The 227,271-nt window shown below is 71.1% G+C and carries 203 protein-coding genes, 6 pseudogenes and 1 riboswitch (1 of these 210 running past the window's edge); of the genes and pseudogenes, 106 read left to right on the top strand and 103 right to left on the bottom strand.

The genetic code is table 11. The features are described 5' to 3' along the window. Window positions 1-650 precede the first annotated feature (650 nt). Entirely contained in the window at window positions 651-2,063 is a 1,413-nt protein-coding gene (locus ACFY1E_RS24720; protein ID WP_389079525.1) for a hypothetical protein, read from the top strand. Window positions 2,064-2,247: 184 nt separating this feature from the next. Here ACFY1E_RS24720 and ACFY1E_RS24725 read toward each other — a convergent pair whose 3' ends face one another. Then, window positions 2,248-3,822: a Na+/H+ antiporter gene (locus tag ACFY1E_RS24725; protein WP_389079527.1), complete on the bottom strand. Its 1,575-nt coding sequence runs from the start codon at window positions 3,820-3,822 to the stop codon at window positions 2,248-2,250. A 208-nt stretch (window positions 3,823-4,030) separates the two neighbouring features. Between ACFY1E_RS24725 and ACFY1E_RS24730 the strand changes: the two are divergent. Beyond that, window positions 4,031-4,436: pseudogene (locus tag ACFY1E_RS24730) on the top strand (histidine kinase); the annotation flags it as partial. Between the two features lie 455 nt (window positions 4,437-4,891). On the opposite strand, the gene ACFY1E_RS24735 reads toward ACFY1E_RS24730, so the two are convergent. Continuing rightward, on the bottom strand, window positions 4,892-5,428 hold the full coding sequence (locus ACFY1E_RS24735; RefSeq protein WP_389079528.1) for a hypothetical protein: 537 nt from the start codon (window positions 5,426-5,428) through the stop codon (window positions 4,892-4,894). A 487-nt stretch (window positions 5,429-5,915) separates the two neighbouring features. On the opposite strand from ACFY1E_RS24735, the gene kdpF reads away from it, so the two are divergent. The 7 genes from kdpF to ACFY1E_RS24770 all read left to right on the top strand — a co-directional run bounded on the left by kdpF (window position 5,916) and on the right by ACFY1E_RS24770 (window position 12,877). Further along, complete coding sequence (kdpF, locus tag ACFY1E_RS24740) at window positions 5,916-6,005, top strand: K(+)-transporting ATPase subunit F (protein ID WP_016434100.1); 90 nt, start codon at window positions 5,916-5,918, stop codon at window positions 6,003-6,005. A gap of 8 nt (window positions 6,006-6,013) precedes the next feature. Next, a complete protein-coding gene (kdpA, locus tag ACFY1E_RS24745) occupies window positions 6,014-7,678 on the top strand; it encodes a potassium-transporting ATPase subunit KdpA (protein ID WP_389079529.1) in 1,665 nt (554 codons plus the stop codon). Beyond that, window positions 7,675-9,807, top strand: a complete 2,133-nt coding sequence (gene kdpB, locus ACFY1E_RS24750) for a potassium-transporting ATPase subunit KdpB (protein ID WP_389079530.1) — start codon at window positions 7,675-7,677, stop codon at window positions 9,805-9,807. The genes kdpA and kdpB overlap by 4 nt, the downstream gene beginning before the upstream one ends. A gap of 5 nt (window positions 9,808-9,812) precedes the next feature. After that, a complete protein-coding gene (locus tag ACFY1E_RS24755; RefSeq protein WP_389079531.1) occupies window positions 9,813-10,481 on the top strand; it encodes a potassium-transporting ATPase subunit C in 669 nt (222 codons plus the stop codon). Between the two features lie 133 nt (window positions 10,482-10,614). After that, window positions 10,615-11,298, top strand: coding sequence for a response regulator (locus ACFY1E_RS24760; protein ID WP_389079532.1), 684 nt, complete (start codon window positions 10,615-10,617; stop codon window positions 11,296-11,298). A 1-nt stretch (window position 11,299) separates the two neighbouring features. Next, window positions 11,300-11,818 (top strand): hypothetical protein, encoded by a 519-nt coding sequence (locus ACFY1E_RS24765; protein ID WP_389079534.1) that lies wholly within the window; start codon window positions 11,300-11,302, stop codon window positions 11,816-11,818. Window positions 11,819-11,968: 150 nt separating this feature from the next. Beyond that, window positions 11,969-12,877, top strand: coding sequence for an NAD-dependent protein deacetylase (locus ACFY1E_RS24770; protein ID WP_389079535.1), 909 nt, complete (start codon window positions 11,969-11,971; stop codon window positions 12,875-12,877). 322 nt (window positions 12,878-13,199) lie between these two features. Here ACFY1E_RS24770 and ACFY1E_RS24775 read toward each other — a convergent pair whose 3' ends face one another. The 6 genes and pseudogenes from ACFY1E_RS24775 to ACFY1E_RS24800 form a co-directional block, all read right to left on the bottom strand. After that, the gene (locus tag ACFY1E_RS24775) at window positions 13,200-14,225 is read right to left on the bottom strand and encodes a 6-phosphofructokinase (protein WP_389079815.1); all 1,026 of its coding nucleotides are present in this window, start codon (window positions 14,223-14,225) and stop codon (window positions 13,200-13,202) included. 55 nt (window positions 14,226-14,280) lie between these two features. Then, window positions 14,281-14,646: a hypothetical protein gene (locus ACFY1E_RS24780; protein WP_389079537.1), complete on the bottom strand. Its 366-nt coding sequence runs from the start codon at window positions 14,644-14,646 to the stop codon at window positions 14,281-14,283. Window positions 14,647-14,669: 23 nt separating this feature from the next. Then, window positions 14,670-16,950, bottom strand: a pseudogene (locus ACFY1E_RS24785) (heavy metal translocating P-type ATPase). A gap of 29 nt (window positions 16,951-16,979) precedes the next feature. Continuing rightward, window positions 16,980-17,861 carry a universal stress protein gene (locus ACFY1E_RS24790; protein ID WP_389079538.1) on the bottom strand — a complete coding sequence of 294 codons (882 nt, stop codon included), beginning with the start codon at window positions 17,859-17,861 and terminating at the stop codon, window positions 16,980-16,982. Between the two features lie 579 nt (window positions 17,862-18,440). Beyond that, entirely contained in the window at window positions 18,441-19,094 is a 654-nt protein-coding gene (locus ACFY1E_RS24795; protein ID WP_389079540.1) for a hypothetical protein, read from the bottom strand. A gap of 23 nt (window positions 19,095-19,117) precedes the next feature. Next, window positions 19,118-19,792 (bottom strand): hypothetical protein, encoded by a 675-nt coding sequence (locus ACFY1E_RS24800; protein ID WP_389079541.1) that lies wholly within the window; start codon window positions 19,790-19,792, stop codon window positions 19,118-19,120. A gap of 42 nt (window positions 19,793-19,834) precedes the next feature. Between ACFY1E_RS24800 and ACFY1E_RS24805 the strand changes: the two are divergent. Further along, window positions 19,835-20,110, top strand: a pseudogene (locus ACFY1E_RS24805) (transposase family protein); the annotation flags it as partial. A gap of 842 nt (window positions 20,111-20,952) precedes the next feature. Continuing rightward, a complete protein-coding gene (locus ACFY1E_RS24810; protein WP_389079543.1) occupies window positions 20,953-21,381 on the top strand; it encodes a VOC family protein in 429 nt (142 codons plus the stop codon). Window positions 21,382-21,400: 19 nt separating this feature from the next. Here ACFY1E_RS24810 and ACFY1E_RS24815 read toward each other — a convergent pair. The 3 genes and pseudogenes from ACFY1E_RS24815 to ACFY1E_RS24825 all read right to left on the bottom strand — a co-directional run. Then, window positions 21,401-21,481 (bottom strand): annotated as a pseudogene (locus ACFY1E_RS24815) (IS5/IS1182 family transposase); the annotation flags it as partial. 106 nt (window positions 21,482-21,587) lie between these two features. Next, window positions 21,588-21,743: a hypothetical protein gene (locus ACFY1E_RS24820; RefSeq protein WP_389079544.1), complete on the bottom strand. Its 156-nt coding sequence runs from the start codon at window positions 21,741-21,743 to the stop codon at window positions 21,588-21,590. Between the two features lie 68 nt (window positions 21,744-21,811). Further along, the gene (locus ACFY1E_RS24825) at window positions 21,812-22,300 is read right to left on the bottom strand and encodes an NUDIX hydrolase (RefSeq protein WP_389079546.1); all 489 of its coding nucleotides are present in this window, start codon (window positions 22,298-22,300) and stop codon (window positions 21,812-21,814) included. A gap of 167 nt (window positions 22,301-22,467) precedes the next feature. Here ACFY1E_RS24825 and ACFY1E_RS24830 point away from each other — a divergent pair, with 167 nt between their 5' ends. Beyond that, window positions 22,468-23,706, top strand: a complete 1,239-nt coding sequence (locus ACFY1E_RS24830) for an IS701 family transposase (protein ID WP_389079817.1) — start codon at window positions 22,468-22,470, stop codon at window positions 23,704-23,706. On the opposite strand, the gene ACFY1E_RS24835 is transcribed toward ACFY1E_RS24830, so the two are convergent. Next, window positions 23,676-24,584 carry a pentalenene synthase gene (locus ACFY1E_RS24835; protein WP_389079547.1) on the bottom strand — a complete coding sequence of 303 codons (909 nt, stop codon included), beginning with the start codon at window positions 24,582-24,584 and terminating at the stop codon, window positions 23,676-23,678. The genes ACFY1E_RS24830 and ACFY1E_RS24835 overlap by 31 nt on opposite strands. Before the next feature lie 347 nt (window positions 24,585-24,931). Between ACFY1E_RS24835 and ACFY1E_RS24840 the strand changes: the two are divergent. From ACFY1E_RS24840 to ACFY1E_RS24865, 6 genes and pseudogenes are all read left to right on the top strand, one after another. Further along, window positions 24,932-25,070: pseudogene (locus tag ACFY1E_RS24840) on the top strand (IS5/IS1182 family transposase); the annotation flags it as partial. 592 nt (window positions 25,071-25,662) lie between these two features. Beyond that, window positions 25,663-28,356 (top strand): GNAT family N-acetyltransferase, encoded by a 2,694-nt coding sequence (locus ACFY1E_RS24845; RefSeq protein WP_389079548.1) that lies wholly within the window; start codon window positions 25,663-25,665, stop codon window positions 28,354-28,356. 11 nt (window positions 28,357-28,367) lie between these two features. Then, entirely contained in the window at window positions 28,368-29,099 is a 732-nt protein-coding gene (locus tag ACFY1E_RS24850; RefSeq protein ID WP_389079550.1) for a CBS domain-containing protein, read from the top strand. A 16-nt stretch (window positions 29,100-29,115) separates the two neighbouring features. Next, window positions 29,116-29,625: a flavodoxin domain-containing protein gene (locus tag ACFY1E_RS24855; RefSeq protein WP_389079552.1), complete on the top strand. Its 510-nt coding sequence runs from the start codon at window positions 29,116-29,118 to the stop codon at window positions 29,623-29,625. A 211-nt stretch (window positions 29,626-29,836) separates the two neighbouring features. After that, window positions 29,837-31,897, top strand: coding sequence for a discoidin domain-containing protein (locus ACFY1E_RS24860; RefSeq protein ID WP_389079553.1), 2,061 nt, complete (start codon window positions 29,837-29,839; stop codon window positions 31,895-31,897). 27 nt (window positions 31,898-31,924) lie between these two features. Continuing rightward, entirely contained in the window at window positions 31,925-32,533 is a 609-nt protein-coding gene (locus ACFY1E_RS24865; RefSeq protein WP_389079555.1) for a TetR/AcrR family transcriptional regulator, read from the top strand. 17 nt (window positions 32,534-32,550) lie between these two features. Here ACFY1E_RS24865 and hypE read toward each other — a convergent pair whose 3' ends face one another. From hypE to ACFY1E_RS24930, 13 genes are all read right to left on the bottom strand, one after another. Next, a complete protein-coding gene (gene hypE / locus ACFY1E_RS24870; protein ID WP_389079556.1) occupies window positions 32,551-33,585 on the bottom strand; it encodes a hydrogenase expression/formation protein HypE in 1,035 nt (344 codons plus the stop codon). Then, entirely contained in the window at window positions 33,582-34,685 is a 1,104-nt protein-coding gene (gene hypD / locus ACFY1E_RS24875) for a hydrogenase formation protein HypD (protein WP_389079558.1), read from the bottom strand. The genes hypE and hypD overlap by 4 nt, the downstream gene beginning before the upstream one ends. 16 nt (window positions 34,686-34,701) lie before the next feature. Next, window positions 34,702-35,322: a CBS domain-containing protein gene (locus tag ACFY1E_RS24880; protein ID WP_389079559.1), complete on the bottom strand. Its 621-nt coding sequence runs from the start codon at window positions 35,320-35,322 to the stop codon at window positions 34,702-34,704. Beyond that, window positions 35,315-36,688, bottom strand: a complete 1,374-nt coding sequence (locus ACFY1E_RS24885; protein WP_389079561.1) for a Ni/Fe hydrogenase subunit alpha — start codon at window positions 36,686-36,688, stop codon at window positions 35,315-35,317. Before ACFY1E_RS24885 ends, ACFY1E_RS24880 begins: the two co-directional genes overlap by 8 nt. Next, on the bottom strand, window positions 36,685-37,452 hold the full coding sequence (locus tag ACFY1E_RS24890) for an oxidoreductase (protein WP_389079562.1): 768 nt from the start codon (window positions 37,450-37,452) through the stop codon (window positions 36,685-36,687). Before ACFY1E_RS24890 ends, ACFY1E_RS24885 begins: the two co-directional genes overlap by 4 nt. A 1-nt stretch (window position 37,453) precedes the next feature. Continuing rightward, window positions 37,454-38,260 carry an FAD/NAD(P)-binding protein gene (locus ACFY1E_RS24895; protein ID WP_389079563.1) on the bottom strand — a complete coding sequence of 269 codons (807 nt, stop codon included), beginning with the start codon at window positions 38,258-38,260 and terminating at the stop codon, window positions 37,454-37,456. Then, entirely contained in the window at window positions 38,257-38,721 is a 465-nt protein-coding gene (locus ACFY1E_RS24900; RefSeq protein WP_389079565.1) for a Crp/Fnr family transcriptional regulator, read from the bottom strand. The genes ACFY1E_RS24895 and ACFY1E_RS24900 overlap by 4 nt, the downstream gene beginning before the upstream one ends. Then, window positions 38,721-39,851: a 4Fe-4S dicluster domain-containing protein gene (locus ACFY1E_RS24905; protein WP_389079566.1), complete on the bottom strand. Its 1,131-nt coding sequence runs from the start codon at window positions 39,849-39,851 to the stop codon at window positions 38,721-38,723. The genes ACFY1E_RS24900 and ACFY1E_RS24905 overlap by 1 nt, the downstream gene beginning before the upstream one ends. Window positions 39,852-40,407: 556 nt before the next feature. Then, window positions 40,408-40,665, bottom strand: coding sequence for a HypC/HybG/HupF family hydrogenase formation chaperone (locus ACFY1E_RS24910; RefSeq protein ID WP_389079568.1), 258 nt, complete (start codon window positions 40,663-40,665; stop codon window positions 40,408-40,410). A gap of 6 nt (window positions 40,666-40,671) precedes the next feature. After that, window positions 40,672-42,963 (bottom strand): carbamoyltransferase HypF, encoded by a 2,292-nt coding sequence (gene hypF, locus ACFY1E_RS24915; RefSeq protein ID WP_389079569.1) that lies wholly within the window; start codon window positions 42,961-42,963, stop codon window positions 40,672-40,674. Next, entirely contained in the window at window positions 42,960-43,133 is a 174-nt protein-coding gene (locus ACFY1E_RS24920) for an acylphosphatase (RefSeq protein ID WP_389079570.1), read from the bottom strand. The genes hypF and ACFY1E_RS24920 overlap by 4 nt, the downstream gene beginning before the upstream one ends. Next, complete coding sequence (locus ACFY1E_RS24925) at window positions 43,130-43,636, bottom strand: hydrogenase maturation protease (RefSeq protein ID WP_389079572.1); 507 nt, start codon at window positions 43,634-43,636, stop codon at window positions 43,130-43,132. Before ACFY1E_RS24925 ends, ACFY1E_RS24920 begins: the two co-directional genes overlap by 4 nt. A gap of 77 nt (window positions 43,637-43,713) precedes the next feature. Continuing rightward, window positions 43,714-44,544 (bottom strand): universal stress protein, encoded by an 831-nt coding sequence (locus ACFY1E_RS24930; RefSeq protein ID WP_389079573.1) that lies wholly within the window; start codon window positions 44,542-44,544, stop codon window positions 43,714-43,716. A gap of 164 nt (window positions 44,545-44,708) precedes the next feature. Between ACFY1E_RS24930 and ACFY1E_RS24935 the strand changes: the two genes are divergently transcribed. The 4 genes from ACFY1E_RS24935 to ACFY1E_RS24950 all read left to right on the top strand — a co-directional run bounded on the left by ACFY1E_RS24935 (window position 44,709) and on the right by ACFY1E_RS24950 (window position 51,568). Further along, the gene (locus tag ACFY1E_RS24935; RefSeq protein WP_389079574.1) at window positions 44,709-45,611 is read left to right on the top strand and encodes a universal stress protein; all 903 of its coding nucleotides are present in this window, start codon (window positions 44,709-44,711) and stop codon (window positions 45,609-45,611) included. A gap of 9 nt (window positions 45,612-45,620) precedes the next feature. Beyond that, window positions 45,621-48,329: a pyruvate, phosphate dikinase gene (gene ppdK / locus ACFY1E_RS24940; RefSeq protein ID WP_389079576.1), complete on the top strand. Its 2,709-nt coding sequence runs from the start codon at window positions 45,621-45,623 to the stop codon at window positions 48,327-48,329. Between the two features lie 121 nt (window positions 48,330-48,450). After that, entirely contained in the window at window positions 48,451-50,061 is a 1,611-nt protein-coding gene (locus ACFY1E_RS24945; protein ID WP_389079577.1) for an MFS transporter, read from the top strand. A 193-nt stretch (window positions 50,062-50,254) separates the two neighbouring features. Then, on the top strand, window positions 50,255-51,568 hold the full coding sequence (locus tag ACFY1E_RS24950) for a chloride channel protein (RefSeq protein WP_389079818.1): 1,314 nt from the start codon (window positions 50,255-50,257) through the stop codon (window positions 51,566-51,568). 37 nt (window positions 51,569-51,605) lie between these two features. Here ACFY1E_RS24950 and ACFY1E_RS24955 read toward each other — a convergent pair whose 3' ends face one another. Further along, complete coding sequence (locus tag ACFY1E_RS24955) at window positions 51,606-51,971, bottom strand: DUF6479 family protein (protein WP_389079578.1); 366 nt, start codon at window positions 51,969-51,971, stop codon at window positions 51,606-51,608. 100 nt (window positions 51,972-52,071) lie between these two features. Between ACFY1E_RS24955 and ACFY1E_RS24960 the strand changes: the two genes are divergently transcribed. After that, a complete protein-coding gene (locus ACFY1E_RS24960) occupies window positions 52,072-52,443 on the top strand; it encodes a ferredoxin (RefSeq protein WP_389079579.1) in 372 nt (123 codons plus the stop codon). A gap of 3 nt (window positions 52,444-52,446) precedes the next feature. Here ACFY1E_RS24960 and ACFY1E_RS24965 read toward each other — a convergent pair whose 3' ends face one another. Beyond that, entirely contained in the window at window positions 52,447-53,019 is a 573-nt protein-coding gene (locus ACFY1E_RS24965) for a histidine phosphatase family protein (protein WP_389079580.1), read from the bottom strand. A gap of 95 nt (window positions 53,020-53,114) precedes the next feature. Then, window positions 53,115-53,268: riboswitch (cobalamin riboswitch) on the top strand. Between the two features lie 36 nt (window positions 53,269-53,304). On the opposite strand from ACFY1E_RS24965, the gene ACFY1E_RS24970 reads away from it, so the two are divergent. The 8 genes from ACFY1E_RS24970 to ACFY1E_RS25005 all read left to right on the top strand — a co-directional run bounded on the left by ACFY1E_RS24970 (window position 53,305) and on the right by ACFY1E_RS25005 (window position 63,129). Further along, a complete protein-coding gene (locus ACFY1E_RS24970; protein ID WP_389079582.1) occupies window positions 53,305-53,526 on the top strand; it encodes a CbtB-domain containing protein in 222 nt (73 codons plus the stop codon). 25 nt (window positions 53,527-53,551) lie between these two features. Next, the gene (locus ACFY1E_RS24975; protein ID WP_389079583.1) at window positions 53,552-54,307 is read left to right on the top strand and encodes a CbtA family protein; all 756 of its coding nucleotides are present in this window, start codon (window positions 53,552-53,554) and stop codon (window positions 54,305-54,307) included. A gap of 139 nt (window positions 54,308-54,446) precedes the next feature. Further along, window positions 54,447-55,625, top strand: coding sequence for an acyl-CoA dehydrogenase family protein (locus ACFY1E_RS24980; RefSeq protein WP_389079584.1), 1,179 nt, complete (start codon window positions 54,447-54,449; stop codon window positions 55,623-55,625). Between the two features lie 69 nt (window positions 55,626-55,694). After that, window positions 55,695-56,492, top strand: a complete 798-nt coding sequence (locus ACFY1E_RS24985; RefSeq protein WP_389079820.1) for an oxygenase MpaB family protein — start codon at window positions 55,695-55,697, stop codon at window positions 56,490-56,492. Window positions 56,493-56,554: 62 nt separating this feature from the next. Beyond that, complete coding sequence (locus tag ACFY1E_RS24990) at window positions 56,555-58,795, top strand: tetratricopeptide repeat protein (RefSeq protein WP_389079585.1); 2,241 nt, start codon at window positions 56,555-56,557, stop codon at window positions 58,793-58,795. A 687-nt stretch (window positions 58,796-59,482) separates the two neighbouring features. Continuing rightward, window positions 59,483-61,051, top strand: a complete 1,569-nt coding sequence (locus ACFY1E_RS24995) for a phytoene desaturase family protein (RefSeq protein ID WP_389079587.1) — start codon at window positions 59,483-59,485, stop codon at window positions 61,049-61,051. A gap of 1 nt (window position 61,052) precedes the next feature. Beyond that, window positions 61,053-61,835 (top strand): class I SAM-dependent methyltransferase, encoded by a 783-nt coding sequence (locus tag ACFY1E_RS25000; RefSeq protein ID WP_389079588.1) that lies wholly within the window; start codon window positions 61,053-61,055, stop codon window positions 61,833-61,835. A gap of 169 nt (window positions 61,836-62,004) precedes the next feature. Beyond that, window positions 62,005-63,129, top strand: a complete 1,125-nt coding sequence (locus tag ACFY1E_RS25005) for a hypothetical protein (RefSeq protein WP_389079590.1) — start codon at window positions 62,005-62,007, stop codon at window positions 63,127-63,129. Here the strand turns inward: ACFY1E_RS25005 and ACFY1E_RS25010 are convergent, their stop codons facing one another. Continuing rightward, window positions 63,130-63,591 carry a hypothetical protein gene (locus ACFY1E_RS25010; RefSeq protein ID WP_389079591.1) on the bottom strand — a complete coding sequence of 154 codons (462 nt, stop codon included), beginning with the start codon at window positions 63,589-63,591 and terminating at the stop codon, window positions 63,130-63,132. Window positions 63,592-63,669: 78 nt separating this feature from the next. Next, window positions 63,670-65,424 carry a serine hydrolase gene (locus ACFY1E_RS25015; RefSeq protein ID WP_389079821.1) on the bottom strand — a complete coding sequence of 585 codons (1,755 nt, stop codon included), beginning with the start codon at window positions 65,422-65,424 and terminating at the stop codon, window positions 63,670-63,672. Between the two features lie 158 nt (window positions 65,425-65,582). On the opposite strand from ACFY1E_RS25015, the gene ACFY1E_RS25020 reads away from it, so the two are divergent. From ACFY1E_RS25020 to ACFY1E_RS25030, 3 genes are all read left to right on the top strand, one after another. Then, on the top strand, window positions 65,583-66,692 hold the full coding sequence (locus tag ACFY1E_RS25020; protein ID WP_389079592.1) for an NAD(P)H-dependent flavin oxidoreductase: 1,110 nt from the start codon (window positions 65,583-65,585) through the stop codon (window positions 66,690-66,692). Beyond that, window positions 66,689-68,242: an acyl-CoA synthetase gene (locus tag ACFY1E_RS25025; protein ID WP_389079594.1), complete on the top strand. Its 1,554-nt coding sequence runs from the start codon at window positions 66,689-66,691 to the stop codon at window positions 68,240-68,242. The genes ACFY1E_RS25020 and ACFY1E_RS25025 overlap by 4 nt, the downstream gene beginning before the upstream one ends. Before the next feature lie 143 nt (window positions 68,243-68,385). Then, complete coding sequence (locus ACFY1E_RS25030) at window positions 68,386-69,882, top strand: acyl-CoA synthetase (RefSeq protein ID WP_389079595.1); 1,497 nt, start codon at window positions 68,386-68,388, stop codon at window positions 69,880-69,882. Here the strand turns inward: ACFY1E_RS25030 and ACFY1E_RS25035 are convergent. After that, window positions 69,879-70,583 (bottom strand): DinB family protein, encoded by a 705-nt coding sequence (locus tag ACFY1E_RS25035; RefSeq protein ID WP_389079596.1) that lies wholly within the window; start codon window positions 70,581-70,583, stop codon window positions 69,879-69,881. The genes ACFY1E_RS25030 and ACFY1E_RS25035 overlap by 4 nt on opposite strands. 172 nt (window positions 70,584-70,755) lie before the next feature. Between ACFY1E_RS25035 and ACFY1E_RS25040 the strand changes: the two genes are divergently transcribed. Beyond that, a complete protein-coding gene (locus tag ACFY1E_RS25040) occupies window positions 70,756-71,424 on the top strand; it encodes a Type 1 glutamine amidotransferase-like domain-containing protein (RefSeq protein ID WP_389079598.1) in 669 nt (222 codons plus the stop codon). A gap of 39 nt (window positions 71,425-71,463) precedes the next feature. Here the strand turns inward: ACFY1E_RS25040 and paaK are convergent, their stop codons facing one another. Continuing rightward, on the bottom strand, window positions 71,464-72,753 hold the full coding sequence (gene paaK, locus ACFY1E_RS25045; RefSeq protein WP_389079599.1) for a phenylacetate--CoA ligase PaaK: 1,290 nt from the start codon (window positions 72,751-72,753) through the stop codon (window positions 71,464-71,466). A 172-nt stretch (window positions 72,754-72,925) separates the two neighbouring features. Here paaK and ACFY1E_RS25050 point away from each other — a divergent pair, with 172 nt between their 5' ends. Then, on the top strand, window positions 72,926-73,783 hold the full coding sequence (locus ACFY1E_RS25050) for an alpha/beta fold hydrolase (protein ID WP_389079601.1): 858 nt from the start codon (window positions 72,926-72,928) through the stop codon (window positions 73,781-73,783). 574 nt (window positions 73,784-74,357) lie between these two features. On the opposite strand, the gene ACFY1E_RS25055 is transcribed toward ACFY1E_RS25050, so the two are convergent. From ACFY1E_RS25055 to ACFY1E_RS25065, 3 genes are all read right to left on the bottom strand, one after another. After that, window positions 74,358-74,819: an excalibur calcium-binding domain-containing protein gene (locus ACFY1E_RS25055; RefSeq protein ID WP_389079602.1), complete on the bottom strand. Its 462-nt coding sequence runs from the start codon at window positions 74,817-74,819 to the stop codon at window positions 74,358-74,360. A gap of 126 nt (window positions 74,820-74,945) precedes the next feature. After that, window positions 74,946-76,958: a sulfatase gene (locus tag ACFY1E_RS25060; protein ID WP_389079604.1), complete on the bottom strand. Its 2,013-nt coding sequence runs from the start codon at window positions 76,956-76,958 to the stop codon at window positions 74,946-74,948. 181 nt (window positions 76,959-77,139) lie between these two features. Next, window positions 77,140-78,750: an acyl-CoA synthetase gene (locus ACFY1E_RS25065; protein ID WP_389079605.1), complete on the bottom strand. Its 1,611-nt coding sequence runs from the start codon at window positions 78,748-78,750 to the stop codon at window positions 77,140-77,142. 203 nt (window positions 78,751-78,953) lie between these two features. Between ACFY1E_RS25065 and ACFY1E_RS25070 the strand changes: the two genes are divergently transcribed. From ACFY1E_RS25070 to ACFY1E_RS25105, 8 genes and pseudogenes are all read left to right on the top strand, one after another. After that, window positions 78,954-79,754 carry a crotonase/enoyl-CoA hydratase family protein gene (locus ACFY1E_RS25070; RefSeq protein ID WP_389079607.1) on the top strand — a complete coding sequence of 267 codons (801 nt, stop codon included), beginning with the start codon at window positions 78,954-78,956 and terminating at the stop codon, window positions 79,752-79,754. A gap of 141 nt (window positions 79,755-79,895) precedes the next feature. Continuing rightward, window positions 79,896-80,837 (top strand): Zn-ribbon domain-containing OB-fold protein, encoded by a 942-nt coding sequence (locus ACFY1E_RS25075; RefSeq protein ID WP_389079608.1) that lies wholly within the window; start codon window positions 79,896-79,898, stop codon window positions 80,835-80,837. After that, window positions 80,837-81,883, top strand: coding sequence for a thiolase domain-containing protein (locus tag ACFY1E_RS25080; RefSeq protein WP_389079610.1), 1,047 nt, complete (start codon window positions 80,837-80,839; stop codon window positions 81,881-81,883). The genes ACFY1E_RS25075 and ACFY1E_RS25080 overlap by 1 nt, the downstream gene beginning before the upstream one ends. Continuing rightward, on the top strand, window positions 81,880-83,046 hold the full coding sequence (locus tag ACFY1E_RS25085; RefSeq protein ID WP_389079611.1) for a thiolase domain-containing protein: 1,167 nt from the start codon (window positions 81,880-81,882) through the stop codon (window positions 83,044-83,046). The genes ACFY1E_RS25080 and ACFY1E_RS25085 overlap by 4 nt, the downstream gene beginning before the upstream one ends. 93 nt (window positions 83,047-83,139) lie before the next feature. Beyond that, the gene (locus ACFY1E_RS25090; protein ID WP_151478766.1) at window positions 83,140-83,382 is read left to right on the top strand and encodes a DUF397 domain-containing protein; all 243 of its coding nucleotides are present in this window, start codon (window positions 83,140-83,142) and stop codon (window positions 83,380-83,382) included. 150 nt (window positions 83,383-83,532) lie between these two features. Beyond that, a complete protein-coding gene (locus tag ACFY1E_RS25095) occupies window positions 83,533-84,438 on the top strand; it encodes a universal stress protein (RefSeq protein WP_389079612.1) in 906 nt (301 codons plus the stop codon). Between the two features lie 196 nt (window positions 84,439-84,634). After that, window positions 84,635-85,036 (top strand): annotated as a pseudogene (locus ACFY1E_RS25100) (ABATE domain-containing protein); the annotation flags it as partial. 86 nt (window positions 85,037-85,122) lie between these two features. Further along, complete coding sequence (locus ACFY1E_RS25105; protein WP_389079614.1) at window positions 85,123-85,422, top strand: ABATE domain-containing protein; 300 nt, start codon at window positions 85,123-85,125, stop codon at window positions 85,420-85,422. A gap of 4 nt (window positions 85,423-85,426) precedes the next feature. On the opposite strand, the gene ACFY1E_RS25110 is transcribed toward ACFY1E_RS25105, so the two are convergent. Then, entirely contained in the window at window positions 85,427-85,864 is a 438-nt protein-coding gene (locus ACFY1E_RS25110) for a plastocyanin/azurin family copper-binding protein (protein ID WP_389079615.1), read from the bottom strand. A 263-nt stretch (window positions 85,865-86,127) separates the two neighbouring features. Here ACFY1E_RS25110 and ACFY1E_RS25115 point away from each other — a divergent pair, with 263 nt between their 5' ends. Next, window positions 86,128-89,040 carry an ATP-binding protein gene (locus ACFY1E_RS25115; RefSeq protein ID WP_389079617.1) on the top strand — a complete coding sequence of 971 codons (2,913 nt, stop codon included), beginning with the start codon at window positions 86,128-86,130 and terminating at the stop codon, window positions 89,038-89,040. On the opposite strand, the gene ACFY1E_RS25120 is transcribed toward ACFY1E_RS25115, so the two are convergent. Beyond that, window positions 89,041-89,436 (bottom strand): VOC family protein, encoded by a 396-nt coding sequence (locus ACFY1E_RS25120; protein ID WP_389079618.1) that lies wholly within the window; start codon window positions 89,434-89,436, stop codon window positions 89,041-89,043. A gap of 234 nt (window positions 89,437-89,670) precedes the next feature. Between ACFY1E_RS25120 and ACFY1E_RS25125 the strand changes: the two genes are divergently transcribed. Next, window positions 89,671-90,168, top strand: a complete 498-nt coding sequence (locus ACFY1E_RS25125) for a hypothetical protein (RefSeq protein WP_389079619.1) — start codon at window positions 89,671-89,673, stop codon at window positions 90,166-90,168. A 6-nt stretch (window positions 90,169-90,174) separates the two neighbouring features. On the opposite strand, the gene ACFY1E_RS25130 is transcribed toward ACFY1E_RS25125, so the two are convergent. Together ACFY1E_RS25130 and ACFY1E_RS25135 are read right to left on the bottom strand one after the other, a co-directional pair. After that, window positions 90,175-92,145 (bottom strand): N-acetylmuramoyl-L-alanine amidase, encoded by a 1,971-nt coding sequence (locus tag ACFY1E_RS25130; RefSeq protein WP_389079621.1) that lies wholly within the window; start codon window positions 92,143-92,145, stop codon window positions 90,175-90,177. 291 nt (window positions 92,146-92,436) lie between these two features. Continuing rightward, window positions 92,437-93,579, bottom strand: a complete 1,143-nt coding sequence (locus ACFY1E_RS25135; protein ID WP_389079622.1) for an aminoglycoside phosphotransferase family protein — start codon at window positions 93,577-93,579, stop codon at window positions 92,437-92,439. A gap of 244 nt (window positions 93,580-93,823) precedes the next feature. Between ACFY1E_RS25135 and ACFY1E_RS25140 the strand changes: the two genes are divergently transcribed. Next, entirely contained in the window at window positions 93,824-95,314 is a 1,491-nt protein-coding gene (locus ACFY1E_RS25140) for a hypothetical protein (RefSeq protein ID WP_389079623.1), read from the top strand. Between the two features lie 50 nt (window positions 95,315-95,364). Here ACFY1E_RS25140 and ACFY1E_RS25145 read toward each other — a convergent pair whose 3' ends face one another. Further along, the gene (locus ACFY1E_RS25145) at window positions 95,365-96,759 is read right to left on the bottom strand and encodes a PP2C family protein-serine/threonine phosphatase (protein ID WP_389079624.1); all 1,395 of its coding nucleotides are present in this window, start codon (window positions 96,757-96,759) and stop codon (window positions 95,365-95,367) included. 396 nt (window positions 96,760-97,155) lie between these two features. On the opposite strand from ACFY1E_RS25145, the gene ACFY1E_RS25150 reads away from it, so the two are divergent. Beyond that, window positions 97,156-97,569: an SsgA family sporulation/cell division regulator gene (locus tag ACFY1E_RS25150; protein ID WP_389079626.1), complete on the top strand. Its 414-nt coding sequence runs from the start codon at window positions 97,156-97,158 to the stop codon at window positions 97,567-97,569. 19 nt (window positions 97,570-97,588) lie between these two features. Here ACFY1E_RS25150 and ACFY1E_RS25155 read toward each other — a convergent pair whose 3' ends face one another. The 3 genes from ACFY1E_RS25155 to ACFY1E_RS25165 form a co-directional block, all read right to left on the bottom strand. Continuing rightward, entirely contained in the window at window positions 97,589-98,197 is a 609-nt protein-coding gene (locus ACFY1E_RS25155; protein WP_389079627.1) for a DJ-1/PfpI family protein, read from the bottom strand. Window positions 98,198-98,304: 107 nt separating this feature from the next. After that, window positions 98,305-99,402, bottom strand: a complete 1,098-nt coding sequence (locus tag ACFY1E_RS25160; RefSeq protein WP_389079629.1) for a chemotaxis protein — start codon at window positions 99,400-99,402, stop codon at window positions 98,305-98,307. An 81-nt stretch (window positions 99,403-99,483) separates the two neighbouring features. Then, a complete protein-coding gene (locus tag ACFY1E_RS25165; RefSeq protein ID WP_389079823.1) occupies window positions 99,484-99,906 on the bottom strand; it encodes a PaaI family thioesterase in 423 nt (140 codons plus the stop codon). A gap of 79 nt (window positions 99,907-99,985) precedes the next feature. Between ACFY1E_RS25165 and ACFY1E_RS25170 the strand changes: the two genes are divergently transcribed. Then, a complete protein-coding gene (locus tag ACFY1E_RS25170) occupies window positions 99,986-100,411 on the top strand; it encodes a MarR family winged helix-turn-helix transcriptional regulator (RefSeq protein ID WP_389079630.1) in 426 nt (141 codons plus the stop codon). A gap of 4 nt (window positions 100,412-100,415) precedes the next feature. Here ACFY1E_RS25170 and ACFY1E_RS25175 read toward each other — a convergent pair whose 3' ends face one another. Next, window positions 100,416-102,002, bottom strand: a complete 1,587-nt coding sequence (locus tag ACFY1E_RS25175) for an alpha/beta fold hydrolase (RefSeq protein ID WP_389079631.1) — start codon at window positions 102,000-102,002, stop codon at window positions 100,416-100,418. 299 nt (window positions 102,003-102,301) lie between these two features. Here ACFY1E_RS25175 and ACFY1E_RS25180 point away from each other — a divergent pair, with 299 nt between their 5' ends. Then, window positions 102,302-102,949 (top strand): chaplin, encoded by a 648-nt coding sequence (locus ACFY1E_RS25180; protein ID WP_389079633.1) that lies wholly within the window; start codon window positions 102,302-102,304, stop codon window positions 102,947-102,949. A 129-nt stretch (window positions 102,950-103,078) separates the two neighbouring features. Next, entirely contained in the window at window positions 103,079-103,933 is an 855-nt protein-coding gene (locus ACFY1E_RS25185; protein ID WP_389079634.1) for a GNAT family N-acetyltransferase, read from the top strand. On the opposite strand, the gene ACFY1E_RS25190 is transcribed toward ACFY1E_RS25185, so the two are convergent. Both ACFY1E_RS25190 and ACFY1E_RS25195 read right to left on the bottom strand, forming a co-directional pair. Beyond that, on the bottom strand, window positions 103,930-104,658 hold the full coding sequence (locus tag ACFY1E_RS25190) for a class I SAM-dependent methyltransferase (protein WP_389079636.1): 729 nt from the start codon (window positions 104,656-104,658) through the stop codon (window positions 103,930-103,932). The genes ACFY1E_RS25185 and ACFY1E_RS25190 overlap by 4 nt on opposite strands. 7 nt (window positions 104,659-104,665) lie before the next feature. Then, on the bottom strand, window positions 104,666-108,961 hold the full coding sequence (locus ACFY1E_RS25195) for an aminotransferase class I/II-fold pyridoxal phosphate-dependent enzyme (RefSeq protein ID WP_389079824.1): 4,296 nt from the start codon (window positions 108,959-108,961) through the stop codon (window positions 104,666-104,668). 477 nt (window positions 108,962-109,438) lie between these two features. Here ACFY1E_RS25195 and ACFY1E_RS25200 point away from each other — a divergent pair, with 477 nt between their 5' ends. Both ACFY1E_RS25200 and ACFY1E_RS25205 read left to right on the top strand, forming a co-directional pair. Then, window positions 109,439-110,215: a GNAT family N-acetyltransferase gene (locus ACFY1E_RS25200; protein WP_389079637.1), complete on the top strand. Its 777-nt coding sequence runs from the start codon at window positions 109,439-109,441 to the stop codon at window positions 110,213-110,215. Between the two features lie 57 nt (window positions 110,216-110,272). Beyond that, window positions 110,273-111,193 (top strand): NAD-dependent epimerase/dehydratase family protein, encoded by a 921-nt coding sequence (locus ACFY1E_RS25205; protein WP_389079638.1) that lies wholly within the window; start codon window positions 110,273-110,275, stop codon window positions 111,191-111,193. Between the two features lie 365 nt (window positions 111,194-111,558). Here the strand turns inward: ACFY1E_RS25205 and ACFY1E_RS25210 are convergent, their stop codons facing one another. Further along, entirely contained in the window at window positions 111,559-111,822 is a 264-nt protein-coding gene (locus tag ACFY1E_RS25210) for a GlsB/YeaQ/YmgE family stress response membrane protein (RefSeq protein ID WP_030927250.1), read from the bottom strand. Window positions 111,823-112,102: 280 nt separating this feature from the next. Here ACFY1E_RS25210 and ACFY1E_RS25215 point away from each other — a divergent pair, with 280 nt between their 5' ends. After that, entirely contained in the window at window positions 112,103-113,551 is a 1,449-nt protein-coding gene (locus ACFY1E_RS25215) for a hydrolase (RefSeq protein WP_389079640.1), read from the top strand. Window positions 113,552-113,590: 39 nt separating this feature from the next. On the opposite strand, the gene ACFY1E_RS25220 is transcribed toward ACFY1E_RS25215, so the two are convergent. Continuing rightward, window positions 113,591-116,293, bottom strand: a complete 2,703-nt coding sequence (locus tag ACFY1E_RS25220; protein ID WP_389079641.1) for an exo-beta-D-glucosaminidase — start codon at window positions 116,291-116,293, stop codon at window positions 113,591-113,593. 104 nt (window positions 116,294-116,397) lie between these two features. Next, window positions 116,398-117,582 carry an ROK family protein gene (locus tag ACFY1E_RS25225; protein ID WP_389079642.1) on the bottom strand — a complete coding sequence of 395 codons (1,185 nt, stop codon included), beginning with the start codon at window positions 117,580-117,582 and terminating at the stop codon, window positions 116,398-116,400. Between the two features lie 157 nt (window positions 117,583-117,739). Here ACFY1E_RS25225 and ACFY1E_RS25230 point away from each other — a divergent pair, with 157 nt between their 5' ends. Further along, on the top strand, window positions 117,740-119,197 hold the full coding sequence (locus ACFY1E_RS25230) for an APC family permease (protein WP_389079644.1): 1,458 nt from the start codon (window positions 117,740-117,742) through the stop codon (window positions 119,195-119,197). 165 nt (window positions 119,198-119,362) lie between these two features. Then, entirely contained in the window at window positions 119,363-120,133 is a 771-nt protein-coding gene (locus tag ACFY1E_RS25235) for an ArsR/SmtB family transcription factor (RefSeq protein ID WP_389079645.1), read from the top strand. A 74-nt stretch (window positions 120,134-120,207) separates the two neighbouring features. On the opposite strand, the gene ACFY1E_RS25240 is transcribed toward ACFY1E_RS25235, so the two are convergent. Continuing rightward, a complete protein-coding gene (locus ACFY1E_RS25240; RefSeq protein ID WP_389079647.1) occupies window positions 120,208-120,651 on the bottom strand; it encodes an SPW repeat protein in 444 nt (147 codons plus the stop codon). A 238-nt stretch (window positions 120,652-120,889) separates the two neighbouring features. On the opposite strand from ACFY1E_RS25240, the gene ACFY1E_RS25245 reads away from it, so the two are divergent. Then, on the top strand, window positions 120,890-121,054 hold the full coding sequence (locus ACFY1E_RS25245; protein ID WP_266964205.1) for a hypothetical protein: 165 nt from the start codon (window positions 120,890-120,892) through the stop codon (window positions 121,052-121,054). A gap of 11 nt (window positions 121,055-121,065) precedes the next feature. Here ACFY1E_RS25245 and ACFY1E_RS25250 read toward each other — a convergent pair whose 3' ends face one another. Further along, entirely contained in the window at window positions 121,066-121,983 is a 918-nt protein-coding gene (locus tag ACFY1E_RS25250; protein WP_389079648.1) for a LysR family transcriptional regulator, read from the bottom strand. 144 nt (window positions 121,984-122,127) lie between these two features. On the opposite strand from ACFY1E_RS25250, the gene ACFY1E_RS25255 reads away from it, so the two are divergent. The 6 genes from ACFY1E_RS25255 to ACFY1E_RS25280 all read left to right on the top strand — a co-directional run bounded on the left by ACFY1E_RS25255 (window position 122,128) and on the right by ACFY1E_RS25280 (window position 127,707). After that, entirely contained in the window at window positions 122,128-122,205 is a 78-nt protein-coding gene (locus ACFY1E_RS25255) for a putative leader peptide (RefSeq protein ID WP_350786652.1), read from the top strand. 112 nt (window positions 122,206-122,317) lie between these two features. Further along, on the top strand, window positions 122,318-123,439 hold the full coding sequence (gene sfnG / locus ACFY1E_RS25260; protein WP_389079649.1) for a dimethylsulfone monooxygenase SfnG: 1,122 nt from the start codon (window positions 122,318-122,320) through the stop codon (window positions 123,437-123,439). 31 nt (window positions 123,440-123,470) lie between these two features. Then, window positions 123,471-124,688, top strand: coding sequence for an acyl-CoA dehydrogenase family protein (locus ACFY1E_RS25265; RefSeq protein WP_389079650.1), 1,218 nt, complete (start codon window positions 123,471-123,473; stop codon window positions 124,686-124,688). 94 nt (window positions 124,689-124,782) lie between these two features. Continuing rightward, window positions 124,783-125,337 (top strand): NADPH-dependent FMN reductase, encoded by a 555-nt coding sequence (gene ssuE / locus ACFY1E_RS25270; RefSeq protein ID WP_389079651.1) that lies wholly within the window; start codon window positions 124,783-124,785, stop codon window positions 125,335-125,337. A gap of 5 nt (window positions 125,338-125,342) precedes the next feature. After that, entirely contained in the window at window positions 125,343-126,527 is a 1,185-nt protein-coding gene (locus ACFY1E_RS25275) for an SfnB family sulfur acquisition oxidoreductase (RefSeq protein ID WP_389079653.1), read from the top strand. A 34-nt stretch (window positions 126,528-126,561) separates the two neighbouring features. After that, window positions 126,562-127,707: an LLM class flavin-dependent oxidoreductase gene (locus ACFY1E_RS25280; protein WP_389079654.1), complete on the top strand. Its 1,146-nt coding sequence runs from the start codon at window positions 126,562-126,564 to the stop codon at window positions 127,705-127,707. Here the strand turns inward: ACFY1E_RS25280 and ACFY1E_RS25285 are convergent. Together ACFY1E_RS25285 and ACFY1E_RS25290 are read right to left on the bottom strand one after the other, a co-directional pair. Next, window positions 127,704-128,054, bottom strand: coding sequence for a nuclear transport factor 2 family protein (locus ACFY1E_RS25285; RefSeq protein ID WP_389079656.1), 351 nt, complete (start codon window positions 128,052-128,054; stop codon window positions 127,704-127,706). The genes ACFY1E_RS25280 and ACFY1E_RS25285 overlap by 4 nt on opposite strands. Beyond that, window positions 128,054-129,109 carry an acyl-CoA dehydrogenase family protein gene (locus ACFY1E_RS25290; protein WP_389079658.1) on the bottom strand — a complete coding sequence of 352 codons (1,056 nt, stop codon included), beginning with the start codon at window positions 129,107-129,109 and terminating at the stop codon, window positions 128,054-128,056. Before ACFY1E_RS25290 ends, ACFY1E_RS25285 begins: the two co-directional genes overlap by 1 nt. A gap of 97 nt (window positions 129,110-129,206) precedes the next feature. Between ACFY1E_RS25290 and ACFY1E_RS25295 the strand changes: the two genes are divergently transcribed. The 6 genes from ACFY1E_RS25295 (at window position 129,207) to ACFY1E_RS25320 (ending at window position 134,325) form a co-directional block, all read left to right on the top strand. After that, the gene (locus ACFY1E_RS25295) at window positions 129,207-129,563 is read left to right on the top strand and encodes a YciI family protein (protein WP_389079659.1); all 357 of its coding nucleotides are present in this window, start codon (window positions 129,207-129,209) and stop codon (window positions 129,561-129,563) included. Next, window positions 129,563-130,759, top strand: coding sequence for an RNA polymerase sigma factor (locus ACFY1E_RS25300; protein WP_389079661.1), 1,197 nt, complete (start codon window positions 129,563-129,565; stop codon window positions 130,757-130,759). The genes ACFY1E_RS25295 and ACFY1E_RS25300 overlap by 1 nt, the downstream gene beginning before the upstream one ends. Window positions 130,760-130,880: 121 nt before the next feature. After that, window positions 130,881-132,203, top strand: a complete 1,323-nt coding sequence (locus tag ACFY1E_RS25305; protein ID WP_389079662.1) for an aldehyde dehydrogenase family protein — start codon at window positions 130,881-130,883, stop codon at window positions 132,201-132,203. A gap of 101 nt (window positions 132,204-132,304) precedes the next feature. Beyond that, window positions 132,305-132,682, top strand: a complete 378-nt coding sequence (locus tag ACFY1E_RS25310) for an ArsR/SmtB family transcription factor (RefSeq protein ID WP_389079663.1) — start codon at window positions 132,305-132,307, stop codon at window positions 132,680-132,682. After that, a complete protein-coding gene (locus ACFY1E_RS25315; protein ID WP_389079665.1) occupies window positions 132,663-133,328 on the top strand; it encodes an SRPBCC family protein in 666 nt (221 codons plus the stop codon). The genes ACFY1E_RS25310 and ACFY1E_RS25315 overlap by 20 nt, the downstream gene beginning before the upstream one ends. A 91-nt stretch (window positions 133,329-133,419) precedes the next feature. Continuing rightward, window positions 133,420-134,325 (top strand): aldo/keto reductase, encoded by a 906-nt coding sequence (locus tag ACFY1E_RS25320; RefSeq protein ID WP_389079667.1) that lies wholly within the window; start codon window positions 133,420-133,422, stop codon window positions 134,323-134,325. Window positions 134,326-134,375: 50 nt separating this feature from the next. Here the strand turns inward: ACFY1E_RS25320 and ACFY1E_RS25325 are convergent, their stop codons facing one another. Together ACFY1E_RS25325 and ACFY1E_RS25330 are read right to left on the bottom strand one after the other, a co-directional pair. Then, window positions 134,376-134,834, bottom strand: a complete 459-nt coding sequence (locus ACFY1E_RS25325; RefSeq protein WP_389079668.1) for a pyridoxamine 5'-phosphate oxidase family protein — start codon at window positions 134,832-134,834, stop codon at window positions 134,376-134,378. Between the two features lie 47 nt (window positions 134,835-134,881). Beyond that, complete coding sequence (locus tag ACFY1E_RS25330; protein ID WP_389079669.1) at window positions 134,882-135,979, bottom strand: sodium-dependent transporter; 1,098 nt, start codon at window positions 135,977-135,979, stop codon at window positions 134,882-134,884. Between the two features lie 290 nt (window positions 135,980-136,269). On the opposite strand from ACFY1E_RS25330, the gene ACFY1E_RS25335 reads away from it, so the two are divergent. Both ACFY1E_RS25335 and ACFY1E_RS25340 read left to right on the top strand, forming a co-directional pair. Further along, window positions 136,270-136,662: a VOC family protein gene (locus ACFY1E_RS25335; protein WP_389079671.1), complete on the top strand. Its 393-nt coding sequence runs from the start codon at window positions 136,270-136,272 to the stop codon at window positions 136,660-136,662. Window positions 136,663-136,712: 50 nt separating this feature from the next. Continuing rightward, window positions 136,713-137,783, top strand: a complete 1,071-nt coding sequence (locus tag ACFY1E_RS25340) for an adenosine deaminase (RefSeq protein WP_389079672.1) — start codon at window positions 136,713-136,715, stop codon at window positions 137,781-137,783. Here ACFY1E_RS25340 and ACFY1E_RS25345 read toward each other — a convergent pair. After that, complete coding sequence (locus ACFY1E_RS25345) at window positions 137,765-138,280, bottom strand: DUF664 domain-containing protein (protein WP_389079674.1); 516 nt, start codon at window positions 138,278-138,280, stop codon at window positions 137,765-137,767. The two genes, ACFY1E_RS25340 and ACFY1E_RS25345, sit on opposite strands and share 19 nt — an antisense overlap. Before the next feature lie 17 nt (window positions 138,281-138,297). Continuing rightward, window positions 138,298-139,191, bottom strand: a complete 894-nt coding sequence (locus ACFY1E_RS25350; protein ID WP_389079675.1) for a LysR substrate-binding domain-containing protein — start codon at window positions 139,189-139,191, stop codon at window positions 138,298-138,300. 138 nt (window positions 139,192-139,329) lie between these two features. Here ACFY1E_RS25350 and mgrA point away from each other — a divergent pair, with 138 nt between their 5' ends. Next, window positions 139,330-140,322 (top strand): L-glyceraldehyde 3-phosphate reductase, encoded by a 993-nt coding sequence (gene mgrA / locus ACFY1E_RS25355; RefSeq protein ID WP_389079676.1) that lies wholly within the window; start codon window positions 139,330-139,332, stop codon window positions 140,320-140,322. Window positions 140,323-140,446: 124 nt separating this feature from the next. On the opposite strand, the gene ACFY1E_RS25360 is transcribed toward mgrA, so the two are convergent. Continuing rightward, window positions 140,447-140,734: a DUF1905 domain-containing protein gene (locus ACFY1E_RS25360; protein WP_389079678.1), complete on the bottom strand. Its 288-nt coding sequence runs from the start codon at window positions 140,732-140,734 to the stop codon at window positions 140,447-140,449. Window positions 140,735-140,804: 70 nt separating this feature from the next. Beyond that, window positions 140,805-141,188, bottom strand: coding sequence for a nuclear transport factor 2 family protein (locus ACFY1E_RS25365; RefSeq protein WP_389079680.1), 384 nt, complete (start codon window positions 141,186-141,188; stop codon window positions 140,805-140,807). Window positions 141,189-141,511: 323 nt separating this feature from the next. On the opposite strand from ACFY1E_RS25365, the gene ACFY1E_RS25370 reads away from it, so the two are divergent. The 4 genes from ACFY1E_RS25370 to ACFY1E_RS25385 are packed head-to-tail and all read left to right on the top strand — an operon-like array spanning window position 141,512 to window position 145,851. Then, the gene (locus tag ACFY1E_RS25370; RefSeq protein ID WP_389079681.1) at window positions 141,512-141,922 is read left to right on the top strand and encodes a hypothetical protein; all 411 of its coding nucleotides are present in this window, start codon (window positions 141,512-141,514) and stop codon (window positions 141,920-141,922) included. A gap of 59 nt (window positions 141,923-141,981) precedes the next feature. After that, the gene (locus ACFY1E_RS25375; RefSeq protein ID WP_389079683.1) at window positions 141,982-144,321 is read left to right on the top strand and encodes an FHA domain-containing protein; all 2,340 of its coding nucleotides are present in this window, start codon (window positions 141,982-141,984) and stop codon (window positions 144,319-144,321) included. Next, window positions 144,321-144,866, top strand: coding sequence for a hypothetical protein (locus ACFY1E_RS25380; protein ID WP_389079684.1), 546 nt, complete (start codon window positions 144,321-144,323; stop codon window positions 144,864-144,866). The genes ACFY1E_RS25375 and ACFY1E_RS25380 overlap by 1 nt, the downstream gene beginning before the upstream one ends. Continuing rightward, window positions 144,856-145,851, top strand: a complete 996-nt coding sequence (locus ACFY1E_RS25385; RefSeq protein WP_389079686.1) for a serine/threonine-protein kinase — start codon at window positions 144,856-144,858, stop codon at window positions 145,849-145,851. Before ACFY1E_RS25380 ends, ACFY1E_RS25385 begins: the two co-directional genes overlap by 11 nt. A gap of 23 nt (window positions 145,852-145,874) precedes the next feature. Here the strand turns inward: ACFY1E_RS25385 and ACFY1E_RS25390 are convergent, their stop codons facing one another. Further along, the gene (locus tag ACFY1E_RS25390) at window positions 145,875-146,291 is read right to left on the bottom strand and encodes a nuclear transport factor 2 family protein (RefSeq protein WP_389079687.1); all 417 of its coding nucleotides are present in this window, start codon (window positions 146,289-146,291) and stop codon (window positions 145,875-145,877) included. A 53-nt stretch (window positions 146,292-146,344) separates the two neighbouring features. Beyond that, window positions 146,345-147,622, bottom strand: a complete 1,278-nt coding sequence (locus ACFY1E_RS25395; RefSeq protein WP_389079689.1) for a streptophobe family protein — start codon at window positions 147,620-147,622, stop codon at window positions 146,345-146,347. 161 nt (window positions 147,623-147,783) lie between these two features. Between ACFY1E_RS25395 and ACFY1E_RS25400 the strand changes: the two genes are divergently transcribed. Together ACFY1E_RS25400 and ACFY1E_RS25405 are read left to right on the top strand one after the other, a co-directional pair. Further along, on the top strand, window positions 147,784-148,926 hold the full coding sequence (locus ACFY1E_RS25400; RefSeq protein WP_389079690.1) for a DUF6777 domain-containing protein: 1,143 nt from the start codon (window positions 147,784-147,786) through the stop codon (window positions 148,924-148,926). Between the two features lie 117 nt (window positions 148,927-149,043). Continuing rightward, a complete protein-coding gene (locus ACFY1E_RS25405) occupies window positions 149,044-149,499 on the top strand; it encodes an ATP-binding protein (protein WP_389079692.1) in 456 nt (151 codons plus the stop codon). A 57-nt stretch (window positions 149,500-149,556) separates the two neighbouring features. Here ACFY1E_RS25405 and ACFY1E_RS25410 read toward each other — a convergent pair whose 3' ends face one another. Next, on the bottom strand, window positions 149,557-150,444 hold the full coding sequence (locus ACFY1E_RS25410) for an RNA polymerase sigma factor SigF (protein WP_389079693.1): 888 nt from the start codon (window positions 150,442-150,444) through the stop codon (window positions 149,557-149,559). Between the two features lie 199 nt (window positions 150,445-150,643). On the opposite strand from ACFY1E_RS25410, the gene ACFY1E_RS25415 reads away from it, so the two are divergent. Then, window positions 150,644-151,036, top strand: a complete 393-nt coding sequence (locus ACFY1E_RS25415) for a helix-turn-helix domain-containing protein (RefSeq protein ID WP_389079695.1) — start codon at window positions 150,644-150,646, stop codon at window positions 151,034-151,036. Between the two features lie 23 nt (window positions 151,037-151,059). Here the strand turns inward: ACFY1E_RS25415 and ACFY1E_RS25420 are convergent, their stop codons facing one another. From ACFY1E_RS25420 to ACFY1E_RS25430, 3 genes are all read right to left on the bottom strand, one after another. Beyond that, window positions 151,060-151,662, bottom strand: coding sequence for a ClpP family protease (locus ACFY1E_RS25420; protein WP_389079696.1), 603 nt, complete (start codon window positions 151,660-151,662; stop codon window positions 151,060-151,062). Between the two features lies 1 nt (window position 151,663). Beyond that, window positions 151,664-152,302: a ClpP family protease gene (locus tag ACFY1E_RS25425; protein ID WP_030927332.1), complete on the bottom strand. Its 639-nt coding sequence runs from the start codon at window positions 152,300-152,302 to the stop codon at window positions 151,664-151,666. 108 nt (window positions 152,303-152,410) lie between these two features. Then, the gene (locus tag ACFY1E_RS25430) at window positions 152,411-153,622 is read right to left on the bottom strand and encodes an epoxide hydrolase family protein (RefSeq protein ID WP_389079697.1); all 1,212 of its coding nucleotides are present in this window, start codon (window positions 153,620-153,622) and stop codon (window positions 152,411-152,413) included. Between the two features lie 123 nt (window positions 153,623-153,745). Here ACFY1E_RS25430 and ACFY1E_RS25435 point away from each other — a divergent pair, with 123 nt between their 5' ends. Next, window positions 153,746-154,228: a VOC family protein gene (locus tag ACFY1E_RS25435; protein WP_389079699.1), complete on the top strand. Its 483-nt coding sequence runs from the start codon at window positions 153,746-153,748 to the stop codon at window positions 154,226-154,228. Window positions 154,229-154,371: 143 nt separating this feature from the next. On the opposite strand, the gene ACFY1E_RS25440 is transcribed toward ACFY1E_RS25435, so the two are convergent. From ACFY1E_RS25440 to ACFY1E_RS25480, 9 genes are all read right to left on the bottom strand, one after another. Continuing rightward, the gene (locus tag ACFY1E_RS25440) at window positions 154,372-155,286 is read right to left on the bottom strand and encodes an SGNH/GDSL hydrolase family protein (RefSeq protein ID WP_389079700.1); all 915 of its coding nucleotides are present in this window, start codon (window positions 155,284-155,286) and stop codon (window positions 154,372-154,374) included. A gap of 82 nt (window positions 155,287-155,368) precedes the next feature. Next, entirely contained in the window at window positions 155,369-157,039 is a 1,671-nt protein-coding gene (locus ACFY1E_RS25445) for an ATP-binding protein (RefSeq protein WP_389079702.1), read from the bottom strand. 29 nt (window positions 157,040-157,068) lie between these two features. Next, entirely contained in the window at window positions 157,069-157,743 is a 675-nt protein-coding gene (locus tag ACFY1E_RS25450; protein ID WP_389079703.1) for a response regulator transcription factor, read from the bottom strand. 234 nt (window positions 157,744-157,977) lie between these two features. Beyond that, the gene (locus ACFY1E_RS25455) at window positions 157,978-158,856 is read right to left on the bottom strand and encodes a geranyl diphosphate 2-C-methyltransferase (RefSeq protein WP_389079705.1); all 879 of its coding nucleotides are present in this window, start codon (window positions 158,854-158,856) and stop codon (window positions 157,978-157,980) included. A 47-nt stretch (window positions 158,857-158,903) separates the two neighbouring features. Beyond that, the gene (locus ACFY1E_RS25460) at window positions 158,904-159,953 is read right to left on the bottom strand and encodes a family 2 encapsulin nanocompartment cargo protein terpene cyclase (RefSeq protein WP_389079706.1); all 1,050 of its coding nucleotides are present in this window, start codon (window positions 159,951-159,953) and stop codon (window positions 158,904-158,906) included. Between the two features lie 14 nt (window positions 159,954-159,967). Next, window positions 159,968-161,410 carry a family 2B encapsulin nanocompartment shell protein gene (locus ACFY1E_RS25465; RefSeq protein ID WP_389079707.1) on the bottom strand — a complete coding sequence of 481 codons (1,443 nt, stop codon included), beginning with the start codon at window positions 161,408-161,410 and terminating at the stop codon, window positions 159,968-159,970. 320 nt (window positions 161,411-161,730) lie between these two features. Further along, complete coding sequence (locus ACFY1E_RS25470) at window positions 161,731-161,886, bottom strand: hypothetical protein (protein WP_389079709.1); 156 nt, start codon at window positions 161,884-161,886, stop codon at window positions 161,731-161,733. Between the two features lie 286 nt (window positions 161,887-162,172). Then, the gene (locus ACFY1E_RS25475) at window positions 162,173-163,291 is read right to left on the bottom strand and encodes a fatty acid desaturase family protein (RefSeq protein WP_389079710.1); all 1,119 of its coding nucleotides are present in this window, start codon (window positions 163,289-163,291) and stop codon (window positions 162,173-162,175) included. Between the two features lie 7 nt (window positions 163,292-163,298). After that, a complete protein-coding gene (locus tag ACFY1E_RS25480) occupies window positions 163,299-164,354 on the bottom strand; it encodes a ferredoxin reductase (protein ID WP_389079711.1) in 1,056 nt (351 codons plus the stop codon). Between the two features lie 87 nt (window positions 164,355-164,441). Here ACFY1E_RS25480 and ACFY1E_RS25485 point away from each other — a divergent pair, with 87 nt between their 5' ends. Then, window positions 164,442-165,581: a PucR family transcriptional regulator gene (locus tag ACFY1E_RS25485; protein ID WP_389079713.1), complete on the top strand. Its 1,140-nt coding sequence runs from the start codon at window positions 164,442-164,444 to the stop codon at window positions 165,579-165,581. A 72-nt stretch (window positions 165,582-165,653) separates the two neighbouring features. Here the strand turns inward: ACFY1E_RS25485 and ACFY1E_RS25490 are convergent, their stop codons facing one another. Next, entirely contained in the window at window positions 165,654-166,691 is a 1,038-nt protein-coding gene (locus ACFY1E_RS25490) for a polysaccharide deacetylase family protein (protein WP_389079715.1), read from the bottom strand. A gap of 178 nt (window positions 166,692-166,869) precedes the next feature. Here ACFY1E_RS25490 and ACFY1E_RS25495 point away from each other — a divergent pair, with 178 nt between their 5' ends. Beyond that, on the top strand, window positions 166,870-168,459 hold the full coding sequence (locus tag ACFY1E_RS25495; RefSeq protein WP_389079716.1) for a putative glycoside hydrolase: 1,590 nt from the start codon (window positions 166,870-166,872) through the stop codon (window positions 168,457-168,459). A gap of 26 nt (window positions 168,460-168,485) precedes the next feature. On the opposite strand, the gene ACFY1E_RS25500 is transcribed toward ACFY1E_RS25495, so the two are convergent. Further along, window positions 168,486-169,490 (bottom strand): zinc-binding alcohol dehydrogenase family protein, encoded by a 1,005-nt coding sequence (locus ACFY1E_RS25500; RefSeq protein WP_389079826.1) that lies wholly within the window; start codon window positions 169,488-169,490, stop codon window positions 168,486-168,488. Between the two features lie 162 nt (window positions 169,491-169,652). Between ACFY1E_RS25500 and ACFY1E_RS25505 the strand changes: the two genes are divergently transcribed. Further along, on the top strand, window positions 169,653-170,447 hold the full coding sequence (locus ACFY1E_RS25505) for a VOC family protein (RefSeq protein WP_389079718.1): 795 nt from the start codon (window positions 169,653-169,655) through the stop codon (window positions 170,445-170,447). A 53-nt stretch (window positions 170,448-170,500) separates the two neighbouring features. After that, window positions 170,501-171,199, top strand: coding sequence for a ribonuclease H (locus ACFY1E_RS25510; protein WP_389079719.1), 699 nt, complete (start codon window positions 170,501-170,503; stop codon window positions 171,197-171,199). Window positions 171,200-171,240: 41 nt separating this feature from the next. Here ACFY1E_RS25510 and ACFY1E_RS25515 read toward each other — a convergent pair whose 3' ends face one another. The 3 genes from ACFY1E_RS25515 to ACFY1E_RS25525 all read right to left on the bottom strand — a co-directional run bounded on the left by ACFY1E_RS25515 (window position 171,241) and on the right by ACFY1E_RS25525 (window position 173,007). Then, complete coding sequence (locus ACFY1E_RS25515; RefSeq protein ID WP_389079720.1) at window positions 171,241-171,693, bottom strand: SRPBCC family protein; 453 nt, start codon at window positions 171,691-171,693, stop codon at window positions 171,241-171,243. A gap of 84 nt (window positions 171,694-171,777) precedes the next feature. After that, window positions 171,778-172,602 carry a tyrosinase family protein gene (locus ACFY1E_RS25520; RefSeq protein WP_389079722.1) on the bottom strand — a complete coding sequence of 275 codons (825 nt, stop codon included), beginning with the start codon at window positions 172,600-172,602 and terminating at the stop codon, window positions 171,778-171,780. 33 nt (window positions 172,603-172,635) lie between these two features. Beyond that, the gene (locus ACFY1E_RS25525; protein ID WP_389079723.1) at window positions 172,636-173,007 is read right to left on the bottom strand and encodes a tyrosinase cofactor; all 372 of its coding nucleotides are present in this window, start codon (window positions 173,005-173,007) and stop codon (window positions 172,636-172,638) included. A 392-nt stretch (window positions 173,008-173,399) separates the two neighbouring features. Between ACFY1E_RS25525 and ACFY1E_RS25530 the strand changes: the two genes are divergently transcribed. Both ACFY1E_RS25530 and ACFY1E_RS25535 read left to right on the top strand, forming a co-directional pair. Then, entirely contained in the window at window positions 173,400-174,839 is a 1,440-nt protein-coding gene (locus ACFY1E_RS25530; protein WP_389079725.1) for an MFS transporter, read from the top strand. Beyond that, window positions 174,836-175,441, top strand: coding sequence for a TetR family transcriptional regulator (locus tag ACFY1E_RS25535; protein ID WP_389079726.1), 606 nt, complete (start codon window positions 174,836-174,838; stop codon window positions 175,439-175,441). Before ACFY1E_RS25530 ends, ACFY1E_RS25535 begins: the two co-directional genes overlap by 4 nt. Window positions 175,442-175,513: 72 nt before the next feature. On the opposite strand, the gene ACFY1E_RS25540 is transcribed toward ACFY1E_RS25535, so the two are convergent. Then, window positions 175,514-177,193 (bottom strand): cholesterol oxidase substrate-binding domain-containing protein, encoded by a 1,680-nt coding sequence (locus tag ACFY1E_RS25540; RefSeq protein WP_389079728.1) that lies wholly within the window; start codon window positions 177,191-177,193, stop codon window positions 175,514-175,516. Window positions 177,194-177,383: 190 nt separating this feature from the next. Here ACFY1E_RS25540 and ACFY1E_RS25545 point away from each other — a divergent pair, with 190 nt between their 5' ends. Continuing rightward, window positions 177,384-178,367: an aldo/keto reductase gene (locus ACFY1E_RS25545; RefSeq protein ID WP_389079729.1), complete on the top strand. Its 984-nt coding sequence runs from the start codon at window positions 177,384-177,386 to the stop codon at window positions 178,365-178,367. Window positions 178,368-178,380: 13 nt separating this feature from the next. Here the strand turns inward: ACFY1E_RS25545 and ACFY1E_RS25550 are convergent, their stop codons facing one another. Continuing rightward, window positions 178,381-178,725, bottom strand: a complete 345-nt coding sequence (locus ACFY1E_RS25550) for a hypothetical protein (protein WP_389079730.1) — start codon at window positions 178,723-178,725, stop codon at window positions 178,381-178,383. A 160-nt stretch (window positions 178,726-178,885) separates the two neighbouring features. On the opposite strand from ACFY1E_RS25550, the gene ACFY1E_RS25555 reads away from it, so the two are divergent. Then, window positions 178,886-179,383 carry a DUF6328 family protein gene (locus ACFY1E_RS25555; RefSeq protein WP_389079732.1) on the top strand — a complete coding sequence of 166 codons (498 nt, stop codon included), beginning with the start codon at window positions 178,886-178,888 and terminating at the stop codon, window positions 179,381-179,383. Here ACFY1E_RS25555 and ACFY1E_RS25560 read toward each other — a convergent pair. From ACFY1E_RS25560 to ACFY1E_RS25570, 3 genes are all read right to left on the bottom strand, one after another. Continuing rightward, complete coding sequence (locus tag ACFY1E_RS25560; protein ID WP_389079733.1) at window positions 179,307-180,014, bottom strand: DUF2238 domain-containing protein; 708 nt, start codon at window positions 180,012-180,014, stop codon at window positions 179,307-179,309. The genes ACFY1E_RS25555 and ACFY1E_RS25560 overlap by 77 nt on opposite strands. 91 nt (window positions 180,015-180,105) lie before the next feature. Further along, the gene (locus tag ACFY1E_RS25565) at window positions 180,106-181,122 is read right to left on the bottom strand and encodes a hypothetical protein (RefSeq protein ID WP_389079735.1); all 1,017 of its coding nucleotides are present in this window, start codon (window positions 181,120-181,122) and stop codon (window positions 180,106-180,108) included. An 84-nt stretch (window positions 181,123-181,206) separates the two neighbouring features. Continuing rightward, complete coding sequence (locus ACFY1E_RS25570) at window positions 181,207-182,178, bottom strand: LLM class F420-dependent oxidoreductase (protein WP_389079736.1); 972 nt, start codon at window positions 182,176-182,178, stop codon at window positions 181,207-181,209. Window positions 182,179-182,252: 74 nt separating this feature from the next. On the opposite strand from ACFY1E_RS25570, the gene ACFY1E_RS25575 reads away from it, so the two are divergent. Then, window positions 182,253-183,698 (top strand): serine hydrolase domain-containing protein, encoded by a 1,446-nt coding sequence (locus tag ACFY1E_RS25575; RefSeq protein ID WP_389079738.1) that lies wholly within the window; start codon window positions 182,253-182,255, stop codon window positions 183,696-183,698. Here the strand turns inward: ACFY1E_RS25575 and ACFY1E_RS25580 are convergent. From ACFY1E_RS25580 to ACFY1E_RS25610, 7 genes are all read right to left on the bottom strand, one after another. Then, window positions 183,690-185,315: a serine/threonine protein kinase gene (locus ACFY1E_RS25580; protein WP_389079739.1), complete on the bottom strand. Its 1,626-nt coding sequence runs from the start codon at window positions 185,313-185,315 to the stop codon at window positions 183,690-183,692. The two genes, ACFY1E_RS25575 and ACFY1E_RS25580, sit on opposite strands and share 9 nt — an antisense overlap. Window positions 185,316-185,447: 132 nt before the next feature. Further along, complete coding sequence (locus ACFY1E_RS25585; protein ID WP_389079741.1) at window positions 185,448-186,407, bottom strand: threonine/serine dehydratase; 960 nt, start codon at window positions 186,405-186,407, stop codon at window positions 185,448-185,450. A gap of 143 nt (window positions 186,408-186,550) precedes the next feature. Further along, the gene (locus ACFY1E_RS25590) at window positions 186,551-187,588 is read right to left on the bottom strand and encodes a polyprenyl synthetase family protein (RefSeq protein WP_389079742.1); all 1,038 of its coding nucleotides are present in this window, start codon (window positions 187,586-187,588) and stop codon (window positions 186,551-186,553) included. After that, the gene (locus ACFY1E_RS25595) at window positions 187,585-188,625 is read right to left on the bottom strand and encodes a tetratricopeptide repeat protein (RefSeq protein WP_389079744.1); all 1,041 of its coding nucleotides are present in this window, start codon (window positions 188,623-188,625) and stop codon (window positions 187,585-187,587) included. Before ACFY1E_RS25595 ends, ACFY1E_RS25590 begins: the two co-directional genes overlap by 4 nt. Window positions 188,626-188,800: 175 nt before the next feature. Further along, a complete protein-coding gene (locus tag ACFY1E_RS25600) occupies window positions 188,801-189,478 on the bottom strand; it encodes an AIM24 family protein (RefSeq protein WP_389079745.1) in 678 nt (225 codons plus the stop codon). 64 nt (window positions 189,479-189,542) lie between these two features. Then, window positions 189,543-191,009, bottom strand: a complete 1,467-nt coding sequence (locus ACFY1E_RS25605; RefSeq protein WP_389079746.1) for a CAP domain-containing protein — start codon at window positions 191,007-191,009, stop codon at window positions 189,543-189,545. Window positions 191,010-191,090: 81 nt separating this feature from the next. After that, window positions 191,091-192,299, bottom strand: coding sequence for a serine hydrolase domain-containing protein (locus ACFY1E_RS25610; RefSeq protein ID WP_389079747.1), 1,209 nt, complete (start codon window positions 192,297-192,299; stop codon window positions 191,091-191,093). A gap of 247 nt (window positions 192,300-192,546) precedes the next feature. On the opposite strand from ACFY1E_RS25610, the gene ACFY1E_RS25615 reads away from it, so the two are divergent. Then, window positions 192,547-194,352 (top strand): M4 family metallopeptidase, encoded by a 1,806-nt coding sequence (locus ACFY1E_RS25615; protein ID WP_389079749.1) that lies wholly within the window; start codon window positions 192,547-192,549, stop codon window positions 194,350-194,352. A 238-nt stretch (window positions 194,353-194,590) separates the two neighbouring features. Next, window positions 194,591-195,838: an SGNH/GDSL hydrolase family protein gene (locus tag ACFY1E_RS25620; RefSeq protein WP_389079827.1), complete on the top strand. Its 1,248-nt coding sequence runs from the start codon at window positions 194,591-194,593 to the stop codon at window positions 195,836-195,838. 2 nt (window positions 195,839-195,840) lie between these two features. Here the strand turns inward: ACFY1E_RS25620 and ACFY1E_RS25625 are convergent, their stop codons facing one another. From ACFY1E_RS25625 to ACFY1E_RS25645, 5 genes are all read right to left on the bottom strand, one after another. Next, window positions 195,841-198,813 carry an AAA family ATPase gene (locus tag ACFY1E_RS25625; protein WP_389079829.1) on the bottom strand — a complete coding sequence of 991 codons (2,973 nt, stop codon included), beginning with the start codon at window positions 198,811-198,813 and terminating at the stop codon, window positions 195,841-195,843. Window positions 198,814-198,975: 162 nt separating this feature from the next. Beyond that, window positions 198,976-199,326 (bottom strand): UBP-type zinc finger domain-containing protein, encoded by a 351-nt coding sequence (locus ACFY1E_RS25630; RefSeq protein WP_389079750.1) that lies wholly within the window; start codon window positions 199,324-199,326, stop codon window positions 198,976-198,978. Beyond that, the gene (locus ACFY1E_RS25635; RefSeq protein WP_389079752.1) at window positions 199,323-200,780 is read right to left on the bottom strand and encodes an ATP-binding protein; all 1,458 of its coding nucleotides are present in this window, start codon (window positions 200,778-200,780) and stop codon (window positions 199,323-199,325) included. The genes ACFY1E_RS25630 and ACFY1E_RS25635 overlap by 4 nt, the downstream gene beginning before the upstream one ends. Next, window positions 200,777-202,453 (bottom strand): FAD-dependent oxidoreductase, encoded by a 1,677-nt coding sequence (locus ACFY1E_RS25640; protein ID WP_389079753.1) that lies wholly within the window; start codon window positions 202,451-202,453, stop codon window positions 200,777-200,779. The genes ACFY1E_RS25635 and ACFY1E_RS25640 overlap by 4 nt, the downstream gene beginning before the upstream one ends. A gap of 129 nt (window positions 202,454-202,582) precedes the next feature. After that, complete coding sequence (locus tag ACFY1E_RS25645) at window positions 202,583-202,936, bottom strand: VOC family protein (RefSeq protein WP_389079754.1); 354 nt, start codon at window positions 202,934-202,936, stop codon at window positions 202,583-202,585. Window positions 202,937-202,996: 60 nt separating this feature from the next. Here ACFY1E_RS25645 and ACFY1E_RS25650 point away from each other — a divergent pair, with 60 nt between their 5' ends. Beyond that, window positions 202,997-203,869, top strand: coding sequence for a universal stress protein (locus tag ACFY1E_RS25650; protein ID WP_389079755.1), 873 nt, complete (start codon window positions 202,997-202,999; stop codon window positions 203,867-203,869). 1 nt (window position 203,870) lies between these two features. Here ACFY1E_RS25650 and ACFY1E_RS25655 read toward each other — a convergent pair whose 3' ends face one another. The 3 genes from ACFY1E_RS25655 to ACFY1E_RS25665 all read right to left on the bottom strand — a co-directional run bounded on the left by ACFY1E_RS25655 (window position 203,871) and on the right by ACFY1E_RS25665 (window position 206,693). Continuing rightward, window positions 203,871-205,106, bottom strand: a complete 1,236-nt coding sequence (locus tag ACFY1E_RS25655; RefSeq protein WP_389079756.1) for a DUF4032 domain-containing protein — start codon at window positions 205,104-205,106, stop codon at window positions 203,871-203,873. A gap of 41 nt (window positions 205,107-205,147) precedes the next feature. After that, window positions 205,148-205,894 carry an MBL fold metallo-hydrolase gene (locus tag ACFY1E_RS25660; RefSeq protein WP_389079758.1) on the bottom strand — a complete coding sequence of 249 codons (747 nt, stop codon included), beginning with the start codon at window positions 205,892-205,894 and terminating at the stop codon, window positions 205,148-205,150. A gap of 178 nt (window positions 205,895-206,072) precedes the next feature. Then, window positions 206,073-206,693, bottom strand: a complete 621-nt coding sequence (locus tag ACFY1E_RS25665; RefSeq protein WP_389079830.1) for an alpha-ketoglutarate-dependent dioxygenase AlkB — start codon at window positions 206,691-206,693, stop codon at window positions 206,073-206,075. 128 nt (window positions 206,694-206,821) lie between these two features. On the opposite strand from ACFY1E_RS25665, the gene ACFY1E_RS25670 reads away from it, so the two are divergent. The 5 genes from ACFY1E_RS25670 to ACFY1E_RS25690 all read left to right on the top strand — a co-directional run bounded on the left by ACFY1E_RS25670 (window position 206,822) and on the right by ACFY1E_RS25690 (window position 213,254). After that, a complete protein-coding gene (locus tag ACFY1E_RS25670) occupies window positions 206,822-207,448 on the top strand; it encodes a TetR/AcrR family transcriptional regulator (RefSeq protein WP_389079759.1) in 627 nt (208 codons plus the stop codon). 55 nt (window positions 207,449-207,503) lie between these two features. Next, window positions 207,504-209,174 carry an FAD-binding dehydrogenase gene (locus tag ACFY1E_RS25675; protein ID WP_389079761.1) on the top strand — a complete coding sequence of 557 codons (1,671 nt, stop codon included), beginning with the start codon at window positions 207,504-207,506 and terminating at the stop codon, window positions 209,172-209,174. A 161-nt stretch (window positions 209,175-209,335) separates the two neighbouring features. After that, a complete protein-coding gene (locus ACFY1E_RS25680; RefSeq protein ID WP_389079762.1) occupies window positions 209,336-210,022 on the top strand; it encodes a FadR/GntR family transcriptional regulator in 687 nt (228 codons plus the stop codon). Further along, a complete protein-coding gene (locus tag ACFY1E_RS25685) occupies window positions 210,019-211,401 on the top strand; it encodes a hypothetical protein (protein WP_389079764.1) in 1,383 nt (460 codons plus the stop codon). Before ACFY1E_RS25680 ends, ACFY1E_RS25685 begins: the two co-directional genes overlap by 4 nt. Before the next feature lie 62 nt (window positions 211,402-211,463). After that, entirely contained in the window at window positions 211,464-213,254 is a 1,791-nt protein-coding gene (locus tag ACFY1E_RS25690) for a GMC family oxidoreductase N-terminal domain-containing protein (protein ID WP_389079765.1), read from the top strand. Here ACFY1E_RS25690 and ACFY1E_RS25695 read toward each other — a convergent pair. Beyond that, window positions 213,209-213,568 (bottom strand): DUF488 domain-containing protein, encoded by a 360-nt coding sequence (locus ACFY1E_RS25695; protein WP_389079766.1) that lies wholly within the window; start codon window positions 213,566-213,568, stop codon window positions 213,209-213,211. The two genes, ACFY1E_RS25690 and ACFY1E_RS25695, sit on opposite strands and share 46 nt — an antisense overlap. 120 nt (window positions 213,569-213,688) lie before the next feature. On the opposite strand from ACFY1E_RS25695, the gene ACFY1E_RS25700 reads away from it, so the two are divergent. Genes ACFY1E_RS25700 through ACFY1E_RS25715 form a run of 4 tightly spaced genes read left to right on the top strand, consistent with a single transcriptional unit; the run spans window position 213,689 to window position 218,490 of the window. Continuing rightward, window positions 213,689-215,143 carry a M1 family metallopeptidase gene (locus ACFY1E_RS25700; protein ID WP_389079768.1) on the top strand — a complete coding sequence of 485 codons (1,455 nt, stop codon included), beginning with the start codon at window positions 213,689-213,691 and terminating at the stop codon, window positions 215,141-215,143. A 41-nt stretch (window positions 215,144-215,184) separates the two neighbouring features. Beyond that, window positions 215,185-215,949 carry a L,D-transpeptidase family protein gene (locus ACFY1E_RS25705; RefSeq protein WP_389079769.1) on the top strand — a complete coding sequence of 255 codons (765 nt, stop codon included), beginning with the start codon at window positions 215,185-215,187 and terminating at the stop codon, window positions 215,947-215,949. 19 nt (window positions 215,950-215,968) lie between these two features. Beyond that, entirely contained in the window at window positions 215,969-216,667 is a 699-nt protein-coding gene (locus ACFY1E_RS25710) for a response regulator transcription factor (RefSeq protein ID WP_389079770.1), read from the top strand. Continuing rightward, on the top strand, window positions 216,664-218,490 hold the full coding sequence (locus tag ACFY1E_RS25715) for a sensor histidine kinase (RefSeq protein ID WP_389079772.1): 1,827 nt from the start codon (window positions 216,664-216,666) through the stop codon (window positions 218,488-218,490). The genes ACFY1E_RS25710 and ACFY1E_RS25715 overlap by 4 nt, the downstream gene beginning before the upstream one ends. A gap of 16 nt (window positions 218,491-218,506) precedes the next feature. Here ACFY1E_RS25715 and ACFY1E_RS25720 read toward each other — a convergent pair whose 3' ends face one another. Further along, window positions 218,507-218,764: a WhiB family transcriptional regulator gene (locus tag ACFY1E_RS25720; RefSeq protein ID WP_389079773.1), complete on the bottom strand. Its 258-nt coding sequence runs from the start codon at window positions 218,762-218,764 to the stop codon at window positions 218,507-218,509. A gap of 110 nt (window positions 218,765-218,874) precedes the next feature. After that, window positions 218,875-220,089, bottom strand: coding sequence for a saccharopine dehydrogenase family protein (locus ACFY1E_RS25725; protein WP_389079775.1), 1,215 nt, complete (start codon window positions 220,087-220,089; stop codon window positions 218,875-218,877). A gap of 110 nt (window positions 220,090-220,199) precedes the next feature. Between ACFY1E_RS25725 and ACFY1E_RS25730 the strand changes: the two genes are divergently transcribed. The 3 genes from ACFY1E_RS25730 to ACFY1E_RS25740 all read left to right on the top strand — a co-directional run bounded on the left by ACFY1E_RS25730 (window position 220,200) and on the right by ACFY1E_RS25740 (window position 224,121). After that, on the top strand, window positions 220,200-220,907 hold the full coding sequence (locus tag ACFY1E_RS25730) for a TetR/AcrR family transcriptional regulator (RefSeq protein WP_389079776.1): 708 nt from the start codon (window positions 220,200-220,202) through the stop codon (window positions 220,905-220,907). Window positions 220,908-221,006: 99 nt separating this feature from the next. After that, window positions 221,007-222,422 (top strand): DHA2 family efflux MFS transporter permease subunit, encoded by a 1,416-nt coding sequence (locus tag ACFY1E_RS25735; RefSeq protein WP_389079778.1) that lies wholly within the window; start codon window positions 221,007-221,009, stop codon window positions 222,420-222,422. Window positions 222,423-222,441: 19 nt separating this feature from the next. Continuing rightward, window positions 222,442-224,121: an MBL fold metallo-hydrolase gene (locus ACFY1E_RS25740; protein ID WP_389079779.1), complete on the top strand. Its 1,680-nt coding sequence runs from the start codon at window positions 222,442-222,444 to the stop codon at window positions 224,119-224,121. On the opposite strand, the gene ACFY1E_RS25745 is transcribed toward ACFY1E_RS25740, so the two are convergent. Both ACFY1E_RS25745 and ACFY1E_RS25750 read right to left on the bottom strand, forming a co-directional pair. Then, entirely contained in the window at window positions 224,079-224,564 is a 486-nt protein-coding gene (locus ACFY1E_RS25745; RefSeq protein WP_389079781.1) for a winged helix-turn-helix transcriptional regulator, read from the bottom strand. The genes ACFY1E_RS25740 and ACFY1E_RS25745 overlap by 43 nt on opposite strands. Window positions 224,565-224,596: 32 nt before the next feature. Further along, on the bottom strand, window positions 224,597-225,523 hold the full coding sequence (locus tag ACFY1E_RS25750) for a LysR family transcriptional regulator ArgP (protein WP_389079782.1): 927 nt from the start codon (window positions 225,521-225,523) through the stop codon (window positions 224,597-224,599). 66 nt (window positions 225,524-225,589) lie between these two features. On the opposite strand from ACFY1E_RS25750, the gene ACFY1E_RS25755 reads away from it, so the two are divergent. Continuing rightward, window positions 225,590-226,204 carry a LysE/ArgO family amino acid transporter gene (locus ACFY1E_RS25755; protein ID WP_389079783.1) on the top strand — a complete coding sequence of 205 codons (615 nt, stop codon included), beginning with the start codon at window positions 225,590-225,592 and terminating at the stop codon, window positions 226,202-226,204. Window positions 226,205-226,288: 84 nt separating this feature from the next. Then, window positions 226,289-227,271, top strand: partial view of an MFS transporter gene (locus ACFY1E_RS25760; RefSeq protein ID WP_389079785.1) — the 5' portion only. 340 nt of this gene lie beyond the right edge of the window; only the first 983 of its 1,323 coding nucleotides appear in the window; the start codon lies at window positions 226,289-226,291; its stop codon lies off the right edge, out of view.

A 227,271-nucleotide genomic window follows, 5' to 3' on the forward strand; every position in this document is an offset into this window, starting at 1 on the left:
GGGGCGTGGGGGGGCCCGTTCTGGCCCCGCCGGGGTTTGGGGGCGGGGTCCGCGGCCCCCGGGGGTTTTGAAAAGGGGGGAAAAAGGGGGGGGCGGGGGGGGGCGGGGCCCCCGCCACCGCACGGTGGCGCGCGGACGTCGGCGCGGGAAGACGACGGGACGCCGCACGCCGGTGCCTGTCGTCGGGACACGCACCGGGCCGCCGCGAGCCGCTTTCGGATGGGGCACTCCGGAACCGGTGAGGTCGGTGACGCCCCGGCCTCGGCGGCGGACCCTCAGAAACCTATCCGCGATCGACGGCCGGACAGCCCTGCTCAGCACGGAATTTGCGGCTTTCATACGGGGACGGTGCGAGCGCCGTCAAGGTCCCGTCAAACAACCCTGGTGCGCCGTCAGAGGAGCGTCAACGCAGTCCGTCCCTGACCGGATCCGGTCGCAGACTGAGCGGCAACGGGGGGACGGGCGACCGTCCGCGGCGTGACGTGGGAGGGACCGTGGCCATTGCGGCCGGTACATCGCACAGACCTCAGGCGGAGGGCGGTGCGCGGCCGTCGGCATCGGCGGTCGTTCCACCCGGGGCAGGCCCCAGGCCGCGGCCACGAGGCCGGTCGCGGCCTGGCGGGCCCGGGCAGGATCTCCGAGATCGGGCCGTGGCCCTGCGGGCCGCTCTGCGCCGCCGCTATTGGGCCACCGTGCCCGCACGGCTGCGCCTCCTGCGCGCGACCACGCTCCTGCTCGCCACCGTCCTGGCGGCACTGCTGACGCTCGCCGGACTTTCAGTCATGGGTGCGTGGGGCAGCGTGGCCGGACGCGACGCGCCCCGCACCACAAGCGCCGCCGACCTCGACCTCGCCCTCAACAACATGGACGCGCAGGCCGCCAACATCCTGCTGGCCGGCGGAAACGCGGGCAAGGGGCGCCTGCAGACGCCGTACACGAAGGCTGTCGTCTTCTATGACGGCGCGAGGCGGGAGATCAGCCACGATCTGCGTGCGCTCGCGGTCGCGGCTCAAGGGAACCGGACCGACGAGAAGACGGTGGAGAACCTCACCGACGACTTCGCCGAGTACCAGGAACTCATCGGCCGGGCCTTGGAGAACGACGGGCACGCCGGCGGTAAGGGGGCCGCGCTCGTCGACTACCGCGGGGCCACCGACCTTCTGCAGGGCAAACTCCTTCCGGCAGCACGGGCGTTGGTGTCCTCCAATGACAAGGCGTTCGACGCGGAGTACAGCTCGGCGCGATCCGCTCTGTCCGCCCGGCTCATTGCCGTCCTCGCGCTCGGTGTGCTGGTGCTGGCCGTGCTCGGAGCCCTGCAGTGGTATCTGGCGCGCGCCTTCCGGCGGATCCTCAACCCGGGCGTGCTGGCCGCGACCGTCTGCACCCTGCTCGCCGTCATCCTCGGCACCCAGCTGCTGACCTCAACGTCGGGCCACCTGCGCGGCGCCCGCCGCGACGCCTTCGACTCCGTCGTCGCGCTCAGCCGGACCCGGGCCATCGCGTACGACGCCAACGCAGACGAGAGCCGCTACCTCCTCGACCCCGGGCGCCGCGACCAGTACGCCGCCTCCTTCCTCACCAAGTCGCAGCAGCTGTACGGCCTGAAGGGCGCCACGCTGACGACATACGACTCCGCACTCGCCACGAGCCGGCAGGCGTACGAGTCCGACCACCGCGACCTGCGCTTCACGGGCGAGTTCCGGCGCGAGCTGGACAACATCACGTTCCCCGGCGAGCGGGCGGCGGCCGAGCGGACCGTGCAGAGCTACGCCGTCTACCAGCTCGACGACCGCAGGATCCGCGCGCTGCTGGCCGCGGGCAAGGCGGATCAGGCGGTCGAGTTCTGCATGGGGTGGGAGCCGGGGACGTCCAACTCGCACTTCGGGGTGTGGATCGCCGCGTTGGACAAGGTGACCGACATCAACCGTGCCCACTTCGCGGCCTCGGTCGAGGACGGCCGTTCGGCGGTCACCGGCCTGTTGCCCGGGACGGATGGGCTGCTGTTCGCTGCGGCCGCTCTCACGGCACTCGGGCTACGGCCCCGGCTGGCCGAGTTCCGCTGAGCGGCCCAGGCGAGGGCTGCTGCGGGTTCGGGCAGTCCCCTGAGGGGCGCGCGGCCACGGCGACATCCGGCTCCTCAGCGATGGGGGTGACTGGGCCGCGACCAGCCACTGCGGAGCAGCAGACGGTCGACGGCCCACCGTGGCCCCGCGGGCGGAGGCCACATCGGCCCAGTCGGTGGAGCGCTCACGCGTCCGCCAGTCGCGCCTCCTCCAGGTCCAGGGAGCGCTGCAGCCGTCGGCGCGTGGTGTCGCTGATGGCGTGGGAGTCGTAGAGACGCTGGAGGGTGTCCGTCTCGACGGCGATCAGGTCGCGGCGCAGCTGGCGGTAGACGAGGTCGGCCGACTCCGTCACCGCTGCGGTGCCGGTCCGTTCCGTGAGGCGGTCGCGGGCGTCGTCCAGGCGAGCGGTCAGGCCACGGCGCAGTCGGTCGAGGACGACGTCTGGTACGACTTCCAGCTCCGCGAGTTCCTCCAGCCGGGCCAGGCCGGCATGGGCGAGGTGGGAGCGGGCCTCGGCCTCCTCGCGCGCCGTGTGGGCGGGCTCCAGGGCGATGCCGGAGGCGCGGACGACCGGGGCGAGGGTGAAGCCCTGCACCACGAGGGTGACCACCACGACGGACGTGGTCAGGACGAGGACGAGTGGGCGGTCCGCGAGGGCGGTGCCGTTCTTCGCGACCTCGGGGATGGACAGGGCGGCGGCCAACGGCATCACGCCCCGGGTGCCCGCCCAGGTCAGGACCAGGGGGATCCGCCAGTTCATGCGGCTGATGCCGCCCTTGCGCTGGACCACCGCCGACAGGGGGGCCAGCCACAGCAGACGTACGGCGACGAGCGTGCCGGCGACGGCGAGCGCGTACAGCGGCCAGGCCCGATCGCCGTCGGCCAGCGCCCGCACCTGGGCGGGCAGGGCGAGGCCGATGAGGCTGAAGACCACGCTCTCCAGCAGGAACACCACGGTCCCGTACACGGCGTGCAGTTGGAGCCGAATCCGGGCGTTGGTGAGGCGGTCGCCCCGGCCGCCGAGGACCACGCCCGCCACTACGCACGAGGTCACGCCGGAGGTGTGCGCGGCTTCCGCGAGCAGGTAGGCGGCGTACGGGGTGACCAGGGCGATCACCGTCTCCAGGACTGGGTCCTCGGTGCGCCGCCGGATCAGGGCGATCACGCCGGCCAGCGCGGCGCCGATCAGCGTGCCGCCGCCGGCGAGCAGCAGGAACTCTCCGCCGGCCACGCCCCAGTTCGCCGCCGCCGAGGCGATGGCGATGCCCGCCGCCACCCGGACCAGCACCAGTGAGGTCGCGTCGTTGAAGAGGCTCTCCGCCTGGACCAGCACCTGGACCTTCGGCGGCAGGGCGAGCCGTCTGCCCAGGGCGGTGACCGCGACCGGGTCGGTGCTGGCCAGGACCGCGCCCAGGACGAAGGCCATCTGCCACGACAGGGGAGTCACCCAGGCCGCCACCGCGCCGACCGCCGCTGCGGACGCGAGCACAAGACCGATGGCGAGGATGCCGACCGGCTTCCACACCGCGCGCAGTTCCCGCCAGGGCATCTCCTCGGCGGAGGCGTACAGCAGCGGTGGGAGCACGACCAGGCCGATGATCTCGGGGCTGATCTCGATCTGCGGGGTGCCCGGCAGCAGGGCCACACCGAGGCCGGCGACCACGAGCAGGGAGGGGGCGGGAATGCGCCACCGGCGCGCGAATGTGGCCACCACCGTGGCAAGAACCACGAGGGAAAGAACCGTCCCTACACCGCGCATGCCGTCCCCCTGAGGCCCTGAACGGGAGCCACCGCGACTCCCGGCCGACCAGACTTCCCGGCACACCGCATTCACCCTATCGGGCCACCACACGTCAGGACAGTGTCAAGGTCCTCGTGACCAGCGACAAGGAAGCGCTGACGACGACCCCCAGCGGCTCGTACAACGGCTTCCGTAGGACTAGTGACCCTCTGGACAGGGGAGTTGAATCAGTGAGCGGAGTGCGTCGGCGGCGACGAGTGACGTACGGACCGGACGACTGAAGGTCTACCTCGGGGCAGCCCCAGGGGTGGGCAAGACCTACCGCATGCTCGACGAGGGCCGGCGCCGCGCCGCCCGCGGCTCGGACGGCGTGGTGGGGATTTGCCGAGTGCCACGGGCGCCCGCGCACCGAGGCGATGCTCGACGGCCTGGAGACCGTCCCCCGTGCCCGCTGCTCCTACCGCGGTGGACGCTTCCAGGAGATGGACCTGGCCGCTGTCCTCGCGCGCCGCCCGCAGGCCGGGATCGTCGACGAGTTCGCCCACAGCAACGTTCCTGGCGAGGGCCGCAACCCCAAGCGCTGGCAGGACATCGAGATCCTGCTCGACGCCGGCATCGACGTGATCACCGCCTGGTTCGCCCGCGGCGCAGCCGCAGTCGGACACAGCTTCCTCACCCGGCCGTACGAGACGTTCGAGCGTCCGCCGACATCGAGGCGGCGGTCCTACTGCTCGTAGTCGGCATCGTTGTGTCCCAACTGGCCCCACGGGCATGCAGGTTGGAGGTCAGGAAGGTGACCGACGCGGCTCACCTGTCACGGTTCCAGCGCCTAGCGGGCCTCTGACCTCGGACACCGTCGTCGACGAGGTTCGCCGGGAACCGGCCGATCTGCCCGGCCTGCGCGCCTGCCGTTTCGAATACGGCACCCTGCTGGGACAGCCTTCCCGCCTGCGGGGCGACGCTTCATGCTCACCCCGGGGCCGGGTGCCGTGCCCGAGCTACAGGCCCGGCTGGTGGCGGCGCCCCTCGTCGACAGACAGGCGCCGCACTGGACACGTCCGGGCCGGCCGGCTGAGTGCCCCGGGGTTCATTCCAGTCCGGAGGCTTTGAACACGGCGCGTGCCGTCTCCCGGTCGACCCGCTGAGAGATCAGCTGCAACGCCGTCCCACCGCACAGCAGCATGCCGTCGGCTGCCGACTTCCGGGCGCCCTCGTCCAGGCGATTCCACAGCTGAGGGTTGGTCACGAGGATCTCGGGATCGAGCTCGACGCGCCCGCCGAACGCGTCCCGCAGCAGGAGCCGTTGGGAAATGCCCTCCAGGCAGCGGACGGACACCAGAGCGTCCGTACGGAGCCTGCGCTCGCGCAGCAGCCGACGGGACGACAACCAGCCCTCACCGGCGGTAACACGGGCGGGGCACAGTACGGCGAACAGCAGACCGGCCAGGGCAACCCAAAGTGCCGTGCGGCAGAGGGCGAGCCGGCCGGTTCCCCAGTCGACGACGAGCAGTAGGGCGAGCAGCACCGCCGCGGAGCGGACGGAACTCATCAACTCCTGTGTCCGCTGCAGGTCGTTGGCCGCCTCAACGGGTGGCCCCTCCTGCGTCTCGTCGTGGCGTGCCATGACAACGACGGTAGGGAGCCTGCAAACCCTGACCGGTCACCTTGATGGGACTCTGACGCATCCCTAGCGGCCCTCGATGCCCTGATGCGACCGTGTCCGAAGGCGGTTGTTGGCGGCGGCCTTTGAGGCCGGGTGACGTAGGCGGCGTGCAGGGCAGCACAAGGAACGACGCCGTACAGGTCGAGTAACAGGATCATCTGCCGACTGGGCTTCCGGCTGTTGTGATTGCTCGAAGCGGGCGTGGGCCGGTCCTGGCCAGGTCGGCACGGGTGCCGTCAGAGTTCCGTCAAAGGGGTGCGGGCCGCCGTATGGGACCCGTCAACGGCGCTCGGATCCGGCCAGGGACGCGGTTTCCTCTAGTCGTCCGATCCGCTCGCGGATTCCCACGCCCTCTCCAGGAGCTCACGATGGCCGATCTGGCCTTCGTCGTCACCACGATCGCGTGCTTCGCGCTGGTGGCCCTCGTCGCCAAGGGGGTGACCAAGCTGTGACCGCCGAGAACATCGTCGGCCTGGTCGTGGCCGTCGCCCTGCTGGGTTATCTCGTCCTCGCCCTGATCTTCCCGGAGAGGTTCTGAGCCACCACATGGGTCCCGTACTCGCCGGCTTCCTCCAGTTGCTGGCCCTCATAGGCGCGCTGGCGCTCGCCTACGTCCCCCTCGGCAATTACATGGCCAGGGTCTACTCCTCGGACAAGCACTGGCGCGTCGAGAAGTGGATCTACAAGGGTATCGGCGCCAATCCCGATGCGGAGATGCGCTGGCCGGCATACCTGCGTGGCGTGCTCGCCTTCTCCGCGGTCAGCGTCCTCTTCCTCTACCTGCTGCAGCGGCTGCAGGGCGTCCTGCCCGGCTCGCTGGGCTTCTCGTCGATCGAGCCGGCGCAGGCGTTCAACACCGCCGCGTCCTTCGTGACCAACACCAACTGGCAGTCGTACTACGGCGATCAGGCCATGGGGCACGTCGTGCAGACCGCCGGGCTGGCCGTGCAGAACTTCGTCTCGGCGGCCGTCGGTATCGCCGTCGCGGTGGCGCTCGTACGGGGCTTCGCGCGTTCGCGCACCGGTGAACTCGGCAACTTCTGGTCCGACATGGTGCGCGGCACGATCCGCATCCTGCTTCCGGGAGCGTTCGTCGCGGCGATCGTGCTGGTGGCGTGCGGTGCGATCCAGAACTTCTCCGGCATCCACGAGGTCGGCCAGTTCATGGGCGGCCACCAGCAGTGGAACGGCGGCGCGGTCGCCTCGCAGGAGGCCATCAAGGAGTTCGGTACGAACGGTGGCGGCTACTTCAACGCCAACAGTGCCCACCCCTTCGAGAACCCCACCCCGTTCACCAACCTCTTCGAGATCTTCCTGCTGCTCGTCATCCCGTTGGCGCTGACCCGGACCTTCGGCGTCATGGTCGGTTCGGTCAAGCAGGGCTACGCGATCCTCGCCACGATGGGCACCATCTGGCTGGGCTTCGTCGCGCTGATGATGTGGACCGAGTTCGCCCACCACGGGCCGGCGCTGCAGCTGGCGGGCGGGGCGTACGAGGGCAAGGAGGTCCGCTTCGGCGTCGGCTCCTCGTCGATCTTCGCCGTGTCGACCACGCTGACGTCAACCGGTGCGGTGGACTCCTTCCACTCCTCGTTCACCGGACTCGGCGGCGGCATCACCATCCTGGGCATGCAGCTGGGCGAGATCGCGCCCGGCGGTACCGGCTCCGGCCTCTACGGCATGCTGATCATGGCGGTCATCGCGGTGTTCATCGCCGGTCTGATGGTCGGCCGCACGCCCGAGTACCTGGGCAAGAAGATCGGCTCCCGCGAGATCAAGCTGGCGGCCTGCTACATCCTGATCACCCCGGCCCTGGTGCTGATCTTCACTGCGGCTTCCATGGCTCTGCCGACGCCGCCGCATTCGATGCTCAACTCCGGTGCGCACGGCTTCTCCGAGGTGCTGTACGCCTTCACCTCGGCGTCGAACAACAATGGCTCGGCCTTCGCGGGTCTGAACGCGAACACCGACTGGTTCAACACCATGACTGGCCTGGCGATGCTCCTCGGCCGCTTCCTGCCCATGATCTTCGTGCTGGCACTGGCCGGCTCGCTCGCCGAGCAGAAGCCGGTCCCGGTCACCGCGGGCACCCTGCGCACGGAAAAGCCGCTGTTCACCGGTCTGCTGGTGGGCGCGATCCTGATCATCACCGGTCTGACGTACTTCCCGGCGCTGGCGCTGGGCCCGCTGGCCGAGGGGCTGGCGTCATGACAACCGACGTAACCGAGCAAGAGGACTCGATGTCCACAGCCGCTCCGACCCGGGCGCCGCACAGCGACGTACCCACCGGGTACAAGCCCGCCGAAGGACGTGTCGGCGCCGGCCTCTTCGACCCGAGGCAGCTTCTGAAGTCACTGCCGGACGCGATCCGCAAACTCGACCCGCGGGTGATGGTCAAGTCCCCCGTGATGTTCGTGGTCCTGGTCGGCTCGGTTCTGACGACCGTCTTCTCGTTCAAGGACCCGGGCGACTGGTTCGGCTGGGCGATCAGCGCCTGGCTGTGGCTGACCGTGGTCTTCGCCAATCTGGCGGAGGCGGTCGCCGAGGGCCGCGGGAAGGCGCAGGCGGAGACCCTGCGCAAGGCCAAGACCGACACGGTGGCCCGGCGGCTCGTCGGCGACACCGAGGAGCAGGTGCCGGGCACCGACCTGAAGATCGGCGACCTGGTGGTCTGCGAGGCCGGGGACGTCATCCCCGGTGACGGTGATGTCGTCGAGGGAGTCGCCTCGGTCGACGAGTCGGCGATCACCGGTGAGTCGGCGCCGGTCATCCGTGAGTCCGGTGGCGACCGCAGTGCCGTCACGGGCGGCACGAAGGTGCTGTCCGACCGCATCGTCATCAAGATCACGACGAAGCCGGGCGAGACCTTCATCGACCGGATGATCAACCTGGTGGAGGGTGCGGCCCGGCAGAAGACGCCGAACGAGATCGCGCTGAACATCCTCCTCGCCTCGCTGACGATCGTCTTCCTTCTGGCCGTCGCGACCCTGCCGCCGTTCGCGGACTACGCGGGCACGCATCTGACGATGGTCGTGCTGGTGGCGCTGCTGGTGTGCCTGATCCCGACCACGATCGGCGCCCTGCTCTCCGCGATCGGTATCGCGGGCATGGACCGGCTCGTGCAGCGCAATGTGCTGGCGATGTCGGGCCGCGCGGTCGAGGCCGCCGGTGACGTGTCGACCCTGCTGCTCGACAAGACCGGCACCATCACGCTCGGCAACCGCCAGGCCGCCGAGTTCGTGCCGGTGTCCGGCACCACCGAGGCCGAGGTCGCCGACGCCGCCCAGCTGTCCTCGCTGGCCGACGAGACACCCGAGGGCCGCTCCATCGTCGTACTGGCGAAGGAGAAGTACGGGCTGCGCGAGCGTCACCAGGGCGAGCTCGCCGGCGCCGAATGGATCGCCTTCACCGCGCAGACCCGGATGTCGGGCGTGGACGTCGACGGACGCAGGATCCGCAAGGGCGCGGCCGGTTCGGTCATCGCCTGGGTCCAGGAACAAGGGGGCACCGTCGCCGATGACGCCGACACGCTGTCCAACCGCATCTCCGAGGCCGGCGGCACGCCGCTGCTGGTCGCCGTCGAGGACGACCGGGGCGCCCGGGTGCTGGGTGTCATCTACCTGAAGGACGTCGTCAAGGAGGGCATGCGGGAGCGGTTCGGCGAGTTGCGCCGGATGGGCATCAAGACCGTAATGATCACGGGCGACAACCCGCTGACGGCCAAGGCGATCGCCGAGGAGGCGGGCGTCGACGACTTCCTCGCGGAGGCCACACCCGAGGACAAGATGGCGCTCATCAAGCGGGAGCAGGCGGGCGGCAAGCTCGTCGCGATGACCGGTGACGGCACCAACGACGCCCCGGCGCTGGCCCAGGCCGACGTCGGCGTGGCGATGAACACCGGCACGTCGGCCGCCAAGGAGGCCGGCAACATGGTCGACCTCGACTCCAACCCGACCAAACTGATCGAGATCGTCGAGATCGGCAAGCAACTCCTCATCACCCGGGGCGCGTTGACGACCTTCTCCATCGCCAACGACGTCGCGAAGTACTTCGCGATCATCCCTGCGCTGTTCGCGGCCGTCTACCCGGGCCTGGACAAGCTCAACATCATGGGCCTGTCCTCACCGGACTCCGCGATCTTGTCCGCGGTCATCTTCAACGCGCTGATCATCATCGCGCTGGTGCCGCTCTCCCTCAAGGGCGTGCAGTACCGGCCGGTGAGCGCCGACAAGATGCTGCGGCGCAATCTCACGATCTACGGCATCGGCGGGCTGATCGCACCCTTCATCGGCATCAAGCTCATCGACCTGCTCATCTCTCTCATCCCCGGGATCGGTTGATCGCCATGAACAACTCGGTTACGAACACGGCCCGGTTGCTCGGGGCGGGCCTGCGCGCCCTCCTCGTGCTGACCCTGGTGACCGGCGTCATCTACCCCCTGGTGGTCACCGGCGTCGCCCAGGCCCTGTTCCACAACAAGGCGAACGGCTCGGACATAAAGGCGGACGGCAAGGTCGTCGGCTCGTCGCTGATCGGGCAGTCGTACAACCTACCGCTGAAGAAGGGCCAGCAGACCCCGGAACCCGACCTGAAGTGGTTCCAGGGACGGCCGGCCAACGGGCTTGGCGCCAACAGCGTCAACACCCAGTACAAGTTGATCCTTTCCGGCGCAACCAACCTCTCCGCTGACAACAAGGTCCTGATCCAGCAGGTCAAGGACGCCAAGGCCGCCGTCATCAAGGACAACTCGGTCCCCGGCTACACAGTCAAGGCGTCCGAGGTCCCGGCCGACGCGGTCACGTCCTCCGCCTCCGGCCTGGACCCGGACATCTCCCCGCAGTACGCGGAGATCCAGGTGCACCGGGTCGCTGAGAAGAACGGCCTGTCGGTCACCCAGGTGGACAAGCTGGTCAAGGACCACACCGAGGGCCGCACACTCGGCTTCATGGGCGAACCCCGGGTGAACGTCCTGGAGTTGAACATCGCGCTCAAGGATCTCGTGGCCAAGAGCTGATGGCGTTGTGCGAACCGCGTGGGAGTCGGCGGGCCGGGGCACACCCCGACTGCGCCGACTCCCGCCGCCATGAGGCCCGTTGTGCCGTTTCCGGACCTACCGACTGCCCGTACGACACGAAAGGCGTACGCCCATGACCAGGGTGTTGGTGGTGGAGGACGACCCGCAGCTCGTACGGGCCCTCGTGATCAACATGCAGGCGCGCCGGTACGGAGTGGACGCCGCCCCCGACGGTGCCACCGCCCTCCGTCTCGCTGCCGCGCGCCAGCCGGACGTGGTGATGCTGGACCTCGGCCTGCCCGACATGGACGGCGTCGACGTCATCAAGGCCCTGCGCGGCTGGACCCGGGTACCGATCCTGGTGCTGTCCGCCCGGCAGGCGTCGGCGGAGAAGGTAGCGGCACTCGACGCCGGCGCCGACGACTACATCACCAAGCCCTTCAGCATGGACGAGCTCCTGGCCCGGCTGCGGGCCGCCGTCCGCCGTAGGGAGGACGCGCCGTACGTCCCCGAGGCCACGGTGGTGGAGACCGACGAGTTCAGCGTCGACCTGCTGGCCAAGAGAGTCGTACGGAGCGGGCGGGACGTGAGGCTGACCCCGACCGAATGGCATCTGCTGGAGATCCTGATCACCAATCGCGGCCGGCTGGTCACCCAGAAACACCTGCTGCAGGAGGTCTGGGGCGTCTCGCAGAGCAACAAGAGCAACTACCTGCGCGTCTACATGGCACAGCTGCGCCGCAAACTGGAGACGGACCCCTCCCACCCCCGCTATCTGATCACCGAGCCCGGCATGGGCTACCGCTTCGAGGGATGACATGGCACGCGGAAAGCTTCGGAAATCTGCGGACCGGGGCGGTATCGACGGTCCGGATCCCCGGCACGGCGTCTTCCTCAACCGGGGCCGGGAGACCGCACCGCTGGCCATGCGCGCCGACGTCGAGCACAACCACGTACGACACGACCAGGTCGTGATCCTCTCCATCGAGACTGAGCCCGTACCCCGCGTCCCGGCCGACCAGCGCCTCCTCGTCGACAGCCTCGGCTTCGCCGACGACGGCATCGTGCACGTCACCGCCCGCTACGGCTACATGGAGACACCGGACGTACCCGCCTGCCTGGCGATGCTCGAACCGGCCGACACCGAAGGGCCGTTGGACCTCGACCAGGTGTCCTACTTCCTCTCGAAGATCGAGCTGCGCCGCGGCAAGGCCCCGACCATGGCCCCCTGGCGCAAGCGCCTGTTCATCACGTCCTACATCGCGGCCGACGCAGCCGAGTACTTCGGCCTGCCCGGCGATCGCACGGTCATCATGGGGTCCCACATCGAGGTGTGAACGCGCTTGTCATCACCGGCGGGGACGCCTCGCGCGGGTGGATAATTCGCCACTCTGTGACCCTCAAAACGCGCCGCCAGGGAACCGGTGCGACCGCCCGGCGCGCCTCGCTGTCGCGGCATCGGTCGGCGGGTTTCGTACCCTGGCGCCATGCGCATGCGCCCCACCCTGAGCTGGACCCCCACCGAGGACCCGCCGCCGAGCACGACGGATCTGCAGCCGGTCGTCGACGCGCTGGCGGCCGGCCGGGTACTCGTGCTCAGCGGTGCGGGCATCTCCACCGAGTCGGGCATCCCCGACTACCGGGGTGAGGGCGGCAGCCTGAGCCGGCACACCCCGATGCTCTACCAGGACTTCACCAGCAGCGCGCACGCGCGGCGGCGGTACTGGGCGCGCAGTCACCTCGGCTGGCGGGCCTTCGGCCGGGCGCGGCCCAACGCAGGGCACCGGGCGGTGGCCGCGTTCGGACGGCAGGGGCTGCTCTCCGGCGTGATCACCCAGAACGTGGACGGGCTGCACCAGGCCGCCGGCAGCGAGGGCGTCGTCGAACTCCACGGCGGGCTCGACCGGGTGGTCTGCCTCGGGTGCGGCGTCCTCGTCGCGCGAAAGGAACTCGCCCGACGACTGGAAGAGGCCAATCCCGCTTTCGCGCCGGTCGCCGCCGGTATGAACCCTGATGGTGACGCCGACCTCACGGACGACCAGGTCGGAGACTTCCAAGTCGTGCCCTGCGCACTCTGCGGCGGGATCCTCAAGCCGGACGTGGTGTTCTTCGGCGAGGCGGTGTCCAGCCACCGGGTCGAACTGTGCCGCGACCTCGTCCACGCGGCGGACTCACTACTCGTCCTCGGATCCTCGCTGACGGTGATGTCCGGACTGCGGTTCGTCCGCCAGGCCGCAAAGGCAGGGAAACCGGTGCTCATCATCAACCGGGACATGACCCGGGGCGACCGGCACGCCGTCACCCGGATCGACCTACCGCTCGGGGCGGCCCTCACGACGGTGGCGGACCGACTGGGCCTTCCCATCGACGACGAGGAGGAGGCGGTCGGGGCCTGAGTCCGCGCCGACAACGACTGATCGGTACCTGTCACCTGGCCGAGCAGCGTGCATCCAGGGGAGGACGCGATGAGTCTCCCTGCGCTGGTGGGCATCGACGGGTCCGAACGCAGCCTGACCGCGGCCGACCGGGTACGACTTGGGTGAGCGCATGCCCAGCGGGCCATCGCCCACCTCGCGGCCCGGCCCCCGACCTCCCGGTGCAGGGAGAGGCCGATCCGCGGGCGGCCGAGGGCCGACTGGGGCCGGTGGGCCATGCCGTTCTGCACCACATCTGCCCCCAGTGGCGGTCGTCCCGCACACCGGCTGACCGGGCCGGAGCTCAGCCGAAGAACACCTGGAACTCGTCGTACAGCGACGGATCCACCAGCTTGGTGTGCGCGGTGGCCTCGGCGAGGGGAATGCGGGTGATCTCGGTGCCGCGCAGAGCCACCATCATGCCGAAGTCGCCGTCGTTGACCGCGTCGATGGCGTGCAGCCCGAAGCGCGTGGCCAGCCAGCGGTCGAAGGCGCTCGGGGTGCCGCCGCGCTGGATGTGACCGAGGACCGTGGTACGGGCATCCGTGCCCGTGCGCCGCTCGATCTCCTGGGCCAGCCACTCGCCGATGCCCGACAGCCGCACATGGCCGAACTCGTCCAGCCTCCGGTCCTTCAGGATCATCTGTCCGTCTTTGGGGACCGCCCCCTCGGCCGCCACGACGATCGGCGCGTAATTGATCTTGAACCGGCTCTTCACCCACGCACAGACCTGGTCGATGTCGAAGGGCCGCTCCGGAACGAGGATCACGTTGGCGCCGCCCGCGACACCGGCCCGCAGTGCGATCCACCCGGAGTGGCGGCCCATCACCTCCACCACCAGCGTTCGCATGTGCGACTCGGCAGTGGTGTGCAGTCGGTCGATCGCCTCCGTCGCGATCCCCACGGCCGTGTCGAAGCCGAAGGTGCAGTCGGTGCCGGACACGTCGTTGTCGATGGTCTTGGGCACGCCCACCAGACGGATCCCCTGGCGGCTGAGCTCGGTGGCCACGCCGAGGGTGTCCTCGCCGCCGATCACGACCAGCGCGTCCACGTCGTGCGCGGCGAGCGTGTCCCGGATGCGCTTCACCCCGTCCTCGTGCTTGAACGGGTTTGTGCGGGAGGAGCCGAGGATGGTGCCGCCGCGGGGCAGGATCCCCCGTACTTCCTGGATCCCAAGCGGCACGACATGGTCCCGCAGCGCACCGAGCCAGCCGTCGCGCAGACCGACGAAGTCGAAGCCGTACTCCTGGACGCCCTTGCGGACCACGCTGCGGATCACGGCATTGAGACCGGGACAGTCACCGCCGCCGGTCAGCACTCCCACCTTCATGGCTTCGCTCACCTCCGCGGACGTGAACTCCAAGCCCCGTTCGGCTCCCTCTCCATCATGAGCGACGGCGGTCCGTCGACGCACCCGCAGGCGAGCCCAGCAGCACCATCCAGGACGCGGGCGGCCTGGCCGTCACCGTCGTTGTAGACGACCTCCCAGGCGCTCGGCACGCCCTTGACGCGCAGCACACCGTCCAACTGGTGGCGACCACGTCGCCGCGATCGCCGCCCCGCGCCACGCCTTCGACCCGGGCCAGCCGGCGGCAGGCCTCCGCGTACGCCGACAGGCCCCCGACGGCGGTGAGCCGGACCCGGTCGCGCTCGGCCACCAGCTCCACCAGTTCACGCGGGCTGCCCTCGGCGATCAGGCGGCCGCGGTCGATGATGCCGACCCGGTCGCACAGCCGCTCGGCCTCCTCCACGTAGTGCGTAGTCGCGGGAGCCCTCAGGGCGCGAGGGAGAAGTAGCTCTCCTCCTCCTGCGTGAAGTGCAGGCGCAGCACGGTGTGCAGGCCGTAGAGGCAGGCCCGTAGGTCGTCGAGCTGCTCCGGTGACAGGGAGCCGTCGCGGCGGGCCAGCGCCAGATGGGTGGCGATACGGCGGGCGAGTCGTGCGATCTCCGCGTGCGCACGGCTCATCGTGACCGTCGCCTCGGGCCCGCCGAGGGTCGGGGCGAGCGCGGGATACAGCTGGTGCTCCTCGGCGTCCTCGTGCGGCAGCAGGCGCTCGGTGAGCAGCCGGTGCACTTCGCCCACCGCGGCGAGGGACTGCGGGCCCGCCCCGTCCGACAACCGGTCCGCGGCATCGCGTACGGCGTCCAGGACGTCCCGGAGGTCGTCGTGTTCCGCGGCGAACCGGTGGATGAGGGCCTCGGCCGAGGGCGTGAGCAGCGGCCGGCCCCGCCGGTCGTCCCGCAGCACGCGCAGCGCGTTGAGGATCACCGCGACGTCGATGCCCTCCTGCAGCACAGCGCCCACGGCAGGCGCCAGCAGGCCGAAGGCGGCCGCGACCATGGCGGCCAGCGACAGCAGCATGCCGCCGAGTGCGCTCTGCACGGCGATGCGCCGGGCCCGTACGGCGATGGCGACGGCGTCGGCCAGCCGGTCCACCCGGTCGGTGGTCAGGACGATGTCGGCGGCCTCGGAGGATGCCGTGGAGCCCCGGGCGCCCATCGCCACGCCGACGTCGGCGGCCGCGAGGGCAGGGGCGTCGTTGACTCCGTCGCCGACCATCACGGTGACGGCACGTTCGTGCTCGGCGCGCACCGCGGCGACCTTGTCGGCGGGCGCCAGGCCTGCCCGTACGTCGTCCAGGCCGAGGACGGCGCCCACCTCGCGCGCGGGCTCGGCCCGGTCACCGGTGAGCATCACGAGCCGTTCGATGCCCGCCGCGCGCAGGCGGCGCAGGGTGCGCGGGGCGTCCGGGCGCAGCGGATCGCGCAGGAGCACGGCGCCGACGGGGCTGCCGTCCACGCAGAGCCAGGCCACCGCCGCCTCGTTCGGCCACCTGGGCGCGGCGGCCGATCGTCATTCGCCGCCCTGCCACGGCGCCGGCCGCACCGCGGCCCGGCTCCTCCGACACGTCATCGGGCACGGACAGCCGAAGCCCCCGCTCGCGGGCCGTGTCGACCACGGCCTCGGCCAGGACATGCGGGGAGTACTGGTCGAGGGAGGCCGCAAGCCGCAGCACCTGGGCCGGCTGCCAGCGCGGCGCGGCGACCACGTCGAGAACGCGGGGCCGGCCGGCCGTGAGGGTGCCCGTCTTGTCGAGCAGCAGTGTCCGGGCCCGGCCGAGGTTCTCCAGCGCGCCTCCGTCGCGGATCACGACCCCCAGGCGGGAGGCCCGGGACAGACCGGAGACGACAGCCACCGGCGCCGCCAGCAGCAGCGGACACGGTGTCGCCACCACCAGCACCGCCACCGCCCGCACGGCGGAACCGCTCAGCAGCCAGGCCAGTCCGGCGACCGCCAGGGACAGCGGCAGGAACCAGGCCGCGTACCGGTCGGCCAGCCGCACCACGGGAGCGGACTCCGCGCCCGCCTGCCGGGCCAGCCGCACGATCCCCGCGTAGGTGCTGTCCTGCTCGGTCGCGGTGGCGCGCAGCTCGAAGGCGCCGCCCGCGTTGACCACCCCGCTGCGCACCGCCTCGCCCTGCACACGCCGCACGGTGAGCGGCTCGCCGGTCAGCGCTGACTCGTCCAGCACGGCCTCCGTCCCGGCCACCCGGCCGTCGACGGCCACCACCTCGCCGGGCCCCACGACCAGCAGATCACCGGCGGCGACCTGCGCCGACGGGACCGTGCCCACCCCGTCGTCGGTGAGCAGCCGCGCGGTGCGCGGAGCACGCTCCAGCAGGGCCCGCAGATCACGGGAGGCGCGCCGCTGCGCCGCCGCCTCGAGGGTGCGGCCGGTGGCGAGCATCAGCGCGATGAGTGCTCCGGCCAGGTACTCGTGCACCAGCAGGGTGCCACCGAGCGCCAGCACGGCGATCACGTCGACGCCGGCGTGGCCGCGCCGCAGGTCGGCCAGCACCCAGCCGAGCGCCGGTCCCACGGCGGCGAGGGTGCCCACGGCCCAGCACAGATCGGCGGGACCGGGAGCGTCGGCAAGCCGGGCGATGCCGCCCGCGGCGAGTGCGGCCGCCGTCACGGTCAGCAGGACGGGTTCGAGCCCCGGCGCCCCGAACGGCCTGCGCCGCTGTTGTTTCCCTCTGGTGCTTCGGTCCATGACAAGCCTCGATCGGGCAGGCGGTGCGGTCAGTCGAGCGGAACCACGGCGACGGGGCACGGCAGGTGGTGCAGGGCCGCGTGCGCGACGGGACCGAGCTTCCAGGTGAGCGGCGAGGGACGGCGCCGGCGGCCCACCACGGTGAGCCTGCTGCGCACGGACGCGGCGAGCAGAACCTGTGACGCGGAACCCCGGGCCACGTGGTCGACGACCTCGACGCCGGGGAACTTCTCCTGCCACGGTGCGAGGTCGGCGGCGAGCCGCGTGCGTTCGTCCGCCTCGTAGCCCTCCCCGGGACGGTCCGCGTGCGGATGCGTCACCAGCGACGGCGGCGGCAGCGCCCGGACCGCGCGCACCCTGGCTCCGTGCACCTCGGCTGCGGTGAAGGCGAACTCCAGCAGCGGATCGGCGGCCGGCGCGGGTTCCTGCACGCCGACGACGACCTCCTGCCGGCCGATCGCCGCCGGGTGACCCCAACCGTCCTCCACGGCGGGATCGCCGGCCCGCACGGTCACGGCCGGGCACTGGACCACGCCCAGGACGTGCAGGCTGACGGAGCCGAGCAGGAAGCCGGCCACGGAGCCGTGGCCGCGCGAGCCGAGCACCAGGAGCGTCGCCCTCTCGCCCGCGTCCACGAGGGCCTTCGAGGCGGACTCCGACACCAGTTCGGTGACCAGGGACAGGTCGGCGTACCGGTGCAGCAGTTCGGCCTCCGTCCGCTGCAGCACCCGCCCTCCGTAGCGCTGCTTGCTGAGGGCCTCCTGCGCGACGGGCACGTCGAGCGGCTGGGTGGTCCAGGAGTGCAGCAGCACCACGGGCAGGTGCCGGTCCATGGCTTCGCGCGCCGCCCACCACGCCGCTGTGACGCTCGCGGGAGAGCCGTCGACTCCGACGACGACGGGTCCGGGCATGGTGCACCTCCGGTGTCGGCACGGCGAATGCCGCGCATATGCCTCCCACCCTCAAGGCTGGCCGCCGCACGACCGGCGAGGGAGGGCCGGACGGTGCGCGCCTTGGGCCCGTATGGCCCACGGCGACGGGATGCCGTGCGACGGACGCCGGCTTTCGAAGGAGGCACTGGCAGGCGTAATGCATGGCTGGAACACGTAGCTGCTTTGCCGGCCGCCGATCTCCGGCGCCTCGCCGTCGAACTGGACAGCATGATCGGCCGACACCGTGACGTCGCTGCTCGGTGACCGCTGACTGCTCGGAAGGTGAGTTGAGGTGGGTCGGGCGTGGCACGGGTACATGCGCGCCGGGGGCTTCCCCGTACGAGGTGTTCGCGGTCAGGAGCCGCAGGCGGGCGGCGCGATCGTCCCGCTCCTTATAGGCCGTCATGTGGGCAGCGATCACGCCGACGGCCAACGGGATGGCGAAGGAAGTGCCACTCCACTTCGCGTCGCCTTCGAACATCACCTGGTCCGCCATGGCCGAGGTGGGCGTTCCGGCCTCGACCTCCCGGAGCCGTGGCTCGGTCAGCCGTCTGCCGATCAGGCGTCACTGTCCCGGGACCCTGCGGGCCGAGATCGTTGTTCCGCAGCGGCCTTGATCGCGCGGAGCGTCCCGCGCAGAACGACGCCGACGCCTGGGGAAACGAGCGTCCAATAGCGGCCGAAACGGGCCGTGGACGCCGGGTCGGTGCAGGCGGTGCGCGCCTCGTAGGTGAGCAGGGACCGCCGGGTGCCGTATGGATGGACCACGAAGGCAGCCGCCATCTTCGCCCAGCCGGCCTCGCCGAACGACGTGAATTGCTCCGGTTCGACCCGCCGCCACTCGATGGAGGCCCTCCACGGCTTCCCGACCGCTCCGAAGACCAGCTCACGTCCCGGTTTGTCGCCCAGCGCCACCCAAGGCTGTCCCTCCCAGGCTTCACCAGCGGTGTCGAACAGGTCGGCCACCCGCAAGGACGGCGGGCTCGGCATGGACCGGCCGCGGAGGCGGTCAGGCAGTCCGCGCAATGACATGGCCGCGTTGAGCAGTGGAGAGTCGATGGTGAGCAGGTCCAGCCCGCGCGCTGCCTCGTAGGCGGCGGGTGGTGCTGCGGCAAGCGCCGCGCATTCCAGGCGGGAGAAGCCGAACTCGGGCAGCGCACCGTCCAGCAGCAGCGATTCACCGGCGGGAGGGGCGGCGGAGCCAGTACTCATCAAAGCCTCCCGGGAGCACCTGGTCACGCGGCACGGGCGAGCCGCGTGCGCAGGTTGTGGAACTGGCGGGTCTGCATGATGAAGTGGGCAGGTTCCCAGAACACCAAGTCCATCGGCCTCGTGAGCACGCGCGGGCGGCCTCGGCCGTGCGTGCGGACGACGAGGCGGGTGTCCGCCCCGGCCGGTTCGAGGTGGAAGCCCCAGATTGAGCTGACGAACGCCAGGGGCGCGAGTCCATGGAGCGGGTCGAAGGGGCTGCCGGACGGCAGTCGCGTGTCGGCCCGCAGCACCAGGGTCCGTTCCGGTACGAGTGCCACGACGGTGAACCACGTGCGGCCGCTGGGCACGGAGGCAAGCCGCTGTCCCGGCCCCAGGCTCTGCCAATGGGGGACGATGCGATCCGCGCTCGGACGTCCGCCGTTGTCCAGCAGGTCCCAGCTGTACCAGCCGCCGCGGTCGCAGCCCATCTGTGCCAGCCACGGCCAGACGGCCGAAGGCGGCGCGGGCAAGGTCGTGGCCATCGTCGAAATGCTGTCGGCACCGGGGATGAACTCGTCCCCGGGATAGCAACGCGCAGCCTCTTCGCGAGTCGCGCCCCAGGTCAGCATCCTCGGCCGCAGGACCAGGCCGTGCAGCGCCAAGGCGACCGCGACGGCAGCGGCGGCGGCCGGCCCGAGCGTGGCCCGGTGTTGACGCACACTTCAAGAGTTACGTATCCGGCTCGGTGGCGCCATCGAACTATGCGCTGCAGCGGAGGTGGCTTCGAGGAGCGGACATCACCACAGCGCCGCCACCAGCTGGCTGGCAGCCGGGATTCGCGGGGGACGCGCTGGTGTCGGCTCTCGGCGGGTCGGCAGGCTCTTCTGGTGCTGGCGCACCTGCGCTGTGGGCACACGTCTGCGCAGCTCGCAGCCGGGTTCAAGGTCGGGCTGAGCACCGTCTACCGGTACGTCGCCGAAGCCGTGGAAGCGCTGGCGGCTCAGGCGCCGGACCTCGCGGCGGCAGTGAGGGTGGCGCGGCGCAACGGGACCAGCGCGGCTCGTGTGCCTGTCGGTTGGGCCCGAGCGAGATCGGACTCAACGCCCACTCGGTGACGCACTGACGCATTGGAAGGCGTGCACGAGCGCTGCTGAGCCGTGGGTGCACTACCGCGTGCCCCGGCCACGGGACTGGCCGGAACTGATTCTGCTGGTGCATAGTCAGGAATGTCGGAACGCTTCACAGGCATCGTCCGGAAGTCACTGACAGACGGTGAATGGACATAACCCTTCTGTTCACGTGCGGTTTTCGGAGTTCAATCTGAACCCGGCACGCGATGGGCTTCCGGCTGAAATCAAACGGCAAAGGTGCCTACAGCCCAGTCCACTACGAGGTTGAAAGTCACGAAGATCGTGGCGCGAGTGTGTTCTGTCATTCATGTACGCAATGGCTGCGCAGCCTTTGCCTGCGAGATTGCGGGCACTGCAGGCCGCTCATAGCAACCACTCGAAAGTTCATTTGGCATGCTGGGGAAGGTGCATGATGTTCCGTCGGCAAATATTCCGCATCGCCGGTGCGGTTGTAGTGTCGGTAGCCGCGTTGACCGTGAGTGTGACCGCGGCGAGCGCAGACGAGGTCGCGTGTGTCGGGGCGCAGGCGAGCGTCAACGACGAAGATGTCAACACGGGACTACAGTGCCTCGTGCTCCCGCTGTGAGTGCCAGTTTGACGAGTCCCTGTTCGAGCCTCCCGCAACTGATCTTGGTCTGAAGAACCACTGGGGCTCCGCTACTACGGTCGCGTGGATGTGACCGGTTGAGGGCGGATCCGCCTGGGGAAATGAGCAATGGGGTCCCCCTGGTACGCGGTACGGTGCGCTGATGTCAGAGATCAGGACGTTCCAGGTCACCTTCGACTGCGCGGAACCCGAGCGCCTCGCCCGCTTCTGGTGCGAGGTGCTGGGCTACGTCGTACCGCCGCCACCCGCGGGGTTCGCCACCTGGGACGATTTCAAGCGTTCGCAGTCTCCTGAGGAGCGGGATGCATGGTTCGCCTGCGTCGACCCCTCGGGTGTGGGCCCGCGACTGTACTTCCAGCGCGTCCCCGAGGGCAAGGTCGTCAAGAACAGGGTGCATCTCGATGTGCGGGTCGGCACGGGACTCGTGGGTGAGGAACGCCTCGCCGCACTCGAGGCGGAATGCAAACGGCTGATCCCGCTCGGCGCGGTCCACGTGCAAACGCTGTACGACGGCAACGACTCGTGCATCCCGATGCTGGACATCGAGGGCAACGAGTTCTGCATCGACTGAACAGCCGACAGGGCGGGAGTTACCCCGCGGGGGCGAGGTTGTACCGCCGGGCGATGCCGAGCATGGCGGTGTCAACGCCGTCGCCTTTCAGGCGGCAGTCACAAGGACGTTCAGGCCTCTCACCGCACTGCGACTGCAGCCGCGGTCCGACCTTGGCTTCGCGCGTGACCGGCGGGACGATCCATAAAGACTGTCCCGCAATTGTTCTACGGCCCAGCGATGCTGTCGGGGGCGTGGTCTGAGGAGTTGAGGCTGCCGTGGTAACGCGCGGTGCGGGAACACCAGTCGTAGTTGCCGCGGATGGCGGCCCGCATGCCTTGGGCGAACCGGCTAATACTCCAGCTGTAGATCGTGATCTTCATGGCTGGGTTGAGGCTTGTCGATGATCACGTGCGGGCTGAGCGGCGAGGGGGATGCTTGCAGTCTCGCTCTACCAGTCACACGGAGCGTGCAAATCGCGGATCGAGTCGTCGAGTTCCACGGGCCGGTCGGGCCAGCCGTTTGTGGACCATTCGGTGATGCGCCACGCCAGCCTCTTGGGCCAGACAGGGGTACTCGGCAAGAGGGCCACGTCCACCCACTCCAGTTGCTGACCGGGCGACAAGTCGCCGGGAGCCGCACGTTGTTCAGCGTGTTCCGGGTTGCCCAGGCGCATCAGGTAGTAGTGCTCTACGCGGTCGCTGTTGCGTACCACGGCCAGTGGCCGCTCAGCCGTTGCGATCAGACCGGTCTCTTCCGCCAGTTCCCGCTCGGCCGTCACCGATGGGGCTTCCCCTGGCTCGACGCCACCGCCGGGGATGAAGTACTTGTGTCCGTCTTCGGGGGCATACCGGATGAGGAGCATCCGCCCTCTGGCCAGTACGACGGCGCCTCCCCGGCGAGGAACGTCGCGGGCAAGACCCTGCCGTGCATCCGTCATCGTTACTCCTACGCTCCAGCGTTGGTTCGTGATTTTGCTGGTCAGGGCCGGTGCGGCATGGGTGCGGCCACCGTTGATCATCGTGAGTTGTGTGGACTGACAATGAGACGGTGGCCGCAGGCCACAGCATAGATCCCGTCCGTTGGCGGGAGGCGTTCGAGGCGGCCATGGGGCGGATCGCGGGCCGGTTCGCACGGGTCGAACCCCGCCTGCGGGCGGGGCGGTTGGTACTGGGCATGCTGGCTGACCTGCCGCGGAAGAACTGCTGGACGATCGCGGAGTGGGCCGGGGAGGCCAGCCCGCACGGCATGCAGCATCTGCTGTGCCGGGCCGTCTGGGATGCCGATGGCGTCCGTGATGACGTGCGCGAATACGTCGTTGAGCACCTCTATGACGAGGCCGCGGTGCTGGTTGTCGACGAGACCGGTGACCTGAAGAAGGGCACCCGCACGGTCGGGGTCCAGCGCCAGTACACCGGAACGGCCGGCCGGATCGAGAACTCCCAGGTCGCCGTCTACCTCGTCTATGCGGGCGAGCGTGGGCACGCGGCGGTGGACCGGGAGCTGTACATCCCGCGCTCCTGGACGTGCGACCCGGACCGCTGCCGGGCAGCCGGACTCGGCGAGGACACCGTCTTCGCGACCAAGCCGGACCTGGCCCGCACGATGATCGAACGGTTCCTGGAGGCCGGACACCGCGTGGGCTGGGTCACCGGGGACGAGGTCTATGGCGGCAACCCGAAACTGCGCACGGCTCTGGAGGAACGCGGCATCGGCTATGTCCTCGCGGTGGCCTGCTCAACCGAAGTGCCCACCGGCGCAGGCACGTTCCGCGCCGATGCCCTGGCGCGGAAGGTGCCGAAGCGGGCCTGGCAGCAGCTCTCGGCCGGGCGCGGCGCGAAGGGGCAGCGGTTCTACGACTGGGCCGTCATCGACCTCGTCGAGACAGCCCCGGGCCGCCACCAGCTGCTGATCCGCCGCAACCGCAGCACCGGTGAACTCGCCTACTACCGCTGTCACTCCACCACGCCGGCACCCCTGGCCACCCTCGTCAAGGTCGCAGGTTCCAGATGGCGTGTGGAGGAGACCTTCCAAAGTGAGAAGGGGCTGGCCGGGCTGGATGAGCATCAGGTCCGCCGCTACCCCTCCTGGGCCCGCTGGGTCACCCTGGCAATGCTGGCCCATGCCTTCCTCGCCGTCGTCCGCGCCGACGAACACGCACACCGCCCCACGCCGGACGACCTGATCCCGCTGTCCTGCAACGAGATCTGCCGCCTGTTCATCGCGCTCGTCGTCCGGCCCGTCCACGACGCGGCCCACCGGCTTGCCTGGTCCGACTGGCGACGCCGCCACCAGGCGCGATCACGCACCAGTCACTACCGGCGACAAACCGCATCCCGGACATGAAGATCACGATCTACAGCTGGAGTACTAACGCTTGCACGAGCAGGGGCGGGCATGGCGAGGGTGTCGTACAGCAGCGGCAGTTGGGCCTCCGACGTCAGGAACTCCTGCATCCAGTCGTTGATCATGCCGTACGCGGTTCTCAGCGCATCTGCACGGCTGCAGGCCTCCTGTCGCTCCAGGACGAGCACAAGATTGTGGCGATCGCCGTGGGCCTCTTCCTTGGCCAGGGAGTACACGTCGTTGACGATGTTGATGTTCTGGTTGGCGGCGTCCCGCATAGTGCGTAGTAGGGGGCTGTCGTACGCTGCGGCGGGAACCTCGCAGCGCCAGATGCGTTCGACCGCGTCCCACAGGGGTGGCATGAACCCGCTGGTGTAACGCAGTTGCAGGTACTCCTCCACGCCGGGCCAGACAGCGTCGCGACGATGGACGGCTTCTTGCACTTGGGCCTGTAGATACTGGTCCCAGTGCCGTACCGCGCGAGAACGCCAGGCGGGAGACATCCCCTCCTGCTCGCGGGCCCACAGGTCGGCGAAGGCAACCGCGACGGGGGGTGCCCCGCGCAGGGTGGTGCCGGGTGCCGAGTGCACTAGTTCGCGCAGGGTCTCGATGTGCGCCAGGACGGTTTGCGGGTCGCGGCCCAGCGTGCCGTCGAATTGGTCGTCGAAGGTGCAGAACCAGCCCACGAAGTTGCATCCCAGGTCCAAGTCCGGGCTGCCGCAGGCGTGGAACCAGCGGGCGGCGACGTCTTCGGGGTGCCAGCTGCGGTAGCGCGCGACCGTCGTTTCGCCGGCCAGCAGTCCGGTCCGGTGCATCCATGCGATGTGGCGCTCCAGGGCAGCGGCAGCCTCGGGATGGCGCTGGGAGGGGATCGGCATCCAGATCCCGTCATCCGTTCTTCGGCGTGTCTGCCGTACGCGCTTCCCAGCCGGAGCCGCCCCGTCCTGGTCCTGTTGCGTGGACAAGGGGTTCCTCCTGCGGAGCCGAAACCGCACCGAGGGCTCGTATGCGGCCAGGGTGCGCAGCGGACCTGCGGGTTCGGCTGGGACCAGTAGACCAGGCCGCACGGTCGGCCAATAGGCACACCGGGGGCTCTTTGTATCGAACGCCGGGTCTGGAGTACTGGGCCAGTACCGATGGTTGGTACATCGTGCGCCGTCGGCCTTGGAGTCTCCCGTTGGAGAACCGGGTACTGCTGGTCGCGGTTTACTGCGCAGCGATTTGCACGCTGGTGCCCACCCGCGACCACTCGGTGGCCGAGCCGTCGAAGAATCACAGGTACTCCACCAACCACTCAGGTTGTCGCCGATGCTGACCGCCGTCGGGTTGTCGTGGTCCGGCAGCCTCTGCCGGACAAGCGCAGTCGCACTCCCGGATCATCAAGAAGGCACCCCCCTGATCGCCCCTGGCTGTCGGCCACGCCCGCGACGATGTGATGCAACGCCTGTCGTGCGACGCGGGCCGGTGCATCCGGGACGTGTGGGGACTGTCGGCCAGGACCGGGCCGGCGCGGTCACCGTCGCGGTGGCGGCCCTGGCCCCCACGCGTCGGCGCGGACACCGCCCTGACGACCATGGCGATCACCGCGCTCGTCCTGTATCGGCTGTGCGCGCGTGACGGCGGTCCGCCACCAGCCGCACAACCGGACCCGTTGGCTGTGCCTGGCCGGTGTCCTGCCCGTGCAGACCGCCGCCGTCGCCCTGCGCTGGCACGCACCGTCTTCGGGACCGTGCCCCTCGTTGCGGCGCAGTCGGCGGCCCGCCCCGGTAGCGCGTCCAGGCTACGGCTCGCCGAGCCGGTCGTGCGCGCCGTACAGGCGGTCCTGCCGGCCGGGTGAACGTCGGCGCAACCGGCACTGAGGGCCGACCGGCCCCCTCATCACCGCCGGTCAGCCCCTGGGGCCCTGCCCCGTTCCGCTGGACGCTCGAGGTGGAGAGAAACCTGGAGGAGACCGCGATGACGGACCACACGACCAGCGCGCCCCCGGTCCATGCCCTGCTCGCGGACGGCACCACGGTGTGCATCCGTCCCGCGGTGGCTGCCGACCACGCGCAACTACAGGGGCTGTACGAGGAGATGTCCCCGGAGAACCTGCGGCTCAGGTTCTTCGGCCTCAGCTCGCGTTCCGCCGAAATGGCCGCCGATCGCGCCTGCGCCGCACCCCACCGGGGTTACCGTGCGTTGCTCGCCGAGCGGGCGGGCCAGGTGATCGGTCTCGCCGAGTACGACACCGGCGGCCTCGGCACCGAGGCCGACATGTCCATCGCGGTCGCCGACGGACTGCACCATCGCGGTGTCGGCACCCTCCTCGTCGAACACCTCGTCTCCGCCGCACGCGCGGAGGGCATCACGTCGTTCACCGCCGACGCGCTCAGCGAGAACCGCGAGGTGCTCCGGCTCTTCGCGGATCTCGGTCTGCACGTAGGCCGGCGCTTCGAGGGTCCCGAGGTGCGCTGCACCATCGAGCTCGACGAGGACGACACCTACTTCTCGGCGGTCGAGGAACGCGGCCGGGCCGCCGACGTGCTCAGCCTGCGCCCCCTGCTGCGGCCGCAGGCCATCGCCGTCATCGGGGCCGGGCGCAAACCGGGCTCCGTGGGCCGGGCGATCCTGCACCATCTGAAGGCCGGCGGCTACACCCGCCGCATGTTCGCGGTGAACCCCGCCGCGACCTCCCTCTTCGGCGTGCCCTGCCACCCCTCGGTCAGCGCCCTGCCCCTGACCCCCGACCTCGCCGTCGTCGCCGTACCGGCCGCCGCGGTCCCCGCCACCGCAGAGGAGTGCGGCAAGGCGGGCGTGCGGGCCCTGCTCGTGGTCACCGCCGGGCTCGACGCCGACCAGGCGCAGGCGCTGCTGGCGGCCTGCCGCACGTACGGCATGCGGCTGGTGGGCCCCAACTGCCTGGGGCTGTCCAACACCGACCCGGAGCTGAGCCTGGACGCGACCTTCGCCGCGAACCACCCGCGCCCCGGCACGGCCGGCGTGGCGGTGCAGTCCGGCGGGGTGGGCATCGCCCTCCTGGACGGGCTGTCCCGGCTGGGCATCGGCGTGTCGTCCTTCGCGTCGCTCGGCGACAAGTACGACGTCAGCGGCAATGACATGCTCCAGTGGTGGGAGAGCGACGGCCGCACCCGTCTGGCGCTGCTGCACCTGGAGTCGTTCGGCAACCCCCGGGCCTTCTCCCACACCGCCCGCCGCGTCGCGCGCCGTATGCCCGTGCTGACCGTCGACGCGGGCCGCACCGACGCGGGCCGACGCGCCGCCGCCTCGCACACCGCAGCGGCTGCCACCCGCACCATGACCCGTGCGGCGCTCTTCACCCAGGCCGGCATCACCGCCACCCGCTCGGTCGGTGAACTCCTCGAGGCCGCGGCCCTGCTGCACTCCCAGCCGCTGCCCGCCGGACCCCGGATCGCGATCGTCACCAACGCCGGCGGAGCCGGGGTCCTCGCCGCCGACGCCTGCGCCGAGGCCGGACTCACCGTGCCCGCGCCCACCCCGCACCTGGTCGACGACCTGCTCGCCCTGCTGCCCGACGGCGCCGCCGCCGGCAACCCCGTCGACGCCACCGCGGCCGTAACGGAGGACCAGCTCGCGCAGTGCGTCGACCGCCTCATGCGGCACGGCGACGCGGACGCCGTCCTGGTCGCTCTGGTGCCCACCGCCGTGGCCGCGGCCACCGGCGACGACCTCGTACGGGCCGTCACCCGGATGTCCGCACCCCGGCTGAAGCCGGTCGTCGCCGTACGCCTCGAACAGGCGCTGTCCGTGGAACTGCTGCCCGCCAGCGACGGCGGCACCGTGCCCTCGTACGCCGAACCCCAGGCGGCGGCACGGGCGCTGGCCCATGCCGTGCGCCGCACGGAATGGCTCGCCCACCCCGCCGGGACCGTCCCCGCCCTCGACGGCGTCGACACGGCACGTGCCCGCTCCGCCGTCGCGATCTACCTCGACGCCCACCCGGAGGGCGGCTGGCTCGGCCCGCGGGAGTGCGCCGCGCTCCTCGACTGCTACGGCATACCCCAGTTGCCGTGGGCCTGGGCCGAGACCGAGGACGACGCCGTCCTCGCCGCCGACCGGCTGCGCGGCGCCGACGGCCGGGTGGTCATGAAGGGCCACTGGCCGGGGCTCCTGCACAAGACCGCCGAGCACGCCGTCCATCTCGACCTGCGCGGCGACTCCCAAGTGCGCGCCGCCTTCCGTGACTTGGAGACCCGGTTCGCCGGCCTGCTGACCGGCGTGGTGCTGCAGCCGCTCGCCGACCGCGGCACCGAGCTGTTCGCGGGTGTCGTCCAGGACGAGGTCTTCGGCCCGCTCGTGCTGTTCGGCCTCGGCGGCACCGCGACCGAGGTGCTGGCCGACCATGCCGCCCGCCTGGCCCCGCTCACCGATCACGACGTGCACGACCTGATCACGGCGCCGCGCTGTGCTCCGCTCCTGTTCGGTGCGAACGGCGCGCGGCCCGTCGACCTCGAAGGCCTCGAACAGCTGCTGCTGCGCCTGTCCCGGATGGCGGGCGACCTGCCGCAACTCGCCGAGGCCGACTTCAACCCCGTGCTCGCGACACCGGGCGGAGTGACCGTGCTCGACGCACGGGTGCGCCTGCTGCCGCGCACGTCCCACGACCCGTATCTGCGCCGCCTGCGCTGAGGAGGAACGTCATGAAGCACAACAAGGTCGGCTCCGTGATGACCACGGAGGTCGTCCGCGCGACGTACGGCACCCCCTTCAAAGAGGTGGCACGGCTGCTCGGCGAACACCGCATCAGCGGACTGCCGGTGGTCGACGAGGACGAGAAGGTCATCGGTGTCATCTCCGAGACGGATCTCATGGTCCGGCAGGCCGAGACGCCGGATCCGTACGAGCCGAAGAAGCGCCACTGGCCGGTCCCTGTGACCCGCACGTCCCGGCAGCAGGCCACGAAGGCCAGGGCCCGTACGGCCGGTCAGCTGATGACCGAGCCGCCGCTGACGGTGCACGCCGACAACACCATCGTCGAGGCGGCCCGCACCATGGCGCAGCACCACATCGAGCGGCTGCCCGTCCTCGACGAGGAGCACCGGCTGGTCGGCATCGTCACCCGCCGCGACCTGCTCCAGGTCTTCCTGCGGCCCGATGCGGACATCCGCACCGAGATCGTCGAAGAGGTGCTCGTGCACGCCCTGTGGCTGCCGCCGCGCAGCATCGACGTCCAGGTGGTGGAGGGCGTGGTCACGCTCTCCGGTCAGATGGAACGCAAGAGCGAGACGGAGATCGCACTCTCCATGACCCGGCAGATCGACGGTGTCGTCGCTGTCGTCGACAAGCTCACCTACCGGCTGGACGATGCCAAGATCCAGCCCCAGGAGCAGGCCCTGCACGGCGTGGCCGACGACTGGCTGCGCAAGCTGTGAGAGGAGGCGGACCGCCATGCCACGCAATGTCCTGATCGCCTACGGGACGACGAACGGATCGACCGCGCAGATCGCCGAGGCCGTGGCCGAGGTCATGCGCAAGGAGGGACTCACGGCCGCCGCACTGCCGGCCGGGGCCGTCGTGGATCTGGCGGGATACGACGCCGTCGTGGTCGGCGGTGGGCTGTACGCCGGACGCTGGCACAAGGACGCCCGCCGGTTCGTGCGCCGGCACCGCCGCGCACTGGCCGAGCGCCCGCTGTGGTTCTTCAGCAGCGGCCCGCTCGACGCCTCGGCCTCGGAGCGGGACATCCCGCCCGTGCCGGGTGTGCGCCGTGCGATGACCCGGCTCGACGCCAGGGGACACATCACCTTCGGAGGCTGCCTGCAGGAGGGTGCCAGGGGTTGGATCGCCAAGATGATCGTGCGCAACGGAAAGGGCGGGGACTTCCGCAACTTCCCGGCGATCGAGGCATGGTCGGCTCGTGTCGCGGGCGAACTGGCGGCGGAAATGGCCAAGAACTGAACAGGGGAGACGCACCGAGTGCGGTGCGGGCAGCTGAGGAGCACGGCTTGGTGGCGTGTGGTCGGCGGGAGTCGCGCGCCATCAGGTCAAGCGTCCCGGACTCTTGACTCGGAAGGTGCCCGCCCCGATCCTCGTCCCATATCTTGCGCGGGTCATGACAACACCATGGGTTGGTCAACCGCGCGATCCCGCCGACCGAGGGACGTGGGCCGTGACGCCGACTCGACGCTCGTACCGCAGACGCAAGAACGTCACCGTGCTGTCGCTGCTGCTCTTCCTCCTGACCCTGACCTTCGGCCCCACGCCGAGTTCCGCGGCCGGAAACGACTGGTGGATCCCGACCTCGCCCCCGGCCCCGGACGCCCAGATCAATGTCACCGGTGAGCCGTTCACCGGCACCGATTCCGCGGGCGACGTACGCGGATTCGTCGACGCGCACAACCACCTGTTCTCCAACGAGGCCTTCGGTGGGCGGCTGATCTGCGGCAAGGTGTTCTCCGAGGCCGGGGTCGCCGACGCGCTCAAGGACTGTCCCGAGCACTACCCCGACGGCACCCTCGCGATCTTCGACTACATCACCCACGGTGGCGACGGCAGGCACGACCCGGTCGGCGGGCCGACCTTCAAGGACTGGCCGGCGTACGACTCGATGACCCATCAGGCCAACTACTACGCCTGGCTGGAGCGGGCCTGGCGCGGCGGGCAGCGGGTCCTGGTCAACGACCTCGTCACCAACGGCATGATCTGCTCGGTCTACCCCTTCAAGGACCGCGGCTGCGACGAGATGACCTCCATCCGGCTGCAGGCGAAGCTGACGTACCAACTGCAGGACTACATCGACAAGATGTACGGCGGCCCCGGCAAGGGCTGGTTCCGGATCGTCACCGACAGCGCACAGGCCCGTGAGGTGATCAAGCAGGGCAAGCTGGCCGTCGTCCTGGGCGTGGAGACCTCCGAGCCGTTCGGCTGCAAGCAGATCCTGGACATACCGCAGTGCAGCAAGGCCGACATCGACAAGGGCCTCGACGAGTTGTACGGGCTCGGGGTGCGCTCGATGTTCCTGTGCCACAAGTTCGACAACGCGCTGTGCGGCGTCCGCTTCGACTCGGGCGGCCTCGGAACGGCCATCAACGTCGGGCAGTTCCTGTCGACCGGCACCTTCTGGCAGACCGAGAAGTGCACCGGCCCCCAGCACGACAACCCCATCGGCACCGCCTCCTCCGCCGCGGAGAAGGACCTGCCGGCGGGCGTGGACGTCCCCTCGTACGACTCCGACGCCCAGTGCAACAAGCGCGGCCTCACCGACCTCGGCGCCTACGCCGTGCGCGGCATGATGAAACGCAAGATGATGCTGGAGATCGACCACATGAGCGTCAAGGCGGTCGGTCAGGCCCTGGACATCTTCGAGGCCGCGTCCTACCCCGGTGTGCTCTCCTCGCACAGCTGGATGGACCTGAACTGGACGGAGCGGGTCTACTCCCTCGGCGGCTTCGTCGCCCAGTACATGCACGGCTCCCAGGGGTTCGTCTCGGAGGCCGCCCGCACCAAGGCGCTGCGCGACAAGTACCACGTGGGCTACGGCTACGGCACCGACTTCAACGGCATCGGCGACCACCCGGCCCCGCGCGGCGCCGACGCCCCGAACAAGGTCACCTACCCCTTCAAGAGCGCCGACGGCGGCTCGGTCGTCGACCGGCAGACCACCGGTGAGCGCACCTTCGACTTCAACACCGACGGTGCGGCCCACGTCGGCATGATCCCCGACTGGATCGAGGACATCCGACTCAACGGCGGCCAGGGCGTGGTGAACGACCTGATGCGGGGCGCCGAGTCCTACCTCGACACCTGGGGGGCCACCGAGCAGCACCAGGCATCCGTCGACCTCGCCAAGGGCGCGGCGGCCACCGCCAGTTCGTCCGAGTGGAACCCGTTCACCAGCTATCAGCCGGGCCGCGCCGTCGACGGTGACGACGGCACCCGCTGGGCCAGCGACTGGAGCGACGACCAGTGGTGGCAGGTCGACCTGGGCGCAACCCACCGGGTCGGCCGGGTCACGCTGGCCTGGGAGCGCGCCTACGGCAAGTCGTACCGCATCGAACTGTCCACCGACGGCACCGACTGGCAGACCGTCTGGTCCACCACGTCCGGCGACGGAGGCCTGGACACCGCCCGCTTCACCGGCACACCGGCCCGCTACGTCCGCATCCACGGCCTGCAGCGCGGCACCGACTGGGGATACTCGCTGTACGAAGTGGGCGTCCACAGCGCCTGAGGTCCCTCACCACCACCGAGGACGCACATGGCACGCATGCCGTCGGCCGAGCGGCGCAGACAGCTGACGGAAGCGGCGATCAGGGCGATGGCCCGGGACGGCGTCGCCAGGACGACGACCCGGTCCATCGCCGCCGAGGCGGGCGTGTCCCTGAGCGTCTTCCACTACTGCTTCGACTCCAAGCAGGCTCTGGTCGAGGCCGTCATCACCACCCTCACCGACCACTCGGTGACGGTGGTGAAGCAGGCCCTGCGGCCCAGGGCCACGCTCGTGGAGACCGTCCGGGCCGGCTTCCAGGCGTACTGGGACCATGTGCGCTCCCACCCCGACGAACACATGCTCACCTACGAACTCACCCAGTACGCCCTGCGCGAGCCGGGTTTCGAGCACCTGGCGCGACGGCAGTACGAGCTGTACGGCGCCGCCTACGCCGAGCTCATCGACGGGTTGCGCCGCACGATGGACCTTCAACTCGCCGTCCCTGCAACGGTGCTGGCCCGCTACCTGGCCGCCATGACCGACGGTCTGACCCTCAACTACCTCGTCCTCGGAGACGAATCGGCCTGGACCGACATCCTCGACACGGTCACCACCCACATCGCAGGCCTGGTCCACGACGACGTTCGCCGGGCCTAGCCGCAGAAGAACCGGCGTCAGCAGATACGGGGGAGCTGCTCGCCCAGCGGCATGTCCACGATGCGCCGCGCACCGACCAGCGTCCGCAGGGTGACCCGCCCGCGAGGCCCCTCCTGAAGCACCTCGCCGATCCGCACCGCCTGCACCCCCTCCGGCAGCGACCGCAGGGCGGCCAGCGCCCGATCGGCCGCGCCGGTGTCGACGAAGGCGACCAGGCAGCCCTCGTTGGCGACGACCAGCGGGTCCAGGCCGAGCAGGTCGCAGGCGGAAGCCACCGCCTGGGGCACCGGGACGGCACTCTCCTCGATCTCCACGGCGACGGACGAGTCCCGGGCGATCTCGTTGAGTGCGGCGGCCAGCCCGCCCCGGGTCGGGTCGCGCAGCACATGGACCGCGGCGCCCAGCGGCGCCAGGGCGCGCACCAGCCGGTGCAGCGGCCGTGTGTCGGAGGCGATGTCGCTCTCGAAGCCGAGCCCCTCCCGGGTGCTCAGCACGGTCGTGCCGTGCAGCCCGATGGGCCCGGACAGCAGCACCGCATCGCCCGGGCGCGCCGACGCGGCCGACGGACACAGCAGTTCGTGCCGCTGCCCGACGCCGGTGGTGTTGATGAACAACCGGTCGGCAGCGCCACGGCCCACGACCTTGGTGTCCCCGGTGATCACGGGCACGCCCACGTCCTGCGCCGCCTTGCCCAACGAGGCCATGACGGACCGCAGTTCGGCCAGCGGCAGGCCCTCCTCGACGATGAGGGAGACGGACAGGGCGAGCGGCCGGGCACCCCGCATCGCGAGGTCGTTGACCGTGCCGTGCACGGCGAGGGATCCGATGTCCCCGCCGGGGAAGGACAGCGGGCTGACGACGAAGCTGTCGGTGCTCATCACCAGGCCGGGATGACCGGGCAGCAGCGCGGCATCCTCCAGCGGGCCCGTACCGCCGCCCACGGCGGGCAGCACGAGCTGGTCGAGCAACTCCGCCGTCAGTCGTCCGCCGGCGCCGTGACCCAGCAGGACGACCTCGTCCTCGTGGTTCGGGGTGGGGCATTGGATGCTCATGCCGTGCTCCTCGTCGGAGTGCGTCCGGCCGCGTGGAAGGCGGCGCAGGTGCCCTCGGACGACACCATCGGCGCGCCCAGGGGGTGGCGGGGGGTGCAGCGGGTGCCGTACGCGGCGCAGTCGGTGGGCAGCTTCGCCCCGGTGAGGATGGCGCCCGCGATGCACTGCGCGTCCTCGACGGGGCACAGCCCGCCCACGTCGAAGCGACGGGCGGCGTCGAACTGCCGGTACTGCTCGGCGAGTTCGAGACCGCTGTCGGGCAGTGCCCCGATGCCCCGCCAGGCCCGGTCGGTGACCCGGAAGACCGTCCGAACGGCGTCCTGCGCGTCGGTGTTGCCGGACCGGCGCACGGCGCGCACGTACTGGTTCTCCACCTCGGCCCGGCCGTCCTCCAGCTGCCGTACGGCCATCAGGATGCCCTCGAGCAGGTCCAGCGGTTCGAAGCCGGTGACCACGATCGGCACCCGGTAGCGTGCGGCGATCGGCTCGTACTCGGTCCAGCCCATGACCGCGCACACATGCCCGGCCGCCAGGAACGCCTGCACCTCGCAGTCGGGGTCGTCGAGCAGCGCCGTCATGGCGGGCGGCACGAGGACATGGCTGACCAGCATCGAGAAGTTCGTCAGCCCGAGGCGGGCCGCGTGCAGCACGGCCATCGCGTTGGCCGGCGCGGTCGTCTCGAAACCGACCGCGAGGAAGACCACTTCCCGGTCGGGCCGGTCGGCGGCCAGGCGCACGGCGTCCATCGGGGCGTAGACCACGCGTACGTCGGCGCCGCGCGCCCGCAGTGACAGCAGGTCGGTGTCCGTGCCGGGCACGCGCAGCATGTCGCCGAAGCTGGTGAGGATCACGCCGGGCCGGGCGGCGATCGCCATGGCCCGGTCCAGGGTCTCCAGCGGGGTCACGCAGACCGGACAGCCGGGCCCGTGGATCATCCGCATCCCCGCGGGCAGCAGTTCGTCGATGCCCTGGCGGACCAGTGTGTGGGTCTGACCGCCGCACACCTCCATGATCCGCCAGGGCCGGGTGGCGGTCTGCCGCAGCTCGTCCAGCAGCCGCCGGGCGAGGACGGGATCGCGGTATTCGTCGAGGTACTTCATCGGCCCTCCGCGTGCGTCATCGATGCGTGAGATCGAGCCGGATGTCCACGACCCCCTCCACCGCCCGCACCGCCCGCGCCACCACGGGCACGAGCATCCGGTCGGGCAGACGGCCGCCGAGCGTGACCACGCCGTCCTTCACGCTCACCGTCAGGGGCGTGAGGACCGGGAGCTGGCCCAGCACGCTGTGCCGGATCTCGTCGGCGATCTCCTCGTCGTCACGGAGGAAGACCTTCAGCAGATCACTGCGGCTGACCACGCCCTGCAGCAGGCCGACCCCGTCCACGACGGGCAGCCGCTTGACGTGCCGGCGGGCCATGATCCGGGCGGCCTCGGCCAGCGAGGCGTCGGCGTGCACCGTCACGGCCGGGGCACTCATCAGCTCGCCCACGGTGATCGCGCCGGCCTTCCTCCGTACTTCCGGATCACCCTCCTCGGTGTCCCGGAACTCCTCCTTGGCCATCAGGTCGGCCTCGGAGACCACCCCCACGACCCGGCCCTCGCCCGCCAGGACCGGCAGGGCGCTGACCTTCCACTGGTCGAGCAGTTCGACGATCTCCTTGAAGGGCGCCTCACTGCCGACGGCGATGACGGTGTGCGTCATCACATCGCTCACGGTGTACGGAGATTCAGGCATCGCAGCCTCCCGGAATGTCTTGCGAGGTGTCCGACGAGGTACGGACGACCGTCAGGTCGAGGAAGTGGGTGGAGCACGAGATGCACGGGTCGTGGTTGCGGATCGCGCGCTCGCACAAGGCCGTCAACTCGGCGTCGTCCGGGTCGCGTTCGCCGATGGCACGCTGTGTCAGCCGACGCAGGTCGTCCTCGATCGCACCCTGGTTCTGTGCCGTGGGCGGTACCAGCAGCGCACTGGTCACGAGACCGTCGGCGTCGAGTTCGTAGCGGTGGTAGAGCAGTCCGCGGGGCGCCTCGGTGGCGCCGTGGCCGACGCCCGCGACCGGGGGCACGTCGGTGTACGGGCGCGCCGGTGGCTCGTAGGCCTCGATGATCCGCAGCGACTCCGCGACCGCGTACACGCTCTCCACTGCCCGCACCAGGATCGACCGGAACGGATTGCGGCACACCGCGCCCTCGCGCGGATCGCCCAGCCCCGCCTCGACGGCCGCCTCCAGCGCCACCGGCGACAGCCGTGCACCGCCGATCGCGAACCTGGCGAGAGAGCCGGTGAGATGCAGCCGGCCGTCCAGTCGCGAGTGCAGCGCGGTGGAGTGCTCCACATGGGTCTCGGTGACATGCCCGGTGAACTCCCGCACCGGGAAGGAAGCGGTGGAGCCGTCCGCACGCAGCACCGTCGGGGTGCCGCCCTCGATGGCGTACGTGTCCGGAGCGGCGAGCGCCAGCAGATCGGCCTCGACCTCGGCATCCGGGAACTCGAAGCCGGCCACCCAGCGCACGGTCTCCCACGCATCGTCCAGCGCCTGCTTCAACTGCTCGGCGAGCGGCCGCAGTTCGGCACGCGTCGGCACCCGGTGGAAGCCGCCCAGCCGTACGTTGACGGGGTGCACGGCCCGCCCGCCGATCAGCTCCATCAGGGAGTTGCCCGCCTTCTTGAGCCTGAGCCCGCGCTCGACCTCCGCCCGGTGGGTGCGGGCCAGCTCGATCGCGCTCGCACGGCCCAGGAAGTCCGGGGCGTGCAGCAGATAGATGTGCAGGACCTGGCTCTCGATCCACTCCCCGCAGTACAGCAGCCGACGCAGGTCCCGGATCACCGGGTCGACCGTCACCCCGCACACGTCCTCGATCGCCGCGCACGCGCTCATCTGGTACGCCACCGGGCAGATCCCGCACACCCGCGCCGTGATGTCCGGCGGCTCGGTGTACGAACGCCCGCGCAGGAACGCCTCGAAGAAGCGCGGCGGTTCGTAGATCTCCAGCCGTGCGTCGGTGACCGTGCCGTCGTGCACCTTCAGACGCAGGGCGCCCTCGCCCTCGACCCGGGACAGCGAGCCGACGTGCAGGACACGGGATCCGCGATGCGTCACTTGCCCAACTCCTCTTCGAAAGCAGCGGTGTTGAAGGTGTGCAGGAACCGCACCACGTCGTCCTCGTCGAGGCCGTCGCGGCGCAGCAGCGGAATCAGCGCGGGCAGGTTCACCGACCCGGAGGGGCCGAAGCAGCCGAAGCAGCCGCGGTGGTACGCCGGGCACAGCGCCCCGCATCCGGCGTGCGTGACGGGGCCGAGGCACGGTGTGCCGTGGGCGACCGTCACACAGACCGTGCCGCGCCGCTTGCACTCGAAGCACACGCTGTGGTTCGGCACGTCCGGCTTACGCCCGGCCAGGAACGCGGTGATCACCTCGATGAGCTGCCTGCGGTCGATCGGGCAGCCGCGCAGCTCGAAGTCGACGTCCACATGGGCCGAGACGGGGGTCGAGGTCGCCAGCGTGGAGATGTACTCGGGGTGCGCGTAGACCGTGCGCCGGAACTCGTCGACGTCCGCGAAGTTCCTGAGGGCCTGGATGCCGCCGGCCGTGGCGCACGCCCCGATGGTCACCAGGTGGCGCGAGGCGGCGCGGATGGTCCGGATCCGCTCGGCGTCCTCGGCCGTGGTGATCGAACCCTCGACGAGGGACAGGTCGTAGGGACCCGCTTCCACCGCGCTGGACGCCTCCAGGAAGTGCGAGATGTCCACCTCGCCCGCCAGCGCCAGGAGTTCGTCCTCGCAGTCCAGCAGGGTGAGCTGACAGCCGTCGCAGGAGGCCAGCTTGAACACCGCGAGCCCGGGCCTGGTCTTCGTGGCGGTCATCTCACAACTCCCTTACGGAGAGCAGGGGTTCCGCGCATTCCCAGTCCACGACGGGACCCGCGCGGCACACCAGCAGCGGCCCGAGCTGGCAGTGCCCGCAGTGCCCGGTCGCGCACCGCATGTTCCGCTCCAGCGAGACCTGGATGCGGTCGCGGGGCACCCCGCGGTGGGCGAGTTCGCGGGACGTGGCCCGGATCATCGGCTCGGGACCGCACACGTACGCCGTCGTCTCCTCCGGCTCGAACTGCGCCCGCCCGATCAGCTGCGTGACCACGCCGACGTCGCCCCGCCAGTCGACCTCGGGCTGGTCCACCGTCACGCCGGTGTACGCGGTCGCCCAACTCGCCACCTCCGCACGGGCGATCAGATCACTCGGGGTGCGCGCACCGATCAGGACGTTCACGCGCCCGTACGAAGCCGGCTCGGCCAGCACCGCCAGGATCAGCGGCCGCAGCGGGGCGAAACCGATGCCGCCCGCCACGATCACCACGTCACGGCCGCGTGCCCGCGCCGACTCCCAACTGGTGCCGTAAGGACCGCGGATGCCGAGAACGTCGCCGACCCGGGCCGCGCACAGCCCGTCGGAGACCGCGCCCACCGAGCGGACCGTGTGTGCGAGACCGCCGGTGGCCTGCACGGAGCTGACGGACACCGGAATCTCCCCACGCCCGAACGAGTGCACCATCGCGAACTGCCCCGGCAGGAAATCGGGGAGTGCGGTGGCCACCGGTTCGAATCGCAGCGTGACCGTGTCGGCGGTCTCCGCCCGGCGGGCGACCACCCGGTGGGGCACCGGCAGCGCGGTCATCGCTCGTCCTTCGTGTCGTAGATGCCGTACAGGTCGACCAGCCGGGCGCGGGCCGCATTCAACCGGTGGGCCAGCACCCGGCCGACCCAGTGCTCCACGGCACGGCCGAACTCGGGATCGTCCAGGCACATCAGCCGGACGGCGACGGCGTCGAACTCGTAGGCCTGCAAGGGCGTCACCGCCCCCGCGCCGAGCTGCCACACGAACGGCTCGTACAGCCAGGACCAGCCGAGGAGATCACCGACGCCGATCGTCTCGACGACCGGCGGGCGGCGGCCGGGAACGTGCATGTCGAGGGCGGCCGTCCCGCTGCGGACGATCCAGAACCGGTTAGCGTGCCCGCCCTCCTCGAAGAGGCGGCTGCCCTGCGGGAAGGCGGCCTCGCGACCGACCCGCAGCAGCCGCTCACGGTGCTCGACGGGCAGCGCGTGGTTCATGCGCAGGGCAATCGAGGGAGGCATCAGTCCGACTCCGTTCCGCGTTCGGCCTGCAGTGCGGCCACTTCCTCCGTGATGTCGATGCCGACCGGGCACCAGGCGATGCAGCGCCCGCAGCCCACGCATCCGGTCGTGTCGAACTGGTCGTGCCAGGTCGAGAGCTTGTGGGTCAGCCACTGCCGGTAGCGGCTGCGGGGCGAGTGGCGCACCGAGCCGCCGTGCAGATACGAGAAGTCCAGGTCGAAGCAGGAGTCCCAGCGCTGCCAGCGCTCGGTGTGGTCACCGGTCAGATCGGTGACCTCCTCCGTGGTGGTGCAGAAGCAGGTCGGGCAGACCATGGTGCAGTTGCCGCAGGTCAGACAGCGCTCGGCGACGTCGTTCCAGCGTTCGGCGTCCAGGCTCGCGCCCATCAGGGAGCGCAGGTCGACCGGGGGCAGCGAGCGGCCCATCCGGTCGCGGGCCGCGTCCACGGAGGCGCGGGCGGTGGCCTCCGTGACCAGGTCGGCGCCGCGGTGCGGAACCTGCTCCAGCAGCCGGGCGCCTTCCTCGCTGCCCACGCGCACCAGGAAACGGTGCCCGTCCTCGTCGACCACCTCGGTGAGCGCGAGGTCGTAGCCGGGGTCGGCGGCGGGTCCGCCGCCGGTGGAGACGCAGAAGCAGGTCGCGCCGGGCTCGGTGCACTCGGCGGCGATCAGCAGGGCGCCGGACCGGCGCCTGCCGTAGCCGGTGTCCTCGTAGCGGCCGCCGGTCAGCACGCGGTCCTGGATGGCGATGGCCCGCAGGTCACACGGCCGCACACCGAGGAAGGCGTACGCCGGGGCCGCGGGCTCGTGCGCGGTGAACGTCACCTCTCCCTCCGCCGTCCGGTCGGCACTCCACAGCCGCTCCCGGGACGGGTGCAGGAAGTTCTTCCAGGACTGCGGGCCCGCGCTGTGCGCGAAGGCGGCGCCGTCCTCGCGCGGCACCAGCCGGTACCGCCCGGCCTCCAGCTCGACACCCCAGCCGTAGGGCAGCGCATCCGCCGAGGTCAGCTCGGACAGCACGATCGCACCGTCACGGACGGTCGGCCCGACGACGGTCCGTCCGTCCGCCACCAGCACCGCGACCAGGGCACTGAGCCCGTCCCGATCGAGAACGGCCGGGGCTGCGCTCATGTCGCTCCTCCTCCTTGTCGCTGGCTCCACTCTCAGCTTCTGACGGCGCCCACCACATGAGGCAGGGGCCAACTGGCCCAGCCGGACAAGCCGACCGGACCTGCAACGCGCCGAAAGCGGTGCGGGGATGTATTGAGGTGCGGCGTCACGGCGCGGGCGCACCCAGCCACAGCGGCCTGCGGCCGGCACGCGGCTTGCGGCCGGCACGCGGCTTGCGGCCGGCACGCGGCTTGCGGCCGGCACGCGGCTTGCGGCCGGCACGCGGCTTGCGGCCGGCACGCGGCTTGCCAGATCGCCAGGTAGTGCGCCTGGCTTGCGTCCGCCGGATGCAGCGCCGGGTCTGGCGTGCCTCGCGGTGCGCCCGCTGTGTGCGGTGGTCGGTACGTGGCTTGTGGCCGGTTGGCGGGATGCGGCCGGCACGCGGCTTGCGGGGACCCGGGTAGTGCGCCTGGCTTGCATCCGCCGGATGCAGCGCCGGGCCGTGCGTGTCAGGCGGCGCCCGCTGCGTGCGGTGGTCGGCACATGGCCCGCCGCCCGCCGCTCTGCCGGCCGAGCACTAGGGAAGAGGCTCGCCCAGTTCCCCCTCGACGGCCCCCGCCATGGCCCGCAGCACGTCCAGCGTCCGCTCGGCCTCCGCCTCGTCGACCAAGGTGATCGCAAACCCGACGTGCACGATCACGTACGCCCCCACATCCGCCTCGGGCGTGCAGCTCAGACAGACCTCGCGCCGTATCCCGCCGAAATCCACCGTGGCCATCCGCAGCCCCGCATCGTCGTGGATCTCCACAACCCGTCCCGGGATGCCCAGGCACATGTGCGCTCACCTCTCCCCGGCCAGCCGTGCGGCAGCAACCGCCGCCTGGCCGTAACTGATGCCGCCGTCCCCGACCGGGACCTGACCGCCGACCAGCACCCGCAGCCCCTGCGCGTGCAGCCGTCGCCGCACCTCCGTCAGCAGACGGCGGTTGACGAAGCAACCACCGCCGAGACACACCGTGCGCGGCGCGCCTTCGGCCACGGCCCGCGCGACGAGGTCCGCGGTGACGATCCCGAGCGTCAGATGGAAGGCCGCGGCCAGCCGGGCCACCGGCTCCCCGCACAGCCGCCGCTCCAGCAGATCGGCCAGCGTCGGCGCGGAGTCGTACACCCACAGGCCCTGCGCCCGGACCACCCGATGGGCCAGGGCCGCGGCGTGCTCGGCGCCCGCGGCCGCCTCGAGCAGGACGGCCGCCTCGCCCTCGTAACTCGCCCGGTCGCACAGCCCCAGCAGCGCGGCGACCGTGTCGAAGAGCCGTCCGGCGCTGGAGGCGCGGGGGCAGTTCACACCCTTGGTGATCATCGCGCGCACGGCGGCGACCTCGGCCGGATCGAGCCGGTCCGTGAAGGTCCGGGTGAGCCAGGGATACGGGCGCGGGGAGCCGAGCGTCTCGGCGCCGAACAGATGGCCCAGCGCCGTGCGCGAAGGATGGCGTACCGCCGCGTCGCCGCCGGGCAGGGGCGCGGTCGCGAACCTGCCCACGCGACGGTAGCCGCTCAGATCGGCGACGAGGATCTCGCCGCCCCACAGGGTGCCGTCGTCGCCCAGCCCCAGGCCGTCGTAGGCGACACCGAGGAAGTGTCCCTGCACGCCGTGCTCGGCCGCGCAGGCGGCCACGTGTGCGTGATGGTGCTGCACCGGAATGCGGCGCAGTGGCTGCGCCTCGGCCCACTGCGTGGACAGATAACCGGGGTGCAGGTCGTGGGCGAGGACCGCGGGCCGGATGCCGGTGAGCCGCTTGAGGTGCTCGTACGACGCCAGGAACGCTTCGTGGGCGGCCAGGTCGGCCAGGTCTCCGGTGTGCGGGCCGAGATGGGCGCGGCCGTCGGCGGCCAGGGTGAAGGTGTGCTTGAGCTGGGCACCGGCCCCGGCGAGCGGCTCCCGCACGGACAGCGGCAAGGGGGCGGGAGCGAGCCCGCGGGCCCGGCGCACCGTGATCCGGGTCCGTCCGGCGAACTGCACCACCGAGTCGTCGTAGCGGGAGCGGATCGGCCGGTCGTGGGTGAGGAAGCCGTCCGCGACACCGGCCAGCGTGCGCCGGGCGTCGGCGTCGTCGACGGCGATCGGCTCGTCGCTGAGGTTGCCGCTGGTCACGACGAGGGGGCGGGCCAGCTCGTCGAGGAGCAGGTGGTGCAGGCCGGTGGTGGGCAGGAACAAGCCCACTCGGCTCAGGCCGGGGTGCACCTCGTGGGCGAGCGGGGCACTGCCGTGCCACCGGCGCCGGGCGAGCAGCACCACCGGGCGCTCCGGGGACATCAGGGCCTGCTGCTCCGTGGCCCCGACCCGCGCCAGCCGGGCGGCCGTGCCGAGGTCGCGGACCATGACGGCGAACGGCCTCGTCGGCCGGTGTTTGCGGCGCCGCAACTTCGACACGGCGGACGGATTGCCCGCGTCGCACACGAGCTGGTAGCCGCCGAGCCCCTTCAACGCGACGATCCCACCCGCCTCGACGACCTTCACCGCTGCCCGCAGTGCCTCCTCGCCGCGCAGGTCCCGCCAGGCCAGCCGGGGACCGCAGGCGGGGCAGGCGACGGGCTCGGCGTGGAAGCGCCGGTCACCCGGATCGGCGTACTCGGCGGCGCACCGGGCGCACAGCGGGAAGCGACGCATGGTGGTGCGGATCCGGTCGTAGGGCAGGTCCTCGATGATCGTGGCGCGCGGCCCGCAGTCCGTGCAGTTGATGAACGGGTAGCGGTGGCGGCGATCGCGGGGGTCGCGCAGCTCGGCCAGGCAGGCTTCGCAGATCGCCGCGTCGGGCGGGATCTCGCGCGGCGCCGCGTCCACGCCGACGGGCGCGCTGTTTCGTACCTGGAAACCCCGGCCGTAAGCCTGCTCAGGTGTGCCCTCGCCGCTCAGCCGGACGCGACGCACGCGGGCGAGGGCCGGGGCGTCGGTGCGCAGCCGGGCCGCGAACTCGTCGATCGTGCCCAGCGGTCCGGCGACCTCGCCCTCCACATGCCCGTTGACGTTGGCCACCCAGCCGTCCAGGCCGAGTGCGGACGCGGTGCGGTACACGAACGGGCGGAAGCCGACGCCCTGGACGGTCCCCTCCACATGGAAGCGCCGCACGGTCATGCCGGCCTCCCGGCTGCGGTCTCCTGGTGTCGGGCGGTCTCGCCTTCCACATGCCCGTTGACGTTGGCCACCCAGCCGTCCAGGCCGAGTGCGGACGCGGTGCGGTACACGAACGGGCGGAAGCCGACACCCTGGACGATCCCCTCCACATGGAAGCGCCGAACGGTCATGCCGGCCTCCCGGTCGCGGTCTCCCGGTGCCGGTCGAGCTCGGACTCGACGGCCCGGACGAGGGGTTCCACGGCCTCCTCGACGGCGGGGGAGAGGCCGGTGCCCAGCGCGCTCTCGGCGCCCTCCACCGCGTACACGACGAGGTGCGCGGGCAACACGCCCAGAGCGCGGGCGAGTTCGACGGCCTCGCCGAGACCGAGGCCGTGCGAGCTGGTCGTCGGCGGCTGCGCCAGGAGGCCGCCCGCGAGTTCGAGGCGGTGTACGCGGCCGGGCATGCCGGGATGTGCATGGGCGGCGTCCACGACCACCGCGAGATCCGCGCCCTCCCACAGCCCGATCAGCCGTCCGGGCTCGCCGTCGCAGGTCGCGAGCACGGTGCCCGGCGGCAGCGGCCGCTGCGCGGCCCGTTCCCGCAGCCGGGCGAGGACCGCCCAGCCCACGCCGTCGTCGCGCCGGAACTCATTGCCGACGCCGATGACGGCGATCCGAGTGCGCGTCCTCATGGTCTTCACCCTGCGCCGACGCCATCCGGGCCCACAGGGGCCGAACGACCCAACCACCGGGGCCGACCCTCCCCTGATCATGAGGGGACGACGGCCACCGGGCAACGGGAGCGGTCCAGCAGCTCCCGGAGGGTGACACCCGGGGCGGAACGCCGCCCGACCACCACCAGTTCGGCACCTTCCGAGGCGTGGACGAGGGCCTCCACCGGGGGGAACAGCATGACGTCCTCGAGGACGTCGACGTCGGGGTACTTCGTGCGCCACGGCCGCAGGACGTCGGACAGCAGCTGCACCTCGTGGTCCTCCCAGGTGGCGCGGTCCTCCTCCAGCACGGGGAGGGGTGACGCGGCGGCGGACGCGGGCAACTTCCAGGCGTACGCCGCATGCAGCCGTGCACCGCGCAGCCGCGCCGCCTCGAAGGCGAAGTCGAGCGCGCCGCCGAACGGGTCCCGGACATCGACGCCGACGGTCACGCCCGCGGACGGGCGCGGCGGCCCCTGGCCCGCGAGCGCGCCGGGAACCAGGACCACCGGCCCGACGGACCCCTCCGCCAGGGCCGCAGCGGTGGCGCCCACCGTGCTCCCCGAGCCACCGCCCTCGCCGCGCCGGCCGAGCACGACCAGCTCCGCCTCCTCGCCCACGGCCCGCAGCACCGGGGCGGGCATCCCCGTGTGGCTCTCGCCGCGCACCCGCAACGCCGGGTGCCGCTCGACGAGTTCGGTCACCACGTGGTCCGCCACGGCCGCCGGATGGTACGGCCACTGCTCCACCGGATCCAGGGAGGCCGGAGGTACCACGTGCACCACCCGCAGGGGCAGCCCGCGCAGCAGCGCCTCACGTGTCGCCCACTCGGCCGCGGCACGGCTGCATGCCGACCTGTCGACACCGGCGATGATCACTCGTTGCATGGTGTGCCGCCTTCCGGGCCCGGGTCCTTCCACACTCGCCGCCCGTCCCCCTCGTGCGCAGGGGCCGAACGGACCCGGTTGGAGACCTGGCGGCCCATACCCGCCGGTAGGCCACGGGACGAAGCTGGCAGTGAGGAGCAGACCGAGCGCAGGAGGTGCGCACCATGCTTCCGCCCGTCATCGCAGGAGTCGACGGATCCGCCGAGAGTCTCGCAGCCGCCGAGTGGGCCGCCCGGGAGGCGGTACGCCGCGACCGGCCGCTGCGGCTCGTGCACGCCTGGAACTGGCATCCCCGTCAGGAGGACGGCGAGATCGCCACCGCAGCACAGCGCCACCTCGCACAGCGATCCCTGCGTCAGGCGGAGGACCGTATCCGCCGCACCTGCCCCGCCGTAAAGCTGGACCAGGAGCAGGTCGAGGGCCCCGCGACCGCCGCCCTGCTGAAGGCGGCCGAGCAGGCCGACCTGCTGGTGGTGGGTTCGCGCGGTCTCAGCGGCTTCACCGGATTCCTGGTCGGTTCGGTCGCGCTGGGCGTGGTGGCGGGGGCGGGCCGGCCGGTCGTCCTCGTCCGGTCCGGTGAGGAGGCCGCCGACGAGCATCTGCCGGACGACGACGGCGCCGAGTCCACCCGCACCGGGTACCGGGACGTGGTCCTCGGCATCGACCTCGCCGACCCCTGCGACGAGGTGATCGAGTTCGCCTTCGAGGAGGCCCGGCTGCGGCGCTCGCGGCTGAAGGTCGTGCACGCCTGGCAGCAGCCCTCACCGATCGGCCTGGGCTCCGGGGACATCGGCCTGGTGAAACGTCCGGACCGGGCCGAGGAGTGGCTCGGCTTCCTGAGCGCCGTCCTGCAGGTGTGGCGCGAGAAATACCCCGAGGTCCGGGTCGTCGAGACCGTGACCGAGGGCCGCGCGGCCTCGGTGCTGGTGCGGGCCGCGTCCGGGGCGAGCCTGCTCGTCGTGGGCCGCCGCAGGACCGGGCGGCCCACCGTCTCCCGTACCGGGCCGGTCGCCCACGCCGCCATCCACCACGTCGGCTGCCCCGTGGCGGTCGTACCCCATGACTGAGAGGCCGCGATGACCAAGCCGACGAAGTTCGTGTACGGATTCGCCGAGGGCGGCCGCGACATGGCAGACCTGCTCGGTGGCAAGGGCGCCGGACTCGCCGAGATGACCCGGATCGGCCTGCCCGTTCCGCCCGGGTTCACCGTCACCACCGACGCCTGCAAGGTCTACCTGGCCACGGGCGCGGAGCCCCCCGAACTCGGCGTCGAGGCGGCCCAGGCTCTCGCCGCTCTGGAGCGGGCCATGGGGCGGACCCTCGGCGCCCCCGACGACCCCCTGCTGGTGTCCGTGCGCTCGGGCGCCCGCTTCTCCATGCCGGGCATGATGGACACCATCCTCGACATCGGGCTCAACGACCGGTCGGTCAACGGGCTCGCCAAGGCCTCCGGGCAGGAGCGCTTCGCCTGGGACTCCTACCGCCGGCTCATCCAGATGTTCGGGCACACCGTGATGGGAGTGGACGGCGACCTGTTCGAGCAGGCCATCTCCGCGTTCCCCCAGTCTCGACTTCGCTCGACCGGGGGGACCCCCATGGCGGACGACCACGACCTCGACGTCGGCGAACTCATGGCGCTCACCGAGGAGTTCAAGGCCATCATCCGCAAGGAGACCGGCGAGGACTTCCCGCAGGACCCGGCCGACCAGCTCGCCCGCGCCGTCCGCGCGGTCTTCGACTCCTGGAACACCCAGCGCGCCCATGTCTACCGCCACCGCGAACACATCCCGGAGGACCTCGGCACCGCCGTCAACGTGCAGGCCATGGTCTTCGGCAACCTCGGCCCCGACTCCGGCACCGGTGTCGCCTTCACCCGCGACCCCGCCACCGGAGAACGCGGCATGTACGGCGACTATCTGCCCGACGCGCAAGGCGAGGACGTCGTCGCGGGCGTACGCGACGCGCTGCCCCTGCGCGAGCTCAGGTCGCTCGACCCCCGCGCCTATGTCGAGCTCGGCGACCATCTGCGCACCCTTGAGAAGCACTACCGCGACCTGTGCGACGTCGAGTTCACCGTCGAACGCGGCAAGCTGTGGATCCTGCAGACCAGGGTGGGCAAGCGCACCGCCGAGGCCGCCTTCCGCATCGCCCACGACCTGCGTGAGGAAGGGACGATCAGCGCCGACGAGGCGCTGGCCCGAGTGAACGGCGCCGAGCTGACCCGGCTGATGTTTCCCCGCTTCGACATGAAGACCACCGACGTGCCCCTCGCCCACGGCGTGCCCGCCTCGCCGGGCGCCGCGGTGGGCGCCGTCGTGTTCGACTCCACCGAGGCCGTACGGCGTGCTGCGGCCGGCCAGCAGGTGGTCCTCGTCCGCCGCGAGACGACCCCCGACGACCTGCCCGGCATGATCGCCGCGCAGGCCGTCCTGACCAGCCGGGGCGGCAAGACCAGCCATGCCGCGGTCGTCGCGCGCGGCATGGGCAAGGTGTGCGTGTGCGGCGCGGAGGGGTTGGCCGTGGACCCGCTCGCGCGGCAGTTCACCGCTCCGTCCGGAGCCGTGGTCCGCGAGGGCGACGTCGTCTCCGTCGACGGCACGGCGGGCACCGTGCACCTCGGCGCCCTGCCCCTCACCGCCTCCCACGTCGGACGCGCCCTGGAGACCGGAACCGCCACCGACACGCTCACCGAGGCCGTGCTGGGCGCTCTCGCCCGCGCCGACTCGGGGCGCCGCCTGCAGGTGCGGGCCAACGCCGACACACCCGAGGACGCCCTCCGCGCCCGTGCGCTGGGCGCGCAGGGGATCGGTCTGTGCCGCACCGAGCACATGTTCCTCGGTGAGCGCAGGGAACTGGTCGAGGCGATGATCCTGGCCCGCGACGACCTCGCACGCGAACGGGCCCTGGACGCCCTGCTGCCGCTGCAGCGGGCCGACTTCACCGCCATCCTCGAGGCGATGGACGGGCTGCCGGTGACGATCCGGCTGATCGATCCGCCGCTGCACGAGTTCCTGCCCGACCGCACCGAACTGGCCGTCCGCCTGGCCCGCACCGAGGATCCGGACCCGCACGAGAGGGAACTGCTCGCCGCCGTGGAGCGGATGCACGAGCAGAACCCGATGCTGGGCCTGCGCGGGGTCCGCCTGGGCCTGGCCGTGCCGGGGCTGATGGCCATGCAGGTGCAGGCGATCGCCGAAGCGGTGGTCGAACGGCTGCGTGACGGCGGCACCCCGCGCGCAGAGATCATGATCCCGCTGGTCGGCACGGTCGAGGAACTGAGGCTGGCCCGCTCCGAGGCGGAACTGGTGCTCGGCGAGGTGGAGAGCGAGACCGGTCTGACCCTCGACTGCCCGATCGGCACGATGATCGAGCTGCCGCGCGCCGCGCTCACCGCCGGACGCATCGCCGAGGCGGCCGACTTCTTCTCCTTCGGAACCAACGACCTCACCCAGACCACCTGGGGTCTGTCCCGCGACGACGCGGAGGCGTCGTTCTTCCCGCTCTACATCGACAAGGGCGTCTTCTCCGTGTCGCCCTTCGAGACGATCGACCAGGAGGGTGTCGGCCGGCTGGTGGAGCTGGGCGTCGAGGCGGGCCGTGCCGTCAACCCCCGGCTGGAGGCAGGAGTGTGCGGGGAGCACGGCGGCGACCCCGACTCGATCCACTTCTTCCACCGCGTGGGACTGGACTATGTCTCGTGCTCGCCGTTCCGGATCCCGGCGGCCCGCCTCGAAGCGGGCCGCGCGGCCCTGACGGACACGACCGTCACCAGCGACAGCCGGTGACGCATTCGCCGGGGCTGCCGTGGGTGGTGACTGACGTCGGGTTCGGCCGACACGCCGCCAACCGGTCGACCTCCGTGGCGGGTCGAGGGCCGGTCGTCCCGGCCGCTGAGACCATGCGCGCATGGCACCACCGGAAGGCGGCTCCGAGAGTTCGGCAGCCACACGGCTCGTCCTGCTGACACTCGCGTCCGGGCAGTTCTTGATGGCACTGGACAGTTCTGTCATGAACGTCTCCATCGCAACGGTGGCCGACGACGTGGGTACGACGGTGACCGGGGTCCAGGGTGCGATCACCGCCTACACCCTTGTGATGGCGATGTTCATGATCCCCGGCGGCAAGGTCGGCGCGCTGATCGGTCACAAGCGCGCCTTCATGGCCGGCTGTGCCGTCTACGGGTGCGGATCCCTGACCACGGCGCTGGCCCCGAACCTGCCCGTGCTCCTGGTCGGCTGGTCGCTCCTGGAAGGCCTCGGGGCGGCGCTGATCCTGCCCGCGATCGTGGCGCTCGTCGCCGGCAACTTCGCCGTTGAACGCCGACCCGCCGCCTACGGCCTGGTCACAGCCGCCGGAGCCGTTGCGATCGCTCTCGGTCCGCTCGTCGGAGGTGTCGCGACCACATATTTCTCCTGGCGCTGGGTGTTCGCCGGTGAAGTCGCCATCGTTCTGGCCATCCTGGCCCTCGGCCGCCGTATTGCCGACGCACCGGCCGAAAGGCGCTCCCGCATCGATCTCGTCGGCACTGCGCTGTCCGCCGCCGGGCTCGGGGTCTTCGTCTACGGCGTCCTCCGCTCGGACGAATGGGGCTGGTTCCAGCCGAAGCCCGACGCGCCCTCCTGGCTCGGGATCTCACTGGTCGTCTGGCTGATGCTGGCGGGACTGCTCCTGATCTGGCTGTTCCTCCGCTGGGAGGCACGCCTCGTGGAGCGGCGCAGGGAACCACTCGTGGACCCGGCCCTCCTTGAGAACCGGCAACTCACCGGCGGCCTGACGATGTTCTTCTTCCAGTACCTCGTGCAGATGGGGGTCTTCTTCGTCGTACCGCTCTACCTGTCGGTGGCCCTCGGCCTGTCCGCACTCAAGACCGGCGCCCGCATCCTGCCGCTCTCGCTCACGCTGCTGGCCGCCGCGATCCTCATCCCGCGCCTCCTCCCCGATGTCTCGCCGCGCCGGGTGGTGCAGATCGGGATCCTCTCGCTGTTCGCGGGAGCGGTGGTCCTGATGGCCGCGCTCGACGCCGACGCCGGTGCGGAAGTCGTCACCGTTCCTCTCCTGCTGATCGGGCTGGGCATGGGCGCGCTGGCGTCCCAGCTCGGCTCGGTCACCGTGTCCGCGGTGCCGGACGAGCGGAGCGCGGAAGTGGGCGGCGTCCAGAACGCGGTCACCAACCTGGGCTCCTCGATCGGTACGGCACTGGCCGGATCGGTCCTGATCGCCGCGCTGACCAGTTCGTTCCTCGCCAACGTCGAGCAGAACCCGGAGATCCCCGCCCAGGTCAAGAGCGAGGCGAGCGTCGAACTCGAAAGTGGCGTGCCCTTCCTGTCGGACGCTCAGCTCAAGGCCGCCCTGGACGAGGCGGGCACGAGCACGAAGGTGACCCAGGCGGTGCTCGACGCGAACGCCGACGCACGGCTGGACGGCCTGCGCGCCGCACTCGCGATCCTCGCCCTCACCTCGCTGCTCGCGATGTTCTTCACCCACCGGATCCCGACGACTCAGCCCCGCTCGACGTAGCCTCTCGGCAGCGTGGCGACGGGCAATGAATAACCGAATAGATAACATTGGTGCGTTATAGATTGAATCATCCCTCATAGGTTGAATCATCCCTCGTGTCCTGACCTCAGGAGGCCCCATCACCGGGACGAGATCGGCAGCGGCCGTGTCCGCGCCGGGGAACCAGCCCCCTGAGGCCGACCAGCTGCAGAACATGCTGCGCCGCCCCGAATACCGCAAGGCGCTGGTGTTCTGCGGGCTGATCGGGGTTCCTGTGGCGCTGCTCGCCTTCTGGTTCCTCGTGGCGCTCCACCAGCTGGAGCAGCTGATCTGGACCGACTGGCCCAAGGACCTGGGCTGGAAACAGGCTCCCTGGTGGTGGGCGCTGCCCCTGATGGCGGTGGCCGGTTTGATCGTAGGTCTGGTTGTCGCCCGGCTTCCCGGGCGGGGCGGGCACATCCCGGCGGCCGGTCTGCATGCCGGCGGGGTCACCAAAGAAGCGCTGCCCGGTGTCCTTGTCGCCGCTCTGGTCGGTTTGCCGCTCGGGGTGGTACTGGGTCCCGAGGCGCCGCTGATCGCCCTGGGCGGCGGTCTGGCGCTGCTCTTCGCGAGCCTGGTCCGGGCGCCCCGGACCGAGGCGAGCACGGCGTTGCTCGGCGCGGCCGGGGCCGCGGCGGCCATCTCGGCGCTCTTCGGGAACCCGGTGGTGGGGGCCGTGCTCCTGATGGAAGTGGCCGGGATGGGCGGGCCGCAGCTGTTCGCGGTGATGCTGCCGGCTCTGCTGGCCAGCGGAGTGGGGGACCTGATCTTCACCGGATTCGTGCACTGGACCGGCCTGGAGACCGGGAGCCTGGACATCGGGCTGCCCCATCCGCCACCGCTCGACTGGGCGGACGTCCTGTGGGTCCTGCTGATCGCGCCGGCCCTCGCTGTCCTCATCCACTGGGTCTTCGTGGGCGGGAGGTTCGTGGCCGGCTTCGTGACGACCCGGACTGTACGGAACACCACCCTGTGCGCGCTGGGAGCGGGGGGATGCATCACTCTCTACGCGATCGCCACCGGCCGTTCGCCGGCCGAGGCCGCCCTGTCCGGGGAGGCCGTCCTGGCCGACCTGGCGCAGCACCCGCACGCCTGGCCGGTGGGGGCCCTGGTCGCGGTGCTGGTGTTCAAGGCCCTGGCGTACACCCTCTGTCTGGGCAGTCTGCGCGGTGGGCCCGTCTTCCCCGCCCTGTTCCTGGGCGGCGCGGCCGGTGTCCTGCTGTCGCCGCTGCCTGGTCTGGGACTGGTGCCGGCGATGGCAGCCGGGATGGCGGCGTCGGTGACCGCGGCCCTGCGGGTGCCCGTGAGCAGCGTGGTCCTGGTCGTACTCCTGCTGGGCAACGTGGACACGGCGGCGCTGGTGGTGCTGGCCGCCGTTCTGTCCTTCGTCGTGGTTCAGCTGCTGCCGCAGGGGCCGAGGATCCCCGCGTTCGGCGAGCCGCCGGCCGGTCGAGCGTCTCGCGCAGGGCGTCGCGGACACCAGGAGTGAGAGGCGGGTGCCGGCGCCGGTGCGGCCGTGGTCGCCGTCAGCGGCTGCCGGGCCCGCCGCTGCCGAAGGCCCCGCTGTTGCCCTCGCTCCAGCGCTTGCGCTTCTGCGAGGCGCTCGTCCTGCTCGGCGTATTGCCGTGACCTGGCAGTTCGTGCGGGGTCAGCCGGTGCTCGCTGCGGGGGATCTCGGCGGGTTCGCGGTTCTCCCGTACCTCGCGGACCGGGCCGTCGTCCGGCAGCTGCGGCTGATCCTCCGGGCGTGGCGGAGCCGGTTCGCGCCGACGGATGCGGGCGCCCAGGAAGAAGGCCCCGATCAGCAGGGCCACGACCGCCACGCCCACGACGACCAGGCCGATTCCGAGTGCGCCGCGGCCTGCGGCGATATCCATCCATGAGGTGCTCATGGGCTCGCGGGTACCCATGGGGCCCGGTGCCAACCGAACCGACCCGGCCGGAGCGCGGTCACCGGTGTTTGAGGCGATCGGCGAAGGCAACCCGCCAGGTGTGACTTCGACGACTCAGCAGGAGCTCTTCCGGTTCCTGGAGGACCGCTTCGCCTGCGCGCAGGCGTGCACCGAGTGCGCACGTGCGTGTGCTCTGCGCGCAAGCCTCGTGGACCCGGACGGCACGGAGGAGCAGGAACTCGTACGACGCAAGGGCATCATGTGCGCGGAGGTGTGCGACGCGACCTGTCGTGTGCTGTCCGAGCAGAACAGCCTGGACGAGGCCGCCATCCGCATCCAGGTGGAGTGGTGCCGCACCGTGTGCCTGGAGTGCGCGCATGCCTTCGACCGGCTGCCGGGCACCGAGGACGGCGCGAAGGCCTGCCGGCAGTGCGCCGAGGCGTGCACGGAATTCCTCGCCACGCTGAACTGACGCTCACGGCGCGCCGACCGGCTGCCCGAGGCGCACGTTCCAGCGCCCGGACCTGCCGCTGAGCTCGATCGCCGTCAGCGGCGGGACATCCGCCCGCCAGAACGCCGACTCCGGCGCCCCGAGCGCCCGGACCACCGCGGCCCGTACGGCCTCGGGCTCGACCACGGCGAGGGTCCGGCCCCCCGTCTGCGCTGCCGTCTCCAGCCAGCCCGCCACCCGGTCGCACAGCGCCGCCACCGACTCCCCGCCGTGCGGCGCGGCCCCGGGGTCCGACAGCCAGCGGGCCAGTGCCTCCGGCTCACGTTCGCTCACCTCCGCCAGCGTCGCACCGCGCCAGCGGCCCGCGTCCAGGGCCGCCAACTCCGGTGCTTCCACGGCATCGAGGCCGAGAGCGGCGGCCGTCTCGCGGCAGCGCACGGTGGGGGAGACCCACACCCGTTCCGCCGCCGGGAGCGTGCCCGCGGCCGCCCGTGCCTGCCGCAAGCCTGAGGCGTCCAGCGGGCAACCGTCGTCGAAGCGGGCCTCCCTGAGGGCCGCGGTGATCGCAGGTGAGATCAAGATCACTCGGCTGGTCATACGTCCATTCCCACCCTCGACACCCCTTCAAATCCCTTGATCCCACGGTGCAAACGGCTCACCTGGGGCGCTCGCCGCCGTTCCGTGCGCTCTTGGCCCCACCTCTGCTTCGCGGTACCTTCTCGTGGATATTGACGACGGCACAGCGGAAGCCGGTGGAATTCCGGCACGGTCGCGCCACTGTATGCCGGGCACGCACCCTGGGTGTGTGCCGGGCGAGTCAGACCCGCCCCGTCGTCACGTGCACCACCGAGACGGGACGCGAGTTCCCCAGGAGGGCCTGCCATGGCGCAGTCTGTCGCTCAGCCGACCACCACCCCCACCGCCGTACCGGCAAAGCTGCCGCTCGGCGCGATCGTCCCCTGGGCGGTCTTCTTCGGCATCCTGATGCTGGTTCTGCTCTACTTCGTCGGCGCCGAGCAGGGCGCCACCTCCGTGATGAACGGGGACAACGTCCACGAGTGGGTGCACGACGCCCGCCACCTGCTCGGATTCCCCTGCCACTGAGGGCGGCGAGAAAGCACCGCCGCCCATGAACTCGGCAACCGTCCGCAACCTCCTGGTGCGCGGCATGCTCGCGGGACTCGCCGCGGGCCTGCTCGCCCTCGTCGTCGCCTACTTCCTCGGTGAACCGCGCGTCGACGCGGCCATCGCCTACGAGGAGGCGCACTCCCACGAGCACGGCGTCGAAGCCGTCAGCCGCACGATGCAGTCCACCGCGGGCCTGTCCACCGGTGTCCTGGTCTACGGCGTCGCGTTCGGCGGCATCGCCGCCCTCGCGTACTGCTTCGCGCTCGGCCGCATCGGCCGCTTCGGGCCGCGCGCGAGCGCGCTGCTCCTGGCGGCCGCCGGGCTGATCACCGTGTACGTCGTGCCGTTCCTGAAGTACCCGGCCAACCCGCCGTCCGTCGGAGACCCCGACACCATCGGCAAACGCACCACGCTGTACTTTCTGATGGTGGTGCTGAGCGTGCTGCTGGCCGTCGCCGCCGTCATCCTGGGCAAGCGCCTGGCGCCCCGCCTGGGCAACTGGAACGCGACGCTCGCCGCGAGTGCGTTCCTCGTCCTCGCCATCGGGCTCGCATACGCGTTCCTGCCGTCCTTCAACGAGGTCCCCAAGGACTTCTCCGCCACCCTGCTGTGGCAGTTCCGACTGGCGGCCCTGGCCGTCCAGTTGACCCTGTGGACCTCCTTCGGGCTGGTCTTCGGGGTGCTGGCGGAGCGGATGCTCGCCCCGAAGCCGGCGCGGGCGAACGGCGCCACCCGGCCAACTCCCGTCGCCCACTGAGCGGTTCCACCGGCCCACTCGGCAAAGGGCCCCCGGTCGACGACCGGGGGCCCTTTCCCTGTCCCTCGCCATTCCCAATTTCTGGAACACGTTCTACGGTGTGCGCCGTCAGGACCGGCCCGGGAAGCCTGGAGGCGCCGTGCACCTCGAATACACGCCCGAGCAGCAGCGGCTGCGCACCGAACTTCGCTCGTACTTCGCCGAGTTGGTGCCGGACAACGCCTACGCACGGCACGGCGACCCGGCCGCCCAGAAACGCTTCTACCGCGAGACCATCCGGCGCCTGGGCGCGGACGGCTGGCTCGGCGTGGGCTGGCCGAAGGAGTACGGCGGGCGCGGGCTGACCGCGATGGAGCAGTTCATCTTCTTCGACGAGGCAGCCCAGGCCGGCGTACCGCTGCCGCTGATGGCGCTGAACACGGTCGGTCCGACGATCATGCAGTTCGGAACGGACGAGCAGAAGGCGTACTTCCTGCCCAAGATCCTCGCCGGTGAGATCGACTTCGCGATCGGCTACAGCGAGCCCGACGCGGGGACGGATCTGGCGTCCCTGAAGACGCGCGCCGTACGGGACGGCGACGAGTACGTCGTCAACGGCCAGAAGATCTGGACCACCAACGGCGACACCGCGGACTGGGTGTGGCTGGCGACCCGCACCGACCCCGACGCCCCGCCCCACAAGGGCATCACCATGCTCCTCGTCCCCACCACCGACCCCGGCTACTCCTGCACCGTCATCAACACCCTCGCCTCGCACGACACCACAGCGAGCTACTACGAGAACATCCGCGTCCCCGTCTCCCGCCGCGTCGGCGCCGAGAACCAGGGCTGGCGGCTGATCACCAACCAGCTCAACCACGAGCGCGTCACCCTCGCCGCCCACGGCACCATGGCCATACGCGCCCTGCAGGACGTGCAGCGCTGGGCGACCGAGACCAAACTCGCCGACGGCCGCCGCGTGATCGACCTGCCCTGGGTGCGCCGCCGCCTCGCCCAGACCCACACCAGGCTCGACGCGATGAAGCTCCTCAACTGGCGGATGGTGCACGCCGTCCAGAACGGCACGCTCACCCCGCAGGACGCCTCCGCGGTCAAGGTCTACGGCTCCGAGGCGCGCCGGGACGCCTACGCCTGGCTGATGGAGATCGTCGGCGCGGCGGGCGCGCTGAAGGAGGGCTCCGCGGGTGCGGTCCTTCACGGCGAACTGGAGCGCGGCTACCGCTCCGCCGTGATCTTCACCTTCGGCGGCGGCAACAACGAGATCCAACGCGAGATCATCGCGTGGATAGGCCTGGGGATGCCGAGGGTGCGGCGCTAGCCTGCAAGGGTGACGGAGATCCAGGCAGGTGACCCCGGGCTCTTCGGACCGTCCTCGGTGACCTGGCAGATGCACGGCGACCCGATGATGTGGGTCGCCGGAGTCCGCGCGCTCTACCTCCAGGCGCTGCACCCGCGTGCCGTACGCGGCGTCATGCAGAACTCCGACTTTCGGCGCGATGCCTGGGGCCGCCTCATGCGCACCGCCAACTTCGTCGGCACCATCACCTACGGCACCACCGAGGCCGCCGAACGGGCCGGCGCGCGCGTCCGGAAGATCCATACGATGCTGTCGGCGACCGACCCGGACACGGGGGAGCGGTACGGCGTCGACGAACCCGAGCTGCTGCTGTGGGTGCACTGCGCCGAGATCGACTCCTATCTGCAGGTCGCGCGCCGCTCCGGCTTCCCGCTCACCGACGCACAGGCCGACCGCTACGTCGGCGAACAGCGCGTCGGCGCCCGCCTGGTGGGCCTCGACCCCGAGGCCGTACCGGCCAACCAGGAGGAGATGGCCGCCTACTTCGAGAAGGCACGGCCCGAACTCGCCGTCGGACCCGAGGCACGCGAAGTGGACGACTTCCTGCTCCGCCCGCCGACGCACCCCCTCCTCGTCCCCGCGCGCGAGGTGCTGTGGCGGCGCGTGGCCCGACTGGCGTACGCCGCCCTGCCGCCGTACGCCCACGAGCTGTATGGCAGACCCGCCCCGAAACCCGACACCGTCACCCTGCAACTGCGTGCCACGGGCACCCTGCTTCGCTGCATTCCCGCACGTCTGCGCTGGCAACTCCCGCCCAAACACATCCTGCGCGCCATGTCACGGCTCGGCCCCGGCTCCCGCCCGGCACCGTACAAACTCGGACGATAGCTCGCCATACTGGACGAGTCAGGGGTGGGCGGGACGAATAGTTACGGGGGCGATCGCAGCAGATGGGGGACAGCAGGCTGATCCAGGGCCGGTACCGGCTGCTCGACCTGATCGGGCGGGGCGGCATGGGCGAGGTGTGGCGAGCGCGCGACGAGTCGCTGGGCCGGCATGTCGCCGTGAAGTGCCTCAAGCCCCTCGGTCCGCACCACGACCAGTCCTTCACCCGCGTCCTCAGGGAACGCTTTCGCCGCGAGGCCCGCGTGGCCGCCGCCCTCCAGCACCGCGGGATCACCGTCGTGCACGACTTCGGCGAGTACGACGGCATCCTCTACCTGGTGATGGAGCTCCTGGAGGGCCGCAACCTCTCCCAGCTGTTGGAGGACAACAAGCACCACCCGCTGCCGGTCGGCGACGTCGTCGAGATCGCCGACCAGGTCGCCTCCGCCCTCGCCTACACCCACCAGCAGGGCATCGTGCACCGCGACCTGAAACCCGCCAACATCATGCGGCTGGCCGACGGCACGGTGAAGATCTGCGACTTCGGCATCGCCCGCCTCGGCCACGACATCGGCTTCACCTCGCGGCTGACCGGTACCGGCATCGCGATGGGCACCCCGCACTACATGTCGCCCGAGCAGATCGGCGGCTCGGAGGTCGACCAGCGCAGCGACCTGTACTCGCTGGGCTGCGTCCTGTACGAGATCGCCACCGGCGCACCGCCGTTCGACCTCGACGACGCCTGGGCGATCCTCGTCGGCCACCGCGACACCCCGCCCCGCCCGCCGCGCAGCCACCGAGCCGAACTCCCCGAATACCTCGAGAAGATCATCCTGGACCTGCTGGCCAAGCTTCCCGAGCAACGCCCGCACGATGCACGGGAGTTGGGCCGCCGTATCACTGCGGGCCGCACGACACCGGCGTACGTACCGACCGTCGTGACCCCGCAGCCGGTGCTCCGATCACCTGAGCAGGTCCCTTCCCGCGAGCCCCGCCTGCCCTCCTGGACGCGCGGCATGACCACCGGCCACAAGGCCACTGGCACCGGCCTCGGCGCCACGCCTCCGGACGCCGGGGCGGGTCTCACCGGCGAATGGATTCCGCGGCCCGAGAACGGGCGGAGCGCGGCCCCCGCCCCCGACCGGCCTCCCGCTCCTTCCGCGCAGGCCCTCACCGCCCTCGCCGGGCGGCACAACGCCGGGCTCAGCCTGGGACGACTCGGCCGCTGGGCGGAGGCCGGCGAGGTGCACCGCGCGGTGGCCGCCGAACGCGCCCATCTCCTCGGCCCCGACCACCCCGACACCCTCGCCAGCCGCTACGAGCTCGCCTTCACCCTCAGCCGCACCGGCCGCGCCGCCGACGCCCTGCAGGAGTACAAGTTCGTGGCCGCCGCGAGAACCCGCGCCCTGGGCGCCGACCACCCCGACACGCTCGCCGCCCGCCAGGAAATGGCGTACGTGCTGGGCCAGTTGGGCCGTCACTTCGATGCCCACCAGGTGTACACCGCCGTCCTCGCCGCACGGGAGCGCGGCATGGGCCCCGACCACCCCGACACCCTGCGCTGCCGCCACAACCTCGCCTTCAACCTCTCCCGCCTCGGCCGCCTGGAGGACTCGTACCGCATGGCCTGCGAGGTGGCCGCCGCCCGCGCCCGCGTGCTGGGCCCCGAGCACCCCGACACCCTCGTCACCCGCTACGAAGTCGCCTATGCGCTCGGTCAGTTGGGCCGCTGGCCGGAGGCCCTGCAGACCTACCGCGAGGTCGCCGAGGCCCGCGCCCGGGCCCTCGGCCCCGACCACGCCGACACCCTCGCCGCCCGCTACGAGGTCGGCATCAGCCTCGGCCGCCTGGGCCGCAGCGCCGAGGCGCTCACCCTCTACCGCGACCTGATCGACGACCGTACCCGCGTCCAGGGCCCCACCCACCCGGAGACCCTGCGCGCCCGCCACGGCCTCGGCGTCAACCTCGGCCGTCTGGGCCGCTGGGAGGAGGCCCTCGCCGAGTCCCGCGACGTCTGCGCCATCCGTGAACGCGTCCTCGGCCCCGACCACCCCGACACCCTGGTCAGCCGCCGCGAGGTCGCCGTCGGCCTCGGCTGGCTGGGCCGCTGGTCCGACGCCCTCACCGAGTACCGCCGCGTGGCCGCCGCCCGCGAACGCGTCCTCGGCCCCGACCACCCCGACACCCTCGCCAGCCGCAACGACGAGGCCCACTGCCTGGAACAGCTCGGCCGCGGCGCGGAGGCCGTCGAGCTGTACCGCCGGGTGGCGGTACTGCGGCAGCAGCGGGCGTCGGGCGGACGCTGAAGCGTGTCGGGATCTTCGGGGCCGGTTGCCGACGGGCGCCTGGGCTGCCGCCCGCCTTGGCCGGCCGGGTCGCGGGTCGGCGGCTCGGGCCGAGCACCGCGGCGCGGCGGCCGCGCGCGAGCATGTCCGGGGTCGGGCGGCCCCACATGCTCATCGGCCCCAACGATGGGGCCCACAGCCTGGAGCAGCTCGGCCCCGGCGCCGAGACCGTCGAGTGGTCCCGCCGGGTGGCGCCGGCAGCGGGCGCTGCCGGGTCGGACACCATGGGTGGCCCGTGCACCGTGGCGTGGCTGCCGCGCGCGGACCTGTTCAGGGCCCCGGGCCGTCCCGCTTGCTCGCCGGGCAGCGGCGAGGTCCACTGTCTGGAGCAGCTCGGCCGCGGCGCCGGGGGCTGTCGAGCTGTACTGCGTGCTGCGCTGCTGACGCGTGTCGGGACCTTGATGGCCGGTTGGGCCGTGCACCGTGGCGTGGCTGCCGGGCGCGGACCTGCTCAGGGTCCCCGGGATGCCCCGCATGGTTGCCAGGCGGCGGCGAGGCCCACTGCCTGGAGCAGCTCGGCCGCGGCGCCGGGGCCATCGTGATGTACCGCGGAGGGCGGTGCTGCGTCGGCAGCGCGTGGCCGGCGGGCGCTGACCCCGTCGCCGTACACCTCTGGCCGTTGACGATCATCGCGTGCTACCAAGAACCATGGCTGCACACGAGGGACACCGGACATACGACGCCGTGATCGTCGGCGGGGGCCACAACGGCCTGGTCGCCGCCGCCTACCTGGCCCGGGCCGGACGGTCCGTACTGGTGCTGGAGCGGCTGGACCACACCGGGGGCGCCGCGGTCTCCACCCGCCCTTTCGCCGGTGTCGACGCGCGGCTGTCGCGCTACTCCTACCTGGTCAGCCTGCTGCCGAAGAAGATCGTGCGCGACCTCGGCCTCGACTTCCGCATCCGGGCCCGCACCATCTCCTCGTACACCCCCGTGGAACGGGACGGCCGCCCCACCGGGCTCCTGGTCGGCGGCGGCGAGCGGCGCACCCGGGAGGCCTTCGCCAAGCTCACCGGCTCCGATCGCGAGTACGAGGCCTGGCAGCGCTTCTACGGCATGACCGGCCGCGTCGCCGAGCGGGTCTTCCCGACCCTGACCGAACCGCTGCCCACCCGCGACGAACTGCGCCGCCGCATTGACGACGAGGAGGCCTGGCGCACGCTCTTCGAGGAGCCCATCGGCACCGCGATCGAGGACCGCTTCGCCGACGACCTCGTGCGGGGCGTCGTCCTCACCGACGCCCTCATCGGCACCTTCGCCGATGCCCACGACCCCTCACTGGCCCAGAACCGCTGCTTCCTCTACCACGTGATCGGCGGCGGCACCGGCGCCTGGGACGTCCCCGTCGGCGGCATGGGCGCCCTGACCGACACCCTGGCCACCGCGGCCCGGGACGCGGGCGCCGTCATCGCCACCGGCCACGAGGCCGTACGCATCGACACCGACGGGCGGACCGCCGAGATCACCTACCGCACGGCCGACGGGGAAGGCGTTGCAGCCGCCCGGCACGTCCTCGTGGGTGCCTCCCCGCAGGCCCTCGCCGAGCTCACCGGTGACACACCGCCGGCCCCCGCCGAGGGCGCCCAGCTCAAGGTGAACATGCTCCTCAAGCGGCTGCCGAGGCTGCGCGACAGCTCCGTCGACCCGCGCGAGGCGTTCTCCGGCACCTTCCACATCGCCGAGGGCTACCAGCAACTCGCCGCCGCGCACGCCCAGGCCGCTTCCGGACAGCTCCCCGCCGCGCCGCCCTCGGAGATCTACTGCCACTCCCTCACCGACCCGACGATCCTCGGCCCCGACCTCGTCGACCAGGGCTACCAGACCCTCACCCTCTTCGGCCTGCACACACCCGCCCGGCTCTTCGAGCACGACAACGACTCCGTACGCGAAGAACTCCTGAAGTCCACCCTCGCCGGGCTCGACGCCCACCTCGCCGAGCCTCTCGCCGACTGCCTGGCGACCGACGCGGACGGCCGCCCCTGCATCGAGGCCAAGACCCCGCTCGACCTCGAGCGCGACCTGCGCCTGCCCGGCGGCAACATCTTCCACCGCGAACTCGCCTGGCCCTACGCCCAGGACGACACGGGCCGCTGGGGCGTGGAGACGCGGCACGCGAACGTGCTGCTGTGCGGGGCGGGCGCGGTGCGGGGCGGGGGAGTGAGCGGGGTACCCGGGCACAACGCGGCCATGGCGGTCCTGGAAGAGAGCGGCGACTGAGGTGAGCGGCTCATCCGCACGGGACTTCTACGACTCGCTCGCTGCCGACTACCACCGCATCTTCCCGGACTGGGACGCGAGCATGAACCGCCAGGCCGCCGTGCTCGACGGCCTCCTCGGACGTCAACTCGGCCCCGGGCCACACCGGTTGCTGGACTGCGCCTGCGGGATCGGCACCCAGGCGATCGGGCTGGCGCGCGCAGGACACGGCGTCGTCGGCAGCGACTTGAGCCCAGCGGCCGCGACCCGGGCCGCGATCGAGGCCGCAGCCCGCGGCGTCGTCCTTCCGGCCATGGCGGCGGACATGCGGCAACTCCCCTTCAGAGACGGGGAGTTCGACGGCGTCGTCTGTGCCGACAACTCGCTCGCGCATCTGCTGACCGCGCATGACGTGGGGGCGGCCCTCCACGAAATGCAGCGGGTACTGAGAAGCGACGGGCTGCTTCTGCTCACGCTCCGTGATTATGACGAGCTCCGCAGGACTCGACCCACGGCCGCACCTCCCCAGGTGTCCCACGCCGCCGACGGCCGGTCGATCACCTTCCAGCTGTGGCACTGGCACGACGACGGGGAACGTTACGACCAGGAGTACTTCCAGCTCGTGCCCGAGGGTGAGGGGTGGGAGGTGCGGGTACGCCGCACCACCTCCTGGGCGCTGACCCGGACCCAGGTGACCGACGCCGTGGCCGCGGCCGGCTTCGCCGACATCACCTGGCACGCTCCGCAGGCCGGCGGCTTCTACCAGCCCGTGCTGACCGCGAGAGCGAGCCGGCGGAACGCGTGACTCCTTTTTGATCACTCAGTGTGAGTGAGATCTCGTTGAACACGAACGGCCCGTCCGCCTAGCCTTCGGGAGTCCTCCCGGGTGGCCTCAGCCGCCGGAACACCGAGTCCTGCGCACGGGCCGTGCACAAGCCGCCCCCTTCGCAGGCGCTGTTGAGGAAGCCCCCACCATGCGCCACTCCCTCTCTCCTGCCCGCCTGGGCGCAGCCGGAGCAGCAGCCGCGCTGTTGCTCCTGCCGGTCGCCCCCCAGGCCTTCGCGGCCCCCTCCGTCACCCAGGACAGCCTGACGCCGTCCACCATGACCGCGGGCGTCGCCGCGTCGGCCAAGCTGACCGTGCACTCCTCCAGCTGCTTCACGGCCAAGACCCTCGGTGTCGGCGTCCGGGACGCGGCCGGGAAGAACCTGGACTTCCCGGGGAACGCGTCGAATGTCCGAATATGCCCGAGTGGTGCGAAGTTCACCAGCGGCTCGCGCACCCTGCCGGCAGGCACGTACACGATCTTCGGCTTCTGGCAGGAGTCCGGCGGAGCCTGGCACAACCTGCCCTCGCACAAGCTGACCGTCAACAAAGCCTCGACCGCGACGTCGAGCAGTGGTGGCTCCCCGGTCTCCGGCCAGTCCCTGGTCTGGTCCGACGACTTCTCCGGCAGCATCGCCTGGGGCTCGAAGTGGGTCGGCGACAACAGCTCGTCCTACGCCTACGGCGACCACAACCCGGACGACAACAAACTCGACTGGCTGGACCAGAGCAAGGTCACCACATCCGGCGGCGTCGCGACCTTCACCGCCCAGCCCTCCTCGCACACCCTGGAGAACGGAAAGCAGGCCTGGAACACGGGCCTGCTCACCACCGAGGGCTCCAGCGGCGGCTTCCAGGTGAAGACCGGAGACTACGCCGAGACCCGGGTCAAACTGCCCTCCGGCTCCGGCGCCTGGCCCGCCCTGTGGACCTGGAAGGACGGCAACGGCGAGATCGACTCCTTCGAGTACCACCCGGACAACCCGAATCTGCTGGAGCTGACCAACCACGTCACCTCCGGCTCCAAGTACTACACCGACTCCGCCGCGGTCGCGCCCGGCCAGTGGGTCACCATCGGCACCCACTACGGCGCGAGCTCGGTGGACTGGTACGTCAACGGCAAGAAGGTCTACTCCGACGGCCACGGCGTGGGCAGCGACTTCTCCGCCTACCTGATCCTCAACCTGTCGGTCAGCGCCGGCGAGTACCACCCCGCGCCCTCCGGCTCGACACCGCTGACCATGCAGGCGGACTACGTGAAGGTCTACCGCTGATCAGCAGTCGACGGACAGGGTGAACGGCATACGGTCGTTGCGCGGATCGCGGTCGTCCACGCTCACCACCTGGACGTGCCCCTCGGCCTTGGTGCCGGGGGGCACATCCGCGTCCACCCGGACCGGAACCAGCGCGGTGGCCGTCCGCATCCGCGCCAGACCCGGCCCGAAGGAGCAGCGCACCAGGCGGCCACGGGCCTCGGCGCGGCAGTCCTCGGGGAAGTACGGCCCCTGAGCGGTGAAGCCCGACGGCAGCCTCACGACCACGGTGAACGGCGACCCGGTCCGCTCCGGCCCCCTGTTGGCGACGAAGGCGTGCACCACGGTACGGCCGCCGGGCGGCGCGGCGGCCGGGTCGAACCGGACCACCTCCAGGTCGGAGTTCGAGGGTGCCGCCGCCAGACCGGACACGCACATCACCGCCATGCCCACCGTGAGGGCGGTCGTCACCCTTGTGGCCATCCGGCGCCTCCCACGTTCCGTGTATTGATCAACACTCACGGTAGCGGGACGACGTAGGATTCCCCGTGAGGGACGCCGTCAGTCGGTCGACTCCACCCACCCCGCCGCGACGATCCGCGCCGAGTCCGCCGGGTGCGCCTCGTCGAACAGGACGGCGTCCGGCGTCTCGACGCGGATTCCGTCGACGTACACCCCGCGGCCGACGGAGAGCTTGTCGGTCGTGTACCGCCAGCGCAGGGTCAGCTGCGGGTGCGCCGGGAGCTCGGCTGCCAGGCGGTGCCACAGGCGGCTCGACCAGCCGGTGACCGAGCCCGACGGATGCTCCTGCGGCTCCTCGCCGTGGCGCACGGTCGTGAAGGGGAGCGGCTGCCAGGTCGTGCCGCCGTCCGTGGTGGCCTCCAGGACGAGGACGTCCGAGGCGGGTTCGGTGTCCCACCACAGGGCGGAGGTCAGTCGTACCCCGCCGTCCGTCGTGTCGAGCTGGGGCAGGGTGAGCGTGGCGGTCGTGGCGTTCGCCATGCCCGAGAACCATGCGGTACGTCCGTGCGCCGGGCGTACCGGTACGGCGCGTGCCAGGTTGTTGCCTGCGGCGACCCGGGGAGCGGAGCCCGAACGCCAAGTGCGCACCGGGTGGACCGAGTTGCCGAGCACGACGAGGAAGGAGTCGGTGGTCGGGTCGAGCACCAGGGAGGTGCCGGTGAAACCGGTGTGCCCGGCGGTCCGCGGGGTGGCCATGGCGCCCATGTACCAGTGCTGGTAGAGCTCGAACCCGAGGCCGTGCTCGTGGCCGGGGAACGCGGTGTTGAAGTCGGTGAACATCAGCTCCACCGTCTCCGGGCGCAGGATGCGCGTCCGGCCGTAGCAGCCGCCGTTGAGCAGCGTCCGGCCGAGCACGGCCAGGTCCCAGGCACAGGAGAACACCCCGGCGTGTCCGGCGACCCCGCCGAGGCTGTACGCGTTCTCGTCGTGCACCTCGCCCCACACCAGCCCCCGCTCCAGACCGGACCAGGGCCCGCGCTCGTCCTCCGTGGCGGCGATCTTCGGCTTCCAGGAGGCGGGCGGGTTGTAGCGGGTGCGGTCGAGGCCGAGCGGCTCTGTGATCTCGTGGCGGAGGAGGGTGTCGAGCGTGCGGCCGGTGATCCTCTCCAGGACCAGCTGGAGCGAGATCAGATTCAGATCCGAGTAGAGATACTTGGTGCCCGGTGGATTGATCGGGGCTTCGTGGAGGACGAGCTGAACTTTCGCTTCGTGCGTCGGCGCCTTGTACAGCGGGATCCAGTCGCGGAATCCCGAGGTGTGGGTGAGGAGCTGACGGATCGTGATGTCCTGCTTGCCCGCAGCGCCGAACTCCGGGAGGTATGAGGCGACCGTCCCCTCCAGTTCCAGTGCGCCCCGTTCCATCTGCTGCACCGCCAGCAGCGAGGTGAACAGCTTGGACACCGAGGCAAGGTCGAAGACGGTGTCCTCGGCCATGGGGATCTGCCGGTCGGGCGGGAACTCGATGCCGGTGTCGGTCCTCTCGTCGTACGCCGCATAGCGCACCGCCATCCCGATGGGCCGGTGCAGCGCCACGGTGCCGCCCCGCCCCGCGAGCAGCACGGCACCCGCGTACCAGGGATGCTTGGGGGAGGGACCGAGGAACGACTCGGCGTCCACGACCAGTTGACGCAGATGGGCGGGGAGCAGCCCGGCGCGTTCCGGACTGCCGTGGCGCAGGGTGGGGTGGTGCCTGGAGTCCGTGGCCGCCGCGGCCGGTCCCGCGGGGAAGGGGGCGATGGTGAGGGCGCCGCCCAGGGCCAGGGCGGCGCGTCCGATCTGGCGACGCGTCGGCATCCGGCGGTCGCTCGCGTCTCTCTCCGCTGCGTCGTCGGTCACCCGAGAAACACTCGTGTCGGTTGTGAACCATGTCAACAAGGCCTGCCGCGCAATAAATCTGACGGTGTATCAGAAAAGCTCTTCCGTCGGCCGGAGGACTGCGGCATCCTGCGCCCATGCAGACGGAGCTGAGCAAGAAACTGGGAGTCGAGCACGCCATTTTCGGCTTCACGCCGTTCCCCGCCGTCGCCGCTGCCATCAGCCGGGCCGGCGGGTTCGGAGTGCTCGGCGCGGTCCGCTACACCGCCCCCGACGAGCTCAAGCGCGACCTCGACTGGGTCGAGGCCCACGTCGACGGCAGGCCGTACGGCCTCGATGTCGTCATGCCCGCCAAGAAGGTCGAGGGCGTGACCGAGGCCGACGTCGAGGCGATGATCCCCGAGGGGCACCGGCAGTTCGTCAAGGACACCCTCGCCAAGTACGGCGTCCCGGAACTCGCCGAGGGCGAGGCCTCCGGATGGCGCATCACCGGATGGATGGAGCAGGTCGCTCGTAACCAGCTCGACGTCGCCTTCGACTACCCCATCCGGCTGCTCGCCAACGCCCTCGGGTCCCCACCGGCCGACGTGGTCGCCCGTGCCCACGAGCGGAACGTGCTGGTCGCGGCCCTGGCGGGCAGCGCGCGACACGCCGTCAAGCACCAGGAAGCCGGCATCGACATCGTCGTCGCGCAGGGCTACGAGGCCGGCGGCCACACCGGTGAGATCGCCTCCATGGTGCTCACCCCGGAGGTCGTCGACGCCGTCGATCCGCTGCCCGTGCTGGCGGCCGGAGGTATCGGCAGCGGGCAGCAGGTGGCCGCCGCGCTCGCCCTCGGCGCCCAGGGCGTGTGGCTGGGCTCCCTGTGGCTGACCTGCACCGAGGCCGACCTCTCCTCGCCCGCGGTGACGCGGAAACTGCTCGCCGCCGGCTCGGGCGACACCGTCCGCTCCCGCGCGCTGACCGGGAAACCCGCACGCCAGCTCCGTACCGAGTGGACCGACGCGTGGGACGACCCGGCGGGACCCGGCACCCTCCCCATGCCCCTGCAGGGCCTGTTGGTCGCCGAGGCCCTCACCCGCATCCAGAAGTACGAGGTCGAACCCCTGCTCGGCACCCCGGTCGGCCAGATCGTCGGCCGCATGAACAGCGAACGCACCGTTCAGGCCGTCTTCGACGACCTCACCCGCGGCTTCGAGCAGGCCGTCGACCGCATCAACCGCATCGCCGGAAGGAGCGGCACATGACGAGTACGCCCCCCGCCGGATTCTGGGCCCAGGCAACCGCCGATCCCGACCGCACCGTCCTCGTCGCCCCTGACGGCGAGCATTGGACCGCCGGGCGCCTGCACGCCGCCGCCAACCAGCTGGTGCACGGCCTGCGCGCCGCCGGGCTGGAACGCGGCGACGCCTTCGCGGTCGTGCTGCCCAACGGCATCGAGTTCTTCACCGCGTACCTCGCCGCCAGCCAGGCAGGTTTCTATCTCGTCCCGGTCAACCACCACTTCGTCGGCCCGGAGATCGGCTGGATCGTCGCCGACTCCGGCGCCAAGGTGCTCATCTCCCACGAACGGTTCGCGACTCCCGCCCGCCACGCCGCCGAGGAGGCCGGGCTGCCGGCCACCCACCGGTACGCCGTCGGCACGGTCGAAGGCTTCCGCCCGTACGCCGAACTCCTCGACGGACAACCGGAGTCGGCGCCCTCGGACCGCGAGCTCGGCTGGGTCATGAACTACACGTCGGGCACCACCGGCCGCCCCCGCGGCATCCGCCGCCCGCTGCCCGGCAAGACCCCCGAGGAGGCCTATCTCGGCGGATTCCTCGGCATCTTCGGCATCAAGCCGTACGACGACAACGTCCACCTCGTCTGCTCCCCCCTCTACCACACCGCCGTGCTCCAGTTCGCGGGCGCGTCCCTGCACATCGGGCACCGGCTGGTCCTGATGGACAAGTGGACGCCCGAGGAGATGCTGCGGCTGATCGACCGCGAGAAGTGCACGCACACCCATATGGTCCCGACCCAGTTCCACCGCCTGCTCGCGCTCCCGGAGGACGTGCGTCGCTCGTACGACGTCTCGTCCATGCGGCACGCCATCCACGGCGCCGCCCCCTGCCCCGACCATGTGAAGCGGGCGATGATCGACTGGTGGGGCCACAGCGTGGAGGAGTACTACGCGGCCAGCGAGGGCGGCGGCGCCTTCGCCACCGCCGAGGACTGGCTGAAGAAGCCCGGGACCGTCGGCAAGGCCTGGCCCATCAGCGAACTCGCGGTCTTCGACGACGACGGGAACCGGCTGCCGCCCGGCGAACTCGGCACCGTCTACATGAAGATGCACACCGGCGGCTTCGCCTACCACAAGGACGAGGCCAAGACGAAGAAGAACCGCATCGGCGACTACTTCACCGTCGGTGACCTCGGCTATCTCGACGAGGACGGCTACCTCTTCCTCCGTGACCGCAAGATCGACATGATCATCTCGGGTGGGGTCAACATCTACCCGGCCGAGATCGAGTCGGCCCTGCTCGCCCACCCCGCCGTCGCCGACGCCGCCGTCTTCGGCATTCCGCACGACGGCTGGGGCGAGGAGGTCAAGGCGGTCGTCGAACCGGCCCCGGGCCATGAGCCGGGCCCCGCCCTCGCCGCCTCGATCCTCGACCACTGCGCCGAGCAACTCGCCGGCTACAAGCGGCCCAAGAGCGTCGACTTCATCGCCGAGATGCCCCGCGACCCGAACGGGAAGCTGTACAAGCGGCGGCTGCGCGACCCGTACTGGGAGGGGCGCACCCGTCCCGTGTGACGCCTTGGACGACCGGCGGCGGACGGACCGAACGCGACGGGGTGCCGGCGCGCCACGAAGGGGTGGTTGGGAGTGCCGACGGACGGGTGCTGAGCCTCCCGGGTGCTTGACCTGCCCCGGCCACGCGCCGAGGATCATCAGTCATGACGCAGGGACACGGCAGCACGGTTGACGGGGTGCTGCGGCGCAGCGCCCGACGCACCCCCGCGCGCATCGCGGTGGAGTACGGCGAGCGCAGGTGGACGTACGAGGAACTGGACGGGGCCGTCTCCCGCGCGGCGAGCGTCCTGCTCGAGCAGGGACTCGCCCCGGGCGACCGCGTCGGTGCCTACGGCCACAACTCGGACGCCTATCTGATCGGCTTCCTCGCCTGCGCCCGCGCGGGCCTGGTCCATGTGCCGGTCAACCAGAACCTGACCGGCGACGACCTCGCCTACATCGTCGGCCAGTCCGGCAGCTCGCTGGTCCTCACCGACCCCGACCTGAGCGGTCGACTCGCCGACGACGTACGGAGGTTGCCCCTGCGGGACGCCGACGATTCGCTGCTGGCCCGGCTGGCTGCGGCCCCCGCCCACGACGGACCCGAGCCGCGCACCGAGGACCTGGTACAGCTGCTGTACACCTCGGGTACGACCGCCCTGCCCAAGGGCGCGATGATGACGCACCGCGCCCTGGTGCACGAGTATCTGAGCGCGATCACCGCCCTCGACCTCAGCGCCGGCGACCGCCCCGTGCACTCCCTCCCGCTCTACCACTCCGCGCAGATGCATGTGTTCCTGCTGCCCTACCTCGCGGTCGGCGCCACGAACATCATCCTTGATGCGCCCGACGGCGACCGGCTCTTCGACCTCATCGAGAGCGGCCGCGCGGACAGCCTGTTCGCCCCGCCCACGGTGTGGATCGGCCTGTCCAACCGCCCCGACTTCACCACCCGCGACCTCAGCGGACTCCGCAAGGCGTACTACGGCGCCTCGATCATGCCGGTGCCCGTCCTGGAACGGCTGCGCGAACGACTCCCCAAGCTCGCCTTCTACAACTGCTTCGGCCAGAGCGAGATCGGCCCTCTGGCCACCGTCCTGGCACCGGACGAGCACAAGGGCCGCATGGACTCCTGCGGACGCCCCGTCCTGTTCGTCGACGCCCGCGTGGTCGACGAGGACGGCAAGGACGTCCCCGACGGCACGCCCGGCGAAATCGTCTACCGCTCCCCGCAGTTGTGCGAGGGCTACTGGGACAAACCCGAGGAGACCGCCGAGGCCTTCCGCGACGGCTGGTTCCACTCCGGCGACCTCGCGGTACGCGACGCGCACGGCTACTACACGATCGTCGACCGCGTGAAGGACGTCATCAACTCCGGTGGCGTACTGGTCGCTTCACGCCAGGTGGAGGACGCCCTCTACACTCACGAGTCCGTCGCGGAGGTCGCCGTGATCGGCTTGCCCGACGAACACTGGATCGAGGCGGTCACCGCAGTCGTCGTCCCGCGCGGCGAGGTGACCGAGGACCAGCTGATCGCACACGCCCGCGAGAAGCTCCCCCACTTCAAGGCACCGAAGCGGGTGGAGTTCGTCACGGAACTGCCGCGCAACGCCAGCGGAAAGATCCTCAAGAGAGAACTGCGGGACCGCTTCTCCGGCTAGCGCGACCGCCACAGGTCACGCAGGAGCGCGATCTCGGCCATGTGGTGGATGAACTCGAGGTTGGAGCCCCAGAGCACGCTGATGAACGGTTCGTCGGGGTCGGAGCCGTACGGGTACTGCGAGAAGCCGACCGTGTCGAGTTGCGCGTCGGTCATCGCGGCGACGCTGTCCCGCCAGCGGTCGATCAGCGCCCAGAAACGCTCGAGGGCCAGCGCGGCGGAAGGGGTGAAGTCGACCAGCAGCTTCGGCTCCTGTCGCCGCTCACCGAAGGTCCACTCCCACTGGCCCGCGAAGCAGAAGTGCAGATGCCCCAGCCGCCACGCGATGGTGGGGACCGGCACCTCGTCGGGCTCCACCGGCCCGGTGTGGGCGAGGACCTCCTGGACCCGCTCGACGCTCACACTCCAGTCCTCGGCGATCTTGGCGACGGACATGCCGGCGGCGGCCTGCCGGGCCACCTCGTCGTACTCGTTCGCCGGGATGTCCGGGGCACCCTGGTCGAGCACCCATTCGCCAGGCCCGAACGCCCTGGGTGTCGTCGCCTCGCCCCGGCGCCGGATCGACCAGCCGCCGGGCGCGGGCTCCCACAGGTACTCCTCGTCGCCGAGCCCCGTCAGCCGGACCTGAGCCATCTCCCTGGCGCGGTCGAACTGGTCGATGAGCAAGCCCAAACGGTCGGTCCGCACACCCGGGATCTGCATGCCGGCTCCCCTCGCGGTCGCAAGTCGCGCCTTCGTCGTGCGGCCGGATCCTAACGACGCGGTTCATGGCGGGCGAGCGATTTTCAGCGCCTCGCCGACGCGGCGCGGCACGGGCGTATTGGCGGATCTTGGGTTCGTTGCGCGCGCCCGTCGGCCGTGCTTGGCTCGCCCGATGAACCTTCTGCTGACGGCGAGTGGCCTGCGCAACGAGACGCTGCGGGATGCGCTGCGGGACATGCTGGGAAAGCCGTTCGGATCGGCGAACATCGTGTACGTGCCCACGGCATCGGTCGCCGAGCCCGGAGACCACGGCTGGTTCGTCGAGGACATGAACCGGCTCTACGGCCTCGGCTGGCGGGAGTTCGACGTCCTGGAACTGAACGGCCTGCCCCGCCGGCTGGTGCTCGACCGGCTGCTCCACGCCGACGTGATCTACGTCGAGGGCGGCAACCACTACCACCTGGCGCGCAGCATCACCGGCAACGGCCTGGCCGACGGCTTCCTTCAGGCGTTGGAGAGCCGGTTCTATGTGGGTGTCAGCGCCGGATCAATGATCTTCAGCCGCAATCTCACCGCACACTCCGCCGACGTCATCGGGGACACCAGGGACCTCCACCTGCTCGGCGCGACCACCGTGGAGCCGCCGTTCGGCCTCTTCGACTGGTACCTCAAGCCCCACCTGTACTCGCCGCATTTCCCCGAGCGGGACGACGCCTGGGCTGATCGCATCGCTGCGCGCGCGGACTTCCCGATCTACTTCATCGACGACGACACGGCCGTCCGCGTCCGGGACAGCAAGGTGGATGTCATCTCCGAAGGCCGGTGGCGGTTCCATCCGTGACACAACGGCGAGCCGCACATCGGCACAACCAGCGGCGCGCTACCGCAGGTCCACGATCCGCCTGATCTTCCCCACCGACCGCTCCAGCGACTCCGGCTCCACGATCTCCACCGCGACCGACACCCCGATACCGTCCTTCACCGCCGTCGCGATCGCCTGCGCGGCGGCATCCCGCACCTCGGGTCCGGCATCGGGCCGGGCCTCCGCCCGCACCGTGAGGGCGTCGAGACGGCCCTCCCGGGTCAGGCGCAGCTGGAAGTGCGGCGCGACACCGGGCGTGCGCAGCACGATCTCCTCGATCTGCGTCGGGAAGAGATTGACGCCCCGGAGGATCACCATGTCATCGCTGCGCCCGGTGACCTTCTCCATCCGCCGGAACACCCGCGCCGTGCCCGGCAGCAGCCGCGTCAGGTCACGCGTGCGGTACCGCACGACCGGCATCGCCTCCTTGGTCAGCGAGGTGAAGACGAGCTCGCCCTCCTCGCCGTCCGGCAGCACCTCACCGGTGATCGGATCGACGACCTCCGGGTAGAAGTGGTCCTCCCAGATGTGCAGCCCGTCCTTGGTCTCCACGCACTCCTGCGCCACGCCCGGGCCGATCACCTCGGACAGCCCGTATATGTCCACCGCGTCGATCGCGAACCGCTCCTCGATCTCCCGCCGCATCTCCTCGGTCCACGGCTCGGCCCCGAAGATCCCGACGCGCAGGGAGGTGCCGCGCGGATCGACGCCCTGGCGCTCGAACTCGTCGAGGAGCGTGAGCATGTACGACGGCGTCACCATGATGACCTGCGGTTCGAGGTCCTGGATCAGATGGACCTGGCGGGCCGTCATACCGCCGGAGGCGGGGATGACCGTACAGCCGAGCCGTTCCGCCCCGTAGTGTGCGCCGAGGCCGCCGGTGAACAGGCCATAGCCGTACGCCACATGCACCTTGTCGCCCGGTCGGCCACCCGCCGCCCGGATCGAGCGGGCCACCATGTCCGCCCACAGGGAGAGGTCCTTGTCCGTGTAGCCGACGACCGTGGGGCGGCCGGTGGTGCCGCTGGAGGCGTGGATCCGGCGGATGCGGTCCTGCGGCACGGCGAACATGCCGTACGGGTAGTTCTCACGCAGGTCCGCCTTCGTGGTGAACGGGAAACGGGCGAGGTCGGCCAGGGACCGGCAGTCGTCCGGGTGGACGCCGGCCTTGTCGAAGGACTCCCGGTAGAAGGAGACGTGCTCGTACGCATGCCGCAGCGAGGCCCGCAGCCGCTCCAGCTGCAGCGCCCGCAGCGCACCGGCGTCGAGCCGTTCCCCCGAATCCAGCAGCTCCGTCGCATCCACCATGGGGAGGTCTCCTTCACCAACCACATCAATACGGGCGACCGATCATTCGGTCGAGCTGTTCGGGATCAGTAATTCAGGCCAGGTCGGGGCAGGCAAGAGGACGGCCCGCATTTTCTGCTGCACCCCCACAACTGCGTTGCGCCACCGGGCCCTGGGACAGGAAGATCGGCGCATGCCGATCTTCACCGCAGCCGACGGGACCCAGCTCGCCTACCACCTCCGGGGCGAGGGTGAGCCGCTCGTCGTCCTGCCGGGCGGCCCGATGCAGGCCTCCTCCTACCTCGGAGACCTGGGCGGGCTCGCAGACCACCGCCGGCTGGTCCTGCTCGACCTGCGCGGCACCGGCGACTCGGCGGTACCGGAGGATCCGGCCACCTACCGGTGCGACCGGCTCGTGGACGACGTGGAGGCGCTCCGCGCCCACCTGGGCCTGGAGTGGATGGACCTGCTCGCCCATTCGGCCGGTGGCAGCCTGGCGATGCTGTACGCCGCCCGGCACCCGGAACGGGTGGCGCGGCTGGTCCTGGTCACCTGCATCCCGTGGGCACTGGGAAGGCAGCCCAGCGCCGAGGACCGGCTGGCCGCGGCCCGCCTGAGGAGCGGTGAGCCGTGGTTCGAGGACCTGTTCCCCGCCTTCGAGGCATGGCTGGCGGGAAAGACCGACTTCGACCCGGCGTTCGCGCCCTTCTTCTACGGCCGCTGGGACGACGCGGCGGCGGAGCACGATGCCGGCGCCGAGTTCAACGACGATGCCGCCGACGTCTACGGCTCCGACGGCGCCTACGACCCGCCGGCGACCACCGCCGCACTCGCCCGAGTGGCCGCACCGGTCCTCGTCCTCGCCGGCGAGCTCGACGGCGGCCCCCGCCCGGAGCTGGCGCGCGCCGCCGCCGACGTGTTCCCGAACGCCGAATTCACCGTCCAGCCTGGTGCGGGGCACTATCCGTGGGTGGACGACCCGGAGTGGTTCGCACGCCGGGTCGCCCGGTTCCTGGACCGGGACGAGGCCTTGGTGTCGCCGGCCGGGTAGGAGACCGGGCCCGGCGGCGCGCCGCTCGAGTTGCAGGATGTGCCGGCTGCCGTGACATTTGAGGTGGAGTGAAGAGTGCGAGGGGCCCTGTCCTCCCCCGAGAGGCCAGGGCCCTACGCACGTCCGCTTCGCTCAGCCGTGCGAGTTCAGCAGGTGCTGGTAGCAGCCGGAGCGCCACCCGCCGTCGCCCTGGAAGTTGTCCAGGAGGCTGTTGCCGGTGTCCTTGCCGACGACGCGGTCGACGCGCAGACCGGACTTCTGCCGGAAGAGCCGTAGGGGTCGGCTGGGACGTGGTGGAGGCGCACTGCCTGCTGCGACGGCACGGGTTGTTCCTGGAAGGCACGCGCGGCCCGCCCGGTCTTCTCGCCCGTACAGCCCGTCGGCCCGCCCGCTGTCGGTTCGCGGTGTCGGCGTGGATTTCCTCGCGGTACCACCGGGAGAGCAAAACGCCTGCCTGGCGACCCCGACGACGGCCCTGACACCGCCGCACGACCCGGGGACGCGCGGGTGTCTGTCCCCGGCCGACGGCCGGCCCCTGTGCTTCACCGGCAGGCGAGCAGCGTGGCGGCCCGGGTCACGGCTTGCGCGGTCCGGCCGCGGCAGCGCTTCGACGCCGCCGTAGCACGACATGACCGCCGATCAGGCTCAGCGCGAGGACGGTGAGTCCGACGCCGCCCGCCACGTCGAATCCGGCCGGCGCCGAGCCGCCGCCGACGCCCGCGTTCACCCCTCGCTGCGGAACCGGCGTGGAGGTTGCCGGCGCCGGGGTGAGCGTGGCGGGGGTGATGGCGGTGGAGGTGACCGTGGGCGAGGGCGAGGGCCTGCGCGGCAGGTCCTCGCAGGCGATGCCGTCGTGGTCCGCGTCCAGGCGGAACGGATCGCTCGGATTGGCGTTGAGTACCGCCTGCGCCTCTTCCTGGAACGCGAAGTCGCTGCAGTCCACGTCGGTCTGTGCATGGGCCGCGACGGCCGTCGGGCCGGTGGTCACGAGGAGGGCCAGTGCTGCTGTGCTCAGCACGCGGGTCGCTATGTGCATGTGGGTCCCCTTCAGGGCCGGTGATCCGCTCACCGTCACTGCGACCCTAGGGACGGCACCCCGCCCCGGCGCGTCGTGCTGAGCCGTCCGAAGGACCCCCTGCCGAACCGTCGTCGGCCGGCCGGCTCACCCGCCCTGCGGCCCGTATGCCGTCATGAAGCGGTCCCGGAACTTGTTCATGGTCCACTCCGGGGCGTTGTCCGCGGGCTTGATCCCGTCCGTCCAGCCCCAGTTCGAGACGCGGTCCAGGACCTTCGGGTCGCGGGCGACGATCGTCACCGGCACGTCCCGGTTGGCGGTGCCCCCGGTGACCGTGGGGACGGGCTGGTGGTCGCCGAGGAAGACGAGGACGGTCCTGTCGTCGCCGTAGCGCTGCATCCACTCGGTCAGGCTGTCCAGGGAGTACTGGATGGCCTTGCGGTACTCGGTGCGCACGCGCTGGGCGCTCTTCCAGACCTCCGTGGGGTTCGTGCCCTCCTTCTTGATCTTGTAGAAGACCTTGCCGTCCCCGAGGTCCTTCCAGTCGATCATGTGGGCGATGGGCGACCAGGGGTTGTGGCTGGACGCCAGGATGATCTCCGCCATGATCGGGTCGCGGTTCTTCTTGCTGTGCTCCAGCTTCTGGAAGGCCTCCAGGCTGAACTGGTCCGGCACCGGCGTCCAGCTGAAGTACGGGCCCTGGTAGCCGAGGTGCGTGGAGTCGTAGATGTGGTCGAGGCCGAAGTACTTGCCCTCCGGCCAGGCCTTGCGGACGCCCGGCACGATGCCGACCGTGCGCCAGGCGCCGGTCTTCTGGAAGTAGCTGGTGAGGGTGGCGCGGTCACTGGTGGTCAGGGTCCGGTACCGCTGCTGGTTCTTGATCCACAGTCCGGACAGGAACGTCGAGTGGGCGAGCCAGCTGCCGGCGCCCGTCACGGGCGACCTGAGCCAGCCGCTGCGCGCCGCGAAGCCCGCCGCCTTGAGCCGGGCGTCGCCCGCCTTGAGCGTCGCGTCGACCTCCGGTCCCATCGTCGGGTCGTCGATCGCCACCCGGCCGTAGCTCTCGATGAAGGTGAACATGACGTCCTTGCCGCGCAGCCCGGTCAGCAGCCGGTCGGCCGGGGTTTTCGCGTAGGCGTCGACCGCCATCTGCTTCTTGAAGACGTCGGCGTCACCGAGGCCGTCGCGGACGTACTGCACACGGTTGGCGAGGTACTGGGCGTAGCCGTTGGTGGCGAGCGTGACACCACCGAACTGCACGCCCAGGGTGAAGCAGAGGATCCACACGACGCCGAGGACCAGCGTGGAGCGTACGGCGACGGGCCGGTGCCGGGCCAGCACGTTCGCCAGCCGCACCATCGCGAGCGCGCTCAACGTGAGCACTGCGATGACCAGGACGATCACCCCGACCACCGCGAGCACCTCGCCCGAGCGCCCGAAGGAGTCCTTCACCCAGTCCGCACCGTCGCTCAGCAGCACCCAGTCGAAGACCAGGTCGAACGGCCGGGCCAGGGTCTGCCGGAACCCCATGTCGAGGCATTTCAGAACGCCGGACAGCCCGACGAACGCCCCCAGGATCACGGCCGTGATCCGCCGCCCCTTCGACGGCAGCACGAGCAGGACGGCCGCGAGGAAGATCACCTCGACCGGGAGACGGAGGAACGACTGGACAGTGATCCAGTCGAGGCGGTTGGGCACGAGGAGTACGACGAACACCAGCACAGCGGCCAGAACGGTCGTGCCCATGTGCACGCCCATCGCCGTACGGGGGTATCGACGGCGCCAGCCGAACCAGCCCGGGCGGGTGGGGGAGCCGGCTGCGCCCGTCGGGTCGGGCTCGTCGGTGGTGGACGTGGAGGCGTCGGCTTCCTCGTCGGCGGAATCTTCGCCGGTCGAAGCCGTGTCGGGGACGACGGCCTCGGCCGGCTCCCTCTCGTCCTTCGCGCCGCCGTCCGTCTCCGTCGCCGGAGAGTCTCCGGCCGGCTCGCCCGCCTCCTTCGTCGCCGGCCCGGGCGTCTCGTCCGCCGCGCCGGCCGCCACCACCTGCGCCGGCTCCGGGTCGGTCGCCACGGGAGCGGTCGAGGCCTCCTCGGCTCTGGTCCTGTCCGGTGCGTCCGCGTCCGTCTCCGGCAGTTGACGAGGGGGCGTGAGGTGCGACACCCGTGGGTCCTTCCGTGCGAAACCGCTGATGGCACGGCGGACCGGGCCCGCAGGGCCGAGCCGCCAACCTCGCGTACGGCCCTGCGTCACCCTCCGTTCAAACACCCGGGTCAACCGCGCGCAAAGAGTACGCCCGCCGCCCCGCACGGCCCACTGCGGGCCCCGGCTTTCCGGCTAGCGGTTAGCGGTCCGCCGCGACCGCCACCTCCCGGGCCCACCGGTAGTCGGCCTTGCCACTGGGCGACCGCCGTATCGCCTCGGTGATCACCAGCTGCCGCGGGATCTTGTAACCGGCGAGATGGGTACGGCAGTAGGACTGCACATCCTCCAGCGAAGGCCGTGGCGCGCCCTCGCGCAGTTGCACCACCGCCGCCACGTGATTGCCCCACTTCATGTCCGGCACCCCGGCCACCAGCGCGTCGTACACGTCGGGATGGGACTTCAGGGCCTGCTCGACCTCCTCGGGGTACACCTTCTCGCCCCCGGTGTTGATGCACTGCGAGCCGCGTCCGAGGACCGTGACCACGCCCTCCTCGTCCACTGTCCCCATGTCGCCGAGCAGCACCCACCGCTCGCCGTCCTTCTCGAAGAAGGTCTCGGCGGTTTTCTCCGGGTCGTTGTAGTAGCCGAGCGGGACGTGGCCGCACTGTGCGACCCGGCCCACCTCGCCCGCGGCGACCGGCTCGTGGGTGGCCGGATCGACCACCTGCGTACGAGAGTTGACGCGGATGCGGAAGGACTGCCCGGCCCCGGAGTCGGCCGTCGCCGTGCCGTTGAAACCGGACTCGGAGGAGCCGTAGTTGTTCAGCAGCATCGCGTTCGGCAGCAGTTCCTGGAACTGCCGGCGCACCGTCTCGGAGAGCACCGCGCCGGACGAGGACACGCTGAACACCGACGAGCAGTCCGTGCCCTTCATGGGTCCGGCCAGGGCGTCGATCAGCGGCCGCAGCATCGCGTCGCCGACCAGCGAGATGCTGGTGACCTTCTCTTTCTCGATCGTCCGCAGCACCTCCTCGGGCACGAACTTGCGGTGGATCACGACCCGCTGCCCGAAGTTGAAGCCGATGAACGAGGTGAGGGTGGAGGTGCCGTGCATCAGCGGGGGAGTGGGGAAGAAGGTGATCCCGGAGCCACCGGCCGCGACCCGCTCGGCGAGCTCCTGAGGTTTCCTGATCGGCTCACCGGTGGGCGCGCCCCCGCCCAGACCGGAGAAGAACAGGTCCTCCTGGCGCCACATCACGCCCTTGGGCATCCCGGTGGTGCCGCCGGTGTAGATGATGAACTGGTCGTCGCCCGAGCGCGCCGGGAAGCCGCGCTCCGGCGACCCGCCCGCCTCGGCCTCGGCGAAGGGAACGGCAGCAACCCCGCCCTGCGCCCCGCCCACTCGCACCAGATGCCGCAGCTTCGGACACTGCGGCAGCGCCGCCGCCACCCGCTCGTCGAACTCCGCGTCGAAGACCAGCGCCACCAGATCGGCGTCCCGGTACAGGTACACCAACTCGTCTTCTACGTAACGGTAGTTGACGTTGACCGGGACGATCCGCGCCTTCAGGCACCCGAACACCGTCTGCAGATACTCGATGCCGTTGTAGAGATGCAGCCCGAGGTGTTCGCCGGGGCGGATCCCGGCGTCGATCAGATGGTGGCCGATACGGTTCGCCGCCGCGTCCAGCTCCTCGTACGTCAGGCGTCGCTCCGCGCCCGTGCCCGGGTGGTCGATGTACACCAGCGCCTCGCGCTCCGGCACCACGTCGACGACCGACTCGAACAGGTCGGCAAGGTTGTACTCCACCGCTCCTCCTGACCCCGGCAGCCATGACGAAGAACAGCCATGGCGAAGAAAGGCGCATCCGTCGGTTCGCCGGTCATCAGAGCAAAGCGGGCGGCAACTGTGAAGGGCCCGCGCGAAGAAATCTGACTGTCTGTCAGAAAACCCTTGAAGTGGCTCCCCGCCTACTGCAACCTGTTCTCGTTCTTTGAGAGGGGAGATGGGTGATGGGTGGGACCGAACACCTCACCGTGCAGCGCGAAGGCGCCACACTGGTGCTCACGCTCAACAGGCCGGACGCCAAGAACGCGCTCTCGCTGTCCATGCTGGTCGGTCTCTACGACGGCTGGATCGAGGCCGACGAGGACGATGCCGTCCGCTCGGTCGTGCTGACCGGTGCGGGCGGCGCGTTCTGCGCCGGCATGGACCTCAAGGCCCTGGCCGGTCAGGGCATGGAGGGCGAGCACCACCGGGACCGCCTCAAGGCCGACCCGGACCTGCACTGGAAGGCGATGCTGCGCCACCACCGCCCCCGCAAACCGGTGATCGCCGCCGTCGAGGGCTACTGCGTGGCGGGCGGCACGGAGATCCTCCAGGGCACCGACATCCGCGTCGCGGGGGAGTCGGCGACGTTCGGGCTCTTCGAGGTCAAGCGGGGGCTGTTCCCGATCGGCGGCTCGACGGTGCGCCTGCAGCGGCAGATCCCGCGCACCCACGCGTTGGAGATGCTGCTCACGGGGCGCCCCTACACGGCCCGGGAGGCCGCCGACATCGGCCTGATCGGCCATGTCGTGCCCGACGGCACCGCCCTCGCCAAGGCTCTGGAGATCGCCGAACAGATCAACGCCTGCGGTCCGCTCGCCGTGGAGGCCGTCAAGGCGTCCGTCTACGAGACCGCCGAGATGACGGAGACGGACGGGCTCGCCTCCGAACTCAAGCGGGGGTGGCCGGTCTTCGACACGGCCGATGCCAGGGAGGGGGCGCGTGCCTTTGCGGAGAAACGGCTGCCCGTTTACAGGCGCGCGTAGTGCTGCGCCGGCTCAGGCCGGTTTGGAGACTGCGGGCCGGATGTGGCTGGTCGCGGCCACGCGGCGGAGCCGCACATGTCACAGCCCCGTGCCCCTGAAGGGGCGCGTCCTGACCGTCGTTCTCTCAAGGAGGTAGCCCCGGTGGCCGAAGTCCTCAAGGCTCCCCTCGCCGTCGAATTCCCCTTCACCCGCTCCCTCGGGCCCGTGCAGAGCGCCTTTCTGACCGGTCTGCGTGAGCGTGTCGTCCTCGGGGTGAGGACCGGGGACGGCCGTGTCCTCGTCCCGCCCGTCGAGTACGACCCCGTCACCGCCGAGGAGATCCGCGACCTGGTCGAGGTCGCACCCACCGGTACGGTCACCACCTGGGCCTGGAACCACGAACCCCGCCGCGGACAGCCCCTCGACACCCCCTTCGCCTGGGTCCTGGTCCGTCTCGACGGGGCCGACACCGCCCTGCTGCACGCCCTCGACGTTCCCGGACCGGACGCCGTACGCACCGGCATGCGTGTCCGCATCCGCTGGTCCGAAGCACGCGAAGGCGCCATCACCGACATCGCCTGCTTCGAGCCCCACGACGGCGAACCGGCCCGAACCGGCGGCCACACCGGCGAGTTCGAGGATGCGATCAGCGGCATCGTCGCCCACGCCCGCCTCGACTACACCTACTCGCCCGGCCGCGCCCAGACCGCCTACATCAACGCCCTCTCCGAGCGGCGGACCGTCGGCGAACGCTGCCCCTCCTGCCGCAAGGTCTACGTGCCGCCCAGGGGCGCCTGCCCCACCTGCGGCGTCGCCACGTCGGAACAGGTCGAGGTGGGGCCGCGCGGCACGGTCACCACCTTCTGCATCGTCAACATCAAGGCGAAGAACCTGGACATCGAAGTGCCGTACGTCTACGCCCACATCGCCCTCGACGGCGCCGGCCTCGCGCTGCACGGCCGTATCGGCGGCATCCCCTACGACCAGGTGCGCATGGGTCTGCGCGTCGAACCGGTGTGGACCGAGGGGGCCCGCTACCCCGACCACTACCGGCCCGCCGGCGAGCCCGACGCGGACTACGAGACGTACAAGGAGCTGCTGTGATGCGTGACATAGCACTGGTGGCCTTCGCCCAGACCGACCACCGCCGCACCAGCGAGGAGCTCTCCGAGGTCGAGATGCTCATGCCGGTGCTGCACGACGTCCTCGACCAGACCGGGCTGAAGACCGCCGACATCGGCTTCACCTGCTCCGGCTCCAGCGACTACCTGGCCGGGCGCGCGTTCTCCTTCACCCTCGCCCTCGACGGCGTCGGCGCCTGGCCGCCGATCTCCGAGTCGCACGTGGAGATGGACGGCGCCTGGGCCCTGTACGAGGCGTGGACGAAACTCCTCACCGGGGACGCCGACACCGCCCTCGTCTACTCGTACGGCAAGTCCTCGCCCGGCTCCGTGCGCGACGTCCTGACCCGGCAGCTCGACCCGTACTACGTGGCCCCCCTGTGGCCCGACTCCGTCGCCCTGGCCGCCCTTCAGGCGCAGGCCCTGATCGATGCGGGCGACACCGACGAGCCCGCGCTCGCCGCCGTCGCCGCCCGCAGCCGTGCGGACGCCACCGCCAACTCCCATGCCCAGCTGCGGGGTTCGGTGCCGCAAGGGGACTACCTCGTACGGCCCCTGCGCACCGGAGACTGCCCGCCGATCGGCGACGGCGCGGCCGCCGTGATCCTCGCGGCGGGGGAGCGGGCCCGGGAACTGTGTGAACGGCCCGCCTGGATCCGCGGCATCGACCACCGCATCGAAGCCCACGGACTCGGTGTCCGCGACCTGACGGACTCGCCCTCCACCCGGCTGGCCGCCGAGAAAGCGGGGGCCTTCGAACGGCCCGTCGACACCGCCGAGTTGCACGCACCCTTCCCCTCGCAGGAGATCGTGCTGCGCAAGGCACTGCGGCTCGGCGACGAGGTGCGGGTCAACCCGTCCGGCGGGGCCCTCGCCGCCAACCCGATCATGGCCGCCGGGCTCATCCGCATGGGTGAGGCCGCCGCCGGCATCCACCGGGGCGAGTCCGACCGGGCGCTCGCCCACGCCACCTCCGGGCCCTGTCTGCAGCAGAACCTGGTCGCCGTACTCGAAGGGGATCCGCGATGAGCAAGGAGCCCGTGGCCGTCGTAGGCATCGGCCAGACCAAGCACGTGGCGGCGCGGCGGGACGTGTCGATCGCGGGACTTGTGCGAGAGGCCGCCCAACGAGCCCTCGACGACGCCGAGTTGACCTGGGCCGACATCGACGCCGTCGTCATCGGCAAGGCGCCCGACTTCTTCGAGGGCGTGATGATGCCCGAGCTCTACCTCGCCGACGCGCTCGGCGCGGTGGGCAAACCGATGCTGCGGGTGCACACCGCCGGATCCGTCGGCGGCTCGACGGCGCTCGTCGCCGCCAATCTGGTCGCGGCGCGCGTCCACGGCACTGTGCTGACGCTGGCCTTCGAGAAGCAGTCCGAGTCCAACGCCATGTGGGGCCTGTCCCTGCCGATCCCCTTCCAGCAGCCGCTGCTCGCCGGGGCAGGCGGCTTCTTCGCCCCGCATGTGCGCGCGTACATGCGGCGCACCGGCGCGCCCGACACGGTCGGCTCGCTGGTGGCGTACAAGGACCGGCGCAATGCCCTGAAGAACCCGTATGCCCACCTCCATGAGCACGACATCACCCTGGAGAAGGTCCAGGCCTCGCCCATGCTGTGGGACCCGATCCGCTACTCCGAGACCTGCCCGTCCTCCGACGGCGCCTGCGCCATGGTGCTGACCGACCGGGCCGGCGCGGCCCGTGCGCCCCGGCCGGCCGCGTGGATGCTGGGCGGCGCCATGCGCAGCGAGCCCACCCTGTTCGCCGGCAAGGACGCCGTGTCGCCGCAGGCCGGCAAGGACTGTGCCGCCGACGTCTACCGCCAGGCCGGGATCACCGACCCGCGCCGCGAGATCGACGGCGCCGAGATCTATGTGCCGTTCTCCTGGTACGAGCCGATGTGGCTGGAGAACCTCGGCTTCGCCGAGGAGGGCGAGGGCTGGAAACTCACCGAATCCGGGGTGACCGAGCTGGACGGGGACCTGCCCGTCAACATGTCGGGCGGTGTCCTGTCGACCAACCCCATCGGCGCCTCCGGCATGATCCGTTTTGCCGAGGCGGCGCTCCAGGTGCGCGGACAGGCCGGAGAACACCAGGTGGAAGGGGCCCGTCGGGTCCTCGGACACGCCTACGGGGGCGGATCGCAGTTCTTCTCGATGTGGCTCGTGGGGAGCGAACCCCCGGAGACGTAGAAGACTCCGGAAAGGTCCCCCTCACGTGGCCTGTTGACATCAGAAACCGATCGCTAGGCTGGCCGCGGACGACGAATCGGGAGGAGCACGGACGTGGCCGAGAGCACCATCCAGCAGCACCCGCTTGCGGGCTGGGACAAGCCTGAGCTGGACCTGAGCAACGCCGATTGGCACTCGAGCAGCCGTGGCCTGGGGGATGTCCAGATCGCCTTTGTCGAGGGATTCATCGCGATGCGCAACAGCGGCCGCCCGGAAAGCCCTTCCCTGATCTTCACGCCCGCGGAATGGGGCGCGTTCGTGTCGGGGGCGCGGGAAGGAGAGTTCGACCTGACCTGACCCGGCGGCCGTGCGGCTGAGCCGACGGGCCGATCCGGGGGTGTTCCACCCGTCTTTGCGGACACGCGACCTTGAGCGCCCTTCCCGGGCCGATGCCTGAGCGAGGCTGGCCCCGGGAAGGGAAGGCCGTCTCCGGGAGATGAGGAACCCATGAGCAGCACCCTGCCGGTCATCGCGGCGGTCGACGGTTCGGACGACAGCCTGCGCGCCCTGGACTGGGCCCTCGACGACGCCCGCCGACGGGCGGTGCCGCTGCGGGTGGTCCATGTGCGGCAGTACGCCGCCTGGGTGCAGCCCGACATCCTTGCCGCCGGGCCGCCGGAGCCGGGCGACGACCCGGTGCTCGGCCAGGTGCGCGCGTATCTGAAGGGGCGGACCGACCTGCCGGCCGTGGAGTACCACGGCCTGGAGGGGGTGCCGGGCGCCCTCCTGCCGGAACTCGGCGCCGGTGCCCAGCTGTTGGTGCTCGGCTCCCGAGGGCGCGGCGGCTTCGCCAGCCTGCTGCTCGGCTCCAACGGCATGGCCGCCGCCCGCGACGCCGAGTGCCCCGTCGTGGTGGTGCCACGGCCCGGCCGTGAGGTGCACGGCGACGTACCGGTCGAGCCCGGCCCGCGCGTGGTCGTCGGCCTGCAGGTGGACAGCCCCGACGAGGCGACCCTGGACTTCGCCTTCACCGAGGCCGGGCTGCGCGGTGCCCGCCTCCATGTGGTCGCCGCCTACATGTGGCCCGTGCAGACCTGGACCACCCCCGGCGAACTCACCCCGCCGATGGTCGACCAGAACGCCATCGAGAACCAGACCTGGACCCTCGCCGAGGGCTTCCTGACCCCGCACCGCTCAAGACACCCCGACGTCCCCGTCGACACCTACGCGATGCCGGGCGACGCGGCAGGCCAGCTGGTCGCGGCCTCCAAGGACGCCAGGCTGGTCGTCGTGGGCCGCCACCGACGCCGTCTGCTGGCCCCCGCCCGCATGATGGGCTCGGTCGCCCAGGCGGTCCTGCTGCACGCGGCGGCCCCGGTGGCGGTGGTACCGCCGGTGATGGGGGAGGAGTGAGGGCCGGCGCCGGGCTGGTCCCGCGGTGGAACGTGACCGCCGGCGGTGCGCGGGGGCGGTGCAGGTGCGTGGGGGCTTGTCGCGCAGTTCCCCGCGCCCCTCGAGGCGGCTGCCGTGGGCGTCGACATGGTGCAGGGCCGCACCAGGACGGTTCCCGGGAGCCGGACCTGCGGGCCTGCTGCGGCCGGCAGAAGGTGTGGGCCGCGAAGGGCCTTTGAGGAACAGCGTCCGAGCCGTCGGATTCCCGCCGCACCGGCCGTCGATACGGTCACGGCATGCGGCCGGCGCGTCCCCGCGGGAGTTCGCCCGCGAACACCTCAAGCTCGCGCAGCAGCCGACGCACTTCCGTCATGAACCGTCCCCGTCGGGCGCTAGTGGAAACCGGCGCACCTACCGTCAGACGCGTGCAGGAACCGCTCGCGCGGGACACCGCCTCGCTCTCGACCTCGCCCTCACCGTCCGCCACGACGGACACGGCGGCGGCGCCGACGACCTGGCGGACCCCGCAGGGCTCACCACCTGGGTCCTCGCCCACCCCGAGATCGTGCCGGACCCCGCGGCCTGCGCCGCCGACCGGGCGAGCCTCACCGCCGTACGCGAGCTGCGGGCGGCAGTCCGTGCACTCTTGCCCACGCCGTACGCCCCGCCGAACCCAGCCGCGCCCACGCGGCCCGTCTGCTGCCCGTGCCCGAAGCCGTCGCACGCCTCAACGCCGCGGCCGCCCGCACCCCGACCGTCCCCGTGCTCCACCGGCCCGACGGCGCCGACCCCGCCGTCCACACCACGGTGGCCGACGGCGCGCACGACCTCACGGCGACCCTCGCCCAGGCCGCGGTCGCCTTCCTCGCCGGCCCCGACCGGCAGCGGCTGCGTGCGCTGCCTCCTCAAGGAGCACCCGCGCCAGGAGTGGTGCAAGCCCTGCTGCGGAAACCGCGCATGCGTCGCTCGCCACCACGACCGGTACAAGACCCACCGGGGGCGTGAGAGCTCAGCCGACCTGGATGTTCTTGTTCATCCCGAGCTGCTTGTGACCCGGGATCGGACAGTACAGGTCGTACGAGCCCTTCTTGAAGGTCACCGTCAGGTTCGCCTCCTGGCCGCCCTGGATGTTCTTGGTCCTGGCGTCCTCCACGCCGGGGCCGTCGATGGACAGGGCGTGCGTGATCTTGCCCTTGTTGTCGGCGACGAAGGTGTAGGTGCCCGGTGTGAACGACGACCGGGACAGTTTCAGCCCGTACTCGGTCTCGGTGACCGTCACCCGGGTCCCCGAGGCCTTGCTCGCGCCCGAGGAGGCGCCGGAGGAAGCCGAGCCACCTCCCCCGCCCCCGCTGGAGCAGGCGGCCAGAACGAGAGCGGCGGCGAAGGCCGACGCCGTGACCCCGAGTGCCGTACGCGTCGTACGGGCCCTGCGTGCCGTGAGTGCCATGTGGCTCATCCCCTTCCGGGTCTGCCCGCCACTCGTCTGGCTTGTCAGCATCTGTGGAGGGAGACCCTCTATGGGGGATACGCATGGAGATGTTCCGGTGTTCAGGACAGACTCCACCGCGGGGAAACAGTCCCTGAAGCGGTTCGGTCAGAAATCCACAGACCGGGTCGCGCGACGCCCCCGAGGCGTACGCTGAGGTGCCTGTAGGTCACGGAGCGCGCCCGCTCCCCGCGCGGGCGTACCACCGTGGCAGGGGGTACGCCATGGGGCAGCGCAGCGTGCGGAGCAACCGCACCATCTTCGAACGCGAGAGTGAACTCGCCGCAGTGGACGAGGCGTTGGGAGAGCTCACCGGGCTGCGCAGGGACGGCGCCGAACCGTCCGACCGCCCCCGCGGCGCACTCCTCGCCTTCGCCGGGCGGGCCGGCATCGGCAAGACCACCCTCCTCGCCGAGGTCCGCCGGCGCGCCGCCGCCCGCGGCTGCACCGTGCTGTCCGCCCGCGGCGGCGACCAGGAACAGCGCGTCGCCTTCCATGTCGCCCGCCAACTGCTGCAGCCCCAACTGGCCGGGTCCGCCGAGACCGAACTGCGGGCCTCGCTGGGCAGTTGGTACGACATCGTCGGCCCCGCCCTCGGCCTGTGCGCCCCCACCGACGGCGCCCCGCCCGACCAGCAGGGCCTGCGCGACGGCCTCGACTGGGTGCTCACCCATCTCGCCGTGCTGCGCGCCCCGATGGTCCTGGTCCTCGACGACGCCCACTGGGCCGACTCCGAATCCCTGCGCTGGCTCGCCGCGTTCGCGCCCCGCGCCGAACAGCTCCCGCTGCTGGTCGTCGTTGCCTACCGGCCCGACGAACTCCCCGACCACGCCGAGTCGTTCAAGGGATTACCGGGGCGCGCGGGCGGCCGCCCCCTCGACCTGGAACCGCTGAGCGCCGCCGCCGTCGCCCGCCTCGTACGGGAGACACTCGGTGCGCACGCCGACGACGCGTTCTGCCGTGAGTGCTGGGCCGTCACCGCCGGCAACCCGTTCGAGACGGTCGAGCTCGTCGCCAAGGTGCGCGACCGCGGCCTCACCCCGACCGAGACCGGCGCCCATCTGCTGCGCGACCTCGCCGCCGCCGTCAAGGGCAGCGGGCTCGTCGCCCGCCTGGAACGCCTGGGCACCTCCACCGTGCGCTTCGCCTGGGCCTGCGCCGTCCTCGGCACCGAGATCCCCCCGCTGCTCGCCGCCGCCGTCGCGGGACTCGGCCACGAGGAGGCCGCCGACGCCGCCGACGCCCTGCGCGGCGCCCGTATCCTCACCGGCGCCGAGACCCTCGAGTTCGTCCACCCCCTGATCGCCACCGCCGTCTACCGGGCCATCCCGCCCGGCGTCCGCGTCGCCCTGCACGGCCAGGCCGCCTGGTGCGTGATCAACGAAGGACAGGGGCCCTCCGCCGCCGCCCGCCACCTCCTGGAGACCCACCCCGACGGCGACAACTGGGTCGTCCAGCAACTGCGTGCCGCAGCCGAGGAGACCCTCCGCGCCGGCGCCCCCGACGCCGCCCGCAGTTACCTCGCCCGCGCCCTGCGCGAACCCCCGCCCTACGAGGACCGCGCCGCAGTCCTCTACGAACTCGGTTCCGCCTCCCTGCTCACCGAACCCGCCACCACCGTCAACCACCTGCGCGCCGCCCTGGAAGAACCCATCGCCGACGCCCGTCTGCGCCAGCACATCGTCTACCGACTCTCCCAGGTCCTCGCCCACAGCGACCGCCTCGCCGAGGCCTCCGACACGCTCGCCCGCGAGATCCGCGTCACCGACGACGCCCGCGTCAAGCTGCGCATGACTGCCGAACAGTTCATGTGGGACGCCTTCCGCGCTGACGAACCCGACCACCCCTCCCGCTCCCGCCGCCTGACCCGGCTCGCCGACCGCCTCAGCGGCCGCGACCTCACCGAGCGCTACATCATCGGCCTGCGCACCTGGGACGCGGTCCTGCGCGGCGAACCCGCCCGTGTCGCCCTCCACCACGCCGAACGCGCCCTGACCGGCGGCCTCGGCTGGGCCGAACCCGACCGCGGCTTCGAGGTGCCCGTCCTGGTCGCCCTCGCCTTCATGTACGCCGACCGGCCCGGGCGGACCGAAGAGCTGTTCGCGAGCGGCATCGCCGACTTCGAACGCCAGGGCTGGCGCGGCGCCCACCTCTCCTTCGCCTACACACTCCTCGCCTACGTCCGCTACCGCCGCGGCCGGCTCTCCGAGGCCCAGGACTTCGTCATGGCCGGACTCCGGCTGGCCGAGCGCGTCGGCCCCGGCACCCCCGCCCACTGGTACGCCGTGGGCATCCTCATCGAGGTCCTCCTCGCCCGCGGCCGCATCACCGAGGCCGCGCAGATCGCCGAGGACTACTCCTTCGGGGCACCCTTCCCGGCCGCCGTCGTCTTCCCCGACGCCCAGACCGTGCACGGCGAACTCCTGCTCGCCCGCGGCCTCACCAAGGAAGCGGCCGAGGAGCTGGCCGCCGCCGGCCGCCGCCTGGAACCGCGCGGCATGCGCAACCCCGCCTGGTGCCCCTGGCAGCTCCACCTCGCCCGCGCCGAGAGCCACGACACCCCCGAACGCGCCGTCGCCACCGCCCTCGAAGCGCTCGCCCGCGCCCGCCAGTTCGGCACCCCGTCCGCCATCGGCCAGGCCCTGCGCACGGCCGCCGAGGTCTCCTCCGGCTCGGCCCGCATCAAATACCTGGAGGAGTCCGTCGCCCACCTGGAGCGCTCCCCGGCCGCCTACGAACTCGCCTGCGCACTCGTAGCCCTGGGCACCGAACTCCGCCGCACCGGCCGCCCCCGAGACGCCGCCGAACACCTCTACCGAGGCCTCGACGCCGCCGTCCAGTGCAACGCCGACGGCCTCGCCGAAACAGCCCGGGACGAACTGGCCGCAGCAGGCCTCCGCCCCCGCCGCCTGCACAGCACCGAGACGGACACCCTGACGTCCCGGGAACGCACGGTCGCCACCCTGGCCGCCGAGGGCTGCACCGAGGCGGAGATCGCCGACCAACTGCACCTGGACATGCCAACGGTCGTCCGCCTCCTCTCCGCCGTCTACCGAAAGATGGGCACAGAGATCACGGGCCTGGGCGCAGCGCTGGGCCCCGGACAGCCAACACCAGGGGTGGCGCCTCAGGGCTAGCTAGTCCTGTGGAGCCAGGGTGCGCAGAACGTCGAACTCGTTGCCCTCGGGGTCAGCCATGACCACCCAGTTGCGGTCCGGGCCCTGGCCCACGTCCACCTTCACGGCGCCGAGACCGAGCAGTCTGTTCACCTCGTCCGCGGTGCTGCCGTCGATCGGGCTGACGTCGAGGTGAAGCCGGTTCTTGACGGTCTTGCCCTCGGGCACACGGATGAACATCAGGGTGGGAGGCATCTGGCGGGCCCGGATCTCCTCGACGGTCGGCACCCAGGAGCCGATCTCGACCTTGCCCTCGCTCCGGTCGATCACCTTGAAGTCCAGGACCTCGCACCAGAAGGCCGCGAGCCTCTCCGGATCATGGCAGTCAACGGTCAACTCGGTGAACCTGCTTGTCATGCTTCTCCCAGACAGCGCGAAGGGGGCTCGGCGTCGGTCGCCCGCCCGACAGGTCCGAGATCTTATTGACCACGGGTATCAGGAGGGGCTTGATCCGAAGGAAACCGCCCAGGGGTACGGGGCTGCATCGATATGCGGCTCCGCCGCGGGGGCGCGATCGACCTCCACAACCCGCACCCGAACGACGACCGCCCCCGCCCCACCAACCGGCAGGGTCCACGTACCATTGGCGACATGTCGTTCCTCCGCCGCCGCAGCGCCACCCCCGCCGGGCCCGACTTCGACGTTCTGGCCATGGACCCGGGCGACTGGCCCGGCAATCTGGGCGCCGGCCTGCTGCCCGCCCCCGACGGCACCTGTCAGGGCGTCTTCCTGCGCTACGACCTGTTCGGCGGCCGCGGCCCCGCGATGATCATCGGCAATCTGCCCGAGGGCTCCCCGGCCCGCGAGACCGCCGAGGACGAGATCCCCTTCGAGGTGGCCCAGCTGCTGATCGCGCTGGAGAACGAGGAGGAGGTGAGCGTCGTCGGCGTCGAGGACATGCCGGTCATGCAGGGCGACAACCTCCTGATCGTGCGCCGCCTCAAGCTCTCCGAGACCCGCATCTCCTGCGTGCAGTTCGACCGCAGTGACAACGTCCTGGTGACCATCGCCGCCTGGGACCGCCCCATCACCGACGACCTGTACGCCCTGCTGAAGCCGCTCCCGGCGGAGCTGTTCCAGCAGGGCTGACACCGGCTACCGGCGGGACCGCACCACCTGCACGTCCGCGGCCCGTACGAACGCCACCCGGTGTCCGAACTGGATCTCGTAGTACAGGTCCTTTCCGACCACCACCCGGTGTGAGTCGGTGGTGAAGGTGACCGCGTAGTAGTACTCGCCCGGCACCTTGTCGCCGACCACGTACTTCTGCCCCTTCGGCAGTGTGTACGGCAGCGGCGACACCGCCTGCGCGGGCACCTCGGCCGGGTACGCCGAGGCCTCCGGGTAGGCCCGCCCGTACACCGGGACGCTGTCCAGACCCGGCTTCGGGGTGACCACGTCACCCGACGCGTCCACCGCGGTCCGGTGCTTCTTGGGGTTCTTGAACCATGCCTTCTGGCCCAGGTACCAGATCGCCGTCCAGTCCCGGTAGTGGCCCGCCACCGCGAACTGCTGGCCGGTGGAGGCACGGGAACCCACGTCATTGACGTCGATCGTGGAGTCGGCGTTCTTGTGCAGACCCACGTCCTTGATCAGGGCCGAGTGCTCGTCGTGATCCGAGTACAGCCGCACCTCGCTCGAGCCGTGCGCAGCGCAGGGCTCGTCCTTGGTGACGCAGCCCGTGTACTCCGGCTGGTTGGCCTCGTAGTCGGGCCGGATCGTCACCAGCCCGCCGCTCTTGCCTGCGGTTTTCCGGAAGGGATGGCCCAGCAGCTCGAAGTAGTGCCGCCAGTCCCAGAACGGGCCGGGGTCGGTGTGCATGCCCGGGATGGTCGACGTCGTCGGGCCGGGCACATTGTCGTGACCGAGGATGTGCTGCCGGTTCAGCGGGATACGGTATTTCGCCGCGAGATACCGCACCAGGCGCGCCGAGGCGCGGTACATCGCCTCCGTGTACCAGGCGTCGGGCGCGGCGAGGAAGCCCTCGTGCTCCAGGCCGATCGACTTGGCGTTGATGTACCAGTTGCCCGCGTGCCAGGCCACGTCCTTGGCCTTGACGTGCTGGGCGATGAGGCCGTCCGTGGAGCGCAGGGTGTAGTTCCACGACACGTAGGTGGGGTCCTGGACCAGCTTCAGGACCCCGTCCCAGGTGCCTTCGGTGTCATGGATGACGATGTACCGGATGCTCTGCGAGGCGGGGCGGTCGCCCAGGTCGTGGTTGCCGTAGTCGTTGTCCCCGAACTCCTCGTACGGCGCCGGGATCCACTGGCAGGACACCGACTTCGGGCACTCCGTACCGCCCGCGGAGACGGTGCGCAGGCCGGACTTCTCCAGCTGCGCGGTGTCGGGGGCGAGATCCGGCTGGGCGGTCAGCACGACGTGCTGCCCGGCGTCCGTCGTCCGCTGCTCGCCGGTACGCATCACCTCGTACACGTCGTTCGCGTAGGCCGCCGCCGTCCCGGTGTCCTCCGCGCCCGAGAACCGGGCCACCGCCCCGTACCACTGAGCCGGGTCCGCGCTGAGCGGCTCACCCAGCTCCCGCTGCTCGGCGGCCAGCAGCGCGGCACCGCCCGCCACATTGGCGGCCGGGTCCGTACGGAGCCGTTCGGCGCTCAGCCCGGTCAGGCCGGCCGCCCTCGGCAACGTCTTGAGCCGGGGCGGGAGTTCGGAGTTCTCCGGCACCTTGGTGTCCGGGTGCAGGGCGGCGCGGGCCGTGTCCCCGCGGGCGTCCCCCGTGCCGTCGCTGTGGCGCGCGGTGCGGGCGATCGCCGTACGGGCATCGGTGAGGTGCATCGGGCCGTAACCGCCGGACACGCTCGGCGCGCCCCCGTGCGCGTCCCACCGGGACTGCAGATACGACACGCCCAGCAGCACGCTCTGCGGCACGTGGTACTCGGCGGACGCCGAGGCGAACGCCTGTTGCAGCCGGTCCTCGGCGGGCCTGGCGTCGGACGGGGCCGCCCCGAGCAGCGGCAGCAGCAGGGCCGCAGCGGCGAGGGCGCCGGCAGTTCTGCGGGCGCGTCTGTGGCCGGGTGCGGACGTGGGGTCGGTGGCAGATCCTCGCAATGCAGCCTCCTGGGACGGACGAGCGTGGCGGGGCGTGCAGGGCCGAGCGGTGGGTCAGTGGTACCCGCTGGCCGACGATCCGTCAATCATGCCCAGAAGCAGGAGATTTCCCATGTCAACACGAGCGTGGAGGAGTTTCCCCGGCGGCGGTGTGCGGGCCTGCGGGGCGTCAGTGGCTTACACCAATGGCCCTGCGCGCAGGCTTTTCCGGAAGGTCTGCCGCGTAGGTGCGCACATACGAAGGTCCGCGGTACGCCGCTGTCCTGGGCGCACCGCGGACCTTCGTCCCCGTCAGCGAGTGCCGACCGCCGCGCGTACGGCCCGACGGGCCAGCTGGCAGTCGTCGTGCAGCCGCCTGAGCAGCAGCCGCTGTTCCTCGCCGGACGGCGCAGCACCCGGGTGGGCCACTCCCGGTGCCGCCGGGGTCGTGTCGTGCATCGAACGCTGCACGGCTGTTTCGTAGGTACGGATCTCACGGGTCAGTACGAGCATCAGGTTCACCAGGAACGCATCCCGTGAGGCCGGGCCCGCCGACTGCGCGATCTGGCTGATCTGACGGCGGGCCACCGGTGCGTCGCCGAGCACCGACCACAGCGTGGCCAGGTCGTAGCCCGGCAGGTACCAGCCCGCGTGCTCCCAGTCCACCAGCACTGGACCGGCCGGTGAGAGCAGGATGTTCGAGAGCAGCGCGTCTCCGTGGCAGAACTGGCCCATGCCCTGCCGGCCCGCCGAGTGCGCGATGCCGTGCAGCAGCTTCTGCAGGTCGCCCATGTCGCGGTCGGTGAGCAGGCCCAGTTCGTGGTAGCGGGAGATACGGGTCGCGTAGTCGAGCGGGGCGTCGAAGGTGCCCGCCGGTGGCCGCCACGCGTTCAGCCGGCAGATCGCGCCGAGGGCCGCCCTGATGTCCGCACGGGGCGGGGCCTCGATCGGGTGCCGCTGCAGTGCCGCGACCCGCCCCGGCATCCGCTCGATGACCAGTGTGCAGTTGTCCGGGTCCGCCGCGATCAGTCTCGGCACCCGCACCGGCGGGCGGTGCCGGACGAACGAGCGGTATGCCGCTATTTCATGGCGGATCCGCTCGGCCCAGGCTGGGGAGTGGTCCAGTAAACACTTGGCGACGGCCGTGCTGCGCCCCGTCGTACCGACCAGGAGCACGGACCGGCCGCTGCGGCGCAGCACCTGCACCGGAGCGAACTCGGGACAGATCCGGTGCACCGAGGCGATCGCCGTCCGCAGCTGGGCGCCCTGGGGGCCGGACAAGTCGAGTCTCCCGCTGAGCGGTTGGGTGCCGAGACCCGGCACGCGCCGCGTCCGGGCCGCGCCGAGCGCGGGGGCCGCCGGACGCGCGGCGGGATCGAGGTAGGGGCCGCTGCCCGCCGGGCGGGAATGCAGCGACCGGGGCGGGGCGGACACGGAGGACGATGCTGCGTACATGGGCGAAACAGATCCCTTCGTGTGCCTGCGACGACAATGCGCTCCCCGGCCCGGCGCCCCGGGTGCACCCTGGGGAATGCATCCCTTGTTCCAGAAGGCGACCGGGTCGGGGTGGCGCTTTCCTACCTGACACCCGATGCCCAGTGGCACACCATCTGGCGAACCCTGGCGAACCCTGGCGAATAGTCGCCCGGCAACTTGCACCGGGCTACTGTCAACTCAGCCGAGAACCTGGGGGCTTGACGTGAGCGGACAACCCAACACCCGCCTTGCGGACCTGTTCGGCCTGGCCGGCTGGTCCAAGGGTGAACTCGCGAGGCTGGTCAACCGGCAGGCGGCGGCCATGGGCCACCCCCAGCTGTCGACCGACACCTCCCGCGTGCGGCGTTGGATCGACATGGGAGAGATCCCGCGCGATCCGGTGCCGAGGGTGCTGGCGGCTCTGTTCACCGAGCGACTCGGCCGTGTCGTGACCATCGAGGACCTCGGTCTGGTCCGGCACGGGCGTGCGGGGAAACGGCAGGACGCCGGGACTGTGGAACATCCCGACGGTGTGCCGTGGGCGCCCGAGCGGACCGCGGCGGTCCTCACCGAATTCACGGGAATGGACCTCATGCTCAACCGACGCGGCTTGGTGGGCGCGGGTGTCGCGCTCACCGCAGGATCCGCACTCAGCAGCGCCATGCACGACTGGCTGCACACCGATCCGACCCTCTCCGCCGACGCTCCCGACTTCGACAATCCCCTGCACGCGGACCCAGCCGGGTTCGACCGCTACGAGGCCGCTCCCATCGGGTCGCAGGAGATCGAGGAACTGGAGCGCTCGGTCGAGGTGTTCCGGGCCTGGGACGCCGCCCGCGGCGGCGGGCTGCAGCGCAAGGCAGTCGTGGGCCAGCTCAACGAGGTGGGCGGCATGCTCGCCTACCGTCACCCCGACCATCTCCAGCGACGCCTGTGGGGGGTCGCCGCCAATCTCGCCGTCCTCGCGGGCTGGATGTCGCACGACGTCGGCCTGGAGCCCACGGCCCAGAAGTACTTCGTCATCGCCGCCCATGCCGCAAGAGAGGGCGGCGACCGGCCCCGCGCCGGAGAGGCACTCTCCCGGGCGGCACGCCAGATGGTGCACCTGGGCCGGCCCGACGACGCACTGGACCTGATGAAGCTCGCCCAGTCCGGCTCCGGCGACGAGGTGCTGCCGCGCACCCGGGCGATGCTGTACACCATCGAGGCCTGGGCACAGGCATCGATGGGCAAGGGCCAGGCGATGCGCCGCACCCTCGGCCGGGCGGAGGACCTCTTCGTCTCCGACCGGGGCGATGTGCCGCCGCCGAGCTGGATGCAGATGTTCAAGGAGGAGGACCTGTACGGCATGCAGGCCCTGGCCTACCGCACCCTGGCCGAGCACGAGCCGGGAGCGGCCGTGCACGCCCAGCACTACGCGGAGAAGGCACTGGCCCTCAGGGTCGACGGACGGCAGCGGTCGAAGATCTTCGACTTCCTGTCCATGGCCTCGGCCTGCTTCATCGCCGACGACCCCGAACAGGCCGACCGCTATGCACGCCTCGCTCTGATGTCGATGGGTTCCAACTCCTCCCACCGCACCTGGGACCGGCTGCGCCAGATGTACCGGCTCACCGCCGAGTACTCCAGCTACCCGAAGATCCACGAGCTGCGGGAGGAGATCAAACTCGCGTTGCCCAGGACGGCGAAGGGCGGCAACAGCGCACGGGCATAGGGGGCCTGTGCAGCTGTCGCTGCTTCATCTCACCGGGGCACCCGGGCGGTTCACCTCACCTTGGCGGCGAGCAGGCACGCGTCGTTCTCGCGGTCGGCCTCGCCGTACTCCTCCACGACCATCCGTACGCAGTCCTGCGCGGTCTCTGCCTCGGCCAAGCGGGGGGCCAGGTCGAGGAGTTGGTCCACGGCCACGGTGTCCGTACTCCCGCGCCCGGGCACCAGCCCGTCGGTGTGCAGCAGGAGCAGATCGCCCGGCTCAAGGGTCTCTTCCGCCTGCTGGTAGGAGGCCTGCGAGGTCGCGCCGAGCAGGACGCCGTTCGGTGCATGCAGCCTGCGCCCCGTCCCGTTGCGGAACAGCAGTGGGGCGGGGTGTGCTGCCTGTGACCAGGCCAGCGTGCGGGTCTCGGGTCGGTAGCGGCAGCAGACGGCGGTGCCGAGGGCGGGTTGCACGGTGGCGTCGAGTAACTGGTTCAGCCAGGCCATCAGTTGCCCGGGCTCGGTGCCGGCCATCGCCATGCCGCGCACGGCGCCCAGCAGCGTCGCCATGCCCGAGGCGACGGCCACGCCGTGCCCGGTCAGGTCACCCACGCTCAGCAGGGTCTGGCCGTCGGGCAGTTCGAGCGCGTCGTACCAGTCGCCGCCGATCAGGGCACTGGTCGAGGACGGCAGATGGTGCGCCGCCAGGTCCAGGGTCTCGGGCCGTTGCTGCGGGAGCCGCAGGGAGCCGCGCCAGGGCGGCAGCACGGCCTCCTGCAACTCGACCGCGAGCCGGTGCTCGGTCTGCGCGCGGTGCTGGTGGCGCTGCAGCGAGTCACGGGTCTCGCTCACCACCTTCTGGCTGCGGCGCAGTTCGCTGACGTCCCGCAGTACGGCCCACATCGAGGCGGTGCTGCCGTCAGTGTCGAGCACGGGCTCGCCCATCATGTGCACCGTGCGCACCTCGTCGTCCGGGCGCACGATGCGGAACTCGCCGTCGATGGGCTTGGCGTCGACGAGGCAGTCCGTGACCATGGCGGTCAGCTTGGCGCGGTCCTCGTCCAGCACGAGGGAGGGCAGTTCGTCGAGGGTGAGTGCGGGGGTGGCGGGGTCGCGGCCCAGGATCTGGTAGAGCTCGCCGGACCAGGTCGCCTCGTCCGTCAGCAGGTTCCACTCGGCGCTGCCGACCCGGCTGAGCAGCGAGTCGTGCCGGGGCGCGGAGGGAACGGGTGGCGGCCCGTCCCGCAGCTGCCCCAAGTGGGTGTCGAGGTCGCTGAGTTGGTGCAGTGCCAGATCGCACAGAGCGCGCTGCCACCGCTCCTGCGGGTCCGAGCCGTCGCCGCGGGCGTCCTGCCGTACGGCGTCCACATCGCCCTTGAGCCGTCGCGTCTGCGATATCAGCGCCTCGACCGAGCCGCGTCCTGGCGGCTGGGCGGCTGGGTGATCCGCAGAGAGGTGGGACGGCATGACGCACTCCGATGCGGGGACGGTTCGACCGGGGCAGGCGGCTTGAAGGACCGTTACGACTGTGGCACAGCCCGCGACGCGCCGTAAGGGATTTGGCAACACACGATACGGTGGTGCTTCTGGCATATGCCACAGTCTTCACGGAGTGGTCGTGCGGTGCGAACGGCGTACGTCGCAGGCTGGTCAAGTCGTAGGCAGCGTACGCGATTTGAAGGGTTGTTGTGAATTTCGGATGCGCGTTCAGCCGTGCGTTCGACGCCCACTTGTTCTAAGCCACGTCGAGTGACGCACGTCACATAAATTCGCAAGCGCTTCGACGTAATGCAAACGCCTCCTGCGGGGTCGTACAAGCACACCGGTAATCCGGCCGACCTCCGACCGCAGTGGAGACCGACCATGGAACTCACCCTCGAGCAGCCCGCCCGCGGCCTTCTCATCACCGCCGACGAGCGGGAGCTCGCGGTTCCCGCCACGCTGCGCTATGCCGCCACGGACCCGCTGGCCGTGCACCTCGACTTCCCGCCCGAGGTCTCCCTGGACGGCACAGGAGTGACCTGGACCTTCGGCCGCGCCCTGCTGCAGGAGGGTCTGCGCCGTCCCGCCGGGCACGGCGACGTGCACATCTGGCCGTGCGGACAGGTCCGTACCGTGATGGAGCTGCACTCTCCCTGCGGCCTGGCCCTGCTCCAGTTCGACACCGCGGCCCTGCGCCGGTTCCTGCTGCGCAGCTATGCCGTGGTGGCGGCCGGGCAGGAGGACGTCGGCGCGGCCGTCGAGGAGGGGCTGAACTCGCTGTTCGGCAGTGTCTGAGGTGCCGGTTCGCGGGCCGTCAGCGCAGTGCGGCCTCGCCCGCGCGGACGGCACGCAGGGCGCGCTCGACGCTCTGCTCGTTCTCGCCCACCGGGGCCACGTAGTCGAGGACGCCGCGGGCGGCCTCCTCCCCGAGCGTGCGGGTGATGACCCAGGTGGCGAGATACTGCGAGGCCAGACAGCCGCCCGCCGTGGCGATGTTCCCCTCGGCATGGAACGGCGCGTCCAGCACGGAGACGCCGCAGGCCTCGACGAACGGCCGGCTCGTCCTGTCCGTGCAGGCGGGCATGGAATGCAGCAGCCCGAGCCGGGCGAGCACCAGGGCGCCCGAGCACTGGGCACCGATCAACTGCCGTGCGGGGTCGAGCGGCAGCCGGGAGATCAGCCGGTCGTCGGCGACCACGTCCCGGGTCTTCACCCCGCTGCCGATCAGCACGACATCGGCCTCGGTCACGAACTCCATGGGGCGCTGCCCGGTCACCTCGACGCCGTTCATGGAGACGACCACGGGCTCGGGCGTCGTGATGAAGGCCTCCAGACCGTCCTTCCGGCACCGGTTGATCAGCGCGGAGGCGATGAAACTGTCCAGCTCGTTGAATCCGTCGAAGGTGACCACGGCGACCTGCATGAACATCTCCTCGAGGCACGGCACCAGGAGACAGCAGTCTGCCAGCGGTGTCGTGCCCGGGTCGCGGGCCAATCGGCGAGCGGTGGCCCGCGCCGAGGGGGCGGGGCTCAGTAGCGCAGGATTCCCGCGATCCCGTGGGCGTCGCCCAGCATCCCGTCCGGGACGAAGCGGACGTCCGCACCCGTCTCCAGGCACTGTTCGACGATCTCGTCCACAATGTCCTCGCGGGAGTCCAGGTCGCCGCTCTCGGCCGGGATCAGATGGCCGCCGAGGACGTCGCGCACCGTCACGCGGTAGTTCTCCTCGACCGCGAGCAGCCGTACGCGGCCCTCGCGGGCGCTCTGCCAGACCTCGTCGACACCGGCGGCGAACGCCTTGCGGCCGCGGGCGGCTTCGAGCTCCCGGGCCACGGCCTCGGTGCTTTTCCGTGCCTCGGCGGCGACCTTCGGCCGTACCGCCTGCCATACGGCGTCGGGTGTGCCGTGTGCGAGACCGCCGTGCGGCACGTGCACCGCCTCCTTGGTGACGCTGCCGACCTCGTCCATCGCGGACAGGGCCGCCTGCTCACCCGTGACGTAGAGCGGCCGCGGCTGCTCGCGCAGGACCATGCCCATCGCGGCGTCGGCCTCGCGCAGGAAGTGGCGGGTGTCCTCGTCGCGGAAGGTGCTCGGCATGTCGCCGATGCGCTCCTGCCGCTCGGCGTCGAAGTTCACCGGGCGTCTGGTCATGGGGAATCCGCCGGTTCGGTCCTCCGTGACGCGGTCGGTGCCGCCGCTCCACAGGGTGACTCGGTCGGAGGAGACCGACAGGACCCAGAACGGCCGTTCGGCCGCCTGCGCGGAGACGAGGTTGCGGGTCAGGAAGGTGTCCGAGAGCACCACGCGCTCCGGCACCGTACGGGCGAGCGACCACACCTGGTGCTCACCCGGGGCGGCGAAGATCACCAGGCCGTCCTCGGCATGCGCCAGATCCACCTCCTGAAGGGCCTGGTCGAGCTGACGGACCACTTCGGAGCGCCGTTCGCGGGTCACCGCGGGATCGGACTCCAGCTGCTTCTTGGCCTCGGCCACCACATTGCGCAGCCGGACCGGATCCTGGGCGTTTTCGGGCTCCCGGCGGTGTGTGGGCGTCAGCACCGACACGGCCGGATAGGCGCGCGGGCGCCGGAGCTCGGAGAGGGTTGAGGGACTCAGGTCGTGCTCCATACCAAGCACGATAGGGCTGTTTCCCCCAAAGGGCATTAGGGGCGGCGGTGCTGGGCAATCAGAACAATTCCGGCTTCCGGCCTACCGCTGCTCGCCGTTCGGCTCGATCGCCGCGATGTTCCCCTGCGCCACGGCGCACAGGGTCTGCGCCCCGGTGGCGTCGACCGTGATCAGGTCGCAGCGGGTGACGACGCGGGTGCGGCCGGCCCGCACCACGTGACCGTGGGCGCGCAGGATCTCGCCGATGGCGGGGCGCAGGTAGTCGATGGTGAACCCGGACGTGATCAGCCCCGCCCCCGCAACGGTGCCCGCGGCGAGGGTCAGCGTGTTGTCGGCCGCGTAGGAGAGCACCCCGCCGTGCACGAAGCCGTACTGCTGGAGGAGCTCCTCCCGGACGTCCAGTTCGAGGGTGGCCTCGCCGTCCCCGAACTCCGTCACCCGGGCGCCCAGCAGCCTGCTGAAAGGCTGCTGGGCGAGGATCTTGCGGGCCAGGTCCAGATCCATCGTCCTGCTCACCTCTCCAGCTCACTTCACTAGTGAAGTGAGGGTGGCGCGGGCATGTGCCGTCTGTCAAGATCGGCCCATGTCCGAGCCTGATCAGCGTCTTTACTTCCTGCTGCAGCGGGCGGCGCACCAGCTGCGCACGACGGTCGACCGCCGCTGTCTGGCCGCCGCCGGCGTCACCACCGCCCAGCTCGGCGCGCTGTTCGCGGTGCAGGACCAGCCCGGGCTCACCCAGCAGGAGTTGGCCCGCATCCTCGGTCTGCGGGAATCCGCCGTCACCGCCCTCGTCGGACGGCTCACCGCGGCGGCCCTCCTGCTCAAGCAGCAGCATCTCCATGAACACCGGGCCGTGAGGCTGGAGTTGACCGAGGCGGGCATCGCCGCCCTGCGCGCCGCACAGCCGGAGGTCGACCGCCTGAACGCGGAACTGCGGGCGCTGCTCGGCGAGGACGGGTTCGTACGGACGGCGGGGGCGCTGCAGCAGCTCGCATCCTGGGAGAGCTGACACCTCAGGTGGCCGGGGTCTCGTCGCCCTCCGGACCGCACGAGCTGCCGGTTGGCGGCAGGCTGCCGTAGAGCAGGAAGTCGTCGACCTTGCCCTGCACGCACTTGGAGGACGCGTAACCGGTGTGGCCCTCGCCCTTGTTGTCGAGGACCACGGCCGAGGGGCCCAGCCGCTTCGCCGTCTCCACGGTCCAGCGGTACGGCGTCGCCGGATCGCCGCGGGTGCCGACGAGCAGCATCTTCGGGGTGTGGACGTCGTGCACACGGTCGCGGATGAAGTCGGTGCCCCTGGGACGGCCGTAGCACATCAGCAGCTCGGTGAGACGGTAGCGGCCGAAGACCGGGGAGGCCTGCTCGTACTCGGCGCGCAGCCGGCCGAGGTCCTTGACGATCCGGTCGACGCCGGGGCGATCGGGATCGTCCGCGCAGTTGATCGCCATGAGCGCCGCCGGAAGATTGTCGAGCGGGACCTCGTTCTCGTCGACCAGGCCGCCCCCGGCGTGCTGCCGGAAGGGAAGCGCGGCCCCGCCGGACGAGAAGCCCAGCACCCCGCGCGCGTCGCCGTCCTCGACCAGCTCGGCGATCGCGCGCTCCAGCGACGGCCACAGGTCCTTGCTGTAGAGCGCCTGGCTGATCGCCCCCACGAGATCCTGCCCGGTGAATTCCTGGCCGAAGTCCGTCGGCAACGGGTCCTTGTCGAGGGAGTCGACGAGATGCACGACCTGCTCACGGGCGTCTCGCGGTTCTTGGCCGAAGGGACAGGCGATGTCCTTGGTGCACCAGGTGATGAAGTCGTCCAGGGCCGTCTGCTGTCCCTCGGCGCCCGCGACTCCCTGTTCGGACATCGGTTCGGTCAGCGTGTCCACTCCGTCGAGGACCAACCGCCCGACCTTCTTGGGGAATTCGGCCGCGTACACGGCGCCGAGCCGGGTCCCGTAGGAGAAGCCGAGGTAGTTGAGCTTCTTGTCGCCGAGCGCCGCACGCATCACGTCCAGGTCGCGAGCGGCGTTCACCGTGCCTATGTGGGGGAGTACGGGACCCGAGTGTTTCGCGCACTCGGCGGCCGCCTCCTTCAACTGCCGCAGCACGGCCCGCGGATCGTTGCTCTCCGCGATCCCGTCGGCCGCGGCCGAGGCCTCCTCGGAGCCGTCTCCGCAGCTGACCGGCGAGGACCTGCCTACCCCGCGCGGATCGAAGGTCACCACGTCGTAGCCGTTGGTGAGCCTCATGAAGTCCTCGCCGCCGGAGGCGAGTTGGCTGACGCCCCCGGCGCCGGGGCCGCCGAAGTTCAGCAGCACCGAACCCCGCTTCTTGCCCGTCGCCCGGTAGCGGGCGAGGGCCAGGTCGAGCGTGCCGGCCTTCGGGCTGGCGTAGTCGAGGGGGACGGTGACCTTGGCGCACTGGAGATCCTTGGGCATGTCGTCGCCCTGGCACCCGGACCAGGTGAGCTGCTGCCGGTAGAACCGCGACAGGTCGGGCCCGGAGCCGTCCGAGCTCGCCGTGGGCTGCCCTGCGGCCAGCAGGGACAGGCCTACGGCTCCGGTGACGGCGAAGCGTCGGACAGCGGGCCGCGTTGACAGCTTGACCAGCATCAATGCCTCCCGGGGCGCCCGCCGGGGACCGGGGAGAACGGCGCCCTCGATCACGATAAGCGGATGCCGCAGGGCGCGCCTCCGGGCGGGCGGGACCGCGCAGGATGCCTTATCGTGCGCACCTTCCCCGCGCACACGGCGGTTTTGCCGCCCGTTCGACAACCGGGCCGCTCGATGGAGTGAAAGCCCGATAAGCCATAACTCGGATGGTTTCCCTCGCGTTTTATCCGGTGCGGGCCAGTGCCCGCTTCTCCGGCGCGGGTATGTGCCCGCGACCATGTCTGGAAGGCAGGGAACCTATGAGAAGGGTTACCCGAAACGGTGTGATCGCCGTCGCCGCTGCCTCGGGAGCGATGGCCTTGACGGTTCCGGCGTATGCCGGAGCCACGGCGGACGGCGCGTCCGCCGACTCGCCGGGCGTGATCTCCGGTGACACCGTCCAACTGCCGGTGCACGTCCCGGTCAACGTGTGCGGGAACACCGTGAACGTGGTGGGGCTCCTCAACCCGGCCGTGGGCAACAGCTGCAGCAACAAGAGCGCGAGCGGCAGACACGGTGCGGGCGGCACCTCCGCCGGCGGCAGCAGGGCCCACGGCAGCGGAAAGGATTCGCCGGGCGTGATCTCCGGTGACACCGTCCAGCTGCCGGTGCACGTCCCGGTCAACGTCAGCGGGAACACGGCCGACGTGGTCGGCATCGGCAACGCGGCCGACGGCAACACGTCCACGAACACCTCCGGCGGCCACACCCACCACTGCACCAAGCCCGCACCGGCCCGTGCGCATCCGCAGCCCGTGACCGTGCAGCGCGCCGCACCACGGCAGGCGCCGGCCTCCCTCGCCCACACCGGCACCGACCGGACACTGCCCGCCGCCGTGGCGAGCGCCGCCCTGGTGCTGGGCGGAGCCGCCCTCCGCCGCCGCTTCCGCCCACGCTCGGAGCGCTGAGCCCGCCCGCACGGTCAACGGCTCAATCACACCGTGACGCGCCCCGCAAGATCCGCAAGGATGCTGCGGGGCGCGGTCGATCACCGCGCTCCCATGTCCGCCGTACCCCCCACGGAATGGAGCGCGCGCATGACCTCCGCTGCCCTCGAAGACCTCGTCATCACCCAGGCCGGACCCGAGGACTGGCCGGTGATCAGCGGATGGGCCGCGGACGAGGGTTGGAACCCGGGAGCGGCCGACGAAGAGGCTTTCTTCGCGCAGGACCCCGACGGCTTCTTCCTCGGCCGGATCGACGGCGAACCCGTGTCGGCGATCTCCGTGGTCAACTACGGCCCCGACTACGCCTTCCTCGGCTGCTACCTCGTCCGGCCCGACCTGCGCGGCCGTGGCCACGGCCTCACCACCTGGAAGACCGCGCTGGCCCACGCGGGCAGCCGCACCATCGGTCTCGACGGGGTGGTGGCCCAGCAGGACAACTACCGCCGCTCCGGCTTCGAACTCGCGCACCGCACCGTCCGGTTCACCGGAACCGCACCCGCGGCCGAGGCCCCGGCCGGCGTGCACCGTGTGCAGGAGACAGACCTGGCCGACCTCACCGCCTACGACAGCGCCTGCTCCCCGGCGGACCGCCCCCGCTTCCTGGCCCACTGGCTCACCGGCACCGGACACCGCGCCCTCGTCCGCCGCACCGGCGACCGCGTCACCGGCTACGGAGTGATCCGTCCCGGCCACGACTCGCTCCGCATCGGCCCGCTCTTCGCCGACACCCCCGAGGACGCGCAGGCCCTGTTCACCGCCCTGACCGCCGAGGCGGCCGGCAGCGAGGTCGCCGTGGACGTGCCCGAGACCAACGCGCCGGGCATCGCCCTGGCCGAACGGGCAGGGCTCACCCCCTCCTTCGAGACGGCCCGCATGTACACGGGCCCCGTGCGCCCCTACGCCCAGCACCGCGTCTTCGGCGTGACGACACTGGAACTCGGCTAACGCGCCACCGCCGTGAGCAGCACCATGCCCGAGTCCCCGTAGTCCGGCAGGGTCGGGTCGGCGTCGATGCGGCTGACGGACAGGTCGCGGGTCATGGGGGTGAACACCCTGGTCACGATGGACGGGTCCACCGGGCAGCCCGGCCAGCGCGATACCGGCCCTATGCGGTAGGTGGGCATGTTCTCCATGAAGGCGGCCACCAGGTGCCCGCCGGGGACCACGCAGCGGACGAAGGCCCGGCAGAAGTCCGTGAACTCCGCGTAGTCCTCGGTGGCGCCCTCGGCGACGAAGTGCATGGACGCCAGCTCGTACCCGGCGGGCTCCAGCTCCCTGACGTCCGCGTGGACGACGTTGACATGTGCGAGCGCCCCGGCCAGCGTGGCCGGCAGGTCGGGGTTGAGGCGTCGGCACAGCGCGTGGAACGGCAGCCAGCTGGCGTCCGGGCCGCACTGGATCTGGCGCTCCAGGTAGGCGATGTTGCCCGCACCCGCGTCGACGGCCTCGATCCGGCGGCTCGCGGCGGCCGCCAGGATCAGGGGATACAGGTTGGGTCCGGCCCCGAACTCCACCGAGCGCTCGACAGAGCCCGGCGCGAAGCGGCGGTAGAACGCCGAATGGTGGGTGATGACCGCCGCGTCGGAGGGGTGCAGATCGCGGTAGTTCTCCGCGAGGTAGTCCGCCACCGGCCAACGGTCCCAGTCGACATCGTCGTTGTGTGTCTTCATGGCCGTGTCAGACCTTCGCCCTCAGCGGGAACCGCGCGGCCAGCCGGGTCAGGGTGCCGTTCAGCCGCTCGATGTCCTCGTCCGAGTTCAGTGCCGTGATCTGGATCCGGAAGCCCACCCGGTCCCGCGGCACAAGCGGGTAGGCCGCGAGCGTCACGTAGATGCCCTCCTCCCACAGGAACGCCCCGACCGCGTCGAGGTCGTCCGCGTTCGCCAGCGGGATCTCGATGATCGGCAGCCGGTCCTTGTTCAGCGTCCTGACGTCCAGTCCGTCGAGGTGATCCAGCACCCGTGCGGACCTGCGGTACAGCTCGGCGCGCAGCACGTCCCCGCGGCGCTCGTTGACCTCCAGTCCGGCCAGGGCCGTGGCCAGGGAGGCCGTCGGCGAGGGCCCCGAGTACAGATAGGGTCCCGCGGCCGTCTTCAGCCGGTTCTTCAGCTCGGTGGGCAGGGCGAGGAAGGCGAGCAGCGACGAGTACGCCTTCGAGAAACCGGCGACCAGGACGATCCCGTCGTACGACTCGCCGGTGTGCTGTACCACGCCGTTGCCGCGCGAGCCGTAGGGGGACAGCTCCTCAGGGCCGCGCTCCCCGAGCACCCCGAAGCCGTGCGCGTCGTCCACGTAGAGCGTCGCACCCCCGGCGCGGCAGACCGCGGCCAGCGTGGGCAGGTCGGGAACGTTGCCGGTCATGCTGTTCACGCCGTCCAGGCACACCAGCCGCGGCAGGCCCGCGGGCACCGAGGCCAGCAGGGTCTCCAGTTCGTCGGGGCGCTCCGCGTGGAAGCGGTGCAGGGTGGCGCCCTGGCCGCGGGCCACCACGCAGCCGTCGTACACCGTCCGGTGCGCCGTCGCCTCCACGAACACATGGCCGCCCTCGGCCAGCACCGGGATCGCCGAGGCGTGGATCAGGGTCAGCGTCGGCAGCAGCAGTGTGTCCGGCGCGCCCAGCAGGTCCGCTAGCCGTGCCTCGATCTCCGGGTACAGGCGCGGGCTGCCCAGCAGTCGCGACCAGCTGGGGTGCGTGCCCCAGCGCCGCAGGGCGGGCTCCACGGAGGCGATGATCTCCGGGTCCCAGTCGAAGCCGAGGTAGTTGCAGGACGCGAAGTCGACCAGCCAGTGGCCACGGCTGCGGATGTGCCGGCCGCGCACCTCGTCCAGCACCGCGTCGCTCATCGGGCTGGTGCGCCGCAGGTGTTCGAGGTCCGCCCACAGTGCCGCCCGGCGCTCCCGGGACGGTGGCCGTGCCGCGGGTACGGCCACCGTCTTGGTGGCGCCGTTGCCGGGCGCGTAGCAGCGGCCCTCGTTCTCCCGCAGCACGCGCTCGCTCTGCTCCACCGTCATCGGCTTGGCGAACAGATAGCCCTGCCCGAATCGGCACCCCATGCCGGCCAGCAGGTCGCGCTGCGCCGGGTCCTCGATGCCCTCGGCGATCACCTGCAGGTCCAGGGTGTCGGCGATCCGCACGATGCCCTCGACGAGCGCGACCTGCTGCGCGTCGCGCGCGATGTCGTCGATGAACGTCTTGTCGATCTTCAGCGCGTCGATGGGGAAGTCCCGCAGATAGCGCAGCGAGGAGAAGCCCGTCCCGAAGTCGTCGATCGCGATGTGCACGCCCAGTTCCTTCAGGGAGCGCAGCACCGACTGGATCTGGGTGTCGCGGCGCAGCAGCACCGTCTCGGTCAGTTCCAGCTGCAGCGAACCGGGGGCCAGGCCCGGTGTGCGGAGCGCCCGGCCGACCTGGTCCAAAAAGCCCACGTCCCGGAACTGGCGGGCGGACACGTTCACGCTGACGTACGGCGGGCTTGCGGGGCCGGCCAGCTGCTGCAGTCCCACGATGTCGCTGACCGCGTTCTCCAGGACCCACGCCCCCAGCACCCCGATGTGCCCGGTCTCCTCGGCCAGCGAGATGAACTGTTCGGGTGTGACGGGCCGGTGCGGTGCCTTCGGCCAGCGCACCAGGGCCTCGAAGCCGACGACCTCGCCCGCGCAGATGTCCACGACCGGCTGGTAGCGCAGGGCGAACTCGTGGCCGGCGACCGCCTGGGCGAGCCGGCTCTGCAGGTCGTGCCGCTCGACCATGCGGGTGTGCAGCAGCGGCTGGAAGCGCCGCCACTGCCGCTTGCCGGCCGACTTGGCCGCATACAGCGCGAGGTCGGCGTGGCTGAGCAGCTCCTCCGCGTCCGTGCTGTCGCGGGCCGTGGCCACCCCCACGCTGGCGGAGACCGTCACCGACTCGTCGGCGAGGGCGAACGGCCTGGTCAGCGTCTGGATCACCTGGGCCGCCAGCAGCTCCGCGTCCAGCGGTTCACGGGCGTCCTCCATCAGGACGGCGAATTCGTCGCCGCCCAGCCGGGCCGCGGTGTCGGTGCGCCGCAGTGTCTTGGAGAGCCGGTCGCCGACGGCGATCAGCAGGTGGTCGCCGGCCGAGTGCCCGAGCGTGTCGTTGACCTGCTTGAAGTCGTCCAGGTCGATGAAGAGCAGACAGGTCATGGACGACTCGCGGCGGCCGCGCAGCAGGGCGCGTTCGATCCGTTCGAGCAGCAGGGTGCGGTTGGGCAGGCCGGTCAGCGAGTCGTGGAAGGCCCGCTGGGTCAGCTCGTGGGCCAGCCGGCGTTGCTCGGTCACATCGCGCAGGGTGACGACGAGCCCGGCCACGGTCTGCTCGTCCCGGAAGTCGCTGCACCGCACCTCCACCTCGACGCGGCCCGCCCGGTGGCGCACCCACCAGTGGTCGTGGGTGGCCCGCGGACCGGTTTCCCGCACAGCCGTCAGCTCACGCGCCGCACGGTGCCGGTCCCGCGGGTCGACGAGGTCGGGCAGCGATTCGCCGACCACGTCGCTGGTGCCGAAGACGGTCGCCGCGGAGGGGCTGGCGTACCGGATGGTGTTGTCGTCCTCGACGATGAGGATGACGTCAGAGGTGTTGCGCACCAGAGTGCGGAAGTAGGCCTCGCTCTCCCTGCGGACGATCTCCTGGCGCAGGGCGATCCGCTCCATGGCCAGCCCCGCGTGGGAGGCCAGGATCTCCATCGAGCCCCGCGTCTCGGCGAGCGTCTCGGCCGGCCCGGCGACCAGCAGGACGCCCGGGACGTCTCCGTACGGGCGGTCGGGCGGGATCATCAGGCAGACCAGGACGGTTGCCGCTTCGTCCAGCTCGGCACCGGTGTCCGTACCCAGGTCGCGGGCGTGGACGATCTGCGCGTGATGCGGCGCCAGATCCGGCGCGCGTTCGGCGGGCAGCAGCAGGGTCCGGTGGCCGACCATGGTGCCCAGGAGCCGGTCGACCGCGGCCTCGCAGGACCGTGCGACCTCCTGCTGCCGGACCGCCGACACCAGCGAGGCGGCCGCCCTGCGCAGCGTCAGTTCACGCGTCACCGCCCTGCGGTGGGCCACCACCATCCCCGCCAGCCGCAGGATCACCAGCAGGAAGAGCACACCGGAGAACGCGGCGATCACGGCCGCGTCGTGCGCCGAGCGCGTCAGCCCTTCGTACAGCAGGATTCCCGGCGCGATGAGCGTGACCACGGCCAGCATCACCAGCCGTCGCGGCGGCGGCAGCAGGGATCCCTGCTGGGGCAGGGCGGCGGTCAGCTGCACCATGTCCGGGTGCAGCGCGGCCTGGCCCCAGGCGGTGTAGAAGACGATCCAGCCCGAGTCCAGCACCGTGCCCGTCTGCCAGCTCTCGTTGAGCTGCAGGATCCCGTAGGCGATGTCGAAGCCGAGCAGTGTCACCGTCCCGACGACCAGGTACTGCACCGACCGGTTGTGCCGGTCGACCGGATTCGGCGTCAGCAGCCTTGCCAGCAGGGCCAGGACCAGGACGTCACCGAGCGGGTAGGCGATGCTGATGGCCCGCTGCTGCCAGGTCAGCCCCTGCACGGTGGCGAGCGGCTGCACCAGGTACACCCACACGGGCAGCGCCAGACCCGCGGTGATGATCAGCGCGTCGAGCAGGCTCGGCAGGTCGTGGCCCGCCCAGCGGTATCGGACCAGGCCGGACAGACCGATGGCGAAGAGCGGATAGGTGGTGAGGTACGAGGCGTCCGCGGGGGAGGGGAACGGGTTGGAGGCGTGGAAGTACTCCTCCACGACGTTGTAGTAGGTGTCGCCCGCGATGAAGGTGAGCAGGGCGCCGGCGAGCACCCACCAGGGCCAGCGGTGTGCGGGCCGGTTGACCTTGCTGCCGACGAGCACGGCGGCGGTGCCCGAGAGGCCGATGACGGCCCACACGGGGGCGCGCGCAGCGGGCACCGTCAGGTAGACGGCCGTGGCGGCGGCCACCAGCGCTATATGTGCGGCCATCAGCCGCTTTGCCGGCAGCAAGGGCAAGCGCCTCCCCCCGTTGGAGGAGACCGGGCCGTCCACCTGGTCTGGTCGTCCTGGCTTTCTAGATCGTAGGCACTGCCGCCGGACGAGTGCATCTCGGGAGGAGGGGGACGCGACCGCCGGGCGCGTCGGCGTGCTCCCAACGGCCAGGCGGACGCTTGCTGCAACGACGGCAGGGACACGGTCCGCTCCTGGCTGTGATCCTCGCCGAGCACCGAGCCGTCACCACCGTGGCGTGCGGGCCTCGGCGCTTCGTCTCATCGGGAAGGCGTGCCGAAGGGCGAGCGCCACGGTGACGAGGGCCGCCGTGATCAGGGGGGAGTGCGGAACAGGGCAGCGCCCCGGGCCCCGTTTTTCCAGGGCCACGCCACCGAGCGTACCTGGCGGCAGTACGGCCGCAGGGGAGCCCTTAAACCTGTTGCCGCAGCCGCCCCTGGATGCTGGAGTGAGCACATGGATCATGCCGGGGTGCTCGCCCTCTTCGACCGTGACATGCGCGAAGGCGCCCGGCCCGACGGCCCCGACGCGCGGGTCGAGCGGGTGGGCAGCGTGGTCCGCCAGGTCTCCTCGGCCCACGGCTGGAACGGTGTCATCTGGTCCGGCCTCGACGAGACGGGCGCCGACGCGGCGATCGCCGAGCAGGTCGCGTACTTCTCCGGCCTTGGCCGCGAGTTCGAGTGGAAGCTGTACGGGCACGACCGGCCGGCGGATCTGGGACAGCGGCTCAGGGCCGCCGGATTCGAGCCCGAGCCCGAGGAGACGCTGATGATCGCCGAGGTGGCGGGCCTGGACCTCGACGCCGGGCCGCCCGAGGGCATCCGTCTGCTGCCGGTCACCGACGCGGCGGGCGTCGACCTGGTGGCGGACGTGCACGAGAAGGCCTTCGGCACCGACGGCTCCCGACTGCGCCACCAGCTGCTTGCCCGGCTCACCGGGGAGCCGGAGACGATCGTCGCCACCGTCGCCCTCGCCGGCGAGGAGCCGGTGAGTGCGGCTCGGATGGAGTTCGTGCCCGGTACGCGGTTCGCCGGCCTGTGGGGCGGCGGCACCGTCGAGGCCTGGCGCGGCCGCGGCATCTACCGCGCCCTGGTGGCCCACCGGGCCCGCGCCGCCGCCCAGCGCGGCTACCGCTACCTCCAGGTGGACGCCTCCAGCCAGAGCCGGCCCATCCTCGAACGCCTGGGCTTCGAGCCGCTGACCACGACGACGCCGTACATCCACGGGCCGTAGCCGGGGCCGCAACGACCGCGATGTCACATCCGCGGCCGCCCGATCCGTCGCACGGTCATGACGACGAACCAGAAGAACCAGAGCATCCTCCTCGCCGGCGCCAGCGGCGTCCTCGGCGGTCACGTCACCCGTGCCCTGACCGAGGCCGGCCACAAGGTCACCGGCCTCGGCCGGGGACCGGAGAACGGCGTCCGGGCCGACCTCATGGATCGCGACGCGCTGCTGCGCGCCGTCGACGGGCAGCACTTCGACACCGTCATCCACGCCGCGACCGCCCTGCGCAAGGCGCCCATGCGCCACCGCGACATGCATGCCACCGACGCCCTGCGCATCGCCGGTACCGCCCACCTCGTGGAGGCCGCGCAGGTCACCGGTGCCTCCCGCTTCGTGAGCGAGTCGATGGTCTTCGGCTACGGCTACGGGGACTTCGGCGAGCATGTGATCACCGAGGAGGACCCGTTCGGCCCGCGCGGCACCACGCCGGAACTGGAACGGCACGTCGAAGGCATGCGCATCAAGGAGCAACTCACCTTCGAGGCAACCGGTCTGGCGGGCATCTCGCTGCGCTTCGGCCTGTTCTACGGCCCCGGCGGCACCGACGCCATCCTGCCCATGCTGCGCAAGCGGCAGCTGCCCGCCCCCGCCGACCACGGCCGGGTCCTGCCGTGGATCGAACTCACCGACGCGGCACGCGCGGTGGTCGCCGCCGTCGAACACGGCCACCCCGGCCAGGCCTACAACATCACCGACCGCACCCCGCTCGGGTTCCGGGCCCATCTCCTGCACGTGGCCGAGCAGTTCGGCCTGCCCAAGCCGATGACGGTGCCGCTGTGGTTCACCAAGCCGATGTCGTACGCGCACACCATGTTCCTGACCGGCATGCGCGTGTCCTCGGCGAAGGCGGAGCGGGAACTGGGCTGGACGCCCCGATACCCGTCCAGCCGTGAAGGCCTCGCCGCGCTGGCGGCCCGGCGGTGAGTTCCAACCAGGGCCGTTCGGACCCTGTCCAGGGCCGAACGGCCCCGCCTCACGGGCCACTCCGGCTGGAAACCTCTGGAGAGGGGAACAGCCGCCCCGGGGGACAGCCTCCCGATGTGCCCGACTCTCCCGCTGAGGGCGCACGGTCGAGGCGGCAGGCCCGCCGATCGCCGAGGGGAGCCGCGTCGGCGGGCCTGGCTCCGGGCCCGTACGCCTCCCGTGACGCTACCTGGCCGTGGAGAACTAGGAACACACGATTCGGCTACTCCCCGTCGGCCGCCGAGCAGCACCGCTCGCACCCGGGCGAGGCGTGCGACGCTCCCGCCCGGGCTCGAAACGGCCGCTGTGCCACCGCGGTCGTCGGGTCAGCGGCGGGCCCTCGATCGGTCCAGGGCGGCGACGCCGAGTGCGGCGAGGCCGATCTGGATGAGCCACTCGATCCAGTCGATGCCCTTGGTGTCGGCCACGTCGAAGGCATTGGCGATCGCCGATCCGATCAGTGCGGCCACGATGCCCACGAGAATCGTCAGCACGATGCCGATGTGCTGCCGCCCCGGGACGACCAGCCGGCCGAGCACACCGATGACGATGCCGATCACGATGGCACTGATGATGCCTGAGATCTCCATCTCCGCCCCTCTTTGTCAAGGCCCCCGCACTATCCGGATGCCCACTGTCGCGGGGGACAGTCCGTTCCGCTTCAACCACGGGTCAATGCCGGGTCAATCTCCGTCCGCCGGCCCCGGTGACTTCTGTTCAGCCCCACTTCTGCCATGTACGGTTCAACCGATCGGCCGCCCGTCAGTGGTGCGGCCGAATGTCTACGCGCGCAGACGTCGGGTGTCTACGCGCGTAGGTCCGGCCCCGCACCGCCTGCTCCTTCCCCAACCCCACACGGAGGTACGCCGGATGCTCGCACTCACCAGATCCCGCCGAAGACTCACCACCGCCCTGGCCGCGTTCGGCCTGCTCACCGCCGCCGCAGCCGCCCAGGCCACCGTCATCGCCACACCCGCCCACGCGGCCACCACACACCGCATCCTGTTCGACGACGGGCACGCCGAGGAGGCCGGCAACGCCGACTGGATCATCTCCACCAGCAAGCCCGACCCGCTGGGTGAGGACTCGTCCCCGTCCTCGGAGACCGACTGGACGGGCGCCCTGTCCTCGTGGGGCGTGGCCCTGCAGAAGACCGGCGGCTACAGCCTCAAGACCGCCACCGGCGCCCTCACCTACGGCGGCTCGTCGGCCACCGACCTGTCGAACTTCGACACCCTCGTCCTGCCGGAGCCCAACACCCTCTTCAGCACCGCCGAGAAGACGGCGATCATGACCTTCGTCAAGAACGGCGGCGGACTGTTCATGATCTCCGACCACACCGGGGCGGACCGCAACAACGACGGTGAGGACGCGGTCGAGATCCTCAACGACCTGATGACCAACAACAGTGTCGACTCGACCGACCCGTTCGGCTTCTCCATCGACTCGCTGAACATCAGCTCCGACCACCCGGCCGCCATCAGCGACAGCACCAACCCCGTGCTGCACGGCTCCTTCGGCACCGTCACCAAGAGCCTCATCGCCAACGGCACCACCGCCACCCTCAAGCCCTCGGACAACTCCTCCGTCAAGGGCCTGCTCTACCGGACGGGTTATTCAGGCAACACCGGCGCCTTCTTCCTCACCAGCACCTTCGGCAGCGGACGGGTCGCCTTCTGGGGCGACAGCTCGCCGATCGACGACGGCACCGGCCAGTCGGGCAACACCCTCTACGACGGCTGGAACGACTCCAGCGCCACCAACGCCGCCCTCGCCCTCAACGCCACCGCCTGGCTCGCCGGTGACGGCAGCAGCAGTGGGGGCGGTGGCGGCGGCTCCGGCACCTGCACCGCCGCCCAGCTCCTCGGCAACAACGGCTTCGAGTCGGGCAACACCACCTGGAGCGCCTCCAGCGGCGTCATCACCAACTCCAGCGGCGAGTCGGCCCGTACGGGTTCCTACTACGCCTGGCTGGACGGCTACGGCACCGCCACCACCGACACGCTCTCCCAGTCGGTGACCATCCCGTCCGGCTGCACCACCGCCGCCCTGAGTTTCTATCTGCACGTCGACACGGCGGAGACCAGCACCAGCACGGCGTACGACACGCTCAAGGTTCAGGTTCTCAACAGCTCCGGGACCGTGCTGGGAACGCTGGCGACGTATTCGAACCTGAACGCCGCCAGTGGCTACACCCAGCGCAGCTTCAGCCTGGCGAGCTACGCGGGCCAGACCGTCACCCTCAAGTTCACCGGCACCGAGGGCTCCACGCTGCAGACGTCCTTCGTCATCGACGACACGGCGCTCAACGTCAGCTGACGCCCGCGGGGCCCGGCTTCCGCGCCGGGCCCCGCACGGTCATGCGGCCGGGACCGTCCGCTCCGGCGTGTTCCACCCGGAGACCCGCACCTGCGGCACTGACCCGTGCAGATCCGCAGTCCGGTAGGTGGCGGTCAGCGTGACGCTCTCGCCGGGCCAGAGGCCGACCTCGTCGTCCGACCACTCGACGGGCAGCACCGGCTTGCCCTGAGCGTCGACGAGATGGACGTCGGTGAACAGGGCGGGCGTCTTCCCGCTGCCGGTGTTGCGCAGGGTCACGGTCGTGGTCGCCGTCCCGCCCGACACCTCCGTCGACGCCGTCGCCTCCACCGGCACCTGCGCCATGGCACTGAGGCCCTTGAGGTCGGCATAGCTCGTCGTCGGCGTGTAGTACCAGTCGGTGTGGGCCCAGTCGAGGGTGTCCGGCCTGGAGGACAGCCAGTACACGTTCCGGCTGACCTCCCTGCCGGAGGAGTCGTTCAGCGTCAGACGGGCCAGACAGGTGGTCGCCAGCCCGGTCACCGACGTCGGCAGGGTGAGTGCGGTGCTGTGCGCACCGTCCCCGCTCACCTTCACCCCGGTGACGGTCCTGTCGTACTTCTGCGTCCCGTCGGGATTGAAGAGCGTGGCCCGGACGGTGAGCCCGGAGGCGGCCGAGTGCCGGTTGTCGACGGCGACCACCGAGCGGTCGTCGTAGGAGTACTGGACGTGCAGCGGCTCGTTCGCCTTCTTCGCCCCGAAGTAGGCGCCGCCCTGGTCGAGGTAGCGGTCCATCAGCTGCCAGTGCAGTGAGGTCCAGCCGCTGTTGAACATCCAGTACACCACCCCGGTCGACGGCTTCGACGAGTCGGTGGCGTTGCGCTCGTACGCCTCGAACTGGGCGCGGACGTTCTCGTACTGGGCGAGCTGCGCCTTGCGGACGTAGTCGGCCAGGCTCGTCGGCGCGCCGTAGCGGCCGGTGAGGGCGTCGTCGTAGAGCTTGAGGGTGCCGAAGGTCGACGACGGGGAGCGGTGGTACTGCTTGGTGTTCGGGTTCTTCCAGAGGGTGTCGAGTTCGGCCGGGGTCATCATGCGGCGCAGGGTGTCGAGGGTGGGGATGTCGGGGCCCGCGCTGGTCTCGGAGTTGAAGCCGGTGGCGCCGCCCTCGCGTTTGGCGTACCAGTAGTTCGGTGGGATCCAGTCGTAGGGGCCGGTCATCTTCATGCCCGAACTGCCGAGTTGCGGAGAGGAGTTGGCAGAGGCGGCGGCGACCACCGGGACCGCCCAGTCGGCGGCCTTCAGGGCGTCCAGGTAGTTCTTCTCGATCGTCGCGTCGGGTGCGAAGTCGCTGCCGATGAGGAAGGAGATCACGCTCGGGTGGTCGCGCAGCCGGGCGGCCTCGGCGGCCATCGACGCCTGGGCGACCGGGTAGTCCGCGGCGGTCCACTTGTCGCCGGACTCGCTGCCGTTGACCTGGCCCTCCCACTTGTCGCAGCACTCCCAGCCGGGCAGCGTGAGGATGCCGTAGCGGTCGGCGAGGTCGAAGAACTCGTCCGGTTCCAGGTGGCCTTCGAGACGGATGGTGTTCAGGCCGAGGTCGAGGGCGTACTTCAGCCGGTCCTCGACGTACGTCCGGTCCCAGCGCAGGAACTCGTCCGGTGACCAGCCGCCGCCCTTGATCAGCAGCCTGCGGCCGTTGATGCGGTACTGGCGGGCGCCGTCGGAGTTCAGCGGCGCCTGCACATCGCGGATGCCGAAGGTCTGCTGCGCGGTGTCCGAGACGGTGCCGGAGACGGACGCCGTGAGCTTCAGGTCGTAGAGGGGCTGTCCGCCCATGCCTGCCGGCCACCACACCTTCGGCGAGGTCAGGTGGAGGCCGGGCACGTCGGACGGGGCGAAGCCGACGGCTCTCGTCTCGTGCGCCGCCAGCGTGAGGGTCTTCTCGAAGGTGGTCGTGCCGACGGTGCCGGAGACCGTGGTGGTCACAGGCTTCCCCGAGTCGTTGCGGGCCTGCGCCTTCACCGTCAGGTCGGCCGAGGCGAGTGAGGGCACGTCCAGCCTGGTGACCACGTGCGCGTCGCGCAGGGCGATCGGGCCGCCCCGGCGGACGAGGACGTCGCGGACGATGCCCATGTTCTCGTCGGGCGGCGGCTGGAGCCAGTCGATCCAGCCCATGGTCAGGTCCTTGTCCGGGTCGTTTGGCCGGATGCGGAAGGCGACGGTGTTCGTGCCGGATCGGACGAGCGAGGTGATGTCGAGTTCGTGGTGGGTGTAGGCGCCGGTGACGTCCTGCGCCGTGGCGACCTGGTGGCCGTCGACGTAGACGTCAGCCGCCGAGATCACTCCGCTGAGGTCGAGGTAGGTGCGCTCGGAGGTGTCGGCGACCGTGAAGTCCGAGCGGTACCACCAGGGGACCTGGAAGTCGGCCTTGGGGATCTTCTGCTGGTTGGTCGAGTAGAACGGGTCCGCGTACACGCCGTTCGCGAGGAGTGCTGCGAGGACGGTGGAGCGGGGGCCCGTCGGGTACCAGCCGGTGGCCGGGTAGCCGGGGGAGGAGATGTCGGCCGGTGGGTCGGAGACCTTGGCTGTCGACTGGATCGTGTAGCCCGTCAACGCGGTCGCGCTGCCCGGCGCGGCGGAGACGCGGGTGACCCGGTCCGGCGGGGCGGTCCCCCGGTCATGGGGTCCGGCCCAGGCGCTGGTCGTCAGGGAACCCAACAGACCCAGGACTACGGCGGCCGTGGCGAGACGGTGTCTGTTCACGGAGACTCCAGCCCCTTCGTAAAGTTAGGAAACTTTACTAACGGCGGTCACGCTAGGGGCGCCGAACGGACCCTGTCAATGACCGCGGCCCGCGTCCGAGTGGGTCAGGACCCGGCGGAACGGCGCTCGAACACCAGGTCCCGCGCCGTCCCGAGCGCCGTGGCCACCGCACCCAGCAGCACCGCGTCCTCGCCGAGCCGGCTGGGCACGACCTTGGGCCGCAGCGGGGTGAGCGACCTGAGGTGCTCGCGCACGGGGCGCAGCAGCAGGTCCACGCTGTGGCCCACGCCGCCGCCCAGCACGACGAGATCCGGGTCGAGCACGGCAGCGGCCGCCGCCACCGTGTGCGCGATCCGCTCGCCCTCCAGCTGAACCGCCTTGACCGCGGCGTCGTTTCCCTGCCGGGCCGCGTCGAACACCGCCTTCGCGGTCAGCTGCCCGCTCATGCCGAACCGGCGCGCCGCCTCGACCACGGCCACCCCCGACACCGCGTCCTCCAGCCGCTCCGGCTTCTGCTGTCCAGGCCAGGGCAGGAACCCGATCTCCCCGGCCAGCCCGTGCGCCCCCGTGAACAGCCGCCCCTCGCTGACCACGCCCATCCCGAGACCGGTGCCGATCAGGATGTACGCGAACAGCCGGCTGCCCGCGCCGACGCCGTAGGTGTACTCGCCGAGCGCCGCGAGATTGGCGTCGTTGTGCACCTCCAGCGGAACGCCCAGCTCCTCACGCATCCGGTCGAAGAGCCCGGCGCGCCCCCAGCCCGGCAGGTGCATCGCATAGCGCACCCGGCGCTGCTGCTCGTCGTACACGCCCGGCGTGCCCACCACCGCGTGCACCACCTCCTGGGCGGCCACGCCGGAGCCGCCGACCACCTGACGGGCCGTCGCCACCACCAGATCCGCCATCGTGCCCGAGCTGCGGGCCCGGTTGCGTACGTCGGAGCGGGCGACGACGCTGCCGTCCAGGTCGGCGACGGCGACCCGCAGCCAGCTGCGGCCGACGTCGATGCCCAGGGCGTAACCCGCCGCCGGGTCCGGCGCGTACAGCACGGCGGTGCGGCCGCGCTCCGGTGCGAGGGTGCCGACCTCGTGGACCAGCCCGGCCGTCTCCAGTGCGGCCAGAGCGCTGGAGACGGTCGGCTTGGACAGGCCGGTCTCCCGGGCCAGTTGAGCGCGTGAGGCGGCGCCGCCGCTGCGCAGCCGGTCGAGCAGCAACCGCTCGTTGGTGCTGCGCAGCCGTCGGCGGTTCCAGGGCTGTTCCTGCTGGTCTGCGGCGTCACTGGCGGGCATCGCACCATTCTCACGTATGCGCGGGGCCGTCCCATGGAGCCTCTTGACGCATCAAGTTAGGCTCCTTAACTTTATCGGCCAACAGCCTCGCCGGGCGAGCCAAGGCCGGCCAAGGTCAGTCATGGACAGCCCAGCGCCCGGTGCTTCAGGAGTCCTCATGTCCGGTAGTCCGCCACCCAACGGTGGTTTTGTCCGTCGCGTCGGCCTGTTCCAGGCCACCGCCATCAACATGAGCCAGATGTGCGGCATCGGCCCGTTCGTAACGATCCCGCTCATGGTCGCCGCGTTCGGCGGCCCGCAGGCAGTGATCGGCTTCATCGCGGGTGCGCTGCTCGCGCTCGCGGACGGGCTGGTGTGGGCCGAGCTGGGCGCGGCGATGCCCGGCTCCGGCGGGAGTTACGTCTATCTGCGCCAGGCCTTCCAGTACCGCACGGGCCGGCTCATGCCGTTCCTGTTCGTGTGGACGGCGATGCTGTTCATCCCGCTGATCATGTCGACCGGCGTGGTGGGATTCGTCCAGTACCTCGGCTATCTCGCTCCCCACCTCGGGCAGACCTCCGGCGACCTGATCGGCCTCGGCATCATCGCCCTGGTCGTGATCCTGCTGTGGCGGGGCATCGAGCACATCGCCCGGATCACCGCCGTGATGTGGGCCGTCATGATCACCTCGGTGGTGCTGGTCATCCTGGCCGCTGCCACGGACTTCAGCGCGCACCTCGCCTTCACCTACCCCGCGCACGCCTTCGACCTGGGCAGCAACCACTTCTGGCTCGGCTTCGCCGGCGGCCTGACCATCGGCATCTACGACTACCTCGGCTACAACACCACGGCCTACATGGGCGCCGAGATCAAGGACCCCGGCCGCACTCTGCCGCGCTCGATCATCTTCTCCATCCTCGGCATCATGGCGATCTACCTGCTGCTGCAGATCGGCACGCTCGGCGTGATCGACTGGCACCGCATGACCAACCCGGACGACATCGCGTCCACGTCGGTGGCCTCGGCGGTCCTGGAGAAGACCTGGGGCAAGGGTGCGGCGGACACGGTCACCGTCCTCATCCTGATCACAGCCTTCGCCTCGGTCTTCACCGGCCTGCTGGGCGGCTCGAGGGTGCCGTACGACGCCGCCCGCGAACGCGTCTTCTTCCGCCCCTACGCCAAACTGCACCCCAAGCACCGCTTCCCGATGCTGGGCCTGGCGACCATGGGCGTGATCACGGCTGTGGGCTTCCTGATCGGCCGGCACACGGACCTGGCGACACTGATCCAGCTGCTGACGACGGTGATGGTGATCGTGCAGGCGCTGGCCCAGATCGTCGCCCTGAGCGTGCTGCGCAGGCGCCAGCCGGCCCTGCGGCGGCCGTACCGCATGTGGCTCTACCCGGTGCCGAGCATCCTCGCGTTCGTCGGCTGGTGTGTGATCTACGGTTACGCGGACAAGAACTCGCCGGGCCGCCATCCCATCGAGTGGTCGCTGGCCTGGCTGGCTCTGGGCTGCGTTGCGTATGTGCTCTGGGCGCGCTTCGAGAAGGTGTGGCCGTTCGGCCCGAAGGAGATCACGGAGGAGTACCTGGCGGCCCCGGCGGTGTCGGACGCGGAGCCCGCGGGCGCGTGAGGAAACCGCGGGCCGGTGGGGTCTGGTCGCGCAGGTCCCCGCGTCCCTGAGGGGCGCGGGGACCACCCGGGAGTTCCGCAGGTCGCGTCATCTGGTTCGGCCTTCCTTGACATGCAGGTAATTGCCTGCATAACGTTGAGTGTGCGATCAGAGAGTGACTCCGGGATGGACAAGGTCTTCAAGGCGCTCGCCGACGAGACCCGCAGACGGCTGCTGGACCGGCTGCACGAGCAGAACGGTCAGACGCTCGGCGAACTGTGCGAGCGCATCGCGATGACACGCCAGTCGGTGACCCAGCATCTGGGCGTCCTGGAGGACGCAAATCTGGTCGGCACGGTGCGGCGGGGGAGGGAGAAGCTGCACTACCTCAACCCGGTCCCGCTCCATGAGATCCAGGAGCGGTGGATCGACAAGTTCGAGCGCCCGCGCCTGCGCGCGCTGAGCGATGTCAAACGACGAGCCGAGGAAGCCACCATGACCGACAAGCCCAGTTACGTCTACGTCACCTACATTCGCAGCACGCCGGAGAGGGTCTGGGAGGCGCTCACCGACGCGGACCTGACCGCCGCCTACTGGGGTCACCGCAATGAATCGGACTGGCGGCAGGGCTCACGCTGGGAACACCTCCGCACGGACGGCTCCGGCATCGCCGACGTCGTCGGCACCGTCGTGGAGAGCGAACCCCCCATCCGCCTGGTCACCACCTGGGTCGACCCCCAGCACGAGGGGCAGGAGGACAAGTACTCCCGGGTGACCTTCGACATCGCACCGCACGAGGACATCGTCCGCCTCACCGTCACGCACGAGGACCTCTGGGACGAGGGCGCACTGTCCGATGTCTCCCGCGGCTGGCCGGCGGTGCTGTCCAACCTCAAGTCACTGCTGGAGACCGGCAGTCCGCTGCCGCAGCAGCCCTGGTCCGTGCCCGGCCACTGACCGGTGGCGGGCGAGGGAAGGCCGGTCCACGCAGAGCGCGGACCGGCCTTCATGCCGTCCTTCCGGGTCTGTTCCTACGGCCTGGGGGCGCTCCTCGCCGCCGTACCGGCGCACATCAGCCCCAGGATCACGGCGAGTGCGCCGATGATGATGTTGTTGAGGGCGACACCGGTGTCCGGGCTGGTGCCGACGACCCAGGGTGCAATGATCATCCAGATGCCCACCGCGCAGAACGCCCAGCTGAGGCCGTACATGCGCTCGGGGGCCCGGGTGAACCCGAGAGCCAGCAGGCCGATTGCGATGCCGACGACGAGGTTGTGCGTGACCAGCGGGGGCTGGCTCGTCGTGTAGTGGAGTATCCACGGGGATACGGCGCAGTACAGACCGAGCAGGAACACCGGTCCGTCCAAGAGCGTCACATCGCGACCGCCAAGCATGCGGGCATAGCGTTCCCGCATTTCGGAAACATCGGGGTGGGTGGTGATGTCCCCCCTGCTGGTGGGCGAGACGTTGGCCATGACTCGTCTCCTTTGACTCACAGGCCTGACCGCATCTGGTGCGGTATGCGGGTAAGCGCCGCGTAAGTCCATTCTGCTCTTATTTCATCTTTATGTGTAGTGGTCAGCGGGGTGCTCACGGCGGCAGGACGCCTGCGGGGCACGCCTCCTGCCTCCGCACATGTCTGTGCAGATCGCGGGCATGCGGACCATAGAAGGGTTGTGTCCGCACGTCTCACACATGGAGGTGGCTGCCGCTATGGGCGCGAAGGTGTTGGAGCGGTTTCCTGCGGGAGCTCCGCGCGGATCGTGGCCGGCGGAGGAGTACGCGGCGCGCTGCCGCGCCGAGGGCAGGCCGGCGACGGTGATCATGGATCTCAAGTCGGACGCGTTCCTCGTCGTGGTGCCGGCCGACGAGGACTGAGCCGGCAACGCTCACCTCAGGGAGCCGCCCAACTCGCGCGCCCTGCGCACGAACACCTCGTAGAGGTCCTGGGCCGCCCGGGGCGCCGAGACGGCGCGGCGGCGCTGCAGCATCAGCAGAACCTCCGTTGAGTCGTCGGAGATCGGACGGTAGGTGATCGAGCCCTGCCGCTCCAGCGGGTCGCCGATGACACTGAAGTCCGGCAGGAGGGTGGCTCCCAGTCCTTCGGCCACCATCAGCTTGCCCATTTCGGCGCCGTCGGTGGAGAAGGAGAAGTCGGGGGAGCGGCCCCGCAGCAGCCGGTGGGCGTATCGGTGCATGACATAGCCGGAGCGCATCGCGATCACCGGCTCCGGACCGTCGAGGACATCGTCCACCGTGACGGCGGACAGCGAGGCGAGCGGACTGTCCGGCCGCAGACACAACACCGGGCGCCCGCGCAGCAGTTCGGTGCTCTCGAAGTCGGCGGGCAGATCGTCGCCGTCCAGATGGTTCACCAGACCGAGGTCGAAGCCGCCCTCCAGCAGCGCCCGGTGGATCTCGGACTGCTGGGCGCCGACCACCTCCACCTGCGTCATCGGATGAGCTGTTCGGAAAGCCTGTACGGCCGGGATGAGCAGCGGGACGGTGGCGGCGTTCACCGTGCCGACCCTGACCATCCGGCTGGTCCTGTGCTGCTCTCCCGCCGCGCTGCGCAGCCGGTCCACCGCGTCCAGCACATCGATGATGTGCGGCAGCAGTTCCCGGCCCTCCGCGCTCATCGTCGCCCCGGACCGCTTGCGCTCCAGCAGGTCGACGCCCAGTTCGCGTTCCAGATTGCGCACCGTCTCGCTCAATGCGGGCTGGGAAAGGCGTAGTTCCTCCGCGGCCCGGCGCAGTGAGCCGAGCCGGGTCACGGCCGCGATGTATTCCAGTTGTTCCGTCCGCACGCCCACCAGAATGCAGCCCGTTTCACGACGTGTTCAAGGGTTTCCCTGTCACACGTTCGTGAAATTCAATGGTCCGGGATGCGAGACCGGTCGGGTTTTCCTTGACGGCCCGCAGCGCCGGCTGCCACGATCGACGGCATGAAGATGCGACTGGACCTCACGCGGCGACGCCATGTCGACCTCGCGCGCGTCTCCAGCGCCTCCTGTTGCGCTGCGGCCTGATCAACCTCTCTGAATCCGCCGCCTTTTTCCGTCTTCTCCGCCTGAATTCGCCATGCTCCTCGCACGGCTTGAATTCGGCGTGCCCGGAAACATTCCGCAACAGGAGTCACGCATGCCTGCCGCGCCCGTGAAATTCGCCTACTGGGTCCCCAACGTCAGCGGGGGACTCGTCACCAGCAAGATCGAGCAGCGCACCGACTGGGGATACGAGTACAACCGCGAACTCGCCGTCCTCGCCGAGAACAACGGCTTCGACTACGCCCTCAGCCAGGTCCGCTACATGGCCAGCTACGGCGCCGAGTACCAGCACGAGTCGACCAGCTTCAGCCTCGCCCTGCTCCTCGCCACCCAGCGTCTGAAGGTCATCGCCGCCGTCCACCCCGGCCTGTGGCACCCCGGCGTCCTCGCCAAGCTCGGCGCCACCGCCGACCATCTCTCGAACGGCCGCTTCGCCGTCAACGTCGTGTCCGGCTGGTTCAAGGGGGAGTTCACCGCCCTCGGCGAGCCCTGGCTGGAGCACGACGAGCGCTACCGCCGCTCCGAGGAGTTCATCCGCGCCCTGCGCCAGATCTGGACCGAGGACCACACCGAGCTCGCCGGTGACTTCTACCGGCTGCGCGACTTCTCCCTCAAGCCCAAGCCCCTCAACACCACCGAGCGTCCGCACCCGGAGATCTTCCAGGGCGGCAACTCCACCGCGGCCCGCGCCATGGCCGGCCGGGTCTCCGACTGGTACTTCTCCAACGGCAAGGACTTCGACGGGGTCACCGAGCAGATCAACGACGTACGCAGGTCCGCCGCCGAAGTCGGCCGCCGGGCACCGAAGTTCGGCCTCAACGGCTTCCTCATCGCCCGTGACACGGAGGCCGAGGCCCGTGACACGCTCCGCGAGATCGTCGCCAAGGCGGACACCGAGGCCGTCGAGGGCTTCGGCGCCGCGGTGAAGCAGGCGGGACAGTCCACCGGCGACAAGAAGGGCATGTGGCAGGACTCCTCCTTCGAGGACCTGGTGCAGTACAACGACGGCTTCCGTACGGGGCTCATCGGCACCCCCGAGCAGATCGCGGAGCGCATCGTCGCCTACAAGCAGCTCGGCGTGGACCTCCTGCTGCTCGGCTTCCTGCACTACCACGAGGAGGTCGAGTACTTCGGGAAGCGCGTGCTGCCGCTCGTGCGCGAACTGGAGGCCCAACTGCCCGACGCGGAGCCCGAGTCCGTCCCCGTCCACGCCTGACCGGCCCCCACCGCGAGAAGAGGTCATCAGCATGAGCACCGTCACGCCCACCGACTGGACCACCCTCCCCGCCCCGCGGACCGCCCAGGACTGGATCTCCCGCGCCGCTGACGTCGCCGCCGTCCTCGCCACCGACGCCGCGGAGCGCGACCGCGCCGGAGCCACCCCGTACGCCGAGGTCCAGCTCCTGAAGGACGCCGGGCTCGTCACCCTGCTCGGCCCCACCGAGCACGGCGGTGCAGGTCAGGACTGGCCCACCGCCTACCGCGTCGTCCGTGAGGTCGCCAAGGCCGACGGCTCCATCGGCCAGCTCCTCGGCTACCACTACCTGTGGTTCTGGGCCGCCCGTCTGGTCGGCACCCGCGAACAGTGGGAGCAGGTGGAGGCCGAGGCCAGCCGCGGCCGCTGGTTCTTCGGGGGAGCCGTCAACCCGCGCGACAAGGACGTCACCGTCACCGAGGACGGCGACGACCTCGTCTTCACCGGCCGCAAGTCCTTCTCCACCGGCAGCAAGGTCTCCGACGTCACCGTCCTCGAAGGCGTCCTGGAGGGCACGGACAACCACGTCTTCGCCATCGTGCCCTCCGACAGCGAGGGCCTGACCTTCCACGACGACTGGGACAACATCGGCCAGCGGCTCACCGAGAGCGGCGGCGTCACCCTCGACGGGGTGCGCACCCCCTGGTCCTCCGCGGCCGGCTACGTCGACAAGCAGTTCCAACCGCGCACGTACAACACGCTCAACGTCCCCACCATCCAACTGGTCTTCGTCAACTTCTACCTGGGCATCGCGGGCGGCGCGCTGGAGACGGCGGCCACCTACACCCGCACCAAGTCCCGGTCCTGGCTGCACGGCGGCCACGAACGCGCGGTCGACGAGCCCTACGTGATCGACATCTACGGCGACCTCACCGCCAAGCTGTGGGCGGTCGAAGCGCTCGCCGACGCCGTCGCCGCCGAGGGGCAGAAGCTGCACGACGACCCGGACGCCGTCACGGAGCAGACCCGTGGCGACTTCGAGGTGCGGGTGGCCGCCGTCAAGGCACGCGCCACCGACGTCGCCCTGGAGATCGCGAACCGTATCTTCGAGGTCACCGGCGCGCGCTCCACCGCCACCTCCGAAGGCCTCGACCGGTTCTGGCGCAACATCCGCACCCATACCCTGCACGACCCCGTCGCCTACAAGCGGCGCGAGGTCGGCCGCTGGGTCCTCGAAGGCGAACTGCCCGAACCCACCTGGTACTCCTGACCCTTCCCCGGGGCGCCCGCCGCGCGCGGGCGCCCCGCCTCCTCGCAAGAGGACGCATCCCGGCGCACTCCCGCGCATCCCTGAAAGAGGACCCATGGCCACCGTCCTGTCCGTCTCCGGCAGCCCCTCCGCCTCCTCCCGCACCAACCGCCTCCTGCGTCACCTGGACAAGAGGCTGATCGCACAGGGCCACGAGGTGATCCCGCTCGACGTGCGCACCATCCCGGCCGAGGCCCTGCTCGGCGCGGACTTCAAGCACCCCGCCATCGTCGCGGCCACCGAACTGTTCGCGCAGGCCGACGGCGTCGTCGTCGGCACCCCCGTCTACAAGGCGTCGTACTCCGGGGTCCTCAAGGCGCTCCTCGACCTGCTCCCGCAGTACGCGCTGACCGGCAAGACCGTGCTGCCGCTGGCCACCGGCGGCTCGACCGCCCACGTCCTGGCCATCGACTACGCGCTGCGCCCGGTCCTGTCCTCCATGGGCGCCGGCCACATCGTGCAGGGCTGGTTCACCCTCGACAAGGACATCACCGTGCACGAGGACGGCCGGCTCACCGTGGCGCCGGGCGCCACCGAGGCCCTCGTCCAGGTCGTCGACCAGTTCTCGACGGCCCTGGGCCGTACCCGGCTCCTGGCCGCGGCGAGCTGAGCGCCGTGTCCGCCCACGTCATCGCCGACGACGCGGAGGCCCTCGCCGTCGCGGGTGCCCTGGCCGAGGAGTTCCGCGCCGGTGCCTCCGCCCGGGACGCCGAACGCCGGCTCCCGCGCGAGGAGCTGGACCGGCTGTCCGCCTCCGGGCTGCTCGCGGTCACCGTCCCCGCCGAGCACGGCGGCGCGGACGTCACCGCAGCGACCCTCGCAGAGATCTTCCGGCTGCTCGCCTCGGCCGACGGCAGCCTCGCCCAGATCCCGCAGAGCCACTTCGCCTACGTCAATGTGATCCGCCGTCAAGGCACCGAGGAGCAGCGGAAGTTCTTCTTCGCGGAGCTGCTCGGGGGCCGCCGCTTCGGCAACGCCCAGTCCGAGGCGGGCACCAAGCACGTCCAGGACATCCGCACCCGGCTGGAACCGCAGCCGGACGGCTCCTACCTCCTGACCGGGGTCAAGCACTACTCCACCGGGGCCCTCTTCGCCGACTGGATCCCGGTGCTGGCCCGCGCCGAGGACGACAACCTGCATGTCGCGTACGTCCCCCGGGAAGCGCCCGGCCTGACGGTGATCGACGACTGGGACGGCATGGGACAGCGCACGACCGCCAGCGGAACCGTGCGCCTGGACGGTGTCGAGGTGCCCGCCGACCGGGTGTTCCCCCACCACCTCACCTTCCAGGGGCCGCAACTGCACGGCGCCGTGGCCCAGTTGCTGCACGCCGCCATCGACGCAGGGATCGCGGCGGGTGCCCTCGCCGAAGCCGCCGAGTTCGTGCGCAGCAAGAGCCGCCCCTGGTTCGAGAGCGGTGTCGACACCGCCGCCGAGGACCCGCTGCTCATCCAGCGCTTCGGTGAACTCGCCCTCCAGGTACGGGCGTCCGAGGCCCTCCTGCGCGAGGCCGCCCGCGCGGTGGACGCGGCGCGCACCGACCTCACCGACGACACGGCGGCCGAGGCGTCCATCGCGGTCGCCGCGGCCAAGGTGCAGGCCGCGCAGTCGGCGGTGGAGGTGACGAGCGCCCTGTTCGAGGTGTCCGGCACCCGGGCGGCGCTCAACTCCCTGAACCTGCACCGCCACTGGCGCGACGCCCGCACCCACACCCTGCACGACCCCACCCGCTGGAAGATCCAGCACATCGGCCGGTACGTCCTCAACGGCACCCGGCCGCCCCGCCACGGCCTCCTCTAGCGACACCAGCGACACCTCTGATCGGAGACCCCACGTGTCCCTCACCTTCCACTGGTTCCTGCCCACCAACGGCGACAGCCGGCACGTCGTCGGCGGCGGCCACGGCACCCCCGCCACCGCCTCCGGCCGGGACCGGCCGCCGACGGTGGCGTATCTGAGCCAGATCGCCAAGGCCGCAGAGGACCTGGGCTTCGTCGGCGCGCTCACCCCCACGGGCGCCTGGTGCGAGGATGCGTGGCTGACCACCGCCATGGTCAGCCGGCACACCGAACGGCTGAAGTTCCTGGTCGCCTTCCGCCCCGGCTTCGTCTCGCCGACGCTGGCCGCGCAGATGGCGTCCACCTTCCAGCGGCAGAGCGGTGGACGGCTGCTCCTGAACGTCGTCACGGGCGGCGAGAGCCACGAGCAGCGGGCCTACGGGGACTTCCTGGACAAGGACGACCGCTACCGCCGTACCGGCGAATTCCTGGAAATCGTCCGGGCGTTGTGGGAGGGCAAGACAGTCGACCTGCACGGCGAGCACCTCCAGGTGGCGGACGCGAAGCTCGCCCGGGTGCCCGACCCGGTCCCTGAGGTCTACTTCGGCGGATCCTCACCCATCGCCGGAGAGATCGCCGCCAAGTACGTCGACACGTACCTCACCTGGGGCGAGCCGCCAGCCCAGGTCGCCGAGAAGATCGCCTGGATCCGGGGGCTCGCCGCCAAGGAGGGCCGCACTCTGCGCTTCGGCATCCGGTTGCACGTCATCACCCGCGACACCTCCGAGCAGGCGTGGGCGGAGGCCAACCGGCTCCTCGACGGCTTCGATCCGCAGACCGTGCAGTCCGTCCAGGCCGGCCTCGCCCGCAGCGAGTCCGAGGGGCAGCAGCGGATGCTCGCCCTGCACGGCGGCGGCAACCGCGACGGCCTGGAGATCCACCCCAACCTGTGGGCGGGCATCGGCCTGGTCCGCGGCGGTGCGGGCACCGCGCTGGTCGGCAGCCACGAGGAGGTCGCCGAGCGGATCAAGGAGTATGCGGCCCTCGGCATCGAGGAGTTCGTGCTCTCCGGCTACCCGCACCTGGAGGAGGCGTACTGGTTCGGCGAGGGCGTGCTGCCGCGCCTGGCCGCGCAGGGCCTGTGGCAGCACCCGTTCGCCCAGCCGGCCGCACCTTCGACACAGGTGCCGTTCGCGAGCTAGTCCCTCGCGCCGACCTTGCCGCCGAAGAAGACCTGCACCTCCCGGACCAGCCCGTCCCGGACGATGATCGCCTCGACATTGCGGTACCGGTCGCCGGTCGTGAGCTCGTACTCGTAGTGGACGAGTACGAGCTCCTCGTCGGCGGGCACGACATGCAGCATGCGCTGCTCCACGAACCGGTCCGCGGTCGGGAAACACCGCTCGAAGAAGGCCGCCCTGTCGAGGTGGTCGTCCTGCGGACTGGTGAAGGAGAAGTCCTCGGCGTAGAGCGCCAGGGCCGCCTCGCGGTCCTGCGACCGGTAGCACCGGAACGCCGCCTGGACGACGTCGGTCGGACTCTTCGCCATCAGGCCTCCTGGATCTCCGTGAGCGCATCGAGATGCGCCCGCCGCACCACCGACGTCTGCCCCTGCACCAGCAGGAACATTCCCTCGCGGGCCAGCCGCTGCGCGGGATGGCGTACGTCCATGGTGCGGCCGCCCCCGGCCACGACCGCAGCGGTCGTGGCCGCACGCATGAGGTCGTACGACCGCGTCTTGAGCGCCAGCCGTTCCCCGATGCGCTCGTGCGGGACGGGGTGATCGGCCAGCTCGTACGCCTGCCGCCGCACCTCGTCGAGGCGGCCGCGCAGCCCCCGGGCGGTTTCCGTCTCGCCGGCGTCCTCCAGCACACGCAGCGCGGCGTACGCCACCCCGAAGACGGCCGGCGAGGCGTTCGTGCTCCGCGGCAGGTCGACGAGGGCGAACTTCTCCTGGGGGGTGCGCAGCACCACGCTGTCCTCGGGCAGCCACAGGCCGTCCAACTCCAGCGAGACCGTGCGTGCGGCGGTGAGCGCCGCCAGCTGCATCGGCTGCGAGGCGCGCAGCCCCGGCTGTTCGCGGGCGTCGGCGAAGGCGAAGACGATCTCGGCCGAGTCGGTCACGCCCGCGAGCAGCATCACGTCGTTCAGCCCCCAGCCCGTGTACCAGGGAACGGTGCCGTCGAACCGCCAGCCGTCCCCCTCCGCCGTGGCCCGCACGGGCACCCGGGGGAAGGCACGGACATGGGCGTAGGCGATCCCGGCGAGCAGCTCACCGGAGGCCAGCGGACCCAACAGCCGCTCCCGCACCGGGAGTTCGGACTTCGCCAGCAGCCGTACCGGAGTGTGGTGCTGGGTCTGTACGAACCAGGTCGAGCAGCATGCCCCGGCCAGGATCTCCTGGACCTCCCGCGCCACCGGGTCGGGGGCGCCCGCACCGCCGTACTCGCGCGGCGCGCTCACACCCAACAGCCCCGACCGCCTGACGGCCTCGAGATGGCTCGCGGGCACCCCCTCCTGGTCGACGCGCGCCGCGTTCGGGGCGAGGAGGTCGTCGGCGAGGGTGCGGGCGGTGGAGACGAGAGGGTGCGCTGCGGCGGTCATGCGGAGATTCTCCCGATGTCGTCGTGCGCGGTGTCGATCCGGGGGTGTGCCGTTCGTGTAGGAGGTGAGAGAACGGCACCGTGCCAAGGAGGACGTCATGCAGTACTACCTGCTCAGCGTGATCACACCGACCGACGGAACGCCGCCCGGGCCCGAGGCCATGGCGGAGATCGTCCGCAACCTCGACACCTTCCACGCGGAACTGCGTGAGGCCGGCGCCTGGGTCTTCGCCGGCGGCCTGCACGGCCCCGAGACGGCCACCGTGCTACGGCCCCAGGGCGGCGACGTATTGATCACCGACGGGCCCTACGCCGAGGGCAAGGAGTACCTGGGAGGCATCTGCCTGATCAAGGCCCCCGACCTGGACGCGGCGCTGGAGTGGGGCAGGAAGGCGACCTGGGCGACCACCCTGCCCATCGAGGTGCGCCCGTTCATGCACCAGGCCGAGGAGTGATGTCCCCTCCCGTCGACGTCGAGGCCGTCTTCCGCGCGGAGTACGGCCGCGCCGTCGCCGTCCTCGTCCGCTTCCTGGGCGACATCGACCTCGCCGAGGAAGCGGTGCAGGACGCCTTCACGACGGCCGTGCAGCGCTGGCCGGAGACCGGCGTGCCCCCGAGCCCGGCCGGCTGGATCATCACCACAGCGCGCAACCGCGCGATCGACCGGTTGCGTCGCGAGTCCTCCCGCGAGGCCCGCCATGCCGAGGCGGCCCTGCTGCACACTCCCGACGCACCGGCCGAGGAGGGCCCCGTGCGCGACGACCGGCTCCGCCTGATCTTCACCTGCTGCCACCCGGCGCTCGCCCCCCAGGCGCAGGTCGCCCTGACCCTGCGCCTGCTCGGCGGCCTCACCACACCGCAGATCGCGCGCGCCTTCCTGGTGCCCGAGCCGACGATGGCCCAGCGCCTCGTCCGCGCCAAGGCGAAGATCCGCGATGCCCGCATCCCCTACCGCGTGCCCCGCGACGCAGACCTCCCGGAGCGCCTGAAGGGCGTCCTGGCGGTCGTCTACCTGATCTTCAACGAGGGCTATGGCGGCAGCCCCGACCTGTGCGCGGAGGCCGTACGCCTCGGCCGCCTCCTGTCCGAGCTGATGCCGGACGAGCCCGAGGTGACCGGCCTCCTCGCGCTGATGCTCCTTGTGGACTCCCGCCGTCCTGCCCGGCTGGACGCGGACGGCGTGCTGGTACCGCTGCCGGAGCAGGACCGCAGCCGCTGGGACCGGGAGCTGATCGCTGAGGGGCAGTCACTGGTCCGCCGCTGCCTGCGCCGCAACCAGCCCGGCCCGTACCAGATCCAGGCCGCCATCCAGGCCGTGCACAGCGACGCGCCCACAGCCGATGCCACCGACTGGGGCCAGATCCGACAGCTGTACGACCAGCTTCTGGCCATTGCGCCGAGCCCCGTCGTGGCCCTGAACCGGGCGGTGGCCGTCGCCGAGACCGAAGGACCCCGCCGAGCCCTGGAAGCCGTCGAAGCGCTGGACCTCGACGGCTACCACGTCTTCCATGCCGTCCGCGCCGACCTGCTGCGCCGCCTGGGGCGCGACACGGAGGCGGTACGGGCGTACGAGGAAGCCATCGCGCACTCGGAGAACCAGGCCGAACGAACCTATCTCGAACGGCGGCGGCAGGATCTCGGCCGCACGTGACGCGCTCGCCCACCGGTGACGGCTTGGCTGCGGAAAGTAGTCCTCCGGCGACGGGATTTATTTTGGTGTATGAAAGGTTGCCATATACACCTGACCCTGTCCGTTCCAGCAGCGAGGCATCGTGAACCACTCCACCCCCGAGCAGCCCGCCGACGTCGTGGCCCGGCTGCGCGCCACCTTCCGCACCGGCCGCACCAAGCCCGTCGAGTGGCGCACCGCCCAGCTGTGCCGCCTGCGCGAGATGCTCACCGAGAACGGACCCGACCTGGCCGCCGCCCTCCACGCCGACCTCGGCAAGAGCTCCACCGAGGCCCACCGCACCGAGATCGACTTCACGATCCGCGAGATCGACCACACCCTCGACCACCTCGCCGACTGGCTGCGCCCCGAAGCGGCCCCGGTCCCGACCCGCCTCGGCGCGGACGCGAGCGCCTGGACGCAGTACGACCCGCTCGGCGTCGTCCTCGTCATCGCCCCCTGGAACTACCCCGCCCAGCTCCTGCTCGCCCCGCTGGTCGGCGCCCTCGCCGCGGGCAACGCGGTGGTCGCCAAGCCGAGCGAACTGGCTCCCGCCACCTCCGCCGCGCTCGCCCGTCTGCTGCCCGCCTACCTCGACACCGACGCGGTCGCCGTCGTCGAGGGGGGCATCCCGGAGACCACGGCTCTGCTGGCCGAGCGCCTCGACCACATCTTCTACACCGGCAACGGCGCCGTCGGTCGCATCGTCATGCGCGCCGCCGCCGAGCACCTCACCCCGGTCACCCTCGAACTGGGCGGCAAGTCCCCGGCGTTCGTCGACCGCGGCACCGACCTCGACGTCGTCGCGGACCGGCTGGCCCGTGGCAAGTTCCTCAACGCCGGGCAGACCTGTGTCGCCCCCGACTACGTCCTGACGGATCCGGCCACCGCCGCCGCCCTGGAACCCGCGTTCACCCGCGCCGTCGAGGCGCTGTACGGCAGCGACCCCTCCGCCTCCGCCGAATACGGCCGGATCGTCAACGAACGGCACTTCGACCGGCTCTCCGGCCTGCTCGACTCGGGCCGCCTCGTCGTCGGCGGCAGCAGCGACCGTACGACGAAGTACATCGCACCGACCGTCCTGGCCGACGTCGACCCCAAGGCGCCCGTCATGCAGGAAGAGATCTTCGGGCCGATCCTGCCGATCGTCACCGTGCCGGACCTGGACGCGGCGATCGAATTCATCAACGACCGCGACAAGCCCCTCGCCCTGTACGTCTTCTCGGAGTCCGAGGAGACCCGAGGCCGGATCGCCGCCGAGACGTCCTCCGGCGCTCTCGGTCACGGCCTGCCGCTGGCCCATCTCACCGTCTCGGACCTGCCCTTCGGCGGCGTGGGCGAGAGCGGCATGGGCAGCTACCACGGCCGCTACTCGATCGAGACGTTCAGCCACCGCAAGGCGGTGCTGCACAAGCCGCTGAGCTGAATCCGGCGAGGAGAGCGCCCGGCCGTGCGACGCGGCCGGGCGTTTTTCGAACCCAAATATCGGACTCTGCTTATATAAGCGATTGCTGATATAGTCGCCGCATGCACGCCTTCGATGTGCTCGGGGACCCGGTCCGCCGGCGGATCCTGGAGCTGCTGGCCGGTGGGGAGATGGCCTCGGGAGCGCTCTGTGAGGTCATCCGGGAGGAGTTCGGGATCTCGCAGCCGGGTGTGTCGCAGCATCTGAAGGTGCTGCGGGAGAACGGGTTCGCGACCGTCCGCCCCGAAGGAACCCGGCGGCTGTACGCGGTCAATGCCGAGCCGTTGCAGGACATAGACGCCTGGCTCGACCGGTTCCGCCGCTTCTGGACCCCGCATCTGGACGCCCTGGCCACCGAGCTGGCGCGCGGCAAACGCGCACGCCGACTCCGGGATGCCGACGAAACCCCGAGGAGCACCCATGACCGACGTGACCCATGACATCAGCGACGTGCGCCGTCAGGTCGGCCGTCGCACCTTCAAGGCGGGCGAGGCACGCGTCGTGACCGTGACCCGGACCTACGACGCCCCACTCGACGACGTGTGGGACGCCTGTACGAACCCCGAGCGCATCCCCCGCTGGCTGCTGCCCGTGACGGGCGAACTGCGCCTGGGAGGCCGCTATCAGCTCGAGGGCAACGCGGGCGGTGTGATCGAGCACTGCGACCCGCCCAAGAGCTTCTCCGCAACCTGGGAGTACGGCGGCGAGGTCAGCTGGATCGAGCTGCATCTGACCTCCGAAGAGGACGGCACGCGCTTCCAGTTGGAGCACATCGCCCATGTCGACGACACGAAGTGGGCGGAGTTCGGCCCGGGCGCGGTCGGCGTGGGATGGGACCTGATGGTCCGGGGACTCACCCTGCACCTGGGGAGCGGTGGCGCGGCCGTCGACCCGAAGGAATTCATGGCCTGGATGGGCTCGGACGAGGGCCGTCGCTTCATGACGTCCAGCAGCGAAGCCTGGTACACGGCGAACGTGGCCGGCGGCGAGGACGAGAAAACGGCACGTGAGGCCGCGGACCGGACCACGGCGGCCTACACGGGAGCGGGCGAGGGCGGCGACCCCGGTGAAGGGGTCGCCGGCTGACCGCCTCTCCTGTCGACCGTTGCCCTCGACTTCGTACACGTATCCGCAAAGTCCCCGCGTCGGGGGGCCGCGCCTGTGCGAAACTCCCCCGATGACCTCCCAAACGATCACCGCGGACGCTGCGGGTACGTGGAAACTCGGCGACCTGACCGTCAACCGCATCGGCTTCGGAGCGATGCGGCTGACGGGCAGCGCCGCCTTCCACCACGGGACACCCAGCGACCGCGGGCGCTCGATCGCCGTGCTGCACCGGGCGATCGAGCTCGGCGTGAACCACATCGACACCGCTGCCTTCTACTTCTCCCAGCTGCGGTCCGCCAACGAGATCATCAACAGCGCCCTGGCCCCGTACCCCGACGAACTCGTCATCACCACGAAGGTCGGCCCCTACCGCAACTACTGGGGGGAGTGGGGCAGTCCGGCCCGCCCCGACCAGCTGCGCGGTCATGTGGAGGAGAACCTGCGCCAGCTCGGCCGAGACCACCTCGACGTCGTCAACTTCCGCCGCACCGAGCAGGACTCGATCGCCGAGCACTTCGGCGCGCTGGCCGAACTGCGCGAGGCGGGACTCATCCGGCACCTGGGCATATCCGGCGTCGAGCCCCGGCACCTTGCCGAGGCGCAGGCCATCGCGCCGGTGGTGTGCGTACAGAACCGGTACGGGCTCGAACACCACGACCCCGCCACCGACGAAGTCCTGCGCCTCTGCGGCGAACAGGGCATCGCCTTCGTACCGTTTTTCGCCGTCGCGGGCGACGGCGGGGCGAAGGGCGCGAGCACCACCTACGACGAGGAAGTGCTCGCCGTCGCCCGCGCCCACGACGCGAGCCCGAGCCAGGTCCGCATCGCCTGGACGCTGCACCAGGGATCGCACGTCCTGGCCATCCCCGGCACCGGCAACCCCGACCACCTGGCCGAGAACGTGGCAGCAGGATCGCTCCGTCTCACCGCCGACGAGCTGGAGCGGCTCAACGCCCTGCACAGCAAGGCCGACTGAGGCCGAGGGGGCCCTCGGCGGGGGGCCCTCAGCCGCCGCGCCACCTCGTCTCAGACCACCCACACGCCGTCCCGCATCAGATGCCGCCCGGGCAGCTCAGGCCCGCCTCGCCAGGCCTGCACACCACGCGGCCGCACCCGGAAGAAGGCGTACGACGCGCTGTCCTGACGCGGATCCCACCCCGTCTTCGCCACGAACGCGTCGGCCGCCGCGGCCGGCACGTCCTGCCCGGTGAACGTCTCCACATCCCCGTCGACGAGCACCACGTCCTGCGTGTCGCCGAACGCCAGCCGGGTGCGCCCGCCATCGCGCAGATTGCGGCCCGTGGGGTTGGTGACCCGGGTGGACATCCAGACCGACTCCCCGTCCCAGGCGAACCACAGCGCGACCAGGCACGGCAGCCCGCCCTCGTCGGCGGTGGCGACCCAGATGTCCCGCTCCCGCGCCAGTCGGGCCAGTACGTCCTGCTTGCGCTGCCCGACGCTGCGGGGCGGCTCGGTGATCTTCATGCCCGGACGCTACCGGCGCGTCCCGCATCGCACCTCGGGCTGCAGCCCTAAGTCCGTGGGCCTCCTCTTCTCCGGGGGCCGAACCCGCGCACCACCCGCCCCGCCGCCACCTTCTGCAGCAGCCCGTACGCCAGCACCGGCAGCAGGATGTGCGGACGGTCGGGCAGCGTCGTCGTGATGAGGACGGCACTGGCGCTGCTGTTGTTCATCCCGCAGGCCAGCGTCACGGACGCGCCGGTTCTCGCATCCAGCCGCAGGGCGTGGGAGGCGACCCGCCCGAGCATGAAGGACAGCCCGCACACGGTCGCCGCCACGGCCAGCGCACCGGCCAGCAGCGCCGGGCGCGGGTGACGCAGGAACGGCCCCAGCACGCCGCTGGCGTTCACATATGTCAGCAGCAGGGAGGCCGGGAGCGTCACGGCGACGGCGGCGCCGACGAGCCCCTCCGACGCCCGCCGGGGCAGGAGCAACCGGCACAGCAGGCCCGCACCGCAGGGCAGCACGACCGAGGTGAGCGCGAAGGCATGCCCGGCGGTCTGCGCCGCGTCGGCCAGCCGGCCCGCGTACTCGCCGCGCAGCAGCGGGCACAGCGCCGCCAGGGTCAAAGGCACCGTCAGCGGGCTGACCAGCGTGGAGGCGAGGACCAGTCCGACAGCCGTCGGCTGGTCGCCGTCCCCCTTGGCGGTCCACACCGTCGCCCCGGCCGCCACCGGCATCGCGACGATCAGGATCATCGCGGCGACCATGCCGCTGCCGCCGTCCTGGTCGGGGGAGTGCCGCAGCGCGAACGCGACCCCGGGGACGATCAACAACGGCGCCACCACGTGCAGCACGAGCCCGGCGACCAGAGCGGCCGGGCGCCTCAGCAGCAGCCGCAACTCACGCAGCGGCACCTGGAGGCCGGCGCTGAACAGCACGAACGCGAGGAGTGACTGCGGTGTCCCCAGGGAGAGTTCAGCGAGACCGGGGATGCCGATCGGATGCGGGTGCCGCAGCCACAGGCCGGGAGCGGGCAGCAGCGCCGCGGCCGCGTAGGCCAGGACGATCGCCGCGCCGAGATGGCGCCGGAGCGGGGCGAACGTGCGAAGTGGCCGGGGCGGTCGCAGCTGGTGGTCGGCGGTGGTCTTCGCGGGGCGAAGGCTCATGGCGGCGCTCTTCCGTCGTGGGGCTGGGGCGGAGAAGGAGCGCCGGTATCGCGAAGCGGCCCACCGGGGTGCTCGCGTGCGGGTGTGCGCGGGGCCCTGCGGTCATGGTGGGCTGCCCCTTTCGTGTGGTCGGTGCGGGTGCGACAGCACGCCGCGACCGAGTGACTACAGCCATGTAGACGGTCTACTGAACTGTAGACGACCGCACTGACAGAGGCTGACTGGCGCACCTCGGGGTTTTACGTATAACCTCACCCGTCAACCACTCTCCGACCTCGCGAAAGGCCCCGATGAGACGCATCGCCCTGGTCACCCTCGTCGTCGACGACTATGACGAGGCGATCCGCTTCTACACCGAGGCCCTCGGCTTCCGGCTCGTCGAGGACACGCCCCGGCCCGACGGCTCCCGCTGGGTCGTCGTCCAGCCCGGCGCCGAGGCCGCGGGCACCGCCCTGCTGCTGGCCCGTGCCAAGGACGAGGCGCAGCGCGCCCGGCTCGGGGACCAGACCGGCGGGCGCGTCGGCTTCTTCCTGCACACCGACGACTTCACCCGCGACCACGCCCACATGCTCGCCGCCGGCGTGACCTTCCTGGAGGAGCCGCGCCACGAGCCCTACGGCTCGGTCGCCGTCTTCCAGGACCTGTACGGCAACCGCTGGGACCTGCTCCAGCCCGCCGACTGACGACCCTCCGCCCCGCCGCTTGGAACCACTGCTCAAGGAAAGCCCTCGCCATGACTGCAACGCGCGTAGACGCCGAAGTGATCCGCCGCCTGCCCAAGGCCGTCCTGCACGACCACCTCGACGGCGGCCTGCGCCCCGCCACCGTGGTGGAACTCGCGGCCGAGGTGGGCCACGCCCTGCCCACCACCGACCCGGACGAGCTGGCCGCCTGGTACGTCGAAGCCGCCAACTCCGGTGACCTGGTGCGCTACATCGCCACCTTCGAGCACACTCTCGCCGTCATGCAGAGCCGTGAGGGCCTGCTGCGCGTCGCCGAGGAGTACGTCCTCGACCTGGCCGCGGACGGGGTCGTCTACGGCGAGGTGCGCTATGCCCCGGAGCTGAACACCCGCGGCGGCCTGACGATGGCCGAGGTCGTCGAGACCGTCCAGGAGGGCCTCGCCGCCGGTATGGCCAAGGCCGCTGCCGCGGGCACGCCGGCCCGCGTGGGCACCCTGCTGTGCGGCATGCGGATGTTCGACCGGGTGCGGGAGGCCGCCGACCTCGCTGTGGCCTTCCGCGACGCGGGCGTGGTCGGCTTCGACATCGCCGGTGCCGAGGACGGCTTCCCGGCCGCCGATCACCTGGACGCCTTCGAGCATCTGCGCCGCGAGAGCGTGCCCTTCACCATCCATGCCGGCGAGGCGTTCGGTCTGCCCAGCATCCACCAGGCGCTGCAGGTGTGCGGCGCCCAGCGCCTCGGCCACGGTGTGCGCCTGACCGAGGACATCGTCGACGGCAAGCTGGGCCGGCTGGCGGGCTGGGTCCGGGATCGCCGGATCGCCCTGGAGATGTGCCCGACCTCCAACCTGCAGACCGGCTGCGCCACGTCGATCGCCGAGCACCCGATCACGGCCCTGAAGGACCTCGGCTTCCGCGTCACGCTGAACACCGACAACCGTCTGGTGTCGGGCACCACCATGACCCGTGAGATGGCGCTGCTGGTGGAGCAGGCGGGCTGGACGGCCGAGGACCTGCGCACGGTCACGGTCAACGCGCTCAAGAGCGCGTTCATCCCGTTCGACGAGCGCAGGGCCCTCATCGAGGGCGTCGTCCTGCCGGGCTACGAAGCCGCGCTCTGAACCAGTCCCCGTACATAGGCCGCCTGTCCGATGTGCTGAAGGTCGTCGGACAGGACGCTCACCAGCCGCACGCCCAGGGTGACCGGCGGATCCCAGTTCTCGTCGACGATGCGCTCGAGATCCTTGGCGGCCAGCTCACGCAGGGCGCCGAGGGACTGCTCGTGCACGGCGTCGTAATAGCCGGTCAGCAGGTCGCCGGAGTCGACCCGCACCTTGGCCACCTTGGCGGAACTGTGCCCGTAGCCCGTGTCGCGGCGCGGGAGATCCAGCCCGAAGCGCTTCTCCCAGTCCTGCGCGAGCCACACCTGGTCGAGCCCGAAGGCGTCGGCCACATGGTCGTCCTGGACCCGGGTGAGGTGCCAGACGAGCCAGGCGATGGAGTTGCCGGCCTTGTACGGGCGGGCGTTGAGGTCGTCGGGGCCCAGGCCCTCTACGGCTGCGTGGACTTCTTCCTGGATGCGGTTGAACCCGTCGATGAGGATGTCCTTGGCATGCATGCATCCACCATCGCGCATTACGGCCCGTCGTGCGTGCCCTGCTCCAGAAGCGCCATCAGCGCCCGGGCCGCGGGACTGGTCGCCTGTGGCGGCGGGAGCAGCGCCACCGTCTCGTAGACCGCCTCGCCGGTGCCCTTCACCGGCAGGGCGGTGAGCGCCTCCCGCTTGTGCCGGAAGTGCCGGGGTACGACCGCGATGCCGAGGTTCTCGTCGACCAGGTCCAGCAGGCTGTGCACGTCGTTGACCTCCAGCGCCACGGTGCGCCGGACGCCCGCCGCCGCGAAGGCCGTGTCGGTGGTGCGGCGCGGCCCCCAGTCCGGGTGGAAGTCCACGAACACCTCCCCGCCGAGCTCCTCCGGCGTGACCGCCGCGCCGCCCGTCGCCAGACGGTGAGTGGGATGGCACAGCACCGTCATCGGCTCACCGGTCAGCGACACCGAGCGCAGCTGGTCGGTGTCCGCCTGCGTCCGGTAGGCGAAGGCCAGGTCCAGGCGCCCGGCCGCGACCTCCTCCGCCAGCGCGCCCGAGCCGGCCTGCCGCAGCCGTATCTCCACATCCGGATGCCGCCGCCGGAACGCGGCGAGCAGCCCCGCCACGTCCACCCCCGCGATGCACTGCTCGGTGCCCAGCGCGAGCGTGCCGCGCAGTACGCCCTGCACGGCGGCGACCGCCTCGTGCGCGGACCGCACCTGCGCCAGGATCCGCTCCGCCTCGCCGAGCAGCGCCCGCCCCGCCTCCGTGAGCGTGACCCTGCGGGTCGTCCGTACGAACAGCGGGGTCTGCAACTCCCGCTCCAGCGCCCGGATCGAGGCCGACAGCCCCGACTGGGACACCATCAGCCGTTCTGCCGCCCGGGTGAAATGCTGGTCCTCGGCGACCGCGACAAAGTGCTGGAGATGGCGCAGTTCCATAATTGAGAAGCCTATCCGCTCAATCCCATCGCATTCTCCTGTTGGACCACTGCTCGCAGGTCGCGAAAGATATGGGGTGCCGGCCTCCCTCACCTTCCGGGAACCGGGAAACCGTGTGCCAACCCCTCTGGAGTCGCGTTGTACACCGCACACCCCGACCGTTACGCGGACCTGCCCTACCGGCGCACCGGACGCAGCGGCCTGAAGCTCCCCGCGATCTCGCTCGGCCTGTGGCACAACTTCGGTCCCGACCGTCCGGTCGAGACCCAGCGGGCCATCCTGCGCCGCGCCTTCGACCTCGGCGTCACCCACTTCGACCTGGCCAACAACTACGGCCCGCCGCCCGGTGCGGCCGAGTCCGCGCTCGGTGAGTTCCTGAAGACGGACTTCGCTCCGTACCGCGACGAACTGGTCATCTCCACCAAGGCCGGCTACCTCATGTGGCCCGGCCCGTACGGCGAGTGGGGCTCCCGCAAGTACCTGCTGTCCTCGCTGGACCAGAGCCTGGCGCGGATGGGCCTGGACTACGTCGACATCTTCTACTCGCACCGCCCCGACCCGGAGACTCCCCTGGAGGAGACGATGGGTGCCCTGCACTCGGCGGTCCAGCAGGGCAAGGCGCTGTACGTCGGCATCTCCAACTACTCGGCCGAGCAGACCCGCGAGGCCGCCCGCATCCTCGGTGAGCTGGGCACTCCGCTGCTGATCCACCAGCCGCGCTACTCGATGCTGGACCGCCGGCCCGAGGAGGAAGGCCTCCTGGACGCCCTGGACGAGCTCCAGGTCGGCTCCATCGTCTTCTCCCCGCTGGAGCAGGGCCTGCTCTCCTCCCGCTACCTCGACGGCATCCCGGAGGGCTCGCGGGCGGCGAGCGACAGCCCCTTCCTCAACTCGGACGCGGTCACCGCGGACCTCGTCGACAAGCTGCGCGCCCTCGACGAGATCGCCAAGGGCCGCGGCCAGACCCTCGCCCAGCTGGCCCTCGCCTGGGTGCTGCGCGGCGGCCGGGTGACCTCCGCGCTGGTCGGTGCGAGCAGCGCGCAGCAGATCGAGGACAGCGTCGCGGCCACCCGCAACCTGGACTTCGACGCCGAAGAACTGGCCCGCATCGACGCGATCATCCAGCCGTAGGCCCCTCGCCGTACGACGCGGCCGACGTGCTGTCCGACGCGGCTCGGGCAGCGCGTCGGCTGCTCGCCCCGGCGCCTTCAAACGCCTCCCCGGCCGGGGCCGCGCCCGGTGCCACCCAGGGCCGTCAGGAGCTGAGCCGCTCCTGCAGGTGCACGGTGACCCGGTCGCCCTCGCCCTTCCCGATGGCCTTGCGGAGGTCGGCCTTCACCGGCAGTTTGTGCGTGCCGTCGCCCAAGGCCATGAACGAGCTGCGGAAGGGGCGCCCGTCGATCGTGCCGCGGACCTTGACGAGCCCGCGGGTGCCGAAGAACTCGACGCTCTTCGGCCAGACGAGATAGGTCCAGCCGCCGTCGTTCGGGCTCTTGCGCAGGACGGCGGTGAACCTCTCGTCCAGCTCGGTGGTCGTGGTCATGACTGCTCCTCCGCTCGCGGTGGTCACCTACCTGGGAGACCGCCGCGAGCGCGAAAACTCATCGCGCGGCTCACGCCCCGGCGGGCACCCGGTCCAGGAAGCCGAGCACCGAGCGGATACGGCCGTCCGCGTCCAGCGTGATCACGTCGGAGCCGGCCACCGGCGCCGAGCCGTCGGCCTCGCTCACCAGCTCCCAGGAGAAACGCGCCGTGTCGTGGTGGCCGTCCACGGCGCCGGTCAGCCGGAAGGTGAAACCCGGAAACTGCGCGTGTGCCGCGGTGATCAGGGCCGCGATGTCCTCGTGGCCGCTGACGGCGGCGAGCGGGTCGGCGTAGGTGCCGTCCGTCGCCCAGGCGGCGGCGACCGCCTTCGCCAGTGCCTCCGGTTCGCCCGCGTTCCAGGCCTCGAAGTAGCGGGCGACGGCGTTCTCGTGACGGTCGGTGTTCGCGGACATGGGAAATCAGCCTCCATCGAGGTCGTAGCTGCTGGTCAGGACCCGGATTCGCGGTTGCGGCGATCCGGTGTGACCACCATGCCCGGCCCGCGAGGGATCGTCGATTACCCCTCGGGTAATGGAACATTCGCTGGGTTTCGGCCAACTGCCCCTGTGAATATGCCAGGAGACTGGCCGGAAAGTCGTGGTGACAGTGGTTCAGTAGTGAACATACTCAACAGTCAAGGGACTTCACGGCGAGCGAAGACGTCATCACGGACAGCACATGAGCCGCATCGAAAGCGAGGCCGGCCGGCAGGCGAGCGAGCAGCGGGGGAGCGAACGTGCACGACGAGTTCTTATGCCATGTCACCGCTTACGGGATCTGCGGAGGCGAGCGTATCGGTGTGCCTTTAGGCACCTACCGGGCTCCAACCCTCGCCCTCGCCCTGTGGTGGCTGCGCGACCGGGCCAACTGGATCGCCGACCGTCTCGATCCCCAGCCGGAGGCGGAGCACTTCCCGCCGAGTTCGCTCGTCCCCGTCGCCGACACCGTGCCCGACGTACCGGTCGTACTGCGCTCGTGGTGCGCCAACATCGCCCAACAGGAACTGGTCGCCGACGAGTTGGCCGCGGGGCACCTGGTGCGGATCGCGACCAGTGACGAGACCACCGAGTACGAGTTGCTGGCCGAGTCCGTCGACGCCCTGCGTATGCAGCGGACCATCCCGGCGCTCGTCCTGCCCGTCGGCTGAGCGCCTGCGGCACTCGCCACGCCGGGCGCACATGGGGACGAATCGGTAGAATTCTCGTCATGGCAGAGCGGCCCATGGCGCCGACTGCGCCCGAACTCGTCCTGGAGACCGAGGCGGGCTCCACGGTGATGAGCCCGGGCCGCGACTACCACGTCGGACGCGACCCGCTCAGCGACATCGTCTTCGACGACGCACGGGTCTCGTGGCACCACGCGGTGCTGCGCCCCGAGGCCGACCACTGGACCATCGAGGACGAGAACAGCACCAACGGCACCTTCGCCGACGGCCGCCGCATCCACGAGCGGGGTGTGGGCCCCGGCAGCGTCATCCGCTTCGGCAACCCCTCCAACGGCCCGTGCGTCGTCCTCGTCAGCCCCCCGACCCTGGTTCCCGAGCGTCCCTCCGCGGTGTCGATGCCCGGCCTGACCGGCACCTTCCGCAGGCCCACCACCGTACGGCCGCTGCCCACCCGCACCGTCCGCATCGGCCGCGCCGCCGACAACGACCTCGTCGTCGACGACCTCGTGATCTCCCGGCACCACGCCGAGCTGCGCGCCCTGTCCGACGGCAGCTACGAGATCGCCGATCTGGGCAGCCACAACGGCACCTTCCTCAACGGCTCGCCCGTCACCACCGCCACCATCGGCCCCGGCGACATCGTCGGCATCGGTCACTCCGCGTTCTGCCTCGTCGGCGACCAGCTGCAGGAGTACGTCGACACCGGCGAGATCTCCCTCGACGTGCAGGACCTCACCGTCGCCGTCGACCGCGGCCGCAAGACCCTGCTCGACCATGTGTCGTTCCCGGTGGGGGCGAAGTGCCTGCTCGCGGTCGTCGGCCCGAGCGGCGCCGGCAAGTCCACCCTGCTCAACGCCCTCACCGGACAGCGGCCCGCCGACCACGGCACCGTGCTCTACGACGGGCGCGACCTCTACCGCGACTACGCCGAGCTGCGCCAGCGCATCGGACTGGTCCCGCAGGACGACATCCTGCACGCCCAGCTGACCGTCCGCAGCGCCCTGTCCTACGCCGCCGAGCTGCGCTTCCCGCAGGACACCGCGAAGGCCGAGCGCCGGGCCCGGGTCGACGAGGTCATCCGCGAACTGGGCCTCGAGCAGCGCGCCGACCAGCCGGTGCACAGCCTCTCTGGCGGGCAGCGCAAGCGGGTCAGCGTGGCCCTGGAGCTGCTGACCAAGCCCTCGCTGCTGTTCCTCGACGAACCGACCTCCGGCCTCGACCCCGGCATGGACCGCTCGGTGATGCACATGCTGCGCGGCCTCGCCGACGACGGCCGCACCGTCATCGTCGTCACCCACAGCGTGCTCAGCCTCGACGTCTGTGACCGGCTCCTGGTGCTCGCCCCCGGCGGCAGGATCGCCTACTACGGCCAGCCCGGGGACGCCCTCGCCTTCTTCGGCTTCGAGCAGTGGCCGGAGGCCTTCGAGGCCTTCGAACACGACGACCGCGACTGGGCCGGCGACTACCGCTTCTCGCCCTTCCACCGGCACTACATCACCGAAGCCACCGCCCAGCCGCGTGTCCCCCGCTCGGGCCCGGTCGTCATCACCCCGCCCGCCAGGCCCCGCAGCCGTGGCGCCCAGCTCGGCACGCTGGTGCGCCGCTACACCGCCGCGCTCGGCGCCGACCGCACCTTCCTCGCCATCATGATCGCCCTGCCGTTCGTGATGGGCGCCATGGCCCGCGCCCTGGCCGGCAGCAGGCTCACGCAGGCGACGGCGATGAACGCCCTGCTCATCCTGTGCGTCGGCGGAGTCCTCACCGGCGCGGCCAACGCCGTGCGCGAACTCGTCAAGGAACGCACCATCTACCGGCGCGAGCGGGCCGTGGGCCTGTCCAGATCGGCGTACCTGATGTCGAAGGTCGTCGTCCTGGGCACCATCACGGTCCTGCAGGCCGTGGTGCTCACCCTGGTGGCCCTCCTGGGCGTCGACCTCAACGCGCCCGGTGGCGAAGGCGTGTTGATGCCGCCCCTTGTCGAAATCACCGTCGCCGTCGCCCTGCTGGCGTTCACGGCGATGACGCTCGGACTGCTGGTGTCGGCGCTGGTGCGCAAGGAGGAGGTGACGATGCCGCTGCTGGTGCTGCTCGCCATCGTCCAGGTCGTCTTCTGCGGCGCGCTCCTGAAGCTCCACGGAGTGCCGGGCCTGGAACAGCTGTCCTGGCTGGTGCCCTCCCGGTGGGCGCTCGGCGCGATGGCCGGCACCGTGGGCCTCGCGCGGATCGTGCCCGGCGACCTGACCGGCGACCCGCTGTTCAGGCACTCGGCCGGGGTGTGGCTGCTGAACATCGCCATGCTGGTGGTGCTCTCCGCGGTGTTCTGCTTCGCCGTCTCCCGGCTGCTGCGCCGCCACGAACCCGCCGTGATGCGGAAGTCGTGATGGCGACCCCAGGCTTCCGGCCCACTCACGTCGTCCCCCAGCACGGCATGCCCGCCTGGGAGGACCCCGACCCGGCCCGCCCCACCGTGCCCCTCGACCCGCTGCTGCCGGTCCAGCTCGTCGAGCGGCGCGGCGACTGGGGGCATGTGCTGTGCGCCAACGGCTGGTCCGCCTGGGTCGACGGCCGCTGCCTGGTCGCCGTACCCCAGGACCCGCCCGCCGCCGGAGGCCCCCAGGACCGCACCGCCGACCCGCGCCCCCTGCTCTCCCGCGCCGAACAGACCCTGGCCCGCTACCGCAGCGCGGTCGAGGAACTGGCCCGCGGCGGCCTCGACGGGGAGTCCTTCCGCAGCCGTACACAGGGACTGCGCATCGGGATCGTCGTCGACGGCGAGTCCGTGTGGCTGTACGACACCGAGCAGGGACGGTGGGTGTACGGCGACGGGAAGCACCTGAGCACGTACGCCACCGACGACGGACCCCGGGCCGCCCCGGCCGGCCCCGGCCACGCCCCCACGCAGGTCGTGACCCCCGATGGCCCGTGACACCAGCCTGTTCTCGGGCCGGCCCTCCGAACTGATCGGCCGGCAGGTCGCCGGCTACCGCATCGAGCGCGAGATCGGCCGCGGCGGCATGGCGGTCGTCTACCGCGCCCGCGATCTGCGCCTGGACCGCACGGTCGCCCTCAAGCTGCTCGCCCCCGAACTCGCCCGCAACGACACCTTCCGGCTGCGCTTCACCCACGAGTCCCGGGCCGCCGCCGCGATCGACCACCCGCACATCGTGCCGGTGTACGAGGCCGGCGAGACGGACGGCGTCCTGTACATCGCCATGCGCTACGTCGAAGGCAGCGACCTGCGTCATCTCCTCGACCGGCGGGGCCCGCTCGCGCCCGTGCCCGCGCTGCGCATCGCCGCGCAGATCGCCTCCGCGCTGGATGCCGCCCACGACTACGGGCTGGTGCACCGGGACGTGAAACCCGGGAACATCCTGGTCGCCCGCGGCACCGACAGCGACCACCCCGAGCACGCCTACCTCACCGACTTCGGCCTGACGAAGAAGTCGCTGTCCCTGACCGGCTTCACGACCGTCGGCCAGTTCGTCGGCACCCTCGACTACGTGGCCCCGGAGCAGATCTCCGGCCGGCCCGTCGACGGGCGCTGCGACGTCTACGGGTTCGCCTGCGTCGTGTTCGAGTGCCTGGCGGGCCGGCAGCCCTTCCGGCGCGAGGACGACATGGCCCTGCTGTGGGCCCACCAGTACGACCAGCCGCCGCCGCTGACGGAGTTCCGCGCCGACCTCGCCCCGGCCGTCGACACCGTGTTCGCCAAGGCTCTGGCCAAGAGCCCGGACGACCGCCACGACTCCTGCCTCGCGTTCGTCGCCGCCCTGCGCGGTGCGGTGACCGGCGCCGCGCCGGGCACCGACCACCCCCCGACGGAGGTGGGCCTCCGGGCCGCAAGCGCGCAGCGGGACCGCCCCCGGCCTCCACCGCGCTGGGCGGAGCCGGTCTTCCGGGGGCGGAGCTGAGCGTTCCATTTCGCCAGACCTGCTCAGGCCTCCTGGCCGAGCCCGCCCAGCGGTACGCGGCGGGCCACGACCTTGCGTCGGCTGATGCGCCAGCCCGCGTCGACGCGGACCACGACGTCCTCGTACGTCACGGACCCGCACGAGCCGTCCGTCATGATCCCCAGCCCCTTGGAGCGGGCACGGACCCGGCCGTCGGCCGCCTCCTCGATCACCACGTTGGTCACGTGATGTGCCACGGGGTTCTTCGCGCCCAGCGCCAGCGCGGCCTCCTTGACGGCGGTGAGGCCGGTGACCTCGCCCTGGCCGAAGTCCGACAGGTCGTAGACGACGTCCGAGGTGAACACCTCGTCACAGCGGTCGAGTTCCCCGCCGTCGACCAGATGGCCGTGCAGGGCGATCAGCTCGGTGACGGCCAGGCGGTCTTCGAGAGCCAACGCCATGGCGTTCCCTTCCTCTCGGCACCTCGACTGACCGGACACTGCCACGGACGGCATCATGTCTCCCACTCCTTTTCGGTCTTCCCCCGCCGCCGCACCGGCCGCGCCAGCAGCGCGCCGAGGAAACCGGTCACCAGCCCCCACAGCACGGCCAGGCCCAGCGCGGTCCACACCTTCGGCTTCAGGAACAGTTCCCCGGACAGACCACCGCCCAGGTCCCCGACGCCGAGCAGCGACAGTCCGTAGTGCGCGTCGATCCGGCCCAGCAGGCAGATCATGAGCACCGTCAGCGCGAGGGCGACGGCCATGTGCAAGGCGTGCTGCCAGGCCCGCATCCGGGCCGGGGACCGCGCCGCCAGCACGAACGCGGCGGCCAGCAGAAGCACCGCGTCGACGGCCACCAGCCACCACACCCTCGCGTCGTACTCGGCGAGCGTGCGGAGGTTGAGCGTGGAGACCTCCTTCGTGCGCAGCACCTCGTCCAGCACATGCGGCATGGGCAGCCCGAACGGCCCCTGCACCCGCCCCGTCCAGGTGGCACCCAGACCGATCGTGAGCGCCAGCCAGACCAGGTTCGGCAGACCCAGCAGGATCACCGCCAGGCTCTCCGGCAAGTGGCCGCGGGTCACCGCGACGACCAGTGTGACAACGACTCCCAGGACGACATACGCCAGCAGCAGCACGACCATGGCGTACGCGGCCGGGCGCACCGACTCCTGGAAGCGCAGCAGCCGACCCGGCAGCGGCGCGCCGCGCGACACCAGCAGCGCCAGCACCAGCACCCCCGCCAGCCACAGCACACCGAAGAACAGGGTCAGCGGCACATCCGTCCTGAAGCCCACCTTCGGTGCGAGGCCGAACAGGTCGCCGATGTCGCCGAGGGTTCCGTTGCCGACGTCGACCGCGAAGGTCTGGCGGGCGCCCAGGGCCAGGCCGAGCAGGGCCAGCAGCCACACCACGGCGATCCGCGCGGCCCACCCGGCCAGCTCCGGGGCGCCGGCGACCGCCCGGTACCGCAGCGGGCGCAGGAAACCCGCCGCGAGGACGAGCGCCCCGGCCAGCGTCACCGACAGCGGGATCACCGTCAGGCCGGCCGCGGACCGGGCCAGCGCGCCCGCGTTCCCCGACAGTTCGATCGTGCCGCCGACGGCCGTCACCACCGTCGCCGCGACCACCCGCGGGAACGCGCCGTCCGGGAGATCCGCCGCCCCGGCCGCCCACAACCCCAGGCCGGCCACGATGCCCATGACGATCAGCGCGGCCAGCACCCCGGCCACGGCCTGCACCCAGCCATGGCGGGCGACGGCCAGGTCGGAGGGGGTTCGCGGGCTCACCCTCGCCACGCTAAGCAGCGCCCGCCCGCCCCGCCCGCCGGGAGGGCCGTCCGCGTCGGCTTGCGGGCGCCACCGCACCGGAGCACACAATGGATGCGGCAGGTAACAAAGCGGCCCAACTCGGGGCAGGCCGCAGGACACCGCATCGGGAAGAGGAACTCGTGAGCCTCGAACCGCCGTCCTCCGGACGCCCCACAGGCCCCCCTTCCGGCCCGCTCTCGGGCCCCTCCCAGCCCCCCTCGGGCCCACCCTCGCAGCCACCGGGCAGCGCCGGCGGCACACCCTCGCCACCGCCTCGCCGGCCCTGGTGGAAGTCCGCACCCCGCATCGCCGTGCTGACCACCGTGGTGGTCGCCGCCGTCGTCCTGGCCGTCCTCCTCAGTCGGCCCGGAGGCGGTTCGGGCAAGGGCGGAGAGGTCTTCCTGCAGGCCGCGGGCAAGACCGGCCCCGAGCCGTTCACGCAGTCGACGGCAAAGGACAGCTCCGCCCCGGCCGTCCCCGCCTCTCCGGCGACCGGATCGGCTCCGGCGAACGCGGTACGGGCGGTGAGCGGCGGGGCGCCCGGACTGTACGGCGGCACCCGCAACGTCTCCAGCTGCGACGTCGAGCGGCAGATCAAGGCCCTCCAGGCGGCCCCGCCGAAGAACGCGGCGTTCGCCTCGGTCGCCGGCGTCACCCCCTCCCGGGTCCCCGCCTACCTCCGTGCGCTCACCCCCGTACAGCTGCGGATGGACACCCGCGTCACCAACCACGGCTACCGCGACGGCGCCGCCACCGGCTACCAGGCCGTCCTGCAGGCGGGCACGGCCGTCCTCGTCGACGGCCACGGCGTGCCACGCGTGCGCTGCGCCTGCGGCAACCCGCTGACGCCGCCCGTCGCCCAGCAGACCACCCCTAAGCAGACCGGTGACAGCTGGCCGTCGTACCGCCCCTCGAACGTCGTCGTGGTCACCCCCGCACCGCAGATCATCAACATCTTCGTCATCTACGACCCCGACCACGACGAATGGATCTCCCGGCACCGGGGCGACACCGGTCACCACGACCACCGCACCGAGCCGCCGGTCAAGCCCTCCCCGTCGGTGAGCGTGTCCACGCCCACGGCACCCTCGTCCTCGTCCTCCACGTGCGCCTCCGCGCCCAGCGTGGTCACCGGCACGCCCAGCCCCTGCCCGTCGACGTCGACCTCCCCCTCCACCCCGACGCCCAGTTCCGAGTCACCCTCCACCGAGCCCGGAACGACCGAACCGGCGTCACCAGGGGACACCGGCACGTACAGTGCTCCAGGGCCGAGCACCACATGACCGGCGTTCCACGTGTTAGGGGACACATCGGCCCGGACGGGGACTGCCGGGCGCGGCTCGGGGTAGCAGGACTGATGCAGCAGCGTCCGGCCAGGCCGGCTTCCGAGAGAGACATGCATGATCGAGCACGTGGGCGGGGCAGTGATACCGACTGGTTTCGACGTGCCCGTGGAACCGCTACGGCGGGCGGCGCACTACACGGGCGAACCGGGATGCATCGCCGAGGCCCGGTCCTTCGCGGCGCACTTCGTGGGACGGCTCCGCACCGAGTGGTGCGCCAGGATCGACGCCCGCATCGAGGACGAGGTGTTGCTGGTCGTGAGCGAGCTGGTCACCAATGCGGACCGGCACAGCAACGGGCCGTACATCCTGGAGCTCGAAGGCACCGACACCTCGATCACGGTGTGCGTCTACGACAGCAGCGCCGCCCTGCCGCGCCGCTTCCCGCGCGATCCCGAGCGCGTCGGCCGGCACGGCCTGGAGATAGTCCATGTCCTGGCGAGGCAGGTCACCGTGGAGCGGGTGCCGGTCGGCAAGCGGGTGTCGGCCGTTGTGAGCCTGACCAGCGCATGACCGCCGTGGCCGCCGATTTCGGCGGCCACGGCGGTCATGGATGCGACCGGCCGGCCCTCACGCGCAGCCGAGTTCGCCCAGCATTCCCTCGCGCAGTTGCGCGATGATCCGCTTGATCAGTCGGGACACATGCATCTGCGAGCAGCCGAGCCGTTCGCCGATCTCCGCCTGAGTGGCCTCCTCCACGAACCTCATGTGGATGATCTGCCGGTCCCGCTCGCCGAGTTCCGCCATCAGCGGCGCCAGCGACTGGAAGTCCTCGACGAGCCGCAGCCCGTCCTCCTCCACTCCGATGAAGTCGGCGAGCACCGCCTCGCCGCCCTCCGGCCCGTCGCCGGTGAGCGCCGCGTCCAGGGAGGAGGAGTTGTAGCCGTTGGCCGCGATCTGCGCCTCGATCACCTCGTTCTCGGGGATGTTCATCAAGGTGGCGAGCTCGGGAACCGTGGGCTCCCGGTCCAGCCGGCTGGAGAGTTCCTCGCGCGCCTTGGCCAGCTCGACACGCAGCTCCTGCAGCCTGCGCGGCACGTGCACCGCCCAGGTGGTGTCACGGAAGAAACGCTTGATCTCGCCGACGATGTACGGCAGCGCGAACGAGGTGAACTCAACCTCACGGGACAGCTCGAACCGGTCGATCGCCTTGATCAGGCCGATCATGCCGGTCTGGACGATGTCCTCCATGTCGTCGCCGCGTCCCCGGAACCGCCCGGCTGCGAACCGCACCAGCGAGATGTTCATCTCGATGAGCGTGTTGCGTGCGTACTGGAATTCGTGCGTACCCTCCTCGAGCTCCGCGAGGCGCTGGAAGAACTGACGAGAAAGCTCCCGCGCGTCCCGCGGAGCCACGGTGTGCGGCTCCGCGATCCCCGGCAGTGGTCCATCACCCGTGCTGGTCCCGGCGGTCTTCGCGACGACCTCAGCCTTCGACCGTCCCACGGCGGTGTCCATTTCCTCTCCCACGAAGTCACGGTTCGACGTCGTCTACGTCGTGCCCTCTGGGGGGCGCGTACCCGCTTTGCGCCGGGACATGCCCGTGACCGGGACCGAATACAGATCGTCACCGCAGACGCCGCCTCGGTGATTCCACCCAGAGCGGAACGCCGCTCTCTTCCCGTCGAACCGAGGCGAGGGAATCTAGTCTGAAGCCGTGAGCAGCCAAGCGCCGAACGAAGCCGATGTCATTCCGCTGCGCAGCCCGCAGGGCGAGCGGCCCGCCGCCTCGCCCCCGCCGCCCAGGGAGCCCCTGTGGCGGGACCTCGTCGGCGATGTCCTGCGGCGTGAACGCCTCGCCCAGGAGCGCACCCTGAAGGACGTGGCCGACGAGGCCCGGATCTCCATGCCGTACCTCTCCGAGGTGGAGCGCGGCCGCAAGGAGGCCTCCTCCGAGGTCCTCGCGGCCGCCGCCCACGCCCTCGGGCTGGGCCTCGGCGACCTGCTGTCACGGGCGCAGGGCGAGCTCGTCCGGATCGCCGCCCGGCAGTCCGACCGGAGCCGCCGGACGTCCGCTTCGCCGTACAACGGACTCTGCCTGGCCGCCTGACGGGACGCTTGCGGGCCGGTGCGTCAGATCGTGGCGAGGCGTCGGCTCAGCACCTCGTCGGCCAGCCCGTAGGCCACCGCCTCCTCGGCGGTGAACACCTTGTCGCGGTCCATGTCCGCGCGCAGCGTCGCGATGTCGTGCCCGGTGTGCCGGGCCAGCACCTGCTCGACCTGGGAGCGGATCCGGACCATTTCCTTGGCTTGGAGCGTGAGGTCGGAGATCATGCCCCGGCTGCCACCGGCGGCGGGCTGACCGAGCAACACCCGCGCGTGCTCCAGCACGATCCGCCGCCCGGGGTCCCCGGCGGCCAGCAGTACGGCCGCCGTGGAGGCCGCCTGGCCGACGCAGACCGTCGAGATCGGCGCCTGCACGAAGGTCATGGTGTCGTAGATCGCCATCAGCGAAGTGAACGAGCCGCCGGGCGAGTTGATGTAGACCGAGATCTCGTTCTCCGGCGCCGAGGACTCCAGATGGAGCAGTTGCGCGATGACGACGTTGGCCACGCCGTCGTCGATCTCGGTGCCGAGGAAGATGATCCGCTCGGACAGCAGCCGGCTGAACACGTCGGAGGAGCGCTCGCCGTTCGCGGTGCGCTCGACGACGTACGGAATCGTGTAGTTGCCCATGTCACAGCCCCATCCGTCGCTTCGAGGCGGCCGGACGGACATCCGCGAGGGACTCCAGGACCCGGTCCACCATGCCGTACTCCCTGGCCTCCTCGGCCGTGAACCAGCGGTCGCGGTCGCCGTCCCGGGCGATGGTCTCCGGGGACTGGCCCGTGTTCTCGGCGATGAGCCGCTCCATGGTCCGCTTGGTGTGCTCGAGGTTCTCCGCCTGGATCTCGATGTCGGCGGTGGTGCCGCCGATGCCCGCCGAGCCCTGGTGCATCATGATCCGCGCGTTCGGCAGCGCGTACCGCTTGCCGGGCGTGCCGCCGCACAGCAGGAACTGGCCCATGCTGGCCGCGAAGCCCATGGCGAGCGTCGAGACGTCGTTGGGGATCAGCCGCATCGTGTCGTAGATCGCGAGGCCCGCGTGCACGGAGCCGCCCGGACTGTTGATGTACAGGCTGATGTCGGTGCGCGGGTCCTCCGCGGACAGCAGGAGCAGCTGCGCGCAGACCCGGTTCGCGGAGACCTCGTCGACCTGGGTGCCGAGGAACACGATGCGCTGACCGAGGAGTTGGGCCGCGAGATGGTCGTCGAGCCGGCTGGGCGGGGTGTCGCCCTCCTCGGCGCGGGGCGCGAGCGTGGTGAGTGGAGTCATGGTCTCTCCCGTCGAGCGGTGATGCCGTCGACTCCACTCTTGGCCCTGCCCCGGCCCCGCATGCGGTTTCTCTGCCCGTGGCAGATTCGCCACGGGCAGAGCCCGCGCTCAGCCCTTCTCGCGCAGCTGCCGGAAGAACGCCCGCACGTCCCCGACCAGCAGGTCGGGCTCCTCCATCGCGGCGAAGTGCCCGCCGCGGTCGAATTCCGTCCAGCGCACGATGTTCTCCGTGCGCTCCGCCTTGTGGCGCAGCGGGATCTGGAGCTCGGCGGGGAAGAGGGCCAGCGCGGTCGGTGCGGTCGACGGCTCGTCCGGGCGGGCGACACGGCCCGTGGCATGGGCGCGCTCGTAGTAGATGCGGGCGGCGGAACCGGCGGTCCCGGTCAGCCAGTACAGCATCACGTTGGTGAGCATCCGGTCCCGGTCCACGGCCTCCTCCGGCAGCAGAGCCGAGTCCGTCCACTCCCGGAACTTCTCCACGATCCAGGCGAGTTGACCGACGGGCGAGTCGCTGAGCGCATACGCCACGGTCTGCGGCCGGGTGGCGTGCAGGACGGCGTAGCCCGTGCCCTCGCGTGACCATTCGCTCCACCGGCGCCAGGACAGCAGCGCACGCTCCTGCTCCTCCGTGCCGAGCTCGTCAAGCTCCTCCTGTGTCGGCTCGGTGGCCTGCTGCGCGCCCGGGAGCAGGTTGAGATGCACGCCGATCACGCGGTCCGGGTGTGCGCGCCCCAGCTCGCGGGAGATGGCGGCGCCCCAGTCGCCGCCCTGCGCGCCGAACTGCTCGTAGCCGAGCCGTCGCATCAGCTCGGCCCATGCGTCGGCGACCCGGCCCGCCTCCCAGCCGGTGTCGCTGGCAGGACCGGACAGCCCGAACCCGGGGATGCTCGGTACGACGACGTGGAACGCGTCGGCCGGGTCGCCGCCGTGCGCGCGGGGGTCGGCGAGCGGCCCGACGACGTCCAGGAACTCGACGATCGACCCCGGCCAGCCGTGCGTGATGATCAGCGGTGTGGCGTTCGGCTCGGGGGAGCGGACGTGGGCGAAGTGGACTTTCGAGCCGTCGATCGTGGTGGTGAACTGCGGCCACTCGTTGAGCTGCGCCTCGGCGGCCCGCCAGTCGTATGAGGTGCGCCAGTAGTGGTGCAGCTCGCGCAGGTAGTCGGCCGGCACGCCGTAGGCCCACCCCGTGCCGGGCAGCTCGTCCGGCCAGCGGGTGCGGTCCAGGCGGTCATGGAGGTCGTCGAGGTCGCTCTGCGGGATGTCGATGCGGAAGGGCCGGATGCCGCTGTCCGCGGTCTCTGCGGGCGAAGACGTCATGGCCGCGAGCCTAGTTCGGTACGGGGGTGCGGCCACACGGGTCAATCGGCCGTCCGACCGATGAGTTCCGCGGCGAGGATCAGTCGGTACAGGTGACCGCGTTCCACGCCCCAGGAGGTGCTCATGACCACCGACGGATTCACCACGTGTCTCTGGTTCGACGGCCAGGCGGAGGAGGCCGCGCACTACTACGTGTCGATCTTCAAGAACTCCAGCATCGGCCGGGTCGGCCGCAACGTCGAGGGAGGCGCGGGCCCCGCCGGTTCGGTGCTGGCGGTGGAGTTCACGGCCAACGGCCAGAAGTTCGTCGCGCTCAACGGCGGCCCGCAGTTCAAGTTCAACGAGGCGGTCTCCTTCCAGATCTTCTGCAAGGACCAGGAGGAGATCGACTACTACTGGACCAAGCTCACCGAGGGCGGCGGCGAGCCCGGCCCCTGCGGCTGGCTCAAGGACAGGTACGGCCTGTCCTGGCAGGTCGTGCCCGACAGGCTCATCGACATGATCAGCGATGCGGACCAGGAGAAGGCGTCCCGCACGACCAAGGCGTTCATGGCGATGAGCAAGTTCGACATCGCGGCCCTGGAGCGGGCGTACGCGGGCGAGTGACCATCACTCCCGGGTGACGGCCGGTCCGCCCTGCGCGGGGTGGAGGACGGGCCGGCCGCACCTGCTCGTCCGCCGGGCGGAAGTGGCCCGGGCGAGCGCCGCCACCTCGGTGGCGCTCGTCGCCGTGCTCGCCGGCGCTCGGCTCACCGTGTGCGGTCTTGTTCCCCGATCACCCGTGTGATCTCGCGGGTGATCCGCAGGATGCCGGGCGAGCGCACCGGGCACGGCTTCGGCGTGGACGTCGTCGGTGCCAGGCAGAAGTGCAGATAGTCCTTGTCGAGGTGGAGGGCGGTGCGGTCGCGGCCCGGCTGGGTGCAGTAGTCGCGGTGTTCGTGCTCGTAGGCCGTGCACGGCAGGTACTGGGACCAGGTGTAGCGGGCACCGGCGGGGCTGACCGTCGCGCCCGCGTCGGCGACGAGGTCGCCCGAGGCGGCGGCCTGCTGCTCGTACATCCGGTTCACGCGCCGGACCCGGTCGGGCGTGATCGGGTCCGGGCCCTGCAGCACCCACACGATCCGTGGACGCCTGCTGCCGCCCGCCGCGGCGATCTGCTCGGTGAGCCGGCGCAGGTCGGCCTTGTAGCGGGTGAAGTACTTCTGCTGCGAGGCGTTGTAGGTGATGCCGTCCATGCACCACGTGTAGCCCCACGCGTTGCCCCAGAACTGCATCACCACATAGTCCGGATGCTGCGCACGGACCAGAGCCGCCGCCTTGTCCGCGTCCGGCACCAGCGACCTCGCCCCGGTGCCCTCCAGGTAGTCGCACAGGGTCGTGCCCGAGTACGGAGCACTCGTGTACTTCGCCCTCAGGTCCCGGCGCAGCTCCTGCCCGAGCACGTTCTGGGCCTCCATCGCGAGCGAATCCCCGAGATACAGCACGCGCGGCGCCACGGCGGGTGCACCCGGCGAGGCCGGGGCCTGCTGATGGGTCGTCGACGCCGACGCTCCCGGTACGGCGGGGGAGGGCGGTGCCTCCTGCGGGCCGGACGACGGGTCGCCGCACGCGCCGAGCAGCAGCACTCCGGTCAGCAGCATCCCCACGATCCACGGCTTCCGCATACGGCAACTCCAGCCCCGGCAACCGAAAACGGCTCCCCAGGCAAGCACAGGCGGGCCCAAGGCGGAAGACACCGGGGTGAGTTCAGGCGCCGTCCGGGCGCTCCAGCCGCTCCAGAAGGTCCAGCAGGTCGGTCAGCGGAAGCGGTTTGGCGAGGTGGGCGTCGAACCCGGCCGCCCGCGACTGGGCGCGGTCGCTGCCCTGGCTGAATCCGGACACCGCGATCAGACCCAGCTTGCCGCCGTCCGGGCGCGCCCGCAGGGCCCGTGCGACCGCGTAGCCGTCGATGTCCGGCAGGCCCAGGTCGCACAGGACGACGTCGAAGGCTTGCGTCTCGGTGGCGGTGAGGGCGTCCTGGCCCGTGTGCACCGCCGTGACCCGGTGGCCCTGGCGTTCCAGCAGGGTGCGGTAGGTGGCGGCCAGGTCCGCGTTGTCCTCGACGATCAGGAGGGACAGCCGGCGCGGGGAGCCGTGGACGGCCGGTGGCCGTGACGGACGCGGTCTCGTGGTGTCGGTGGTCGGCAGCAGCACCGTGAACGTCGCGCCCTTGTCCGGCCCCTCGCTGTGCGCGGAGATGCGGCCGCCGTGCAGTTCCACCACCGTCCGTGCCACCGCGAGCCCGAGCCCCAGGCCCTCGGGGGTGTCAGGACCGGCCGGGGCGGCCCGCATGAACACCCCGAAGAGCTCCTCGGCCTGGGCGGGGGAGAAGCCGATGCCGTCGTCCCGCACGGTCAGCCGGGCCTGCCCGTCGGCGGCCGTCAGGCCCACCTCGGTGCGGCCGCCCGGCCGGGTGTACTTCAGCGCGTTGGACAGCAGGTTCGTCAGGACCTGGGCCAGCCGCAGCCGGTCGCCGTCCACCATGACCGGTTCGGCCGGCAGCCCGACCGTCAGCGTGCGGTTCTCGTGCCCGAACAGGCCTTGGATGTCGGCGCACGCGCCCTGTACGACGGACCGCACGTCGACCGGATCGCACACCAGCTCCAGCCGTCCGGTCACCGCGCGCGTGCCGTCCAGCAGGTCGTTGCTCATCCGTGCCAGGGTGCTCAGCTGCCGCTCCAGGACGGCCAGCGCCGGATGACCCTCCGGCATGTCGAGGGCCAGCAGCTCCGTGGCCGCGGTGGCGGCCGCCAGCGGATTGCGCAGCTCGTGGGAGAGCGTGGCGATGAACCGGTCCTTGGCCTGCTGCTCCTCCCGCAGCCTGCGGCCCGCCGCGTCCAGTTCGTGATTGGCCCGGCTGAGCTGCTCGTTCACCTCGCGGATCTCACGGGCCCGTACGAACAGGTCGATCTCCATGCCCTCGGCCCGCATCTCCGCCTCGGCGACGGCGCGCTGCTGCTCCCGTCCCACCCGCCGCAGATGTACGAACTCGGTGACGTCCTCGACCCGGTGGATGATGTAGCGCACCTGCCCGTCGTCACCGAGCACCGGTGTGTTGACCGGGCTCCAGTACCGCTCGGTGAAGCCGCCCTCCTCGCCCGCCGGGATGTCGTAGCGCTGCAGCGCCATCGTGTCCGTACGACCGCTCGCCACCACCGTCTGCAGTGAACGGCGCAGATTGGCGACACCGTCGGCCGACGGGTCGTCCGGGTTGTCGGGGAACACGTCGAAGACGGGGCGGCCCACGATGCTCCGCTCGGTACGGGTCGCCGTGAGATAGGCGCGGTTGACCTCGACGATCGTGAAGTCGGGGCTGAGGATGAGCAGTGGGGACAGCGTCGCGTCGAACAGGCTCCGGAAGTCCGGCACTTCGGGCATGGTCGGACCTCCGCGGCCGAAGCGGTGACTCAGGGGTCGAGGCGGTAGCCGTAGCCCCGGACGGTGGTGATCCGCGGCGCCGGTGCGGGCAGCCCGGCCAGCTTGCCGCGCAGCCGGTAGACGTGCTCCACCACGGTCGCGGCCTGCTGCCACGAGGTGCCCCAGATCCGCTCCAGCAGCTGCTCCGCCGAGAACACCCGGCCCGGTGCGGCGGCCAGCATCTCCAGCAGCGCGTACTCCTTGGGCCGCAGCAACAGCTGGACACCGTCGACGGACGCCAGACGGGCGGCGGAGTCGATGCGCAGCGCGCCGACCTGGAGCACGCTCGGCATCTCGGGCGGCTGCGAGCGGCGCAGCACGGCGTGGATACGGGCCACCAGTTCCCGCTGGGAGAACGGCTTGACCAGGTAGTCGTCCGCACCGATCTCCAGGCCCGCCACCCGGTCGGCCTCCGCACCGCGTCCCGTCACGACGATGACCGGCAGCCGGCTCGTGGACCGCAGTGCCCGGAGCAGCTCCAGGCCGCTGCCGTCCGGCAGCCCCAGATCGAGAACGGCGAGATCGACGCCGCCCTCGTGGAGGGCGGCCTTTCCGGCGCGCGCATCCATGGCCCAGGTGACCGTGAAGCCCGCGCGCTCCAGATAGGAACGGCACATCAGTGCGAAGTCGGGGTCGTCCTCGATCAGAGCGAGGTGCGGTCGCATACCGCATCACCCGGACCGTCTGGCGTCCGCCCGTTGTGCCGCTCATGAGCGGGCGTTGATGCCCCGACCATGTGGCGAAGGTAGAACAGTAAATGCCCACGGTTCAAGGGGGAGCCGCTCGGGGGGGTTCCGGCACGGGCTCGTGCGATGCGGGGATGCCGCATGGATCGCACGAGCCCGTGCCGGTACGTGCGCCCCCGGCGCGGGTCAGCCCCTACGGGCTGACCGAGGGCATCACACCCGGTCGGCGACGATCAGCAGATACTGGAAACTGCCGTTCTTGTACGCGGTCAGGAACGTGTCCTCGATGCCCGTGACCAGGTGGTCCGCCTGACGGCGCAGCTCCCAGTAGGGGATGGCGTCGGCCGTGAGGTCCTGGACGTGGACGGGGACGAGACGGTTGCGGGCCATCGCCCGGAAGTACTCCGAGCGCGGGTGGATGTCGCAGATGTAGTGGGCGTTGATCTGGGACACCTCGCGGGAGGCCCGGCCGTAGGTGTCGTTGTAGCAGCCGGTGATCACCACGTAACGCCCGCCGCGGCGCAGCAGCCGGGAGTGCTCGGCGAACAGCAGCTCCAGCTCGACGTACATGGTCGACTCGTTGTTCCACGACGCCGCGTACGCGCCGGTGGCGAAGCCGGTGTCGAGCATGTTGCGGTGGTGGTAGCGCACCTGGGCGTCGATGCCTCGCTTGCGGGCCTGCTCATTGGCGAAGGCGGCCTGCTTGGCGGAGATCGTCACGCCGTCCGCGTGGCAGCCGTAGCGCAGATGCGCCACGACGCTGCCGCCGCCGCGCCCGCAGCCGGCGTCGAAGACCCGGTCGGCGGGGGAGAGCGGGCCGAGGTGGCCGGCGAGGAGCTCCGCCTGGGCGTGTTCCAGGCGGTGCAGTTCGGTGGTGATCCGTCCCCGGCGCAGATCGGGGTCGGGCTCGTCGAGCACGGTCCAGTCGACGTCGCCGACGCCGTAGTGGTGGTGATAGAGGTCGTCGATCTTGCCCAGTTCGAGGTTGACCGGGTTCTCCTCGGCGTTCCAGTAGTCCGCGACGCGGTTCTGGTATGTGGACTGGGTCGGCACCGGTGCCGCCTTGGTGTCGGCGTGGGGGGCGATGGTCAACTAGGACTCCTCGTGGTGCGTCTGACGGAGTGTCAGCACTGCGGGCGTTACCAGTAGTTGGGCAGGTGGTAGCGGTGGGTGTTGGTGGCGTGCCACTCGTGGTTGCCGGCCACCCAGTCGGACAGGCCCCGGGCGTAGCGCTCCACGAGGGGCGAGGTGGCGGACAGGAGGGCGGACTCGTCCTCGAAGGCGGTCATGATCTCGTTGTGGATCTCGACTGCCTTCAGATAGGCGGCCTTCAGCCCGCACCGCTCGTTGGCGGCGAGGACCTGGGGCAGGTTGAGGTGGGTGGGGTCGCTCGCCAGCTCCTTGGTGAAGGAGTAGAGGTCGTTGACGATGGTGGTGGCGTTGCAGGCGAGTGCCGTGATGCGCTGGATCTCCGGGCGGGCGTAGAGGGCCTCCGGCAGCTCGTAGCCGTCCACGGCGTCGATGATCGACAGACAGGGGCGGAAGTTGTTGAACTGCCGCATCACCAGGTACTCCCACACCTGCGGCACGTAACGGATCTCCGCCCACGCGGCCTCGGCGAGATAACCGAGGTGCAGCCGCGCCATGTCGTGCACGAACCGGTCGGTCTGACTGGGGGTGGCGACGGCGGCGTAGTCCTTCATCGCCCAGTGGTACGAGCGCAGCGGTCCGTCGGCCTGCACTCCGAGCGCCCACTGCTCCTGCAGCGCGGGCGTGCTGTGGAAGGGGTCGAGCGCCGACTGGGCCAGGATCAGCCGGCCGCCCAGGCCGCGGCGGGCACCGCCCCTGCCCTCGTCCTCCTCGCAGTAGCAGCTGTCGACGAGGTTCTCCGCCAGCAGGAACTTGCCGGCGGCGGTGAGGCGTTCCAGATCGGCCGCCGCCGGATGCTGGAGCACCACGGCCCGGCCGAACTGGAAGCCCGAGAAGTCCCCGGACCAGGCCTTCGGGAACAGGTCGAGGCCGTGCGCCCAGGCCTCCAGCCTGCGGTCGACCTCCTCCACCTTCGCCGGGTCGGCGGGGGCGACCTGCCGGTACTTGAGGCCGGGGATCGCGCCGCCGCGCCGGGTGCGCACGGCGCGGGCCAGATTGGGCGGCCCCGGCAGCGAGGACGAGACGGCGGACGTGCTCATTGCGTACTCCACCCTCAGTCGGCCGTCCGGCCGATCTGGACGTTCTCCAGGATCCCGGCCGCGTCCGGCACCAGGATGGCCAGCGAGTAGTAGGCGGTCACCAGGTAGCGGATGATCGCGGCCGTGTCGATGCCCATGAACCGCACGTTCAGGCCCGGCTGGAACTCGTCGGGGATGCCGGTCTGGTAGAGCCCGATCACCCCCTGGTCCGACTCCCCGGTGCGCAGCGCGATGATGCTGCTGGTGTGATCGCGGCTGATCGGGATCTTGTTGCAGGGGAAGATCGGAACCCCCCGCCAGGCGGGGATCTCGTGCCCCTCGACACTCGCCGTGCCCGGCACCAGGCCGCGCCGGTTGCACTGCCGGAAGAAGGCCGCGATCGCCTTCGGATGGGCGAGGAACACCTTGGTCTTGCGGCGCATGGCCAGCAGCTCGTCCATGTCGTCCGGGGTCGGCGGCCCGGTGAAGGTGCTGACGCGCTGGCCGTAGTCGACGTTGTGCAGCAGCCCGAACTCCCGGTTGTTGACCAGCTCCCACTCCTGGCGCTCACGGATCTCCTCGACCGTCAGGCGCAGCTGCTGCTCGGTCTGGTTCATCGGGTTGTTGTAGAGGTCGGCGACCCGGGTGTGGACCCGCAGCACGGTCTGGGTGAGCGACAGCTCGTACTCGCGCGGCGCGAGGTCGTAGTTCACGAAGCCGCCGTTGAGCGTCGGCTCGCCGACATGACCGGCCTGTACGGGAACGTCCGCCTCGCCCTTGCGGTTCATCGGCAGCTTCTGCCGCGCCGCGAACGCCTCCAGATGTGCGGCGAGGGACGGCACCCGGTCCCTGAACTCCGTGACGACGTCCCAGGGCAGCACCAGCAGTACGCCGGCCGTCTCCGCCCGCACCGAGCTCAGCCACAGCGGGCTGGACTGCCCGATGGCCTCGTCGCCCATCTGGTCGCCGTCGGTGACGACCCCGATGATCTCCTCCTCGCCGTACTTGCCCTCGGTGAAGCGGGTGAACCTGCCGTGCACGACGAGATAGGCCTCCGTGACCCGCTGCCCTGCCTGGAACAGCACCTGTCCCGCCCGCACCTCGCGGACCCGGAAGCGGGTGGCGATCTCCTTGAGGACGTCGGTGTCGGAGTAGCCGCGCAGCACCGGCAGTTCGGTGAGTGTCTCGGGGATGACCTTGATGTCGTCGGCGCCGTTCTGCTCGAACTGCACCCGCCCGCGGCCGATCCGCAGCTGCAGACGCCGGTTGACCCGGTAGGTGCCGCCCTTGACGTCCACCCACGGCAGTGTCCGCAGCAGCCAGCGCGAGCTGATGGCCTGCATCTGCGGTTCGGACTTGGTCGTCGTGGCGAGCTGGCGCGCCGCCTGGGTGCTGAGACTGGTCAGCTGCCCCTCACCGTCGGGTGCGGGGGCGGGTTCCTCGGTGGCGGGTTCGGTGGCGCTTTCGGGGGCGGACACATTCCCTCCCTGGGGACGTACCTGGCGACGTACAGGAGTGAGTGGAGTGGTCGTGGTGGAAGGCGACGCCGCCGTGGACGACAGCCCGGCGTCGTATGTACAAGGCAAACAGCCCCGCGGATGCCCCGGTACGGCGCGAAGGGGGCGGTTTCATCTCCTGATAACGCAAACCTCGCGAACGAGGCAGCGTTCCGAGGCCTCCGCACTCCCGCGCCCCTCTTCCCACCCCGTGCGCCCCCGCCGTCGCATCCCTCGCCACGGAACCCATGCGCAGTGCGTCGGTCTTCAGGACTCTGCTGGGAATTCTGCGAAGGGGACTGTCAGGCGGCGCGCATGAGGGCTTCGAGGTGAGGGGCGCGCGTGCCGCCGAGTGGCGTGCCGGTCAGCCGTCGGTCGATGCGGACGGCGTTGATCGCGCTGACGGCGAAGACGTGGCCGAGGCAGGGCGCCAACAGGTGTGCGGTAGCGGGCGTCACTGGCCGTCCCCGGGCCAGTGCTGTGCTCCTTGCTCCGCAGGGTTGGTCGCGTGACTCATCGACCACCGGAGCGACTGCGCTGATCATCCTGTGCCCAGACGGGGCCAGGGTCCCATGTGACTTCGGCGGCGCGCCGGCGCACGTCCAGGCAGCGCAGCCGCCCGCCGGGCTGCCCGGATTCCGTGTCGTACGGCCCGATGTCGCGGCCGCCCACCGTCCGCGACAGCCCTCACCGAACCCGGGGACGCCGCCGGTACGGCCGAAAGTTCTGAACCCGTATCGGGAATCAGGCTGCGACGAGCTCCCGCTCGCGGTTCGGCGTCTGGACCTTGGGCTTCTTGTTGGGCAGCGAGAGCCGGAAGACCTTGCGCCACGCGGAGAACACCTGCTTGGGCAGCGGCCCGGTGACGTACTCCAGCTCGTACTTCTCGAACAGCGCGCGCACCTTGACCGCGACCTCGGCGTACCGGTTGCTGGGCAGGTCGGGGAACAGGTGGTGCTCGATCTGGTGCGAGAGGTTGCCGGTCATGAAGTGCATGGCCCTGCTGCCGCTGATGTTCGCCGAGCCCATCATCTGGCGCAGGTACCACTGGCCGCGCGTCTCGCCCTTGATGGACCGGCGCTCGAAGACCTGCACGCCCTCAGGGAAGTGCCCGCACATGATCACCGAGTGGGACCAGAGGTTGCGGACCAGGTTCGCTGTGAACGTGGCGGCGAGCGTGGGGAGGAACGACGGGCCCGACAGCAGCGGGTGGATCACGTAGTCCTTGAGCACCTGCTTGCGGATCTTGCGGCCCACGGCCTTGGCCCGCGCGCGGAACTCCGGGTTGTTGCGGCGGCGCTTGTGCAGGTTCTTGCCGAGCTCGAGGTCATAGGCTGCGATGCCGTACTCGAAGAAGCAGGCGTTGATGAAGTTCCACAGCGGCTGGCCGAGGTGGAACGGCTGCCACTTCTGGTCCTCGTCGACGCGCATGATGCCGTAGCCGAGGTCGTTGTCCTTGCCGATCACGTTGGTGTACGTGTGGTGCAGCTCGTTGTGGGAGTGCTTCCACTGGTCGGCCGGCGAGACGTGGTCCCATTCCCAGGTGGTGGAGTGGATCTTGGGGTCGCGCATCCAGTCCCACTGGCCGTGCAGGATGTTGTGGCCGATCTCCATGTTGTCCATGATCTTCGCCACGGACAGTCCGGCGGTGCCGAGCAGCCAGGCGGGCGGGAACATCGAGAACAGCAGCACGCCCCTGCTGGCCAGCTCGAGCTTGCGCTGCGCCGAGATGACCTTGCGGATGTAGGCGGCGTCCTTCTCGCCGCGGCCGGCGATCACCTCGTCGCGGATCGCGTCCAGCTCGCGGCCGAGCTCCTCGATCTGCTCCGCGGTCAGGTGGGCGGTGGGGTCGATGGCGGTCAAGGTGTTCCTAACGCTCGATGTCGCAGGGGCCCGCCGCGGCGGACACGCAGGTCTGGATGAGGACGCCCGGCTCGGCCTCGGTGATCTCGCCGGTGCGCAGGTCGCGGACGGCACCCGCCTTGAGCGGCGAGATGCAGCCGAAGCAGATGCCCATGCGGCACCCGGAGGGCATGAGCACGCCGGCCTCCTCGCCGATGTCCAGCAGCGGCGTGGCGCCATCGGCGTCGACGGTTTTGCCGGTGGTGCTGAAGGTGACTTCGCCGCCGTCGCCGGCGACGACGATGCCGGGGCGGAAGCGTTCGGTGTGCAAGCGCTCCGGTACCCCGTGCTCGCTCCAGTGCTTTTCTGCGGCGTCGAGCAGGCCTGCGGGCCCGCAGGCCCAGGTCTCGCGCTCGGCCCAGTCGGGCACGAGTTCGTCGAGACGGGCGACGTCGAGCTGGCCGTCTGTGTCGGTGTGCACCTCGATGAGCCGCAGCTTCTTGTCCGTGACCAGGCCGTGCAGTTCGTTGCGGAAGATCACGTCCTGCGGTCGTGGCGCGCAGTGCACCATGACGACGTCGTCGAACTCGCTGTCGCGCAGCATGCCCATCACGGGCGTGATGCCGCTGCCGGCCGTCAGATAGAGCACCTTGGCGGGCGTGGACTGCGGCAGTACGAAGTCACCGGTCGGCTGGTCGAGCTGGATCAGTGTGCCCGGCTTCGCCCGGCGGACCAGGTGGTTGCTGACCTTGCCGTCAGGGATCGCCTTCACGGTGATCGTGAGGCGGCCGTCCGGGCGGTTGGTCGGCGAGGTGATGGAGTAGGCACGCCACAGGCGCACCCCGTCGACGTCGACCCCGATCCGCACGTACTGACCGGCCGTGTGGCCGCGCCAGCCCCGTCCCGGTCTGATCACGACGGTCGCGGCGTCACGCGTCTCGGGGCGCACCGCCTCGATGCGCCCACGCAGGTCGGCGCCCGCACGCAGCGGGCTGACCAGGTCGAGGTAGTCCGACGGCAGCAGCGGCGTCGTGACCATCTCCAGCAGTTTCCACGCCCTGCCGCGGAGGGCCGCACTCATCATGACTCCAGCTTGCTGCGCCTCAAGGCGTAAAGTCCTGACCGCAGGACGTGAATCTGGTCGGTTGAATTGTTCGCAGGGAACAAAGACGTGAGCCATGCAATCCAGAGGGCCAGTGAACTGGCCCTGGACGAGACGACGGTCGCCGCACTTCGGGCCGAGCTGAGGACGACCGCCGACGAGGTCGTCCAGGCGATCATCGACGAGGTCCCTTCCTACGCCAACGCCCTTACGGGCCACATGGGCGCCACCATCCGCCGAGCCGTCCGCACCGCCCTGGGGCACTACCTGGACCTCGCGAGCGGGAAGGCCACAGGTGGCGATGCCGGTGACGCGGCGTACGAGCTGGGCCGCGGCGAGGTGCGCGACGGCCGTTCGATGGACGCCTTGCTCAGCGCCTACCGCGTCGGCGCCCGCGTGGCCTGGCGATGCCTGGCAGCGGGTGCCGTACCCGCGGGCCTGCCCGCCGCCGAGGTCGCCAAGTTCGCCGAGCTGACCTTCGCCTACATCGACGAGCTCTCCGCCGCGAGCGCCGCGGGCCACGCCGACGAACTGGCCGCCCGGGGCAGGGCCCAGGAGCGCCACCTGGAACACCTGGCCCGCGACCTCCTCGCCGGCGCGAGCCCGGACGTGCTGCTGGCCTCGGTTCAACGGGCCGGGTGGCAGCCTCCGGTTTCGCTGACCGCGGTCCTGCTGCCCGCCGACCAGGCCAGGCCTGCCTACCGCGCGCTCGACCCGGGCACCCTCGTCCTCGACGACCTGCCGGACGCCACCGGTGTGCTGCTCGTTCCCGATGCCGACCGACCACATCTCCTGCGGCAGCTGACCGACCGCACCGCCGTGGTCGGCCCGGCCCGGCCGTGGACCCGTGCGTCCGCCTCGTACGCACGGGCCCTGCGCGCGCGCTCCCTCTCCGCTGATATCCGCGACACCGAGGACCACCTGCCCGAGCTGGTGCTGAGCGCCGACCTGGACGCGTTCGCAGACCTGCGTTCCCGAGCCCTCGCACCGCTGCGGACCCTGCCCGTCGCGACCGCACAGCGGCTGGAGGAGACGTTGCGCGAGTGGCTGCTGCACCAGGGGAGGCGGGACGAGGTGGCGGCGGCGTTGTTCGTCCACCCGCAGACGGTCCGGTACCGGATGTCGCAGCTACGGGAGCTGTTTCCGGATCTCGCATCCCCACACCGGGTCCTTGAACTGACGCTGGCGCTCGGTCTTAGGGCCGGCTGACGCGTAGTTCGGCGTCCTGCTGAAGGGAGGGGGCGGTAGCGCACGGCACCGGCTCCCGAGGTCTTTCCCCGTTCAGTACGCCCGGGCGTACTGCCGGTGAGCCGGGGCGAGGCGGGTCGCCTCGGACCTGGGGAAGCTGATCTTCTTGGGGTCTCCGTCCGAGGTGTACCGCTCGACCGTGCCGTCGCGGAGCTTGTCGAGCCAGGCCGTCGAGGTGAACTGGGCTTCCGGGCCGGTCGCCCCCTGGGAGCGGATCCGCGGGATGGCGCCCGGGTCGAAGGCGGTGGAGAAGGGGGAAGGGGCGGGGCCGGCTCCCACCAGGTAGACGCCCTGATGCCGGTAGTGCGCACCGTCGGCGGTTCCCTGCAGCGCCAGCTGCCGGGACTGGGGCATCGAACCGTTGGGAAGTGCCATCGACACCACCGACAAGCCGGCCACGGCCTGGGTGATCGCCCTCTGGTTGTCGGCGATGGCCTGCTGGGCGGTGTCGTCGTCCACCGTCCCCAGCGTGGTGTGCCGCAGGGTGTGGTTGCCGACCTCGAAATCGTGTTTGACGAGCCAGTCCAACGACTTTCGGCCGCCTGGCTCGCCGAACGGGTCGGCGTTGACGAAGAAAGTGGCCACGGCGCGGAATCCGGGGTGCTTCCGGGCGGTGTCCAGCAGGATGCCCACCGCGGTGTCGGATTCGGGCCGGTCATCCGCGTCCAGACGGAACTGGGTGACGGTCGAGTCGTCGAAGGTCAGCACCACCGGGTGGGTACCGGCGGGAATGTCGATCTTCCCACTGCTGAACTCCCGTGCGGTCACAGGTACGTATCCCTCCCGGGCCAGCCGTTCCAGCTCGGCGCGGAAATCCTGCGGCGTGCGGTCGTACACACTCCTGGGCTCGGCCACCAGTTGGTGGTACATCAGCACCGGCACCGCACCGAGCTCGTCGGCCTGCACTGCGGCCGGGTCGGCAACCGTGGCCTGCCCGCCGGCCTTGCGTGCCTGTACCGACGGCCCGTCCTGGCGTCCTGCCGGCGGGGATTGGGCCGCCGAGCAGGCCGTGGCCAGCAGGATGACCGATGCGACGACGACCGCGCCGCCGCTTCGGTGGGATGGGCGCATGATGCCTCCGGATGTGAACGAGATGCTCCCCGCCGCTTCCAAGCCTCGGGCAACACCGTGACGCACACCCGGCACGATGGGCCGAATGCATGATTACCCGCTCGAAACATCTCGGGTGGACGGCGTGGCGGCTATGTCATATCGCAAGGAACCCTCTTTCGAGAACGGCAGAGTGAACATGCGCGGAAACCGACTCCGAACGCGATTCACCGTCATAGCCATTTCCCTCCTGGTCCCGGTCTGCGCGGCGGTAGGGGCCTTCGCGATTCAGTCCTCCTCCAGCCGGATCCGGGTCGAAGGGCTCAGCAGCAAGGGTGTGCTGGGCCGAGCCGACGTCCGCAATCCGCGCCTTGCCGTCACAGCCGAGGAAGGGGCCGACCTGGCCGGGCTGGAGGTGCGGCTCGACGGCAATCCGGTGCACACCCACCAAGCCGGCGGCCGCCTCATACTCGACATCCCCTCGTTCGCCGAGGGGAAGCACGAACTGACGGCCACATCCCGCAGTGGCCTGCCGTTCCTGGACGACATGTCCCGGACGTTCACCGTGGACACCACCGCCCCGAAACTGCACCTCTCGCCCACCCGAGCCACCGGGCCCGGCGCACCGGTGACGGTACGCGGCCGGGTCGAGGATGCCAGCCAGGTGAAGCTCTCCGTAGCCGGTGCGCCCGTGGCCGTCGGCGACGACGGCACCTTCTCCCGCCGGTTCGAAAAGCCCCCCGCCCGGATCGAGGTGGCGGCCACCGACGCGGCCGGCAACGTCACCCGCGAGCACGTGAACGCGATCGTGCCCTATCCGCTCACCCGAGCCGCGCACCTGACCGCCATCGGCTGGTCCTCGACCGAGGTCCGCAACCCGGTTCTCCAGCTCGTCAAGGACAAGAAGCTCAACGCCGTCGAGCTCGACATCAAGGACGAGAACGGCGAGGTCGGCTACGACTCCTCCGTGCCGCTGGCCCGCGAGATCGGGGCCGTGAAGAACCGCTACGACGCACACGAGGTGATCGAGACCCTGCACGGCATGGGAGCCCGCGTCATCGGCCGGATCGTGGCCTTCCGGGACCCCGTCCTCGCCCAGGCGTCCTACCGCCAGGGCAAGGACCACCGCCTGGTCCAGGCCCCTGACGGCAGCCCCTACGACGGCGGCCACTACGGCACACTCTCGTTCACCAACTTCGCCGATCCCGAGGTCCGCCGGTACAACATCGCCCTGGCCACCGAAGCGGCCAAGCTGGGCTTCGACGACATCCTGTACGACTACGTGCGCCGCCCCGACGGGAAGCTCTCCACCATGCGCTTCCCCGGCCTGGGCGACCAGACCCCCGAACAGTCCATCGCAGAGTTCGTCGCCGACACCCAGAGCCGCATCCAGCCCGAAGGCAAATACCTCGGGGTCTCGGTGTTCGGCATCGCCGCCACCCGGCCCACCGAAATCGCCCAGGACATCCCCGCCATGGCCCGACACGCCGACTACATCGCTCCCATGGTCTACCCCTCGCACTGGGCCGCCGGCGAGTACGGGGTCGCCAATCCGAACGACAGCCCGTACGAGATCGTCGACCGGTCGCTGGCCGACTTCGCCAAGCAGGTCAAGGGCACCAGGGCCACGATCGTCCCCTGGCTCCAGGACTTCTCCCTGGGCGTCCACTACGGCCCCACCGAAGTCGCCGACCAGATCAGAGCCGCGGCCGGGGACGGCATGAACTCCTTCCTGCTCTGGAACGCCGGAGCCACGTACCAAGAGGCAGCGCTGACCACCCTGCGATGACAAGAACCTGGATCTCCAGCAGTGGGTCAAAGGTCGTTCACCAGTACGGCCGCCCCGTCGAAGCGCCCGGCCTCGAGGTCCCGCAGGGCCTCGTCGGCCCGTGTCAGTGGATAGGGGTGGGTGGTGGCGTGGACGCCGTGGCGGGCTGCCAGGGCCAGGAACTCCCGGGCGTCCTCGCGGGTGTTGGAGGTGACACTCCGTATCTGTTTCTCGTAGAACAGATCGCTCTCGTAGTGCAGGGGCGGTGTGTCGCTGAGGTGGATGCCGGCGATCGAGAGGGTGCCCCCGCGGTCCAGGGCCCGCAGCGCCACCGGTACCAGGTCGCCGACCGGTGCGAACAGGATCGCGCTGTCCAGCGGCTCGGGCGGCATGGCGTACGCGTCCTGCGCGGAGGCGGCGCCCAGGCCGAGCGCGAGCTGCCGCGCCGCCGCCCCGCGGGTCATCACGTGCACGGTGGCGCCCTCGGCCAGCGCGAGCTGCGCACACAGGTGGGCGCTGCCCCCGAACCCGTACAGCCCCAGTCGTCCGCCCGGCGGCAGCGCCGCCCGCCTGAGCGCCCGGTAGCCGATGATCCCGGCGCACAGCAGCGGCGCGAGCGCCACGTCGTCGACGGCCTCCGGCAGGCGGTGGGCGAACGCGGCAGGCACGGTCGTGTACTCCGCGTACCCGCCGTCCGCGTCCCAGCCGGTGTACCGCGAGGACGGGCACAGGTTCTCGGCCCCACGCGAGCAGTACCCGCAGGTGCCGTCCGTGCGCCGCAGCCACGCCACCCCCACGCGGTCCCCGGTCGCGAAGCCGGTGACCGCCGCCCCGGACCCGGCCACCACGCCCACGACCTCGTGCCCGGGCGTCACCCCCGCCCGGTGCACCGGCAGGTCCCCCTCGCTGACATGCAGGTCGGTGCGGCACACCCCGCAGGCGCGCACCTGCACGAGCAGCTCGTCCTCGCCCGGCACGGGTACCGGTTTCTCCACGAGATGCAGGCCGTGCTCCGTGAGCGGCCCCGGTGTCACCACCGACCACGCACGCATTGTCCCGTCCGCCATTCCGCACCCCGTCCGCCGTGTCGAAAGTGTGCCGAGGGCCTGTCCGTCCAGTCTGAAACGGACCCCGGCGTTCGGCGCGCGCTCGGCCGCATGCATGACTAGCGTGAGGAAACGGACCATCCGCCGATTCGGGAGAGGGCCGCAGCCATGGCCGTACAACCTGAGGGAACCCCCTGTTGGGCCGACGCGATGTTCGGCGACGTCGAGGGAGCGAAGAGCTTCTACGGTGACGTCCTCGGCTGGACCTTCGGCGAGGCGTCGTCGGAGTACGGCAACTACACCCAGGCCTATGCGGACGGCAAGGCGGTCGCCGCCGTCGTACCGCCGATGCCCGGCCAGGACGCCCCCTCGCAGTGGTGCCTCTACTTCGCCTCACCGGACGCCGCCGCCACCGCCGCCAAAATCAGGGAGAACGGCGGCGAGGTGCTGATGGAACCCATGCAGGTCGGCGACTTCGGCACCATGTGCATCGCCCGCGAGCCCAGTGGCGCCGTCTTCGGGGTGTGGCAGGGCGGCACCCACGAGGGCTTCGAGGCGACCGCCGAGCCGGGCGCCTACGGCTGGGCCGAGGTCTTCACCCGTGAACCCGAGAAGGCGGACACGTTCTTCAGCGCCGTCTTCCCGTACACGGCGCAGCAGATCGTCGACGACAATGTCGACTTCCGCATGTTCAACCTCGGCGACACCACGGTCCTCGGCCGGATGAAGATGGGCGAGGAGTTCCCGCCCGAGGTGCCGTCCTACCTCAATCTCTACTTCGTCGTCCCGGACTGTGACGACGCGGTCGCCAAGGCGACCAAGCTCGGCGGCACGCTGCGCTTCGGGCCGATGGACAGCCCCTACGGCCGGTTCGCGGCGATCAGCGACCCGCAGGGCGCGAACTTCTCGGTGATCGACATCACGAGGACAGAGGGAGAGCTGCCCAAGACGAAGGACGTCTAGGGCCGGCGTGGGCGTCTGCTGGACGATGGTCGAGGTCCCTGTGCGCCCGTGGCATGATCGAGGCCATGCGTGAACGTGTGGTGGCCGCGTGCGACGGGGCTTCGAAGGGAAATCCGGGACCGGCGGGCTGGGCATGGGTGGTCTCCGACGACTCCGAGACCCCGGCCCGCTGGGAGGCGGGGCCGCTCGGCACGGCAACCAACAACGTCGCCGAACTCACCGCCCTGGAGCGCCTGTTGGCGGCCACCGACCCGGGCGTCCCGCTCGAGGTCCGGATGGACTCCCAGTACGCCATGAAGGCGGTCACCACCTGGCTGCCCGGCTGGAAGCGCAACGGCTGGAAGACCTCCGCCGGCAAACCGGTCGCCAACCAGGAACTGGTCGTACGCATCGACGAACTGCTGGACGGCCGCACGGTCGAATTCCGCTATGTGCCCGCCCACCAGGTCGACGGCGACCCGCTCAACGACTTCGCCGACCGCGCCGCCAGCCAGGCCGCCAAGGTCCAGGAGCCCGCGGGCAGCGACCTCGGTTCACCGGCGCCGCCGCCCTCCCCGGACACCCCGAAGGCGAGCGCCCCGCGCCGCAAGCCGGCCGCGTCCCGGCAGCGTACGGGCTCGTCGTCCCGCACCATCAAGGCGAAGTTCCCGGGCCGCTGCCTGTGCGGCCGTTCCTACGCGGCCGGTGAGCCCATCGCCAAGAACGGGCAGGGCTGGGGGCACCCGGAGTGCCGTACGGCGGAGGCCGGTTAGGGCCGGGGCCGTACGGCACACCGTTCAGGACCGGGCGCAGGTCAGCTGACCACGCCGCGCCACTCGCCGGTCTCCTGTCCGCGCGACTCGATGAACTTCTTGAAGCGCTCCAGGTCGCCCTTGGTCTGCCGCTTCACGAAGCCGAGCTTGTCGCCGACCTGTTCGGTGATGGTGTCCGGATGGAAGTCCATCTGCAGCATGACCTTGGTGTGGTTGTCGTCGAGGCGGTGGAAGGTCACCGCCCCGGCCTGCCGGGCCTGACCGGCGACGGTCGTCCAGGCGACCCGCTCGTCCGGGATCTGCTCGGTGATCTCCGCGTCGAACTCGCGGTGCACGCCGTTGACGCTGGTCACCCAGTGCGTGAGCGTGTCGGTGCGCTGTTCGATGCGGTCCACGCCGTTCATGAACTCGGGGAACGTCTCGAACTGAGTCCACTGGTTGTAGGCGGTGTGCACCGGGACGCCGACCTCGATGGATTCCTCGACCTGCGACACGGGTGAACCCCTCCTTCGTTCTACATCAGTTGCGTCCGGCGCGGGTACCCCTGACCTGCCGGGCAAACCGCCGGGCTCCGGCCGTCAGTCGGTGTCGAAGGTGTAGTGGGCGGTGTGGTCCAGCAGATCGGCGGGCCGTACGTCGTTCCACGGCTTCATCGTCTCGTCGAGGTCGACCACGTCGGGTGTTCCGGCGGTCGGCAGATAGCCTGAACCCGGGTGGCGCCGCTGCCACTCGGCCCACAGCTTGTCGATGTAGGCGTGGTGCAGCCAGAACACAGGGTCGTTGGGGGAGACCCCGGTGGCCATCTGTCCGCCGACCCAGACATGGACCCGGTTGTGCAGGTTCACCCCGCGCCAGCCCTCCAGGTGGTTGCGGAAGCCGTCCGAGGCGCTGTTCCACGGCGGCATGTCGTACATCGCGGTGGAGAGCACCGACTCGACCTCGGCACGGGTCGGCAAGTCCCGTACATTCGCACCCAGTTGGCGGCGCAGGAACGTACGCCCGTCCACGCGCACGTTGATCGGCCAGTTGCCCGCGGACGCGGCGAACGGGCCGTCCATCACCTGGCCGTCGCGGGCGCGTCCGGTGCCGCCGAGGAAGTCCGGTGCCCACAGCGAGGAACGCGGCGAGCGGTCGGTGCTCCAGTCCCAGTAGGGCAGCGCGACCGACGCGTCCACCGACTGCAGTGCGCTCTCGAACTCCAGCAGGAATCTTCGGTGCCAGGGCAGGAAGGACGGTGAACGGTGGCCGGTGCGTTCGCCGTTGTCGGTGTCGCCGAGGATGAAGGCGTTGTGGGTGGTGACGAAGGCGTCGTAGCGGCCGCTGCGCTTGAGTGCGAGGACGGCGGCGACGAAGCGCCGCTTCTCGTCGGCGGTCAGGCTCGCCTGGTTCTTGCGGACGGTCATGGTGCGGGTGCTCCCAAAGGGCTTGCGGACGGATCAGTTGGCGGGGAGGGGGACGAGCCGGGCGCCCTGCAGCTCGTCGACGGCGGCCCGTGCGGCCGCGTGTGGCGTGGGCACCGGGGCGTAGTGGCTGACGACGCTGATCCAGGTGCCGTCGGCGTTCTGCATCACGTGCAGTTCGACCCCGTCGACGAGGACGGTGTAACCCATGCCGTGGTGGTGGCCGCCCATGGAGGACGGGCGGCCCTGTATCCGGCGGCCCTTGTAGACCTCGTCGAAGGGTTCGGGGGAGCCGTGGTGCATGTGGTCTGCGGCGGATGCGGCAGGAGCGGCGGCGGTGTGCGCGGCGGCGGCCGCGGTGAGGGCGGCCGCCGCGGTGAGCGCGCGGCGTCGGGTCAGGGTCGGCATACGGGATCTCCGGGGTGCGTTCGATTGACGACCCGGAATGCCTATCGGCCCCGCGGCGAACGGGAGAAATCCCCCGAGAGTGGTTGGCTACGATCAGGACAATTGTGTACATGTCATGCAAGATTGAACGAAGTCGATCTTGCCGAGATGTCGGCCCACCGGCCACCGGAACGGGGAATTCCTTCCCGAGTGTCCCCTGTTTGAGGTGATCCTTCGCGGGTGCCTGTGCGGCAAGTGGCCTGTCTCACCTCGCAGAACTGGCGTGATCCGTATCGGTGATCAACGACCGCTGCCGACCGTGCGCAAGATTCCTCTTGGGTGAATTGCCATTCACCCGTTATGGTGAATCGTCATTCACCTCTTGTTTCCGGTTTCAACCACTTGGAGCTCCGATGGTCCGTGACCGGCTCACGATTCCGGTGCTGGCGTTCGGCGGCATCCTCATGGCCGTCATGCAGACCGTCGTCGTACCGCTCCTGCCCGATCTGCCGAGGCTGACGGGCGCCTCCGCAGGCACGGTCTCCTGGATGGTCACGGCGACCCTGCTGTCCGGCGCCGTGCTCACTCCGGTGCTCGGCCGGGCCGGAGACATGTACGGCAAGCGCAAGGTGCTGATCTCGGCCCTCGTCCTGATGACCGTCGGCTCGGTGATGTGCGCCCTGTCGTCCGACATCGTCGTCCTCATCGCGGCCCGCGCCCTGCAGGGCGCCGCCGCCTCCGTGGTGCCGTTGTCGATCAGCATCCTGCGCGACGAGCTGCCACCGGAGCGCCGCGGCTCCGCGGTGGCGCTGATGAGCTCCACCGTCGGCATCGGCGCCGCCCTGGGCCTGCCGCTGGCCGCGCTGGTCGTGCAGTACGCCGACTGGCACACCATGTTCTGGCTGACCAGCGCCCTCGGCGCGCTCGGCGTGACGGCGGTGTGGTGGGCGGTCAAGGAGTCGCCCGTGCGGCAGCCCGGCCGCTTCGACGTGCCTGGCGCACTGGGGCTGGCCGCAGGACTGGTGTGCCTGCTGCTGGGTGTGTCGCAGGGCGGGCAGTGGGGGTGGGGCAGCGCACGAGTCGTCGGCCTCTTCCTCGGCGCCGTCGTCGTACTCGCCCTGTGGTGGTGGCAGCAGCTGCGCACCGAACTCCCGCTGGTCGACCTGCGGCTGGTGTCCAGGCCGCGCGTGGGCCTGCCGCACGTGGCCGCGCTGCTCACCGGGTTCGCCTTCTACGCCAACTCCCTGGTGACCGCCCAGCTCGTGCAGGCGCCCGAGGCCACCGGGTACGGACTCGGGCTGTCGATCGTGCAGACCGGCCTGTGTCTGCTGCCCGGCGGCGTCACCATGCTGCTGTTCTCACCCGTCTCGGCCCGCATCTCCGCGGCCCGCGGCCCCCGTATCACCCTCGCCCTCGGGGCCGCGGTCATCGCCTGCGGCTACGCGGTGCGCATCGCCGACAGCCGCGACCTCTGGATGATCATCCTGGGTGCGACGGTGGTGTCCACCGGCACCACCCTCGCCTACTCGGCCCTGCCCACCCTGATCCTGCGTGCCGTGCCCGCCGAGCAGACCGCCTCCGCCAACGGCGTCAACGTCCTGATGCGCACCATCGGCCAGGCCGTCTCCAGCGCCGCCGTCGCCGCCGTACTGGTCCACCACACCAGCCTGGTCGGCTCAGTCCCCGTGCCCACCCTGCACGGCTATCTGCTCGCCTTCGGCATCGCCGGCGCGGTCGCCCTGACGGCCGGTGCCGCAGCCCTCACCATCCCCGGCGACGCGACGACGGGCGGGACACGCCGGGCCCGCGGGAGGATCCGGGATCCCCACGACGAGGCGCTGGAGGGAGCATGAGTGCCGTGAGCACTCCCCCCACCACCTCCGCGCCCGCCCGCCGGGACGCCGAGGCGACCAAGGCGGCCATCCTCAAGGCGGCCCGGCACCTGCTGGCCCGCCACGCCCACGCCGACATCACGCTCAAGGCGGTCGCCGAACGGGCCGGTGTCAGCCCGCCGTTGATCCTGAAGTACTTCGGCAACAAGGACACCCTCTTCGCCCGCGTCATGTCCTTCGAGACCGACGCCGACGCCCTGCTGGACGCGCCGCTCGACGAGCTCGGCCGGCACATGGTCCGCCATGTGCTGGTCAGCCAGTCGCAGCAGGGCGCCGACCCGCTCCTGCGGATCGTGTTCGCGCCCCTGCACGGCGCACAGGGCGACATCCTGCGGACCAACTTCCGCACCCAGGTCACCGACCGCCTCACCGAACGCCTCGACGGCCCCGAAGCGGGCCTGCGCGCCGAGCTGGCCGTCGCGAACCTGCTGGGCCTCGGGGTCATGTACGGCATCGCGCGCGGCACCCATGTGCGGGGCGCCGCACTGGAGGAGATCGTGGCCCGCTACGCCCCCGCGCTGCAGGCGCACCTCACACCGGGCGGAGCAACCCCGCGGCCGTAGCCGCGAACCGCTCGGGACCGTCGGCCCCCGGGACACGACCGGCTCCCGGCTGCACCACAAGAACGGCACCGCTCAATGCAGCAACCGGTCCAGGAACCCGTTGCCGAACACGCGGTGCGGGTCGAGCCGGTCCAGGATGCCGGCCGCCTGCCCCCACGCCGCCTCGCCCAGCGACGCGGGCACCGTCGTGCCCAGCACCTCCTCGTCGCTCCAGGCGGCCGCGTCCGTGTAGGCCCAGCCCTTGGACCACTCGACCCGGGTGAGCGCGTGCTCCCCGTCGAACGCACGCAGCAGGAACTGTTCGAGCTCGCGCAGGAAGGCCTCCGCATACGGCGTGCCCGGCAGCGTCAGGACGTCCAGCCACACCGCCGTGTCCCACTCCGGGTGCGTGTCGCTCCGCCGCAGCGCCGACAGCAACGGGGCGCGGGCACCGTCCAGTCCGGCATCGGCCGGGTCGTCGAGGCCGGTCACCCGGATCTCCACCGAACCGTTCACCGGGAAGCGGCCGAGCGCCGCGTAAGCGGCGAGCCGCTCCCGGTAGAAGGACGTGAACTCGGCGACCACACGCTGCACTTGGGCCCGCGTGGTGAGCACGGCGTAGCCGTTCGCGGTCAGCCGCAACGTCGTCGGCCTGATGTAGAGCAGGGTGTTCTTCGACGGCCCCCAGATGTCCGCCGACAGCGTCGCCACCAGCCCGAGCGCCGCCACGTCGCACTGAGCGTTGCCCAGCACCGGAGCCAGATACCAGGCCGCGTCCGAGGTCATCCGCCCGACCAGGTCCGCCACCACGGTCGGGACGTTGTCGGAGAACGGATAGTTGTACGGCGATGTCACATGCCGGGAGGTGAGCGGCCGCGTCGGCGCCACGCTCCACACCTTGAACCAGGGGAACTCCGTGAAGGCGAACCAGATCGCCTCCACCCGTCCCGACGTGTCGAGGTAACTCGCGAGTGTGCGTCCCTCGGAGCCGGGCGCCGCAAAGAGTTCGGCTGCCGGGATGTCCGTACGGCTCACACACCGCAGATTGGCGTTCGCGCCCACCCGCAGCACGACCTCCGTCACCAGCGCACGCCCCAGATGGGTCAGCAGCGCGGCGCAGTCCGCCTCGTCGCGCTGGTACGTCCGCAGCACATACGCACCGGAGCTCTCGTCCCACACGACCGCCGTCAGCGACAGCACCAGATTGCTGAGCGAGCCGTACGTGTGCCCGGGCGGCCGCTGCTCGCCCCGCGCCGGTACGGCGGTGCCGTGCGCGTCGACGGCGAGCGCGCCGCCCAGGGTGAGATCACCGGGAGCGGGCGCAGCGGTGACCCCGAGGCCGTGCGCCTCCAGATAGGTGAGCAGGGCCTCCATCGTGACGCCGGTGCCGGCGCGCACCGCGGTCGCCGAGTGCAGCGACAGGCCGGCGAGATGAGGGGCGGTGTCCACGAGGAGGACGGGAGCGTTTGAGGCGGTGCCCTCGGTGATCGTCAGCGGCGACCAACCGTGCGCGGAACCCCGGGCACGCACCCTCCAGCCGTGCCGCCAGGCCCAGTTGACCACCGCGACCACCTGATCCGCGGCGGCCGGGGCGCAGGCCCACAGCCCGTCCGCGGTGATCTCACCGACCCAGTTGCGGTACGCCGAGCGGTACAGGGCGACATCCGCCGGGAAGTCCGGCAGCTCCTGCGCGGCGACCGCCGGATCGGCCGCGATCAGCACGGGAGCGGCGGCCAGCGCGGCCGCGCCCGCAAGGAAGCCGCGGCGGCTCAACGACGAGTTCTCCGACGACCCGGACGATAAGTTGCTCGCTGAACAGTCAGTCACGGGTTCACGCTAGGGGCCCGTTGACACGTGCAGGATTCCTGTCCAATACCATCACTCGTCCGAGTGAAAGTTTCACAGGTGGCTCTCCGGAGCGGTCGGTTCCGTGCGCAGGCGTGACGGATGACAGACTGCCCCCATGGAAGAGCGCACATTCGGTAGGTCGGGTCAGCATGCATCCGTCGTCGGTCTGGGCACATGGCAGCTGGGAGCCGACTGGGGAGACGTCGACGACAAGGAAGCCCTGGCGGTGCTGGAGGCGGCGGCCGAGTCGGGGGTGACCTTCTTCGACACCGCCGACGTGTACGGCGACGGGCGCAGCGAGCAGACCATCGCCGCGTTCCTCAGCGGCAGGCCGGACCTGCATGTGCTGGTCGCCACGAAGATGGGCCGCCGCGTCGAGCAGATCCCCGAGAACTACGTCCTCGACAACTTCCGCGCCTGGAACGACCGTTCACGTCGCAACCTCGGCGTCGACCGCATCGACCTCGTACAGCTGCACTGCCCGCCCACACCCGTGTACTCCACGGACGAGGTGTTCGACGCCCTGGACACCCTGGTCGAGGAGGAGCGCATCGCGGCCTACGGGGTCAGCGTGGAGACCTGCGCCGAGGCGCTGACCGCGATCGCACGGCCGAACGTGGCGAGCGTCCAGATCATCCTCAACGCCTTCCGCATGAAGCCGCTGCACGAAGTCCTCCCGGCCGCGCAGGAGGCCGGCGTCGGCATCATCGCCCGGGTCCCGCTCGCCTCCGGTCTGCTGTCGGGCAAGTACACCAAGGACACCGTCTTCCCCGCCAACGACCACCGCACCTACAACCGGCACGGCGAGTCCTTCGACGTCGGCGAGACCTTCTCGGGTGTCGACTACACGACGGGCGTCGAGGCGGCCGCCGAGTTCTCCGCGCTCGCGCCCGAGGGGTACACGCCGGCCCAGCTCGCGCTGCGCTGGATCGTGCAGCAGCCCGGCGTGACCACCGTGATCCCCGGCGCCCGCTCACCCGAGCAGGCCCGCGCCAACGCGGCCGCCGCCAAGCTTCCGCCGCTCACGGACGAGACGCTCACCGCGATCCGCGACCTCTACGACCGCCGGATCAAGGAGCAGGTGGAAGCCCGCTGGTAACGCGGCAATCGGCTCACGGCTCCAGGAGCAGCTGCCACTCCTGCTCCTGGTCGCCGGAGACCGAGCCCTGGTCCTGGGCCGTGAAGGCGTGCGTGAGCGTCTCGCGCGCCTGCGCCACCGCCACGGGGGAACCCTGCACGGTCAGCGTCACCGCCCCGGACAGATGGCCGACAGGGCCGGGCTCGGACGGCCGGCCTGCCGGATCGTGTTCGAACCGCGCCGTGTGGACGGTGACCTCGTCTGCGGCGGGAAGCTCCTCCTTCGGCTTTCCGAAGGCGGGCTCCAGGACCCGCACGACCGCGCGTGCGTCCGCGGCGGTGCCGCCGCTGACGGTGACCGTGAGCTCGCTGCCGGACATGGTCGTCGGACTCCTCGGGTGGTCGTCGTACGCCATGCGCTCCGTGTAACCGTCTGTTGATCGCCCAAACAGGGTCCGATTGCGCACGGCCCGGTCAATCCCGCGCGAACAGGGAACCCGGGTCGGGTAGACATCCGGGGCGATCGAGCCGGGAGGAACCTTGCCGGCCACAAACAGCAGAGCAGAAGTGAACGAGTGGGGGCGGCACGAGACCGAGGAGGAGAGGGCCGACCGGAAGTGGGGCGAGCTGATCCAGGAGGTCAGGGTCGCCCAGACCGGGGTGCAGATCCTGTTCGGTTTCCTGCTCACCGTGGTGTTCCAGCAGAAGTACGACTCACTGGAGCACACCGACAAGACCATCTACATCGTGACCGTGGTGCTGGGCGCCGCCGCGACCGGAGCGCTGATCGGGCCGGTCTCCCTGCACCGCCTGGTGTCGGGGCGGCGGGTCAAGCCGCAGGCCGTGGAGTGGGCCTCCCGGCTGACCTTCGTCGGCCTGGCGCTCCTGCTCGCCACCATGACCTCCTCGCTGCTGCTGATCCTCCGGGTCGCCACCCACAACGCGGCCGTGCCCTGGATCGTCACGGGAGTGGTCGCGTGGTACGTGCTGTGCTGGTACGGGGTGCCGTTGTGGACCCGGTACCGCCACACGGAGTGACGCCCAGTGCGTCGAGCTGCCGGTCGTGCAGGCGGGAGAGCACCAGCACCGAGACCGTGGCGCCGATCAGCGCGCAGAACATGTCCCACTGCGTGTCCCACACGTCGCCCTGCGTGGCCAGGAAGGCGTCCGCGGAATGCCCGCCGGTCACCGCGGCCAGCCACTCCAGCATCTCGAAGACGGCGCTGAAGGCGAGGCAGGCGCACACGGTCAGCGGCGCCAGCCAGCGGCTGCCGCGCAGCGGCGAGGTACGGCTGAGCAACTCCCGTACCAGAACGGCCGGTACGAAGCCCTGCATCAGATGGCCGAAACGGTCGTACGGGTTGCGGGCCAGGCCGAAGGTGTCCCGCACCCAGTCGCCCAGCGGCACCTGCGCGTAGGTGTAGTGGCCGCCCACCGCCAGGACCAGCGCATGGGCGGCCAGCAAGCAGCACAGCAGGTTCGTCAGCGGGAAGCGGCGCCAGGTCAGCACCACGAGCGGCAACCCGGCCAGCACCCACACCGTCTCCAGGAACCAGGTGGTGCGATCGCGCGCACCCCAGGCCGAGGCGGCCAGACCCAGTGCCACGGTGACGGCGAGCAGGGCGGGCAGCCGCCGTCGCGGGACGGCGGAGTGCAGGACAGCAGTCATGGGGGCTCCTCCTCGTGGAAGCCCCCATGCTGGCCGAGCGGGCGGACGGCGGCATGAGTACGGCTACTCAGCCCCGCCCGGGCCCGGATCCTCAGCCCTTGTCGCCGCGCAGCGCGCTCAGGCACATCACGATGGCCTGCTGGAGCTCCTCCAGACGCTGGACCATGTCGTCCTCGACGAAGTCCTGCACATCGTCGAAGGTCAGCTCCTCGAACGCCTTCGTCGCCTTCTGCAGGCTGCTGTAGAACCTCGTCCGCCGCTCCTGCACCCGCAGTTCGGGATCGGCCTCCACGGCCTCGGCGACGAGGGACTTCATCGTGTCGTAGGCCTCGCCGGCCCACTCGCCGGCGTCCTCGTCGTCCTCGAGCTCGTCGATGAGCGACAGGTGCCGCTCGGCCTCCTGGCGCAGGTCGACCGGCGCGTCGATGGTCTGCCCCGCCGGGGTCTTGACCTGCCCCGACTCGGCGATCTGCCGCACATAGCCGATCCGGTCGGCGGCCCGGCTCTCGGTGGCGACGGCCTTCTTCAGGTCATCGGTACGGACCACGTCCCGCGCCAACTCGGCCTGCAGCTCCGGGTCCTCACGGACGCGGTCGAGCAGCGCCTGCCGGGCCGCCCGGGCGGTGGAGGGGTCGGCGAGGATCGCGGCGCGCAGGGCGGTGGGGTTCTCGGCGACCTCCAGCGCCTTCGTCGGCCGGATGCCCTCCGCCTCGGCGGCTTCCGCGATGGCGGTGCCCCGCTCCGAGGTCGCGCTGTTGCGGGACACGTAGTAGCTCAGCCACACGTCCGCGTCCGGCAGCTCCACCTCCTGGCCCGGCGCGAGCGCCTCGAAGTGCGGAACCATGCCGTCGTCGGCGGCCCGGTCCCAGGCCTTGTAGTAGCGCATGACGCGCTCCGGGGAGCACCCGGCCAGCTCCGCGAACTCCTTCGCGGACACCTTCGGCGTCTCCTCCGCGCCCTGCCCGCCGGGCCGTACGCTGCGCGCCACCATCAGGCCGAAGGCCCAGCCTCCGGTCCGCGCGTACACGCCGAACTCGCGCGCGTCCCGCGCGACGAGGTCGGACAGCGGGGCGGGGGACGACTCGGACGGGACGATCGCTAGGGTCACGGACGACTCTCCTGTGCAAAGCTGGTCGGACTGCAAAAGTGCAGACCGGCAGCCTATCCGGACCCGCCCGCCGGACTTCCGCGATCAGCCGAAGGCGTCCCGCAGCGCCGGCAGCAGTGTCTTCTCCGCCCAGTCCAGATACGCGGGCTGGGACTCGCCGCCGATCTGCACCAGTGCGATCTCCCCGAAGCCGGCTTCGGCGTACGGCCGTACGGCCTCGACGAAGTCGTCCGGGTTGTCGCCGCACGGGATCGACGAGGCGACGTCGTCATGGGTGACGAACTGCGTCGCCGACTCGAACGCATCCGGGTGCGGCAGCTCGGAGTTGACCTTCCAGCCGTTGCCGAACCAGCGGAACTGCGCGTGCGCGCGCTTCACCGCCGTGTCCCGGTCCGGGTCGTAGCAGACGGGCAGCTGGCCCACGCGCGGCTTGCCCGCACCGCCGTGCTCGTCGAACGCGGTCAGCAGGCCCGCCTTGGGCTCGGTGGCGATGACCAGGTCGGCGAGCCTGCCCGCGAGGGCGCAGGACTGCTCGCCGGAGACGGCGATGCCGATGGGCGGCGGCTCGTCCGGCAGGTCCCACAGCCGGGCCGACTCCACGTCGAAGTGGGTGCCGCGATGGTTGACATGGCCGCCCTTGAAGAGCGCCCGGATGATCTCCACCGCCTCCTCCAGCATCTCGTGGCGCACGTCGACGGACGGCCAACCGCCGCCCACCACATGCTCGTTGAGGTTCTCCCCGGAGCCGAGGCCCAGCCGGAAGCGGCCCTCGGACAGCAACTGCATCGTCGCCGCCTTCTGCGCCACCACCGCCGGGTGGTAGCGGACGGTGGGACAGGTCACGTAGGTCATGAGCGGAATGGTGGAGGTCGCCTGGGCCGCCGCGCCCAGCACGCTCCACGCATACGGCGAGTGACCCTGCGAGCGCAGCCAGGGGAAGTAGTGGTCCGAGGTCACTGAGAAGTCGTAGCCGGCGCCCTCGGCCCGCACCAGATGGTCGACGAGGTCACGGGGGCCGGCCTGCTCGGTCATCATCGTGTATCCGATTTGCACCATGTCCGCCGAGTCCCCGGTACAGGCAGCTGAAAACGGCCCTCGATCGAGCGCGGGTCAGCAGGGAGGATGCCCTCATGAGCGCCCGCCCGCTGCCCGTCGGCAGCCCCGCCGCCCAAGGCGTCGACGCCACCGGCGTCCACGCCTTCCTCGACGCCCTCGAAGCCGCTCCGGACATCGAGCCGCACAGCCTGATGATCATGAGGCACGGCCGGCTCGTGGCCTCCGGCTGGTGGGCGCCGTACACCTGGGAACGACCGCACCTGCTGTACTCCCTCAGCAAGAGCTTCACGGCGACGGCCGCCGGGATCGCCGCCGGTGAGGGGCCGCTGCGCTTCGACGACCCGGTGATCTCGTACTTTCCCGAGTTCGACGCCGACATCACCGACCCGCGCAGCCGCGCGATGCTGGTACGGCACGTGGCGTCGATGGCCAGCGGGCACGAGGCGGAGACCCTCGACCGGGCGCTCGCCGCCGACCGCGCGGACCTGGTGCGCGGCTTCCTGCTGCTGCCGCCCGAGCGGGAGCCGGGGACCGTCTTCGCCTACAACCAGCCCACCACCTACACCCTCGCCGCGATCGTGCAGCGCGTCACGGGTCAGTCGCTGACCGATTACCTGCGCCCGAGGCTGCTGGACCCGCTCGGGGTGGGCGAGACGGCCTGGCTGCGCGATCGGGCCGGACGCGAACTGGGCTTCAGCGGGCTGCACGCCACCACCGACGCCGTCGCCCGGCTCGGCCAGCTGTATCTGCAGGACGGGGTGTGGGAGGGGCGGCGCCTGCTGCCCGAGGGATGGGTGGCCGAGGCCACGCGCCCGCACATCGGCAACGGCGACGGTACGGCCGCGGGTGCGCTGTCGGACTGGCAGCAGGGCTACGGCTTCCAGTTCTGGACCTCCCGGCACGGCTACCGCGGTGACGGCGCGTACGGGCAGTTCTGCCTCGTGCTGCCCGAGCACGACGCCGTGATCGCGACGACCGCGGCGACCGAGCAGATGCAGCAGGTGCTCGACCTTGCCTGGCAGCACCTTCTGCCTGCCCTCGGCCCCGAACCGCTGCCGGGCCGTGAGCACGAGGACACGGCCCTGCGGGAGCGGCTGACGCGGCTCGCGCTGCCCCCTGCCGCGGGAAAGCCCGCACCGCCGGAGCGGCCGCAGGACTGGGCGGGCGCCGAGTTCACCCCGTACGGCGGCGTCTGCCCGGACCAGCCGAAGCTGACCGGGGCCGGGGTGAGAAGGGGAGCGGACGGCTGGGCACTGCGCCTGACCGAGGACGGGCACGAACTCGACCTGCAGGTGCAGGAGGACGGCTGGACCGTCACCGACGATCCGCTGCCGATCGCCGTGAGCGGCGGATGGACCGAGGCGGACAGCCTCGTCGTGGACGTCGTGTTCCTGGAGACACCGCACCGGCTGACCGTGACGTGCTCGCTGCCGGAGCGCACCTTCACAGCGCGGTGGCACACCACTCCGCTGCACAGCCCCCCGCTGCGAGCGCTGCGCGCGCCCCGGACCTCAGCCTGACGTCACCCGGAAGGTCCGCAGGAAGGTGTCCAGCGCCTGCCGGTTGGCGGCGTCGTCCCAGTCGGCGGCCGGAGTCGTCCAGCGCAGCGAGAAGCCACGGCCGCCGCCGAGCAGGAAACCGCGCCCGAAGGTGCGCACCCGCGTGCCGTCGGCCTCCGAGAGCCACTCCATGTCGGCGGCCTTGTGGCCCTGGTACGTCGTGGCCTTGATCTCGCCGATCCGCTGGAAGCCGTCGTCCTTCTCCAGCCGGGGCTCGACGTCGTCGCGCCAGACGGCGACCGGGTCGGGGCCCACGACGGTGCTGTAGGTGACCGCGAGGGTGCGGGGATCGCCGTCCGCGCCGAAGGTCACGCGGGTCGAAAGGTCGCCGACCCGCGAGGTGTTCACCCGTTTCCAGTCCTTGGGGAGGGCGACGGAGAAGCCCTCGGGCGCGGTGTAGCGGTGGAAACCCGGCGGCAGCGCGCCGGCCGATGCGGAGGACGAGGGGGAGGGCGCGGATGTCGTCGGTGACGCGGTCGGCGTGGGCGATGCGGACGGGCTGGAGTTCCTGCTGTCGGTGCGGCTGTCCTGCGGCGTGGCGGATGCCGTGGCGGAGACCGCCGGCTGGGGCGCGGTGTCGGTCGAGGACGTGCCGGTGCCCGGCAGTTGATCGGTGGCGGCCAGCACGGCGGCCGTCACGGTCAGCACGGCCAGTGCGGTCCCGATGGCCATGGTGCGTCTGCTCCAGCCGGGGGCGGCATGGCAGGCGGCGGTGTACACACCGCGCAGCCGGGGCCGCGCCACGGTGGCCGAGAGCGTGTCGGGGTCCTCGGTCAGGACGCGGGTGAGGGCCTCGCGGACCACCGAACGGGTCAGCCGCTCCCTGGAGTTCTTGCGGAGCAGCCCCTGCACGGTGGGGGTGAGGGGCCCGGCATGCACCGGGGTGCGCAGCGGAAGCCGGTCCACGCCCTTCAAGGTGGCCTCGGGCCGGTCCCGGTCCCGGAACGGAGGACGTCCCTCGACCATCGTGTAGAGGATCGCGCCCAGCGCCCACAGGTCGGCCGCCGGCCCGATGCGCTCGTCACGGGCCTGCTCGGGGGAGGCGTACGACGGTGCGGAGAGCCTCGGCGCCAGGGTCGCGCCGGCCAGGCCGAAGCCGGTGACCACGATCCCGCCCCGCTCCTGCACATAGACCTGGCCGGGGCTGAGTTCGCCGTGGGTGATGCCCTCGCCGTGCGCCGCCTCCAGCACTTCGAGCAGTTCCAGCCCGATACGGGCCGCCCGCACATAGTTGAACGTGCCCTGCTGGGCGACGAGTTCGCTCAGGGGCGTCCCGTCGATCCATTCGGTCACGGTCCACAGCGTGCCGTCCTGCTCCACGGCGTCGACGACCGTCGCGACCGCGCCGGGGCACATCATCCCCATGGTCTCGGACATGCGGATGACACGGGCCGTCGCGCGGGGCGCGGTCTCGGCGTCCGGGTCGTCCGGGAGCGCGATCTGGGTGAGGAGATAGGCCCGTCCGACGTTGACGTCCTTGCCGTACCAGCAGATGCGGTTCGTCTCCTGGTGGACGACATCGACGAGCCGGTACCTTCCGGCGACCAACTCGTGCGTGAAGACATGCGCCTTGACCATGGCCATCCCTCGTCGTACCCGTGCGTCTCACCTTTCACAGAGGTACGGGGAGCGCGACGGGGTGCGTTCAAAGGATCCGCAAATCATCGGCGCCCGCGGGCATTTGTTCATTCAGCGGACAACGACTCGAACTCAGCCCGCTCCGAAGCGTTTCGCCCACCCCATGACATCGCCGGTCGTCGCGTTGCCCCCGCACACGACAAGTCCGAGCCGTGCGCCCTCACCGACCCGCTGCAGGACCTGCCGGGCCGCGGGCAGCAGACAGCCGGCCGCGGGCTCGGCCCACACCTTGGCATGGTCGGCGAGGTCGAGCGTGCCCTGCACGGCCTCCCGGTCCGGCACCACGAGGACCTCGTGGACCAGCGCGGACACATGGTCGTAGGTCAGCTGTGAAACGGAGGGTGCGCTGAGCGTGCTCACGAGGGACGACAGGGCGACCGGCACCGGGCCGCCCGCCGTCAGCGCCTCCGACATGGCCTGGGCACCCTCGGTCTCCACGCCCCAGATCCGCACCTCGGGGCGCCGGGCCCGCAACGCCGTCGCGACACCGGAGATCAGTCCGCCGCCCCCGATGCTGACGAGCACGTCGGTGACGTCACCCGCGTCGGTGGCGAACTCCAGCCCGACGGTGCCCTGCCCGGCCACGACCACCGGGTCGTCGAAGGGATGGACCAGCGTCAGCCCTTCCTCCTGGAGCCGCTTCATCAGGGCGAACGCCTCGTCCATGGCGTCCGTCAGCCGTACCGACGCTCCCGCGGCCTCGGCGATCTCGATCGCGCGGGCGGGTGCTGAGCGCGGCATGACCACCGTGGCCTTCACATCGAGGGCGGCGGCCATGACCGCGACGGCGATCCCGTGGTTGCCGCCGCTGACCGCCACGACTCCGGCGGCACGCTCGCCGGCACTCAGCGACAGCAGCTTCGCCGTCGCTCCGCGCGCCTTGAACGAACCGGTGCGCTGCAGCAGTTCCAGCTTGACGGTGACCGGGCTTCCGAGCAGCGCGGCCAGTCCCGGGCTCGGCAGCGTCGGCGTCCGCACGACGTGCCCGGCGATGCGCTCGGCCACGGCTTCGACCTCGGATATCCCGATCAAGACAGTCACCCTTCCCGGCACGGGGGAGACGAGGGTCCGTACCCCTTCGCACCCTGACGGCGGAGACGGCTCAGGTCAAACGCTTTGGCCGCTCATGGCGGGCGAAGGGCGACGGCGGCCTGCGAGCAGGCGCCGCCACCCTCTCAGAGATCCCGCCGCACCAGATACGCCAGCAAGGACCGCAGCTCCTCCACCGGCCGTGGCGGCAGGGGGACTTCGGTCAGAGCCGCCCTCACCGCGGCGATGTGCGCACGCGCTTCGGCCAGCGCCTGCGTCCGGCCGCCCAGCGTCTCGATCAGCGCGGCCGCCTCCGCGGGGTCCCCGCCCGCATCCAGCAGTGCGGCCAGTCGGCGGGAGGCGGGGGCGCCGGAGTCGAGTGCGGCCAGCACGGGGAACGTCTTCTTCCGTTCCCGCAGATCGCCGAGCACGGGCTTCCCGGTGACCGCTGGGTCGCCCCAGATGCCCAGGACGTCGTCGACGACCTGGAAGGCGATCCCGAGGTGCCGCCCGGCACGGTCCAGAGCGTCGACCACCGAAGGCGCCGCACCGCCGAGCAGGGCACCGAGTGCGGCGGCGCAGCCGAGCAGCGTGCCCGTCTTGTGCTCGGCCATCGCCCGGTACTCCGCCGGCCGCACCCGCTGCGGCCCCGTCCACGGGCGCGCGGCGAACAGCAGGTCGTCCGCCTGGCCGCGCACCAGGTCACCCAGCGCCACCGACAGCACCCGCACCGCCTGCGGCCCGCCCGGTGCCGAGGCGAGGGTCTCGACGGCCAGCGCGAACAGGGCATCGCCCGCGAGGACTGCGGGCCCGGTGCCGTACGCCTTCCAGACGGTGGGTCGGCGCCGCCGGGCCGCGTCACCGTCCATGATGTCGTCGTGCAGGAGGGAGAAGGTGTGCACCAGTTCCACGGCGACCGCCGCGGGCACCCCGGCCCGCCCGTCCGCGCCCGCGGCCTCGGCTCCGAGCACGGCCAGCGCCTGCCGCACGCCCTTCCCGCCGGAGGCGCCGGTCGGCGTACCGCCCACCTCGCACCAGCCGAAGGAGTAGGAGGCCATCTCACCCACCCATGGATGCATGCGCCCCACGGCCTCCACCAACGCGGGGCGTACCAACTCGCGGCAACGATAGAGGGCTTGGGGTGTGTCGGCCGGTGCCTGCAGCGTCGAGGGAAGCGCCGTCACCGTACGACCTCCGCGGTCACGCCGAACTCCTGCTGCGCCCGCGTCACCATCTCCCGTGCGTGCCGCAGCCCGATCCGCTCCAACTCCCCTGCCAGCTCCGCCAGTTCGGCCGCGGTCTCGGCACGGTCGCGGCCCAGCCGGGCCAGGGACTTGGCCAGTCCCAGACGCGCCAGTGCCTGCCCGCGCGGCTCGCTCATCGCACGGAACTCCGCGAGAGCCTGCTCGTACAGGTCTCGTGCCTCGGCCCAGCGCCCCGCCCGGTACAGGACGTTGCCGCGCATCTTGTGGTTGTAGGCCAGCGCACTGGACAGTTTCATCGCCCGGCAGGTGCTCTCCGCCTCGGACAGCAGCGCCAGCGCCCGCTCGACGTTCCCGTCCCGCACGGACACGATGTCGGCGAGCCCGCGCAGCGCCCAGGCGTGGCCGCGCCGGTCGTCGGCGCGCGCGGCTATCTCGGCCGCCTCCTCGAACAGCGCGTACGCGGTGTCGTACTCACCCGTGTTGCGGTGGATCTGCGCGATGCCCTCCAGCGCCCACACCGTGTGCCGCGCCTCGCCGCGCCGCCGGGCCTCCGCCAGCAGTTGCTCGTGCAGTCTGCGGACGGCCTGGTAGTCGCCCTGGATGCGGCCGGTCTCGGCGAGTCCCGCGAGGGAGTAGCCGCGTACGACGACGTCGCCGCCCCGTTCGCCGAGTTCCGCCGCGAGCCCCAGCAGCCGCCAGGCCAGGGGGAAGGCGCCCCGCTGCCGGGCCAGGGTACCGCCGCTCCACAGCGCCCAGGCCATCGCCGCCGTGTCCCCGGCCGCACGGGCCGCACGGTAGCTCGCCTTCCACGCCCGGTCGGCGTCCCTCACCTGCCCCAGTCGGCGGTGCGCCTCGGCCACCGCGAGGCCGGAACGGGCCACCTCTCCGTGCCGCCCGGCCTGCTCGGCCGCTCTCAACTCCCGTGTGCCGGCGGCCAGTACGTCGGTCAGCGAGGAGTTCACGGAGAGGGTGTTCAGGGCGCCCTGGTATTCCGGGGCGAATGCCTTGCCGTACATGAATCCCTTTCAGTGGCCGGTATACACACCATCTATACAATTCGCGTATACATGGCGTGTATAGAGCGTCGAAAAATGGGCCCTGACCCATGGGGCCAGGGCGTCGCCTGTTGGGGATCAAGACGTCGTCGGCCCCGGAGAGGTTGCTCCTGAGGCGCAGATCACTCCGTGGGGCTCAGTGCTGCTGGGCCTTCTGCGGCGTCGCCTCGCTCGGCCGCACGACCACGTAACCGTCGCCCTGCAGCATCAGCTGCACGGCCTCCCCGCTGCCGCCGCGCAGCATCGATCCGATGGACTGCGAACGGTGCAGCGAGGTCTGCAGACCGGCCGTCCAGCCGACCACCGCGTCCGTGTCCACGTACACCGGGAACTGCGGCGAGACCGGGATGACCAGCGGATTGCCCTCGCACACCAGACCCAGTCGGCCATGTCCGGTGAAGACACTGTTGAACAGGCCGCCGCCCGCGATGCCCGCACCCTTCACCGTCGCGATCCGGTACGACAACGAGGCGTCGAAACACAGGACGTTGCGGCCGTTGACGGTGAACTCGTCGCCGGGGTCGACCTCGACGATGAAACAGTTCTGCGCCTCGTGCGCGAACCAGGCCTCGCCCTGCCCGCGCACCGCCATCAGCGGCAGCCCCTCCCCGGTGACCGCGCGCTTGAGCATGCCGCCCACACCCTGGCCCTTGCGCTCGAACTGGAGGTTGCCACGGTAGGCGACCATCGCACCCTGGCGGGCGAGCATCTCGCCGTTCACCGCGTATTTGATGCACTTGGCGTTCTCGATCGTCATGCCGGGCGCGGTGGCCGGCTGGACCATGTGCTCGCTGGAAAAGAGGGAACCCTTCATGTGGGCATCCTGTCCCGGAGGATTCGGTTCCGCCAAGATCGCGGGAGGGGACGGTTTCCGGTGGTCAGGCGCCGAACAGCTGGGTCCAGTACATGCCTGCCGGGCCGCCGCCCGCGAAACCGATCCCGATATGGGTGAAGTCGGCTTTGAGGATGTTGGCACGGTGGCCGGGGCTGTTCATCCAGCCGTCGACGACCTCGGCGGGTGAGCGCTGACCGCAGGCTATGTTCTCGCCGATCGAGCGCCGTCGTGCACCCGCGGCGGCGGCCCGGTCCCAGGGCCGGGTTCCGTCCGGCGAAGTGTGCGAGTAGAAGGCGCGGGCCACCATGTCCGCGCTGTGCGCCTGCGCCGCAGCGGTGAGCAGGGGGTCGGTGGCCAGGGGCGGCAGACCGGCGCCGGCGCGCTCCCGGTTGGTGAGGGCGACGACTTCGGCCGCCGTCCGCGCCAGGTCGCCCGGGGTGAGCGGCCTGGCCCACAGCACGGTCCAGTAGATGTCTCCCGACCGGCCGTCGCCGACGTACGCCGGCCCGGCATGCAGTAAGGCCGGGTCGCGCAGGGTGCGGCCGGACTGCTCTTCGCTCAGGCAGTACCGGACGAACTCCGCGGGTGTACGCGGGCCGGAGACCAGGTGCTCGCCTACGGTGAGATACGTGTACCCGGCGGCCGTGACGCGCTGGTAGAGGGAGAGGCCGTCGCTGCCCTCGACACCGAGGCGGCCTGCGGAGGCCATGGCGGCCGCATGGGCACGGGCCGCCGAGATGAGGCGAGTGTCGAGGGCCACGGGCGGTGAACCGGCCGCAGTACGGGCGGAGTTGACCAGGTCGAGAAAGCCGTCCTGGGCGGGGGAGCGGGAGTGGGCCCGGGGGAGCGGCGGTGTCGAGGGCGGCGGCCGGGTTCCGGCGCGCGGTGCCGCCGGGGCCGTGGGGCGTGAGGGAGAGGCCGCGGTTGTGGGCGGGGACGCCGGTGTCGGGGCCGAGGCATGCCCCACGGGTGCACCTCGCGTCGCAGAGCCGGGGTGCCCACCTGGTGTCGCGGGCGCCGTCCCGGTCCCTTCGTCGAGGACGTCCACGCCGAAGTCCCGCGCAAGCCCGGCGAGCCCGTCGGCGTAGCCCTGCCCCAGGGCCCGCAGTTTCCAGCCGCCGGGCCGCCGGTAGATCTCCGCGAGCAGCAGCACCGTCTCCTGGCCCGGTCGTGGCGGGGCGAAGCGGGCGAGTGGGCGGCCGCCGGGGGCCGCCACGTGGAGCGTGGGCGCGGGCAGGCGGGCCAGGGGAGTGGCGGGTTCGGCCGGGCTGACGACCACCGTGACCCTGGTGGCTCCCGGGCGCAGCCTCCGCGGGTCGACGGTGAGGGTGTCGCCGTAGAGCCGGGCGCCCGGGGCGGAGGGCTGGTTGTAGAACACGAAGTCGCCGTCGCCGCTGACCCTGCCACCGTCGTCCGTGATCAGCGCGGACACGTCGAAGGGGCCGGGCACCCGGACGGTCAAGGCACCGTCCGGGACAGGCATGTTGCCCCCGGGCACCAACTCGCTCATCCCGCCGCCCCGGTGTCGTCGCTCATCCCTCGATGGGCTCCACCGGACAACGTCCACCGGGGCGGCCCGGTTCCCACCGGCTCAGTTCCGGGCGATCCCGGGAGCGATGTCCTCGTGGCGCTCGACGGGCGGTGCGGCGCGCCGCACCTTCGCCTGCTTGCCGCAGAACGCGGACTCCATCGTGCCCTGCATCGTGTTGAGCACGGCAACGTTGTTGGACGTGGTGGCCACAGCCGTGAAGCTGCGCCGGCCGTCCTTCGTGGCGAACGCGTACGTGTAGTAGCCCTGGACGACGCCCGTGTGCCCGTACACCGAGACCCCGCAGGACAGGTCGCGGCGCCCCAGCCCCAGCCCGTACCCCTGGGTGCTGCTGACCGGCACCATGCGCTCCATCTGCCGCAGCTGCGCCGGCGAGGTCAGCCGGCCGCCGAGCAGGGCGGAGAGGAAGGTGTTCAGATCCCGGGTGCTGGAGATGATCGCGCCCGCCGTCTGCGCCCAGGACATCGTCTGCTCGGTCGCGTCGATCAGGGGCGCGTCCTTCTGGTCCGGGGCGAGATAGCCCCTGGCGTGGCGGCCGGGGATCTGGGTGCCGGGGTGGACGTAGAAGGTGTCGCGGAGTTTCAGCGGCTTGAAGATGCGGTTCTCGTACTCGGTCCGCACGGAGTGGCCGGTCAGCTTCTCGATGAGCATGCCGGCGACGACGAAGTTGGTGTTGGAGTACGAGAACGCGCCCGGGGCGCTGGTGCGCGGGTGCCGCAGCGAGCGCTCGACGAGCTCACGGTAGGTGAAGACCTTGCCGCGGACCTCCTGGAAGCCGGGGACCGTCTTCGCGAACATCGTGTTCGTGTAGTCGTACAGGCCGCTTCGGTGGCCCAGGATCTCGCGCACCGTGATCGTGCGGTCGGGCAGCAGCCCCGGCAGATACCGGTCGACCGGGGCGTCGAGCCGAAGCTTGCCCTCGTCGGCCAGCTGCAACAGCACGACGGCCGTGAAGGTCTTGGTGACACTGCCGATGCGGAACCGGTCGGCGGGGCTGATCGTGCGTCTGCTCCTGCGGTCGGCGACGCCCATGGCGGCCCCTTCGACCCTGCCGTGGTCGTCGAGCCGGGCGACCGCGCCCGGTGCGCCCTGTTTCAGCGCGGTGACGAGGTGGCTCTGAAGTCCGATCAGGTCGGGCTTGGGCAGCGGCGCGGTGGGGGTGGCGTACGAGGGGACCGCGAGCAGGGAGAGCACGACCGTTCCCAGGACCGTGCCCTTGGATGCGAGATGAGTCACATTCACGCGAGGCAACTTTCTTCCGTGTCGTCACATCTCCACAGTCGACGCACAGTTGGTCACCCACTGATCACTGAGCGATGTGGATTTGCAAAGTATTGCCATGTATCGCACGGAAAGCGATATTTTAGTCTTTACATGGACATGACTCGTCCGAAAGGGTTTCTCGCCGGGGCCCGACCAGCCCCCATGGCGCTCAACGGCGCCATGCGTCAAGGCGGTTGGTGATCCCGGCCGCCTTGCAAGGAAGGAACCCTCATCAGTGCGTAGACCGCACATACGCAGCGTGGCGGTTGCCGTCGTCGTGACGACGGCCGCCACGGGCCTGGCCGGCACCGCCTTCGGCACCACCACGGGGACGGCCGGCACCGCTGCCACCGCCGGCACCTCGGCCGCGTCCGTGGTGGCCGCCGCCCGCGCCGCCGCCTTCGCCCACTCGTCCGCGACCGGCGTCTCCCAGGGCGACGAACTGCAGGCCGAGGACGTCATGATCGACCCGGAGGGCGCCCGGCACGTCCGGTTCACCCGGGCACACCAGGGCATGCAGGTGCTCGGCGGCGACCTCGTCGTCCACCTCACCAGGCAGCTGACGTACGCGGGTGTCACCCGGGCCGCCGGACACACCGTCAAGCCCGCTGCAGCGACCGCCGCCAAGCTGTCGGCCGCCGAGGCCCAGCAGAAGGCGGCCGCGGCCGCCAAGGGTGACGCCGGCACCGCCGAGCTCGTCGTGGACGCCCGTGACGGCGCATCCGCCCTCGCCTACCAGGTGCCGGTCAGTGACAGCAGCACCACCCAGGCCGGCGGCTCCCGGACGGTCGTCATCGACGCCGTCACCGGGAAGGTGCGCAGCAACACCCCCGACAGCGACGAGTTCCTCTCGCCCGCGCTGCTCGACACCCTGCGCGAGCGCGGCGAGAAGCTCGACCCCGCCACGGGCGCCGCTGCGCGGACGGCCGGACTCGCGGCCGCGTCGGCCTCTTCCGCGGCCGCTGCCACCCGCTACCCGTCGACGGCCCACGGCACCGGCAAGTCCCTCTTCGTCGGCACGGTCCCGCTGACCACCACCCGCACGGCCCGCACCACCTACCTCCTCAAGGACCCGACCCGCTGGGGCACCGAGACCCGGGACGCCAAGGGCCAGGAACTGGAGAACTTCGGCCGCGGCAAGAAGATCACCACCACCAACGACGTCTTCGGCAACGGCAGGGTCACCAGCCGCAACACCGCCGCCGCCGACGCCCAGTACGGCATCACCAAGACCCTGGACTTCTACAACAAGACGTTCGGTCGCAAGGGCATCGAGAACAACGGCAAGGGCGCCCACGCCATGGTCCACTTCGGCAACAAGGTGGCCAACGCGTTCTGGGACTCGGACTGTGACTGCATGCTCTACGGTGACGGCGACGGCGACCAGTTCAAGAAGCCGCTGGTGGCCCTGGACGTCAGCGGCCACGAGCTGACCCACGGCGTCGTCGACGCCACCGCCAAGCTGGAGCCCACCCGCGTCGACGAGGAGGGCAACCAGTACGGCGAGCCGGGCGCGCTGAACGAGTCCCTCGCCGACATCTTCGGCTCCAACGTCGAGTTCTTCGCGAACAACGCCTTGGACAAGCCGGACTACCTCATCGGCGAGAAGATGGGCCTGGCCCAGAAGTTCCTGCGACGCCTCGACCACCCGTCGCTCGACCGGCTCGAGGGCACCATCGACTACTGGTCGCCCGAGGCGTACGACACCGAGGTGCACGCCGGCTCCGGAGTCTCCTCGCACGCGTACTACCTGCTCGCCGAGGGCAGCGGGCGGAAGACGATCGGCGGCGTCCAGTACGACTCGCCGACCTATGACGGCTCGACGGTCAAGGGCATCGGCCGCACCAAGGCCACGGCCATCTTCTACCGGGCCCTGACCCGCTACATGGTCTCCACGACCGACTTCCACGACGCGCGCAACGCGACGCTGAAGGCGGCCAAGGACCTCTACGGTGCCAACAGCACGGAGTACAACACGGTGGACCAGGCCTGGGCCGCCGTGAGCGTCACCTCGGCCAACACCCCGGCCGCACACCGCTGACCGCGGAACCGTGACACCGGTGCGGGCGCCCCTGTCAGGAGGGGCGCCCGGATCCGGCACATCTACCCTTTTCCGAAGGGCCCGGTCATCACTGCCCTGCAGTGGCCCGAACTCAAGTGCGACAATGCGCACAAGGCTGTGTCTCCCGCAGGTGAGCCCGAAGCCCGTCCGGCTGGAGGAGTGGATGGCCCGCGACAAGCTCGGCGAGTGGCTCCGTCACCCCGAAGGACCTCGCCCGGTGAAGGCCCGCTCCGCCCGGGCCGGCCGACTCGGCGCCCTCCTGCTGCTGGCCGGTGCCATCCAGGCGACCCCGGTGCACGCGACCGACGACCAGGCCCCGTTCACCGTGGTGGGAGCGCCCGCGGACCGCCGTGAGGTGATCACCTGGGGGGCGAGTGCCGAGCGCATGGACGATGCGGTCGCCGACCGCGGCTACCGGCTCGTCGTCCACACCAGCACGGCCGGAAGCGACCTGCGGATCCGGCTCTCCAACGCCTTCGGGGACCGGCCGGTGACCTTCGACAGCGTCTACGCCGGCATCCGTCAGGAGGGCGCCCGACTGGTGCCCGGCAGCAATCACCGGCTGACCTTCGGCGGTGCCCGTTCCGTCACCGTCCCCGCGGGGGCCGCCGCGCTCAGCGATCCGCTGCCCGGACGGCTGCCCGCGGCGACCGACCTCGTGGTCAGCATCCACTCACCCGACGCGGCCGGACCCGCGACCGGTCACGGGATGGCCCTGCAGACGTCCTACACGAGCAAGGGCGATCACACCGCCGAGGACGGCGCCGCCCACTGGACGCAGACGATCGGCTCCTGGTTCTACCTGGACGCCGTCTCCGTACGCCCTTCCGCCGGCACCGCAGCGGTCGTGGCCCTCGGCGACTCCATCACCGACGGCCGGCAGTCCACCACCGACCTCGACCGCCGCTGGCCCGACTACCTCGCCCGCCGGCTGCGGTCCTCAGCCGGCCACGTCAAAGGCGTGGCGGACGAAGGGATCTCCGGCAACCAGGTCCTGGCGGACGGCGGCGGCCAGAGCGCCTTGAAGCGTCTGCAGCGCGATGTCCTCTCCCAGCCGGGTGTCCGCACCGTCTTCCTCTTCGAAGGCGTCAACGACATCAAGGCCCATACCGGGGTCACCGCCCAGGACCTGATCGCCGGCTACCGCGAGATCGTCCAGCGGGTGCACGCGGCCGGCAAGTGCGTCGTCGCCGCGACCGTCGCCCCGTACAAGGGCTGGCCGGAATGGGATCCGGCCGGTGAGAAGGTACGCGAGGAAGTGAACCGGTTCATCCGCGGCAGCGGCGAGTTCGACGCGGTCACCGACTTCGATCACGTCCTGCGCAGCCCCGATGACCCCGAGCGCGTCCGTCCCGTCCTCGACGGCGGCGACCATCTGCACCCGAACGACACAGGCATGAGGGCCCTGGCCGACGCCGTCGACCTGACGAGCCTCGACTGTGCCGACCGGCACCCCGCCGACTGAGGTCAGCCCGATGCCGTCGGTTCCGGTGCGATCAGCCCCTGGCGGTAGGCGATCGCCACCGCCTCCGTACGGCTCGAAGCACCCAGCTTGGCCAGGATGTTGGACACGTGGACGCTGGCCGTCTTGCCGGTGATGAACAGCTCCTCGCCGATCTGCCGGTTGCTGCGGCCCCGGGCGAGCAGCCGCAGCACGTCCTGCTCCCGCGCGGTCAGCGGCGAGGGGCGCTCCCCGTCCGACGGGGCGGTGGCCAGACGGCCGCGGCGTAGCAGAGCGTCGATCCGCTCCAGCAGGGGTGCCGCGCCGAGCCGCTCGGCCACCGCTCGCGCCTCGCGGGCCTGCACGGCCGCCTCCTCGCGCCGCTCGGCCGCCAACAGGGCCTCGGCCAACCGCACTTGGCAGCGGACCCGCTCGTACACGTCCCCGAAGCCGAACGCGGTCACCGCCTTCTCCCAGGCCGCCGCGTCCGGCCCGGACAGCGCCCGCAGCCACTCCGCCTCGGCGCGGGCCAGCCAGGCCATCCCCTCGGGCCCCTGCGGGGTGCCGTCCTCGCCGTGCAGTGCCGTCTGCCGGGCGAGCTCGACCAGTTCGTCCGCGGTGTCCTTCCAGCGGTGCCACTCGCCGCCGGACGCGCGCAGTTCCACAGCTGCGTCGGCGACCGCCGTCAGGGCGAGCGCCGCGAACCGCACCGAGGCGTAGGGCAGGTGGCCCGCCTCGTCGGTCAGCGCTGCGACCGTCGCCCGGGCCCGCTCCACCGCCGCCTCCGGCTCGCCGCGCAGCACGGCGGCCTCGGTCAGCGCGATGCCCGCGACCAGCGTGGCCATCCAGTCGAAGGGCCCCTCCAGAAGGGCCCGCGCCCGCTCGACGGCGCTCATGTCCCCACGGGCCAGCGCCACATACAGGGCCGGCCCCATCGCATAGCCGCCCGCCGAGGGCAGTACGGCAGCATCGGCCGCCGCGCCCTGCACGCACTCGTCCCAGCGGCCCAGCGTGTACAGCGCCAGCAGATGCAGATAGCGCATCTCCAGCGGATACGGCGACGAGAGCAGCCCGGCCCGCCGGGCGCGCTCCAGACCCTCGGTCACCCACGGCAGACAGCCTTCGAGGTCACCTGCCTCGAAGCAGCCGACGGCCAGGTTGAACAGGGCCCGCATCTCCACCGGCGCGTTCCCCGCCCGCCGGGCCAGCTCCCGGGCCTCCTTCAGCCGCTCGCGGCCCTCGACGGTGCGCCGGCCGCCGCCCTCCAGGACCGCCAGCGAGATGAGCAGGTCGGCCTGCGCGTCCGTGACCCGCAGCTGTTCGGCCACGTCCAGGGCCTGGTGGGCGACCCGCAGCGCCGTCTCCTCGTCCCCGATCTGGCGGGCCGCCATGACATGCGTGGCCGCCGCCCACACCCAGGTCCGGGTCGGCGGCTCGGCGGGGATCATGGCGAGCGCCTCGCTGCTGTAGGCGAACGCGGCCGTCAGACTGTCGACGCTCATCAGGTTGCCGGCCAGGGTGTACCGGACCCGGGCGGCGAGTTCGGAGTCCGTGTCCTGGCCGATGCCGGCGAGCGCGGCCCGGGTGAGGGACACCGCCCGGTGCGACTCACCGGCGTGCGCGGCCGCCGCCGAGGCGCGCAGGGTGAGCGTCACCCGGTCGATGCCCTCGCCCGCGGGCCGGGCCGCCGGGTCGACCGAGGCCCACAGGTCTAGGGCGGTCTCCAGGTGCCGCAGCTCCTCTGCGGGCGCGCCCACCCGGCCGGCGTGCTCGGCCGCCTCCAGGGAAGCGGCGAGCGCCTCGGCCAGGTCATGGCTCTCGCGGTAGTGGTGGGCCCGCTCGGCGGCGCTCTCCGCGGGGTGCCCGCGTCGGGCGAGCAGCCGGGCGAAGGCGCCGTGCAGCCGGGCCCGCTCGCCGGGCAGCAGATCCGCGTAGACCGCCTCCCGGGCCAGAGCGTGCCGGAAGGCGTAGGTGTCGGCGTCACCGGGGACCAGGAGCTGGCGGCCGACGGCCTCGCGCAGGGCCGCCTCCAGCTCGTCCTCGGGCAGCCCGACCGCCTCGCGCAGCAGGTCGTGCTCCACGCGCCGCCCGGCGACGGCGGCGGTGCGCAGCACCTGCTGGGCGGTGTCGGACAGCTGCTCGATGCGGATGAGGAGGACGTCGGCCAGGCCGCTGGGGACGCCGCCCGCCCCCGTGTCCGTGGCGGCGAGCAGCTCCTCCGCGTAGAAGGCGTTGCCCTCGGCGCGCTCGACGATCCCGCGGACCGTGGCCTCCGGCAGCGGGCGCTCCTGCAGCGCGCGCACCAGCCGGGTCACCTCGGCGTCCGCCATGGGGCGCAGCTCCAGCCGCTCCACGGCGGGCAGCCGTACCAGCTCGGCCAGGAGCGGGCGCAGGGGGTGGCGGCGGTGCAGGTCGTCCGCCCGGTAGGAGGCGAACACCGCCAGCCGGTGCGTGGGCGCGCCGCCGGCCGGCCGCTGCAGGATGCCGCGGCTGAGCAGGAAGCGCAGCAGGTCGCGGGAGGACTGGTCGGCCCAGTGCAGGTCCTCCAGGACCAGCAGCAGCGGAGCGATGTCCGACAGGTCGGCCAGCAGCCCCGCGATGCCCTCGAACAGCCGCAGCCGCCCGCCGCCGCTGTCCGGACGCGTGGAGAGATCTCCTTCGTCCCGCACCGCGTCCGGGCCCGCGCCCCGCAGCCGGTCCACCACCGGATGCCGGGCCAGCGCGTCCACGAACCGCTCGTCGGCCGCCAGCGCGCCCAGGATCTCGGTGAACGGCAGATACGGCAGCCCGACGTCACCGAGGTCGACGCAGTGACCGGTGAGGACCGTCATCCCGGCCCGGGCGGCACGCGCCGCGACCTCGTCCAGCACCCGGGTCTTGCCCACCCCGGCGTCCCCGGCGAGCAGCACGGCCCGGGCCTCCCCGCCCCGGGCACGCTCCAGTGTCCCGGCGAGCCGGGCGATCTCCTCGTCCCGGCCGATCAGCGGCGTGGTGAACATGGTCTGCGGCACGGATCCATCCTGGCACGCGCCACTGACAGGTCCGCTGCGCTTCGGGAGCGCCCCAAAGGGGCGCGGGGCTGTATCGATGTGCGGCTCCGCCGCGTGGGCGCGACCAGCCACGACGTCCGCAGACATTTCACCGCATAACCAGCGGAGCGCTCAGCGCAGCGTCTCCGCCCAGTTCTCCGGCACCCGCCCCGCAGGGCCCGGCGCCGGCTGGTCCGCGGGATGGCTCACCGGGGGAGCGAGGTCGGGCCCGGACTCGTACAGCTCGTTGGTGTCGAAGTCCCAGAACCATTCCTCGCCCGGCTCGAAACTGCGGATCACCGGGTGACCGGTCTCCCGGTAGTGGGCGCTGGCGTGCTTGGCGGGCGAGTCGTCGCAACAGCCGATGTGCCCGCACTGTGCGCAGCGCCGCAGATGGAACCACCAGCCGCCGGCCGCGTCGCACTCGACGCACCCGGTGCCGCTCGGCGGGACGGCGGGGTCGATTCCGTTGGCACTGGTCATGCGGGCTCCTCCGGTGTGTCGTCGTCCGTCGCGGTCAGGGGCAGCAGGACCTGGAAGCGGGTGTCCCCGGGTTCGGACTCCACCTGGAGGGTGCCGTGGTGCTTGTTGACGACGATCCGCCAGGAGATGTCCAACCCCAGCCCGGTGCCCTCGCCCACCGGCTTGGTGGTGAAGAACGGGTCGAAGATGCGGCCGCGGATCTCCTGCGGCACGCCGGGCCCGGTGTCGCGGAACTCGACCAGCAGCTGGTCGTGATCGAGAGCCGTCCGCACCGTCAACGTGCCTTCTCCGCCGGTGCTGTTGATGGCGTGGACCGCGTTGTCGATCAGGTTGGTCCACACCTGGTTCAGCTCCGCCGGGTAGGCCGGGATCTTCGGCAGGGTGCGGTCGTAGTCCTTGACGACCTGGATCCGTGAGCCGATCTTGCCCGACAGCATCAGCAGCGTGCTGTCGAGGAGTTCGTGGACGTCGGCGTTCTGATAGGGGGCCCGGTCGAGCTGCGAGTACTGCTTGGCCGCGTCGACCAGGTGCGAGATACGCGTCGTGGAGTCCTCGATCTCGTCCATCAACAGCTCGGTCTCGACCGTGTAGTTGAGCCAGCCGATCGCCCCGGGCAGGATCTCCGGATCCACGTCGGCCGCCACCTGGTCCAGCCAGTCGATGTCCAGACCGGCCTGCACGAACGTGGGCGCGAGCCGCCAGCCGTCCGGGATGCCGTGGTCGTCGAGCCAGTCGGTGAGGGCGTCCTCCCGGTCCGCGGCCTCCAGCGGGCTCAACGTCGGCGCCTTGGCGACGAGTTCGGCGGTGCGCTCCTGGACCTCGATGAGGTTCGCCAGGGCCTCGCGCGGATACGGGCCCGCGGAGATGACGCCCAGCTTGTGCCGCATCTTCGCGACCCGCTCGCGCAGCGTCGCGGTGGCCCGCACGGCCGCCGCCGCCGGATTGTTGAGCTCATGGGTGAGCCCGGCGGACAACGAGCCCAGCGCCAGCAGCCTTTCCCGCTGCCCGATGGCCCGCTGTGTGCTCTTCGAACCGAAGAACAGCCCCTCCAGCAGATGCACCGCCATCGGGAACCACTCCTGCATGACCGCTGCGAACGTGTCCGCGGGCAGCACGAAGAACCGCGTCGGCTCCGTCACGCGCATGGAGTTGTTGTACAACTGCCGCACCCGGTCCCCGAGATACGCCTGCATGGCGCCCGAGTACACGCCGGGCTGCGAGGTGCGGGTCACCTCGACATCGTCACCGCCGACCCGCCGGGACAGCACGACCGTACCCTCGATCATCACGAAGAAGCAGGTGGCGGGCTCGCCCTCGGTGTACACGGGGCCCGCCTCGAACCGCTCCACCCGCCCCTCGCTGCACAGCCGCCCGAGTTGCTCCGGGGTGAGCTTCTCGAACAGGAACAGCGAACCGATCTCCTGCGGGCTGCAGGGCATCACCTGCCCGCTCACGACTGCTCCAGATACCGGTGGACGAGCATCACGGCCATGGCTCCCTCTCCGACGGCGGACGCGACCCGTTTCGCGGACTCGGCGCGGGCGTCGCCCGCCACGAACACGCCGGGAATGTTGGTCTCCAGGTGGTACGGCGGCCGGTCCAGCTCCCAGTCCGCCGGCGGCCGCCCGTCCGGGGTCAGGTCGGGCCCGGCCAGGATGAAGCCGTGCTCGTCGCGGAGCACCGTGCCGTCGAGCCAGTCGGTCAGCGGGGCCGCGCCGATGAACACGAACATCCACTGCGCGTCGACGAGTTCGGTCTCGCCGGTCTCCGTGTCGCGCAGGGTGAGCTGCTCCAGCCGGCCGGAGCCGTGCGCGGACTCGACGACCGTGCGGGCGCGCACCGAGATGTTGGGCGCCTCGTTGATCTGCTGGATCAGGTAGTACGACATCGACGCGGACAGGTCCGGCCCGCGCACCAGCAGCGTCACCGACTTGGCGCCCCGGGACAGGTACATCGCGGCCTGCCCGGCCGAGTTGGCGCCGCCGACGATGTACACGTCGTGGCCCTGGCAGGAGGCCGCCTCGGTCAGCGCCGAGCCGTAGAACACCCCGCAGCCGGTCAGGTCGTTGCAGCCCGGCGCGTCGAGTTGCCGGTACGACACGCCGGTCGCCAGGATCACGCTGTGCGCGGCGACCGCCGAGCCGTCGGAGAACCGCACGGTCCGCGCGGCCCCGTTGACCTCGAGCCCCGTCACCTGGCGCGCGGTGAGGATCTCGGCGCCGAACTTCGCCGCCTGCCGCCGCGCCCGGTCGGTCAGCTGCGCCCCCGACACGCCGTCCGGGAAGCCCAGATAGTTCTCGATCCGCGAGCTCTGCCCCGCCTGCCCGCCGGTCGCCGACCGCTCCACGAGCACCGTCCGCAGCCCCTCCGAGGCCCCGTACACCGCGGCCCCGAGCCCGGCGGGCCCGCCGCCGATGACGACGAGGTCGTAGAAGTCCGCCGCCGGCGTGGTCGCCAGCCCCACCTGCGCGGCCAGCTCGGGCGCCTCCGGCTCGACGAGGGGTGTCCCGTCCGGGGTGATCACGAGCGGCAGCCGCTGCCCGTCCTGTCCGGCCGCCGCCAGCAGCCGCTTGCCCTCGGGTTCGTCCGCGGAGTACCAGCGGTAGGGCACCTGGTTGCGGGCCAGGAACTCCCGTACGTCCGAGGAACGCGCCGACCAGCGGTGCCCGACCACCTTGGTGCTGGGCACCGGCCGGAAGTCGCTGCAGCGCCAGGCTTCCAGCAGGTCGTCCAGGACGGGGTAGAGCTTCTCCTCGGGCGGGTCCCAGGGCTTGAGCAGATAGTGGTCCAGGTCGACGACGTTGATCGCGTCGATGGCCGCGCTGGTGTCCGCGTACGCGGTCAGCAGCACCCGCCGGGCACCCGGATACACGTCCAGGGCCTGCTCCAGGAACTCGATGCCGTTCATCTGCGGCATGCGGTAGTCCGCCAGGATCACCGCGACCAGGTCGCCGCGCAGCTTCAGCTCCCGCAGCGCGTCCAGCGCGGACTCGCCGGACTCCGCGCGCACGATCCGGTACGACTCGCCGTAGCGCCGCCGCAGATCACGGGCGACGGCCCGGGAGACCCCCGGATCGTCGTCCACGGTCATGATGACGGTCCGCGCTGCGTCGGACGCCTGTGCCATACGTCTCCCACCCCGAGTGGTCGGACCGGCGGCCGGCGAGCCCTGTCGCCAAGGCAGTCACCACGCCGGCTCCCGCCCATCGTATGTTCGATCGTCCTGCTTCGCTCCGGTATACGGCGGGGCCGCCGCTCAGCGGTGCCTCGACGAGAGCACGCAGAACTCGTTCCCCTCGGGATCCGCCAGTACCACCCACGACTGCTCACCCTGTCCGACGTCCACGCGCCGCGCGCCCAGCGCCAGCAGCCGGGCCACCTCGGCGTCCCGGTCGTCGGGGCGGAAGTCGAGATGGAGACGGTTCTTGACGGTCTTGCCCTCCGGGACGGGGACGAACAGCAGCCCCGGCAGCCGGTCCTTCTCCGGCCGGATCTCGTACTCGTCGGCCGCGTCGTTCACCACGACCCAGCCGAGCGCTTCGGCCCACCAGCGTCCCAGCGTGAGGGGGTCGGCCGCGTCGACAACCACTTGCTCCCATTCCAAGGCCATGGCAGGAGCGTAGTGAAGACTGGGTCCGAGTGACCTGATCACGAGACTGGAGGCAGCCGCATGACCCGCCCGATCACCGCAGGTGTCGACGGAACCGAGGAGAGCATCGCGGCACTGCACTGGGCGGCCAGGGAGGCGGTTCGCCGGGGGCTGGCGCTGCGTGTGGTGCGGGCCTGGCGCTTCCAGCCGCACGAGGCGATCGACGCGGCGGACCCGGATACCCAGGCCGGCTGGGTGCAGGACGCGCTGGCCGAGGCCGTGCGGAGTGTCACCGCGCGCCATCCGGGCCTCGACGTCGCCACGGACGTCGTGGCGGGGGAGACGGTCGACACGCTGCTCGCTGCGGCCGCTCAGGCCGAGATGCTGGTGCTCGGCTCACGCGGGCACGGACCCGTCGTCGGCTTCCTGCTCGGCTCCGTGGGGCAGCAGGTGATCGCCGGGGCGACGCGGCCGGTGGTGCTCGTGCGCGCGGGCGACCAGCCGGCAGCCGAGGCCGCCGGACGTGAGGTGGTGGTCGGCCAGCAGGGCCAACCGGACGACAGCGCCGACACCCTGCGGTTCGCCTTCGAGACGGCGGCCGCCCGCGGCGCCACCGTGCGGGCGGTGCGGGCCTGGACGCTGCCGCCGGTGTTCGCGTACAGCCCGGGCTCGATGCACCTCCTCGAAGAGGCAGGCGGCCTGGAACCGTTCGAGGCGAAGGCACTGGCCGCCGCACTGCAGCCCTGGCGGGAGCGCTTCCCCGACGTGCACGTGATCGAGCACCTGGAGATCGGCAGCGCGGGCCAGGTGCTGCTGTCGGTGGCCGCGCGGGCCCAGCTGATGGTCGTCGGCCGGCGCGCGCACCGCACGGCCGTCGGCGCCCGCATCGGCTCGGTGACGCACGGCGTCCTGCACCACGCCGACTGCCCGGTGGCCGTGGTCCCGCACGCCTGAGTCACTCCGGGGTGACCGGTTCCAGGGTCTCGCGCGCCTTGGGCAGCACGTTCTCGATGTAGTCCTCGACCGCCGTGTCCAGCCCGATGTCGTGCTGCGCCCGCTCGGACAGGTACCAACGGTGTTCGAGCAGCTCGTGGTAGATCTCCGCCGGGTCCATCGCGCCACGCAGTTCGAGGGGTACGGCGCGCACGGTGGGCCGGAAGACGTCCCGTACCCACCGGTGGGCCAGCACCTCGGGGCGGGCCGCGAGGGGATCGCCGGGCGCGTAGTCGTCCTGGGTGGCCATCCAGCTCTCCAGGTCGTTCAGCAGCCGCCGCGCCTGGTTCTCCTCCGCGTCCAGCCCGGTCAGTCGCAGGAGTTGGCGCTGGTGGTGGCCGGCGTCGACGACCTTGGGGACGAAGGTGACCGTGTCCCCGTTGGAGGAGTGCTGGATCTGCATCTCGGCCACGTCGAAACCGAGTTCGTTGAGGCGGCGGATGCGGCGCTCGATGTAGTGGTACTTGCCCGCCGGGTACACGGAGGTGCGGGTCAGCTCCTGCCACAGGTCCCCGTAGCGGGCGCAGATCTCCATGCCGAACTCGACCGGGTCGACGGACGGGTGCAGCGCACCCGAGGCCTCCAGGTCCAGCAGCTCGCCGCTGATGTTCACGCGGGCGAGGTCGAGGTCGTACTCGCGCTGCCCGCCGCTGAGCTGGGGGTGCAGATCGCCGGTCTCGGCGTCCACGAGGTAGGCGGCGTAGGCGCCCGCGTCGCGCCGGAAGAGGGTGTTGGACAGCGAGCAGTCGCCCCAGGCGAACCCGGCCAGGTGCAGGCGCACCAGCAGCACGGCCAGGGCGTCCATGAGGCGGTGCATGGTGGCCGGGCGCATCGTCGTCTCGAACATCGAGCGGTACGGCTGTGAGCCGCGCAGATGCCGGGTGATCAGCACCGGTTCCAGCGGGTCGCCGTCCTCGCCGGTGCGTCCGGTGACCACGGCCAGCGGGTCCACCGCGGGGATGCCGAGCCGGTCCAGGTCGCGCAGCAGCTCGTACTCGCGCAGGGCGGGCCGTTCGGCGAGTTCCTTGACGGCGATCACCTCGTCGCCGGCGCGGGCGTAGCGCACGACGTGGCGGGATATGCCGCGCGGCAGCGGGACGAGGTATTCGTCGGGCCACTCCTCCAGGGGCAGGTGCCAGGGCAGGGCCAGCAGGAGCGCGGGGTGCTCCGGGTTCGTCGCGCTGATCTGCAGTGCCATGGCGTGCGTGTCCTTGCCTCGCGGGTGATCGTCACCTCACCTTAGAGGGCACGCTCCTTGGCCTGAAGTGCCGCTTCACGTACTGGACCGCGGTGCACCGGGCCGTGCCCCGGCAGCAGCAGTTCGCCGTTCAGCGCGGCCAGGATGTCCAGCGAGGCCACGGCGCGGGCCCGCTCGTGGTGGAACATGTCGGGCAGCAGCTGCGGCCCCTGGATCCGCGAGGTGGCGTGGCCGGTGGCCAGGGCGTCGCCCGAGATCAGCGCCCCGGCGTCCGGCAGATGGAAGGCGGTGTGGCCGTCGGTGTGGCCGGGCGTGTGCACCGGCACGGGGCGGCCCGGCAGGTCCAGCGGGCCCGCCGCCGGGAACGGTTCCGGGGCGGCGACCGGCACATGGGCCATGCCGCCGGCGCGCAAGGTGTGCACCGACCAGGGCAGGACCCCTGGCCGCCAGCTGTTCTTGACGACCTGCCCGACGGTCACCTGCTGCAGGAAGTCCCGGCGTGCGTGCGGCACTTCGGCCTCGTGGAGATACACCGGCGTGCCGTAGGTGCAGCGCAGATACTCGGCGGAGCCCAGATGGTCGTTGTGCGCGTGGGTGATCAGCACCGCCGCGACGGCCTCCGGTGCACCGCCCACCGCCTCCAGCGAGGCGAGCAGCTGCTCCCGGTCCCCGAGGTAGCCGGTGTCCACCAGGGTGATCTCGTCGCCCTCGGTGAGGATCACCCAGTTGGTGTTGCTGCCGTGTACCAGGTGAATGCCGTCGGCGACTTGCCGTACGTCTGCCTGCATGATTGCCCCGCGTGGTGAGGTCCCTGCCCGACGGCACAAGCAAAGCAGACCCGGCCCGCACCGGAAGCGGCAGGTCCGCGCCAATCTACGGGCTCAGGGGGCATGCCGAAGGGCTGCCTCCGGCACCGTCCACCGGAGGCAGCCCCCTGCGTGCAGCCGAAGCGGCCGCCTCTCCGCCTCACTGCACGCCGTGCGGGCGGAACTGGATGCTGATGCGCGGTCCCGCGGCGCGTGTGGTCTTCGGGACGGAGTGCTCCCAGGTTCGCTGGCAGGAGCCGCCCATCACGATGAGATCGCCGTGTCCCAGCGGGCGCCGCACGCTCTCGCCGCCCCCCATCGGACGCAGCAGCAGATCGCGGGGCGTGCCCACGGAGAGGATGGCGACCATGGTGTCCTCGCGGGCGCCCCGCCCGATCCGGTCGCCGTGCCAGGCGACACTGTCCCGCCCGTCGCGGTAGTAGCAGAGCCCGGCCGTGGTGAACGGCTCGCCCAGCTCGTCGGCATAGTGCGCGGACAGGACCTCGCGGGCCTCGTCCAGCACCGGGTGCGGGAGTGTGTCGCCCACACCGTAGAACGCGAGCAGCCGGGGTACGTCCACGACCTGGTCGTACATCGTGCGGCGCTCCGCGCGCCAGGGCACCTCGGCGGCCAGCTGTTCGAACAGCGTGTCCGAGCCGGCGAGCCATCCGGGCAGGACGTCGATCCAGGCGCCGAGGCCGAGGTGCGTCCGGCGGATCCCGTCGAGGGAGCCGAGACGCAGCTCGTCGGTCTGGTCGAAGAGCGAGCCCTGGAGGTGCATGTCCACGGATTCAGCCTACTCCTCTATTCGAAAATCTGTTCCTATCACGGTCGATCGGAATGGCGCCGGACCCACCTTCCGATACATCGGTGTATCGGATACATTCCTGTATCGAACGGAGGTCGAAGATGACGCCCCAGCAGACGGCCCCACGTGTGACCAGGCGCCGGGTCCGCACCCGCGCCAACCTCCTCGAGGCCGCCTTCGCCGTGTTCGCCGCCAAGGGCTTCGGGCGGGTCTCCATCGAGGAGGTCTGCGAGGCCGCCGGGTACAGCAGGGGAGCCTTCTACTCCAACTTCGACAGCCTGGACGAGCTGTTCTTCGCCCTCTACCAGGAGCGCGCCGACCTCATCGCGGACCAGGTCTCCGGTGCCCTCGCCCTGGACGGACCGGACCTGGACGTGCCCGCCGCCGTCGACCGCGTCACCGAAGTACTGCTCCTCGACCTGGACTGGCTGCTGGTGAAGACGGACTTCCTGGTGCACGCCGCCCGCGACCCGCAGGTCGCCGAGACCCTGCTCGAACACCGGGCGCGGCTGCGGCAGGCGGTCGCCGACCGGCTCGCCCGTGCCCAGGGCCTCGCCCAACTGCCCGCCGTGCTCGGCGACATCGACGGCGCGGCGCACGCCGTGGTCGCCGCGTACGACGGTGTCACCACCCAACTGCTGCTGGACAAGGACGTCGACGGCGCCCGCGGCTGGCTCAAGCAACTGCTCACCGCGCTGCTGACCGACGGCAGCAACACCTCCCGGTGAGATCCCCGAACGAGCCCCTCAACCGGACCACCCAACGAGCAAAGGAACCCTCGCCATGGATGCGGACGTCATCGTCGTCGGAGCGGGCCTCGCGGGCCTGGTCGCCGCGCACGAGCTCACCAGCCGGGGCCGCAGGGTCGCGCTGGTCGACCAGGAGAACGCCGCCAACCTGGGCGGCCAGGCGTTCTGGTCCTTCGGCGGGCTGTTCCTCGTCGACTCCCCGGAGCAGCGCCGCCTCGGCATCAAGGACTCCTTCGACCTGGCCTGGAACGACTGGCAGGGCAGCGCAGGCTTCGACCGGGTCGACGACGAGGACTCCTGGGCGGTGCGCTGGGCCCGCGCCTACGTGGAGTGGGCGGCGGGCGAGAAGCGGTCCTGGCTGGACGGGCACGGCATCAAGCTGCTGCCGACGGTCGGCTGGGCCGAACGCGGTGACCTGCGGGCCGACGGGCACGGCAACTCCGTCCCCCGCTTCCATGTCACCTGGGGCACCGGCACCGGCGTGGTGGAGCCGTTCGTCGACCACGCCAAGCAGGCCGCCCGCGACGGACTGCTGACCTTCTACCACCGCCACCAGGTCGACGAGCTGGTGATCGAGGAAGGTGCCGCCCGCGGAGTGCGCGGCACGGTGCTCGCCGAGGACCGCTCGCCCCGGGGCGTCGCCTCCAACCGCGACCGCATCGGCGACTTCGAACTCACCGCCCAGGCCGTCGTCGTCACCACCGGCGGCATCGGCGCCAACCACGACATCGTCCGCCGCTACTGGCCCGAGCGCCTCGGCACCCCGCCCACCGAGATGGTCACCGGCGTCCCCGCCTACGTCGACGGCCGCATGCTCGACATCAGCGCCGGGGCCGGCGTCCGCCTGGTCAACCGCGACCGCATGTGGCACTACACCGAGGGCCTGCAGAACTGGGACCCGATCTGGCCCGGCCACGGCATCCGCATCCTGCCCGGCCCGTCCTCCCTCTGGTTCGACGCCCTCGGCCGCCGACTGCCCGACCCCTGCCTGCCGGGCTACGACACCCTCGGCACCCTCAAGTACCTGCGCACCACCCCGGACATCGCGGACTACGACCACTCCTGGTTCATCCTCACTCAGAAGATCATCGAGAAGGAGTTCGCGCTGTCGGGCTCCGAGCAGAACCCCGACATCACCGCCAAGGACAAGGGCGCGGTCCTGAAGAACCGCCTGGGCAAGGGCGCCCCGGCTCCGGTCGACGCGTTCCTGCGCAAGGGCGCCGACTTCGTGACCGCACCCACCCTGGAACAACTCGTCACCAGGATGAACGAGTTGACGGACAAGCCGCTGCTCGACGCGGACGCGCTGCGCCGCCAGATCGAGGCGCGCGACCGGCAGGTCGCCAACCCCTACAGCAAGGACTCCCAGATCCAGGGCATCCGCAACGCCCGCCGCTACATCGGTGACCGCCTCGGCCGCGTCGCCACCCCGCACCGCATCCTCGACCCGGCGGCCGGCCCGCTCATCGGCGTCAAGCTGCACGTCCTCACCCGCAAGACGCTCGGCGGCATCCAGACCGACCTGGACTCCCGCGCCCTGGGCGTCGACGGCAACCCGATCGACGGTCTCTACGCGGCCGGCGAGGTGGCGGGCTTCGGCGGCGGAGGCGTGCACGGCTACAACGCCCTGGAGGGCACCTTCCTCGGCGGCTGCCTCTTCTCCGGGCGGGCAGCCGGCCGGGCGGCGGCGAAGCAGACCGCCTGAGCACGGGCGCGCGGCAGGGGGCGGTCGGGGAACGAGCCCGACCGCCCCCTGCCACGTCCGCGCAGGAACAGACCGCGGCTGCAAGGGGATTGACCCACGGACACCTCCGCTGCTTCAGTGGCTGAGCCACTCATCCACTGCTTCGCTGCGAGGAGGCATCCGTGGAGGCACTGCCCCGCGAGACGATCGTGGACGTCCTCGAGGCCCGGCTGCGCGAGGACATCCTGGCCGGACGCCATCCGGCGGGCAGCTATCTGCCCCCGGAGCGTCAACTGGCCGACGGCTACGGCGTCACCCGCACCACCCTCAAACACGCCTTCGGCCGCCTCGTCCAGGCCGGCCTGCTGGAGACCCGGCACGGCGTCGGCACCAAGGTCCGCGACTACGCCCGGCTGGGCGGCGCGGACCTCCTGCCGATGCTCGTGCGGCACGACGCGAAGTGGGTCCGCGAGATCTTCGAAGTACGGCGGTCCGTGGGCGCGTTGATCGCCGAGCGGGCGGCGGCCCGGGCCACCCGGGCCCACCACGCCGAACTGCGCCGCCTCCTGGAGGCCGTACGGGACGCGGACGGCGCGGACGCCGTGCAGCTGGCCGACGTCGAGGTGCACCGCGCCCTCGCCCGGGCGACCGGGAACCGGGTCTACGTCCTGCTGACCAACACGCTCTTCAACGCCTACCTCCCCGTCCGCGCCGCCCTGCGCGGGCCCTTCACCGACGCCGGAACCGCCCACCGGCGCCTCGCTCCCGTGGTGGAGGCGGTGACGTCCGGCGACAGCCGCCAGGCCCATACAGCGGCCGACGCCTATCTGCGCGACACCGAACGCATCATGCTGGAGGGACTGGCATGAGGGGCACCTCGTTCACGGAGACCATGCTCGGCACGGTCCGGCTCGACGGCCGGGACCCGGTCCGCCGTATCCGTCTCGACCTGCGGGCCGAGGCCGACGAGGTCCTGCGCCCGCACCGCACCACCCGGGCCCGGCTCGGCGGCCGTGTACGCATCGGCGGACTGGCCGACGACCCGGACGCCACGGGCGAGTTGGAGATCTCGCCGCTCGCCCGCCGCCGCATCCGCTACCGGCTCACGTTCACCGCCGACGGCCGCCTCTTGACCCTGGACGGCTGGAAGTCCGTCACCCCGCGTCATCCGGTGAGCTCGATGACCGTGCTGCCGTTCACGCTGTACGAGGACGGCGTGCGGGCCGGCCAGGGCACCCTCCGTTTCCCCGTCACCACCGGCCTGGCACCCTTCCTCCTGAGCTTCCGCTTTCCCCGGCAGGAGGACCCGGCCCAGTTCCTCGCACCGCGCTGGGACGGCAGCCCCGGCCGCACCGAGGTCTGGTACACCACCCTGACCGACCCCACCACCGGCACCGGCATCTGGCTCCACCACGAACTGGTCTCGCCCACCGACGGATCCGCACCGTACGCCCACGGCTGGGCCGCCGCCTTCCCGCCCGGCGGAGAGGTCCGCCACGCCCGCTTCGGGCCCGCCCCCTGGAACAACCCCACGCACGGATACACAGCCCCCGGCGTCTCTGTCGCCCCGGGGCAACTGACCGGAACCGCCGGAGACTTCCACTGGGACCTTGCCGAACGTCCCCTGGCCGCACCCCTGTTCACCTTTCCCCGCTGGTCCTGGCGGCACCTCCTGCTCCCCGCCGCCCACATGCTTCCGGCGGCCCGAGCCACGTACGACGGAACCTTCAGCGACGGAAAGCAGACGCTGAGTCTGCGCGGCGCTCCCGGCGCCTCGGCCCGCATCCACGGCCACGGCAACGCCCGTCGCTGGGCGTGGCTCCACGCGGAACTGGGCGACGGCGACGTCCTCGAGGCGATCGCAGCGGTGTCCACGCGGCCCGTACTGCGGAGGCTGCCCCCGCTCGTCTTCCTGCGCCTGCGACACGGCGACCGCACCTGGCCGCGCCGGGCGGAGCGCTCCGCCGTGGGCCTGTTCGGCATCGGACGGTTCCGGGCCCGCATCGGACTGCCGGAGTGGACGGTGACCGGCCGCACGCTGCTGCGCCGCATCCGCATCGAGGTCACCCAGCCGGCCGAGCGCACGCTCGCCCTGGACTACCGCGACCCGGACGGCGCCCCGGCGGTGTGCCGCAACAGCGAGAGCGCCGACGCGGAGATCCTCCTGGAGCGCTGGTGGGGCCACTGGCGCCCCGAAGCCACGTGGACGCTCCAGGGCACCGCACACGCCGAGGTGGGGGACCGGTGAGCGGGCGGGGGCTGGTGGCCGCTCTGCTTGGCGACACGGGGGGCGAGGAGTGGCTTGCGCGGGTGCCTGGCAGGCTTGAGAGGTTTCTGTCCGCACTGCCCGGGCCCGTACGAGCTGCAGTGCAGGGCGCCGCGCTCGCCGTGGACGCGTACGCCGTCGTGCACAGCGGGCGCCGGCTGGCCGCCCTCACTGCCGACGAGCGCGAGATGGTACTCGGCTCCCTTGCCGCGCGTCCCGGACTCGTACCGGCGCTGGATCTTCTCAAGGTTCCGGTGCTGCTCGCCGCGGCCACCGAGCGAACGCCCGCCCCACGGGCGCCGGTTGCGCCCGAGGATCCGCCCCTGGACTGCATGCCGGCCGGGGAGTGGCCCGCGCGGGCCACCGCGGACGCCGTCGTCGTGGGATCGGGCGCCGGCGGAGCCGTCGCCGCCCGTACTCTCGCGCGGGCGGGACTCGCCGTCGTGGTGCTGGAGGAGGGCGAGCACCACACGACGGCCTCCTTCGGCCGCCGCGCACCGCTGGACCGCTTCACCGATCTGTACCGGGACGGCGGAGCGACCGCGGCGCTGGGCGATCCGCCGTTGCTGCTGCCGGTCGGACGGGCCGTCGGCGGTACCACCGTCGTCAACTCCGGCACCTGCTACCGCACTCCGGAGCATGTCCTCGACCGCTGGCGCGGCCGCCACGGCTTCCGCCTCGCCGAGGGCTTTCCCGCTCGGCTGGACGAGATCGAACGCACCCTGCGCGTCGCCGGCCAGCCCCTCGACGTCCTCGGCGCCAACGGCCTGCTCGCCCTGGCCGGCGCCGAACGACTCGGCTGGCGGGCCGGCCCGCTGCGCCGCAACGCGCCGGGCTGCAGGGGCTCCTGCCAGTGCGTGGTGGGCTGTCCCACCGGCGCCAAGCAGAGCGTGCAGCTGTCCGTGCTGCCCGACGCCTGCGCCCACGGAGCGCGCATCGTCACCGGAGCGCGCGTGCTGCGGATCCTGCTGGACCGCGACCGCCCTGGCCCGCCACGGGCCGCCGGCGTCCTGGCCCGCCGGGCGGACGGCAGCGAACTGGAGATCCTCAGCCCCCTCGTCGTCACGGCCGCGGGCGCCCTGCAGACTCCGCCGCTGCTGCGCCGCAGCGGCCTGGGCGGTCATCCCCGCCTCGGCCGCAACCTCAGCGTGCACCCGGCCACCAGCGTCGCCGGCCGCTTCACGGAACCGGTCACCTCCTGGGAAGGCGTCCTGCAGAGCACCGGCGTCGAGGAGTTGCACGACCGCGGGATCCTGATCGAGGCGACCGCGAGCCCGCCCGGCATGAGCAGCTTCGTCCTCCCCGGCCTCGGACGCTCCCTGCGCCGTGAACTGGAAGGGGCCGACCGGCTGGCCATCCTCGGCGCCATGATCGCCGACCGGCCCTCCGGCCGGGTCCTGGGCCGCGACCGCACCCTCGTCCGCTACCGCCTGGACCCCCGCGACGGCGCCCGGCTCTTGACGGCCGTACGCGCCATGGGCCGTATCCTCCTCGCCGCCGGGGCCCTGGAGGTGCTCACCGGCATCCCACGGGCGCCGCGCGCCCGCACCCTCCCGGAACTCGACGCGCTGCTCACCGGGATCACCCCGCGGGACCTGCACCTGTCGGCCTTCCACCCGGCCGGCACGGTCGCCGCGGGCAGTGACCCCGAGCGGGCACCGGCCGACGCCGAGGGCCGGCTGCGAGGCGTCGACGGCGTCCTCGTCACCGATGCCTCCGTCCTGCCGGGCTGCCCGGAGGTGAACCCGCAACTGAGCATCATGGCGGCCGCCCTGGCCGTCACCGAGACCTACCTCGAACGCGAACCCAGCAGCCGGACCAGCACCTCGGCATGACTCTGCTCGGGCTCCTTGGACGCGGTCAGCAGCGTCACGGGTCCCTTGCCCGCCAACTCCCGGATGTGACCGAGCAGTTCGGCCGCCTCCGGGGCGTCCAGCTCCGCCTCGTAACGGTCGGCGAACTCCTCGAACGACCCCTCGCCCGCGTGATACCAGCGGCGCAGTTCGGTCGACGGGGTGAGGGCCTTGGGCCACTCGTCCACGTGCGCGGCGTCCTTGGACAGGCCGCGCGGCCACAGCCGGTCGACCAGCACGCGTACACCGTCGTCCGGCTCGGGCGGTTCGTAGACGCGACGCACGCGAACGCTCACGATCTGGCCTTTCTGGGTGGTGGGTGACGTCGAGCGTAGTGCGCAGGCGCCGGGTGACGCCGTATCACTTGACCCAATCGAGGAGGAAACCGTGGAGCGCTGCCCATAATCTGGGTTCATATGATCATCGGCCACCCCCCGGGAGCGCATGTGAGGCAGTCCAGCGGACACGCCGTCAGACACACCACCGTCCTTCGCCGCGAGGCCCTGACCGCGACCGTTCCGGTCGCCCTCGCGGCGCTGCTCGCCGCCGCCGGGCCCGCGACCGCCGGCACCGGTGGCGCCTCGGGTGTCGGTGACCCGTACTTCCCGCTCGCCGGCAACGGCGGCTACCACGTCGACCACTACGACCTGACCCTGCGGTACGACCCGACGAGCCGTCACCTCGACGGCACCGCCGTTCTCACGGCCCGCGCCACCGAGGACCTGACCCGTTTCGACCTCGACTTCAAGGGGCTGAAGGTCACCGGCCTGACCGTCGACCACGACCGTGCGCAGTACCGCCGCGACGGCCAGGAACTCGTCGTCACCCCGCACCGGCCCCTGCACAAGGGCGAGAAGTTCCGCGTCACCGTCACCTACAGCGGCATCCCCAAGCAGGTGACCGACCCCGACGGCTCGGCCGACGGCTGGATAAAGACCGACGACGGCGCCTTCGTCGCCGGGGAGCCGCAGGGCGCCATGACCTGGTTCCCGGCGAACAACCACCCCAAGGACAAGTCCTCGTACGACATCACGGTCACCGTCCCCGAGAACCGCACCGCCGTGGCCAACGGCGTCCTGGTCGGGCAGCGGACCGCGCACGGGCACACCACCTTCCACTGGCGCCAGGGCGAACCCATGGCCGCCTACCTCGCCACGGCGACGATCGGGAAGTTCAAGGTCGAGCAGTACACCACCCGCGACGGCATCCGCGTCTACAACGCCGTCGACCCGCGCGAGGCGTCCCGGGCGGCCCCCGTACTGAAGAAGCTGCCGTCCGTCCTGGAGTGGGAGCGCAAGCTCTTCGGGCCGTACCCGTTCCGCAACGCCGGTTCGATCGTGGACCACGCGCCGGACGTCGGGTACGCGCTGGAGACGCAGTCGCGCCCGCTGTACGACTCGGCGCCGGACCTGAGCACCCTCGTCCACGAGAACGCCCACCAGTGGTTCGGCGACTCCGTGTCGCTCACCTCCTGGAAGGACATCTGGCTCAACGAGGGCTTCGCGACCTACGCCGAGTGGCTCTACAGCGAGCAGCACGGCGGCGACAGCGCCCAGAAGACCTTCGACGGCCTCTACCACCACCCGGCGAGCGACCATCTGTGGGCGTTCCCGCCCGGCGACCCCGGCAGCGGCAAGAACATCTTCGACACCCCCGTCTACGCGCGCGGCGCCATGGCCCTGCACGAACTGCGCACCGCCGTCGGCGACCGCACGTTCTTCGGCATCCTGCGGGCCTGGGCGGCCGAACACCGCGACGGAAACGGGACGACCGCACAGTTCGTCCGCCTCGCCGAACGGAAGTCGGGCAAGAACCTTGACCACCTGTTCACCACGTGGCTGTACAGTCCGGGGAAACCGAACCAAGCCTAGAACCTGACGAGTTCCTCACATGTGTCGGTCACAGTCGATCCGTGATCATGAATAGACCCCGTGTCGTCCTGCTCGCCGCATCCCTGTTCCTCACGGGATGCGGCGGCGGGGCAGTGGCGTCGCCGGGCCACCCGTCCGGCGCCCCCACGGCCGGCACGAACACACCGGACGTCGCCGCCCTCGCCCCGCCCTCGCCGGAGATGTCCGTCCAGGCCGCCCCGCTGCACCTGCCCGGCCTGGGACCGAAGACCCTGGCCGCGATACCCGCCGACGCCCGCCAGGCAGTCGTCGTCACCGGGCGCGACAGGAACTCCCCGCTGTCCACGGTCGTGCTGTACGAGCGCACCGCGGCAGGCTGGCAGGCCGGTGCGAGCTGGCCCGCGCACAACGCGCTCAAGGGCTGGTCCGAGCACCACACGGGCGGCGACCTGCGCTCGCCCGTCGGCGTGTACAGCCTCACCGACGCAGGTGGGCTGCTCGGCGATCCCGGGACGAGGCTGCCCTACCACCGCTCCGGCGCCTTCACCTCACCCGGCACGGGCTTCGAGGGCGAGCCCCTCGCCGGCTCCTTCGACTACGTGATCGCCATCAACTACAACCGCAAACCCGGTACTTCGCCCCTCGACTGGACCCGGCCCCTCGGCGCGGGCCGCGGCGGCGGCATCTGGTTCCACGTCGACCACGGTGGCCCCACCCACGGCTGCGTCAGCGTCTCGGAGCAGCACATGAAGGAACTGCTGCGCACGCTCGACCCCGCCCTTCACCCCGTCGTCGTCATGGGCGACGCGAAGTCCCTCGCCCGCTGAAGCGCCTGGGATCCGCCGCGTGTGCGCACATGTGCTGGTCGCCGAGGACGACGAGATGCAGGCCGAACTCATACGCCGCTCCCTGCTGGCGGAGGGTCACTCGGCCACGGTGGTCCATGACGGCGCGGCCGCCCTGGACGCCGCCCGCCGGCTCAGACCCGACCTCGTGGTCCTCGACCTGATGCTGCCCGTGGTCGACGGCTTCGGGGTGTGCCGGGTGCTGCGCGGGGGTGAGGAGGACATACCGGTGCTGATGCTGACCGCACGGTCCGAGGAGGACGACGTGCTGCTCGGCCTGGAACTGGGCGCCGACGACTACATGACCAAGCCGTACAGCCCGCGCGAGCTGATGGCCCGCATCCGTACCGTGCTGCGGCGCAGTGGCCGGACGGCCGGCGTGCGGGAGGACCCCGTCGTCAGGGCGGCCGGGCTCGCCGTCGATCCGGAACGGCACGAGGTGCGCTGCGACGGCGTACCCGTGGAGTGCACACCGGCCGAGTTCCAGATCCTGCTCGCCATGGCCGCGGAGCCCGAACGGGTCTTCACCCGGCGCCAGTTGCTGCAGTGCACCCGCGGTTTCGACCGGGCCTCCACCGAGCGGGCCGTCGACGTCCACATCATGAACCTGCGCAAGAAGATCGAGGCCGACCCGCGCCGGCCGGTGCGGCTGCTGACCGTGTTCGGGGTCGGCTACAAGCTCAGCGGCGGCCGTCCGTGAAGCGCCGCATCCCGCTGCGCAAGCGGCTGCTGGTGCGGCTGCTGATCGCGTCGGTGCTGATCGCGGTGTGCTCGGTGGCGGCGACGGCCTGGCTGGCGGTGGAGACCACCACCCGTGCCCTGCGTGAGGAACAGGGCCAGGACCTCGCCGACGACATGCGGATCCTCGCGGAACTCAGCGGGTATGCGGCAACGCACCCCGACTGGAAGGGCGTCGGGGCCACCGTCCGGTCCCTGGCCGCCACCATGGGCCGGCGCATCGCCCTGACCACCCCCGAGCGCACCCTCATCGCCGACTCGGCGCGCAAGGGCACCTCCCTGCCGCTCGGCGCCGCCGCCACCGTCGACCCCCTGCACACCGACACCTACACCGAGACCGGCGCCCAGCTCAGCGGAATCGACCCCCGGGCTGTGGGCCCCTACCGGCTCACGGCGAAGGAGCGCGCCCAACTGGACGCGATCGCGGAGAAACAGCGCACGTGCTACCGCCGGTACGGCGTCGAGACCAAGGTCGAGCACAGCCCGAGCGGCCGCCCCATGATCGTCAACTCCGACGGCACCGCGGCCCCTGACTATCCGACCGAGGACTGCGGCTACGGGCTGTTCAGCGATCCCACAGGCACCGAGAAGAAGGCGCTCGACGACCTGACCCAGGGCGCCCGTGCCTGTCTGCACCAGCACGGTCTGGACCTCGGCAGACCGCTATACCTCATGCTCAGTCCCCCAGGCAAGACCCCCGTGAGCCGGTACGCCATCGCCAAGTTCGCCAAGGCGGGCGACGCGAAGGCGATGCAGACGGCGCAGAACTGCACCGACGACGCCCTGCGCGCCCAACTCGACCCGTATGTCGCACCCGTGGCCGAGCTGTACCTCGGCGGCGACGACACCACCCCGCCCCGCTTCGACATGTCCCCGGCCAACAAGGCCAAGATCGTTGGTGCGGCCGGTCTCGTCCTCGCCGTCACCCTCGCCGTCACGGCCGTCGTCGCCACCCGGCTCGTACGGCCCCTGCGGGCGCTGACCGAGGCGGCGCAGCAACCGCCGGACATGCATGTAAGGGTGCCGGTGACCACGCGCGACGAGACCGGCATCCTCGCCGAGGCGTTCAACGACCTCACCGAGCGGCGCGCCCGGCTGGAGGCCCAGCGCAAGGCCATGGTCAGCGACATCGCGCACGAACTGCGCAGCCCGCTGACCAACATCCGCGGCTGGCTGGAGGTCACCCGCGACGGCCTCGTCGACGCAGATCCCGCGCTGCTCGGCTCACTGCACGAGGAGGCGCTGGTGCTGCAGCGCATCATCGACGACCTCCAGGACCTCGCGGCTGCCGACGCGGGCACCCTGCGCCTGCACCGCGAACCGGTCCGCGCCGACGAACTGCTGGACCAGGTCGCCGCAGCCCACCGGGTCGCCGCCGACGCGGCCGGCGTCACCGTACGCACCGAACAGCACGGCAGCCCGTGGCTCGACGCGGATCCGGTGCGCATGCGGCAGGCGCTGGGCAACCTCGTCTCCAACGCTCTGCGGCACACGCCCTCCGACGGCACCGTCACCCTGGCAGCCCGCCGCGACGGCGAAGACGTCGTCTTCACCGTCACCGACACCGGCACGGGCATCGCGCCGGATGATCTGCCGCACGTGTTCGACCGGTTCTGGCGGGCCGAGAAATCCCGCAGCCGCCGCACCGGCGGCAGCGGCCTCGGCCTGCCGATCGTGCGTCATCTGGTGGCAGCCCACGGCGGAACTGCCGTCGCCGCGTGCGAACCGGGCGCAGGCGCCGTGTTCACCCTGCGACTGCCGGGCGCCCCGGCCCCGAAGAGCTGAGGCGCCCGGACAGGCCCTAACCGTTGCGCGCGGCCGCGCGCCGGCGGCGCCTGCGCTGCATGGCGTGCCGTTCCGTCTCGCCGGTGCCGCCCCACACACCCAGGATCTCCCCGTGGCCCAGCGCCCATTCAAGGCACTGCTCCCGGACCGGGCAGCGGGCGCACACCGCCTTCGCCTTCTCGGTCTGCATCAACGCGGGGCCTGAGGTGCCGATCGGGAAGAACAGCTCGGGGTCCTCGTTTCGGCACGCGGCCTGGTCTCGCCAGTTGTCCATGAAATGTCACCTGCGATCGAAGTCGTACGTGCCCTCGCGAATGGCTTACTCGGTTTCGAGTCACCTGTCGATGCGGGAGTGAAACGACGGAAATCGCGCAGATCCGGTGCTCATTGCTCGCGCATGCCCCACGGGGAGCCGTAGGCGGTCAGCAGATCCAGGAACGGGCGGGCCGGGAACGCCTCCGGGCCGAGGACGCCCGACCCGGACCAGGCGCCGGTGGCGAGGAGTTCGAGCGCCACGACCGGATTGACGGCGGTCTGCCACACCACGGCCTGGCTGCCGTACTCCGCCATGGACCACTGGTTGTCGACCACGTGGTACAGGTACACCTCGCGCGGCGCACCGTCCTTGACGCCGCGCACCCAGGTGCCCGCACAGGTCTTGCCGTGCATCCGCTCGCCCAGTGTCGCCGGATCGGGCAGGCACGCGGCCACGACGTCCCGGGGCGAGACGGAGACCGGTCCGGCGGCGCTCGGCACGGTCACCGGCTCGGTGCGGTCCAGGCCCAGCAGGTGCAGCGTTTTCAGCGTCTCGATGAACTCCCGGCCCAGCCCGTACTTGAAGGTGACCCGGCGCGCGTCCACCCAGCGCGGGACGAGCAGCACCTCCTCGTGCTCCACGTTCACGCACTCCACGGGACCGATGCCCTCGGGGAAGTCGAACACCTCGGGCTCGCTGAACGGCTCGGTGGTGAACCAGCCGCGCCCGGCCTCGTGGACCACCGGCGGGTTGAGGCACTCCTCGATGGTGGTCCAGATGCTGAAGGACGGGGCGAAGTCGTAGCCGTCGACGGTGAGGTTCGCGCCGTCGCGCACGCCGATCTCCTCGATCTCGTCGAAGAGTTCGTCGGCGGCGTACCGGGCGAAGACGTCCGACAGACCAGGTTCCGCGCCCATGCCGACCAGGGCCAGCGTGCCCGCCTTCGTCCACTCCTCGGCCTGCGCGAACTGGTCGTCGCCGAGCTTGACGCCGCACTCCGCGTACGGTCGCTCGGGGTGCGGGTGCGACAGGGACATCGCCATGTCGAGGTAGGTGGCGCCGGCGGCGCGCGCCGCGCGGAACAGCGGCATCACGAAGCGCGGGTCGGTGGCGTTGAGGAGCACGTCGCAGCCGTGCCGGCGCAGCAGTTCCACCACGGCCGACTCGTCGCTCGCGTCGACACGGGCGGCCGAGAAGCGGCCGTCGTCGAGGGCCGCGACCGCCGCCTCGGCCCGCGCCGGGTCGTAGTCGGCGACCACCATCGCCTCGAAGAACGAGCGGCGGGCGGCGATCCGGGTGATGGCGGTGCCGACACCGCCGGCGCCCACGAGCAGGACACGCATGACAGATCTCCCTGTCCGGAGGGTTGATGACGAGGGGCCCCGCCGGAGATACAACGCCGCCGGTTCACGTAAGGTCAATGGCGTTGGCATAAGGGCATCGGGAGGTTGTCATGCCCAAACCGGTGGTGCCCGAGGAGAAGCGGCGCAGGCGACGGCCCACGAAGAGCGGCACGGTGCTGTCGGAGCGGCTGATCGTCGAGACCGCGCTGCGGATGCTGCGTGAACACGGCAGCGCGGGCCTCACCGCCCGCCGCCTGGGACTTGCCCTGGACGCCGACCCGAGCACCCTCTACCGCTACTTCCGTGGCATGGACGAGCTCACCCTCGCCATCGGCGACGCGCTCATCGGCCAGGCCCTCGACGGCTGGCGCCGCACGGGGGAGTGGCGCGCCGACCTGCGCGCGGTCGGCCTGCGCATCCACGCCGCCTACCTCGCGCACCCACAGGCCGCGGTGCTGACCACCAGCCGGGTCACCGGCCGGGCCAACGAACTGGCCGCCGACGAGGCCGTGCTGGACATCCTGCGCACCGCCGGATTCCCGCTGCCGGACACCGTGCGCATCTACCACGCCTTCATCGACCAGACCCTGGCCTTCGCCGCCCTCGACGCCGCCGCCCTCGCCCTGCCCAGCGCCGCCCTGCGCGCCGACGAGGGCATGTGGCGCTCGACGTACGCCCGGCTGCCCCGCACCACACACCCCCGTATCGCCGAGGCGGCACCCCTGCTGGCGGCCCGCATGGTCGACAGCGCCTACCCGACGGCACTGGAGATGCTGCTGGACAGCGCCGCGGCGCAGCTGGCGGCACTGGGTTCCTGACGTAATCCGGCCACTCGATTGCTTGATGCAAGTCACCTCTCTATAGTCGGTGGAGTCGATTGCATCAAACAATCGACTGCTCGGTGCCGGAGGCGGAACATGCAGCGTCGCTGGAAGGTCCTCGTCGTCACCTCGGCCGTGGTCTTCATGGCCCTGCTGGACGTCACCATCGTGAACATCGCGTTCACCGACCTCGGGCGGTCCTTCCCGCGCGACTCCCTCGCCGACCTGTCGTGGGTGCTGAACGGATACAGCGTGGTGTTCGCCGCCGCCCTCGTACCGGCAGGCCGCCTGGCCGACCGGTACGGACGCCGCCGGCTCTTTCTCGCCGGGCTGCTGCTGTTCCTGGCGGCGTCCGTGGCGAGCGGCCTGGCCGCGTCGGTGCCGGCCCTGGTCGCGGCCCGGGTCGTGCAGGCCCTGGGCGCCGCGACCGTGCTGCCGACCTCGCTGAGCCTGACGCTGCCGGAGTTCCCGCCCGAGCGGCGCGGCACCGCCATCGCCCTGTCGACGGCCGCGGGCGCGGTCGCCGCCGGGGTGGGGCCTTCGCTCGGCGGGCTGCTGGTGGACTGGCAGGGCTGGCGTGCGGTGTTCTTCGTCAACCTCGTCATCGGACTGCCCGCACTCGTGGCCGCCGCACGGCTGCTGCGCGAGAGCCGCGACGAGCGGGCGCAGGGAGTTCCCGACGCCCTCGGTGCGCTGCTGCTGGTCGGCGCCGTGGGCGGCCTCGCGCTGGGCATCGTCAAGGGCGCGGACTGGGGCTGGAGTTCGGCCGGAGTGCTCGCCGCGTTCGGGACCGCCGCCGTACTGCTGCCGCTGTTCGTCGTGCGGTCGGTGGCCCATCCGACACCGGTGGCCGACCTCGGCCTGTTCCGTCTCCGTTCCTTCACCGTGGCCACGCTCGGCACGTTCGTCTTCGGCGCCGGGTTCTTCGCCTCGCTGCTGTGCAACGTGCTGTTCCTGACCAGCGTGTGGCAGTGGCCGGTGCTGCGCGCCGGAGCCGCGGTCACACCAGGACCCCTGATGGCCGCCCTCATGGCCCCACTGGCCGGCCGGCTCACTGACCGGTACGGACCGCGTGTCGCCGCCGTGCCGGGCACCCTCCTCTTCGGCACCGGCCCGCTCCTGCTGGCCCTGACCGCCACCGCCGGGCCGCACTACTGGCCGGTCCTGTTCCCGGCGGCGGCCATCACCGGCGTCGGAGTCGGACTGTCCCTGCCCGCCCTCGGCGGCGCCGCCGTCCTGGAACTGCCGCCGCCGAGCCTGGCCACCGGCATCGGCATGACATCCGCCCTGCGTCAACTGGGCGCCGTCGTGGGCGTCGCGGCGCTGGTCGCCCTCCTCGGCACACCCGGACCGCAGGCCCTCGGCGGCTTCCGCCACGCCTGGCTCATGATCACCGGCGCGGGCTGGCTCACCGCCGTCGTCTCACTCGCCCTGGGCCACGTCCGGGCACCGCGGCCGGAGGCCGACAAGGCCGGGGAACAGCAGCTCACGCCACTCAAGGAAGCACCATGACGTCACTGAAGGAGAGGCCATGAAGGAGACCGACGCCCTGCGCCGTGCCGTGCGCTGGCCCGGCATTCCCGACCGGGCGACCGCCGTGCTCGCCCAGCAGATGCTCGCGGCCCGCCAATTCCGCGAAGGGTACGACTACTTCACCGCGCTCAGCGCCGAACGTCCCGAATCGGCGCTGCTGGAAAGCCTGGCGGGAGTCTTCCAGGCCCGCCTCGACGGACCGGACGAGAAGGCGATCGCCCGGCTCGACGCGGCCGCGGAACGCGGTCTCGGGCTGCCGCAGTACTTCAGGGGAACCGCCCTCGCCAACCTCCCGGACTGCGCGGGCCGGGCCGGCACCGTGATCGCCGACCTGGAGTTCGTGCTCGCCGTACGGGACCAGTTCCCCGCCGGGTTCCTGCACTCCGTGCACGCCGCCCTGGCCTGCGCCTATGCCTGCCAGGGCCGTACCGAGGAGGCCCGGGCCGCGCGCGAGCGCATCGGACACGCCCCCGACCTGTCACTCGTCACGGACTACCTGGTCAGCGCGGAGGACGGCCTGCGCATGACCGCACCACGGCTGGTGGAAATGGCGCCGGGCGTGCACGTCGCCCAGGGCTATGACTTCGCCGACTTCGGGTTCGTCGTCACGGACGACGGCATCGTGGCGATCGACGCGGCGAGCCACCCCCGGCACGTCGAAGCGGCCCTGCGCGATCTGCGGGCCGTCACCTCCGAGCCGATCACTCATGTGATCCTCACCCACGCGCACTTCGACCACATCGGAGGCCTGGAAGCCCTCGCCGGCCCCGGAACCCAGGTCGTCGCCCAGGCCGCCTTCCCCGACGAACTCGCGCTGCAGGCCGTGAGCCCACCGCCCTTCGCGGCCCTGCTGCCGGACGGCCAGGAGCGCTGTCCGCACGTCGCGCCGGACCGGCTCGTCGAGCAGCCCGAGACACTGACCGTCGGCGGGCGGAGGTTCACCCTCATCCCCATCGCCGGAGGCGAGACACGCGACGGTCTCCTCGTCCAACTCCCCGACGAGGGCGTGGTCTTCACCGGCGACATGTGCATGCCGTACCTCGGAGCGCCGTTCTTCGCCGAAGGCTCGGCAGAGGGCCTGTTCGACGCACTGCAGACGGTCCAGGAACTGCGCCCCCGGCTGCTGATCCACGGCCACCCGCCGCTGACCGAGAACTTCACCGTAGAGGCGCTGCCCGGTCTGCTCGCCGCCCTGCGGGACCTGCACGCCGTCGTCGCGGACGACATCGTCGCGGGCCGGTCGCTGACCGACCTGCTGGAACGTGACCACCTTCCCGAGGTGCTGCGCGGGCATCCGGCCGCGATCCTGCCGTACCTGGTCATGCGCGAGGGCTTCATCCAGCGCGTGCACGACCAGCGGACCGGCTACTGGAAGGCGGACGGAGAAGGCGTGGACCCCATCGGCCGGGGACAGTGGGCCGCAGCGCTGGACCTGCTGGCCGGCGGCCGCGCCGAGGCGTTCGCCGCGGCGGGCGAGGAACTGCTGGCTCGCGGCGAGCCGGCCGCGGCGCTCAGGATCGTCGACTGCGCCCTGCTGAGCCACCCGGACGAACCGTCGCTCGCCGAGCTGCGCGGCCGGATCCTGCACGCTCTCGTCGAACGGCACCAGCTCTTCAGCCCGTTCAGGTTCGCCTACTATGCAGGGCTCGCGGGACTGACCGTGGAATCCGCCGGCTGAGCACCCGGCCCGGGCCGCATGTCGCAGTCGTACGGCCCCAGCGGCTTCCCGCAGGCGGAGCAGGTGAGCCCGGGCCGCAGCCGGCCGCCGCAGCCGCGGTGCACGACCACCAGCGGCGGCCCCTGCGGCGCCCGGTGCCCGTCTCCCCACAGCAGCAGGGACATGATCACCGGCCACAGATCCAGGCCCGCCTGGGTCACCACGTACTCGTACCGCTCCGGGCGCGTCTGATAGAGCCGCCGCTCCAGAATCCCGGCCTCGCAGAGCTTGCCCAGCCGGTCGGAGAGCACGTTGTGCGCGATCCCGAGGCCGGCGCGGAAGTCCTCGAACCTCCGCGTGCCGCGCAGAGCGTCCCGCACGATCAGCAACGTCCAGCGTTCGCCCACTACTTCGAGCGACCGGGCGATCGAGCAGACCTGACCTTCGTATGTACGAGGAAGCACGCCCCCATCGTACGTCGATTGCATCACGCAAGTCAGTGGTGGCTGTCGGCCCCGCCACGCAGTGCCCCGGCAGCCGCCTCCGTCACCGCCCGGGCGACCGCCGCGAGCGCCGGGGAGTCCAGCTTCCACTGCTGCCAGTACAGCGGCACGTCGAGGGCCCGGTCCGGCGCGAGGCGCACCAGACGCCCGGCCCGCAGCAGCGGCTCGGCCTGCACCTCGGGCACCAGACCCCAGCCCAGGCCCGCCGCGACGGACTCGGCAAACCCCTCCGAGGTCGGCACGAAGTGCCGTACCGCACTGGCACCACGTCTGCCGCGTCGCAGTCTGCGCACGAAGGCGTCCTGCAGATCGTCGCTGCGGTCGAAGGCCACCGTCGGCGCCACCGCCAGTGCCTCCCGCAACGGCCCGCCGACATACTCCCGGGCGAAGTCAGGACTGGCCACCGGCACATAACGCATCCGCCCCAGCGCCCGCACACTGCAGCCCGTGACCGGCTCGGCGGACGACGTCACCGCCGCCATCACCAGGCCTTCCCGCAGCAGTGACGCCGTACGGGTCTCGTCCTCGCGACGCAGCTCGAAACAGAGCCGGGGCTCGTGCCGCACCCGCGTCAACGCCGGCAGCAGCCAGGTCGCCAGCGAGTCGGCGTTCACCGCGATCGAGACCCGGGTCGGCTCCCCGGCCCCGCTCATGCCGAGCTCCGCGCGCGCATCACGCTCCAGCCGCGCCAGCTGACGGGCGAACCGCACCACGACCTCGCCCGACTCGGTCGCCTGCACCGGCTTCGTGCGCATCAGCAGCACCCGGCCGGTGCGCTGCTCCAGCGCCTTCACCCGCTGACTGACCGCCGAGGGCGTCACATGCAGCGCCGCGGCCGCCGCGTCGAACGTGCCCTCGTCCACCACGGCCAGCAGAGTCCGCACCTGGTCGAGCGGCAGCTCCGTGAGTTCGGCCTTCATGATGGCTAATGATACGTAAGAATCTTTAGCTGTACGTGCAGTGATCGGCTCCGTAGCGTCGATGCCATGACCACTGCTCTGACCGCCGCGGCCGCAGGCTTCGGCACCGGCCTCTCACTCATCGTCGCCATCGGCGCCCAGAACGCCTTCGTCCTGCGCCAGGGGATCCGCCGCGACGCGGTCCTCGCCGTCGTCGGCATCTGCGCCCTGTCCGACGCCGTCCTCATCGCGCTCGGCGTCGGCGGCGTGGGCGCGGTGGTGATCGCCTACCCGCAGGCGCTCACCGCGGTCGGCTGGATCGGCGGCGCCTTCCTGCTCTGCTACGGCGCCCTCGCCGCCCGCCGGGTGCTGAAGCCGGGCGGCGCCCTGCGGACCGAGGGGGAGACGACGGGCTCGCGCAGACGGGCCGTGCTCACCTGCCTGGCGCTCACCTGGCTCAACCCGCACGTCTACCTCGACACCGTGTTCCTGCTCGGCTCGATCGCCGCCCACCGGGGCCCGCTGCGCTGGACGTTCGGCCTCGGCGCCGCCCTCGCCAGCCTGTGCTGGTTCGCCGCGCTAGGCTTCGGCGCCCGCGGGCTCGGCCGCTTCCTGGCCAGACCCGCGGCCTGGCGGGTCCTGGACGGACTCGTCGCCGCAACGATGCTCGTCCTGGGCGGCATGCTCGTTGCGAGGGCGTGAAGTCCATGGTGTGAAGTCCACGAGCTGAGACAGCGCGTCCCGAACTCCTGGACGGTACTGGGATAGTGAACCCGGACCCGAAAGATGTATCGAGCAACCAGGAAGCCCGTGGACACCAGCGAGAGCAGTACCGAACCGCAGACACCGGACCCGGTCGTGGTCGACCCGCCTCGGCGCGGCTGGCGCCGGTGGGCCATGGACACCCGGCCGCTGCGCATTCCGGCCTACCGCCGGCTGTGGTCCTCGACGATCGTCACGGCCGTCGGCAGCCAGCTCACCGCGGTCGCCGTGCCCAAGCAGATCTACGACATCACCGGCTCCTCCGCGTGGGTCGGCGCGGCGAGCCTCGCGGGGCTGCTGCCGCTGATCGTGTTCGCGCTGTGGGGCGGCGCGGTCGCCGACAGCATGGACCGCCGCAAGCTGCTCCTGATCACCAACAGCGGCATCGCCGTCACCTCGCTGCTGTTCTGGCTCCAGGCCTTCGCCGGGCTCGAGTCCGTGACCGCGCTGATGGTGCTGCTCGCGATGCAGCAGGCGTTCTGGGGCCTGAACGCCCCCGCCCGCAACGCCTCCATAGCCCGCCTGGTCCCCGAGGGCCAGCTTCCGGCGGCCAACGCCCTCGGCTCGACCGTCATGCAGACCGGGCAGGTGGTCGGACCGCTGCTCGCGGGCGCCCTGATCCCGGTCGTCGGCCTGCCGGAGCTGTACCTGATCGACGCCCTCGCCCTGTGCGTCACGGTGTGGGCGGTCTACAAGCTGCCCTCCCTGCCGCCCCTGTCGGGCACGGAGAAGCGACGGGCGGGCGTACGGGAGATAGCGGAGGGCTTCCGCTACATCTCCGGGCACAAGGTGCTGCTGCTGTCGTTCCTCGCCGACATCATCGCGATGGTCCTCGGTATGCCCCGCGCCCTGTTCCCGCAGCTCGCCGCCCAGACCTACGGATCGTACGGCGAAGGGCTCGCCCTCGGCCTGCTGTTCGCGGCGATCCCCATCGGAGCGGTGCTGGGCGGTCTGTTCTCGGGCACGTTCTCCCGGGCCCGCCGGCACGGCTGGATGGTGATCGGCGC

This window comes from Streptomyces sp. NPDC001604, assembly GCF_042893475.1.
In the GTDB taxonomy this organism is placed as follows: Bacteria; Actinomycetota; Actinomycetes; order Streptomycetales; family Streptomycetaceae; genus Streptomyces.

Coding starts and splice junctions, on each gene's coding strand:
- ACFY1E_RS25495 (WP_389079716.1), top strand. CDS start 166,870: ATGCGCGGAAACCGACTCCGAACGCGATTCACCGTCATAGCCATTTCC.
- ACFY1E_RS25265 (WP_389079650.1), top strand. CDS start 123,471: ATGAGCACCGTCACGCCCACCGACTGGACCACCCTCCCCGCCCCGCGG.
- ACFY1E_RS25725 (WP_389079775.1), bottom strand. CDS start 220,089: ATGCGTGTCCTGCTCGTGGGCGCCGGCGGTGTCGGCACCGCCATCACC.
- ACFY1E_RS25110 (WP_389079615.1), bottom strand. CDS start 85,864: ATGGCACTCACGGCACGCAGGGCCCGTACGACGCGTACGGCACTCGGG.
- ACFY1E_RS25410 (WP_389079693.1), bottom strand. CDS start 150,444: ATGGACACCGCCGTGGGACGGTCGAAGGCTGAGGTCGTCGCGAAGACC.
- ACFY1E_RS24825 (WP_389079546.1), bottom strand. CDS start 22,300: ATGACGGATGCACGGCAGGGTCTTGCCCGCGACGTTCCTCGCCGGGGA.
- ACFY1E_RS25120 (WP_389079618.1), bottom strand. CDS start 89,436: ATGACAAGCAGGTTCACCGAGTTGACCGTTGACTGCCATGATCCGGAG.
- ACFY1E_RS25170 (WP_389079630.1), top strand. CDS start 99,986: ATGTCCGAGCCTGATCAGCGTCTTTACTTCCTGCTGCAGCGGGCGGCG.
- ACFY1E_RS24895 (WP_389079563.1), bottom strand. CDS start 38,260: ATGACCGCGCTGCCGGTGCCCCACCGGGTGGTCGCCCGCCGGGCGGAG.
- ACFY1E_RS25095 (WP_389079612.1), top strand. CDS start 83,533: ATGAGCAGCACCCTGCCGGTCATCGCGGCGGTCGACGGTTCGGACGAC.
- ACFY1E_RS25180 (WP_389079633.1), top strand. CDS start 102,302: ATGAGAAGGGTTACCCGAAACGGTGTGATCGCCGTCGCCGCTGCCTCG.
- ACFY1E_RS25010 (WP_389079591.1), bottom strand. CDS start 63,591: ATGGCCACAAGGGTGACGACCGCCCTCACGGTGGGCATGGCGGTGATG.
- ACFY1E_RS25185 (WP_389079634.1), top strand. CDS start 103,079: ATGACCTCCGCTGCCCTCGAAGACCTCGTCATCACCCAGGCCGGACCC.
- paaK (WP_389079599.1), bottom strand. CDS start 72,753: ATGGTGGATGCGACGGAGCTGCTGGATTCGGGGGAACGGCTCGACGCC.
- ACFY1E_RS24790 (WP_389079538.1), bottom strand. CDS start 17,861: ATGCCCGGACCCGTCGTCGTCGGAGTCGACGGCTCTCCCGCGAGCGTC.
- ACFY1E_RS24765 (WP_389079534.1), top strand. CDS start 11,300: ATGGCACGCGGAAAGCTTCGGAAATCTGCGGACCGGGGCGGTATCGAC.
- ACFY1E_RS24920 (WP_389079570.1), bottom strand. CDS start 43,133: ATGACCGTTCGGCGCTTCCATGTGGAGGGGATCGTCCAGGGTGTCGGC.
- ACFY1E_RS25595 (WP_389079744.1), bottom strand. CDS start 188,625: ATGTACGGCAAGGCATTCGCCCCGGAATACCAGGGCGCCCTGAACACC.
- ACFY1E_RS25650 (WP_389079755.1), top strand. CDS start 202,997: ATGACCCGCCCGATCACCGCAGGTGTCGACGGAACCGAGGAGAGCATC.
- ACFY1E_RS25730 (WP_389079776.1), top strand. CDS start 220,200: ATGCCCAAACCGGTGGTGCCCGAGGAGAAGCGGCGCAGGCGACGGCCC.
- ACFY1E_RS24865 (WP_389079555.1), top strand. CDS start 31,925: ATGGCACGCATGCCGTCGGCCGAGCGGCGCAGACAGCTGACGGAAGCG.
- ACFY1E_RS25340 (WP_389079672.1), top strand. CDS start 136,713: ATGACTGCAACGCGCGTAGACGCCGAAGTGATCCGCCGCCTGCCCAAG.
- ACFY1E_RS24910 (WP_389079568.1), bottom strand. CDS start 40,665: ATGTGCCTGGGCATCCCGGGACGGGTTGTGGAGATCCACGACGATGCG.
- ACFY1E_RS25240 (WP_389079647.1), bottom strand. CDS start 120,651: ATGGCCAACGTCTCGCCCACCAGCAGGGGGGACATCACCACCCACCCC.
- ACFY1E_RS25165 (WP_389079823.1), bottom strand. CDS start 99,906: ATGGATCTGGACCTGGCCCGCAAGATCCTCGCCCAGCAGCCTTTCAGC.
- ACFY1E_RS25580 (WP_389079739.1), bottom strand. CDS start 185,315: ATGGTCAAGGCGCATGTCTTCACGCACGAGTTGGTCGCCGGAAGGTAC.
- ACFY1E_RS25460 (WP_389079706.1), bottom strand. CDS start 159,953: ATGAGCACGTCCGCCGTCTCGTCCTCGCTGCCGGGGCCGCCCAATCTG.
- hypE (WP_389079556.1), bottom strand. CDS start 33,585: ATGAGCATCCAATGCCCCACCCCGAACCACGAGGACGAGGTCGTCCTG.
- ACFY1E_RS25520 (WP_389079722.1), bottom strand. CDS start 172,602: ATGACCGTCCGCAAGAACCAGGCGAGCCTGACCGCCGACGAGAAGCGG.
- ACFY1E_RS25700 (WP_389079768.1), top strand. CDS start 213,689: ATGATCATCGGCCACCCCCCGGGAGCGCATGTGAGGCAGTCCAGCGGA.
- hypD (WP_389079558.1), bottom strand. CDS start 34,685: ATGAAGTACCTCGACGAATACCGCGATCCCGTCCTCGCCCGGCGGCTG.
- ACFY1E_RS25070 (WP_389079607.1), top strand. CDS start 78,954: ATGGGTGGGACCGAACACCTCACCGTGCAGCGCGAAGGCGCCACACTG.
- ACFY1E_RS24770 (WP_389079535.1), top strand. CDS start 11,969: ATGCGCATGCGCCCCACCCTGAGCTGGACCCCCACCGAGGACCCGCCG.
- ACFY1E_RS25330 (WP_389079669.1), bottom strand. CDS start 135,979: ATGAGCCTTCGCCCCGCGAAGACCACCGCCGACCACCAGCTGCGACCG.
- ssuE (WP_389079651.1), top strand. CDS start 124,783: ATGGCCACCGTCCTGTCCGTCTCCGGCAGCCCCTCCGCCTCCTCCCGC.
- ppdK (WP_389079576.1), top strand. CDS start 45,621: ATGACCAAGCCGACGAAGTTCGTGTACGGATTCGCCGAGGGCGGCCGC.
- ACFY1E_RS24935 (WP_389079574.1), top strand. CDS start 44,709: ATGCTTCCGCCCGTCATCGCAGGAGTCGACGGATCCGCCGAGAGTCTC.
- ACFY1E_RS25625 (WP_389079829.1), bottom strand. CDS start 198,813: ATGTTCACCACGCCGCTGATCGGCCGGGACGAGGAGATCGCCCGGCTC.
- ACFY1E_RS24850 (WP_389079550.1), top strand. CDS start 28,368: ATGAAGCACAACAAGGTCGGCTCCGTGATGACCACGGAGGTCGTCCGC.
- ACFY1E_RS25050 (WP_389079601.1), top strand. CDS start 72,926: ATGCCGATCTTCACCGCAGCCGACGGGACCCAGCTCGCCTACCACCTC.
- ACFY1E_RS24925 (WP_389079572.1), bottom strand. CDS start 43,636: ATGAGGACGCGCACTCGGATCGCCGTCATCGGCGTCGGCAATGAGTTC.
- ACFY1E_RS25375 (WP_389079683.1), top strand. CDS start 141,982: ATGGCAGAGCGGCCCATGGCGCCGACTGCGCCCGAACTCGTCCTGGAG.
- ACFY1E_RS25665 (WP_389079830.1), bottom strand. CDS start 206,693: ATGCACCTCCAGGGCTCGCTCTTCGACCAGACCGACGAGCTGCGTCTC.
- ACFY1E_RS25125 (WP_389079619.1), top strand. CDS start 89,671: ATGTCGTTCCTCCGCCGCCGCAGCGCCACCCCCGCCGGGCCCGACTTC.
- ACFY1E_RS25390 (WP_389079687.1), bottom strand. CDS start 146,291: ATGGCGTTGGCTCTCGAAGACCGCCTGGCCGTCACCGAGCTGATCGCC.
- ACFY1E_RS25235 (WP_389079645.1), top strand. CDS start 119,363: ATGGACAAGGTCTTCAAGGCGCTCGCCGACGAGACCCGCAGACGGCTG.
- ACFY1E_RS24760 (WP_389079532.1), top strand. CDS start 10,615: ATGACCAGGGTGTTGGTGGTGGAGGACGACCCGCAGCTCGTACGGGCC.
- ACFY1E_RS25175 (WP_389079631.1), bottom strand. CDS start 102,002: ATGCTGGTCAAGCTGTCAACGCGGCCCGCTGTCCGACGCTTCGCCGTC.
- ACFY1E_RS25385 (WP_389079686.1), top strand. CDS start 144,856: ATGGCCCGTGACACCAGCCTGTTCTCGGGCCGGCCCTCCGAACTGATC.
- ACFY1E_RS25445 (WP_389079702.1), bottom strand. CDS start 157,039: ATGCCCGAAGTGCCGGACTTCCGGAGCCTGTTCGACGCGACGCTGTCC.
- ACFY1E_RS24995 (WP_389079587.1), top strand. CDS start 59,483: ATGGCTGCACACGAGGGACACCGGACATACGACGCCGTGATCGTCGGC.
- ACFY1E_RS25525 (WP_389079723.1), bottom strand. CDS start 173,007: ATGCCGACCCTGACCCGACGCCGCGCGCTCACCGCGGCGGCCGCCCTC.
- ACFY1E_RS25450 (WP_389079703.1), bottom strand. CDS start 157,743: ATGCGACCGCACCTCGCTCTGATCGAGGACGACCCCGACTTCGCACTG.
- ACFY1E_RS25630 (WP_389079750.1), bottom strand. CDS start 199,326: ATGACCAGTGCCAACGGAATCGACCCCGCCGTCCCGCCGAGCGGCACC.
- ACFY1E_RS24905 (WP_389079566.1), bottom strand. CDS start 39,851: ATGAGCGCAGCCCCGGCCGTTCTCGATCGGGACGGGCTCAGTGCCCTG.
- ACFY1E_RS25440 (WP_389079700.1), bottom strand. CDS start 155,286: ATGCGGAAGCCGTGGATCGTGGGGATGCTGCTGACCGGAGTGCTGCTG.
- ACFY1E_RS25255 (WP_350786652.1), top strand. CDS start 122,128: ATGCGACTGGACCTCACGCGGCGACGCCATGTCGACCTCGCGCGCGTC.
- ACFY1E_RS25570 (WP_389079736.1), bottom strand. CDS start 182,178: ATGGTGCAAATCGGATACACGATGATGACCGAGCAGGCCGGCCCCCGT.
- ACFY1E_RS25295 (WP_389079659.1), top strand. CDS start 129,207: ATGCAGTACTACCTGCTCAGCGTGATCACACCGACCGACGGAACGCCG.
- ACFY1E_RS25535 (WP_389079726.1), top strand. CDS start 174,836: ATGAGTGCCGTGAGCACTCCCCCCACCACCTCCGCGCCCGCCCGCCGG.
- ACFY1E_RS25015 (WP_389079821.1), bottom strand. CDS start 65,424: ATGCCGACGCGTCGCCAGATCGGACGCGCCGCCCTGGCCCTGGGCGGC.
- ACFY1E_RS25735 (WP_389079778.1), top strand. CDS start 221,007: ATGCAGCGTCGCTGGAAGGTCCTCGTCGTCACCTCGGCCGTGGTCTTC.
- ACFY1E_RS25675 (WP_389079761.1), top strand. CDS start 207,504: ATGGATGCGGACGTCATCGTCGTCGGAGCGGGCCTCGCGGGCCTGGTC.
- sfnG (WP_389079649.1), top strand. CDS start 122,318: ATGCCTGCCGCGCCCGTGAAATTCGCCTACTGGGTCCCCAACGTCAGC.
- ACFY1E_RS25190 (WP_389079636.1), bottom strand. CDS start 104,658: ATGAAGACACACAACGACGATGTCGACTGGGACCGTTGGCCGGTGGCG.
- ACFY1E_RS25550 (WP_389079730.1), bottom strand. CDS start 178,725: ATGTCCGGCAGCGAGCTCACGGTCACCGTCAGCGGCGGCACCGCCGCG.
- ACFY1E_RS25290 (WP_389079658.1), bottom strand. CDS start 129,109: ATGACCGCCGCAGCGCACCCTCTCGTCTCCACCGCCCGCACCCTCGCC.
- ACFY1E_RS24930 (WP_389079573.1), bottom strand. CDS start 44,544: ATGCAACGAGTGATCATCGCCGGTGTCGACAGGTCGGCATGCAGCCGT.
- ACFY1E_RS25660 (WP_389079758.1), bottom strand. CDS start 205,894: ATGCAGGCAGACGTACGGCAAGTCGCCGACGGCATTCACCTGGTACAC.
- ACFY1E_RS24890 (WP_389079562.1), bottom strand. CDS start 37,452: ATGACCGCCACGAAGACCAGGCCCGGGCTCGCGGTGTTCAAGCTGGCC.
- kdpA (WP_389079529.1), top strand. CDS start 6,014: ATGGGTCCCGTACTCGCCGGCTTCCTCCAGTTGCTGGCCCTCATAGGC.
- ACFY1E_RS25020 (WP_389079592.1), top strand. CDS start 65,583: ATGCAGACGGAGCTGAGCAAGAAACTGGGAGTCGAGCACGCCATTTTC.
- ACFY1E_RS24735 (WP_389079528.1), bottom strand. CDS start 5,428: ATGGCACGCCACGACGAGACGCAGGAGGGGCCACCCGTTGAGGCGGCC.
- ACFY1E_RS25720 (WP_389079773.1), bottom strand. CDS start 218,764: ATGGACAACTGGCGAGACCAGGCCGCGTGCCGAAACGAGGACCCCGAG.
- ACFY1E_RS24795 (WP_389079540.1), bottom strand. CDS start 19,094: ATGAGTACTGGCTCCGCCGCCCCTCCCGCCGGTGAATCGCTGCTGCTG.
- ACFY1E_RS25560 (WP_389079733.1), bottom strand. CDS start 180,014: ATGACTGCTGTCCTGCACTCCGCCGTCCCGCGACGGCGGCTGCCCGCC.
- ACFY1E_RS24950 (WP_389079818.1), top strand. CDS start 50,255: ATGCTGCGCCGCCCCGAATACCGCAAGGCGCTGGTGTTCTGCGGGCTG.
- ACFY1E_RS24855 (WP_389079552.1), top strand. CDS start 29,116: ATGCCACGCAATGTCCTGATCGCCTACGGGACGACGAACGGATCGACC.
- ACFY1E_RS24945 (WP_389079577.1), top strand. CDS start 48,451: ATGGCACCACCGGAAGGCGGCTCCGAGAGTTCGGCAGCCACACGGCTC.
- ACFY1E_RS25150 (WP_389079626.1), top strand. CDS start 97,156: ATGGAACTCACCCTCGAGCAGCCCGCCCGCGGCCTTCTCATCACCGCC.
- ACFY1E_RS25360 (WP_389079678.1), bottom strand. CDS start 140,734: ATGACCACGACCACCGAGCTGGACGAGAGGTTCACCGCCGTCCTGCGC.
- ACFY1E_RS25380 (WP_389079684.1), top strand. CDS start 144,321: ATGGCGACCCCAGGCTTCCGGCCCACTCACGTCGTCCCCCAGCACGGC.
- ACFY1E_RS25030 (WP_389079595.1), top strand. CDS start 68,386: ATGACGCAGGGACACGGCAGCACGGTTGACGGGGTGCTGCGGCGCAGC.
- ACFY1E_RS24975 (WP_389079583.1), top strand. CDS start 53,552: ATGAACTCGGCAACCGTCCGCAACCTCCTGGTGCGCGGCATGCTCGCG.
- ACFY1E_RS25225 (WP_389079642.1), bottom strand. CDS start 117,582: ATGCCCGCCAGTGACGCCGCAGACCAGCAGGAACAGCCCTGGAACCGC.
- ACFY1E_RS25335 (WP_389079671.1), top strand. CDS start 136,270: ATGAGACGCATCGCCCTGGTCACCCTCGTCGTCGACGACTATGACGAG.
- ACFY1E_RS25645 (WP_389079754.1), bottom strand. CDS start 202,936: ATGGCCTTGGAATGGGAGCAAGTGGTTGTCGACGCGGCCGACCCCCTC.
- ACFY1E_RS24845 (WP_389079548.1), top strand. CDS start 25,663: ATGACGGACCACACGACCAGCGCGCCCCCGGTCCATGCCCTGCTCGCG.
- ACFY1E_RS25115 (WP_389079617.1), top strand. CDS start 86,128: ATGGGGCAGCGCAGCGTGCGGAGCAACCGCACCATCTTCGAACGCGAG.
- ACFY1E_RS24970 (WP_389079582.1), top strand. CDS start 53,305: ATGGCGCAGTCTGTCGCTCAGCCGACCACCACCCCCACCGCCGTACCG.
- ACFY1E_RS25505 (WP_389079718.1), top strand. CDS start 169,653: ATGGCCGTACAACCTGAGGGAACCCCCTGTTGGGCCGACGCGATGTTC.
- ACFY1E_RS25420 (WP_389079696.1), bottom strand. CDS start 151,662: ATGGGCAACTACACGATTCCGTACGTCGTCGAGCGCACCGCGAACGGC.
- ACFY1E_RS25025 (WP_389079594.1), top strand. CDS start 66,689: ATGACGAGTACGCCCCCCGCCGGATTCTGGGCCCAGGCAACCGCCGAT.
- ACFY1E_RS25310 (WP_389079663.1), top strand. CDS start 132,305: ATGCACGCCTTCGATGTGCTCGGGGACCCGGTCCGCCGGCGGATCCTG.
- ACFY1E_RS25205 (WP_389079638.1), top strand. CDS start 110,273: ATGACGACGAACCAGAAGAACCAGAGCATCCTCCTCGCCGGCGCCAGC.
- ACFY1E_RS25200 (WP_389079637.1), top strand. CDS start 109,439: ATGGATCATGCCGGGGTGCTCGCCCTCTTCGACCGTGACATGCGCGAA.
- ACFY1E_RS25005 (WP_389079590.1), top strand. CDS start 62,005: ATGCGCCACTCCCTCTCTCCTGCCCGCCTGGGCGCAGCCGGAGCAGCA.
- ACFY1E_RS25230 (WP_389079644.1), top strand. CDS start 117,740: ATGTCCGGTAGTCCGCCACCCAACGGTGGTTTTGTCCGTCGCGTCGGC.
- ACFY1E_RS25195 (WP_389079824.1), bottom strand. CDS start 108,961: ATGGCCGCACATATAGCGCTGGTGGCCGCCGCCACGGCCGTCTACCTG.
- ACFY1E_RS24965 (WP_389079580.1), bottom strand. CDS start 53,019: ATGACCAGCCGAGTGATCTTGATCTCACCTGCGATCACCGCGGCCCTC.
- ACFY1E_RS25085 (WP_389079611.1), top strand. CDS start 81,880: ATGAGCAAGGAGCCCGTGGCCGTCGTAGGCATCGGCCAGACCAAGCAC.
- ACFY1E_RS25740 (WP_389079779.1), top strand. CDS start 222,442: ATGAAGGAGACCGACGCCCTGCGCCGTGCCGTGCGCTGGCCCGGCATT.
- ACFY1E_RS25145 (WP_389079624.1), bottom strand. CDS start 96,759: ATGCCGTCCCACCTCTCTGCGGATCACCCAGCCGCCCAGCCGCCAGGA.
- ACFY1E_RS25300 (WP_389079661.1), top strand. CDS start 129,563: ATGTCCCCTCCCGTCGACGTCGAGGCCGTCTTCCGCGCGGAGTACGGC.
- ACFY1E_RS25575 (WP_389079738.1), top strand. CDS start 182,253: ATGAGCGCCCGCCCGCTGCCCGTCGGCAGCCCCGCCGCCCAAGGCGTC.
- ACFY1E_RS25750 (WP_389079782.1), bottom strand. CDS start 225,523: ATGAAGGCCGAACTCACGGAGCTGCCGCTCGACCAGGTGCGGACTCTG.
- ACFY1E_RS25510 (WP_389079719.1), top strand. CDS start 170,501: ATGATCGAGGCCATGCGTGAACGTGTGGTGGCCGCGTGCGACGGGGCT.
- ACFY1E_RS24830 (WP_389079817.1), top strand. CDS start 22,468: ATGGGGCGGATCGCGGGCCGGTTCGCACGGGTCGAACCCCGCCTGCGG.
- ACFY1E_RS25350 (WP_389079675.1), bottom strand. CDS start 139,191: ATGGAACTGCGCCATCTCCAGCACTTTGTCGCGGTCGCCGAGGACCAG.
- ACFY1E_RS25425 (WP_030927332.1), bottom strand. CDS start 152,302: ATGACTCCACTCACCACGCTCGCGCCCCGCGCCGAGGAGGGCGACACC.
- ACFY1E_RS24990 (WP_389079585.1), top strand. CDS start 56,555: ATGGGGGACAGCAGGCTGATCCAGGGCCGGTACCGGCTGCTCGACCTG.
- ACFY1E_RS25210 (WP_030927250.1), bottom strand. CDS start 111,822: ATGGAGATCTCAGGCATCATCAGTGCCATCGTGATCGGCATCGTCATC.
- ACFY1E_RS25345 (WP_389079674.1), bottom strand. CDS start 138,280: ATGCATGCCAAGGACATCCTCATCGACGGGTTCAACCGCATCCAGGAA.
- ACFY1E_RS25245 (WP_266964205.1), top strand. CDS start 120,890: ATGGGCGCGAAGGTGTTGGAGCGGTTTCCTGCGGGAGCTCCGCGCGGA.
- ACFY1E_RS25605 (WP_389079746.1), bottom strand. CDS start 191,009: ATGAGCGAGTTGGTGCCCGGGGGCAACATGCCTGTCCCGGACGGTGCC.
- ACFY1E_RS25430 (WP_389079697.1), bottom strand. CDS start 153,622: ATGACGTCTTCGCCCGCAGAGACCGCGGACAGCGGCATCCGGCCCTTC.
- ACFY1E_RS24835 (WP_389079547.1), bottom strand. CDS start 24,584: ATGCCGATCCCCTCCCAGCGCCATCCCGAGGCTGCCGCTGCCCTGGAG.
- ACFY1E_RS25655 (WP_389079756.1), bottom strand. CDS start 205,106: ATGGCACTGCAGATCAGCGCGACGAACCCGGAGCACCCCGCGCTCCTG.
- ACFY1E_RS25315 (WP_389079665.1), top strand. CDS start 132,663: ATGACCGACGTGACCCATGACATCAGCGACGTGCGCCGTCAGGTCGGC.
- ACFY1E_RS25325 (WP_389079668.1), bottom strand. CDS start 134,834: ATGAAGATCACCGAGCCGCCCCGCAGCGTCGGGCAGCGCAAGCAGGAC.
- ACFY1E_RS24900 (WP_389079565.1), bottom strand. CDS start 38,721: ATGCCTCCCTCGATTGCCCTGCGCATGAACCACGCGCTGCCCGTCGAG.
- ACFY1E_RS24775 (WP_389079815.1), bottom strand. CDS start 14,225: ATGAAGGTGGGAGTGCTGACCGGCGGCGGTGACTGTCCCGGTCTCAAT.
- ACFY1E_RS25755 (WP_389079783.1), top strand. CDS start 225,590: ATGACCACTGCTCTGACCGCCGCGGCCGCAGGCTTCGGCACCGGCCTC.
- ACFY1E_RS24820 (WP_389079544.1), bottom strand. CDS start 21,743: ATGAAGATCACGATCTACAGCTGGAGTATTAGCCGGTTCGCCCAAGGC.
- ACFY1E_RS24955 (WP_389079578.1), bottom strand. CDS start 51,971: ATGAGCACCTCATGGATGGATATCGCCGCAGGCCGCGGCGCACTCGGA.
- ACFY1E_RS25490 (WP_389079715.1), bottom strand. CDS start 166,691: ATGCGCCCATCCCACCGAAGCGGCGGCGCGGTCGTCGTCGCATCGGTC.
- hypF (WP_389079569.1), bottom strand. CDS start 42,963: ATGACCGTGCGGCGCTTCCATGTGGAGGGGACCGTCCAGGGCGTCGGC.
- ACFY1E_RS25080 (WP_389079610.1), top strand. CDS start 80,837: ATGCGTGACATAGCACTGGTGGCCTTCGCCCAGACCGACCACCGCCGC.
- ACFY1E_RS25320 (WP_389079667.1), top strand. CDS start 133,420: ATGACCTCCCAAACGATCACCGCGGACGCTGCGGGTACGTGGAAACTC.
- ACFY1E_RS25685 (WP_389079764.1), top strand. CDS start 210,019: ATGAGGGGCACCTCGTTCACGGAGACCATGCTCGGCACGGTCCGGCTC.
- ACFY1E_RS25600 (WP_389079745.1), bottom strand. CDS start 189,478: ATGAAGGGTTCCCTCTTTTCCAGCGAGCACATGGTCCAGCCGGCCACC.
- ACFY1E_RS25545 (WP_389079729.1), top strand. CDS start 177,384: ATGGAAGAGCGCACATTCGGTAGGTCGGGTCAGCATGCATCCGTCGTC.
- ACFY1E_RS25500 (WP_389079826.1), bottom strand. CDS start 169,490: ATGCGTGCGTGGTCGGTGGTGACACCGGGGCCGCTCACGGAGCACGGC.
- ACFY1E_RS24810 (WP_389079543.1), top strand. CDS start 20,953: ATGTCAGAGATCAGGACGTTCCAGGTCACCTTCGACTGCGCGGAACCC.
- ACFY1E_RS25530 (WP_389079725.1), top strand. CDS start 173,400: ATGGTCCGTGACCGGCTCACGATTCCGGTGCTGGCGTTCGGCGGCATC.
- ACFY1E_RS25365 (WP_389079680.1), bottom strand. CDS start 141,188: ATGTCCGCGAACACCGACCGTCACGAGAACGCCGTCGCCCGCTACTTC.
- ACFY1E_RS25285 (WP_389079656.1), bottom strand. CDS start 128,054: ATGGCGAAGAGTCCGACCGACGTCGTCCAGGCGGCGTTCCGGTGCTAC.
- ACFY1E_RS24880 (WP_389079559.1), bottom strand. CDS start 35,322: ATGCCTGAATCTCCGTACACCGTGAGCGATGTGATGACGCACACCGTC.
- ACFY1E_RS25405 (WP_389079692.1), top strand. CDS start 149,044: ATGATCGAGCACGTGGGCGGGGCAGTGATACCGACTGGTTTCGACGTG.
- ACFY1E_RS25435 (WP_389079699.1), top strand. CDS start 153,746: ATGACCACCGACGGATTCACCACGTGTCTCTGGTTCGACGGCCAGGCG.
- ACFY1E_RS25640 (WP_389079753.1), bottom strand. CDS start 202,453: ATGGCACAGGCGTCCGACGCAGCGCGGACCGTCATCATGACCGTGGAC.
- ACFY1E_RS25135 (WP_389079622.1), bottom strand. CDS start 93,579: ATGTACGCAGCATCGTCCTCCGTGTCCGCCCCGCCCCGGTCGCTGCAT.
- ACFY1E_RS25055 (WP_389079602.1), bottom strand. CDS start 74,819: ATGCACATAGCGACCCGCGTGCTGAGCACAGCAGCACTGGCCCTCCTC.
- ACFY1E_RS25670 (WP_389079759.1), top strand. CDS start 206,822: ATGACGCCCCAGCAGACGGCCCCACGTGTGACCAGGCGCCGGGTCCGC.
- ACFY1E_RS24725 (WP_389079527.1), bottom strand. CDS start 3,822: ATGCGCGGTGTAGGGACGGTTCTTTCCCTCGTGGTTCTTGCCACGGTG.
- ACFY1E_RS25160 (WP_389079629.1), bottom strand. CDS start 99,402: ATGGAGCACGACCTGAGTCCCTCAACCCTCTCCGAGCTCCGGCGCCCG.
- ACFY1E_RS24985 (WP_389079820.1), top strand. CDS start 55,695: ATGCACGGCGACCCGATGATGTGGGTCGCCGGAGTCCGCGCGCTCTAC.
- kdpB (WP_389079530.1), top strand. CDS start 7,675: ATGACAACCGACGTAACCGAGCAAGAGGACTCGATGTCCACAGCCGCT.
- ACFY1E_RS25155 (WP_389079627.1), bottom strand. CDS start 98,197: ATGCAGGTCGCCGTGGTCACCTTCGACGGATTCAACGAGCTGGACAGT.
- ACFY1E_RS24755 (WP_389079531.1), top strand. CDS start 9,813: ATGAACAACTCGGTTACGAACACGGCCCGGTTGCTCGGGGCGGGCCTG.
- ACFY1E_RS25035 (WP_389079596.1), bottom strand. CDS start 70,583: ATGCAGATCCCGGGTGTGCGGACCGACCGTTTGGGCTTGCTCATCGAC.
- ACFY1E_RS25480 (WP_389079711.1), bottom strand. CDS start 164,354: ATGATGAGTGCGGCCCTCCGCGGCAGGGCGTGGAAACTGCTGGAGATG.
- ACFY1E_RS25215 (WP_389079640.1), top strand. CDS start 112,103: ATGCTCGCACTCACCAGATCCCGCCGAAGACTCACCACCGCCCTGGCC.
- ACFY1E_RS25040 (WP_389079598.1), top strand. CDS start 70,756: ATGAACCTTCTGCTGACGGCGAGTGGCCTGCGCAACGAGACGCTGCGG.